Below are 168,452 nucleotides of genomic sequence, written 5' to 3'. Positions count from 1 at the left end.
CCACCCTCTTTCTGTCGGCTGGGGCGCCCCCGCCCCGGTGGGGGGGGGGGGGGGGGGGGGGCGGGCCCCCCCCCCCCCCCCCACCACTGTCGCCTCGGTTTCCCGGCCCGGTCGTAGCGCCGGTGCAGATCGCCCACGTGCACGCCTACGGCCGGCGGGGCCAGGTTCCGCTGGCGCGCGTAGGAGCAGCCACACGTCCACAGCGGGCGCGAAAGCACAGATCGTCGGCACCGGCCACTTCGTCGTTGACGAATTGCCGGCGGCTGTCGTCCAGTAGCGGCGGCATTCCTGGCTGATCTGCGAGAACGGGATCCCGCGCCCGCGCGGCTCCCGTTCGGCGACGGTCGGATTGAGCAATGCAGAAGAAGATGAGGGTACCGGCCCGTACTATCTTTCCCCGGTGAGCATTGATCGGCTTGAAACGACGCCTTGTCGCGGGCCGCGTTCCGTGGTGAGCCCGAGGGGTCGGCGTACCGGGCCAGAAGGGCGAGCCTGAACGCCCTCGGCCCGTCGCTGGTGATCGTGCCTGCGTCGTACCGGATCGCGCTCCCGGCCGTGGTGTCCAGGTGCACGACGACGCCGATGGCCCAGGAGCGACTCGACGCGCCGAGCGGCGACGCGATCCGGGCACCGAGCCCGTTCGGCAGGGTCGCCGACCCTGCATGGGAGGAGAAGACCGGATGAGTGGTCCGCAGATCGTGTCCCGCGAGGACTGGCTGCGCGCGCGAATGGAGTTGCTCGCCAAGGAGAAGGCGCTCACCGACGCACGGGACGAAGTCTCGGCAGCTCGGCGGGCCCTGCCGATGACACCCGTCGAGAAGGACTACCGGTTTCGGTCCGCGTCGGGCGAGAAGAGCCTGCTCGACCTGTTCGAGGGGCGCCGGCAGCTCATCACGTACCACTTCATGTTCGATCCGAGCTGGGACGAGGGCTGCGTGAGCTGTTCGTTCCTCGTCGACAACGTGGCGCACCTCGGGCATCTGAATTCCCGCGACACGTCGTTCGCGGCCGTTTCCCGGGCGCCGGCGGAGAAGATCGAGAAGTTCAAGGCGCGAATGGGTTGGACGATCCCGTGGGTGTCCTCCTTCGGAACCGACTTCAACTACGACTTCAAGGTCACCGTGGACGAGTCCGTCGCCCCGGTCGAGTACAACTACAAAGACAAGGCGACGCTGGAGCGCGAGGGCCTGACCCACCACATGAGCGGTGAGCAGCACGGGCTGAGCGTCTTCTTCCGGGACGGCTCGAACGTCTTCCACACCTATTCCACGTACGGGCGAGGGCCGGACATCGTGCTCGGCACCTACAACTACCTCGACTTCACGCCGCTGGGCCGGCAGGAGGTCGGAACCGGAATCATGCTGTTCAAGCACCATGACAAGTACGAGTCGGCGGCGGACGGGCCCAGCTGCCACTGACCGGGTCGCTTCCGAACGGTTCGGGCTGGCTGATCCCGCCCGAACCTTCGACAGTGTCGGCCGCCTCCCGAGGAGAGTGTGTTCCGTGCAGGCATGCACGAACGTCGATGCATGCTGACGTTGCGGCTTCTCGGTCCGATGCAGGTGCGCAGCGACCTCAGCAGCTGTCCCGCCGCACTGACCCATCGATCGGGTGGTTACGTACTGGAGATGGACCCGGACGCTGTCGACGCGCACCGCTTCCAATCCCTGCTCGACCGTGCCCTGTCCGACCGCGATCCGGTGCGGGAGCGTGCGGAGCTGCTGAGGGCCGCACTCGACCTGTGGCGTGATCGTCCGTTGGCCGACCTCTCCGGCGAGTGGGTCGAGCAGGTGCGGGAGCAATGGCAGCAGAAGCGCATCATCGCGCTCACCTCCTGGGCGGCCGCGGCGGTGGAACTCAACACCCCGGAACTGGTGCTTCCCGAACTCCTCCAGGCCAGTGCCGAACATCCGCTGGTGGAGACCCTGGTGGCGGCGTTGATGCGGGCGTACGCCGCAGCCGGCCGGGGCGCGGAGGGCACTGTGCCACTACGCGGCGACCCGTCAATTGCTGGCGGAGCAACTGGGCACCGAGCCGGGACGGGAGCTTCAGACCCTGCACGGGAAGCTGCTGCGGGGCGACCTCGTGCCGGTGTCGTCCGGGTCGGCGCTGAGCCGCCCGCGGCAAGCCGAGCCGGAGGGGCTCGGCGGCGGTGCGGCCGACCAGGCTTTCGACGGACTCACCCGGCCGGCGCAGTTGCCGCGCGCTGGCGGCCCGGAACCGCAGCCTGCTCGTCACCCGGCGCATGGTGATCGTGTTGGACAACGCCCGTACCGCCGACCAGGTCCGCCCCCTGCTGCCCGCCGCCTCCCGGAGCGTGGTGCTGGTGACGAGCCGCGACTGTCGCACCGGCCTGGTGGCGGCCGCGGCTGCTCAGCCGCTCGCTCTCGGCCCGCTTCCGCCGCCGGCCGCGCGCGCTCTGCTGCGCTCGCGGCTCGGGAGCGGTCGCGGCACGACGACGGATGCGCTCGGTGACATCGTCGCCGCATGCGGCGGCCTTCCGCTCGCTCTGACGATCGCGGGCGCGCGCCTGGCAGGAGATCACGGTGCCGGCCGCCGCCAGCGTCGCCGGGATGTCCCCGGCGCAGGCGGAGCGGCGCTGACCACACTCGCCCGCCTGCACCTGATCGACGAGTCCGCGCCTGGACGTTTCCGGCAGCACGACGTTCTCCACCGGTACGCCACCGAACTGCTGCACGCGAGCGAGACCGCCGCCGAGCGGAGCGCCGCGCGTGACCGGCTGCTGGCGACGACCGGAGTCAACCGATTCCCTCAGAGCGCTCAAATGCCCGGTTCACCGGCTCTCGCGGCTGTCCCGAGCCACCTCCGCGCCGGGTGGGCCGGCAAGCGTTCGACATTCGTCTGATCCGTCCGTCCTCGCTCCATCTGACGGTGACCGGTCCCGCCGGACGTATCAAACGCGCCGCCAGGCGCTCCTGAACAACGTCACCGCGTCGGCCGGGTAGGCGACAACGCCGGGTCGGCGGTCCCTCGACGATGGGAGAGGCCTGTCATGGGCAACGTAGGAAGACGTGTCCGCCGCTCGGCGCTGGCCGTGCTCACCGGCACCGCGCTGGCCGCCCTGCTGGCGGTCACCATGGCCGCCGCCGCGCCGGGCGAGGCGCGGCAGGACAAGGCGGCAGCGGCCCGCACCGACGTCTACATCCGGGACGTCGCCGCTGACGTCGGCGTCCAGCCCCACTCGTACAACCCGCTGTGGGCCAGCCCCGACATCAAGGTCTGCCCGACCGCCGTCGAGTGCGCCGTCAGCCAGAACCCGATCGTCGGCGTCACCAACTACATCTTCATCAAGCTGCGTAACCCCGGCCCGTACGGCACCGGCACCAGCAGCGGCGTGCTGCGGGTCTACCGGACGACGCCGGGTGGTGGTGCCGTCTGGCCGACGCACTGGACCCAGATCGGCGCGATGAGCGTGACCGCCTTCGCCGGCACCACGACCGTGACGATCCCGTGGACCGGAGTGCCCGGGCCGGGCCACTTCTGCCTGCTGGCCAGGTGGGTGTCCGCCACCGATCCGATGACCTTCGAGGGGCCGGACATCAGCACCAACACCCGGAACAACAACAACATCGCCTGGCGCAACGTCGACTCGGTGCGGCTCGTCGCGGGCGGGACGCCGGTCGTGCGGCCGTTCGCCATCGGCAACTCGCTCCGGGTGGCGACCAAGAACGACCTGGTCTTCACGCAGCCGGGGGAGCCGATCCAGAACGTGGGCGGCCGGGTCGTCGTCGACCTCGGGCCGACTCTGTTCGAGCGGTGGCAGGCCGGCGGCAAGGTCGGCACCGGCGTACGCGAGGTCGGCAGGAACCAACTGGAGGTCGTCGAACCGGCGAAGGCCAGCCTCGGCAACCTGCTGCTGGAACCGGGTGAGCGGGTCGAGTTCTCCCTCACCTTCGCGGCCGCGGTCGCCTCGGACAAGGAGTTCGCGCTCGACGTGACCCAGTTCGGCCCGGACACGAGCGGGGCGGAACGGACCGACCTCGGTGGGGTGGAGTACCTGATCGGCGTCGGGCGGCAGTAGCCCGGCCACCAGCGGGGGTCGTGGGCCTGGGCAGCCCGCGGCCCCCGCGCGCTCGCCGGGACGGTCCGGGCGTCCCGGCGAGCGCCGCCGCCCCCGGGGGGACGGGGCCGGTCGCGGAGCCGTCGCGGGTGTTGGCGGCGGTGTTGGCGGCGGGTCAGCGCAGCGAGACCCAGGTGGTGGCCACCACGTAGCCGTCGGTGTGGGCGCGCAGCCGGACCGGGCCGGGCGGGGGAGCGCCCAGCGAGAAGAAGCCGACCGCATCGACCGGCGCCTCGGCGTACGTGCCCGAGGCGGTCTGCGCGGACACCCGCCCACCCCGGGGCGGGGAGAGTTGACCGACGATGCCGGCGTCGGACACCTCGATCTCCAGCGCCACCACGGCACTGCGGAACGACAGCGTGCGCGTCGACCCGGCCGACCGGGTCAGCGCCGGGGTCGTGTCGCACGCCGAGTCGAACATCAGCTCGGCGAGCGCCATCTCCTGGTCGACGTTTCGCCAGGCGAACGCCGCCCGCGCGGCGGTCAGGAACTCCTCCGGGACCGACCCGGTCTCCCGCAGCGCCGCACCCAGCTCGGCGGTCAGGGCCGCGTCATCGGCCGGCGGCAACGGCTCCATCGCGTTCACCTCCGTTCGTCCGGGTCGCGGTCGTGCCGAGGAACGGGGCGAGCGCCGGGCAGTCCCGTAGCCGCCGCAGGCATCGGGCCTGGGTCGGCCCGATGCTGCCGACCGGCACGCTCAGCCGTTCGGAGACCTCCCGGTAGCTGGCCGGCGGGTCGGCGGTCAACAGGGCCAGCAGTTGCTGGCAGCGCGGCGGCAGCTGCGCGAAGCCCTCCCGCAGTGCCTGCCGCCGCTCCGCGCGGAGCAGCTCCTCGTCCGGGGCCGCCACGTCCGTCGTGCGGGAGAAGCCATGGTACGCGTCCAGCGCTTCGTCGTAGGGGTCGAAGAGCTGGGTGCGGCGGCCGAGGCGGGACAGCCGGTAGCACTCGCGCCGGGCCGTGGTCGCCAACCAGGAGGCGAGGGCCTGCGGATCGCGTACCCGGCTCAGCTGCTCGACGAGACGCAGCCAGACGGTCTGGTTGACGTCGGCGGCGTCGGCGCGGCTCAGGTCGTACGACCGGATCACCGAGTAGACGAGCGGGGTGTACCGGTGGACCAGCTCCACCCACGCCGACTCGTCGCCGCCCGCCGCGGCGGTCACCAGGCCGGTCGTGCTCGGGTCGGTCACGGCGACGCCGTCCGTCGGCTGGTGCGGCACTGCGCCGCCACTCGCGACCGCTCGTTCCCGCCGCTGCCTCGCTGCGCCCACCGCCGGCCGGGACCACCACCGCACGGTGCTGCTGGTTCGTTCGCGGCCCGCCCGCTCATCCGACGAGCACGCCGTAGTCGGGGTGCCAGCGCGGCGCGGCGAGCAGCGTCAGCCGGGCCGCGTCGGCGCTCAGGCCGCCGGCGGTCATCAGCGCGGCGAGCCGACCGGAGACGTGTGCCGTGGCGAACGAGGTGCCCGCCCAGGCGGCGAAGCCGTGGAACACCCGGGTCGGCCGGCCCGGCAGCGGCAACTGCCCCTCGACGTACGTGCTGTGGCGCTCGCCGACCGCGCAGACGTCGACCCATGGCCCGTACCCGCTGTAGGTGGCCGGCACCACGCCACCGGCGCCCTGGCTGACCGCCGCCACCGCGACGACCCGGCCCAGCGCGGCGGGCCAGGTCGGCCGGCTGGTGCCGGCGTTGCCCGCCGCCGCGACCACGGCGCTCGTCGCGGGTAACGCGGCCACCGCGTTGGCCAGGGGCAGCGACGGTTGGTCGTCCTGGGTGAACCCGCCCAGGGACAGGTTGACCACGGACACCGCCGGCGCGAGTCGGGCCGTCGCGGCCACCACCGACGCCTCGTCGCCGACGCCGGTGGCGCTCAGCGCCTGCTCCGGATCGACCCGGACCCCCGGCGCGGCCTGCCGCACCACCCCGGCGACGAAGGTGCCGTGCCCGCCCTGCGGGGCGAGCACGTCGGTGTGCACGTAGAGCGGGTCCTCGTCGTCGACCTCCGGCAGGTACGCCCCGCCGAGCCACTGCGGGTGGTAGCCGCCGGCCTGCCGCCAGATGCCGGTGTCGCAGATCCCGACGGTCACTCCGGCGCCCTCACCCAGCCGGGCCGGGTCCGGCGGCGACAGCGCGGCGACCGTCGTGGGCGGGCCGCCCGGGTTGCCCATGATGTTGCCGAGGCCCAGCAGCACGTGGTGCGGCTGCACCTTCGGCGCCGGCTGCCCCGGCCACTGCTGGGGGTCGCGCAGTCTGGTCACGAGCGCGGGAACGTCGGTCTCCCGGTCGAAGAGCAGCCGGGTGACCCCGGCGAAGCCGTCGCCCACGACCACCACGTGGCCGAGGGCACGCAGCCGGGCGATGACCCGCTGGGCGTCGGCGTCGGCGGCGAGCAGCTGCCGTGGCCGGTAGAGGAACTCCCGGCCCGACGTGGTGTGCCGGCGGACGTTCTTGTCGGCGGCCAGCGCCTCGTCGAAGGCGCGCTGGTAGGCGGCGTCGTCCGCGCCGTCGGCGTGGGCCGGGGCGGCACGGGACCCGGCGGCGAACGACGCCGCGGCGGCCAGCGCGGACGCGGCCAGTAGCCGCCGTCGGGACAGTTGGCCGGCCGGGCGCGGCGCGGCGGGGTGGTCAGGCGACACGGGTCCTCCATGCGGTCGGCAGAAGCGTCCGCCAATGGCCGGCGTGAGCCACGTTTCCCGGGTGCCGTCGATTCTTCCAAAGCATAGGCGGATGTCAATGACGTTAAGGGCTGGTGCGGATTCCCGACAGGCCCGCGCAGACATTGACGGTCGGGCATCGGTTCGGGGACTCTTTGGGCATGCCCGACAGCACCGGTTCCGGTGCCGGCACGGCCCAGGCGGCGCTCGACGCCGTCCAGCGCTACCCGCGCGAGGCGATCGCGATCGCCCAGCGGGTGCTGGCCGCCGGGCCCGCGGCCGGGGCCGACGAGCGCTCCACCGCCGAGCGGGCCGTCGGTCTGGCCCTGCGGGAGCTCAACGACCTGCCCGGCGCGCTGCGCCACCTGCGCCGCGCGGTCCGGGCCGCCGGCACGCCCCGGACCCGGGCGCTGGCCCGGATGAGCCTGGGTTACGTGTTGGCCAACGCCGGTCACACCGCCGCGGCGCTGCGCGCGGTGACCGCCGCGCTGCCGCAGCTCGTCGGCGCCGACGCCGGACGGGCCCGGATGCAGCGGGGCGTGGTGCTGCACTACCGGGGCCGCTACGACGAGGCGGTACGCGACTACGGCCTGGCCGTCGACATCGCCCTGCGCGAGGGTGACCTGTTGCTGGAGGCGCGGGCGCGCAACAACCGGGGGCTGCTCAACGCCCACCGGGGCGCCGCCGGCGGCATCGACGACGACCTGTCCCGCGCGGCAGCCGCCTTCCAACGGCTGGGCCTGGACCTCGCGGCGGCCGACGCCCGCTGGAACCGCGGCATCGCAGCCGGCCAGCGTGGCGACATCGCCGGCGCGCTGCGCTGCTTCGCCGCCGTCGACGAGGAGTACCGGCGGCTCGCCGTACCCCGGCCGGCGCTGCTGCTGGACCGCGTCGAGCTGCTGCTGTCGGTGCCGCTGGTCGACGAGGCGGTGGTGGTCGCGACAGCGGCCGTCCGGGAACTGGGGCGCCGGGGCATGGCCTCCGACCTGGCCGAGGCGCTGCTGGCCCGGGCCCGCGCGGCGCTGCTCGCCGCGGACCTGGACACCGCGACCGAGGCCGCCGCCGCGGCCCGGGCCCGGTTCCGTCGCCAGGGCCGGCCCACCTGGGCCGCCTTCGCCCGGCACGTCGAGCTGCGCGCCGAGTACCGTCGCGGCACCCGCTCGGCGCGCCTGCTCACCGCCATGGCGCGTACCGCCGACCAGCTCGACGGCACCGGGTGGCCGGGGCCGGCGCTGACCACCCGGATCGAGGCCGGCCTGGTGGCCGCCGCGCTGGGGCGGCCGGGCCGGGCCCGGAACCTGCTGGCGGTGGCCGCCCGGGCCCGCCGTCGCGGCACCGCCGACCGACGGGCACAGGGCTGGTACGCCCTGGCCCTGTCGCGTCGGCTCGGCGGGGACGAGCCCGGGGCCGCCCGGGCGCTGCGCCGCGGGCTGGCCGTGCTCGACCGGCACCGGGTGTCGCTCGGCGCGACGGAGCTGCGTGCCCACAGCGGAGCGTACGGTCAGGAACTGGCGGCCGAGGGCCTCGACATCGCGGTCCGGGCGGGCGCGCCGGCGCGGGTTCTGGCGTGGGCGGAGCGGTGGCGGGCCAATGCGCTGCGGGCCCGGCCGGCCCGGCCCCCGGCCGACCCCGACCTGGTGGCGGCGCTCGCTGAGCTCCGACTGGTCAGCGGCCTGCTCGAAGACGAGGTGCTGGCCGGCCGCCCGGCAACCGCCCTGCGCGGCCGGCAGGCCCGGCTGGAGCAGCGCATCCGGGACCTGGCCCGGCGGGTGCCCGGTGGGGGCGTCGTGCTGGCCCCGCCGAGGGTGGGCGCGCTGGCCGCGCGGCTCGGCTCCCGGGTGCTGGTCGAGCTGGTCGCCCACGGCGACCGGATCCGGGCGGTGCTGGTCCGCGACGGCCGGGCCAGCCTGCACGACCTGGGCCCGCTCGCCGCCGCGGTGGACCTGGCCCGCCGGCACCGGTTCGCCCTGCGCCGGCTGGTCACCACCGGCGACGAGGCCGCCGCGCGGGCGGGGGCCGGCCACGCCGCGACCGCCCTGGACCGGCTGCTGTTCGCCCCGCTGCGGCCGCGGCTGGCCGACCGGGCCCTGGTGATCGTCCCGGTCGGGGCGCTGCACGCGGTGCCCTGGTCGGCGCTGCCCACCTGCGCGGGGCGTCCGGTGACCGTCGCCCCCTCGGCCACCGCCTGGCTCGGCGCGGACCGGCGGGAGCTGCCGATTGGGCCGCCGGTCCTGGCCGCCGGCCCGCGCCTGCCGGCCGGGCACCTCGAGGTGCGCCGGCTCGCCCAGGTCCTGCCCGGGGCGCGGCGGCTCACCGGGTCCGACGCCACCGCCGCGGCGTTGACCGCCGCGCTGGACGGGGCGGGGCTGGTGCACATCGCCGCCCACGGCACGTTCCGCGCGGACAACCCGCAGTTCTCCACCCTGGAACTGGCCGACGGGCCGCTGTTCGCCCACGAGTGGGAGGCGGTCGCCCGGCCGCCCGGCTGCGTGGTGCTCTCCGCCTGCGACTCCGGCCTGACCGGGCTGCGCCCCGGCGACGAGGTCATGGGGTTCACCGCGGTGCTCCTGGCGCTCGGCGCCCGGTGCCTGATCGCGACCGTGCTGCCCGTGCCGGCCGAGCCCACCACGGCACTGATGCTGGACCTGCACGCGCGGATGCGGGCGGGTGCCGGCCCGGCGCGAGCCCTCGCCGACGCGCAGCGGGCCTTCGGTGCGGCCGGCGACGGTCCCGCCCGGGCCACCGCGGCGGCGTTCGTCTGCTTCGGCGCCGGCTGACCGGAGCGGGAACGGTCGCTCGGCGGCGGCGGGAGCGTCGGCGATCCAGCCGAGCTGCTCCAGTCGGTCATGGGACGAGCTGCCGCAGCACGGTGGGGTCGGTGATCGTGTCGTCGGCGGCGAGCATGATCGCCTTCGACAGGATCGTCGAGAGCATCGGGTCGTCCTCGAACGGCAGGTGCAGCCGCCCGGTGCCGCCGCGTGCGGGGACGATGCACAGGTAGGCGTCGTGGGGCTCCATCATGATGTTGCCCGAGCCGAGGTGGATCCGGTAGCCGCGCATTGTCCCGCGTACGTGCAGGTACCGATCCGTGAGGGTGACCCGGTCGGCGATGGCCATGCGGGGGAGCAGCCGGGCCAGGGCGTCGCGGCGTACCTGCGCCGACGGGGCCAGCGGCCCGACGGCGGTGCGGTGCCAGTAGTCCCGGAACCGGTCCTCGCCGCGGTCGGCCCACTGCGGGTCGGTGGCGATCGAGGTGACGCCGACGAACAGGTCCACGTCCCGCATCGCCTCGGTGAACACCAGCGGCGGTACGTCCGCGACCGGTGCGGGTCGCCAGGTCGCGCCGTCGGATCGGGCGAAGCGCACCTGGTCGGTGGCGCAGTGGTGGACGTCGTGGTCGCCCGGGTCGTCGGTGTCGACGAGTTGGTGGTGGAAGGACGCCCGCCAGGCGCCACCGCCGAAGAGCTTCGTGGCTTCGCTGTCGTATCCGCCGTCCCACGTGCCCAGGTAACCGGCCTGCCAGCCGCGGGCGCGCATGAGCGCGTTCGCCTGGCGGTAGCGCAGGATGTGCCCGGCGAACCGGTTGGAGTAGGAGCCGGTCCGCTCCTCGGCCGGCGTGAGCAGGTAGACCTCGCGGAACGCCTGCTTGAACGGTTGCGTCAGGCCGGCGGCGAGCACCCGTTCCCGCCAGGCGAGGGTCTCGTCCACCCGAGCGCGGACGGGATGCCACAACCGGACCCGATCGCCGGGTACCGGTCGCCCGTCGAGACCGACGATCGTCCACCCGTCGCCGTCCCTGCGGGGCAGGCCCGCCGACCAGCGCCGCCCGTCGGTGCTGGTCTCCCAGAGCAGCCGCCGCCCGTACGTTCCGGTGATCGGGTGGTCCGGGAAGCGGGACACCCAGTCCGCATACGTCCAGGTGCGGTCCTCGGACAGCAGCGCCTCCACCCGCTGGCGTTCGGAGGTCAGCGTCGCGTTGACGCTCTTCACCAGGCCACGGAGCTGCCTCAGCTCGTCGGCGTGCGTCTCCTTGACCGCCGCCGGGACACCCTTGAGCGCGGTGCCGCCGCGCGCGAAGGTCAGGCGCGCCTTCTCGCCCTCGACCCGCACCGTCGCCTCGTACGGGCCGACTGGGGTCCGCCGGCATCCGTCGGAGTCGAGCCCGTGGTCGTCGACGGCGAGTTCCATCACCTCGCTGAGCGACCACCCGCGCAGGGTGCCGAGGTGCGCCAACGCGGTCTGCACCCGACTGCGTACCGCCTTGTTCTTTACCGTCACCGCGAGCCGCGCCAGGGTCCGCACCGGCGCCTCACCGGCGCGCTCCGCGAGCAGTCGCACGGCCGCGATCGCGGTGCGCTGGGCGTGCGGGAAACCGGACGCCTGGCGGGGCGCGGCCGAGGCGACGGCGGTGACCCCGGCCAGCAGGTCGGTCGCCGCCTCGTCCGACTCCCGCGACAGCGCCCAGGCCAGGCCACGCAGGAGACGGTCCGTGTCGTCGTGCACGGACCGGTGGTGGGCGACGAACGCCGCCAGGACCGCGTGGACCGCCTTCTTCCCGTCGGCGGCGCTCGCGAGGTGCCCGTCGAGGACGCGCAGCCACCGCGCCGGCGCCGCCGGCTTGTCGAGCGAGGCGCAGTGCGTCAGCAACTCGGCCACACCCGGGGCGGCCAGGACGTCACCCAGGCCGGCGCGGACGAGCGGACCGAACTCGTCCCCGTGGTGCAGCAACCAGGACGGCACGCGGCGACCGGTGGCGCGGTCGAGCGCCTCCCCGATCAGCGTGACGACCCGGCGTCGGGGACCGGCCGACGGGACGTGGCGCGTGGTGAGTTCGGCGAACAGGGCCGACAGCGCCGGCGCCAGATCGGCCAGGTCGGCGGGGGTCAGGTGCCCGGCGATCGTCGCCGGCAACTCCAGATGGGCGGCGTCGTCGTAGCCGTGCCCGCGCCCGGCCACCTCCAGGCACCACAGCAGATCCGCCCGGGTCCACTCGGGCCCACCGTCGGCGAGATTCCGCAGGACGTCGTTCAGTGCGGTCGGACTCGAACTGGTCGCCGCCTCCAGGTGCATGGCCAGTGCGGCGCGGCGACGAAGCTCGGCCGACCACGACTCGGTGACGGTCCACTCCGGCGTGCGGGTCACCGACGCGCCCCAGTAGTAGGTGGTCGTTCTCCCGATCACCGCCCGAATCCGGGCGTCCGCGTCGACCAGACCGGTCTCGACCCTCCGGCGGTCCGCCGCGCCCAGCGCGGGAAGCAGCCGCGCCCAGCCCCGCACGTCAGCCACCCACCAGGGGAACGAGCCGCACGAAGGCCACCTCGGGATCCGCGAGCAGGTCGATCTCCTCGTCGAGATCCTCGACCTGGTGGTCGCCCACCAGCAACACGAAGCCGTTGCGGGCGAAGGCGGCACACGCCGCGTCCGCCTGACGCTCCCAGTCCAGCCGCCGGCCCCGGCCGACCCGGTAGCCGTTCAACGTCGTCTCCGCGTCGGTCGGCCGCACCAGGCCCCGGAAGAGGTCCGCCTGGTCGGCGTTGAACCGCGCCACCTCCTCGCGTACCCGCAACCGGACCAGCTCCCGTGCGCGGATGCGCTCGGGCAAGCCGGTCAACGGCCACTGATCGATCGCCCTGCCCGTCGCTGTCTCGTCCCGAACCGTCACCGTGGCCATCGCGTCGTGCTCCTTGCCTTGAGGTGAGCGGGATCATGGCACGACGGTCCGACGGAACGACTCGTTCAGTCGCCCGGACACCAGGACCAGGAATCCCACGATCGGGCCACCCCACCGACCCGTGCTGACCGCCTCAGACGTCATGCAGCCCATGGACGGCTCAACCCGACCAAGCTCGATCAGCTATGTTGCCGGCGTGGAGATCCAGGTGTTGGAGGGTGCGCTGGTTGAGGCGCCCACGGCCGATGTCAGTGGCATGGACCGGCGTGCGTTCGGCGAGTTCGTGGGGCCGCATGGCGAGTTGGCCTCGTACGCGTTCGGTTGGACCACCGGCTCAGACCCGCATATCGCCCGCCTGTCCATCGGGATTGGCGCCGGCAATCCTGGCGGTGGCACGTTCCACGCCGTCATTTTCGCGCACGACGACGGTCACGCGTTCTCGCTCGTCGATGAGCCGTTCGAGCAGGTCCCGCAGGGCGGCCCGCACCTGAGCGCGGATCAGTCGCGCGCCCACGAGGACCTGCCGTTCGTCTGGTGGGTCGCCGACCACGTCATGCGGCATGATCGGCGAGCCGGTTGGATGCGGCACTGGTTGCTCGGCACCACCTGTATCCAGACCCCTGAAGTCTTCGAACGCCACGAGCCGGTCCTGTTCGTCAGTCACGACGCGGACGACGGCGTCTGGCAGTTGATCGGAGCCTCTGACGCGAGCGGCGGCACCGGCAAGATCGGACACCTGCACCATGCCGTCGACGAGGACCCCACCCTGATCGACGTTCTTGACCTACCGCCCGGGAGCACCGCGGTACGCGCGGGCGTCGGAGAACCCTGGACCCCTGACGCCTGACCGCAATCGAGGCGTCTCCCGCGATGCTCCACGGCGTTCCTCCCGAACAAGCAAGGATCTTGCCGCTCTGTAGCATGCCGCGCATGTATGCGCTCTACGCCTGGGGAAACTTCATCAGCGAGGTCGGACTCGACCGGCGGCCGGCCTGGCTCGACCCGGCGGTACTCCGCGGTGAACAACAGGTCATCGACGAAAGCCTGATGATCGGCGACACGGATACGCTGCTGGTCGACGGTCCCGGCACTCTCTTCGAGATCGATGGCGACGACGAGAATCTCGTGCCCGGGAGTGAGCTCATCGGCCGCGACCTCAGCGGCGTCGAGTGGCGGGTCTCCCGCATCCGGGCAGCCACCGACGGCACCCGCGAGGACGCCCTGCGCATCGTCGCGGTGATCGAGGAGGATGGCGACTACTACGAGGAAGATGAGCGGCACGAGTACAACTCGGTCCCGGTCGGCGAGGTCGTCACCCTCTGGGAAGACGCTCACGGCCAGTGGACGCTGGCCCTGGTCGAGCTCTGAAACTGGAAGATCCTCGCCGAGCTGCGCTGCTGCCCCCGCCGCGCCACCGCGATCGGGCAAGCCATCCTCGTTCTTCAAGCCGCCGAGGACGCCCGCTACCCACGATGAAAATGGCTCATTGTCGACAACCGACCGTTCTTCTGGTTTGCATGGCGCAGACCATCCGAATCCGGTAGTGGAATGCCGATCCCGAGCCCACCGGGCCAGCGGATTTTGGGCCGGCAGTCGGTAACCGGACTGTGCCGGCCGCCGGCCGGGGCGCATCGTGGGAGTGGGACACCCCTGCTGGTGTTGGTCGGAGAGGGAGGCCGTCATGGAGCTGAACCGGCGGTTGGCGCAGGACCCACCGGACCGCAGCGCGAGCGAGGTGATCGGCCCCCGTCTGCTGGGCAGGGTGTACCGGCCGGACCCGCGGGACTGGTCGCTGCCGCGGCTCATGGAGATCGCCGAGCCGCCGGAGGAGATCCGGCAGCGGACCATCGAGCAGGTGCTGAGCGAGACCACCTACTTCACCGACTGGCGGGCGTACCTGGTCTTCTGGCGCTGGCTCAAGAAGCAGGCCGGCGGGACCCCACCCGCGCCGGGCCCGACGCCGGCCGGTGACGGGGCCCCGGCCTGGCAGTTGCCGATCCAGCTCGACCAGGGCGACACCGGGCACTGCGTGGGCTTCGGCTGGACGGGCTGGGTGGACGCGACGCCGGTGCCGGGGGAGTTCCAGAACGCCGACGCGCACGCGCTGTACTACGAGTGCAAGGTGATCGACGGCGAGCCGCGGGCGGAGAACGGCTCGACCGTCCGGTCCGGGGCGCTGGCGCTGCGCGACCGGGGCCGGCTCGCGGCGTTCGCGTTCGCCGGCTCGCTGGCCGAGATCGACCAGTGGATCGACACCCAGGGCTCGGTGGTGGTCGGCACCAACTGGACGGACGACATGTTCCACCCGGACGCCGACGGCTACGTGAAGCCGACCGGCAGGGTGGCCGGCGGGCACTGCTACGTGATGCTGGACCGGCTGGACTCCGAGCAGGCGTACCTGTTCCAGAACTCGTGGGGGAGCGGCTGGGGCCAGCGCGGCCGCTTCAAGATCAAGTGTGCGGACTTCGCGGGCCTGCTCGCTGCCGACGGTGAGGCGTGCTGCGCCGCCGAGCTGCCGCACTGACCACGACGTCCGTCACGGACCGGGCTCCTTCCCCTCGACCAAGGTCATGCCTGCGGCGGGCGCACCTCGACGATCATCTCCGTCTCGCAGCAGATGTCCAGCGTCAGCGCGGCGACGGTGACCGCCGACCGGGCGTGCCGTCCGCGCTCGCCGTACAGGTCCATGAGCAGGTCCGAGCAGCCCTCGGCGACCACCGACGGTTTGTTGAAGCCGGGTTCGCCGTAGACGTACGCGTTGATCTTGACGATCCGGACCACGTCGTCCAGGTCACCGATCTCCCGGCGCAGCGAGGAGAGCAGCGCGAGCGCGTTGTAGCGGGTCGCCGCCCGCGCCTCGGCGACGCCGATGGCCACGCCGACCGGGCCTTTGAAGGGGTAGCCCCCCTCGTGGAACGGACCGTGGCCGGCGAGGTACACGAGGTTGCCGGTGCGGACCGCGCGGACCCGGCGGGTGCCCGGCTTCTCCGGCAGCACCGGCAGCTCCAGGCCCAGTTCCGCGATCTTCTTCTCGATCTCCATGTGGCTGCTCCTCAGTTCCCGTCCCAGAAGACGATGCGTTTGCGGGCCAGCTCGATCAGCTTCGTCATGCCGATGCCCATCAGCCCGAGCAGGATGAGGATCGCGAAGACGGTGGCGATGTCGAGCCGGAAGTTGGCCTGGAGGATCAGCACGCCCAGCCCCATCTGGCCGCTGACGAACTCGCTGACGATCGCGGCGATGACCGCGTAGACCGCGGCGATCTCCAGGCCGGCGAAGATGAACGGCAGGGCGCTGGGCACGATCACCAGGCGGATGGTGAGCGCCCGGCCCGCGCGGAGCGAGCGCATGAGTTCGAGCCGCTCGGCCGGCACCGAACGCATCCCCGACACGGTGTTCACGAAGATCGGAAAGAACGTGACGAGGACCGCCAGCGCGACCTTCGACTCGATGCCGAAGCCCAGCCAGACCACCATCAGCGGGGCGATCGCGATCTTCGGTACCGCCTCGATCATGACGATGTACGGGCGGATGATCGCCTGCGCGGTGGGGGAGATGGCGACCAGGCCGCCCAGCAGGAGGCCGATGACCACGCCGCCGCCGAACCCGAGCAGCACCTCCTGGAGCGTGCGCCAGAAGTGCGGGTAGAAACTGGCCGGGCCGGTCTGCGCGAGCCCGCGCCAGAGCGACTGCACGACGCTGACCGGGGTGGGGACGAGCACCGAGTTGACCTGGGTGACCCGGACCGCGACCTCCCAGCCGACGATGATCAGCACCAGGGAGACCGGAAACCAGAGTCGCGCGGTGAGGCGTCGCTCGGCCGGCTCCGCGCCGCCGGGGAGTTTGCGGGCGGACAGGACATTCTCCGACACTGCCATGCGTCACTCCGGTCGGTCGAGAAGCTGACGGATCTGGTTGGTGTACGCGCCGAAGTCCGCCGAGCCGGTGACCTCGAGTTCGCGCGGCCGGGGCAGGGTGACGTCGACGATCTCGCGGATCGTGCCGGGGCGTCCGGTCATCACGATGATCCGGTCGGAGAGGAACACCGCCTCGGCGATGCTGTGCGTGACCAGCAGGATGGTCTTGCCGGTCTGCTGCCGGACGCGCTCCACCTCGAGGTTCATCTGGTCCCGGGTCATCGCGTCCAGTGCCCCGAACGGCTCGTCGAGCAGCAGCAGCCGGGGATCCTGCAACAGCGAGCGGGCCAGCGCGGCACGTTGCTGCATGCCGCCGGAGAGTTCGCCGGGGTACTTCTCGGCGAACCCGTCCAGCCCGACCATCTCGATCAGGGCCCGGGCCCGGGGGCGTACGTCCCGGAACCGGCGGCCGGCCACGATCCCGGGCAGGGCGACGTTCTGCTCGACGGTCCGCCACGGCAGCAGCACCGCCTGCTGGAACATCAGGCCCACGTCGGTTCCCGGTCCGGCTCCGGCGGCGTTGATGTCCACCGTGCCCCCGGTCTCGCCGGTCAGGCCGGCGACGATGCGCAGCAGGGTCGACTTGCCGCACCCGGACGGGCCGAGGATGGAGACGAACTCCCCCTCGGCCACGTCGAACGACACGTCCTGGAGGGCGACGACCGGGGTGCCGGTCCGGGTGCCGTACACCTTGGACAGGCCCCGGGCCGACACCACCGGCGCCCGGGTCACGAGGTCGGCCACGAGGTCGCCTTCGCCCGGACCGCCGCCGCGTCGATCGCGCCGATCTTGGCGGCCACGTCGTTGGTGTAGAACGCCGAGACGTCCTTGACCTTGTCCTGGACGCCGAGGAACTGGACGTACGCCTGCCACGACTCCGCGGTGAACTGGCCGTACGGCTTCTCCGCCGAACCGTCGTCCTCGATCACGTCGATCCGGCGTTTGAGCACCGGCAGCGCGGCCTGCATGGCCTTGGCCCGGTCGCCGGTGGGGGCGAACTGCGGGTACTGCTCCCAGTGGATGCGGATGGCCGCCTCCGGGTTCGCCTTGGCGAACAGCACGGATTTGGTGTATGCGCGGGCGTATCCCGCCGCCGCCTCGGGGTTCTCGGTCAGCCAGGCGTTGCGGGCCAGCAGCCCGGCGCCGAAGAGGTCCGCGGTCACGCCGGGCTTGTCGAGGTAGCGGAACTGGTATCCGGCGGCCTCCAACGCGGCGTACCGGACGTCGTTGATGACCAGCGCGTCGATGTCGCCCTTCTTGAGCGACTCGGCCGCCGCCGCCTCGGTGCCGACGGCGACGAAGTCGACCGAGGCCGGGTCGACGCCGGCGGCGCGCAGGCCGGCCTTGGCGAAGAGTTCGAAACTGCCGCCCAGGGAGGCCAGGCCGATGGTGGCGTCCTTGAGGTCGGCGAAGGACCGGACCGGGCTGTCCGGCAGGACCGTCGCGTCGAAGAGGAACGTCGGCGCGACCTCGTAGAAGTACCGCAGGTCCAGGTTGCGTCCGTCCGCGGCGGCCTGCACCAGCACGTCCGGGCTGGGCGCGGAGATGTCGGCCTGACCGGCGGCGAGCAGTTGCAGGCAGGCGCCGGTGCCGCCGGCGACGGGCAGCATCTCGAGGGAGATCTTCTCCTCGGCGAAGTAGCCGAGCTTCTCGCCGATCCAGAACGGCGCGCCGCTGGCGGCGAGCGTCTCGGCGCAGTAGACGTAGCGGACCTTGCTGACTCCGTTCGCGTCGGTGCCGCCGCCCGCGCCGTCGTCGCCGCACCCGGTGGCGGAGAGCGCCACGGCGAGCACTCCGGCGAGGAACAACCGCTTTCTGATCATCCGACTACCTCCACGACCGCTCCGGATGGGCCCCCGACTGTCATGTTCCGTTTGGCGGAACATTGTTTCTATGGACGATGAAGCTAGGAGTGGTCGGGATCGCTGTCAAGACATCGCCCGGACGGCGGCGGCAAAGTCGGCCATCTGTGCCAGCGCGTCGTCGCCGCTGATCCGACCGGCGAACTTGACCACCAGATCGGTCACCCCGACCTCGGTCTCCAGTCGTCGCACCCAGTCGACGCAGGTGTCGAGGTCACCGACCACGTACCGGTCGGCCAGCCGGCTCGCGAAGTCCCCGACGCTGGCCCGGGTCACCATGGGATTGCCGCGCAGCAGGTGCAGTTCGTGCGAGACGCGCAGGTACTCCTCGGCGTCCCGCCGGGCCCGCGCGTCCGTCTCGCCCAGCACCACGTGTCGGACCAGGGGCCGGAACGCGGCCGGTGGCCGACCCGAGGCGGCCCGGTGCTGGTCCACGGTCGCGAAGCCGTGGACGACCTCGTCCACGGTGAGCGCCGCGTCCGGGAACCACGCCTCGCCGTGGCGGGCCGCCCGGCGCATCGCCGCGACCGACCGGCCGCCGACCCAGACCGGGACCGGCCAGGCGGGACGGGGGGAGAGCGTGAAGTCGGCCAGGGTGCGGTCGTCGTCCCGGTAGGAGACCGACTCCTGGTGCCAGAGGCGGTCCATCAGGGCCAGGTGACGGTCGGTGACGGCGCCCCGCCGGCGGGCGTTGGCGCCCAACGCGGCGAACTCCGGCTCGTCCCAGCCGATCCCCGCGCCGAGCACCGCCCGGCCCTCGCTGAGGTTGCTCAGCAACGCGAACTCCCCGGCCAGCCGGACCGGGTCGGCCAGCGGCAGGATCAGGATGTTCGTGCCCAGCCGGACCCGGTCGGTCCGGGCCGTGACCGCTGCCAGCACCAGTTGCGGCGAGGGCCAGTAGGTGGGGTAGCCGTGGTGCTCGCCGAGCCAGACCGAGTCGTACCCCATCGCCTCGGCGGCGACCGCCTGGGCGACGGTACGGCGCACGTCCGACCCGCCCTCGGGCAGCCGGACACCCAGCCGGAGCCTAGCCACGGTCCACCGCCGGGTAGCTGGCCTGGTCGAACACCCGCATGTCGTGGCCGGGGAGCACCACGTCGGCGTGTTCGGCCAACCGGTCGAAGGACCGGTAGTAGTCCGCCAGGTTCACGTGGGTCCGGGACGGGACCACCCGGTAGGGCCCGGCGCCCCGCCAGTTCTCGAACTGGGCGCAGTGGTCCCCGGCGAGGGCGTACCGGCCGGCGGCGGTGTCTACCACCAGGGCGGTCATGCCGGGGGTGTGCCCCGGGATGTGCAGCAACCGCAGACCGGGACGGAGCGTGACGTCGCCCTCGATCAGCCGCGTCCGGTCCATGGTGGCCAGCCAGCGGGGGGTGAAGCCGAGCGCCGGCGCCTCGTAGGCGGCCTGGTGCACCGGGTAGGGCGCGATGGCGTACGCGACCTCGCTGCGCTGCACCACGAACTCCGCGTTCGGGAACAGGTGGTTGTTGCCGCAGTGGTCGTAGTGCAGGTGGCTGAGCACGACCGTCCGGACCGCGGCCGGGTCCACGCCGGCGGCGGCGAGCGCCACGGCCGGTTCCTCCTCGGCGGTGCGCTCGAACGGCCGGTGGTGCCGGGTCACCCACTCCGCGTCCGGCGAGCCGGTGTCCAGGACCGTCACGTCGCCCCGGTCGTCCCGGACCACCCAGATGATGTGCGGGCTCTCCACCGTCTCCCCGGGGTGCTGCCCCCACAGCAGGTCGGCCCGCCGGATGCCGGGGGCGCGGCCCACCCGTACCGGCACGATCTGCGATGTCATCGTCCTCCCGCCCCGACGGACCACCCGTCGATTGCTCAACGTCGGACCGGTTGGTGGAACACCATTCCGGAGAGCGGTACCGTAACAGCGCGTGAGAGCGAAGCCCAGGGCTGGCGGATCGCCGTTTCCTCTCCTTGACCAGCGGGTCCGGCACTCGGTACGGTTTGAGGAACGACGTTCCCGCTAACGGAACGACCGAACGACGGGAGTGGGCCGGGTGGGTGGTCAGGAGTCGCGGAGCCGGCGGGCGCTGGACGGTGTCCGGGTGCTCGACGTGTCGACGATCCTGGCGGGTCCGTTGACCTGTCAGATCCTCGGCGACTTCGGCGCCGACGTGATCAAGATCGAACACCCGCGGCACGGGGACGGCATGCGGGGCCACGGCCTCAGCAAGGACGGCGTCGGCCTCTGGTGGAAGATGATCGGCCGCAACAAGCGGACCGTCGGGCTCTACCTGGGCGACCCGGAGGGGCAGGAGATCTTCCGGGAGCTGGTCCGCACCGCCGACGTGGTGGTCGAGAACTTCCGCCCCGGCACGCTGGAACGCTGGGGCCTGGGCTGGGCGGACCTGCGGGCGCTCAACCCCGCGCTGGTGCTGCTGCGGGTCACCGGCTTCGGGCAGACCGGCCCGTACGCCGCCCGCCCCGGCTTCGGCACCCTCGCCGAGTCGATGAGCGGCTTCGCCCACCTGACCGGGTCGCCGGACGGACCGCCGATGCTGCCGGCCTTCGGGCTGGCCGACTCCATCGCCGGGATCACCGGCGCGGCGGCGGTGCTGACCGCGCTCTACGCGCGGGCCACCGGCGACGGCACCGGCCAGGAGATCGACCTCGACATCCTGGAACCGATCATGACGGCGGTCGGCCCGAGCGTCATCTACGTCGACCAGCTCGGCGTGGTCCAGCAACGGACCGGCAACCGGTCGCTGAACAACGCCCCGCGCAACACGTACCGGACCGCCGACGGGCACTGGGTGGCCATCTCCACCTCGGCGAACTCCATCGCCGAGCGGGTGCTGACCCTGGTCGGGCACGCCGAGGTGATCAGCGAGGAGTGGTTCGCCACCGGCGCCGGCCGGGCGCGGCACGCCGACCTGCTCGACGGGTACGTGGCCGACTGGATCGGCGCGCGGACCCGCGCCGAGGTGATCGAGTCGTTCACCGCCGCCGGGGCCGCCGTCGCGCCGGTGTACGCGCCTGACGAACTCCTGGCCGACCCGCAGGTCAAAGCGTTGGACATGATCACCCAGGTGCCCGATCCGGACCTGGGTCAGATCCGGATGCAGAACGTGCTGTTCCGGATGAGCGCCACCCCCGGTGAGATCCGCTTCACCGGGCGGGGCGTGGGGGCCGACACCGACGAGGTGCTCGGCGACGAACTGGGCATCGGCGCGGAACGACTCGCCGAGCTGCGAGACCGGGGAGTGCTGCGATGACCGTGGAGACCATCCCGAGCGAGCGGCGCGGCGACGTCCTGCTCGCCGCCGTCGAGGCGGGCGTCCGGGTCTTCGACCTGGGCCGGCCGTTGCGCATCGGCATGCCCCAGTCGCCGAACCACCCGCCGTTCTGGCACACCCTGCCCCGCCGGCACGGCGACAGCTACCGGGCCGACGGGATGTCCGCCGCCAACGACCTGATCTCGCTGGGCACCCACGTCGGCACGCACATCGACGCCCTCGCGCACGTCTCCGTCGACGGCCGGCTGCACGACGGCGCCGACGCGATGCGGGCGCAGACCGGCGGCGGCTTCACCACCGGGGCGATCGACGAACTGCCCCCGCTGGTGGGCCGCGGGGTGCTGCTCGACGTGCCGGCCGCGCTCGGGGTCCCCGCCCTCGACCCGGCGTACGAGATCACGCCCGCCGACCTGGACGCCACCGTCGCCCGGCAGGGCACCCCGGTCGGACCGGGCGACGTGGTCCTGGTGCGCAGCGGCTGGGGCCGCCGCTACGACGACCGGGAGGCATACATCGGACACGCGACCGGAGTGCCCGGCGTCGGCGAGGCCGGGGCCCGGTGGATCGCCGCCCGCGACGTGCGGCTGGCCGGCGCGGACACCATCGCCTTCGAACGCCTCGCCGCTGGGTCCGGCCACGCCCTGCTGCCCGCGCACCGGGTGCTGCTCGCCGAACACGGCATCAACCTCATCGAGGCGATGGCCCTGGAGGAACTGGCCGAGTCCGGGGTGCGGGAGTTCACAGTCGTGCTGGCGCACCTGAACATCGTCGGCGCGACCGGCAGCCCGGTCCGCCCGCTCGCGCTGGTCGTGTCCGGATGACCGCCACGTCGCCGGCGACCACCCTGGGCGGGCAGCTCGCCGCGTTCGCCGCGGCCCACGGCCCGGCCGGCGTTCCCCTGCCCGCGCCGGTGGTGCGCAGCGTCGCCCAACGGGTGCTGGACGTGCTGGGCATCGCGGTCGCCGCCACCACGCTGCCCACCAGCGTGGCCGTGCTCGACCTGGTCGCCGAGCGGGGCGGCCGGCCGGACGCCCGGGTGGTCGGGCTGCGCCAGCGGGTGCCGGCCAGCGAGGCGGCGTTCGCCCACGGTGTGCTCGCCCACTCGCTCGACTACGACGACACCCACCTGCCGTCGGTGCTGCACCCCAGCGCCAGCGTGGTCCCGGCGGCGCTGGCCGTCGCCGAGCCGACCCGGGCCACCGGCGCGGAGGTGGTCGCCGCCATCGCGGTCGGCCTGGAGATCTGCGTACGGGTGGGGATGGCCGGTTACGACGCGGCCACCGGGGCGAACCGGTACTTCGACCGGGGACAGCACGCCACCTCGATGTGCGGGGCGGTCGGCTCGGCCGCCGCCGCCGCGAAACTGCTCGGTCTCTCCGCCGACGGCGTGCTGCACGCCATGGGCATCGCGGCCAGCATGGCGTCCGGGATCATCGAGAGCAACCGCACCGGCGGCACCGTCAAGCGGATGCACTGCGGCTGGGCCGCGCACGCCGGGGTGTACGCCGCGCAGCTCGCCCAACGCGGGATCACCGGCCCGGCGACCCTGCTGGAGGGGCGCTTCGGCTTCTTCCAGGCGTTCCTCGGCGGCGAGTTCGACGCCGGGGCGGTCATCGACGGGCTCGGCCAGCGCTGGGAGGTGCCGGGGATCTTCTTCAAGCCGTACCCGGCGAACCACTTCACGCACGCCGGCATCGACGCCGCGCTGGCGCTGCGGGACGCCGGCCTGCGCCCGGCCGACGTGGCCAGCGTCGAGCTGGCCGTGCCGACCGCCACCGTCCGCACCATCGGCGAGCCCCTCGACGTCAAGCAGGCCCCGGAGACCGGTTACCAGGCGCAGTTCTCCGGCCCGTACACCGTCGCGGCCGCGCTGCTCGGCGGCGGTGGCGGTCTGGGCCTGGGGCTTGACGACTTCACCGACGACCTGGCCCGTGACCCGGTCCGGCGGCGGCTGATGAGCCGGGTCACCGTGGTCGCCGACCCGCGCTGCGACGAGATCTTCCCGCACCAGTTCCCGGCGGTGCTGCGGGTGCGCACCACCGACGGCCGGCTCCTTGAGGAGGCCGTGCTCGCCAACCGGGGCGGCTCGCACCGCCCGCTCACCGACGAGGAGGTCGCCGGCAAGTTCCGCGACAACGCCGGTCGGGTGTTGCCGCCGGAGCGGGTGACCGCGATCGCCCGGGCCGCCCGGGCGCTGCCCGACGCGGCCTCGGTGGATGACCTGCTCAGCCCGCTGATGTTCGAGAACGGTATTCCGCTGTGAGGAACTACGTCGCCCCCGGCGTACAATCTCGTTCGCCGCGTCACGGACCGAAGTGGTCCGACGCCGCAGCGGAAGGACTCTCAGTGACCGAGACCAGCAAGACGATTCTCACCGTGGGCCGTGCGATGGAGGTGCTCACCCTCTTCACCGAACGGAGGGAGTCCACCCTCGGGGTCACCGAGATCTCCAAGGCGCTCGGGCTGTCGAAGGCCGTCGTGCACCGGATCCTGTCGACCCTGCTGGAGAAGGACTACATCCAGATCGAGCCGCAGACCCGCCGGTACGCGCTCGGCCACGCGGCCCTCAAGCTCGGCCTGACCTACTTCGAAGGCATCGACGTGCGTCGAATGGCGCAGCCGATCCTGCACGAGCTGGTCACGGCCACTCAGGAGACCTCCACGCTCTCCATCCGCAGCGGCTGGACCCGGATCTACATCGACCAGGAGACCCCGCCCACCGACATCCGCATGTCGGTGCGGCTCGGCCATCCGTACCCGCTGCACGCCGGTTCGTCGTCGAAGGCGCTGCTGGCCTTCCTCGACCCCGAGGAGCAGGACGCCTACCTCGCCACCGGCCCGTTCGAGCGGCTGACCGACACCACCATCACCACGCCCGAGCAGCTCCGCGCCGACCTGGACCGCATCCGCAAGCGCGGGTACGCCCGGTCGCTGGGGGAGCGTCAGGCCGACGCCGCCTCGGTGGCCGCCCCGGTCTTCGACCACCGGGGCAAGCCGACCGCGGCGATCAGCGTGTGCGGCCCACTGCGCCGCTTCGAACCGAAGATCGACGAGGCGGCCGACGCGCTGCTGGACGCCGTACGGCGACTCTCGGCCCTGATGGGCCACCGGGAGTCGGAGATCATCGGGCAACGCTCCACGGAGTGATGCCCGCCAGCGGTGGGGCCGGACCGCCCCGCGGGAGGGAACAGCGGTGTCGGTGCCATCCGCGCTCGACCCATCGGGCGACTCGGTGCTCTACGCGGACCCCGGCGAGGTGGAGCGGCTACGCGACCCGCTGATCGCGGCGCAGGTCCAGCTGCTGGCCCGGCACCACCCCCACTACCGGCGACTCTTCGCGCGCACCGGCGTCGACCCGGACCGGGTACGCGGGGTCGCGGACCTGGCCCGGCTTCCGGTCACCGGCAAGCAGGACTTCCTCGGTGACCCCGAGTCCTTCCGGTTGACCGCCCCGGCCGACCTGCCGGTCGCCGAACGCACCCTCGCGTACGTCATCTACACCACCGGCACCACCAGCGGCGCGCCCGCCCCGCTCTACGTCACCACCAGCGACGACTGGGCCTACCTGCTGCACGCCCGGCGCTGCGCCCGGCTGCTCGGTCTCGGCGCCGACGAGGTGATCGCGAACCTCTTCCCGCTCACCCCGTTCCCGATGGGCGCCCGGATCCGCGCCGACCGGACGGCGGCGGCGATCGGGGCGACCATCTTCCAGGGGCACACCGGCCGCCCCTCGCCGGACTGGCCGGTGCACCGCCGGCTCGACGAGGCGATCGACCTGGTGGCGGCACACGGCGCGACCGTGCTGTGGGGGGTCGCCGGGTTCGTCCGCCGGGTGCTGATCCGGGCCGCCGAACGCGGGCTGCGGCTGCCCACGGTCCGCTGGTGCTTCGTCACCGGCGAGGCGACGAGCGCCGCCGGCGTCGAGGATCTGCGCGCCCGGCTGCGCGCGGTGGGCGCGGAGACGGCCCGGGTCGCCAACCGCTACGGCTCGACCGAGGGCTGGTCGATGATCGAGTGCGCGGAGGGGGCGGGTTGGCACAATCCCACCCCGGGCCTGATCCACCTGGAGACCGTCGACGCGGCCAGCGGCGAGCCGGTGCCCGACGGGGAACCCGGCCTGCTGCTCATCACCCACCTGCGGGCCCGGGGCACCGCCTTCCTCCGGTACGCCGTCGGCGACATCGTCCGGCTGACCCGGGAACGGTGTGCCTGCGGGCGGACCGCCGAGCGGATCGTCTCCCAGCCGGTCCGCACCAAGGACCTGGTCAAGGTCAACGGCACGCTTGTCAACCTGACCGTGCTCGGCGACGCCCTGGTCGACCTGGCCGGCGTCGCCGAGTACCGGGTGGTCCTCGACCACCTGCGCCCCGGCGACGCGCTCTCCGGCGACGGCGTGGTGGTCGAGGTCGCCCCGGTCGCCGGCCGCGACGCCGACGCGCTGGTCTCGGCCGTACGGTCGCGGATCCGCGACCTGACCCACCTCACGCCCGAGGTGCGGGTGGTCGGCGTGGACGACATCTACGACCCGCTGGCCGACGCCAAACCCCGTCGTCTCGTCGACCGCCGCCACGTCGGCTGACGTCGTCGACACGTAGCTCTCAGAAAGGTCGTGACTGACCGTGTACACCGGTGCCATCGACGTGGTCGTCAATCCGTACACACCCGAGATCGTGGCCGCGCGACCGGCCTGGTCGAAGGACTTCCTCGGCCGCAAGATCGGCGCCGGGGACCGGCTGCCCGGGACGACGATCGAGGAGTATCTGGCCAAGATGGACCGGGCCGGGATCGCCCGGTCCTTCCTGATCGCCGCGAAGCTCGGCCCGGCCGGCGACGTCAACAGTTTCGCGCTCCAGGTCGAGACCGTCGCCGAGCTGGTCGCCGCGCACCCGGACCGGTTCAGCGGCCTGGTCGGGTTGGACCCGACCGCCGGCATGGCCGAGCTGCGGCACCTGGAACGGGCGGTCACCGAGTACGGCTTCGTCGGCGCGCACTCGTACCCGCACTGGTTCGGGCTGCCCCCGGACCACCGGCGCTACTACCCGATCTACGCCAAGTGCGCCGAGCTGGACGTGCCGATCCAGCTCCAGGTGGGCCACTGCCTGCGCTACGACGACGCCCGGCCGCTGCGCAGCGTCGGCCGGCCGATCACCCTCGACACGGTCGCCTGCGAGTTCCCCGAGCTGAAGCTGGTCGGCATCCACACCGGGTGGCCGTGGACCGAGGAGATGATCGCGGTCGCGTACAAGCACCCCAACGTGTACATCGGGGTGGACGCGTACGCCCCGAAGCACTGGCCGGCCGCGTTGGTGCACTACATGAACACGTTCGGCCGGGAGAAGGTGCTCTTCGGCACCGACTACCCGGTGATCGACCCGGAGCGCGCCATGACGGAGTTCGCCGAGCTGGGCCTGCGGCCGGAGTCGGCCACGGCGGTGCTGCGCGACAACGCCCTGCGCCTCTACGGTCTCACCGACTGATCCGCCCCGCTGTCGGGGCGTGCGTCACCGACGCCGGCCGGCCGCGGTGAGCGCGACGAGCGCGACCGCGGCGGCGGCGCCACCGACGGAGAACGCGGCCATCGGGCCGACCACGCCGACCAGCAGCGCGCCCAGGGCCGGGCCGGTGGACTGGCCGAGCCGCGACGACGCCGACCACGCGCCGATGAGCATGCCCCGGCCGTCGACCGGCTGCCGGGAGACGGCGTGCACGGAGGCGTTGTACGCGCAGCCCACCCCGACGCCGAGGAGCACCACGGCGACCGCCACCACCCACACCGCCGGGGCGGCGGCGGTGAGCAGCAGGGAGACCGCGCACAACCCGAGCCCGATCCGGGCGACCTGCCGGTCGGCGGTCCGCCCGGCGAGCAGGGCCAGGGCCGCCGAGGCGGCGAGACTGCCCACGTTGCCGAGCCCGACGAGCAGACCCCGGGCCGCCAGGGGCACCTCGAAGACCCGGTCCAGGGCCAGCGGCAGCATCGCCGCGGTGGCCGCGGTCATCAGGCCGATGACGACGGTGGTCAGGGTCAGCGCGCCGACCACGGTACGCAGCTCGCCGACGCGCCGCAGGTCGGCCAGGAGCCGGGCGGAGCGGTGGTCCCGGGTCGGCCGCCGGCCGGGGCCGAGCCCGAGCACCCGGACGGTCCCGGGTACCAGCAGCGCGCCCAGCGCGTAGAGCCAGAACGCGGCGCGTGGGTCGCCGAGGCTCGCCACCGCGCCGCCGGCCATCGGTCCGAGGGTGGAGGCGGTGGTCAGCACGAAGGTGTTGACCGCCAGGCCGCGCTGCCGGGCCGCGCCGGTCAGCGTCTCGCCGATCACGGTCGGGGGGATGGTGAGCAGGCCGGCGAAGCCGATCCCCTGGACCGCCCGGAGCGCGACGGCCGTGCCGAACGAGTCGACAAGCGCGCAGGCGGTGCCGGCGACGGAGAACAACAGCAGGCAGCCGAGCGCCACCCGGCCGCGGCCGAGCCGGTCGGAGAGGCCGCCCAGCGCCACGGTCAGCACGATGCCGGGCACCGCGATCACGCCCTGGAGGAGCCCGACGGCGGCCTCCGAGACCTGGTACGCGGTGGCGAGTTCGGCCATCGCCGGGGCGAGCGTTCCGTAGCCGGTGGCGCCGACCGCGGACAGCGCGGTGACGGTCAGGATCCCGCCGGTACCGAGCGGTAGGGAAGGCGCCACAAGCGGTCCATTCAGCGGAACGATGTTTCGCTGAACGTACCGTAAACCTGAGCACGGGTCCATAACGGCACGTCAGGCCGTTGACACTGCGGAGAAGCCGGACCTAGTGTGTAGAAACACTGTTCCGCTAAGCGGATCGAATGTGCGAATCGCATGGGAGAGGGGTGCCGGGATGAGTCCGAAGACGGGAGTTCTCGGCCGGTTCAGAGCCCTGAAGGTTTCTGCTCTGGTCGGGGTGGTGGCCCTCCTGGCCACAGCCTGTAGTTCGTCCAACGGGGACAGCGCGGCGGAGGCGGACTCCTCCCCGGGAGCAGCCGGGGCGGACATCGTGGTCGGGGTCGGGGTGATCAACCCCGACCTGGACGCATTCTCCGCCACGTCCCCGCCGCGTTCCTTCTACGCCTACCCGGTCTGGTCCCTGCTGACCAGGGTCGACACCCTCGGCGAGGGCGCCAAGGTGGTCCCCGGCGTCGCCGAGTCGTGGACCCGCGTCAACGACCTGACCTGGCAGTTCGTCCTCCGTAAGGACCTGAAGTTCGCCAACGGCGAGCCGGTCGACGCCGACGCCGTCGTCTACTCCACCAAGTTCATGCTCGACCCGAAGAACGAGGCGAGCATCCGCGGCAAGCTCGGCATCATCAAGCAGGTCGAAGCGGTCGACGCCACCACCATCCGGTTCACCATGAGCGCGCCGGAGGCGATCCTGCCCCGGCTGCTCGGCGCGATGCCGATCGTCCCGCCCAAGGAGCACGCGCGGGTGGGCGCGAAGGCGTTCAACGCCAAGCCCATCGGCACCGGCGCGTTCATGGTCGAGAAGTTCGTCCCCGGCAAGGAACTCGTGCTGGTGCCGAACCCCAACTCCGGGCAGGGCAAGGCGCTGCCGGCCTCGATCACCTTCAAGGCGATCCCGGAGGACGCGGCCCGGGTGGCCGCCCTGCGCGCCGGTGACGTCGACATCATCACCAAGGTCCCGATCGACGGGATCAAGTCGCTGGAGTCCGGCGCCTTCACGGTCTACGACGCGGTCGAGCCCCGCACGTACGTGGTGGACCTGTTCACCGACTCCGGGCCGCTGACCGACGTGCGGGTCCGGCGGGCCATCGCCCAGTCCCTCGACCTGGACGCGCTGGTCCAAGGCGTGATGGGCGGCAAGGGACAGGTCGGCCAGGGCCAGTTGGCGCCGAGCTTCATGTCCGGCTACTGCAAGGACGTCACCCGGTACCCGTACGACCTGGCCGCGGCCAACAAGCTGATGGCCGAGGCCGGCGTCTCCGGGCTCAAGCTGAAGTTCCAGACCTCGCAGGGGTTCATCCTCAACGACACGCTGCTCGCCCAGGCGATCGGCGAGATGGTCAACAAGCTGGACGCGGTCGAGTCGGTGGAGATCGCCCCGATGGAGTTCTCCAACTACCTCGACGTGTACTACAACCGCACCGAGCGGGCCGACTTCTTCGCCTGGGGCATGAGCAGCTCACCGTTCGTGGACGCCTCCGTGCAGCTCGAGCGCCTGGTCACCGGCTACCCCCAGCACAACATCGGCTACTCCAACCCGAAGTACGACGAGTGGTTCGGCAAGCTGCGCTCGGCCGAGGAGGGCACCCCGGAGCGGCAGCAGGCGTTCTGCGAGTTGTCGAAGATCTACAAGGAGGACGTCCCGTCCGTGGCGGTGATGACCATGCCGGACGTCTGGGCCAGCTCCGACAAGATCCGGGGCTTCAAGGTGGACCAGGCGGGCAACCCGGCCTGGGAGCTGATCACCAAGGTGACGGGCTAGACGGGGTCCGACCGTGGCGAAGCTTCTGCGACAGCGGCTCCTGCAGCTGGTCCTGGTCATCCTCGGACTGTCCAGCCTGGTGTTCTTCCTGGTCCGGATCTCCGGCGACCCGGCCTCGGCCATCGCCGGTGCGGACGCGGACCCGGAGACCCTGGCGGCCATCCGCAGCAATCTCGGGCTGAACGAACCGGTGCTCGTCCAGTACGTGAGGTTCCTCGGTGACCTGCTGGTGCTCGACTTCGGCGACTCGTACCAGTACCGCAGCGACGCGATGGCGTTGGTGCTGGACCGGTTTCCGGCGTCGGCGCTGCTGACCCTCCTCGCGATGCTCATCGCGGTCGGACTCGGCGTACCGGCCGGGGTGCTCGGTGCCGTGCACCGGGACGGGCTCCTCGGCCGGGCCGTCAACGGCCTCGCCATCCTCGGGCAGAGCGTGCCGAACTTCGTGCTCGGTCTGGTGCTCATCATGATCTTCGCGGTCAGCCTGGGCTGGCTGCCCAGCTTCGGCGGGGAGGGGGTGATGAGCCTGATCCTGCCGGCCGTCACCCTCGCCGCCTTCATCTGCGCCCGGCAGATGCGGCTGGTGCAGGCGTACACCCTGGAGGAACTCAGCAAGGGGTACGTGCGGACCGCGAACTCGCTCGGCTACAGCACCCGGCGGATCCGCTACCGGCACATCCTGCGCAACGTCAGCGTGCCCATGCTCTCGCTCGTCGGGCTGGAACTCGGCCAGTTCATCGCCGGTTCGGTGGTGGTCGAGTCGGTGTTCTCCTGGCCCGGCCTGGGCCGGTTGATGGTCGAGTCGGTCACCGCCCGCGACTACCCGGTGCTCCAGGCGGGCGTGTTCGTCATCGGCGTGCTCGTCGTGCTGATCAACTTCATCGTCGACCTGCTCTACCAGGTGGTCGACCCCCGACTCAAGGCGCAGTTGGTGACCCGATGAGCACAGTGCTGACCGTTCCCGAGCCGGGCGGGGCCGAACCCGTGGCCGAGGTCGTCCCCGCGCCGCGCCGGCCCCGCCGACGCCTCCTGCCGAGACACTTCGGCGCCCGGATCGCGCTCGGCTTCCTGATCGTCGGCGTCCTGGCCGCGATCTTCGCCCCGGCCGTCTCGCCGTACGACCCCAACGAGCAGTCCCTGCTCAACCGGCTCGCCGCGCCGTCGCTGTTCGGCGGCGAGGGCGCGCACCTGCTCGGCACCGACGAACTCGGCCGGGACCTGCTCAGCCGCGCCATCTACGGCGGCCGGGTCAGCTTCACCGTCGGGTTCGTCGCGGCCACCTTCGCCGGCCTGCTCGGCACCGTCCTCGGCGTCGTCGCCGGGTACTACCGGGGCATCGTGGAGTCGGTGATCATGCGGACGGTCGACATCCTCACCGCGTTCCCGTTCCTCATCGTCGCCCTCGCCGTGGTCGCCGTCTTCGGCGCCAAACTGTCGGTGCTGATCATCGTGCTGGTGCTCTGGGAATGGGTGCCGTTCACCCGGCTCGCCCACGCCAAGACGCTGAACGTGGTCTCCACCGACTACTTCCGGGCCGCCGTCGCCATCGGCCGTCGGGGTGCCGGCATCCTCGCCCGGCACGTGCTGCCCAACATCGCCGGTCCGCTCATCGTCGTCTGGACGTTCGTGGTGGCCCGGTCCATCGTCATCGAGAGTTCGCTCAGCTTCCTCGGGCTCGGCGTGCCGCCGCCCACCGCCACCTGGGGCGGGATGCTGAGCGCCAGCCGGGGCTACCTCGACACCGCGTGGTGGATCCCGCTGGTCCCCGGCGTGGCCATCACCCTGGTCGTGTTGAGCGTCAACGTCGTCGGTGACTGGCTGAGTGAGAGGTGGGATCCGCATGGCCGGCGCTGACGCCGTACCGCTGCTCGAGGTCGACGGGCTGGACGTCACCTTCGACACCCTCCGGGGGCCGGTGCACGCCGTCCGGGGCGCCACCTGGTCGGTGCGCCAGGGCGAGACCCTGGTGGTGCTCGGCGAGTCCGGCTCCGGCAAGAGCGTCTCGTTGCACGCCGTCGCCGGGCTGCTGCCGGCCAACGGCCACACCGCCGGCCGGGTCCGCTTCCAGGGCCGGGACGTGCTCGGGCTGCGCGGCGCGAAGCTGCGCCGGTTCTGCGCCGAGAACTACGGCATGGTGTTCCAGGACCCGATGAGTTCGCTGGACCCCAGCTTCACCGTCGGCGACCAGATCGCCGAGATCCTGCGGGTGCACCGGGGGGCGTCGGCGAAGGACGCCTGGGAGCGGGCGGTCGAGCTGCTGGGCGTGGTCCGGATCGACGACCCGGGCCGGCGGGCGAAGCAGTACCCGCACGAACTCTCCGGCGGCATGCGCCAGCGCGTCATGATCGCCATGGCGATCGCCCTGGACCCGCCGCTCTTCCTCGCCGACGAGCCGACCACCGCGCTGGACACCAGCGTCCGGGGCGCGGTGCTGGAGACCATGATCGAGTTGCGGGACCGCCTGTCGATGGGGGTCGTCCTGATCACCCACGACATCGGCGTGGCGGCGGCCGTCGCCGACCGGGTCGCCGTCATGTACGCCGGCCGGGTCGTCGAGTACGGCACCGCGGAGCAGGTGCTGCACGAACCCGGCCACCCGTACACCGCCGCGCTGCTCGGGTCGCTGCCCCGGTTGCGGCGGCTGCGGTCCACGCTGACCGCCATTCCCGGCGCGCCACCGAACGCGGCCCGGCTGCCGGCCGGCTGCTCCTTCCACCCCCGGTGCCGGTTCGCCACCGACCGCTGCGCCGAGGAACTGCCGGTCCTGCAACCGAGTGGCGGCGGCCAGGTCGCGGCCTGCCACTGGACCGGCCGGCTGACCGCCGACGGCGACCTCGGCTACTGGCGCGAGGGCGGCGAACCACTCGTCGACGCCCGGCCCGGCGACGCGGAACAACCGTTCGTGGTGGTCGAGAACCTGGTCAAGGAGTATCCACTCGGCTCCGGCCGGAAGGCCCGGGTGCTGCGGGCGGTGGACGACGTCTCCTTCACCATCCCGAAGGGCACCACGCTCGGCCTGGTGGGGGAGTCCGGGTCCGGCAAGTCCACCACCGCGATGATCATGTCCGGGCTGCTCGCCCCCACCTCCGGACGGGTGGTCATCGGCGGCGTCGACATCGCCCGGCTCTCCGGCAGGGCCATGCGGGACGTCCGCCGTGACCTCCAGGTGGTCTTCCAGGACCCGTACTCCTCGATGGACCCCCGGATGACCATCGGGCAGATCGTCGACGAGCCGCTGCTGGTGCACAAACGCGGGTCGAAGGCCCAGCGGCGGGACCGGGTCACCGAACTGCTCGACCTGGTCGGGCTGGACGGCGACTACGCCGCCCGCTTCCCGCACCAGCTCTCCGGCGGGCAGGCCCAGCGGGTCGCCATCGCCCGCGCGCTCGCGCTGGAACCCGCGCTGATGGTGCTGGACGAGCCGGTCGCCGCGCTGGACCTCTCCATCCAGGCGCAGATCCTCAACCTGCTGCGTGACCTCCAGGCCCGGCTCGGCCTGACGTACCTGTTCATCGGGCACGACCTGGCGGCGGTGGCCTACATCTCCGACCGGGTGGCGGTCATGTCCACCGGGAAGATCGTCGAACTGGACCGGGTCGACGCGATCTACCAGCGGCCGGCGGCGGCGTACACCCGGCAACTCCTCGACGCGGTGCTCGACCCCGAGACCGACCTCGGCCGGTACCGGGACCGTCCGACGACCCGGAGGGAGGAGCCGTGCGTCCCCTCGGCCCCGGCGACGCCCTGATCGTCATCGACGTCCAACGCAAGTACGTCACCGGGCCGCTGGCCGTCCCGGACGCCGCCGGGCTGGTGGACCGGATCGCCCGGTTCGCCGACGCGGCCCGCGCCCGGGACGTGCCGCTGGTCTGGGTGACCCGCGAGCTGCGCCCCGGCGTGTCGATGGGCGTCGCCACCACCGCCGGGTACGGCGCGGCGGTCGACGAGCTGTTCCGGAGCCCGGCCGCCGACCTGCATCCCGGCCTGGGCGCCCGCGACGACGAGATCCGGGTGGTCAAGCCCCGCCAGTCGGCGTTCTACGGCACCGACCTGGCGGTGGTGCTGCGCACGCTGGGCGCGGACCGGGTGGTGCTCACCGGCGTCACCACCAACATCTGCGTCCAGGCCACGGCCCAGGACGCCCGCGCCCGCGACCTCGACGTGCTGGTGGTCGCCGACCTGACCGCCGCGCTGCCGGTCACCGCCGCCGGCTTCGACCTGCCGGCGGAGCAGGTGCAGCGGGCCACGCTGGCCACCCTCGCGCACGCCGTCGGCACCGTCCGCCCCGCCGCCGCCGTGCTGTCCGCCTGAACCCGCCCGGGCGGCACGCCGTACCGGCCCCGGACCGCCCGCGCGACCCCTCGCGCGGGCGGTCCCGGGATCTCAGTAGCCCCGGCTGCGGTCGAACTCGCCGAGCAGGGGTTCGCCGGCGTGCCAGCGACGCAGGTTCGCGCAGAACTGCTCGACCACCCGTTCGGCCCGGCGCGGCGACCCGCCGGCGATGTGCGGGGTGACCACCACGTTGGGCAGTCGCCACAGCGGGTCGTCGGCGGCGAGCGGCTCCCGGGCCACCACGTCCAGCCCGGCCCCGCCGAGCCGTCCGCCGGTGAGCGCGGCGCGCAGCGCCGACTCGTCGACCAGGTCGCCCCGGCTGACGTTGACCACTATCGCGCCGGGTTTCATCGCGGCGATCCGGGTGGCGTCCAGCAGGTGGCGGGTGGCCGGGGTGAGCGGCACGGTGAGCACCACCACGTCGGCGGCGGGCAGCACCTCGTCCAGCCGGTCCGGGGTGACCAGCAGGTCAACGTCGGGGCCGGCCTCGACGGATTCCGGCTCCACCGCGACGATCCGCGCGAACTCGAAGCCCCGGGCCCGCCGGGCCACCGCCCGGCCGGCCCCGCCGAGGCCGACCACCAGCATGGTCCGGTCGGTGAACTCCCACTGGGTGGCCCGCACCGCGATCCGGTACGCGTCGGTCCAGTCGGGCGCGCGCAGCACCGTCGCCACGCCCCGGGTGAGCGCGAGCAGCAGCGCGAACGCGTGCTCGGCCAGGTGCGCGCCGACGATCCCGCCCTTGGCCGAGACCAGACGGACGTCGCGGCCGGCGAGGTGGGCGGCGATCCGGTCCACGCCGGCGCCGACCGACTGCACCCAGCGCAGGTTCGGCGCGGCGTCGAGGGCCGCCGGCTGGATGTCACCGAAGAGGACGGCCGCGCCGGGGGCGTGCCGCAGCACGGTGGCGGGGTCCCGGGCGACCACCACCGGGTCGGGTGCGGCGGCGGCGCGGATCGCGTCGACCTGTGCCTCGGTCAGCGGGGCGATCAGCGCGTGCGCGGCGGCCAGGACGGTACGGCCGGTGTCGTCCGGCCCGGTCATGTGTCGCCCCGCCCGGCGTCGGCGCTGCCCGGCCGGGGCGGGACACCACCGGCGCCCAGGTAGCGGTCGCGGAGTCGGGTGACCTCGTCGTAGCCGATGAGCCGGGTGAACTCGCGCAGCGGTACGCCCCGGGCGGCGACCACGCCGGGCTCCGGGCCGAGCAGGTCGGTGTACGCCGCGGTGAGCGCGCGGGCGGTGGCGAGCAGGCCCTGGAGACCGTAGATGACCACGGCGATGCCGAGTTCCCGGGCGATGGCGGGGGTGAGCTCGCGTTCCAGCCAACTGCCGGGGGCGACCGCGGCGGCCAGTGGCCGGCCGCAGGCGTCCCGGGTGGCCTGCCACGCCTCGAACGGGAACGTCTCGTCGTGGCGCATCGGGAAGACCACGTCCGCGCCGGCCGCCGCGTACGCCTCGGCCCGCCGCAGCACCTCGTCGACGGTGTCGGCGTTGGTCCGGGCGACCACGGCGGCCCGGTCCCGGGCGTCGACGCAGGCGCGGACCTTCGCCGCCGCCTCGGCCCGGGGCACCAGACTCACCCCGGCCTGCTCGCTCAGCGGCCCCGGCTTGGGGGAGATCTGGTCCTCCAGCATCAGCGCCGCCGCGCCGGCCCGCTCGAAGTCCCGGGCGGCGTGGTACGCGTTGACGGCGTTGCCCCAGCCGGTGTCCAGGTCGGCGATGACCGGCAGGCCGCCGGCCCGGGCGGCGACGCCGACCGCGCGGGTCATGTCGGCGCGGGTGTAGAGGTCGGCGTCGGGCAGGCCGAGCGAGGCGGCCACGGCGAAACCGGAGACGAAGAGGCAGCGGAAACCGGCCGCGGCGGCCAGCGTGGCGCTGAGCCCGTCCCAGACGCCGGCGGCGTACACGGGTGGTTCGGCGGCGAGGACGTCGGCGAAGCCGACCGGGGCGTGCACCGGCATCGGATCACACCTCCGGCAGGTCGACGACGACGTCGACCAGGACGGGACGACCCTCGCGGACGCCCTTGACCGCCTCGGTGAGGGTGGACGCCAGGGCGTCGCGGTCGGTCACGGTGAACGCCTCGACGCCCTGGGCGCGGGCCATCCCGGCGTGGTCGACGTCCGGCCCGGTCAGGTCCATGCCGTGCCGGGCCCGGTCCAGGTCGCCGCCGCGCGTCTGCACCACCCGACGTTGGTGCAGCCAGTCCGCGCCGTAGCTGCGGTTGTTGACCACCACGGCCAGCAGCGGGAGCCGGTGGTGGGCGGCGGTCCAGAGCGCCTGCGGGGTGTAGAGCAGGTCGCCGTCGGGTTGCAGGTCGACCACCACGGTGTCGTCGTCGCGGTGGTGCAGCGCCGCGCCGATCGAACCGCCGATGCCGAAGCCGAGGCCGCCGGCGCCGGAGCCGCCCAGGTGGCAGTTGTAGTCGACCAGGTCCCAGGTGCGCCGGGGCCAGCCCCGGAACATGGTGAAGCCGATCTGCCAGGGGCCGTCGCGTACCGCGTCGTAGGTGGCGGCGGCGAGGACGCCCTCGGTGATCCCGCCGTGCGGCGACTCGGGCGGTGGCCCTTCGGCGGCGCGCAGCGCGGCGGTGTGACCGGTCAGCCACTCGCGTCGGGCGGCGACGGCGTCGGCGCGGCGGGCGACCCGCTCGGCGACCAGGTCGGCGAGGACGGGCAGGGCGACGGCGGTGTCGGCGACCAGGTACTCGTCGGCCCGGATCGGCGGTTCCAGGTCGAGGAAGCCGTTGTGTTTCAGGTCGTTGAGGGTGATCACGGCGAGTTTCGTGCCGGGCCGGGTGAGCATCCGGTAGCCGCGCCGGTCGTTGTCCACCTGGGACGTCGCCCAGCGGACGTCCCGGCAGTCCAGCGCCAGGACGAGGTCGGCGTCGGCGAGCCGGCCGGCCCGGTCGGCGGTGCAGTCGGCCCAGTGCCCGGTGGGGAAGTTGTGCCGGCTGCCGAGGTCCACCACGGGTACGGCGAGGGTCTCGGCGAGCCGGCGCAGCGCGTCGAAGCCGGCCCGGCTGCGGCCGACGAAGTCGGCGAGGACGACCGGGGACTCGGCGGCGACGAGCAGGTCGGCGACGGCTTCGAGGCGGTCCAGCGGGGCGGTCGGCGGGGCGAGCGGGGCCGGCCCCCAGTCGCCGAGGTCGACCGCGGGCGCGGGGGACTCCTGCATCAGCGCGTCGAGGGCCACGTAGGTGGGGCCGGGCGGCTGGGCCACGGCGAGCTGGTGGGCGCGGAGCATCAGGTCGGGCAGGGCGGCGACGGACGTGGGTTCGCTGTCCCACTTGACCACGTCCCGGACGGCCTGGCCCTGCTGGTTCGCGGTGTGCACCCAGTCGATCCACGGGCGGCGGCGGGCCTGGTCGGCCGGTCCGGAGCCGCCGAGCAGGAGCACCGGCGCGTGGTCGGCGTACGCGTTGAAGGTCGCCATCACGGCCTGCTGGAGGCCGACCAGGTTGTGCACGGCGGCGGCCATTACCTCGCCGGACGCCTTGGCGTAGCCGTGGGCGACGGCCACGGCGACGCCCTCGTGCAGCGCCGAGATCACCTCGGGGCTGCCGCTTGTGGTGAGGGAGTCGTGCAGTCCCCGGAACGAGGCGCCGGGGTTGGCTGCCACGTACCGGATGCCGAGGCGCTGGAGCAGCGCCACCATCACGTCGCTTCCGTATGTCAGATCCATGTGTCACGTCCTGAGTCGGTCGGCCTGTCCCGCCCCCGTCGGCTGCGCTACTTTATGAAACACCGTTTCATCAACCGGAACAAGAGGGGTGCCCATCATGCATCGACCTGGTCAGGCCGTGGATCTGCACAGTCACTGGTGGCCCCGTGAGTTCGCGTCGGCCGTCCGGGCCGGCCGGCGCTGGCACGCCTGGGACGCCGACCTCACCGCCGCCACCCCCCGGATCGTGGCCGGCGACCGGGACGCCCCCGCCCCGGTCGACCTCTACTCCACCGACCTGACCGCCCGCCGGGAACGCCGGGCCGCCGAGGGCATCGTCCGCGAGGCGGCGATGGTCCCGGTCTTCCTCTGGGGGTACGAACTCCCGGCCGCCGAGGCCGAGGCGTACTGCCGGGACGTCAACGCGGACCTGGCCGACGCGCAGGCCGCCTCCGACGGCACCTTCACCGGTCTCGGACTGCTGCCGCTCCAGGACCACGACGCGTCCCTGCGGGTGCTCGACCACGCCGTCAAGGACCTCGGCCTGTACGCGTTCAGCATCGGCACCAACGTCGAGGACGCCAACCTGGACGACCCGAAGGTGGTCGCCATCCTCGACCAGGTGCTGGCCGCCGGGGCGGCGATCGTCATCCACGCCAACTGGTACACCCGGGCCGGGCGCGAGCGCACCTGCCGGCACATGTTCGACAACTCGGTGGGCGTGCCCCTCGAATCCGGGCTGGCGTTGGCCTCGCTGATCTACTCGGGCCTGCTGGACCGGCACCCGGGCGCCCGGATCTGCTGCTCGCACGGGGGCGGCTGGCTGCCGTACGGCATCGGCCGGCTCAACCTGCGCTACCTCCAGGGGCGGGACAGCGGCCTGCTGGCCGAGGCGCCGGACCGGTACCTGCGCCGGTTCCACTACGACTGCCTGGTGCACGACGAGCGGGCCCTGCAACTGCTTGTCGAGCGGGTCGGCCCGGACCGGGTGGTGATCGGCACCGACCACCCGTACGGCGGGGACATCCCCGAGGTCGGCGCGGTGCGCTGGATCGCCGACCAGCCGTTCCTGACCAGCCGGGAGAAGGACATGGTGGTCCGGGAGAACGCGACCCTCTTCCTCGACGGCGCGCGGCGGGCGACTGGCGGCGCCGGCTGACATCCCGTCGCGCCGGACGGCGGATTCGCTGGTCACGGCGTCCGTCCGGCCCTTGACACGGTTCGACGGACCCCCCTACGTTTTGTGGAACGCCGTTTCGCTGAGTGGAAGGAATCTGATGGCCACGCTCCGAGGGTTCGGCAATCCCCTGTCCCCGTCCGGCCGGGCCGCGCTCGTCGACGACCCCCCGCACCACATCAGCGCCGACGCCATCCAGGTGATCTACCGGGTCGACCCGGACAAGGCCCGCGCCTACCTGCCCGACGGCCTCGACCTGCACCCGGAGGCCCTGGCCTACGCCTACGTCGCCGACATGGTCAAGGTCAGCGACAGTCACCCCGACCAGGCCTGGACCGAACCGCAGTGGTCGCAGTACCAGGAGGGCATCCTCGGCCTCTACTGCACCTACCAGGGCCAGCCCGGCCGGTTCAGCGCCTACATCTACGTCAGCGAGGACTGGTCGGTGGTGTTCGGCCACTTCATGGGCTTCGCCAAGAAGCAGGGCGTCATCCACAAGACCAAGATCCAGCCGGCCAACCCGGCGTTCGGGCCGATCGGCCCCGGCAGCCGGATGCGGGGGACCGTGGACCGGTTCGGCCGGCGGATCTTCAACGTGGACATCCAGCTCACCGAGAAGATCGACGACGACGCGGTGCCCTCGCACGGGCACCGCGTCTACACCTACCGGCACATCCCCTCGCCCAGCCCGCAGGTGCCCGACCAGCGGCAGCTCTTCGCGCTCGACCTGGACCGGGCCACCACCATCGACGCCTGGAAGGGCACCGGCGGCGTGGAGATCTTCACCGACGTGATCAACGAGGACCTCGACGGCTTCCAGCCCCTGGAGATCGTCGAGGCGTACAGCTTCCAGCGCGGCTGGACCACCAAGGCCGGCGCCACCCTGCTGCGAGAGGACCACTGATGACCGACTGGGCCGCGATCCAGGTCGCCAAGGCCGCCGACAACATCGTGAACACCTCCCTGGCCGTCCGGCCCGGGGAACTGGTCGCCGTCGCCGCCGACCACAACTCCGACCACGCGGTCGTCGACGCGCTCCTCGCGGCGGTCGCCGCCGCCGGCGCCGAGGGCACCCTGCTGGTCCAGCCCGCCCGCGCCCGGGCCGGCGAACCGGCGAACCGGATCGTCGCCGCCGCACTGGCCGGCGCGGACGTGATCATCTCGCCGACCTCGACCGCGCTGAGCTTCACCCCCGAACTCAAGCAGGCGCTCAACCGGGGCGCCCGGGCGATCGTGATGACCGGGGTGACCCGGGCCGAGCTGACCGGCGGCGCGGGCATCGCCGACTACGAGGAGGTCCACCGGATCACCAAACCGCTGGCCGACGCCATCACCGCCGGCTCCCGGATCCGGGTCACCTCGCAGCAGGGCTCCGACCTCACCGCCAGCCTGGAGGGGGTCACCTGCGGAGTGGGCGCGTCCTTCGCCCGCGAGCCCGGCCAGATCTCCAGCTATCCCAGCGGCGAGGCGTGGAGCGCCCCGGCCACCGGCACCGGGCAGGGGGTCCTGGTCGCCGACGGTTCCGCGCACCAGCTCGGCAAGCTGCGCGAACCGATCCGGGTCCACTTCGACCAGGGGCGCGCGGTCCGGATCGAGGGCGGTGACCAGGCCGGCGAGCTGCGCCGCATGATCGACGGGGTGGAGAACGGCGACAACCTCGGCGAGATCTCCATCGGCACCAACCCGGCGGCCCGCTTCCTCGGCAACATCACCGAGGACAAGAAGCAGGTCGGCACCGTCCACTTCGCCCTCGGCAACAGCGTGGTCGGCGGGACGGTCAAGGCCCCGATCCACGTCGACCTGCTGCTGCTCACCCCCACCGTGGAGGTGGACGGGGAGATCCTGGTCCAGGACGGGAAGATCGTGAAGGTGGCATGACCGCCGCATCCGCTCCGGCCCCCGGAGACGCCGTCTCCGGGGTGCCGGCCATCGACACGCACACCCACTTCTGGCCCCGGGGACTGCTCGCCGCCGGGCGGGAAGGACGGGACTGGTACGGCTGGCGGCCGGTCACCGAGGCCGACGGCCGGCGGGCGTTCGCGCTGGGGCGTACCGTGCTGGCCTTCGCCCCGCCCGAGGTGGACCTGGCCGACCCGACGGCCCGGCTCGCCGCCCGCGCCGCGCAGCAGGGGATCGGCTTCGAGGCCGTCCAGGTGGCCGGGTTCCTGTTCAACTACCACCTGGACGCGGCCCGGGGCGCGGCCTTCTGCCGGGAACTCAACACCGAGCTGGCCGAACTGGAGGCCGCCGCCCCGGGCACCTACCGGGGGCTGGCGCAACTGCCGCTCCAGGACCGGGACGCGGCGCTGGCCGTGCTCGACCACGCCGTGACGGAACTGGGGCTGCGGCACTTCGTGCTCACCCCGGCGGTCAACGGGCGCAACCTCGACGACCCGCAGATCCTGCCGGTGCTGGAGGCGATGGCCGAGGCCGGGGTGACCGCCAACGTGCACCCGGCGTTCTTCGACAAGCTCGGCGCCGGCGACCGGCTCGGCCGGTACTACTTCGAGAGCTCGTTCGCCGCGCCGGTCGAGGCGAGCATCGGGCTGATGACGGTGATCCACTCCGGGCTGCTGGACCGGCACCCCGACTTCCGGATGTGCTTCACCCACGGCGGCGGCATCGCGATCCACTCGCTGGGCCGGTTCGACCACCGCTGGCACATGATCTCCCCGGCGCAGCGCACCATGGCCCGCCCGCCCAGCGAGTACCTCGCCGCCGGCAACCTCTTCTACGACGTGCTGGTGCACGACGAGCGCGCGCTGGAACTGGTGATCGAGCGCGTCGGGGTGGACCAGCTCACCATCGGCACCGACCACCCGTTCGCCTGGGACCACCCCGGCGGCGCCGCGAACTGGATCCGTACCGCAGGTTTTCTGGACACCGCGGCCCGGGAGAAGATCCTCTGGCGCAACGCGGCCCGCTTCTACGGCCTGGACCCCGACAACCCGCCCGGGACGGCCGGCTCATGACCGACTGCGACGCCCTGGTCGCCGGCGCCGGCGCGGCCGGCCTGGCCGCCGCGCTGGCCGCCGCCCGGCCCGGCCGTACCGTCGTCCTCGCCGAGGCGCGGGAGACGTTCCGGCAGGGCAGCAACACCGCGATGAGCACCTCGATGATCCCGGCCGCCGGCAGCCGTTGGCAGCGGGCGGCCGGCGTCGAGGACTCACCGGGTCGGTTCCTCGCCGACATCCGGGCCAAGACCCACGACCGGGCCGACCCGGTGGTGGCCGCCGCGCTCACCGCGGTCGCCCCCGAGCTGGTCGATTGGCTGGCCGACGACTGCGGGGTGCCGCTCGAACTGGTCATCGACTTCCGCTACCCGGGCCACTCGGCGCTGCGCTGCCACAGCGTGCCGGACCGCTCCGGCGCGGCCCTGCACCGCGCCCTGCTCGACGCCGCCGCGGACCGGGACGACCTGCACCTGGTCGTGCCGGCCCGGCTGGTCGATGTGCGCACCGACGACACCGGCGCGGTCCGGGGCGCGGTGCTGGCCCGTCCCGACGGCACCCGGGAGGAGTTGAGCTGCCCGGTGGTGGTGCTCGCCACCAACGGGTTCGCCGCCGACCCCGAGCTGGTCCGGCGCCACCTGCCCGAGATCGCCCACGGCGTCTACCACGGCGGCGAGGCGTCCCGGGGGGACGCGTTGCGGCTGGCCGAACGGCTCGACCTGGACACCGGCCACCTCGACGCCTACCAGGGGCACGGCTCGCTGGCCGTCCCGGACGCCATCCTGCTCACCTGGGCGACGGTCATGCACGGCGGCTTCCTCGTGGACGCCACCGGGCGACGCTTCGGCGACGAGACGGTCGGCTACTCCGAGTACGCCGTACCGGTGCTGTCCCGTCCGGGTGGCCGGGCCTGGGTGGTCTACGACGAACGCGTCCACGACGCCTGTCTGGCGTTCAAGGACTACCGGGACGTGGTGGCCGCCGGGGCGGTCCGCTGGGCCGACGACGTCGACGCGCTCGCCTCCGTGGTGGGCGCCCCGGTCGACGCGCTGGCGGCCACCCTGGCCGACGCCGACGCGGCGGCCACCGGGACCGCGTCCGACGCGTTCGGCCGGCGCGCCTGGGGCGCGCCGCTGCGTGCGCCGTACGCGGCCGTCCGGGTCACCGGGGCGCTCTTCCACACCCAGGGCGGCCTGCGGGTGGACCGGCACGCCCGGGCGTTGCGCGCCGGCCAGCCGGTGCCGGGCCTGTACGCGGCCGGCGGCGCGGCGGTCGGCATCTCCGGCCACGGGGCGGACGGGTACCTGGCCGGAAACGGCCTGCTCGCCGCCCTCGGCCTCGGCTACCTCGCCGGCCGGCACGCCACCGCCTGAGCCGGTACCGGTCCGACTCGCCACCGCGCCCCTCACCCACCGGGTGAGGGGCGCGGTGGCGGGCGCGGCCTAGCGGCTGACCGGGCGGCGCAGGTACTCGCCGCGCGGGGTGCCGACCACCGCGCCGTCGCGGAGGATGCGGTGCCCGCGCAGCCACACGTCGTCGACCCGGGCGGTCAGCTCGAACCCCTCGAACGGGGTGTACTCCTGGGTGGACTCGCTCGCCTCGGCGGTCACCGTCCAGGTGCGGTCCGGGTCGACCAGGACGATGTCCGCGTCGAAGCCCACCGCCAGGTCCCCCTTGCGCGGCCACAGCCCGTAGCGCTTCGCCGGATTGGCGCAGACCAGCTCGGCGACCCGGCCCAACGGCAGCCCCTGCCGCCGGCCCTCGGTGATCAGGGCCGGGAGCAGGTACTCGGCCCCGCCGAACCCGGACTTCGCCACGAAGACGTCGTCCCGGTCGGTGCCGAACTTCGTCTCGTCCCGGCAGCAGGCGTGGTCGGAGACCACCCAGTCGACCTGCCCGGCGAGCACCGCCCGCCAGAGCGCCTGCCGGTCGGCCTCGGCACGCAGCGGAGGGTTCACCTTGCCGCCGAGGCCGGCGGCGGTGTCGTAGGTGGCGATCAGGTGCCCGATGGTGACCTCGCGGCGGAAGTCCACGTGCGGGAAGGCGGCGGCCATCCGCAGCGCGGACTCCATCGCCTTCGCACCGGACAGGTGCAGCAGGTTGATCGCCGGCAGGCCGGTCTCGTGGGCCAGGTAGGAGGCGATGGTGATCGCGAGCCCCTCCGAGTGCGCCGGCCGGGACGCGCTGTAGGCGGCCAGCCCCTTCAGCTCCCCGGCCTCCTCCACCAGCTTCGAGTAGGCCGCCATGATCTCGGCGGTCTCGCAGTGCAGCGACAGGCTGATGCCGTCGGCCAGTTCGGGCCGCTCCTCCCGGATCCGCTGCACGCCGCGCATGACGAACTCGAAGTGCGCCAGGTCGTACCGCTCACCGGGCGGGGTCATCAGGAACGACGACTGGTCGGTGGAGCGACCGTGCAGGCCGTGCGAACCGTAGAACATGAAGATCTTGAACGAGCTGACCCCGAACTCGTCGACCAGCGTGCCGAGTTCGTCGATGTGGCCGGCCTGCATGGGGGCGAGGTGGAAGGCGTAGTCGACGAAGGCCCGGCCCTCGGCCAGGCGCAGCACCTCGGGGAAGAACTCGGCGTAGCTGCCGCCCCGGTTCAGGTAGTACTGCCCGGTCCGCATGTAGGTCAGCCCGGTGGTGACGCCGCCCTGCGCCGACGCCCGCGACTCGCTGGCGGTGTCGACGTCGAGCGGGTTGTAGATGCCCCAGTGCTGGTGTCCGTCGACCGCGCCGGGGAAGGCCAGTCGGCCGCCGGCGTCGACCACCTCGTGCGCGTCGGCGGGGGAGAGGTCCGGCCCGATGGCCGCGATCTGGCCCGACCGGACCGCGATGGATGCTGGTACGGGCTCGTCCTCGCCCGGGCGTACCGCCCGCGCGTTGACGATGAGCAGGTCATAAGCCATGGGGCTACCTCCTTGCCGGTGGCCACAGGCTAAGCCCGGCGGACCGCTGAGCGCAACAGCGATCCGTCCAGCGGAACGAAATGATGGTTACTGTCGGCGCGCGCGGACCAGCACCGCCCGGGCCGAACGGGCGACCGCCTCGTCCACCATCGTTCCGGTGCCGTCCACCGCCGCCGCCCCACCGCCCCCCTCGGCGTACGCGGCGATGACCCGCTCGGCCTCGGCCACCTCCTCGGCGGTCGGCGTGAAGACCTCGTTGATCACCGGCACCTGGTGGGGATGGATCGCCGTCCGCCCGGAGAAGCCGAGCCGGCGCAGGGCCTCGGTGCCGGCTCGCAGCTTCTCGGTGTCCCGGTAGTTCACGGTGGCCGGGCCGACCGGTGCGGCCAGCCCGGCGGCGGCCGAGGCGACGACCGCCTCGAACCGGGCCGGGAGCAGTTCCCACCCGTCCGGGCCGGGACGCAGGCCCAGGTCGGCGCTGAGATCCGCCTCGCCGAGACCGAGCAGCAACACCCGGGGCGCGGCGGCGACGGCGTCGATCTGTCGGAGCCCGCGCGCGGACTCCAGCCGGGGTGAGACGGCGATCCGTCCGGCCGGCAGACCGCGCTCGCTCTCCAGCACGCTGAGCAGGGCGTCGAGGCGGGTCAACAGGGACGGCCCGTCCACCTTCGCCACCACCACGCCGGTGAGGCCGGGGCGGACCGCCGCCCGCAGATCCTCCTCGAGGGCGTCCGGCGAGACCCGTACCCAGGCGTCGGCGGCGCCGGCGGCGCCGGAGTCGAGCCAGTCGGCGACCACCGAACGGGCGGTCGGCCGCTGCGCCGCCGGCACCGCGTCCTCCAGGTCCGCGATGATCGCGTCGGCCCCGACGCCGGCGGCCTTGTCGAGCATTCGGCGGGAGTGGCCGGGGACGTAGAGCCAGGACCGGGACACCATGATGCCTCCTCGATTGGAACGGTGTTCCAATCTATCCCGGTCGGGCCGCGGCACAGCGCGCGGCCTGCTCGTTGCTGGCCAACCGGTGTCGGGCCGGGTGTGGGCGCGGCCGTCGTCGCCGCGCCCACACCCGGCGGCAGATCAGCCGACCGTGCAGCCGACCACCGGCGCCGGATTGTCACCGGTCGAGGACGCCAGGAAGCCGAAGCTGGTCGAGCCACCCGGTGCCAGGCCGCCGTTCCAGCCCAGATTCCGCGCGGTGGCGGTCGCGCCCGACTGCGTGACCGTGGCGTTCCAGGACTGCGTGACCTGCCGGCCGCTGCCGAGGCTCACCGTCGCGGTCCACGCCGTGGTGGCCGCCGCCGTGTCGTTGCGGACGCTCACCTCGCCCTGGAAGCCGCCGGCCCACTGGGAGACCGTCCGGTACATCGCCGTGCACCGCCCGATGCCGGGCGGCGGGGTCGACGGTGACGGTGCCGGGGTGACCGAGAGGGTCGGGCCCGGCGTCGGGGTGGGCGGGACGGTGCCGCCGAGCACCCGCGCGAGCGCGGGTTGGAAGCGGTCGGCCATCTTCCGGAAGCCCGAGTCGTTCGGGTGTACCCCGTCGCCGGTGTCGGTGGCCGCGTCGAAGCCGGTCCACTGGTCCACCACGACGATGGGTGACTGGGCGGTGGTGAGACCGGCGGCCCAGCCGGGGATCCGGTTGTTGAGCGTGACGGTGTCGGCGGGGCAGGTGTCGCAGCCGTGGTGCGGGATGATCTGCGACACGACGATCCTCATGCTCGGGTTGTTCGCCCGCATCTGGCCGACCAGCTTGGTGAACGCGGCGAGGATCGTGTCCATCGACTGCCAGCCGCCCCAGAGGTCGTTCGTGCCGAGGTGCATCACGACGACGTCCGGCCGGGCCGCGTTCAGCCAGGGCGGGAGCTGGTTGTTGTCGGCGATGCCGACCGCGGAGAAACCGCCGTGACCCTCGTGGTCGGCGTCGTAGGAGAAGCCGTAGTTGCAGCTTCCGCCGTCGGAGGTGCTGCCGACGAAATCGATGTTGGAGTAGCCGGCGGTCCGCAACTGGTTCCAGAGCAGGGCGCGCCAGCAGCCGGGGCCGGCGGTGATCGAGTCACCGAGCGGCATGATCCTGATCGGCGCCGCCGCCGACGACCGGTGCGGTGCGGACCGTACCGGGGAGCCGGGGAACGCCACCGTGAACGCCAGGACCGTGGTGATCGCGGCGAGCACGGCGTACCGAAGGGATTGTCGCGACATCGGGGTTCCCTACGGCGTCACGGTGAGCAGGTGGGCGCGGTAGCCCTCGCCGTAGCTGCGGGTCGGCGTGCCGTTGTAGTCCTCGATGAGCACGTTTCCGCCGCTGCATCCCCACGGGTTCCAGGTCCATGCGGTGTAGCCCAGCCGGTTGCGGTCCAGCCAGGTCATCAGCCGGTCGATGTAGTCGTGGGCGCAGGTGTCCTGACCGATCTCGCCGGCGTGCACCGGCACCTGCGCGGCCACCGGGGCGATCTGGGTGTCCCAGCAGGTCTCGGTGACACAGGCGTTGAAATTGTACGAGTGCCACGAGGCGACGATGTTGCCACGCGGGTCCGTCGGCTTGTGGGTCAGCCACTGGGTCAGGTCGTTGGTCCAGGTCAGGCCCGGCACCAGCAATACGTTGGTGGCGCCGGTGGCGCGTACCGCGTCGACCAGGTCCTGCATGCCGGCCACCGGGTAGTCGATGCCGGTGCAGGCGCCGCCGTCGCGCAGGCACCGCCACGCGGCCGCCATGTCCGACCAGTTGTTGGCGGCGTCCGGGTAGGGCTCGTTGAACAGGTCGAACAGCACCGCGTCGTTGCCCTTGAACGCGTTGGCCACCCCGGTCCAGAACTGCGGCGTGTACTGCCGGCTGGGCATGGGCTTCTGACAGGTGGCGTTCACGTCGGCGCAGGCCGAGATGTTGCCGGTGTACTGCCCGTGGGTCCAGTGCAGGTCGAGGATCGGGTTGATCCCGTTGGCGACCAGCAGGTTCGCGTAGTCCTTGACGGCCTGCTGGTAGGCGGGTCCGCTGGGTGAGCCGGAGAGGCCCAGCCAGCAGTCCTCGTTGAGCGGGATCCGGACCGCCCGGATGTGCCAGGCCTTCATCGCGTCGACCGAGGCCTGGTCGACCGGACCGCTGTCCCACATGCCCTTGCCCTGCACGCAGGCGAACTCCCCGCTGGCCCGGTTGACGCCGAGCAGGCGGTAGGTGGCGCCGCCCGCCGTCACCAGTTTGTTGCCGGAGACCCGGAGGCTGGGCGCGGCGCCGCCCGGCGGCGGCGTGGTCGGCGGCGGCGTGGTCGGCGGTGGCGTGGTGGTCGGCGGCGTGCTGGTCGGTGGGCCGGTGGGCGTCGTCGGGGACGGCGTCGTGACCGCGCCGGTGCAGGTCGTGCCGTTGAGCGCGAACGAGGTGGGTACGGGGTTCGCGTCGCTCCACGACCCGTTGAAGCCGATCGTGGTCGACCCGCCGGTGCCCAGCGAGCCGTTCCAGCTCAGACTGGCCGCCGACACCCGCGCGCCGGACTGCGACCAGGTGGCGCTCCAGCCCTGGGTGACCCGCTGGTTGGCGTTGGGGAAGTCGAACGTCAGATTCCAGCTCGTGAGCGCGGAACCGAGATTGGTGATGGCGACGTTGCCGCTGAACCCGCCGGTCCACTGGCTCTGCACGGTGTAGGTGACCGCGCAGCCGGTGGTCGCGGCCGAGGCGGGCAGCGTGACCGCCAGCAGGCTGGTGGCCACCAGGGTGCCGGCTGCCGCCGACGCCAGCAGGGCATGAGGACGTGTCATGGATGCTCTCCTAGGCAATAGAGGGGAGCGTCGATGGGAGCGCGTCTCGGAGCTTTGTTTATTCGCCTCACTAAGTCAAGCTGATCGATGCAATCCACTCGGCGCGGCCGTCGTCTCCCGGGCGACCACGGTCTCGGTCGCGCACCACCGTTCCGGCACCGGCTCGCCGTTGACCAGCCGCAGCACGGACTCGCCGACCAGTTCGCCGAACGTGTGCACATCGAGGCTCATCGTGGTAAGTGCGGGGGAGGCCAGACGGCAGAGGCTGGAGTCGTCCCAGGCGATCAGGCTGACGTCGCCGGGAACCCGGCGGCCCGACTCTTTGATCGCGAGCAGGCCGGCGACCGCCATCAGGTCGTTGTCGTAGATGATCGCGGTGGGCGGCTCGACCCCGGCCAGCAGTTCGGCGGTGAGCTTGGCCCCGGCCTCCTCCGAGTAGTCGCCCTCCACGACGACGGCCTCGACGGCGGCGTCGGCCGCGGCCGCCAGCATGGCGGCCGTGCGGGCCCGGGTGTGCAGGAGCGTACCCGGTCCGCTGATCCGGGCGATCCGGCGATGCCCGAGATCGACCAGGTGCGCCAATGCCGCCCGCATCGATCCGACGTCGTCCCGGCGCACCGCCAGGGCCCCCCGGGTCGGCTCGCCAGTCACCACGACGGGCAGGCGAAGCTCCCGCAGCACCGCTGGCCGGCCGTCGTCGACCGACGGGTTCACCAGCACGACCGCGTCGACCAGCCGCTGCCGCGCCCACCGACGGTACGCGGCGATCTCGGCCGCCTGGTCGGCGACGACGTGCAGCAGCACCGACCGGCCGTGTGCGGCGAGCCGCTCCTCGATGCCCGCGATGAACTCCATGAAGAACGGCTCGGTGCCGAGCAGGCGGGGCGGCCGGGCGAGCACCAGGCCCACCGCGCTCGTCCCCCACGCATCGTCCATTTCGCACGCCCCCGGTTTCGTCAACTGGCCGATTCGGTGAGCCGTGCCCGCTCGTCGGCCACCTGCTCGAGTGGGCGTGGACCGTGACTCAACGGAACCAACTCGGATTCGAGGACCAGTGCGGCGGCTCCGACGGCCGATGCCGTGGCGGCGGACCGGGAGAGCCGTACGTCGACGGTGTGCGTGCCACGGGAGAAGGACGCGCGCAGTTCGTGCCGGACGATCGGGAGGTAGACCGAGCCGGCGGCGGCCAGACTCGGCCCGGTGAGCACGAGCACCTCGAGGTCCATGAGGTTCGCCAGCGTCCGGGCGGCCACGCCCACCTGCCGGGCCGAACGCTCCAGCAACACCAGTGCGTGCGGTTCGCCCCGGCGGGCGGCGCGGCTGATCGCGGCGAAGTCGGCGATCACCGACGGTCGTCCGGCGCTCGCGGTGAGACCCACCGCCCGGGCCGCGGCCGGGTCCGATCGGGCGGCGGCGACCACCGCGGCCGGCCCGGCCAGCGCCTCCACGCACCCGCGGGCGCCGCACCAGCAACGGGGACCGTCGGCGGACACGCACACGTGTCCGAGCTCGCCGACGTTGCCGCTCGGACCCCGGTAGGTGACGCCGCCGATGACCAGGCCGGCGCCGATGCCGGTGCCCATGTAGAGCGCGGCGGCCGACGTCGCGGCGCCGAATCCGCCCGTCCAGTGCTCACCGAGGGCCGCCGCTGTCGAATCGTTGTCCAGCACCACCGGCAGCGCCGTGACCCGCTCCAGCGCGGCGCCCAGCGGGAAGCCGGTCCACTGCCGCATCACGGGGGCGAGCCCCGCGTCCGGTGGACCACCGATGCCCCGGGCCGGGCCGACCGGGCCGGGGAAGACCAGACCGACGCCGAGGACCCGGGCCCGCTCCACCCCGACGCCGTCGATCAGCGCGGCTATCGCGGTGGCGATCCGCGCCACGACGGCCGCCGGCTCGTCCGCGCCGGCGCCCGGCCGGGAGATCCGGGCTACCACCGTTCCGCCGAGGTTGGTCAGGGCGTACGTGATGACGCCGTGGTCCAGGTGCACGCCGACGGCGTACCGGGACGTGTGGTCGAGCTGGAGCAGCACCCGCCGCTTGCCCCCGGTCGACTTGGCGTGCCCGGTCTCGACCACCAGGCCTTCGTTGATGAGCTTGCGGACGAGGGTGGAGATCGTCGGCGCGGTGAAACCGGTGGCCTTGATCAGGCCGACCCGACTGATCGTCCCGGCCGCCCGGATCGCGTCGAGAACGACTGACTTGCTGCTCGTATGCGGCTTGCTCGTTGCTGGTTCGCTCACTGCTTCACTGCCACGGCTGGTCGGTCGGTCGGCCGAGCGAATCATACAGCGATCCCGATGCCCGGGGCGGTGCCCGAGGTCGTCAAGGTATTGACACCCGCCTAAATAGGCGTCGAGAATTCTCCCCGAAAAGGTTTTCGGGGAGCGTTCCGGTCCCGGACGCCGGCTCCTTCAGACAACGGAGGCCGACATGACAACCACACCGGGTCTGCGCCGCCGACGGATGCTGGCCGCGGTCATGTCGGCGGTGCTGGTGCTCGGCGCGGTGGCGTGCGGTGACGACGGCGGCGACGACCAAGGGCTGGCCCAGGCCGGCGCGAACGGGATCGACGACGGCAGCAAGCTGACCCTGTGGACCCGGGCACCGCTGGAGAAACAGGCGAAACTCCTGGTCGAGGCGTACAACGCCGGTCACCGGAACAAGGTCGAGCTGACCGTCGTCCCCAACGACGACTATGTCGCCAAGGTGGGCGCGGCGGCCGGCTCCGACAACCTCCCGGACCTGTTCGCCGCGGACATCGTGTACGTGCCGAACTGGGTGAGTCAGGGCCTGTTCCGGGATCTGACCACCAACATCGACGGCCTCGGTTTCAAGGACGCCGTCAACAAGGGCCACCTCGCCGCCGGTACCCGGGACGGCAGGGAGCACGTGCTGCCGTTCGTGCTCGACCTGTCGATGCTGTTCTGGAACAAGAAGCTGTTCACCGAGGCCGGCCTCGATCCGGAGAAGGCACCGGCCAGCCTTACCGAGTACGCCACGGCCGCCAGGGCCGTCCAGGCGATCGGGAAGGACGGCGTCTACGGCACCGCCACCGGCCTCAACTGCGGCGGCTGCCTGGCATTCACCTGGTTCCCGTCGATCTGGGCGGCCGGTGGCGAGGTGCTCGGCACCGGCGGGGCCACGTCCGAACTCGCCGGTGACACCGCGCGGCAGGTGTTCCGCACCTGGGCGGAGCTGTGGCGCTCCGGGGCGGTCCTGCCGTCCTCGGCGGGTGAGACCGGCCCGACCTGGACCGCCGCCTTCACCGAGGGCAAGGTCGGCCTGATGTTCTACCCCGCGACGCTGCTCTCCTCGACACCGTTCGACGTGGGGGTGGCCGGCATTCCCGGCCCGGACGGCGGGACGTCGACGTTCGTCGGCGGCGACGGCATCGGCGTGTCGAAGGACTCCAGGAAGTCGGCCCAGGCCTGGAACTTCCTGAACTGGATGATGTCGGAGCAGGCCCAGGTCGAGGTGCTGGCGAAGAACAAGGACGTGGTGTCCCGCGCCGACCTGGCGAACAACAGGTATGCCGCGCAGGATCCTCGCCTGGTCACCATCAACCAGGTGGCCGGCCGGGGAGACACCCCGGTCGCGTTGAACTTCCAACAGGCCTTCAACGCCCCGGGCAGTCCGTGGCTGGCTCTGGTCCGTAGCCAGGTCCTTCAGGGTGGCGGCGACATCCGGAAGCAGAACGACCAGATCACCGCCGTGCTGAAGCAGTAGAACATGCAGACCAACGCGCCGGGACGCCGCCGATCCCGCCTGCTCGGCTGGCTGTACGCCGCGCCCACCACGGTGTTCGTCGTGGCGCTGTTCGTCCTGCCGCTGCTGCTGGTGTTCAGGATGGCGGCGTCGCGGTGGCCGCTGCTGGCCGGGAACCAGGGGCTGAACGCGCCGGACAACCTCACCCGGGCGGTGAGCCACCGCTTCTTCGACGACTCGGTCATCTTCACCGTCAAGTACACGCTGCTCGCCACCGTGCTGCTGATCGCGCTCGGGTTGGGGATGGCGCTGCTCGTGCAGGAGTCCAGCCGCTGGAACAACCTGCTGCGCGCGTCCTTCCTCATTCCCAGCGCGCTCGGGCTGGCTTCGGCGTCCCTGCTGTTCTACGTGCTCTACTCGCCGTACGCCAGCCCGTTCGCGCCCCTGATGCGCCGGCTGGACCTGACGTTCCTCGGCTCGCCGAACGCGGCGCTGCTCTCGACGGTGTTCCTGGTCGTCTGGCGCTACGCCGGCTTCTACATGGTGCTCATGCTGGTCGGCCTGCAGAGCATCCCGGCGGACGTGTTCGAGGCGGCGCGTTCGGACGGCGCCGGGCGCTGGCAGATCTTCCGACGGGTGACCCTGCCGCTGCTGCGCCCGACGCTCGCGCTGACGACAGTGCTCTGCGTGACCGGTTCCCTGCTCGCCTTCGAACAGTTCTACCTCCTCACCAAGGGCGGCCCGGACAACAGCACCGTCACCGTGGTCCAACTGATCTACCTGATCGCGTTCCAGGGCCAGAACGACCTCGGGGTCGCCGCCGCGCTGTCGGTCCTGGTGCTGCTCGCCCTGGTGCTGCTCAACGCGCTGCAACTGCGCGCCTTCCGGCCCGAGGAGCACTGATCATGGCCGTCGACTCCCGGTCCGCCCGGGCCACCCCGGGCGGACCGCCCCGGCATCCCGGCCGGGCGCCGGCCGGACCGCGCCGCCCGGCCGGTCTCACCGTCGCCGGGGTGGCGCTGCGCACCCCGTACTGGGTGTTCACCGGCGCGTTGGCGCTGATCTTCATCTTTCCGCTGGTCTGGACGGCGGTGGCGTCGGTCTCCCCGCACCCGGGCACGAACCAGACGCACGGCTGGGGGTTCGGCAACTACGAGACCCTCGGTGGCTACCAGGCCGGCGTCTGGCGCTACCTCGCCAACTCCACGCTGGTGACGCTCCTGACGGTCGCGCTCACCCTGACGGTCTCCCTGCTGGGCGGCTACGCGTTCGCGCGGTTCCGCTTCCCCGGCCGCAACGCGCTCTTCCTGCTGACCCTCGCCATCCTGATGGTGCCGTACGCGACCCTGCTCATCCCGCTCTACGTGCTGCTGAACCGGGTCGGGTTGCAGAACTCGCTGGTCGGCGTCGCGCTCGTGCTCACCATGTTCCAACTGCCGTTCGCCACGTTCCTGATGCGGATCTCCTTCGAGGCGGTGCCGCGCGAACTCGACGAGGCGGCGATGGTCGACGGGTGCTCGTCGTTCGGCGCGTTGCGCCGGGTGCTCCTCCCGGCGGTGAGACCCGGGCTGATCACGGTGGGACTGTTCGCGTTCCTCGCCTCGTGGAACGACTTCATGGCGCCGCTGATCCTCATCAACGACTCCGACCGGATGACCCTGCCGCTCGCCGTGGCCAACCTCCGGGGCCAGGTTCAGGGCGTCGTCGACTACGGCGCGACCGAAGCGGGCGTCGTCGTGCTCGCCCTGCCGTGTGTCCTGCTGTTCCTGCTGCTCCAACGACACTACGTGCGCGGCTTCATGTCCGGCGCGCTGAAGGGATGAGCATGGTGGTCGGCGTGCCCACGGCGTCACCCGTCCGACCGACCCGCGGGCGGTGGCGGCCACTCGGCATCGGTGAGGTGCGGATCACCGGAGGTTTCTGGGCCCGGCGCCAGTCGGTCAACGCGGACGCCAGCCTGCCGCACATCGGGCACTGGCTGGAGCGGGAGGGCTGGCTCGGCAACTTCGACCTGATCGCCGCCGGCGACCCGGTCGACGCGCGCCGCGGACGCGAGTTCTCCGACTCGGAGGTCTACAAGTACCTCGAAGCGATGGCGTGGGAGATCGGGCGCGGCGGCGACCCGAGCCTGGAGCGGACCTTCCGCCGCGTCGTCGGCCGGATCGCGCGGGCCCAGGACGCCGACGGCTACCTCAACACGGCATTCGGCCACCGCGGCCAACCACCCCGCTGGTCCGACCTTCAACAGGGCCATGAGCTGTACTGCGCCGGCCACCTGCTTCAGGCGGCCGTCGCCCGCGCCCGGACCCGCCCGGACGCCGACGACGGGCTGGTGGGGCTCGCCCGGCGGGTCGCCGCGAACATCTGCGACACGTTCGGGCCGGGCGGGCTCGACGGGGTGTGCGGGCACCCGGAGATCGAGACCGCCCTGGTCGAGTTCGCCCGGACCACCGGCGACGACCGCTACCTGGCCCAGGCGGCGATCTTCCTCGACCGGCGGGGTCACGGCCGGCTGGGAGATGTGGAGTGGGGGCGGGAATACTTCCAGGACGACACGCCGGTCCGCGAGGCGACCGTGCTGCGGGGGCACGCGGTGCGCGCCAACTACCTGGCCTGCGGGGCGGCGGACGTGGCCGTCGAGCGCGACGACCCGGGGCTGCTGAAGGCGGTGCGGCACCAGTGGCGCGCCGCGGTGGCGCGGCGGACCCACCTCACCGGCGGGCAGGGCTCCCGGCACCAGGACGAGGCGTTCGGCGCCGACTGGGCGCTGCCGCCCGATCGCGCGTACGCCGAGACGTGCGCGGCCGTGGGCTCGGTGATGCTGGCCTGGCGGCTGCTGCTCGCCTCCGGAGACCCCGGCTGCGCCGACCTCATCGAGCGCACACTCTTCAACGTGGTCGCGGCCTCGCCGGCGGCCGACGGCAGATCGTTCTTCTACACCAACCCGCTGCACCGCCGCGAGCCCGGCGCCGCGCCCGACACCGACCGGCCGAGCATCCGCGCCGAGGCGGCCCAACGGGCGCCCTGGTTCGAGGTGTCGTGCTGCCCGACGAACGTGGCGCGCATCCTGGCCAGCCTCGCGTCGTACGTGGCCACCACCGACGACGAGGGCCTCCAGATCCACCAGTACGCCCCGGCGACGGTCGTCCATCGCCCGCCGGACTCCGGTGAGCGGCGGGTGACCGTCACCACCGACTACCCGGACGACGGCCGGATCCGGGTGCGGATCGACAGCGACGACGAGCGTCCCTGGACCCTGTCGTTGCGGGTGCCGGACTGGGCGGGACGAGGCGCGACGCTGACCGTCCACGGGCGGACCCGCCCGGTGGATCCGGGCTACGTCATCGAGCGGCGGAGATGGCGCGGCGGCGACGAGATCGTCCTGAGCCTGCCGGTGGAGCCCCGGTTCACCTATCCGGACCCCCGCATCGACGCGGTCCGCGGATGCGTGGCGGTGGAGCGCGGCCCGCTGGTGTGCGCGGTCGAGTCGGTGGATCTGCCCGCCGGCACGAATGTCGAGGATCTGCACGTCGATCCGACCCGGCCGCCTCGGCACGCCGCCGGCCGGGTGCTGGTGTGCTGCCGGCAGCTCGACCGGGTCGAGCACGACTGGCCCTACGGTGGCCCGCCCGGCCGGCCCGTCGAGGCGGGCCCGGCGCCGGTCGAGGTTCCGCTGGTCGCGTACCACACCTGGGCGAGTCGGGGGCCGTCCACGATGCGGGTGTGGCTGCCGGTGGCCTGACTCAGCTCGACGGCGGGGACGCCGCCGAGCTGGCCCGGACGACGAGTCGGGGGATCAGGAGGACGCGCTCGGGCGTCGGCCGGTGGCCCGTGGCGTCGAGCTGGGCCAGCAACAGGTCGACGCTGCGCCGGCCGAGTTCGGCGAAGTCCTGCCGTACGGTGGTCAGCGGCGGCAGGAAGTATTCCGCGTCGGGCGTGTCGTCGAAGCCCACCACGCTGACCTCGTCCGGCACCCGCCGCCCCGCCTCGTGCAGCGCGCGCAGCACCCCCAGGGCGATCTGGTCGCTGGCGCAGAAGATCGCCGTCACGGACCGGTCGAGGGCCAACCGCCGGCCCTGCGTGTAGCCCGCCTGAGCGGTCCACGCCCCCGGCGCCGCGTACGGCGACGGGCGACCGTCGGCGTGCAGGGCGGCCCGCCACCCGTCGGCCCGCTCGGTAGCCTCCGGCCAGTCGGCCGGGCCGGCCACGTGGTGCACCGTGGTGTGCCCCAGGCGGAGCAGGTGCTGGGTGGCCAGCCGGGCGCCGGCATCGTTGTCGATCTGGACGCTCGGGACCGCCTCGTCCTGCCCGCCGCCCACCCCGACGACCGCCAGGCCGTCGGACACCTGCGCGAGCGCGCCGGCCACGACCGGCTTCGGGGCGATCGCGATGATCCCCTCGACCGACTGCTGGCGCAGCCGGTCGACGGCGTCGAGCACCGAGCGGCGGTCGAGGTTCCGCAGACCGGCGACGCTGACGAAGTAGCCGGCGGAGCGGGCCGCGCCCTCGATCGCGTACAGCATGGAGGTCGGCCCGTACAGCGCGCTCTCGTACGCGATGATCCCCAGCGTCCCGGAGCGGCGGGTGACAAGCGTGCGGGCCGCCTGGTTCCGGCGGTAGTCCAGCGCCTGGACCGCCGCCAGCACCCGGCGGCGGGTGTCGTCCCGGACGTGCGGGTGCGCGTTCAGCACCCGGGAGACCGTCTGGTTCGACACCCCCGCCAGTCGCGCGACGTCGCGCATGATCGAGTGCCCCATGGGACCGGGTCAGCCGGTCGGCTCGCCGGACGGGGCCGGCAGCCGGACCCCGGCGGCGACCGGGCTGCCGAAATGGGGTGTGCCGTCGGCGTTCCAGGTGAACTTCTGCGCACGGGTACTGCGGTTCATGTCGCAGCCCCCGGAGGCCGAGCTGTTCGCGTGGTAGACGATCCAGTCCTCGGTGCCGTCCGGGGACGTGAAGAACCCGTTGTGGCCGGGCCCGTACACGCGGTTGGCGTCGCTGCGCTGGAAGACCGGCTGCGGCGACTTGACCCACGACGAGGAGTTGAGCGGGTCACCGCCGTTCCAGGTCAACATGCCCAGCTTGTAGTCCGGCGTGCTGCAGTGGCTGGCGGAGAAGATGATGAACGTCTTTCCGTTGTGTTGCAGTACCTCGGCGCCCTCGTTGACCGAGCCGCCGACGGTCTCCCAGCTGTAGGTGGCGGTGGAGAGCAGGTGCCGGGTGCCGGCGGCGGTCCACGGGTTGCTCAGCTCGCGGATGAAGTTGGGCTGTGCGCCGTTGTAGTAGGTGCCCAGCAGGTAGAGCTTGCCGTTGAGCCGCATGACGCTGGGATCGAGCTCCCAGGTGTTGTCGGCCGTCGGGTCCAGCAGGTCGGCCTTGAAGGTGTACGGCCCCATCGGGTCGGTGCCGGCGCTCTCCAGCACGTGGATGCGTTGGGTGCCCAGGTCGTACGGCTGGCGTCCGGCGACGTAGTAGAGGTACCAGCGCTTGCCGTTCGGGCCGTCGAGCAGGTGGAACTCGGGCGCCCACATGGTGCCGGCGCCGTTGGGTCGGGTGAGCGTGAACAGCACGGTGTCGGCCGCTGCGGCGAGTCCGTCAAGCGTCCGGGACCGCCGCATCGTGACGGTGTTGTTCCAGGTCGTGGTGGCCAGATAGTAGTAGCCCTCGTGGTGGGTCAGCCACGGGTCGGGCCCGTTCGCCTTGATCGGGTTGGCGTAGGTGTTGGGGCTGGGGTCCGGTCCGCCACCCGGATAGCCGGTGAGTCGCCAGGTCCGGCTGGCGGCGGTGGTGCAGGGCAGTTGGACGAGCGCGGTGTCGGCCGCGCCACCGTCGTTGGCCGGAGCGACGCACTTGCCGCTGGCGACGGAGACCAGGTTCACCATGCCGGCGGCGCCGTTGGCCGCGAGCCGGAACTGCTGGTTGGCGCCGCCGTGGCAGGTGTACTGGATGACCGCGGCGTGGTCGGCGGTGGAGGCGCCGGAGATGTCGACGCAGCTACCGGCGGTGAGGGTGGTGATGGTGTACCGGTCGGTCGTGCCGGCCACCGGCGTGACGGTGAAGGTCTGCCGGGCGCCGGCCCCGCAGCCGGCCTGTACGAGTTGCCGCCCGTTGGTGGCGGCGCCGCCGGGCACCTCGACGCAGTTTCCGTTGGCCTGGTTGACGATGGTGGTGCCGAAGGCGTTGACGGCCTGGGCGGGAGCGGCGGACAGCAGGGGCAGGAGCGCGGCGACCAGCAGCACCGCGGCGGCGGCCCCACCGGTGCGCCGGCGGGGGTGCCGGGACGGGTCCATGCGGGATTCCTCTCGGTGTGGGGGTACGGGACGTGCAATTCAGCTGATCTGGATCCGGTCGAGGTCCGGCGCCCAGCCGGCGGTGTTGCCGACGATGAGGGTGTTCGCTCCGGCGGTCAGGTTCACGGTCACCGCAACCGTGGCGATGGTGTCCCAGCCGCCGCTGCTCGGGGCGTTCACGGTGACCGCGGTGCCGCCGTTGACGCTGATCTGCATCGACCTCGCCTCACCCGAGGCGTAGGAGACGACGACCGTGCGGGGGCCGGCCGTGTCCGCGGTGATGTTGTTGAACCGCACCGTGTTGGCGGTGCCGTTGCCGACGTAGCCGACCAGGGCGCCGCCGGAGGCGCCGGCCGACGATCGCGTCGCGGCCTGCCCGGACAGCGTGTTGCCGGTCGCCTCGGCCTCGTAGGAGGCGCCGGTCGGTGGGGGTGGCGTGGTGCCGCCCCGGCGGTATGCCTGCACCTCGGTCAGGCCGGACCGGGCACCGGCCGCATGGGTCAGCAACACCCGGATCCGTTGCGCGGTCACGGCGGTGAACCGGACGTCGTTGTCGTTGCCCTGCGGCGTGGCCGGCGTGCCGACCTGCGCGGTGACGTTCACCCAGCCGCTGCCGTCGTGGTACTGGACCTGGTACGACGCCGGCGGTCGGTAGGTGGTGCTCGCCGGCCGGCTGTCCTTGACGTACAGCCGGAGTTCGTCCACCGTCTTCGCCGAACCGAGGTCGAGTTCGTACCAGTCCTGGGCGTTGGACCCGCCCGCGCCCCAGAACGGCTCGTTGGTCGGGTAGCCGTCGACCGCCGCGGTGGGGCTGGTGCCACTCGCGGTGCTCGATGTCGTCACGGTGGCGCCGGCGGCCAGGTTGGGCAGGGTGGCGGTCAGGTCCACTCCGGCCTTGGCGAGCAGGTCCACGGTGCTGGCGTCGCTGAGCACCACCTGGTTGGGGGCCCGCATGCCGGGCACCGGGGTGCTGAAGGTGACAGCGGCGGTGGCGCCGGGGAAGCTGACCGTGCCTCCGGCCGGGTCGAAGACGAACGGGACCAGCTTGTCGACGGTGACGGCCCGGCTGCCGTTGAGGTAGATCGAGTAGCCCTGGGGGACGCCGGGGTACTTCACCACGCCGTCGGTCGGGTCGTCCCAGACGATGGTCAGGTCGCTGTTGCGGTAGCGGACGTTGTTGACCGTGAAGTTGGGCCAGCCGATGGCGATGGGTGACAGCTCGACCTTGTTGTCGTTGCGGGGGCGCAGGCCGGCCACGTCCTCGATCACGGTCCAGTTGCTGCTGCCCAGGATGTTGTGGTGGATCCAGGAGCGGTAGTCGATGCGCCGGCTGCCCGGGTTCCAGTCGGCCCAGAACTCGTTGGCGTCGGGCCAGCGGGTGTCGCCGTCGACGTACTGCGCCCAGACGTTCCAGTAGAGCAGCTTCTTGTAGTCCTCGGCGTTCATCCACTGGTTGGGGTACCTGCGCAGCACCGAGGAGAAGAGCCGGAACTGCACGGTCGAGTTGATGGTGGAGAAGTTGTTGCTGCCCGGGTTGCCGGCGGCCGCGGCGGCGGCCTTGTCCCGCTGGTTGGCGGTGTAGAACGGGAAGATCGGGTACTCCGCCGGGTCGGCGAACAGCCGCAGCGCCTGCTTGTACTGGTCCGTCGTCGGCATCAGGCCGACCGCGTACGGGTAGTAGTTGTTGATCTCTTTCCACGGGACGTGCGTGTTGGTGGCCACGTGCCGGTGCTCCAGCAGGTTGTCCGCCGGGTTCCAGAGCACGCTGACGATCGCGTTCTGGATCCGGGTGGCCAGGGCGCGCATCTCGGCTGCCTTGGTGGAGTTCCCGATCGCGTCGTACGCCTGGGCGGCGGCCAGCGCGCCGCTGTACTGGTACGCGCCCTCGGCCCGGTCCAGGTTGCCGGATCGCCAGTGGAACGAGACCGCATCGGCGTCGTTGCCGGTCAGCGCGCCCCAGTCGTACTCGATGACGCCGTTGCCGTCGCGGTCGTAGTAGCCGAGCTGTCCCTTGACGTCGCCCTCGGCGTAGTGGGCCAGGGTTGCGGCGATGGCGGGCTGGCCACCGTGGAGCTGGTAGCTGCGCCAGGCCGCCTCGGCGATGTACTGGGTGTAGCTGTTGGACCAGTTCTCCGGGTCACCGGGGTTGTCCACGAAGCGGCCGCCCCGGGAGACCTGGCCGACCGACAGCCAGTCGCCGTAGGCGTACTTCGGGTCGCGGAGGTACTTCAGGTCGTCGATGTGCATCGGCTGGGTCAGCGCGATCGCGTTGTTGTATCCCAGCGCGCCCTCCACCGACGTCGGGAACTGGAACGTCTGCCCCGGGATGTTGGCGTCGAGATGGTTGAAGCGCATCAGCCACCAGCGGTAGTAGATGTTCTTCTTGATCGCCGGTTCCGGCACGTCGAGGTAGGGGACGTTGTCGGCCCACCACTTGTGGTACGCGCGGACGTGCGTGGTGAAGGCCGCGTCGGGGGTGGCGTCGCGGTAGGCGACGTAGTCGGTGGCCGACTGCGGGATCTCCCGCGCGGTGAACCCCATGACCACCTTCGTCTGCACGGTGGCGCCGGCGGCGATCGTGATCGAGCGGGTCAGCGCGCCGCCGGCGGCGGCGAAGCCGTCACCGGCGAGTCGGGTGGTGAGCGTGGTGAGGCCGTTCTTCACCCCGGTCGACCCGGTCAGCTCGGTGCCGCTGCCGGACGACGCGTACGGCGAGGTGGCCCGCAGGGTGAGCGTGGTCGACGCCGCGCCGGTGTTCCGGATGGACAGGTTGGTCACGGCGACGTTGTTGTCGGTGATGAACTTCGTGACGGTGGCCTGCACCGCGCCGCTGGTGTACACGCTGCGCCAGTGGCTGGGCGCCTGCCACCGCTGGCTGCTCTGCTCGGTGAACGTCCCCGGGCTCAGCGCGATCGAGTAGGCGGCGGCGTCGCTGATGCTCTCCCAGTACGCCACCCGGCCGCCGAAGCCGATCACCGCCGGGTTGTGCTGCTTCATGAACAGCGCCCGGCCGCGCGTCATCAGGATCCCGCCGTCGGCGTCGGACGGGTCGCCACCGCCGGAGCGGGACAGGAGCCGGTCGATCCAGAAGTCGGTGCCCGACTTCTCCGCGTCGTAGATCGACTGCATCATGTTGCCGGTGGTGTAACCGACCGGCGGCTGCGGAACCGCCGGGCCGCCGAAGGTGGGATAGCCGATGGGCTGCGCGGCCTGCGCCGGGCTCGCGGTCACCGGGGTGAGCGCGGCCACGACCACCAGGGCGAGCGTCGCGCCGACGAGCCGCCGGGCCCGGGCGGGGGACGGATTTCCGGGAGAAGCCCACGTGTCCATGGGTGCTCACCGAGACCTTTCGTTGTCGGGGGACGGGAACAGCGCCGGTGGTCGCCGCCCGGCCGTCGGACCACCGTTCGCCCGGCCGGCCGGCTGCCCCGCCGGCTTGACCGAAAACCTTTTCAGCAACATATCACCAGATCGGGCCATGTCAATGTATTGGATCGTCGCGACGCCGGTCCGGCCGGTGTCTGCGGCCTGCATCCGACTGGCCGAGGGCCGAAAAGTTTTCGGTACCCGGCCCGGCGGGTCCGCCCGGGGCGGGCCGCTGGCGGGCGATGCGAACCGATTCTCGAAATCCTTTTCAAAATCCGGCCGTCCGGTATAGTCGGTACGCCTCGATGGCCCAGCCCCGGTCCGGCCCCGAAGGGATTCCGGTGGGTAGACGACGTTCGCAGTCGGTGACTCTGATGGATGTGGCGAAGCTGGCCGGCGTGTCGGTCGCCACCGCCTCGAAGGCGCTCAACGCCCGGGAGCAGGTCGCCCCGGCCACCCGCCGCCGGGTGCAGCAGGCCGCCGAGCAGCTCTCGTTCCAGCCCAACGGGCTGGCTCGCGGGCTGATCTCCGGACGCTCCCACACCGTCGGACTGCTCACCGAGACGCTCGGCGAACGCTTCGCCTTCCCGGTCCTCAGTGGAGTCGAGAACGCGTTGGGCAACGAGCGGATGTGCGTGCTGCTGTGCGACGCCCGTGGCGACGTCATCCGCCGCCAGCACCACATCCGCACGCTGCTCTCCCGGCAGGTCGACGGGTTCGTGATCCTGGGCGACTCCAACGACATCCGGCCGTCGCTCCGCCGCGACCTGCCGGTGCCCGCGGTCTACGTCTACGGCGAGTCGGACGACCCGGAGGATCTCTCCCTCCTGGCCGACGACGAGGGCGGTGGGCGGCTCGCCGCCGAGCACCTGGTCTCGCTGGGCCGCCGCCGCATCGCGCACATCACCGGTCCGCAGACCTACCGGGCCGCTCGGGACCGGGTGGTCGGCCTGGAAGCGGTGCTGCGCGAGGCGGGCCTGCCGCTGGTCGGCGGCGGGCCCCGCTACGGCGACTGGTCGCAGCGTTGGGGGCGGCAGGCGGCGGCCATGGTCATCAACACCTCGCCGGACACCGACGCCATCTTCTGCGGCAACGACCAGATCGCGACCGGCGCGATCGAGGCCCTGCGCGACCTCGGCCGGCGCACGCCCCAGGACGTGGCCATCGTCGGGTACGACAACTGGGAGGTCTTCGCCACCGACTGCCGGCCGCCGCTGACCACCGTGGACCTCAACCTCGAACAGCTCGGCGCCGCGGCGGTCAGGTACCTCTTCGCCGCCCTGGACGGCAATCCCGCACGAGGCGTCGTCCGGCACCCCGGACGCCTGGTCGTGCGCGACTCCACCGGCCCGGCCGGCGACCTCGGTGCGGTCGTCGCCCCCACCGGGCCGGGCCGGCTGCCGGTCGCGCCCCTCGGGTGACGGGCGGTCCGACCTCGGCCGGCCCGACCCGTCCGGGGTCGGGCCGGCCGGCGGGCGTCAGGACAGGAAGGCGCCGTACGGGCCGGCGAGGATCTGGTCCTTCTGGGCCTGACTGAAGTGCGTGTTGGGGTAGTTGTAGAACGAGGCCGACATCGGGGTCCCGTCGGTCGAGGTGGAGTCCGGCAGGCCGAGCGCGTGGCCGAGTTCGTGCACCATGCCGCCGTACCAGCGGTTCATCGGGCCGTTCACGCCGGCCGCGCCGTCGGCGTCGTGCTGGCACAGGATCACCCAGCCACCGCCGCCGCCACCCCCGGCGCCCGGACCCTCGGCGCTGATCTCACCCACGTTGAGCCAGCGGTTGTCCGGGGAGCGCAGGCTCAGCTTGCGCATGAGCTCCTGCTGCATGTTGAACACCGACCACCAGTACCGCTCGGAGCCGTTGGGGGTGTTCTCGTACCAGGACTTGACGTGGTCGCCGTCGACCACCTCCACCACCGGGCTGTTCAGGGTGAACGTCCTGCCCAGTTCCTGCCGGTAGTAGCGCTGGGCCTCGCGCATCACGGCGGCGATGCCGTCCGGCCACCGCTGGTCGTACCCGACGTCGGAGGGCTTGAGCCAGTAGACGCGCACGGTCCGCACCGGCGGCGTGCCGCCGGGTGGGGGAGCGGTCACGGTCGGCGTGGGTGTCGGGTTGGCGGTCGGGGTCGGTGGCGCCGGGGTCGGCGACGTGCCGCCGGTGCAGGTGACCCCGTTGAGCGTGAACGTGCCCGGGACCGGGTTGGCGGCGTTGTTCCACGCTCCGTTGAAGCCGAACGACGCGGACGCGCCGGTGCCCAGATCACCGTTGTAGGAGACGTTGGTCGCGGTGACCGTGGCGCCGCTCTGTGACACGGTGGCGTTCCACGCCTGGGTGACGGTCTGCCCGGCGGTGAACGACCAGCGCAGCGTCCAGCCGCTGATCGGGTCGCCCAGGTTGGTGACCGTCACGTTCGCGCCGAACCCGCCCGACCACTGGGAGCTGACCGCGTAGGCGACCCGGCACCCGGCGGCGGCCGCGTGGCCGGTGCCGCCGGTCGCCACGCCGGCGCCGGCCAGGACCACGGCGAGCGCCGTCGCCGCGAGACGGAAGGAATTCCTTCGGGTACGCATCGGCTGACCTCCTCCGTCAGTAGCCGTATCGGCTCTTGAGGTGCCGCCACCAGTCGCGCAGCATCCAGGTGTCGAACTCGGTGATCGTCGTGGCGCTGCCGGCCTTCATGATGAAGCCCTGGCCGGGCAGCGGATCCCAGTCGTAGAAGTCGTCGAGGCCGTAGGTGTGGCCGATCTCGTGCAGCAGGATGTGGATGTTGTCGCTGCCGAGGTTGCCCATGAAGTACTCGCGACCGACCCGTTGCCCCCAGTCGCCGCCGGCGCCGCCGCCGAAGCCGTCGGTCAGCCAGAGCGAGTGGTCGTAGTGGTGGGTGGCGCCACCCGGGCAGTTCGGGTACTGGCCGTTCTGGTTGAAGTACCGGCCGCACGGCTCGCTGCACTGCGGCGCGTTCTCCCGGATGTTGTTGACGTAGATGTCGACCGAGGTGTCCGACCACTGCAACTGGTTGCGGTCCCGCACCGCCCAGCCGACCACCTTCACCGGCACGTCGCGGTAGGGGAAGCCGTTGTGGCCGGCCATCACGTTCATCCACTTCTGGTACTGGCGGGCCAGGGCGGCCTGGACCTGGTCGCGTTGGGCGGCCGTCACGGTGGCCGACGAGTCCCACCGGACGCAGTAGTTGATCGCGCCCCGGTTCGCGAAGAGCTGGTCCCACCCGTAGTTGCGGAAGCCGAGCGGGTTGCCGTTGTTGTAGGTCTGCTCCACGTGCTGCCACACCTGGTTGAGCGGGCCGACCAGGTTCGCCGGCGGGTTCCAGCCGGAGGCCGGGGGTGGCGTGGTGGGGCCGGCGGTGGGGGTGGGGGCCGGCGTGGTCGGTGCGGGCGTGGTCGGTGTCGGGGTGCCCGGCGCGCCGGTGCACGTCGTGCCGTTCAGGGTGAACGAGGTGGGCGCCGGGTTGGACCCGGTGAAGGCCCCGTTGAAGCCGAACGACGCCGCGGCGCCGGTGCCCAGGGACCCGTTGTAGGCGGCGTTCGTCGCGGTCACCCGGCTGCCACTCTGGCTGACGCTCGCGTTCCACGCCTGCGAGACCGTCTGCCCGGCCGCGTAGGACCAGGCAAGCGTCCAGCCGTTGACCGGGTCGCCGAGGTTGGTGACCGTCACGTCGGCACCGAAACCGCCGGACCACTGGCTGGTCACCCGGTAGTCGACGCGGCAACCGGACGCGGCGGCCTGCGCCCCGGTGACCACGAGAGCCGCGCCGGCGGTGGCGGCCAGCGTGGCGGTCAGGGAGACCGCCAGCCGTACGCCGCTTCTCGATGAAGCCATGGTTCTCCTCTCGGCCGGCGTGGCGGCTCCGGCCGACCGCCACCCCGGGATGCTCGAAACGGGTTCGTAACCCGACAATGCATCGACAACCATCGCTGCCGAAAAGGTTTTCGTCAAGGCGTACGCGATGTCGTGGGGGACTGCGCAGATTTCGTGGAGTTCGCTCAGCAACCGGCCGAGCAGGCCAAGGCCGACGGAGTCCCTGGCCGGGCCGCGGGGCAGCGTCAGAAGCTGCTGACCAGCTTCACGAACGCGTCGTCGATCGTCGCCGGATCGGTGGCGTCGAAGGCCTTGCCGGACGACGCCTTGGCGATCCGGTCCAGGGTGGTGAAGTCCGACTCCCGGTCGAAGGCGATGCAGAACACCTTGACCGGACGCTGCGGGTCCAGGGCGACCTCGGCGAGCAGGCGGGCCAGGTCGTTGTCCGGGCCGTACTCGTTCTTGCCGTCGGTCAGCACGACGATCGCGTTGATCCGCTGCGGGTCGTACCGGTCGAGCAGGTCCCGGTGTGCGGCCCGGACCGTCGCGTAGAGCGCGGTGCCGCCCTCGACGTGCAGGCCGGCGATCTTGCTGTTGATCCGCTTCTGGTCGAACCCGCCGAGCGGGACCTCCGTCCGGTACGGGCTCTTCGGCCGCTGCTTGGTCTCCGAGGAGAACGACCAGAGCCCCACCCGGTCCTCGGAGTTGAGCAGCGCGAGGCCCTTGCCCGCTGCCGCCGAGGCGACCTGGAACCGGGTACGGGTGCCGACCTTCGCCTGCATCGACCCGGACGTGTCCAGCGCGATCAGGATGTTGGCCTTCTTGCGGAGCGTGCGCCAGCCGTCCAGCATCGCGCCGACCACCTGCGGGTCCGGGGGCTCGAAGTAGGTCAGTCCGCCGGTGGGCTCGGCGCCGACACTGGCGAGCAGCTCCGCCGACGCCCGGCGCTCGTGGTCCCGGAAGCCGAGGCGGGCGAAGCTCTTCTGCTGCGCGTCCTCGGTCAGGAACGCCTGGAAGTCGGCCGCCGCCGCGCGCTGCCGCTCGTCGGCGGAGGGCAGCACCACGAACGGGTGGTCCAGGTTGAACGTGCCCTCCTTGGGATGGATGGCGACCAGCGGGACGTTCGGCCGGCGGCCCCGCTCCTGCCCGTCCTGCCGAGGGCTCAGCGCCCCCGTGTTGTAGAGGTCGACCAGCTCCTCCTGCAGGACGATGGCGCTCATGTCGTCGGTGCTGCCCGCGCCGCCGGCCAGGTCCGCCTCGGCGAGGTTGCGCAGCAGGTCCACCGAGTCGTCGCTGTAGTGCGACACGTTGGCCTCGATCCGGCGGACGAACTGGGTGACCGCGGGGTCGGCCAGGTCGGCGCGGGTCAGGTCGCTGGACCGTCGCACCGCCGCGTAGTAGGTGGCGATGGTCGCGGCCAGCCCGGAGGTGGACAGGTTGGGGTTGTCCTTGCCGAAGGTGAAGCGGCCCCACTCCGGCTTGCCGAAGCCGGCCCACCCGTCCCGCCCGGACAGGCCCAGGATCTCGCCCCAGCCCAGCGGCCCGCGCCGGCGTACCAGCTCGGCCTTGGGCTGCGGCATCGCGATCACCAGCGGGCTGTTGGCGATCGACGGGTAGCGGTCCGGGGTCTGCGGCGCCCGCCCGGCGGCCTGGTCGAGCAGCCGGAGCTGGCCGGTCCACAGGCTCGACGTCGGCAGCCAGACCTGCGGTTGCGGCAGGCCGGTGCGGGCCCAGTCGGTGGCCAGCGCCTCGGTGGCCTTGCCCGAGTTCAACGCGCTGACGTGCACCTGGGCGCACCCGCCACCCTCGACCGACCGGTTGCTGCGGTTGTAGCGCTCGGCCAGCTCGACCAGCAGGTCCGCCTTCTCCGTCGAGGAGTTGACCTGGAGGGTGGTGGCGCAGTCGGTGCGCGCCCCGGTGCTGCCCGCGTCGCGCTGCCGGACGAACACGAACGCCCCGGCGATGACCACCAGCCCGGCGGTGACGGCGGCGGTGTAGGGCAACCACTGCCGCGTACGCGTAGCGGATGGGGTCATCGGGGCGTCCTCCTCGGCGGGCGGCTGGTGGCAGCCAACCTATCGATGCGGCGCCAGCCCGCGCCCCGGGGCCCCACCGCACCGGGTCACCCGTGGTCGGATCGTCCCCCGAGCGCGGTCGCGATCAGTAGCCGGACCAGGTAGACCACGACGAAGGCGCCGGCCCCGACCGCGGCGGCCGGGCCGATCGCGCTCGACGCGACGTAGCCGGCGGCGGCGCCGGCCGAACCGAGGAAGAGCGCGGTGGAGATGCCCCAGGCGTCGAGGGCCTCACGACGCAGCCGCCGCAACGCGCCGTCCGCGCCCGCGCCGACGCCGGGCTCCCTCGCCGGGTGCGCCGGCTGCGTCGCCCTCGCCGGGTGCGCCGGCTGGGTCGCCATCGGCGGGTATGTCGGCTGGGTCGCCGTCGGCGGGTGTGCTGGTCGGGTCGCCATCGGCAGGTGTGTCGGCTGGGTCGCCACCGGCGGGTGAGCCGGCTGCGTCGGTCCGGCCCGGAACGGCGTCGTCGGCGGTGTCGGAGTCATCGGCGGTGCCGTAGTCGGGCGCGGCTGCGGCGCCGTCGGCGGGACCGGGGGAAGCGGGTGGTTCGGCGTCGGCGCGCCCGCGGTCTCGTTGCCGGCCTCGAGCAGGCTCTCCCGGCGCAGCGGCGCGGTGACCGTGGCGTCCTGCCGGAGCAGCCGCACCAGCACGCGCTCGGCGTCCGGCCGATCCGCCGGATCCTTGGCCAGGCACTCCCGGATCAGCTCGTCCAGCACGGGCGGCAACGGCGGCAGCTCGGGTGGATCGTGCAGCACCCGGTGCATCACGGCGAAGAGCGAGTCGTTGCCGAACGGCGGCCGACCGCCGGCGGCGAAGGCGATCGTGGCCGCCCAGGCGAAGACGTCGCAGGGCGGACCGACCGCGTCGTTGCGGAACCGCTCGGGCGCCATGTACGCGGTGGTCCCCATGACCCGGCTGGACGCCGTCTCGGTGACACCCAACGCGCGGGCGATGCCGAAGTCGATCACCCGAGGACCGTCCCTGCCCAGCACCACATTGTCCGGCTTCAGGTCGCAGTGCACCACGCCGGCGCTGTGGATCGCGGCGAGCGCGGTGACCGTGCCGACCGCGAGCCGGTGCAGGGCGTTGCCGGCCAGAGGACCGTTCTCGCGTACGTGCCGGTGGAGGGTCGGGCCCTCGATGAACTCACTGACCACGTAGGGCTGCTCGCCGTCCACCTCGGCGAAGAGCACCTGCGCGGTGCAGAACGGAGCGACCCGGCGCGCGGCGGCGATCTCCTTCACGAACTGCGACCGCGCCCGGGGATCACTCAGATCGACGTTGACCATCTTGACCGCGACCCGGTCGCCGGCGTCGTCCTCGCCGAGGTAGACGACCCCCTGTCCACCCGCGCCCAGCCGGCCGACCAGCCGGTAGCGCCCGGCGGTGACCGGGTCGTGCGTCCACAGTCTGGCCAATCCTGGCACCGGCGGGCCGGCCGGTTCTGACATCCCGACTCCATCAGTGTCGTGCCCGGCCACCGGCGGCGCAGGACACGGTCATCGTGCCATGTCGCCGCCGGTGAGCGGAGAGGTCCGACCCCGGGTGGAGATCAGCGCTGGCGGCGGGGCTGCGTAACGGCACGACCCGGCGTGCGCCATGCGGCCGGGACCGTTCGTTTCGTCCGGCCCCGACACGCCGGGCCGCGTCCGCCGGTGTGCTTCCTGGTCGCGGGGCGGATCCGCTGGGAGCGATACCAACGGGGCGACGATCCACATCGTCCGGTCGCTACACTCCCCGACAGAGTCCGGAACCGCACCCGACACGCGGTGCGCCGACCAGGATCGGATGGAGACGCCAGTGACCCGCGACAAGGCCGCCCCCCGCGGAATCGACCGCACCGTTCCCAGCGTGGCCCGGGTCTACGACTACTTCCTGGGCGGTAAGGACAACTTCGAGGTCGACCGGAAGGTCGCCGAGCACGCCCTGCGGATCACCCCGGACGGGCCGGCCGCCGGCCAGGCGAACCGGGCCTTCCTGCGCCGGGTGATCCGGTTCCTGGTCACCGAGGCCGGCATCGACCAGTTCCTCGACCTCGGGTCGGGGCTCCCCACCCAGGGCAACGTGCACGAGGTCGCCACCGAGCACAACCCGAACGCCCGGGTGGTGTACGTGGACAACGACCCGATCGTCCTGACGCACGGGCGGGCCCTGCTCGCCGCGGAGGGCACCGCGACGGTGATCCAGGCCGACATCCGGCGACCGCAGGAGATCCTCGACGATCCGGACGTCCGCCGGTTCCTCGACTTCGACCGGCCGGTCGGGTTGTTGCTCTTCGCGATCCTGCACCACCTCGGCGACGACGAGGAGCCGCGCGCGGTGTCGGCGGAGCTGATCGACGCGCTGCCCTCGGGCAGTTACGTGGCGATCTCGCACTTCCGTGACCCGGGCGAGCGGGACCCGGAGGGTTCCCGGAAGGCCCGCGAGGTCGAGCGGGTCTTCAACGAGTCGCTGGGCACCGGCCGTTGGCGTACCGACGAGGAGATCCTCTCCTTCGCCGACGGGCTGACGGTGCTGGAGCCGGGGCTGGTGCCGCTGGCCGAGTGGCGTCCGGATCCGGGCACGCCCGCGCCGAAGCAGACCGACACCTACCACACCTTCGTCGGTCTGCTCGCCCGCAAGCCCTAGGCCGTCGGGGCGTCACCCGTCGAGGTGGCCGGTGGTGGCCAGGTGGCGGTACCAGTGGGCGCTGTCCTTCCAGGTGCGCTGCTGGGTGTCGTAGTCGACGCGGATGATGCCGAAGCGGCGGTCGTAGCCGTAACCCCACTCGAAGTTGTCCAGCAGCGACCAGACGAAGTAGCCCCGGACGTCCGCGCCCCGCGCGCGGGCGTCGGCCATCGCGCCGATGTGCCGGCGCAGGTAGTCGATCCGCCGGTCGTCGTGGACCCGTCCGTCGGCCGAGACCACGTCGTCGAACGCCGCGCCGTTCTCGGTGATCATCAACGGCTGGCCCGGGTACTCGTCCCGGAGCCGCAGCAGCAGCTCGGTCAGGGCCGGCGGGTCGATGTTCCACCCCATCGCCGTGTGCGGGCCGGGCTGCGGCAGGAAGTCGACGTCGTCGGCGCCCACCCACGGGGTGTGGGCCGAGGCGCCGTGGCCGTCGGCGTCGGAGCGGGGCGTGTGTCCGTCCCAGGCCCGGACCAGCGTGCTGGCGTAGTAGTTGACACCGAGCACGTCCAGCGGCACCGCGATCAGCTTCTCGTCACCCGGGCGCACGAACGACCAGTCGGTGTCGGCGGCGGTGTCGGCCAGCAGGTCGGCCGGGTACGCCCCGTCCAGCATCGGGCCGAGGAACGCCCGGTTCGCGAGGGCGTCGATCCGCCGGACCGCGTCGGAGTCGGCGGCCGAGCCGGACGCGCCGCGCACGACGTGCAGGTTCAGCGTCACCGACAGCTCGGCGCTCGGCGCCAGCTCCCGGACCACCCGTCCGGCCAGGCCGTGCGCCAGGTTCAGGTGGTGCACCGCCGCCAGCGCGGCCGCCGGTTCGGTGCGGCCGGGCGCGTGCACGCCGGAGGCGTAACCCAGGTACGCCGAGCACCAGGGCTCGTTGAGCGTGGTCCAGGTGTGCACCCGGTCGCCGAGCGCCGAGACGATCCCCGACGCGTACTCCTGGAAGCGCAGCGCGGTCTCCCGCGCCGGCCACCCGCCGGCGTCCTCCAGCTCCTGGGGCAGGTCCCAGTGGTACATGGTCGCGACCGGTCGGACGCCGCGCTCCAGCAGGCCGTCGACCAGCCGGGCGTAGAAGTCCAGGCCGGCGGCGTTGAACCGGCCGGCACCGCCGGGCTGCACCCGGGGCCAGGAGATCGAGAAACGGTACGCGCCGAGCCCTAGCCCGGCGATGTGGTCGAGGTCCTGCGGCCACCGGTGGTAGTGGTCGGCGGCCACGTCCCCGGTGTCGCCGCCCAGCGTACGCCCGGGGGTGTGGCTGTAGGTGTCCCAGATGGACGGGCCGCGGCCGTCCTCGGTGGCCGCGCCCTCGACCTGGTACGCCGCGGTGGCCGAACCCCAGACGAAGCTCTCCGGGAAGTCTCGTGCCGTCATCGTCCCGTCCTCTCCGTGCCGGCCACCACGCAGTGGTACGCCGACGACTCGCCCGCCACCAGCTCGGCGGTCGCCACGCCGTCGCGGAAGCCCACCTCGAACTCCGTGCCCGGCCCCGCGCCGGGCGACGGGATGCGTACCCGCTGCCGTTGCCCCTCCGCCGGGGCGTAGAGCCGCAGCTCCACCCCGTCGGCCCAGTCGTAGTCGGGCCGGTCGGAGCGCGCCCCGAACCCGATGACCGCGCCGGGCCGGACCAGCACCGGCAGGCTGTCGTACTCGTGTTTCTCGGTCACCCAGGCCGGCCCGGTGAGCTGCGCGCCGCTGACCAGGTGGGTCCAGGTGCCGGCGGGCACGTAGAAGGTGACCTGCCCGTCGGCGCTGAGCACCGGCGCGACCAGGATGTCGGAGCCGAGCATGTACTGCCGGTCGAGGTGCGCCACGGCCGGATCGTCCGGGAACTCCACGACCATCGGGCGCATCATCGGAATGCCGTCGCGGTGCGCCTCCTCGGCGGTCGCCGCCAGGTACGGCATCAGCCGGAGCTTGAGCCGGGTGAAGTGCCGCAGCACGTCCACGGCCTCCTCGTCGTACGCCCACGGCACCCGGTACGAGCCGGAGCCGTGCAGCCGCGAGTGCGAGGAGAGCAGGCCGAACGCGATCCAACGCTTGAACACCGCCGGGTCGGGGGTGCCCTCGAAGCCGCCGATGTCGTGGCTCCAGTAGCCGAAGCCGGACGACGCCAGGGACAGCCCGCCGCGCAGCGACTCGGCCATCGCGACGAACGTCGACTCGCAGTCGCCGCCCCAGTGCACCGGGAACTGCTGGCCGCCGGCGGTGGCCGAGCGGGCGAACAGCACCGCCTCGCCCTCGCCCCGCTCGGCCTCCAGCAGCTCGAAGACCGCCTTGTTGTAGAGGTACGAGTAGTAGTTGTGCATGCGTTGCGGGTCCGACCCGTCGTGCCACACCACGTCGGTCGGGATGCGCTCACCGAAGTCGGTCTTGAAGCAGTCGACGCCCATGTCCAGCAGCGCCTTGAGCTTGCCGGTGAACCAGGCCACCGCGTCCGGGTCGGTGAAGTCGACGAGCGCCATGCCGGCCTGCCACTTGTCCCACTGCCACACCGAGCCGTCCGGGTTGCGCACCAGGTAGCCGGCCCGGCGGCCCTCCTCGAACAGGTACGAGCGCTGCGCGATGTACGGGTTGATCCACACGCACACCTTCAGCCCGCGCTCGTGCAGCCGGCGCAGCATGCCCTCGGGGTCGGGGAAGGTCGCCGGGTCCCAGACGAAGTCGACCCAGTGGAACTGGCGCATCCAGAAGCAGTCGAAGTGGAACACCGACAGCGGCAGGTTCCGCTCGGCCATCCCGTCGACGAACTCGGTCACCGTCTTCTCGTCGTACGACGTGGTGAACGACGTGGACAGCCACAGCCCGTACGACCAGGCGGGCACCCGGGCCGGTCGGCCGGTCAGCGCCGTGTAGCGGCGCAGCACGTCCTTCGGGGTGGGCCCGTCGACGACGTGGTAGGTCAGCGACTGGCCCTCGACGCTGAACTGGGTCTGCGCGACGACCTCGGAGCCGACCTCGAACGACACGTGCTCCGGGTGGTCCACGAACACCCCGTAGCCGGCGCTGCTGAGGTAGAACGGCACGTTCTTGTACGCCTGCTCGCTGGCGGTGCCGCCGTCGGCGTTCCACACGTCGACCGTCTGGCCGTTCTTCACGAACGGGCCGAACCGCTCGCCCAGCCCGTACACCGTCTCGCCGACGCCGAGCGCGAGCCGCTCGTGCACGTACCGGCGGCCCTCGCCGTCGGTGACGATCCCGACGCTGCGCCCGGTGGACGCCGTGACCAGCCGGTCGCCGTGCCGGAACTCGACCCGCCACCCGTCGACGAGCGCGACCCGGACGGTCAGCTCGCCGGTGGTCAGCGACGCGCTGATCCCGGTGATGTCGACGGTGACCGGGTGGGTGTCGTCGGTGCGCAGCCCGAAGTGGGGTTCGCGGGGCAGCCCGCCGCTGTGGTGGCCGATGGTCACCCCGACCACGCCGGGCGCGGGGGAGAAGAAGCGGACGGTGACGACCGGCCGGTTGAGCGTGTCGCCACGGCCGTTGATCTGACCGGCCGGCGCGAAGACGGTGAAGCCGCGCTCGTCCATCTCGACCGATTCCACCGTGCCGGGGCGCAGCACGCTGACTCCCGGGCGCAGTTGCCAGTACCCGTCGGTGAACTTCACTTCTCGGCTCCTGCCGTGATGCCGCGCGCCAGAGTGCGCTGGAAGATGAGGAAGAAGAGGATGGCCGGCACCAGGCTGAGCAACGCGCCGGCGTTCGTCGTCGGGGCGTCCATCAGGCGGTCGCCCTGCAACGACGCGAGCGCGACCGGGATGGTCTGCGTCTGGTTGTCGATCAGCATGACCAGCGGGATGAGGAACTCGTTCCAGGTCCAGATGAAGAAGAAGATGAGCAGGACGGCGAGGGTCGGCCGCAGGTTGGGGAAGACCACCCGCCACAGCACCGTCCACTTGCCGGCGCCGTCCAGCGCCGCGGCCTCCAGCAGGGAGCGCGGGAACGTACCCAGCACCGAGGCGAGCAGGTAGGTGCCGAACGCGCTCTGGATGACGGTGAAGATGATGATCACCGACAGTCGGGTGTTGTAGAGGCCGATCTCCTTGGCCACGTAGTACAGCGGGTAGATCAGCGCCTCCTGCGGCAGCATGTTGGCCAGCAGGAACACCCCGACGATCCAGAGCCGGCCGCGGACCCGGCCGATGCCCAGGGCGTACGCGTTGAGCAGCGACACGACCACGCCGAGCACCGCCACGGACCCGGCGATCAGCGCCGAGTTCCACAGCTTGAGCGGGAAGTTCACAGCGGACCAGTACGTCCGCAGACCCCTGGTGTAGAACTCGGTCGGCCAGCTCAGCGGGCCGCCCGACGAGTAGTCACCGGGCGACTTGAACGCGTTGAGCAGCATGAACGCGAACGGCACCAGCATGATGAGCGCGCCGATGGTGACGCCGGCGAGCACCACCCACCGGCTGACGCCCCGGTGGTGCCGGTCGCGCACCGGCCGGCGCGGCGGGGCACCGGTGATCGTGATGGCCATGTCAGATCCCCCGGTCCCGGCGCTCGCTGCGGGCCTGCACCCCGATGAAGACCACGGCCACCACGACGATGATCACGGTGAGCACGGTGGAGATCGCGGAGCCGTACCCGACCTGGAGCTTCTTGAAGAACGTGTAGTACGCGAAGTACGACGGCACGTTTGTGGCGTTCTCCGGGCCGCCCCGGGTCAGCGCGAAGATCGGCCCGAACACCTTCAACGCGGCGATGGTGCAGGTCAGCGCCACCACGAACGTCTCCGGCCGGATCTGCGGCAGCGTGATCGCCCGGAACCGGCGCAGCCAGTTCGCCCCGTCGACCTCGGCCGCCTCGTACAGCTCCGGGTCGACCCGCTGCAACGCCGCCATGAACACGACCACCGGGTAGCCGATCTGCACCCAGATCATCACCGCCATCACCACCGGCAGCGCGGTGTCCGGGTCGCCCAGCCAGTCGTGGCGCAGCGCCCCGAGCCCGACCGCGTCGAGCAGGCTGTTGAACGCGCCGTCGGGGCGCAGGATCCAGCCCCAGACGATGCCGGCGACCACCACGGGCAGCACCTGCGGCAGGTAGAACGCGGCCCGCAACGCCGCCGCCGTACGCGGCTTGAACCGACGCCCGATGACGTCGAAGAGCACCGAGGCGAGCAGCAGCCCGAGCACTGTCGGCACCACCACCATCGCGACGATCATCGCCACGGTGTTGCGGAACGACGCCCAGAACACCTCGTCGTCCAGCAACCGCCGGTAGTTGTCCAACCCGACGAACGTAGGGTCACCGATGCCCGACCACCGGGTCAGCGACAGGTAGCCGGTGCCGACCAGCGGCGCGCCGATGACCAGGACGAACAGCGCCGCCCCGGGGAGCAGGTAGAGCCAGTACGCCGCGTCGCGGCCCCGCTGTCGGCGGCGGGACGGGGGAGCGGGGGCGGGGGTCGCCGCGGACGGCGCGGCGGCGGTGTCGGTGTCGGTGTCGGTGTCGGTGTCGGTGTCGGTGTCGGTGTCGGTGTCGGAGACTGCCATGGCGGATCCTTCCCGGCGGGGCGGCCGGGCGCACCGGTCGTGCCGGTCGCGCCCGCCGCTCGCCGTGTCACTTGCCGGTGATCTCCTTGACGCCGTCGGCGTACGGCTTGGCGATCGTGTCGAGCACCTGGTCGGGGGACTTGGACCCGTTGATCAGTCCCTGGAACCCGCCGACCAGCACGTCGTAGTAGCCGGGCACCGGCCAGTCCGGGTAGAAGGCCAGACCGTCCTGCTTGCTGACCGTGTTGAAGTCCTCGATCAGCTTGCGGTCCTTCGGGTCGGTGATCCTGGCGGGGTCACCGGCCACCGGGACACCACCGTGGTTGCCGATCAGGTCCTGGATCTCCGGACGCAGGGTGATGTCGATGAAGTCGTACGCCAGGCTCTTGGCCTTGCTGTTCGTCGGGACGACCCAGAGATTGCCGGACGAGCCGGCGTTCAGCCTGTTGCCCGGGAACAGGAAGGTGTCCCAGTTGGCCTTCATCTCGGCCTTGAAGCGGCCGTACCACCAGCTCCCCGAGACGATCATCGGCGTCTTGCCGGCGATGAACGCGGTGCCCATGTCCTCGGCCTTGAGGCTCGCCGAGTTCTTGGCCACGTAGCCCTTCCGCACCCAGTCGGCGAAGGTGTCCGCGCCGTACTTCAGCGGGTCGGCCTTGAAGTCGACGGGGTTCTTGTAGAGCTGGTAGTCGTCGACGAACGCCCGGTCGGCCTTCGACAGCGCGAGCTGGTAGAAGAGCTGCCCGGCCGGGTACTCGGCGCCGGCCATGCCCAGCGGGGTGATCTTCTTGCTGACGAAGGTGTCCATCGCGGACGTCATCTCGGCCATGGTGGTGGGCACCCGGACGCCGTTGCGGTCGAACAGGTCCTTGTTGTAATAGACCGTGACGTACTCGCCGTAGTTCGGCACGCCGAACCAGTTGCCCGACCCCATCACACCCTTGTCGGTGTAGCGGGCGGTGGTCTGGAGGCTGGGGCTGAGCTTGCCGGCCCAGCCGCGCTTCTCCGCCTCGTCGCTGAGGTCGGTGAGCAGGCCCTGGGAGGACAGCAGCCCGGCCGTCGCGTTGCCCTTGTTGTACTCCATGATGTCCGGGCCTTCGGACGAGTTGATGATCATGCCGGCGTTCTGCTGGATCTGCTCGAACGCCTTGCGCTCGAAGCGCACCTCCACGCCCGGGTGCTCGGTCTTGAAGATCTCGATGGCCCGGTCCCAGCCGACCCCCATCGCGCTGTTCTCGCCCTCGTAGTGCCAGAGCTTGAGGGTCTTGGCCCCGCTGTCGTCACCGCTGTCGTCGCCCCCGCACGCGGCCACGGTGGTCGTCGCGGTCGCCGCCAGGGCGAGCGCCGCGACGATCCGGCGGAATCGCTGCATTGCTATCCTCCTCGTTGAGTATCGAGCCGGTACTTCACTGGGTCCGTCGTCGCGTTGCCGCGCGGCGACGGGCCGTTTCTACTGGTCAGCCCCCATGAGTTGGCGGCTTCGTGGGGCTGCGGTCGAGCCCCGGATCTCCAGCGCGCACGGCAGCAGTTGCTGGTGGCGCTCGTCGCCGCCCCCGTCCAGGTGACGCACCAGCGCCTCGATCGCGATCCGGCCCATCGCCGATCCGGGCGACGTCATCGCGGTCAGCGCCGGGGTGGCCAGCTCGGCTACCTGTGGCGAGGTGACCATCGAGACGACCGAGACGTCGTCGGGCACGGACAGCCCCCGCGCGGTCAGCTCGCCGAGGATGCCGAAGATCGCCGTCTCGTTCATGGCCAGCACGGCCGTCAGGCCCGGCGCCCGCGCCAGGGCGGCGGACAGCGCCGCCCGGCCGCCGGCGGCGCTGTCCTCGGCCGGGATCATGACCGGTTCCAGGCCGTGGCCGGTCATGGCCGTGACAAAGGCGTCCCGGGTACGCAGCGCCGGGCCGTAACCGCGGGTCAGGGTCTGCGCCGAGTGGTTGACGTAGACGATCTGCCGGTGCCCCAGCCCGACCAGGTGCGCCACCGCCTCCCGCACGGTCTGCCCGAAGTCGATGTCGACGTAGGAGAGGCCGTCGGTGTCCCCGGTGCGCCCGATGAGCACCAGCGGCACACCGGCCTCCTGGAGCGCGGCGACCCGCTCGTCGGCGAGCTTCACCTCCATCAGCACGACGCCGTCGAACATCCGCTGGCTGGCCAGCCGGCGCAGGTCGTCGAGGTCGCCGTCACCCCCGACGGGCGACAGGACCAGGTGGTAGCCGACGGCGCTGGCCGCCGCGGCCGCCCCGGTGACGAACGCCGTCTCGGTCGCGCCGAGGCCGCGCTCGTCCATCGGCAGCAGCAGGCCCAGGATCCGACTACGTCGGCTGGCCAGGCCGCGGGCCATGGCGTTGGGCTGGTAGTCCAGCTCGGTCATGGCGGCGCGCACCTTGGCCCGGGTGGCCGGGGAGATCGGCCGGGTGCCGGTGAGCACGTAGGACACGGTGCTGACCGAGACCTGGGCCAGGCGGGCGACGTCGTGCATGGTGGCCATCGCGCACCTCCTCCGGCCGGGCGTGGCACCGCCGTTCGAATGATCGTCGAAGCGCTTCGACGAAGCGGTTCGACAGACGCTAGGCCGCTGTTACGGCGACGTCAATAGCCGATGTCGAAAGACGTCACGCCGCCGGTCCGCGAGGGTGGCCGGCCGGCTGGCGGTCGAACGGCCGGCGGTAGCGGCCCGGGCCGGTCACCCCGTCGTCACCCGCGCGAGCGACTCGGCCACGTACCGGTGTCCGGCGGTCGCGGTGAACCGGATCTCCGACCCGTCCCGGGTGACGTCGACCGGGCGGCGGGTGGCGCGGTCGGTGACCTGGAACCGGCCGTCGAACAAGGTGCTGCGGACCCGCAGCGGTCCGCCGCTGCCGGCGGTCAGGGTGATGCGGGTCGCGGTGCGCCCGCGCCACTCGGCGTCGACCGTGACGTCGCCGCGGGCGCGCAGGCCGCGGACCGAGCCGTCGGCCCAGTCGTCGGGGAGCGCGGGCAGCACGTCGACGACGCCGCGGTGGCTCTGCAGCAGCATCTCCGCCACCCCCGCGGTGGCGCCGAAGTTGCCGTCGATCTGGAACGGCGGGTGGTTGTCCCACAGGTTGTCGAGCGTGCTCGACCTGAGCAGCTCGGAGAGTATCCGGTGGGAGTGGTTGCCGTGCCGCAGCCGGGCCCAGAAGTTGATCTTCCAGGCCTTGCTCCAGCCGGTGCCGCCGGCACCCCGCGCGGTCAGCGAGACGTCCGCCGCCCTGGCGTACCCGGGCGTGGTCAGCGGGCAGATCTGCCGGCCGGGAAAGAGGCCGAACAGGTGCGACACGTGCCGGTGCGTGTCGCCCTCGTCGTCCCAGTCGTCCTTCCATTCCCGCAACTGCCCCCACGAGCCGACCCGGAGGCCCGGGTCGAGCCTGGCCAGCGTCTCGGCGATCCGGTCGCGGAACGCGGCGTCCGGCTCGCCCACCGTCGCGGCGGCCTCTGACACGTTGGTCAGCAGGTCCCACACGATCTGCTGGGACATCGACGCGCCGGCCGAGAAGTCGCCGTGCTCCGGGGAGAAGCTGGGGCTCACCACCAGCCTGCCGTCGCGCGGGTCGACGACCAGCTCGTCGAGCCAGAACCGGGCCAGCTCCTTCATCAGCGGGTACGCCCGCTCGCGCAGGAACGTCTCGTCCCGGGTGAAGCGGTAGTGCTCGTGGTAGTGCTGCGCCAGCCACGCCCCGGCCTCCGGCATCCAGAACGAGGTGGGGTGGTCGTGCACGCCGGTGAAGCCGAACGGGTTCGTCTCGTTGTGCACCACCCAGCCGCGGTTGTCGTAGATCTTCCTGGCGCTGATCCGGCCGGGCGCGACCATGGCGTCGACGTGGTCGAAGAACGGCAGGGTCGTCTCGGCGAGGTTCGTCGTCTCGGCGGGCCAGTAGTTCATCTGGAAGTTGATGTTGGTGTGGTAGTCCGCCGACCAGGGCGGGCTGGTCGAGTCGTTCCAGACGCCCTGCAGGTTCGCCGGCAGCGAGCCGGCCCGGGAGGACGCGATGAGCAGGTAGCGACCGTACTGGAAGAAGAGCACCTCCAGGGCCGTGCGGGCGGCCCGGTCCGCCCGCCCCCGCCGGTAGCTGAGCAGGAGCTGATCGGTGGGGACGGCCGGCATCCGCTGGCCGATGTCGAGCGTGAGCCGCCGGAACAGCTTCCGGTGGTCGCGGACGTGGGCGGCCCGCAACGCCGGGTACGGCGTGGCCGCCGCCGCGTCGACCCGCGCGGTCACCGCCGCGTGCGGGTCGTCTCCCCGGTACGTCGGATGGTCGTCGGCGTAGTCGGTGCCGGCGGCCAGGATCAGCGTGACGGCGTCCGCGCCCTCGACGGTGACCGTGCCGTCGTCGTTGTCGACCCGGGTGCCGCCGGTGTGGACCACCTGCACCTGCGCCTCGAAGCGCAGCCCGTTGTCGTCGAGGCGTCCGCGGAACGTGATCCGCCCGTACGCGGCGGAGAGGCGCCGTGACCGGTTGGACGCGGTGGTGACGGACACGGTGCACCCGATGCCGCCCGGCCGGTCGGCGGTGAGCCGGGCGACCAGCACGTTGTCGGGGGCGGAGGCGAAGTACTCGCGGGTGTGGCGGACCCCGGCGGCGGTGTACGCGACGCCGGCCGTGGCGTCGGAGATGTCGAGCTGCCGGCGGTAGTCGGTGTGGTCGGCCGGCGCGTCCGGGAAGGACAGCCGCACGTCGCCGAAGGGCTGATAGCAGCCGAACCCGCTCCTCGGCTGTCCCAGCCTGCCGGCCACCCAGGACGGGTCGACCCGCGTGTCGGCGTCGATCCGCTGCCGGACCTCGTCGATCGCGCCGGGGCGCGGCGTGGTCCAGTCACCGAAGTCGTAGCCGGGGGAGCCGGGGCCGCCGGTCCACAGCGACTTCTCGTTGAACTGGAGCCGTTCGGCCCGGACCCCGCCGAAGACCGAGGCGCCGAGGGCGCCGTTGCCGATGGGCAGTGACTGCGACTCCCAGTCGGTGGCGGGCTTGTCGTACCAGAGGGTCATGCCGCTCGGCGGCGGTCCGGCGAGCGGGCCGGGCGGGTCGGGAGCCGTGCCGGCGGTCAACGCGGCGCCGCGGCGACGGGGGTGTCGGGGCGGGTCCGCGCTTTCGTGGTCAGGAACGGCATGGCAACCCCTCGGTCGTTCACACATCGGATGTGTTGCGGGGACGCTACCGGCGGCGCTGTCCGTGAGCAAGGCGTCACCGGCGGGCCAGTCGCCAGCCGACGTAGGCGAGCGTGAGAACGACCACGCCGGCGATCAGGTACCACCCGAACCGGTGCAGGTCCACGAGCACGGCCCGCATGTGGTCGCCGGTCAGGTAGCCGGCCGTGGTCCACAGTCCCACCCAGGCGGCGGCGCCGAGCGCGTTGTAGGCCACGAAGCGCCGCCACGGCATGCCGGTGGTGCCGGCGACGACCCCGTTGAACTGCCGCAGACCGTCGACGAAGCGGGCGGCGGCGACGAGCTTCGGGCCGTGGCGGCTCATCACGGCCTCCAGGCGGGCGAACCGGTCCGGGTCCAGACGCAGGCGGCGGCCGTGGCGCAGGACGAGCCGGCGGCCGCCGTAACGGCCGATCAGGTAGCCGATGCTGTCCCCGGCCACCGCCGCCAGGAACGCGGTGGCCGCCACGGCGACGACGCTCAGCCGGCCGTGGGACGCGTACCCGGCGGCGAGGACGATCGCGGCCTGGCCCGGCGCCGGGACGCCGAAGCCCTCGACACCGACGAGCAGGGCGAGCCCCGGGTAGCCGTAGTGGCTCACCAGGTCGGTGAGCAGCCGGAACGGGCTCACCGGCCGGTCCCGGGAAGGCGGCCCACCACGTCGACGAGCCTAGCCGGCGCGAGCGTCGGCCGGTGGCCACGGCTGCCGGCTCACCCCGTCGGGGACGCGGGCCTGTCGCGTATCGAATTGATTCGATATAGCATCGCGGCAGGGCAGCGTCACTCCGACCGGGCGCACGACGCGGAGTGTTCGCCATCCACCGGCGGACCGGGTAGCCGGCCGGTGGTCACCGATTCGGACGCGGCCGGGTGGACGCCACGACGGCGTCACCTGCCGCGTGCTGGTCCCACCGCGAGCGCGGTACGCCGACCGTCGACCGGCCGGATCCCGTGCCGTGCGCGGCAACGGACCAGACCGCACACCGAGGAGTAGGCACAGATGAACGACGTACCCGATCGACCGCGCCGCCGGAGCAGGAGCGCCGTCCGGCTGCTCCTGGGCGGCGCCTGCGCCCTGGCGGTCACGGTGTCCTCGATGGCCGTGGCCACCTTCGCCCGCGCCGATCTCAGCGGCCCGCCCGGAACCACCCTGAAGGCCGCGGCCGAGCGCAGCGGACGGTACTTCGGCGCCGCGATGGGCGGTGACCGGCTCACCGACCAGGGCTTCCTGACCATCGCGAACCGCGAGTTCGACATGATGACGGCCGTCAACGAGATGAAGCCCGACGCGACCGAGCCCAACCCGGGCCAGTTCGACTTCCGGGCCGGTGACGCGATCTACAACTGGGCCACCCAGCACGGCATGCGGGTCCGGGGTCACACGCTGGCCTGGCACGCCCAGCAGCCGAGGTTCTGGGGAAGTCTCAGCGGCAGCGCCCTGCGGCAGGCGATGATCGACCACATCAACGGCGTGATGGCCCACTACCGGGGCAAACTGGCCTACTGGGACGTGGTGAACGAGGCGTTCGCCGAGAACGGCAGCCGGCGGTCGTCGAACCTGCAGTCCACCGGCAACGACTGGATCGAGGTGGCGTTCCGGACCGCGCGCGCCGCCGACCCGTCGGTCAAGCTCTGCTACAACGACTACAACATCGAGAACTGGACGTACGCCAAGACGCAGGGCGTCTACAACATGATCAAGGACTTCAAGGCCCGGGGCGTCCCGGTCGACTGCGTCGGTCTGCAGACCCACTTCACCGGTGGCAGTTCGCTGCCGTCCACCTTCCAGACCACGCTGTCCAGCTTCGCCGGCCTCGGCGTCGACGTGGCGCTGACCGAGGCCGACGTCACCAACGCCTCGACCAGCCAGTACCAGGGTCTCACCCAGGCCTGCATGAACGTGCCCCGCTGCGTCGGCATCACGACGTGGGGCATCCGGGACAGCGACTCCTGGCGTGGCAACGAGAACCCGCTGCTGTTCGACCGCAACAGCAACCCCAAGGCGGCGTACGGCGCCGTGCGCGACGCTCTCAACGCCGCCTCCACCACGGTGCCGGGCACGACCGCGCCGCCGACCACCGCGCCGCCGACCACGACCCCGCCGACCACCGTGCCGCCGACCACCACCCCGCCGACCACGCCGCCCGCCACCGGGCAGCCCGGGGCGTGCACCGCGACGTACCGCATGGTCAACAGCTGGAGCGGTGGCTTCCAGGGCGAGGTCACCGTGACCAACAACGGCTCCACCACGCTCACCGGCTGGACCGTGCGGCTGACGCTGGCCGGCGGGCAGACCATCGCCAACGTCTGGAACGGCGTCAACACCGGCACCAGCGGCACGGTCGGCGTCCGCAACGCCGACTACAACGGTTCCCTCGGCGCGAACGCCTCGACCACCTTCGGATTCCTGGTCAACGGCAGCAGCAACGCCGCCCCCGGTGGCCTCTCCTGCACCAGCCCCTGACCGACGACACGTGGAGGATGATCATGCGTAGGTTCCTCGCGGTGTTCGCCGCCGCCCTGACGCTCGGCACCGTCGCCGGCAGCGGGCCCGCCGGCGCGTCGACCGCCACCCCGCATTCGTGCCCCCGCGGCCTGTTCTTCTGCGAGGACTTCGAGCGCCTGCCCCCGGGCGGGCCCCGTACGCTGAAGTGGGGCGTCGACACCCGCCACGGCACGCTCACCGTCGAGCGGTCCCGTCGGGGCAACCAGGTGCTGCACGTCCACACGGTCGACAACGGGCGTGCCTTCCTGCGCGTCGACGACATCGCCGCGCCGGATAACCGCCTCTACGGCCGGATGCGGCTGCGCGTCGACGCGTTCCCCACCGCCCCGGACTGGGCGCACTTCACGCTGGTGGAGGCGACCGGCGCCGGCAGCGCGGAGGTCGTCCGCCCGGTCGGCGGCCAGTACGCGCCCACGGTCCCCGGCACCTTCTGGGGGATCGGCGCGGACGGCGGCCCGACCGGCGACTGGACCAACTGGCGGGAGTCCGCCCCGGTCACCGAGGACACCTGGCAGTGCGTCGAGTGGCGGCTGGACGCGACGGACAACCGGGTCGCGGTGTGGATCGACGGCGTGGCGAACCCGGAGCTGACCGCGTCCACGACCGAACACGGCGGCAACGACGTGCCCTTCGTCCTGCCGACGGTCGACACCGTCAAGATCGGCTGGCAGCTCTACCAGGGCGGCACCACGCCGGGCGAGTTCGACCTCTGGATCGACGACGTCGCGCTGTCCAGCAAGCGGCTCGGCTGCTGACCGGAAACCCCGTTGGCGGAACGCCCGGCCGGTGCTCACCGGCCGGGCGTTCCGCCCACAGCGGTCGGGGACGCGGCCGGACGCCGCTCCGGCGCAGCCGCGGTAGCGCAACGCGGCGTCCGCCAGCCGCGGAGCCGTCCGGGGGACCGCGGATCAGTCGTGGCGGTGCCGCACGATGTGGTCGAGGTGGCGAATCGTGTCCTCGCGGTCGGCCGGGCTTGTCGAGTCCCACAGGTCGGCCAGCCAGTAGAGCGAGCCGGACAGCATCCAGGCCCACCCGCGAACCCAGGTCGCCTCGTCGAAGCCGAGCGCCTCCCGGTAGGCGGCCCGCGCGCGGGCGTCGAACAGGCTCCAGCCCGGCCGGACCTCGACCGCCGGATCGCCGAGGCCGAGACCACCGAAGTCGATCACCCCGGTGAGCCTGCCCCGGTTGACCAGCAGGTTGCCCGCCAGGAGGTCACCGTGCAGCCACACCGGCGGACCGGGCCACTCGTCGACCGCCATCGCCTCGTCCCAGGCCGCGGTCACCGCGCGCCCGTCGATCCGATCACCCAGCTCCGCGATCGATCGACGGGTGAGTTCGTTCCGTTGCGCCAACGGCACACCGCGTTGGATCCCCTCCTTGACCGGCCCGCCCATCGGGTCGATCGCGATCATCGCGCGGACGAAGCCGGCGAGGTCGACGGCGAGGTCCACGAGGTCCTGCCCGTTCTCCGGGTTGTGCCCGTCCAGCCACGGGACGACCGTCCACGGCCACGGGTAGTCCCCGGCGGGCCGGCCGACCGCGACCGGGACGGGCACCGGCACCGGCAGGTGCGGCGCCAGCTTCGGCAACCAGGTCGTGTCGGTCGTCACCTGGTCGACCGCCCACGGTGCCCGGGGCAGCCGTGCGGTCAGGGAATCGCCGAGCCGAAACAACGCGTTGTCGGTGCCGGTCAGCGGCTGCGCGTCGATCGGCAGGCGCGACCATCCGGGGAACTGCTCGTCGACCAGAGCGCGAACCTGCTCGACAGTTACGACGATCTCTCCGGGGCGCATCGGAGCGACCGTAGGACCAACTCGGTGGGCCCGTCAATCCAATCCGGTCGGGCTCGGCGCGGAACTGGCCGGCTTCGCCTCCGAGGTGGTGGACCTCGTCGCGGCCGCCGGGACGGCACCGGAGGACCCGGCGGCACACCCCGACGAGGAGTTGTCGGTGCGCTGGGCCGCCCCTGAACGCCGCCACCGGCAGCGCTGCCCGGATGCGGTCCGGCTGGGCCGGGTGATCGGCGGTGCGGGCGGCCTGGACGCTGCCGGGGTGTCCGCCGTCGGCATCAGCAGGCTCGAAGACCGGTGCGACTCGTGGCTGGCCAGGTTCGAGCTGATGACGCCGCCACGATGACCAGCGTCGCCGACGTCGCCCTGTCCAGCAGGCGGTTCGGCTGCTGACCGGCCGCCGCTCAGGCGCAGCCGCGGTACTGCAACGCGCCATCCTTCATGTACGCCCACAGCGCCAGGCCGTTCCAGTAGTCGTAGGTGAGCGTCCAGCCGTTGGCGGTGTTGCCGGTAGGGCCGGTGACGACCTGGCCGTAGCGGCGGGTGCCGTACAACGTGGACTCGTTGGGCTCGGTGTACATGCCCGCGTAGTCCCAGACGACGGTGAAGCTGCTCGTCGTGCACGCCGCCTGCGCCGTCCCGGCCGGCGCCAGGGCCGTCAGCGTCGTCGCCGCGAGGCAGGCCGCCATCGTGCGCGACAGCAGTCGTCGAACGGTCATCAGTTCCTCCACTCGATCGTGGTGCACGGATGTGCCCCCCGGGGCACCCACCCGCCGGATTCTATTGGTCGGCGCCGATCCCCGCGATCGCCGTGCTGTCGACCACGTCGATCTCGTGGGGCCGCGGGGGTTCGTGCTTCGGCCTGGTCGGTCCGAACGGCGCCGGTAAGACGACATCGTCGACAACCGGGCCGGCCGGGCCGGCGGTCCTTCGCCGGCCGGTGATCGGGAGCTGGAATCGGCCTGACGGCGAATTCGGTTGTGGCGGTCGCCTCGGGCGTGCGAGCCTGCCGACGGCTCCCTCCCCGCCGCACCCGGCGGGCACCGGCCACCACGACGACGAGGAGTGACGATGCGAGCAGATTCCACGCTCCGGACCCTGGACCGTCCTACCGTGGAGTTCTGCCTTGGCCTTGTTGAACCTCGGAATCGTCGCCCATGTTGACGCCGGAAAGACCAGCCTGACCGAACGCCTGCTCTACGAGGCCGGCGCGGTCTCCCGCCCGGGCAGTGTCGACGCCGGCACGACACGGACCGACTCGATGGAGTTGGAGCGCCGACGCGGCATCACCATCCGGGCGGCGGTCACGTCGATCGCGATCGGTGACCTGAGCGTCAACCTGGTGGACACCCCCGGTCACCCGGACTTCATCGCGGAGGTCGAGCGTTCGCTCGCCGTCCTGGACGCCGCCGTGCTCGTGGTGTCGAGCGTGGAGGGGGTCCAGCCGCAGACCGTCGCCATCTGGCGGGCGCTGCGGCGCATCGGCGTGCCGACGGTGTTCTTCCTCAACAAGGTGGACCGTCGCGGCGCCGACGTCGACCGGGTGACGGCCCAGGTGCGCCAGCGGCTCGGCGCGTGCCCGGTCGCGCTCACCACGGTCGCCGGCCAGGGCACGCGCGACGCCCGGGTGCGGGCCGTGGGCCTCGACGCCGAACCGGTGGTGGCGGCCGTGGCGGAGGTCGACGACGCGGTGGCGGCCCGCTGGCTGACGGACGAGCCGGTACGCGTCCGCGACGTCCGGCGCGCGATCCGGAACGCGGTGCGCCGCGGCGGGCTCAGCCCGTTGGCGTGCGGCTCGGCGATCACCGGAGCCGGGGTACGGCAGTTGTGCCGCCTCGTGGCCGACCTGCTGCCGCGCGACGAGCAGCGGGACGGCCCGCCGGCGGGCACGGTCTTCGCCGTCGACCGGGACGGCCAGGGCCGGCGGACGTGGCTGCGGTTGTGGTCCGGGCAGCTCCGGGTCCGGGACCGGGTACGGCTCGCCGGGGCGCCACCCCAGACGGTCACCCAGATCGCCGTCACCGAGCCCGACGGCGTCCTGGTGCGCCCCTCGGTGTCCGCCGGGCAGATCGCCGCGGTGCGCGGCCTGTCGGCCCGGATCGGCCAGCACATCGGGGACCCGCCGCGGCGGCACGCCTACCGGTTCCCGCCACCGACCCGGCAGGCGGTCGTCGAGCCCGTCGACCCGGACCAGCGCCTGGCGATGTTCGCCGGCCTGGCCGAGCTGGCCGACGAGGACCCGCTGGTGGACCTGCGGCTCGACGAGCAGCAGGCGGAGGCGGTGATCCGCCTGCACGGCGAGGTCCAGAAGGAGGTGCTGGCCGCGCTCATGGCGGACCGGTACGGCGTCCGGGTGCGGTTCTCCGGCACGCTCACCGCCTGCATCGAACGGGTCGTCGGCACCGGCGCCGCCGAGGAGCGGGTGCAGGAGCGGGGCAACCCGTACCTGGCCGGCCTGGGGTTGCGCATCGACGCCGCGCCGGTGGGGCACGGCGTCGGGTTCCGCCCGGGGGTCGAGCCCGGCCGGCTCCCGCCGGCGTTCGTCGCCGCCACGGAGGAGGGCGTGCGGGCCGGGCTGCGGCAGGGCCGGCACGGCTGGCCGGTCACCGACTGCACGGTCACCATGACGGCGTCCCGGTACTGGCCGCGGCAGAGCCGGCCGCACCAGAAGTTCGACAAGTCCATCTCGACGGTGGCGGCGGACTTCCGCAACCTCGCCCCGGTGGTGGTCGCCGCGGCGCTGCGCCGGGCCGGCACCCGGGTGTGCCAGCCGATCGAGCGCTTCGACGTCGACCTTCCGCAGCAGGCGGTGGAGACGGTGCTGGCGCTGCTCGGTCGGCTCGGCGCGATCGTCCACGACACCGCCGTCGCCGGCGGGTACCTCGAGGTGAGCGGCACCCTGCCGACGGCGCGGGTGCCGCAGGTCGTGGCGGCCCTTCCCGACCTCACCGGTGGCGAGGCGGTCCTGACCACCGCCTTCGACCACTACGCGCCGGTCACCGGTGCGGAGCCGCCGACGTTGCCCCGGCGTGGACCCGACCCGGCCGTCCGGGACGAGTGGTTCCGGGCCGTGCCCCGGTAGCTCCCGACCCGGCGACGTGACGCGTTCCCCTCGGGTCCGACGCGCTCGGGTCGAGTCCTGAATGGTGATTCGAGCGGTTGCGTGCTGTGCGAATAATATTTATCTCGATATATTGTCCGTGGTTGCCGGAGGGGCGTCGTGGAAAGGTCGAGAGCGGTTTTCTGATCGCTCTGCCGTCGCATCGGCAATGGCCCTCACCAGCGCCGATGTGACGACGGGAGGAGCGTGAGCCGCATGGGACCATGAATCGTCGACTGGGTGGACGACCCGCCCGGCCCCCGCCTGACGGAGGCGAGGAAATCTCCTTTCCGGCGCTCTGTCGCGCCGCCTCCGGCGTATTCATCATCGGCGCAATGTTATTCCTCCGGGGGCGGTCGAATGGCGGTCCGTGTCCGCCGGTAACGCCGTTTCCGCCGCCCTGCCTCCCGGGGACCACCAGTTGCCCGTCCACTCTCTCCGGATGTGAACGATGTCGTCTCCGACCCTGTCCTGGCGCACCATGGGCGCCGACCTGTCCGCCTCCGTCGTCGTCTTCCTCGTCGCGCTCCCGCTCTGCGTCGGCATCGCTGTCGCCTCCGGCGTACCTGCCGAACTGGGCCTGGTCACCGGCATCGTCGGCGGTCTCGTCGTCGGCTGCCTGCCCGGCAGCAGCATGCAGGTCAGCGGCCCCGCCGCCGGCCTGACCGTGCTGGTGGCCGACGCGGTGAGCCGGCACGGCCTCGGCGGCCTCGGCACGGTCGTCCTGGTCGCCGGCCTCATCCAGGTGATCCTGGGGTTCCTCCGACTCGGCCGCTGGTTCCGGGCCATCTCCGTGGCCGTGGTGCAGGGCATGCTCGCCGGCATCGGCCTGCTGCTCGTCGTCGGCCAGCTCTACGTGCTGTCCGGGCGGGAGGCGCCGCGGTCCGGGGTCGGGAAGTTCACCGGCCTGCCCGCGCTCTGGAGCGACATCCTCGGCTCCACCACGGTGCGGACGTCACTGGCCGTCGGCGTGGTCACCCTCCTGGTCATGCTCTCGTGGGACCGGCTGCCGGACCGACTGCGGAGGGTACCCGGGGCGCTGGTCGCGGTCATGGTCGCCGCCGCGACGGCCGGCGTCCTGCGGCTGCCGGTGGCGACGATCACGGTGGAGGGGTTGCTCCCGGCCGTGCAGCCGTCGCTCGGACACTGGACCATGCTGACCGAGCTGAGCGTGCTGGCCAGCGTCGCCACGTTCACCCTGATCGCGTCGGCGGAGAGCCTGTTCAGCGCCGCGGCGGTGGACCGGCTCCACCACGGACCGCGTACCGACTTCGACAAGGAACTGGTGGCGCAGGGCGCCGGCAACGCGGTCTGCGGAATGCTCGGCGCGCTGCCGATGACCGCGGTCATCGTGCGCAGCTCCGCCAACGTGCGGGCCGGCGCGCGAACCAAGGCCTCCCGCGTCCTGCACGGGGTGTGGCTGCTGCTGTTCGCCGCCGCCGCACCCGGCCTGATCGAGCTGATCCCGTTGCCCGCGCTGGCCGCCGTGCTCATCCACGCCGGGACGAAGCTGCTGCCGTTGCGGTCGATGCCGGAGCTGTGGCGGGGGCACCGGGGGGAGGCCCTGGTGCTGCTCGCGACCGCGCTCGTGATCCTCCTGACCGACCTGTTCGTCGGGGTGCTCGTCGGCCTCGGCCTGGCCATCGTCAAGACCGCCTGGGAGACCTCCCACGTACGGGTGGCGGTGGCCGACGGGGGGACCGGCCCGATCGACGTCACGCTCACCGGCAACGCCACCTTCCTGCGACTGCCCACGATCCTCACCGCGCTCAACGCCCTGCCGACCAGCCGGCCCGTACACCTGGACCTGGGCGGTCTGCGGCACGTCGACCTCGCCTGCCGGGCGGCGCTGACCACCTGGATCGAGACGCACAACCGCAGCGCGGGCGTCCTGGTGCGGGTCGCCGCCGCGGACGGGACCCCGGACGGCCCGCCCGACGACCGGAACTGACCGGCACCGGCGTCGTCGAAGCGCTGGTCAGGGCGCGCGGAGCGAAAACCCGGCCGTGACATGATGACGCCCATGGGCGAGCAGCGGGACGTAGGCGGACACCACGACATGAGCGATGCGACCGGGGCGGGTGTCGATGCGCGGCTCGCCCTCGCGCAGGACCCCGCCACCTCCCAGATGACCCTCATCGACCTGGCGTCCGACCCGTCGGCCGCGGTCCGCAAGGCGGTCGCGACCCGTACCGACGCGCCGGCACAGGCCCTGCGACCGCTGGCCCGCGACCACGACCGGCACGTCCGGGAGGCGGTGGCGCGGAACCCCTCGACCTCGGTGGGCAACCTCCTGCGACTCGTGAAGGACGCCGACCGCTGGGTCCGCTGGGCGGTCGCCGGCAACCCGGGCTGCGACGAGTCGGTCCGCCGGGCGATGGCGGACGCCCCCGACAAGGAACTGCGCGGTCTCCTCGCGGAGCGCCGCGAGCTGGAGCCCGAGCTGGCCGCGCGGCTGGTCGACGACGTCTCACCCGAGGTACGGGAACGACTCGCCACGCACACCCACGACCCCGACACGATCACGGCCCTGATGGCCGACCGCACCGCACGCGTGCGCAAGGGGATCGCCCGTAACCCGCGGACCACCGCGAACCAGCGCCGCGCGCTCGCGCAGGACCCGGTGGCGGACGTCCGGGCCGCGCTGGTGCTCGCCGTCGAGCTGGACGAGGCGGACCTGCGACTCCTGCTCGACGATCGCGCGGTGCAGGTGCGGATGGCGATGGCGAGGTCGGAGCTGATCCCGGCGGACATCCGTCGGGCGCTCGGTCGCGATCCCGACGAGATGGTGGCCGGCGTCGCGCGGGACTTCCGCCCCGGGGCGGGCGCGGCCCCGGTGGTGCGCGCCGCGCGCGGCGGTCGCCAGTCCTCCGGGGCCGGCCGGGGCCGACCGGGTGGCGCCCGGCGCTGAGGCCGGCGACCGGGACGGCCGGCCCGGGGCCGGCTCGGTCACTCCTCGGCCGCGCCCGCCCCGGCGACGTCGACGATCGTGACGGGCGTGCCGAGCTGGACGGTGCGGGACACGGTGCAGAGCCGGTCGTGCGACTGACGCAGTGACCGGGGCAGCGCCTCGCGCGCCCGGTCGCCGTCCGGTCCCTCCGGGAAGGTCACGGTGAACTCCACCCGGAGGTCGCGCATCCGGTTGCCGCCGGCCTCGTCGCGGATCTTCTCGCCGGTGACCTCGACGGTGAATCGGTCCGGCTCGGCGCGGCGGCTGGTGATGTGGTCGACGTCGACGGCGGTGCACCCGCCGATGGCGGCCAGCAGCAGTTCCACCGGCGTGAACGTGTCGTTCTGGCCGGAGCCGATGGAGATCGACCCACCACGGGGATTCCGCACGGTGTAGGTGCCCAGGCCGGTGCGCTCGATCTCCACCGAGCGGAAGGTGTCGTCACTCATGCCCGCGAACCTACCCGGGAACTCCACCTCGGACGCGTCGCCTGTGTGATCGATGGTCACCACCACGTACCCGCGACTGGCCAGGTCCTGCACCAGCGTGGTTCCCCAGGTCCGCGGATCGCCCGCGCCCGGCGAGTAGAGGATCACCGGGAACGGCCGCCGGTGCCGCGCCGCCGGCGCGGCCCGGTGACCGCTGGTCCGGGTGGCGGCGAAGTCCACCGACCCCGGCGGAATGCCGTACAGGCCGGGACCGGCGCCGTCGGCGCTGCCGAAGTGCGCCGCCGCGCCGGGCGACATGTGCGGCGTACGCGGGAAGCGGTCCGCGTCCCGGGCGGGGTACCAGAGGCTGACCATCAGCTCGCGATCGACCGGGGTGGCCGTCCACGGATCGGCGCGGGACCGGTCGACCAGATGCAGCTCGACGGTGCCCACCGGGTACGGGCCGGTCGGCGCCGGCAGGGTCAGCCGGGCCGGCCCCGCACCCGCTCCCGAGGCGGACGACGGCGTCGCGGAGCTGACCGTGAGGCAGCAGGCGACCAGCGAGGCGAACAGCGCGGTACGGACTCCACGGATCATGGACGACTCCTCGGGAACCAGGGCCGCCCGGACGGCTGCCCCTCACCGGCTTCACGCCAAGAGCGGCACGGCGTCCCGATAAGGAGGTTGGCCCCCGTCGTCGTACCGGGGGCTGGCCCCCACCCCCGGCGCGACACGGCGGTGGTGGTCGATGTCTACCCTGGCCGGGTGACCTTCCTGACGGTCGTCGTCGCGATCCTGGGATTCGTCGGATACGCCATGGTGGTGCTGGCGCCGGTGCTGCTGGCCCTGGCCGTGTCGGAGGGCCGCCAGCACCGGTGGGTCCGCCGGCACCCGGTCTCCCCGTGTGCCGCCCTGCGCCCGGACGCCCGACTGCCCCGACGGTTCGCCGTGTACGGCGAGACCGCGCCGGGGCCCGCCGGGCTGGTGGTCGCCCCGCTGTCCGGCGTCGAGGCGGTGTGGTTCCGCACCACCGTGTACACGGTCGACAGCGCCGGCGACCCGCCGCTCACCAGCACGAATGTGCTGTGGGAGCAGTCCGCGGGGGACCTGTTCGGGGTGGCCGACAGCACCGGCACCGCCGTGGTGTCGGCGCGGCTCCTCCAGGCGGCCATCGACGATCCGCGGCTGTCCGTGTGGGCGCAGACGCGGCTGCCGGTGGCGCACGCCGGTCCCACGCCGGTACGGACGTCGTCGGCGAGGAGACCACCAGTCCTCGCCGCCACGGCCGGTGGCTCCAGGACCCCATCGACCGCGGGCTGGTCCCGGCGGACGCGGCGCGGCGCGTGGAGCGCGTGTGGGTGGTCGAGCAGGTCGTGCCCCCGGGCCTTCCGCTGCACGTCATCGGCAGGCCGGCGATCCTCGACGGCGGCGTCGCCGTGCTCACGCTGCCGAGAACCGGTCGCTACCTCGCCGTGAGCCGGGAGCCCACGGAGACCGAACGGAAACTCGTCGGCGACCGCGCGTACGGGATGGGGTGTGCGCTGTGGGCCGCGGTGGTCGGGGCGGCCTCCCTCGCCGTCGTCTGGGCCGTCAGCCACGCGATGAGTCGGTAGGCGGCGCGGGCGCGTCAGGTGGTGGCGGCGTCGTGGACGGCCATGGTCTCCTGCCGGTCGGGTTCCTCGCGCAGGACGGCGCAGTGCAGCCAGGCGTCCGGGATGGCGAAGCCGTCCACGAGCGTCCGCATGTGCGGGCGCAGCTCCTTCAGCAGACCGTTCACCACCGCGGTGATCGCCTTGGCGCGGGCCGGCGTGAGCCGACCGTGTTCCAGCAGCCAGCCCTTGTCGGCCTCGACGACGCTGAGCGCGTAGAGGTCGCAGACCCGGGAGAGCAGCGCCCGCACGGCCGGGTCCGTGGCGGCGTCGATGCCGGCGACGAACGCCTCGAGCGTCACCCGGTCGATGTGGGCGGCGGCCACGGCGAGGAGGTGGTCCTGCACGTCGTTGAAGATGTCGAAGGGGCGGTCCTTCTTCGTGGCGGTGCCGTTGCGCAGCCGGCGGACCGCGCCGTCGAGGCGGTGCCGCTCGCGGTCCTCGAAGACCGTGAGCTGCCAGCCGCGGTCGGTGACGGCGACCTCGTCGTCGCGGCCGGGCACGGCGCTGGTCAGCCGCTCGATGAGCGCCCGCGCGGCGGTGCGTTCGAGCACCATGTCGCGGATCTGGTCGGCGACGAAGGAGGCGCGTCCCCAGCCGTCCAACGAGCCGAACTCGTCGCGGTGGCCGGTGAGCAGTCCCTTGGCCACCAACTGCAGCAGCACCGTGTTGTCGCCCTCGAACGTGGTGAAGACGTCGGTGTCGGCCTTGAGGCCGGGCAGCCGGTTCTCGGCCAGGTAGCCGGCGCCGCCGCACGCCTCCCGGCACATCTGGATGGTGCGGGTCGCGTGCCAGGTCTGCGCGGCCTTGAGACCGGCGGCCCGGGACTCCAGCTCCCGTTGCCGGTGCTCGTCGACCGGTCCGTCGCCGCCCTGCACCTCGCTGAGCGCGGTCACCAGCTCGGTCTGGGCGAAGGTCAGCGCATACGTGGTGGCCAGCGCGGGCAGCAGCTTGCGCTGGTGGGCCAGGTAGTCGTTGAGCAGCACCTCCCGGTCGGCGTCGGGGGTGCCGAACTGGCGGCGGATGTCGCCGTAGCGCACCGCGATGGTCAGCGCCGCCTTGGTGGCCGCCGAGGCGGCGCCGCCGACGCTCACCCGGCCGCGGACCAGGGTGCCGAGCATGGTGAAGAAGCGCCGGGAGTCGTTCTCGATCGGGCTGGAGTAGGTGCCGTCCGCAGCGACCTGGGCGTAGCGGTCCAGCAGCATGTCGCGCGGCACGCTCACGTGGTCGAAGCTGAGGCGTCCGTTGTCCACGCCGAGCAGGCCGGCCTTCGGCCCGGCGTCGCCGATGGTCACCCCGGGCAGCGGGTTGCCGTGCGCGTCGCGGATCGGGACCAGCCAGGCGTGCACGCCGTGCCGCCGCCCCTCGATGATCAGCTGGGCGAAGACCACCGCCATCCGGCCGTCGCGGGCCGCGTTGCCGATGTAGTCCTTGCGCGCCGCCTCGTGCGGGGTGTGCAGGTCGAACGTCTGCGTCCGCGGTTCGTACACGCAGGTGGTGCGCAGTTGCTGGACGTCCGAGCCGTGGCCGGTCTCCGTCATCGCGAAACAGCCGAAGACCTCGCCGGCGATGATGTCGCGCAGGTAGGCGTCGTGGTGGCGTCGGGTGCCGAGGGCCGCGACCGCGCCGCCGAACAGGCCCCACTGCACGCCCGCCTTCACCATCAGCGACAGGTCGACCTGGGCCAGCATCTCGATGGCGACGATCGAGGCGCCGACGTCGGAGTCGCCGCCGTACTCGGTGGGGAAGCCCCCGCCGATCCCCAGCTCGACCGGGAGTTCGCGGAGCAGCCGGCTGATCCGCTCGCGCGCCTGGTCGCCGGTCTCGCCGTACACCGGTAGGAAACGCCCGTCGAGGTGCTCGCGGTGCGCGTCGCGGACCCGGGCCCACGGGCCGTCGAGCACGGCCCGCAGGCGGGCCGGGTCGACCGGGCCGGTCTCGTTGCTCATGGCTACCTCGGATGCCGACGTCATACCCACCACTCCTACCCGGTGAACGCCGCTGACCAGCCGCGGTGACGTGGTGAGAGCCGTCACGGCGACCGGGTCGACGGGCATATCGAAAAAGGCATACGGCCGCGCAACAGCGCTCCCCCTTGAGTGGAGGCACGGCACCACACCTCAGGACGAAGGGAACGGAGTGTGATCATGGAATCGGATCCCGTACGCGGTGCCGACCGGAGGCGGCTGCTCGGGTGGGGCGGGCTGGCCGCGGTCGGCGTGGCGGCCGGCGCCCCGCTGCTGGGCGCCGACCCCGCACACGCCGCGCCGACCGTTCCCGCCTCCGGCACGCGTGGCGCCACGTCGTCCGGGCCCGGACGGATCCCGCCGGCCACCCGACCCGGCGGCGCGTACGACCGGTTCGTGGCGGCGGTCACCGGCGAGCACGTCGAGTCGCCCGAGGGCGGCTGACGCGCGGACCGCGCGCCGTCCCCGGTGCAGCCCGCCGCGCAGCGGGCGCCGGGGGCGGGCACCGTCACGTCGACACCGTCCCGCGGCGGGTCAGCGGTTGAGGTAGGCGGCCAGGCCGCCGAGTTCCTCACTGGCGATGAAGACCGAGCGCACGTTCAGGATGGCCTCCTCCACGTGGATGGGGCAGCCCCACGCGGAGTCGCCCCACGAATCGGCGATCTTGATCTCGGCCGCCGCCGGGCACCCGCCGGTGCCGCCGAGCTGACACTGCTCGGGGTGCGGCGTGGCGGCCAGCGTGGCGGCCGCGGCACGCACCCGGGCGGTGAGTTCCGCGGCGGCGGCGGCGCGCTGCTCGGCCTCGGCGCGCAGCTCCCGCTCCGCGCGTACCACCCGGGCCAGCTCGTCGTGGGCGGCTCTGGCGCGTGCGTCGGCGGCCGCCTCGGCCTGCTCGATGTGGTGTCGTTCGATGGCCAGCGCCGCGGTGCCGGTGAAGACCCGGGCGAGCGCGAGGTCGGCGTCCTGGGGGACGCGCGGGGTGCGGTGGTACACGGCGAACGTGCCCAGCAGGCTGCCGTCGCGCCCGAGGATCGGCGTCGACCAGCAGGCGCCCAGCCCGGCCCGCTCCGCGAGGGGGCGGAAGTCGGTCCAGAACGGGTCGGTGGCGATGTCGGTGACCACGACCGGCTCCCGCCGGTGCGCGGCGGTGCCGCAGGAGCCGACGCCCTCGCCGGTGGCGATGCCGTCGATGGCCTGGTTGTAGAAGTCGGGCAGGCTCGGTGCCGCGCCGTGGCGCAGGTGCCGGCCGTCGGGATCGGCGAGCAGGACGGAGACCAGCAGTTCCTCCGGCGCGAGCTGCTCGATGCAGCGGGCCATCCCGTCGAGCACCTCGGCCAGCGGCGCCTGGCGCGCGATCTGCTCGACCAGCGCCCGGTGCTCGGCCATCAGTCGTTGGGCGTGCTTCACCTGGGTGGTCTCCAGGCCGATCACCCGGATGCCGACGACCGCGCCGGACGCGTCCCGCCGCGGCTCGTAGGTGAAGTCGAAGAACGCCTCCCGCGCGTGCGCGCCGGTGCCCAGCACCACCCGGACGTCGCGCCCGGTGTAGGGCTCGCCGGTGCGGTACACCTGGTCCAGCAGGGTGATGAAGCCCTGCCCGGCCAGCTCGGGCATCAGCTCCGCGAGCGGCATGCCGGTGCCCGCCCGGTGCTCGCCGAGGGCGGCGAGGAACGCCTCGTTCGCGCTCTGCACCACGTGGGTCGGCCCGGCGAGCGACGCGAAGACCGCGGTGGACTGCCCGAACAGCGAGCGTACGTCCTCCTCCGCGCCCGGCCTCACCACCGCGGCGTCCGCAGCACCCGGCTGTTGACCCTCCACCGCCGTCATGGTGCGGTCTGCCTCTCTGCCGAGTCGTGGTCACCGGTCCGGAAATCCGGAGTTCCGTCTCGTGGTCCGCGCCGATGTCGCGATGCCCGTTCAGCCGGGCGGTGGCGAGCGGACCGGCCGAGACGCCGATCGTGCCGCCGAGCGTAACGGATCACCGTGAACCGTCCGGACCGCCGGCACGGCGTCTCCTCGTCGTCCGGGTCGGCGTCGGCACGCCCGCCGCGCCGCGCATCCAGGCCGGCGAGCCTGTCCGGTACGGCGGGGAGGGTGACCTGGTCCGGTACCCGGCGGGCCCGGTGCCGACGCGTCCCGGCGGGGGTGACGCTGTCAACGTGGTCGATCGCGGCGCGCCCGGTTAGGGTTGACTAACCGGGTGTCGATCTTGAGGGGGCTGTGTGCTGGTTCTGGTGGCGGTCCATGCGCTCGCAGCCGTGACCGCCCCGGCGCTGGTACGCATCTGGGGCCGTCGGGCGCTCTACCTGCTGGCCGCCGTCCCGGCCGCGGCGCTGATCTGGGCCCTGACCCGCACCGACCCGGTCCGCTCGGGCACGCCCGAGGTCGAGACGGTCACCTGGGTGCCGCAACTCGGCCTGGACCTCGCCCTGCGGATGGGCACGCTGTCCTGGCTGATGGTGCTGCTGGTCGGCGGCGTCGGCGCGCTCGTGCTCGCGTACAGCGCCCGCTACTTCCGCTCCGACGATCCCGGCCTCGGCCGCTTCGCCGCGGTGTTCGTCGCGTTCGCCGGCGCGATGCTGGGCCTGGTGGTCTCCGACGACCTGCTGCTGCTCTACGTGTTCTGGGAACTCACCACCGTCTTCTCGTACCTGTTGATCGGCAGCGACCCGACCCGACGGGCCAGCCGGCAGGCCGCCATGCAGGCGCTGCTGGTGACCACGCTCGGTGGCCTGGCGATGCTCGCCGGCTTCGTGATGCTCGGCGAGCACGCCGGCTCGTACCGGTGGTCGGAGATCTCGCAGGACCTGCCGGACGGCGGCTACCTCACCGTCGCGCTGGTGCTCGTCCTGCTCGGGGTGGCCAGCAAGTCGGCGATCTTCCCGTTCAGCTTCTGGCTGCCGCGGGCGATGGCCGCGCCGACCCCGGTCAGCGCCTACCTGCACGCGGCCGCCATGGTGAAGGCCGGGGTGTTCCTGGTCGCGCTGATGGGCCCGGCGGTGGGCCAGGCCACCGCGTGGCGCGGCGTCCTGCTGGCCGGCGGCCTGGTCACCATGTTCCTCGGCGGCTGGACGGCGCTGCGGCAGGTCGACCTGAAGCTGCTGCTGGCGTACGGCACGGTCAGCCAGCTCGGCCTGCTGATGGTGATCCTCGGCGCCGGCACCCGGGACACCGCGCTGGCCGGCGCCGCGATGGTGCTGGCCCACGCGCTGTTCAAAGCCACCCTGTTCCTGGTCGTCGGCGTCGTCGACCACGTCGCCGGCACCCGGGACCTGCGTGAGCTCAGCGGCCTGGGCCGGCGGGCGCCGGCGCTGGCGGTGGTGGCCGGGCTCGCGGCGGCCTCGATGGCCGGCCTGCCGCCGCTGGCCGGGTTCGTCGCCAAGGAGGCCGCGCTGGAGGCGTTCCTGCACGGCGGCGCCGTCGAGCTGGTGGTGCTCGCCGGGCTGGTGACCGGTTCGGCGCTGACCGTCGCCTACACGGCGCGCTTCCTCTGGGGCGCGTTCGCCGCCAAACCCGACGTGCCGGCCACCCGGCCCGAGCCGGTCGACCGGGCGTTCCTGGCGCCCGCGGTGGTGCTGGCCGTCGCCGGTCTCGCGGTCGGCGTCCTCGCCCCGGCCGTGGACCGGGTGCTCGCCCCGTACGCGGACCAGTATCCCGACGCCGAAGCGGGCTACCACCTCGCGCTCTGGCACGGGCCGACCCCGGCGCTCGGCCTGTCGGCGCTGGCCGTCGCCGCCGGCGTCGCGTTGTTCCTGCTGCTGCACCGACGTCGGCCGCGCCTGCCGCGGCTGCCCTTCGACGGCGCCACCGGCTACGACCGGCTGGCCGGTGCCGTGGACCGCGCGGCGGTGGAGCTCACCGGCGCCACCCAGCGCGGATCGCTGCCGTTCTACCTCGGCGTCATCCTGCTGGTGCTGGTCGTGCTGCCCGGCGGCGCGTTGCTGGTCGGCGTGCCGTGGCCGGAGCGCTACCAGCTCTGGGACACCCCGTTGCAGGCCGCCGCCGGCGCTGCCGTGGTGGTCGCGGCCGTGGCCGCCGCGCGCGCCCGACGCCGGTTGACCGCGATGATCCTCGTCGGGGTGACCGGCTACGGCACGGCGCTGCTGTTCATCCTGCACGGCGCGCCCGACCTGGCGCTGACCCAGTTCCTGGTGGAGACCGTCACGATCGTGATGTTCGTGCTCGTGCTGCGCCGGCTGCCGACGAAGTTCTCCGCCCGCCCGATCCGGTCCAGCCGGCGGGTGCGCGTCGCGCTCGGTGTGGCCGTGGGCGTGGTCACCGCCGGCATGGCGTACGTCGCGGCCGGGGCGCGGGTGGCGACGCCGATCTCGGTCGGGTTCCCCGAGGAGGCGGTCTCCTACGGCGGCGGCAAGAACGTGGTCAACGTGACGCTCGTCGACATCCGGGCCTGGGACACCATGGGCGAGATCGCCGTGCTGGTGGTGGCCGCCACCGGCGTGGCCAGCCTGATCTTCCGCCGGTCCCGCGCCCTGGACCTGCGCAGCGGCATTCCCGGCGCCGGCCGGCAGAGCTCGGCGCGCCCGCGCTGGCTGACCGGCGGCGCCACCACCCGCGCGCAGTCGGTGATCCTCCAGGTCGTCACCCGGGTGCTGTTCCACGCCATCCTGCTCTTCTCGATCTACCTGCTCTTCTCCGGCCACAACCAGCCCGGTGGCGGGTTCGCCGCCGGCCTGGTCGCCGGGCTCGGCCTGGCCGTGCGCTACCTGGCGGGCGGGCGTACCGAACTCAACGGCGCGGCGCCGGTGGACGCCGGCCGGGTGCTCGGCGCGGGCCTGTTCGTCGCCGTCGCCACCGGGCTGGCCGCGATGCCGCTGGGCGGCGACTTCCTGCAGAGCGCGGCGCTCGACCTCCACCTTCCGGTGCTGGGTCACGTCCACTTCGTCACGTCGGTCTTCTTCGACGTCGGCGTCTACCTCATCGTGGTCGGCCTGGTGCTGGACATCCTGCGCAGCCTGGGCGCGGAGATGGACCGCCAGGAGGAGGCCGACCAGGGCCAGACCGACCAGGGGGAGACCGCCCCGACCGAGGCACGGGAAGAGGAGTTGGTGTGAGCCCCAACCTGGTCTACGTCGTGGTGGTCGGCGTCCTGTTCGCCACCGGCGTCACGCTGCTGCTGGAACGCAGCCTCACCCGGGTGCTGATGGGGGTCATCCTGCTCGGCAACGGCGCGAACCTGCTGCTGCTCACCGGTGGCCGGGCCGGCGGCCCGCCGATCGTCGGCACCACCGCCGAGGAGGAGATGTCCGATCCGCTCCCGCAGGCGATGGTGCTGACCGCCATCGTCATCACGCTGGGCATGACCGCGTTCCTGCTCGCCCTGGCGTACCGCAGTTGGCACCTCAACGGGCACGACGAGGTGCAGGACGACGTCGAGGACCAGCGCATCATGGAGCTGGCGGAGCGGGACGAGGGGCCGGGCACCGCCGACCCGGAGACCACCGACCGGGTCCCGGCCGTCGGGTCGGACGACGACCGGCGGGTGGCCGCCGGTGAGCCGGGGCGGGCCCGATGAGCTGGCTCGTGCCGTTGCCGGTGGTGATGCCGCTGTTCGGCGCCGCCCTGACGCTGCTGCTCGTCGGCCGGGCCCGCGCCCAGCGGTGGGTCAGCATCACCGTCCTCGCCGCCACCGTGGCGGTCGCGGCGCTGCTGCTGGTCCGCGCCACAGTCGACGGTCCGCTGGTGGTCGAGGTGGGCGGCTGGGTCGCGCCGCTGGGCATCGTGCTGGTCGCCGACCAGCTCGCCGCGCTGATGCTTGTGGTCTCCGCCGCGGTCACGTTGTGCGTGCTCGTCTACTCCATCGGGCAGGGCCTGGCCGACGGCAACGAGGAGACGCCGCTGTCGGTCTACCACCCGACCTACCTGGTGCTGACCGCCGGCGTGTGCAACGCGTTCCTCTCCGGTGACCTGTTCAACCTCTACGTCGGTTTCGAGATCCTGCTGGTGGCCAGCTACGTGCTGCTGACGCTCGGCAGCACGGAGAACCGGATCCGCGCCGGCACCACGTACGTCGTGGTCAGCCTGCTGTCGTCGCTCATCTTCCTGGTCGCGATCGGTCTGATCTACGCCGCCACCGGCACGCTCAACCTGGCCCAGCTCGTCGACCGGCTGGACGCGCTGCCGGACGACCTGCGGCTGGTCCTCCAGGGCATGCTGCTGCTGGCGTTCGGCATCAAGGCCGCCGTGTTCCCACTCTCGGCCTGGCTGCCGGACAGCTATCCCACCGCGCCGGCGCCGGTCACCGCGGTCTTCGCCGGCCTGCTCACCAAGGTCGGCGTGTACGCGATCATCCGGACCGAGACGCTGCTGTTCCCCGGTGGTCGCACCGCCGACCTGCTGCTGGTGATCGCGGCGCTGACCATGGTGGTCGGCATCCTCGGCGCGGTGGCGCAGTCGGACATCAAACGGCTGCTGTCGTTCACGCTGGTCAGCCACATCGGCTACATGCTGTTCGGGGTCGGCCTGACCACCGCGCTCGGGCTGTCCGCCGCGATCTTCTACGTGGTGCACCACATCACCATCCAGACCACCCTGTTCCTCGCCGCCGGTCTGGTCGAACGACGCGGCGGCAGCACCGCGCTGGACCGGCTCGGCGGGCTGGCCCGGTTGTCGCCGTTGCTGGCGGTGCTCTTCTTCGTGCCCGCGCTCAACCTGGCCGGCATACCGCCGTTCTCCGGGTTCCTCGGCAAGGTCGGGCTGGTGCAGGCCGGCGTGTCCGACGGCGGCGTGCTGGCCTGGGCGCTGGTCGCCGGCGGGCTGCTCACCAGCCTGCTCACGCTCTACGCGATCGCCCGGGTGTGGAACCTCGCGTTCTGGCGGGACCCGCACCCGGACATGCCGGGCCCCGACGACACCGCCCGGGCGACCCGCACGGACGGCGCCGAGCAGCCGCACGACGACCCGTCGCCGGCCGGCGCCGTGCTGCCCCGGCTGATGACCGCGTCCACCGCCGCGCTGGTGGTGCTCGGTCTCGGGCTGACGGTGGTGGCCGGGCCGCTCTTCGACATCAGCACCGACGCCGCCGACGACCTGCTGCGCCGCGCCCCCTACGTCGAGGCCGTCTTCCCGGACGGTGCGCCGTGACCACTCATCCGCGTGCGCCGCTGACCCGCCGCGTGCGGTGGCGCAACCGGGCCGTCGCGATGACCGGCCTGGTCACCGTCTGGGTGCTGCTGTGGGGCACGTTCACCTGGGCGAACGTGATCAGCGGCCTGGCGGTCGCGGCCGTGCTGCTGGTGGTCTTCCCGCTGCCGCCGGTGACGTTCGCCGGGCGGATCCGGCCGGTGCCGCTGGCCCGCTTCCTGGCCCGTTTCCTGTGGGACCTGGTGGTCGCGTCCGCGCAGGTGGCCTGGCTCGCGGTCCGGTTCGGGCACACCCCGCGCGGGGCGATCATCGCGGTGCGGCTGCGGGTGAACACCGACCTCAACCTGACGCTCACCGCCGAGGCGCTGTCCCTGGTGCCCGGCAGCCTCATCCTGGAGGCCGACCGGGGGACCGGCACGCTCTACGTGCACGTCATCGGCGTCCGGACGCTGGACGAGGTGGAACGGTTCCGGCGCGGTGTGCGGGAGCTGGAGGAACGCATCGTCGCCGCCGTCGGCTCGGCCGAGGAACTGCGCCGGCTCCGCGATCCCGATCCCACCGGCCCGCCCGAGCCGGTCGACCTGGAAGGGGCACCGACGTGACAGTCGTGGCCGTGATCGTCACCGTGCTGCTCACCGTGGCCGGTGGACTGACCCTGCTCCGCATCATCCGTGGACCGTCGATCCTGGACCGGGCCGTCGCCACCGACGTGCTGCTCGCCGTCGCGGTCGCCGCCATCGCCACCGAGGCCGCCTACAGCCGGGACGCCACCGCGCTGCCGGTGCTGGTGGTCCTCGCCGTCGTCGGGTTCGTCGGCTCGGTCAGCGTCGCGCGGTTCGCGGCCCGGAAAGATCCCAAGTGACCGTCGACGCCGTCCTCGACACCGCCGCCGGCGTCTGCCTGATCGCGGGCGCCCTGCTCAGCCTCGCCGCCGGCATCGCCCTGGTCCGTTTCCCGGACGTGCTGTCCCGGATGCACGCCGCCGCCAAGCCGCAGGTGCTGGGGCTGCTGCTGGTGCTGCTCGGGTGCGCGTTGCGGCTGCGTACCGGCGTGGACATCACCACGCTGGTGCTGGTGGGCATGTTCCAGCTCGCCACCGCCCCGGTCGCGGCGCACATGGTCGGGCGGGCCGCCTACCCGCACGACGACATCCGGCGGGACCTGCTGCTCACCGACGAGTTGGCCGGCCGGCTGGACCGGGTCCGCGCGAACCGGACCGGGGCGGCGGAGACCCCGTCGTCGGTCGGCGCTCCCGGGCGCGACGCGTAGCCGCCAGCCTGATCGTTTTTCCGCTATCCTGACCCCCGGTCATTGGTTGAGGTGGTGGGGTTGGTGGGCATGGAAAAGGGCACTATCGTCCGGTTCGACGACGTCCGGGGTTACGGGTTCATCGCGCCGGTGCGCGGCGGTGACGACGTCTTCGTGCACGCGAACGACTTCGGCGACCAGCGGCATTCCGTGGCGGTCGGCATGAAGGTGAGCTACGAGGTCGTGCAGTCCGAGCGGGGTCTGAAGGTCGCGCGGGTGACACTGGACCAGCCGCCGGTGTCGCTGCACGGCGCGGCGTCCGCCGTGCCGGCCGGCGCCGGGTCGGCGCCGATGGAGGACGACGAGTTCGACGTCCTGACGGTCGGCCAGTTCGAGGCGTCGGTCACCGAGCTGCTGCTGGCGAACGCGCCCACCATGACCGGCGGGCAGATCGTCCAGGCCCGGCGCGCGCTGATCGCGCTGGGGCGTCAGCACGGCTGGGTGGAGGACTGACCGTCCCGGTGCCCGCCGGTCAGCGGTTGCGCTCCACGACGTAGGCGGTCAGGTCGAGCAGGAAACGACCGTCCTCGGTGTCGGCCGCGGCGCCGAGGGCCCGTTCTCCCTCGCGTCGGGCCGCCGCGGCCAGTTCCCGGGCGCTGCGCCGGGCCGTCTCCACGCAGTCGTACGCGAGCAGCCGCCCGTGCAGCCAGCGCACCTCCGACGCGGTGCGCGCCGCCCGGGTCCGGCCCAGGAAGCGCAGCGCCCGCTCGCGTTCGTCGGGCGTGCACCGCCGCAGGAAGTCGATGAGGATGAGCGTCCGCTTGCCCTCCCACAGGTCGCCGGCGATCTCCTTGCCGTACCGGGCGTAGTCGCCGGTGAGGTTGAGCGCGTCGTCCTGGATCTGGAACGCGGCGCCCAGGTACCAGCCGTACCGGTCCAGGACGTCGACCGCGTTCTCCCGCCCGGTGGCGACCAGGACGCCGGCACGGCACGGATAGATGCAGGTGTACCAGGACGTCTTCTTCAGACACATCCGGTAGTAGTCGTCGGCGTCCAGGTCGCACACGTTGTCGCGGATCCAGCCGACCTCGATGGCCTGCCCCTCCAGCGAGTGGCGCAGCATCAGCTCGGTCTCGGTGAACAGCCGCCACGCGATCCCCGAGCCGAGCGCCGCCCGGTTCGCGGCGAGCCGCCGCAACGCCAGCAGGTTCGTCATGTTGCCGACGTTGAGCGCCACGCCGACCCCGTACTCGGCGTGCAGGGTCGGCCCGCCGCGTCGCTGCTCGCTGGCGTCCTGGATGTCGTCGTGGATCAGGAACGCGTTGTGGAACAGCTCGACGGTCACCGCGGCGTTGAGCCCCACCGGCTCGGCGCCGCCGAACGCCCGGCAGGTCGCGAGGCACAGCGCGGCGCGCAGTCCCTTGCCCCAGCGCCGGGGATACTCCGCGACCAGGTCGTAGAGGTACCGCGGCCCGCCGTCGGGCAGGTCGTCGAGCAGCGCGTCGAGGGCGAGCCCGCGGTAGCGCGCCAGCATGCGGTCCACGTGCCCGCCGGCCACCCCGGTGGTCGGCCCCACCGCGCCGCTACCGGTCCGTCCGGGTCGGGCCGGCCGGACCCGGCGACGACAGCCGGTCCGCGAGCCCGTTGGCCACGTCGGGCGCCAGCCGCGCGAGATTGAGTACGGTGTCGAGCGCGTCGTGCGCGTCCGAGGTGTAGCGGCGGATCACCTCGCCGCGTTGGTCGTCGGCCATCTTCAGTTGCCCGACCACGGTGTCGATCAGCGCGTGCCCGTCGGTCCGGACCCGCGCGACGAGTTCGTCGAACGCCTCCGGGTCGACCCGGCGGCTCTCGGTCAGCTTCTCCTCGAGCCGCCGGGCGCCGGCCAGCCCCGCCGCGAGTTCCTCCTCCAGCACCGTGGCCGCGTGGGTCACGGTCTCCGAGGTCTCCTCGGCCACCTTCTCGAAGCGCTCGTCCGCGCGCTCACGCTCGCTGTGCGTCATGGCCGAAGTGTCACCGGACCGCTGGTGGCACGCCAGGGGACTGTCGCCATGGTGACTCAGCGTGGCCGGTAGCGAGGCCCGTTGCCGCCGTGAGCCGGGTCAGCGGGGCCGCTGGCACGGTACGCAGAAGCGGGCCGCGGGGCGGATCTCCAGGCGGGCCGTCGGGATGTCCTGACCGCAGCGCTCACAGACGCCGTACCTGCCCTCGGCCATCCGCGTCAGCGCCCGGGCGGTGTCCGCGGCGCCCTGCTCGGCGGCCTCGATCAGTCGGCGCAGGGTGTCCGGGTCGTGGCCGCCGTGCTCGGGCTGGCGGTGCTGCCCGGTCAGCTCCCCGAGCTGGGCGGTGTACTCCGCGGCCTGCCGCTCCAGCAGTTCGCGCAGCGTTCGGGTGCGGTCGTCGAGGGTGTGCGTCATGGCCGGATGGGTCCTTTCGGGAATGATGACGGCCCGGCCGCCCGGGCATCGGGGCGGGTGCGGCGGGGCCAGGGTCGGGGGGCGCGCGCGACGACGTCGCGTCGGCGTCGCCTCAGCGGTGGCGGGGCCCGTCCGGGACGGGCCGGACGCGACCGTCGCCGGCCGGACCGGTGCGTACCGCCGGCTCGGGCCGGCGCGGCAGCGCGACACCGGCGAGCACGGGCGGCGGAGCCGTCGACGTGCCGCTCATGATCACCGCCTCCTCGCTGCTCGGCCACCGGGTCGGATCTCCATCGTCGTCGGCGTGGCGGGGACCGGCACTGCCAGCGGCCGGCCAACAAGTGGCTGCCTGGTTGCCGGTGGCCGGAGAGGTGCGGGCGTCCGGGCCGCCGCGTCCGGTGCCGATCGCGCTGCTCCACAACGCTTTCGCCGGCTCCGGGCGGCGATCGGGGCGACACCGGGGCCGGCGACCGACGGACGCTACGGTTGGCGCATGGGCATCGACCAGCGCCACCACGGCAATTGCGTGCCCGCCCGGTCGGCCGACCGGGCGCCGCCCACCAGCACGGTCCACGCCCGCCCGTCCACCGCGTCGCCGTAGCGTCCGCCCGCTCCCGGGCGGCCCGGCCGCCGTCCCTGGGGAGTTCTCGTGATCATCGAACGCACCGTCCTGCCCGGCATCGGGGTCCGACACACCATCACCACCGAACAGGGTCGTCGGATCGGCGTCGTCGTCCATCGGCTCGGTGGTCGGCGGGACGTCGTGCACGACGACCCGACCGACCCCGACGGCACGGTCAACCTGGCCCTCACCCGCGACGAGGCGACGGCCCTGGCGAACCTGCTCGGGTTCCCGGAGCTGGCGCTCGTGCCGGCCTGACGCCTACGCGGGCAGCGGCTGGCGGGGCCAGTCCAGCGCCCGCGCCCCGAGCACGGCGGCGTGCAGGGTGAACCGGTCCCGGGGGTCGGCGGGGTCGTAGCCGCTCAACGCGCGTACCCGACTGAGCCGGTAGGTGACGGTGCGTACGGACACGTGCAGGCGGCCGGCCGCCTCGGTGGCGACCTCACCGCAGGCGAAGTATTCGGTCAACGTGTCCAGCAGCGGACCGGCGCCGCCCCGGGCCTGGCCGAGCGGGGTGAGCACGGCCCGGACGAGGTCCACCATCGCCGGCTGGTCCCGCAGCAGGACGCGGTAGATGAGCAGGTCGTGGGCGTCGATCACCGGTGTCTCGGCGCGTAGCCGCCGGGCCGTCGTCAACGCCTCCCGGGCTTCCTCGTAGGAGCGGGCGATGCCGTAGAGACCCGGATGCGGCCGGCCCACGGCCACCTGCCACGGGCGGCCCCGCACCAGCCGGTCCAGTTCGCCGTGCATCAGCCGGCCCAGCTCCCCGGGCGGCTCACCGCCGGCGGGCCCGCGCCCGGGCGACACCGCGTCGGCCGGCGCGATCACGACCAGCAGCCCTTCCTTCGTGGCCACCAGCACGTCCCGGTCGCCCAGCCGGTCGAAAATGACCCGTTCGAGCGTGCTGATCGCCGCCCCGGTGTCCGGTAGCCGCCGGCCCGGTGCGGCGAGCGCGACCTGGTGCACCCGGGCGAGGTCCAGCCCGAACGGCTCGGCCCGCTCCACCAGGCCGCCGAGGTCGGAGTCACCCCGCAGCAGGTCGTCGACGAGTTCCCGACGCAGCGACTCCTCCCGGCGGACCAGGTCCCGGCGGGCCGCCGCGTAGCCCTCGGCCAGGGTGGCGACGGCGGCGTCCACCACGTGCAGGACCGCCTCCGCGGTGGCGCGTACCGTCTCGCTGTCGGTGGACCGGTCCAGGTGCGGAAGCTGCTGCCAGAGCCGGCGCGCCGCGGACAGGTAGAGCTGCACCACCCGGCCGGCCGACACGCCCTGCTCGGCGGCGCGCCGACCGAGGGCGCCCACCGCGTCGAGTTCGCCCCGGCGCGGCCGGCGGCCGGTGACCGCCGCGTCCCGCAGGAGCGGCAGATAGTCGCCGAGCAACTCCACCGGTACGCCGGCGGCGTCGGCGCTCGCCTCGCGGGCCACGCTCGTCAGCCACCCGTCGTCGCCGGTCCCGGCCGGTCCCGGCCGGCGGCCACCCTCGGTCATCATGATCTCCCCGTGCGGGCCGGCTGTCGGCCCGGTTCCCCCAAGGTTAGGCCCGGACCTGCCCCGTGCCGGCCCAGGTCCGGCCGGCCCGGCTCGACGGTGTGGCGGGCTGACTCCGGCGGACGCAATCCGGACGAGATACGACTCTCCACCGGCGACGCCGCGCAGCAGGGAAGTGCTCGTCGCGTCCGTCTGCCAAACCGGTGGTCGGATCACGCCGGGTCGGCGACCATGGTCGGCATGGTGGGGGATCGGGCATGAGGCTGCCGCTCCAGGGCGGACTGCCGCCGGTGGCGGCACCGTCCGGCGCGGTCGTGGAGATCGCCTGCGACGAGTCGGGGTTCTCCGGCACCAACCTGCTCGATCCCGCCACGCCGGTGATCGCGCACGCGAGCGTCGACGTCACCGTGGCGGAGGCGGCCGAGCTGCTCGCGACACTGCGCTCCGGCTTCCGGTTCGCACCGCACGAGTTCAAGTCCCGGCAGTTCCTGCGCCGACCCGAGGCGGCCGAGGCGTTGGCGTGGTTCCTGGCAGCACTGCGCGGGCGGGCGCGCGTCCACCTGGTCGACAAGCAATTCTTCCTGGTCACCCGCATCGTCGACCTGCTGCTGGGCCAGCCGTCCTATCTGGCCGGCACCCGCCTGGCCGGGCAGCGCCGGACCGACGCCCACGTGCTGCACCGGGCCGTACGGACCACCGGCCCCGACGGGGACGCCTTCCTGGCGGCGTTCGTCGACATGTTGCGGACCAAGCGGCGGGACCGGGCGGGCGACGGCAGCGTGGACCGCTTCTTCGTGGCCCGGGACGCGCTGCTGCGACACGCGCCGGGCGACGCCGTGCTCACCGCGCTCGACCGGGTCCGGGTGGCCGCCGTCCAGGCCCGCCTCTACGCCGAGGACCGGTCGATCCCGCCGCCGTTGGAGCCGCTGCTGCCGGCGTTGGCCGAGACCGTGCTGTGCTGGAGCGCGGGGCAGCGGCGGGTGCTGGTGACCCACGACGAGCAGAGCGCGCTCACCGCGGACCGGCTGCGTCGCCTCCAGCGGGCGCTGGCCGAGCGCGCCGGGCTGCCGGCGGGGGAGTCGCCGCTGGCCGGCCTGGTGATGACCGACTCCCGGGACGATCCGCGCGTGCAGGTCGCGGACCTGCTCGCCGGTGTGGCGCGGCGGATGCCACGCGCGGTCGACGACGGCGCACTGCTGACTCCGTAGTGCCGCTGGGTACGCGTACTCAGCACAACTCCCGTCCGGTGGCTCAGGTGTCGGCGCGTCGGCGTCGGCAGGATCCTTGTCATGGCCGAGACACTGCACCGACCCGCCGCCCTGCGTACCGTCGACATGCCGTTGCCCGGCGAGGTCGCGCTGTCGGCCACCGGCCGCGCGGTGGCCACGCTGGTCCGGCTGGTCGGCCGGCACCCGGCCGGGTGGCGGTGGCTGGCCCGGCGGCACCACCCGGCGCTCGACCGGCTGGCCGAGGCGAACGCCCGCGCCGCGTGCGTGCGGGCGGCCCGGCGGGTGCCGGCCTACCGCGAGTTCCTGCGGGCCCGTCCGGCGGGCGTCCGCCGTCGGCTGCGGGACTTCCCGGAGACCGACAAGCTCGGGTACGTGGTGGGCCACGACGCCGCCGCCCGGTGCCGGCGGGGGCGGCTGCCGGAGCGGGGCGTGGTGGTCGACGAGTCGGCCGGGTCGTCGGGGCGGCCGTTCAACTGGCCGCGCGGCGAGCGGGAGCTGCGGGCGGTGCACCGGGACATCGCCGGCTACACCGGGCTGGTGTTCCCGATGCGCCGGCCGTTCGTGATCAACGCGTACTCGATGGGCGCCTGGGCGACCGGCACCACGACCGGCGCGGCGATGGCCCGGATCGCGGTGGTGAAGAACACCGGACCGGACCTCGGCAAGATCATCGACACGTTGCGTGAGTTCGGTCCGGGGCACGACTACCTGGTCACCGCGTACCCGCCGTTCCTCAAGCACCTGCGCGACCGGCTGGACGCCGAGGACTTCCCGTGGTCGCGGTACCGGATCTTCGGTAGCTGCGGCGGGGAGGGGATGACCGAGGCGCTGCGGGACTACCTGGAGCAGCGGTTCGTGCGGGTGCGTTCGGCGTACGGGGCGTCGGACCTGACCATCGGCATCGGCGCGGAGACCCGGTTCACGGTGTGGCTGCGGCGCCGGCTGCGGACCGACCCGGGGCTGCGCGCGGACCTGCTCGGCGACGGCGAGCAGCGGCTGCCGATGGTGTTCCAGTACAACCCGTTCGCGACCTACCTGGAGACCAACGAGCGGCGGGAGCTGGTCTGCACGGTGGCCGGCCCGGACGTGCTCCAGCCCCGGCTGCGCTACAACGTCGGCGACGAGGCGCTGCTGGTGCCGTACCGGCGGATCGCCGAACTGGCCGCGGCCGACCCGGTGCGCGCGGCCGAGTTCCGCGCCGCGACGGCCGACGAACGGATGACGCTGCCGTTGCTGCTGCTGTTCGGTCGGCGCGACTCCACGATCTCCTACCTGGGCGCGAACCTCTACCCGCAGGACGTCGAGTACGGCCTCTACACCGGCAACCCGCACGCCGCCGCGATCAGCCGGTTCTGCCTGGCGCTGGTCGAGGACGCGACGCTGGAGACCCGGCCGGTGATCCACGTCGAGCTGCGCGGCCCGCTGGCCGCCGCCGACCGCGCGGCGCTCGCCACCGCCTGCCGCGACGGGGTACGCCGGCACCTCACCTCGGTGTCGCGCGACTTCGCCCAGTCCCTGCTGGAGGACCCGTCCGCCGGTGACCTGCGAATCGAGCTGCACGAACCGGGAACCGGCCCGTTCGCCGGCCCGCAGAAGATCAAGAACGCCTACCTGGTGGTGAGGTGACCATGCGTACCCGAGACTTCTCCCGCGCCCCGGCGCAGGCCCGCGCCGGCGCGATGTTCATCGGCGGCACCCGCTACGCGAGCCCGCTGGTGCTGCTGCGGCTGGCCCCCGACTGGTTCCGGATGGTGCGCGACATGCGCCGGATGTCCGGCTACTGCTGGCACACCGTCTACTGGCAGTTCCCGCTCACGTTGGGCACGATCGCGTTCTTCACCGACCGGGACGCGATGCTGCGCTTCGCGCGGACCCGGCACCACCGCAAACTGATGGCCTGGCTGACCGACGGCGGGCGCAACGCGACCGCCGGGTTCATCCGGCTCTACACGGCCTCGCCGGACGGCTATTCCAACGGCGCGTGGCGGGCCGAGGACGGCGCGATGGGCCACATCGACACGTTCACCCCGCTGGGCGCGGAGACCACCGGACCGGCGGTACGCCGGTGAGCGGCCACCGGTTCGAGCGGGTCACCGGCCGGCGCGGCCTGGCCGAGTTCCTCGCGCTCACCGACCGGCTGTACGCGGACGAGCCGCGGTACGTGCCGACGCCCCGGCAGCAGATCCGCCGCTGGTGGGCCGACGGCGTGCCGCTGTACGTGTTGCGCGACGCGGACGGGGCGGTGGTCGGGCGGACCACGCTGCACACCGACGCGGACCTGGACGCGAAGCTGGGCCGCCGGTGCCAGTTGTTCGGGCTCACCGAGTTCACCGCGCCGGCCGCCGGGCCGCTGTTCGACGCGATCACCGCGCACGCCGGCGCCGACCGGGACCTGCTGTTCGGCCCGGTGGCGCTGCTGCCCAACCAGGCCGGCGGCGTGATCACGTCCGGCTTCGGCGACCGGGGCTTCGTGGACAGCGCCTGGAACCCGCCGCGCTACCCGGCCGCCTACGAGGCGTACGGCTTCGCCCGCCGGTTCGTCTCCGACACCTGGATCTGCCCGGTGCCGGCCCCGGTCGAGCCGCCGCCGGCGTTGGGCGGGCAGCCGGACGGCGCGCGGCTGGAGCTGCACCGGGGCGACGCGCGGCGCCTCGACGAGCAGCTCGACCTGCTGCGCGGCATGCTGAACGACTCGTTCGCCCAGCTCGGCTACTACACCCCGATCTCCGCCGCGCAGTTGCGCCGGCAGACCGACGGGCTGGCGTACCTGCTGGACTCCGCGCTGCTGCTGTACCTGACCCGGGACGGGCAGCCGGTGGCGTTCGTGCTCTGCGTACCGGACATCAGCGCGTTCCTGGTCGCGGCGCGCGGCGACCTGGGCCCGGTCAACCAGCTCCGCCTGCTGGCCACCCGCCGCCGGTACCGCCGCGAGGCGGTGCTGATCGTCAAGGGCGTGCTGCCGGAGTTCCAGGGGCGCGGCTACCAGCGGCTGCTCTCCGCGCACCTGCACCACAACCTGCACGCCGGCGGCTACACCACGCTGCGCAGCACCTACGTCGGGCGGGACAACCCGGCCTCGGCGGCGCAGTACCGCCGCCTCGGCGGCCGCCCGCTGCACGGTTACACGTTCTACGCGAAGGAGCGATGACATGGACCTCGCCGCGTTCCGCGCGTTGGAGCCGCTGTGCTGGCGCGCGCCGAGCGCGCACAACACCCAGCCGTGGCGGCTGCGCTACGAGCGCTGGGCGATCACCGTCGGCTGGGACCCGGCCGACACGCTGCCGGCCGGCGACCCGAGCGGGCGGGACCTGCGGCTGTCGCTCGGCGCGTTCGTGGAGACCTGCCTGATCGTCGCCGCCGACGCGGGGCTGCGACTGGACTGGGTCGCCGACCACGACGAGCACGACCGCCGGGTGGGTCGGCTGCGTCCGGCGCGGCAGCCGTACCGCACGCCGTTCCGCACCTCGGACGTCTGGGACCGGCGTACCGACCGGGGCCGGTTCACCGGCGGTCCGGACGCCGACGTGCTCGCCGCCGTCGACGCCGTGGCCCGGCGGGGCGGCGGCGGGGTCCGCCTCGTGCCCGGGGCCGGGCGGCTCGGCGCGTTGCTGCGCGCCGCCGACCGGCAGGTCTACGCGGACCCGGCGGTGGTGGCCGAGCTGCGTCGGTGGCTGCGGCTGGACCCGGCGCGGCCGGACTACCGGGCCGACGGGCTGAGCGATCGTTGCCTCGGGTTGTCCCGGCCGGCCGCCACCGGGCTGCGGGCGGCGCTGGCCGCGTATCCGGTGCTGCGCCCGCTGGGGTTGGCCCGGCTGCTCGCCGCCGGCGACGATCCGCTCGCGCGCGGCGGCGCGGTGCTGGCGTTGGTGGCCCCGCCCGACCTGGACGCCCCCGGCCAGGTCGAGTTCGGCCGGGTGCTGATGCGGGTGTGGCTGACGCTGCACGCCGCCGGCCTGGCGGCGCACCCGTTGAGCCAGCTCGTCGACGTCGCCGCCACCCGCGACACGCTCGGCGCGCTGCTGGACGTGGCGCCGCGGCGGGTCGTGCACGTGACCCGGGTGGGGCGGCCGGTCGCTGCGGCGCCCCGCTCGGCCCGCCGGACCCGAGATGGCAACGTTCGCAAAACCTGCTCGTCACTTCTTGACGACCGGCGTCTCATCCATGAAAGTCCATATGGGCTGATGTAGTGCGCGGTAAGGGAGCTCCGGCGTGCGCATCGTGGCAGTGGGCATCGTTGGGCGCGGCGCGTAGATGTTAGCGCTAACAGTTGCTCGTCATCGTTGATTGTGTGACCGGGAGAGACCATGTCCGAAGTTTCCCGAAGAAACGTCCTCAAGGCTTCGGCGGCCGGCGCTGGCGCGGCGCTGGCGCCGGCAGCCTGGACCGCCGCCGCCCGCGCCGGCTCGGCGGCGCCGCCCGAGGTGCTGGCCGCGAACGATCTGGCACTGTGGTACGACGAGGAGGCCGGCACCGACTGGCTGCGAGCCCTGCCCATCGGCAACGGGCGGCTCGGCGCGATGGTGTTCGGCAACGTCGACACCGAACGGCTCCAGCTCAACGAGGACACGGTCTGGGCCGGCGGCCCGTACGACTCCGCCAACACCCGGGGCGCGGCCAACCTGGCCGAGATCCGGCGGCGCGTCTTCGCCGACCAGTGGACCTCGGCGCAGGACCTCATCAACCAGACCATGATGGGGACCCCCGGCGGGCAGCTCGCCTACCAGATCGTGGGCAACCTCCGGCTCGCCTTCGGCTCGTCCGGCGGGGCGACGCAGTACCGCCGGACGCTCGACCTCACCACCGCCACGGTCACCACGAGCTACGTGCTGGGCGGCGTACGCCATCAGCGGGAGGTGTTCGCGAGCGCGCCCGACCAGGTGGTCGTGGTCCGGCTGACCGCCGACCGGGCGAACTCGATCAGCTTCTCCGCCACCTTCGACAGCCCGCAACGCAGCAGCGTGTCGAGCCCGGACGCCGCCACCATCGGGCTCGACGGCGTCTCCGGCAGCATGGAGGGCGTCACCGGCTCGGTGCGGTTCCTCGCCCTGGCCAACGCCGCCGTGACCGGTGGCACGGTCAGCAGTTCCGGCGGGACGCTGCGGGTCTCCGGCGCGACGAGCGTGACGCTGCTGATCTCGATCGGCTCCAGTTACGTCAACTACCGCACCGTCAACGGCGACTACCAGGGCATCGCGCGGACCCGGCTCAACGCCGCCCGGAGCGTGGCGGTCGACCAGTTGCGCAGCCGCCACCTCGCCGACTACCAGGCGCTGTTCAACCGGGTCACGATCGACCTGGGCCGGACGGCCGCGGCCGACCAGCCGACCGACGTGCGGATCGCGCAACACGCGAGCACCAACGATCCGCAGTTCGCCGCGCTGCTGTTCCAGTTCGGGCGGTACCTGCTGATCTCCTCCTCGCGTCCGGGCACCCAACCGGCGAACCTCCAGGGCATCTGGAACGACTCGCTCGCCCCGTCCTGGGACTCGAAGTACACGATCAACGCCAACCTGCCGATGAACTACTGGCCGGCCGACACCACGAACCTGTCCGAGTGCTTCCTGCCGGTCTTCGACATGATCAAGGACCTGACCGTGACCGGCGCGCGGGTCGCGCAGGCGCAGTACGGCGCCGGCGGCTGGGTCACCCACCACAACACGGACGCGTGGCGGGGCGCGTCGGTCGTCGACGGGGCGCTGTGGGGCATGTGGCAGACCGGTGGCGCGTGGCTGAGCACGCTCATCTGGGACCACTACCTGTTCACCGGCGACCTCGGGTTCCTCCAGGCCAACTATCCGGCGTTGAAGGGCGCCGCCCAGTTCTTCCTGGACACCCTGGTCGCCCACCCGACGCTCGGCTACCTGGTGACGAACCCGTCGAACTCGCCGGAGCTGCCGCACCACGCGAACGCGAGCGTCTGCGCCGGCCCCACCATGGACAACCAGATCCTGCGCGACCTGTTCGACGCCGCGGCCCGGGCCAGCGAGGTCCTCGGCGTCGACACCACGTTCCGGTCCCAGGTGCGCACCGCGAAAGACCGGCTGCCCCCGAGCCGCGTCGGCTTCCGCGGCAACGTCCAGGAGTGGCTCGCCGACTGGATCGAGCCGGAGCGGACCCACCGGCACGTCTCCCACCTGTACGGGCTGCATCCCAGCAACCAGATCACCAAGCGGGGCACGCCGGCGCTCTACGAGGCCGCCCGCCGGACGCTGGAGCTGCGGGGCGACGACGGGACCGGCTGGTCGCTCGCCTGGAAGATCAATTTCTGGGCCCGGCTGGAGGACGGCGCCCGCGCCCACAAGCTCCTGCGTGACCTGGTGCGTACCGACCGGCTCGCGCCGAACATGTTCGACCTGCACCCGCCGTTCCAGATCGACGGCAACTTCGGCGCCACCTCCGGCATCGCCGAGATGCTGCTGCACAGTCACACCGGCGAGCTGAACCTGTTGCCGGCGCTGCCCACCGCCTGGCCCGCCGGGCAGGTCGCGGGCCTACGCGGTCGGGGCGGGTACACGGTCGCGCTGGCCTGGTCGAACGGCCAGCCCGACGAGATCGTCGTCCGTGCCGACCGCGACGGCACGCTGCGGCTGCGGTCCCGGCTGTTCACCGGCGGCTTCACCCTCGCCGACGCCGGTGACGGCAGCACGCCGGCCACCACCCGACCGGAGACGGACGTCGTCCAGTTCGCCGTCCGGGCCGGTCGCACCTACCGGGCGGCGCGGCCGGGCGTGACGCCGGCACCGACGCCGACCCTCACGCCCACCCCCTCGCCCACGCCGAGTCCGACACCGACGCCGACCACCAGCTCACCCGCGCCGTCCGGCGCGCGGGCGACGTACGCGGTGACGGGCTCCTGGTCGGGCGGCTTCCAGGCCGAGGTCACGGTGACCGCCGGCGCGACCGCGATCCGTGGCTGGACGGTGGCCTGGACGTTCCCCGACGGGCAGGTCATCAACCAGATCTGGGGCGGCTCCCACACCCAGAGCGGCGCGAACGTGTCGGTGCGCAACGTCGACTACAACGGCGCGCTGGCGGCCGGGGCGTCCACCACGTTCGGCTTCATCGGCACGGTCACCGGCGCCAACAACCCGCCGACGAACCTGACCTGCACGACCACCTGACCGAGCGGGAACACCCCGGGGTGGGCGGCGTCAGGCCAGCAGCGTCTCGCGCAGCCGCGCCCCGGGGTTGATCCGACCCACCACCCGGGGGGCGGCCGGGTCGTACACGTCGATGCTGTGGTTGCGGCGCATCATCTCGCGGACCGGCGGCGGCAGCCGGGGCGGATCGTCCATGGTGGCGAGCACCTGCGCGGCGGTGCCGGTGAGCCGCTCGACAAGCGTGGCGCTGTCGGTGTCCACCCGCACCCGGCCGAACTCCCAGCCGGCGGTGGTGAGATCGAGCACCTCGAACAGGCGGGTCACGAACGGCTGCGGGTCGGTCACCCGGTCGAGGCGCTTCGCCCGGCCGCCGACCACCGTGACGGCGGCGGCCACCTGCGCGTACGGGTGCAGCCCGCTGGGCAGCGCGGCGAGCGGCCAGCGCAGCCACTGCCCGGCCTCCTTCCACAGGGGCCGGTAGTTGCGGCGGTGCACCAGCAGCCGCCGGCCGGTGCGCCGGTACACCTCCTGGGCCTGGAACTGGAGGTCGGCGTGGGCCTCCTCGGCGGCCTCGCAGACGATCCCGGCGGCCACCACCAGACCGTCGTCGTCGGCGAGCAGCCGACCGATCGCGTCGACCTGCTCGGGGAACCGGATCGGGGCGTGCGCGCCGTAGGAGTGCCGGACGTCCCGCAGCAGTGTCTGCTGGCGTTCGGGGTCCAGTTCGACCCCACCGCCGCCACCCAGCAACCGCCGGAGCCAACCCATCGTGCCTCGCTTCCGTCGCCGTCTGCGGACCGGGCAATGCTAGTGCGTCGGTGGATGCTCGTATGGTGACGGGGTGGCTGAGCGATCCCTGACCCTGATGGCGGTGCACGCGCACCCCGACGACGAAGCGACGAGCACCGGCGGCGTCCTCGCCCGCTATGCGGCCGAAGGCGTCACGACAGTGCTCGTGACCTGCACGGACGGCCGGTGCGGCGACGGCCCCGACGGCGTCAAGCCGGGCGAGGCCGGGCATGACCCGCAGGCCGTGGTGGCGATGCGCCGGGCGGAGCTGGCGGCCAGTTGCGAGGCGCTGAAGGTCACCCACCTGGAGACGCTCGACTACGCCGACTCCGGGATGATGGGCTGGGCCACCAACGACGCGCCCGGCGCGTTCTGGAACACGCCGGTCACCGAGGCGGCCGACCGGCTGGCCGAGCTGATCCGGCGTTACCGCCCCGACGTGGTGGTCACCTACGACGAGAACGGCTTCTACGGCCACCCCGACCACATCCAGGCGCACCGCATCACGATGGCCGCGGTGGAGCGCACCGGCATCCCGGCGAAGGTCTACTGGACCACGGTGCCGCGCAGCGCGTTCCGGGAGTTCGGCAAGGTCATGCAGGAGATCGGGGTGGAGTTCCCGGATCCGGAGGCGACCGACTCGACGCCGCCGCTGGGCCTGCCCGACGAGGAGATCACCACCTGGGTGGACACCCGTGCCCACGGTGAGCGGAAGTTCGCCTCGCTGGCCGCGCACGCCAGCCAGGCGGAGAACATCTTCTTCCTGCGCCTCGGGCAGGAGCGGTTCGTCGAGCTGATGGGGACGGAGACGTTCGTCCGGGTCCGCGACACCACCGGCGCGCCGACGCCGGAGGACGACCTGTTCGCCGGTCTGCGCTGACGGCACGGCCGGCACCGGTCAGGCCGCGGTGGTCTGCGCGGCCAGATGCTCCAGCACGGCGCGGACGTCGCCGCCGGTGTCGGCCATGATCCGCCGTTGCCGGGTGGCGCCGGTGCCGTCCCGCCGTAGCCGCTCCGCCTCCCGCATGATCAGCTCCCGGTCCCCGTGCCGGGCCAGCGCGGGCGCGACCGTGGCGAGCAGCTCGTCGACCAGGTCCCAGGCCGGCCGGGGCCGGCCGGTGCGCAGGTCCACCAGCTCACCGTCGAGACCGTCGTGGGCGGCCCGCCAGTGCGCGGCGGCGACCAGGCAGTCGCGGATCCGCGGCGCGGGAACGCCCGCGCGGATCTCGTCGATCATGGTGGCGACCAGCGCCCGGACCAGCCCGGCGACGAGCACGGTGTCGTCGACGGTGGGGCAGACGTCGCCGACCCGGATCTCCACGGTCGGGTAGGACGCGGACGGCCGGGCGTACCAGTAGACCATCGCGGCGTCGAGCATGATCCCGGCGGTGATCAGCTCCTGCACTGTGGCGTCGTAGTCGGCGGCGGAGTCGAAGTGCGGCGTGGGCCCGATGCTCGGCCAGCGTTCCAGCTGCATCGAGCGCCAGCTCGCGTGTCCGGTGTCCCGCCCGTCGTGCAGCGGCGAGTTCACGGTGAGCGCCTGCACCACCGGCAGCCACGGGCGCAGGTGGTTGCAGACCCGGACGGCGAGTTCCCGGTCGGGCACCCCGACGTGGACGTGGCAGCCGCACACCGCCGGATCGTGGGCGACCGGCCCGAACCGGCGGGACATGTCGTGGTAGCGCGGCTCGTCGGGCACCGTGCGGTGGGCCTCGCAGACCGGGGTCGCCCCGACCGCCACCAGTCGCGCCCCGACCGCGTCGGCGGCCCGGGCGGCGGCCCGACGCAGCGCGACGAGGTGCTCCCGCAGCGACGCCAGGTCGAGGCTGACCGGGGTCACCATCTCCACCATGCTGTGCCGGAACTCCTGCCGGCTCTGCGCACGAGCGACCCCGGAGAGCGCGTCGCGGACCCGGTCGGCGACCGGCATGCTCTCCCCGGTCACCGGGTCCAGCAGCAGGAACTCCTCCTCCACCCCGAGCGTGAGCGGGTCGGCGGTCGCCGGGGCGTCGGTAGGTCGCGGCCGCACCGCCGTTCCGGGCCGGTCGTCGCGGGGCTGCGCCATGTCTCGACGGTACGAGGCCGGTGGCCTCCCGGATGCCGTTTCCACCGACCCCGCGGGCTCCGCACGCGGGGCCGGTGACGAACGGGTACGGCCTCAGCAGTCGAAGTACATCGCGAACTCGTGCGGGGTGGGCCGCAGGCGCACCGGGTCGACCTCGTTGGCGTTCTTCCAGTCGATCCAGGTGGAGATCAGGTCGTCGGTGAAGACGCCGCCGTCGAGCAGGTAGTCGTGGTCGGCCGCCAGCGCCTCCAGCGCGTGCGACAGCGAGGCGGGGACCTGCTTGACGTCGCCCCACTCCTCCGGGGGGAGGTCGTAGAGGTCCTTGTCGATGGGGGCCGGGGGTTCGATCTTGCTCTTGATGCCGTCGAGGCCGGCCATCATCATCGCGGAGAAGGCGAGGTAGACGTTGGCCGAGGGGTCGGGGACGCGGAACTCGACGCGCTTGGCCTTGGGGTTGCTGCCGGTGACCGGGATGCGGGTGCAGGCGGAGCGGTTGCGCTGGGAGTAGACCAGGTTGACCGGTGCCTCGAAGCCGGGCACGAGGCGTCGGTAGGAGTTGACGGTCGGGTTGGTGAAGGCCAGCAGCGAGGGGGCGTGGTGCAGCAGGCCGCCGATGTACCAGCGGGCGGTGTCGGACAGGCCGGCGTAGCCGGTCTCGTCGTAGAACAGCGGCTCGCCGTTGAGCCAGAGGCTCTGGTGGGTGTGCATGCCGGAGCCGTTGTCACCGAACAGCGGCTTGGGCATGAACGTGGCGGTCTTCCCGTGCGCCCAGGCCTCGTTCTTGATCAGATACTTGAAGAGCTGCAGTTCGTCGGCGGCGCGCAGCAGCGTCGAGAACTTGTAGTTGATCTCCGACTGTCCGCCGGTGCCGACCTCGTGGTGCGAGCGCTCGACCGTGAAGCCCGCGTCGACCATGCGGCGGACCATGCTGTCGCGCAGGTCGGCGTAGTGGTCGACCGGGGGGACGGGGAAGTAGCCGCCCTTGTAGGCGGTCTTGTAGCCGCGGTTGCCGCCTTCTTCGATCCGGCCGGTGTTCCAGGCGCCCTCGATCGAGTCGATGTAGTAGAACGACTGGTGGGCGGAGGTTTCGTGGCGGATGGAGTCGAAGATGTAGAACTCGGCTTCGGCGCCGAAGTAGGCGGTGTCGGCGATGCCGCTGGCGGCGAGGTATGCCTCGGCCTTCTTGGCGACGTTGCGGGGGTCGCGGGAGTAGGCCTCGCGGGTGAAGGGGTCGTGGACGAAGAAGTTGAGCGCGAGGGTCTTCTGGGCGCGGAACGGGTCGATGAACGCGGTGGCGACGTCGGGGAGCAGGAGCATGTCCGACTCGTGGATCGACTGGAAGCCGCGGATCGACGAGCCGTCGAACGCGAGGCCGTCGGTGAAGACGCTGTCGTCGAAGGACTCGACCGGCAGGTTGAAGTGCTGCATCACGCCGGGCAGGTCACAGAAACGTACGTCGACGAACTTCACGTCCTCGTTGCTGAGGTATCGCAGGAGTTCCTCGGAATTGGCGAACACACGTCCTCCTGGCAGCGTTGTTGATCATGGCCACGTCCCGTGGCCGGACCGCCCGGGGACATGGCCCGTACCGTCACCGTACGACGGCTCGTCGTCCCCGGCTCGCCAACCGCCCATCCCGGGTTTCCTTGGTCACACGCCGGGTAGTCGCCGACATGTGCGGGATCAGCGGTGAGGCCCGGTTCGACGGGGCCACCCCCGACGCGGGCGCGGTCACCCGGATGACCGAGGCCATGCGCTCGCGCGGCCCCGACGGCCAGGGGCGGTGGAACGACGGCTGGGTGACCCTGGGGCACCGCCGGTTGACCGTGATCGACCTGACCGAGACCGGCGACCAGCCGATGGTCCGGGACGACCTCGGGCTCGCCCTGGTCTTCAACGGTTGCGTCTACAACTATCCCGAGCTGCGCGACGAGCTGCGGGCGGCCGGGCACACCTTCGGCTCGACGAGCGACACCGAGGTGATCCTGGTCGCGTACGCCCAGTGGGGTGAACGGTTCGTCGACCACCTGGTCGGCATGTTCGCCGTCGCGCTGGTGGACCGGCGGCGCCGCCGCCTCGTGCTGGCCCGGGACCGGCTGGGCATCAAGCCGCTCTACCTCGCCGAATCACCCGGCCGGCTGCGGTTCGCCTCCACCCTGCCGGCCCTGCTGGCCGCCGGCGACGTGGACACCGGCATCGACCCGGTCGCGCTGCACCACTACCTGTCCTGGCACTCGATCGTGCCGGCGCCGCGCACCATCCTGCGCGGCGTGCGGAAGCTCCCGCCGGCCACCGTCCGGGTGGTGGAGGCCGACGGGAGCACCCGCGAGCACGTCTACTGGCGGCCCGAGTACCGGCGCGACCCGGCCCACGAGGGGATGGACGCCGGCGACTGGCGGGCCGCGATCGGGGACGCGCTGCGCACCGCGGTACGCCGTCGGCTGGTCGCCGACGTGCCGGTCGGGGTGCTGCTCTCCGGCGGCCTCGACTCCAGCATGATCGTGGCGCTGCTCGACGGAGCCGGGCAGCACCACCTCCAGACGTTCAGCATCGGCTTCGACAGCCGGGGCGACGAGTCCGGCGACGAGTTCCACTACTCCGACCTGGTCGCCCGCACCTTCGACACCGACCACCACCGCATCCGCCTCGCCGACGGCGACCTCGGCCCGGCCGTCCGCGCCACCGTGGCGGCCATGACCGAACCGATGGGCAGCCACGACGTGGTGGCCTTCCACCTGCTCTCCGAGCAGGTCGCCCGACACGTGAAGGTGGCGCAGTCCGGGCAGGGCGCCGACGAGGTGTTCGCCGGCTACGGCTACCACCACCGGCTCGCGCGGACGGCCCGCGCCGACGCCGCGGCCGAGTTCACCACCGCGTTCTTCGACCGCGACCACGCCGAGCTGAACCGGGTGGTCGACCCGGCGTACGCCTGCGACGCCGACGTGAGCGGCGAGCTGGTCGCCGCGGAACTGGCCGCGCCGGGCGCGCGGACCGCGGTGGACGCGGTGCTGCGCCTGGACACCCACCTGATGCTCCCCGACGACCCGGTCAAACGGGTCGACAGCATGAGCATGGCCTGGGGGCTGGAGGTGCGCACGCCCTTCCTCGACCAGGACCTGGTGACGCTCGCCGCCGCCTGCCCGCCCGAGCACAAACTGGCCCGGGGCGGCAAGGGCGTGCTCAAGGACGTGGCCCGGGAGGTGCTGCCGGCCGAGGTCATCGACCGGCCCAAGGGCTACTTCCCGGTGCCGGCGCTGCGCAACGTCGACGGCCCGGTGCGGGAGTTGGTGATCGAGGCGCTCGACGCGCCCGAGGCCCGCCGGCGCGGCCTGTTCCGCCGGGCCTACGTCGACGAGCTGCTCGCCGAGCCGGACCGGGCGCAGGCCGCCGCCGGCAGCAACAAGCTGTGGCAACTGGGCCTGCTGGAGCTGTGGTTGCAGTCCCACGGGGTCTGAGCGGCGGGAGGAACGCGGTGAAGTTCGTCATCGAGAGCGAGACCGACGGCCGGGTGGGGTTCACGGTGCTGGGCGGCGACGGGCAGGTGCTCGCGACCGGCCGGCCCTGCCCGGACAAGGGCTCGGCGCTGGCCGCCATCGGGGAGCTGATGCACGGGCTCGGCGACGCCTGCATCGAGGACCGGACCGAGGCCACCGCCCCGCCCCCACCCACCGCCACCAGCGAGATCGGCGGCGGCGACATGTCGGCCATCGGCCGCTCCGGCATCCCCCCGGTCTGACCGCCGGCCGCGCCCCCAAGCGCCACGCCGCCCACCCGCCGGGTGCCACGCGCTCGGCGCGCAGGCGCTTCCGCCGGGTTCACCGGGCGGGGCAGCCTCGTGTGCCGAAGCGTTCCGGGCATCACCGCCCGCCCGGAATGGTGATCCGGTCGCCGTCGCTCCCCGCGCCGGTTCCACCCGGAGGCGGGCCCGGCGCCGGCGGCCGTGCCGTGCGGGCCCCGGCGAGCAGTTCGCCGAGGACGGCTCGGGCGGCCTTGTCATCGAGCCGTGGCAGGACGGCGTCGGCGCCGGCTGCCGTGAGTTCGGCGGCGGACGTGCCGCCGGTGGACACGGCGAGACAACGCAGGCCGGCGGCGTGCGCGGCGGAGACGTCGGAGACGGTGTCACCCACGACAACTCCCCGGTAGGGTCGCCCGTCGGCGAGTGCCGCGACGGCGGCCACCACCACCTCGGCGCGGCGCCGGGCGCCGTCGCCGAAGCCCCCGTCCCGCAGCGCGTCGGCCAGCCCGGTGCACCGCATCTTCCAGTTCGCCACCGCCCGGGCGTTGCCGGTGCTCAGGCCGATCCTCGTCGATCCCTCCACCGTGCCGCGCACCAGTTCCACGGTGCCGGGCAGCAGGTCCTCGTCGGCGGGAACGGTCCCCCCGGCATCCAGTTCCTTCGCCATGAGCGCGACCACCTGTGGCAGGGCGGCGTTGATGTCGGTGTCGGGCCATCCCTGCAACCGCAGTGCCACCGCTATCGTCCCGGCGTCGGTGAAGCCGGAAAGATCGACGCCGCCGTAGCTGAGACCGTTGTCCCGGTAGACGAACTCCTCGGCGCTGCCGGTCACCTCGGCAACCGCCGCCGCCATGGCGCCCATGTGCCGTCGTTGGATCTCGCTGCCCGGCCGGACGAGAGTCCCGTCGATGTCGAAGAGCACGACCTCCGCCGGCCGCCGGCCGTGGTCAGCCGGGACATGTCCCGGAACCCACGGCCTGCGGCCGGCCGGCCTGGTGATACGGCTGATCACGACGGTCCCGGTCAGGCGCCGATACGACGGCCGTCGGGACGCCACGTCACCACGATGCCCGGCTTGCCGAAGTCACCGTCCGGCCACCGCGAACCCGGGTTCTCCACGGTCGAGTTGGTGATCTCACCCGGGTGCTGCACCGCGACGAAGCAGCTTCGACCGTCCGACGAGATGACCGGGCCACAGCACTCGGCGCCGACCGGCACCGACAGGAACTGCTTGACATGGCCGGTTTCCGGTCCCGCCAGCGGCATCGCGAACAGCCCGTCGTTGCCGCCGAGGGCGTAGGCGCTGTCGGTCGCGATCCAGAGGTTTCCGGTGGAGTCGAAGGTGAGGTTGTCCGGGCAGGAGATCGGCGACACCGCACTCTTGTCGTAGCCGCTGAAGTAGGTGCTCGGGTCCTGCGGATCGCCGCAGACGACCGGCACGCTCCAGACGAAGGTCGTGGCGGTGTGGTCCCCACGGTCCTCCGCGATCTCCACGATGTGGCCGTGCCGGTTGGCGTTGCGCGGGTTCACCTCGTCGGCCGGCGGGTTCGCGTCCGCGCCCCGACGGGAGTTGTTGGTGAGGGCGCAGTACACCTTGCCCGTGACCGGGCTCGGCTCGATGTCCTCCGGCCGGTCCATCTTCGTGGCGCCGACGGCGTCGGCGGCGAGCCGGGTGTTCACCAGCACCTCGGCGACGGTCATGCCGGGCACGAACGACGTGGTGTCGCTGGCCAGCGGGATCCACCGGCCACGCCCGTTGAACGCCCCGTCGGCGGGCAACGTCCCCGAACCGTCGATCTCCGCCGCCGATGTGGCGTCGAACGCCGCGACGTAGAGGGTCCCCGACGCCAGCAGGGTCATGTTGCGCTGGCGCGCGGCCCGGCTCTTCGCCCGGTCCATCCGACCTTGCGAGACGAACTTGTAGATGTACTCGAACCGCTCGTCGTCCCCGCTGTAGACGACGGCGTGTCCACCCCGACTGATCACTGTCGCCGCGCCCTCGTGCTTGAAGCGGCCGAGGGCGGTGTGCTTCCGAGGCACGGACGCGCGGTCGAACGGGTCGACCTCCACGATCCACCCGAACCGGTTGGCCTCGTGGGGGTGCCGGGCCAGGTCGAACCGTTCGTCGATCAGCTCAGCGCTCGGGCCGCCCCGGTTGGCGGTGTCGAAACCGTACCGGCGCAGGGCCGGCTTCATCGACTCCGGCGCCTCGTCGGCGCCGACGAACGCGAAGTGGAAGTTCTCCTCGCCGGACAGGACGGTGCCCCAGGGGGTGACACCCCCGGAACAGTTCGCCTGCGTGCCGCGTACCCACCGCCCCGCCGGGTCGGCCGCCGTCCGGAGCAGTGCCGAGCCGGCGGCGGGGCCGGTCAGCTCGAATACGGTGTTCGTCGTCGTTATCCGGCGGTTGTACGGTCGCTGTCCCGATCGTACGAGCCGCCACTGGCCGGTCCTTTCCACCTGCTCGATCTCGACCACGAACATGCCGGCGGACGCGAACATCACGGCGGTTTGGGCCGCGTCCGGAATGCCGGTGTAGCCGGGGAACATGAGTTCCGGGTTGGCGTACTCGTGGTTGCCCACCAGCAGGGCCCGACGCCCGCCGGTGCCGAGGGGAAGCATGGCGAGATAATCGTTGTTGTAGCCGAATTGTTGTTCCTGGGCTTCGGCGGTCTGCCGGTGCAGGTCCCATTCGGGAGCGCCGGGCAGGATCGGATCACCCCATTTGACGACGACGGCGTGCTGGTAGCCGGGCGGCGTCACCACGGCGTCGATCGTGTTGGGGGGGACGGCCTCGAACGGTAGCGGACGACCTGGTCTTCCGCCGCTGGTGGACGTGGTTCCCGACGGGGGCGCGGCGGGTGCGGCAGCGGCCGGTCCGGCCGTGGAGGCGGCCGTCCCGACGACCAGAAGCCCCAGCGCGCCCGCCCGGGCCACGCCGCGCCGGGAGAGCGACCGCTCCAGAATCTCTCCGAAATAGGGCGTCGAGGACGCGTTCGGCTCCGGGTGCGCGCAGGAATTCGCGCACCGGTAGCGGCAGGTCATCGGGTCCCGGCCGGCCCGCCGGAAAGGAAGGCTGACGATGGGAAGGAGGGGGTGTTCCCTGGGCATTCTAATTCCTTTCGGTGTGTGTTCGAGAAGTGCTGATCGGGGTGGGTCGAGGGCTGCCCGCACTTCCCATCCCCCTTTTTGGTGCGCTGAGTGCTAGCATTAGCCGATCGATTTTGGTCGACCAGATCGTTGGCTCGGTGAAACCGCATACCGGAACAGGAAATCCATGACGCAGCGACCGCCGGACACCTCGGAACTTCTTCCCTCCGCCCATGACGTCGGGCCGTTCCGGAGCGCCGGTGGCCCGGCCGGCAGCGCCGCGACGACAGCCGCGTTGGCGGCGCTGTTGACATGTGCCACCGAGGCGCTGCGTCGCCCGGTCACCACCGAGGACCACTTTCTCGACCTGGGTGGCGACTCGCTCGTCGCGCTGCGGCTCGTCGCGCGGCTACGGGAGCACGGCTTCGAGCTGGACGTGGAGGATCTCTACGAGCAGCCGGACATGGTGTCGCTCGCCCGCTACCTGACCGGGGATGACGCACGTGACTGAGCACGCGAGATCGGGCCCTTACCTCGACCTGCTGGCCCGGGCCGAGGCCAGCGCTGACGTGATCGGGCTGGTCCTCACCGGCTCGCACGCCCGCGGGCTGGCCGGGCCCGACTCCGACTACGACGTCCTCGTCGTGGTGCCCGACGAGCGGCTCTGGAAGCCCACCAGTCGGTCGGCCGAGCTGGACGAGATCGTCTGCACCACGGACCAACTCGCGGACACCTCCGACGAGTGGCAGCGGTATGCCTTCCGAGGGGCGGAGATCCTGCTCGACCGGACCGACGGTGAACTCGCCGCGTTGGTGTCCGCGCAGGCCACCCTCACCGAGACCGAGGCCGCCACCTGGGCCCGCGAGGGCCTCGACGGCTACGTCAACCTGATCTACCGGGCGGCGAAGAACCGGCGTGCCGCGGAGCCGGTGCTGGCACGGCTGGAGGAGATGGAGAGCGTCTCCTGGCTCCTGACCGCGCTCTTCGCCCTGCACGGCCGGGTCCGGCCGTACAACAAGTATCTCCGCTGGGAACTGCGGACCTTTCCGCTGGGCGAGCCGTGGAACGCCGACACCTTCCCGGAGCGTCTGGCCGACGATCCGGCAGGTCTCTTCCCCGAGCTGGAACGGTTGGCGCGGAAGGCCGGTCACGGTGACGTGCTGGACGCGTGGGGCACGGAGCTGGAGTTGTTGCGTCGGCCATGAGGTGCGGGCCGGACGTGGTCGGGCGTCGACGGCGCTCACAGCGGCACCACGCTCGCGCCGCGCGTCCTGCCGTGCAGGTCGATGAAGAGCCGCGCTCGGCCGGCGAGGTCGTCCAGGTCGTACGTCCGGTGCGCCTGCAACAGGAGTACGGCGTCCGCGGTCGTCACGTCCCGGTCGAGATCCGCGACCTCCACCGTGGTGCCGACGCTCCAACTGTCGACGTACGGATCGTGGTAGCGCACCGAGCCACCCCGCTCGCGCAGCGTCCGGACGACGGCCGTGGCGGGCGAATCCCGCACGTCGGACACGTCCGGCTTGTAGGTGACGCCGAGGACCACGATGGACGCTCCGGCAATCGCCCGTCCGGCCTGCCGGAGCGCCTCCTCCACCCGGTCGGCCACGAACCCGGGCATCCGGTCGTTCACCGCCTGGGCCTGCTCGACGATGCTGAGCCGGCCGCCGGCGCCGCGTACGGCGTGCAGCAGGTAGTGCGGGTCGATGGGGATGCAGTGACCCCCGACGCCCGCCCCGGGCCGGAAGCTCTCGAAGCCGAAGGGCTTGGTCGCCGCCGCGGCTACCACGTCCCACACGTCGACGCGCATGTCGCGGCAGTACGTCGCGATCTCGTTGATCAGGGCGATGTTCACGTGCCGGTACGTGTTCTCCAGCAGCTTGGCCATCTCCGCTTCCCGCGGACTGCGGGTGTGCACGACCTGGTCGACCACCTTGCCGTACATCGCGGCGGCGTGCTCCGCGCACTTCCAGGTCATCCCGCCGACGACCTTCGGGGTGTTCCGCAGGCCGTACCGTCCGTTGCCGGGGTCGATCCGCTCCGGTGAGTACGCCAGCGAGAAGTCGCGCCCCGCCACCAGGCCGGAGACCTCCAGCCGGGGCGCGAAGACCTCCTCCGTCGTGCCCGGGTATGTGGTGGACTCCAGCACCACCAACATGCCGGGCCGGAGTCGGGGCGCGATCGCGTCAGCGGCGGCCAGCACCGCGGAGAGATCCGGGGAGCGGTCCGGCAGCAGCGGTGTGGGGACGCAGACCACGACGGCGTCGGCGTCGGCGAGGATCTCCGGTGAGGTGTCGACCCGGAATCCGGCGGTCAGCATGGCGGAGATGTCGTCGTCGGTGATGTCGTCGACGTACGACCGGCCGTCGCGCAGCGCGTCCACCCGTCGCTGGTCCACGTCGAACCCGAGCACCGACATCCCGGACAGCGCCGCCTCACGGGCCAACGGCAGGCCGACGTAGCCCAGACCGATCACGGCGAGCCGCTCGCAGGTCCTCATGTGCAGTACGTCCTTCGTCGTTGGGCTCATAGCAGGATGCGGTGCACTTCGAACGCCTCGGCGTACCCGACGCCGACCTCGGCGCCGCGGATGCACGCCAGCGCGGACACCGACTGCTCGCTCCGGATGTGCGGCACCCCACGGTGCTGGGTGGCGTAGGCCCGCAGGGCTGCCAGCTTCCGGTCCAGGTGGTCGGTGACATCGACGTACGAGCAGCAGCGTGCCAACGGGTCCGTCGCCCACTGCAGCTTCGACATCTCGTAACTGAGCACGGTGGGCACCAGCCACTTGCCGAACGCCGGACCGATCGGCCGTGCTGCGGCGAACCCGGCCGCGAACGCGGCCACGTGGTCCTGGTCGTAGTCGTCGCCACTGGGCAGGAGCAGCAGGTCCGGCCGGAGCCGGTCCATCCGCTCCTGGCACAGGTCGACCAACTCGCGCCGGGGCAGGGTGTCCAGGCGTTCGGTGAGCTGCTGGTCCCCGTACACGATCTCGTAACGGAAGCCCAGCAGGCCGCTCACCGTCTCGATCTCGTCGATTCGCCGGCGATACGTGGTCGGCTCGGTCAGACCGTAGTGCGCCATGCCGTCGACAGCCAGGTAGAGCACGTGCACCTCGGCTCCGGCGTCGGCGAGCCGGGCGAGGAGGCCGCCGCAGCCGAGCACCTCGTCGTCGGCGTGCGGCGACACGACGAGGACCCGCTCATAGCGGCGCATGACGACCTCGCACGTCCTCGCGCTGCCGGTAGTAGTCAGCGGTGAGCAGGATCAGGTCGTCGAGGCCGACCCGCGGTCGCCACCCCAGTGCGGTGGCGGCGCGGAGCACCGGCACCTTCTGGATCGACTCAGCCTCCGCGTAGTGCTCCCCGTGCACCGCGCGCCCGTCGGTCAGGACGATCGGTGAATCGCTGCCGAGCAGCTCCCTGACCCGCTCGGCGAGTGCCAGGATCCCGATGGCGTTGTCCGGGTTGCCGATGTTGAAGACATGGTCCGCCGAGGCCAGGGCGTCGTCCAGGTGGTGCACGAGGAAGCGGGTCAGGTCGTCGGCCGCGGTGAACGCGCGCACCTGGGTGCCCAGCGCGAACACCGTCAACGGCCGGCCCGCCAGCGCCTGCTGGACGAACGTCGGCATCACGAACCCACCGGCCCGCGACTGCCGTGATCCCGCCACGTTGAACGGCCGAATGACGATCGCGCGTAGTCCGCGCTGGAGACTGTTGACCGTCATCGCCTCGGTGAGCGTCTTCCCGACGGCGTACTCGATGCGCGGGTTGTACTGGGCCGGCACGCGGATGTCGTCCTTCTCGTCCAGGTCGCCGCTGCGGCCGTAGACCTCCGCCGAGCTGAACACGCAGAGTGGGACGTCCGCCGCCAGCGCCGCCTCGATGACCGTGCTCGTACTCGCCACGATGTCCCGACCGAGCGTTCCCGCGTGGGCGAGGATGCCCGCCGGTCCGACGTGGGCGGCGGCGTGCACGACCCGGTCGACCCCCGCGAAGCTGCCGCCGTTGCTCAGGTACCGCTCGACCGGCTCGGACACGACCTCGCAGCGCGGGTCGCTGGTGTAGTCGGCGCCATCGGTCACCGCGCTCACCCCGGAGTCGATGATCCTCACCCGGTGGCCCGCGGCCAGGTAGGCGTCCACCGCGTGCGACCCGATGAATCCGAGTCCACCGGTCACCACGACTGTTCTCATGCTCGGTGCCCCTTTCGGCGCTTGATGCCCGTCCGATCGTGGAGATCAGACGGAACTCACTTCGAAGATCGCGGCCTCGTGCCCCACGTCGCGCAGGTGCGTCACGCGCAGACCCGGGTGCTCGGCCAGGTACTCGCGTAGCGCGCGTCGCTCGCCGTGCTCGTCGCTGGCACCCATGTCGTTGTAGTCGTCGAACACGACGATCGACCCGGGTCGCCACCGCGGGTGCATGAACCTCAGCACCTCCAGGCAGGACTCGTACGTGTCGACGTCGATGACACACACGGCGGCGGGCGGGAACTCGAACTCCGCGGCGAAGCGGGCGAACAGTTGCCGGCTGTAGAAGCCGGGAAAGAGCCGCAGCCGGTCGAAGTCGGCCCCGTGCGCGCGCAGGTTGCCGACGACCTCGTCGAGCCCGGCCGCGAAGTCGCCGCGCCGGTAGTGCGCCCCGTCGCTCTCCGACGAGGGCAGCCCGGCGAACGAGTCGAAGCCGAGACACCGGAAGTTGTCGGGTGCGTAGGTCCGGCTGATCTGCTCGGCGTACCAGAGGCTGTACCCCCGGTAGACGCCGAACTCGTAGTAGGCGGCCCCGGCGAAGAGGTCCGGACCTCCGCCGCCGGCCCGTTCGGCCAGCCGCCGGAACGCCCAGTGCACGGCGATGGTGAGGTGCGGCGAGAGCGTGACGAACGGACGTCCCGTGGTCACCTCGCGGAGGAAGTGGCGTGCGGAGCGCGGCAGGGCGCGGTACGCCCGGGTACACAGGCGCAGCGCCGGTCCGGCCGTCACGGCGTCCTCCCCGGCCGCCGCCGGTCGACTGCCCGGCTATCCACGGCTACGCAGCGCATGGGCGATCCTCTCGGTGAAGACGGCGTGGAGCCGCGCGTCGGCGAAGATGGCGGATTCGTAGTGCTCCGCGTCGAGCACGTGGGTGCGCAGTTCGGCGACGTGCGGGCGCCACCGGTCGACCGCCTCCGGCGCGGTCTCGGCCGCGAAATGGTCGGCCGCGCCGGAGTAGTACGGCGCCCGGTACACCGCCCCCGCCCGGATCGACCGCGCGTACACCAGCAGTTGCCGGCGCAGGACGCTCGGGCCCATGTCGTCGGCGAGGGCGTGGCCGCGCCGAAGCGTGTCGACCACCTCCGGATCGTCCGGGCTCGCCCCGTCCCGAACCCTGAGTTCGACCCGGCGGAGAAGCTCCCGCAACCGGTCCTCCATGAGCCACTCCTCGTCGGGCAGGTCCTCCGGGAAGTGGGCAGCGGGCGGGTCGGTGTCGAGCATGGCGAGCATGGCGATGTCCGCACCGTCCGCGCGCAGCCTGGTCGCCAACTCGAAGGCGACCAGGCCTCCACTGGAGAATCCGCAGAGCAGGTACGGCCCGTGCGGCTGCGCCCGCCGGATCTCGGGCAGGTAGGCCTCGGCGAACTCCTCGATCGTCCGCGGCACGTCGCGCTCGCCGTGCAGGCCGGCCGCCCGGACCCCGGCCAGGGGCACCGGGAGCACCCGGCGCAGGGCGCGGATGGCGAAGGCGTTGCCGGAGGCCGAGTGGAGGTAGAAGAGCACCGGACCGCCGGGCGCGACCTCCGGCGGCAGTTGCAGGCAGTGGTCGCGACGGGCGACGGTCCGGACGTACGAGGCGAGTCGACCGACGGTGTCGTGGGCCCGTACGTCGGCGGCCGTCACCGGCACCCGGGTGACGTCGGCGACGCGGGTCGCGATCCGGCCGGTGGTCACCGGATCGGGAACGCTTCCGCAGAGGCTGGTCCGCGGCGTGATGGCCGCCAGCGTCAACTCGTCGGCGCACACCTCGGCGATGGCGGCTTCCCACTGGTCGCGGAACCGGTTGGCGTAGTAGCTCATCCGGCCGCTCCGGCCCGGCCGTGGCCGCCCACCGCCCGAAGCCGGTGGTAGTCGTCCGGGCCGGGCAGGCCGGCAAGGGTGCTCCCCAGGTGGATCGCGGCGTCCCCGCGCCGGTCGGGGTCGGCCGTCGCGTCCAGCGCCAGCCGGGCCATGGCCAGGATGAAGTTGGCCGTCGTGGCGGCGTGCATGGCGAGCACGTCGGGGGCGGCCAGGTCGGCCGGGCCGCCCGTGTTCCGGTAGCACCGGAGGGCTCTCGCGCTCGCCGCCAGGTCGAGCGGCTGCCCGTGACCGAACCAGCGAAGCAGGGTGGCGGCAAGCTCGCGATCCGCCCGGCCCGGTCCGGTGTTGTCCCAGTCCAGCAGAACCCATCCGGCGTCGTCCTGGAGCAGGTTGCCCGGTTGCAGGTCGAGATGACACACGATCCGCTCGCCCGGAGCGGTGGTGCCGGTCATCGCCGCCAGCGAGCGGAGCGCGGGCAGCGCCCCGCGAAGCTGCGCCGACCACGGCGCGCGGGCCGTCTCGGCCGCCGCGCACAGCTCGTCCCACCCCTGCTGGTCGCTGACGACCTCGTACCAGGGGTCCGGCTCCTCAGGTGCGGGAGGAGCGGTGTCGTGCAGGTGGGCGAGCAGCTCACCCAACCGCTCCGGCGCGTCGGGCGCGGTGATGTCCACCGGGGAGCCGGAGACCCAGGTGAAGGCACGCAGTTGGGCGCCGCCGACGTGCTCGGGCAGCGCGCCGACGAGGTGCCCGTCCCGGGTGGGGTGGGCCGTGGGGAAGCGCACCCCGACGACGGCGGACGCGGCTTGCAGGGCCGTCTCCCGCCTGAGGTTGGTCTGGTCGACGCCCCAGAAGTACTCCTTGACGGCGTACCGGGCGTCTCCGGTGTCCACGTGCCAGATCCGGCCCATGGCGCCGCTGTTCGCCAGGCGGATGGCAGCGCGGTCCAGCGGGCCGAGATCGAACACGGCGTCGATCGCGGCGCGGAGTTCGCCGATCGGAAGTTCACCCATGCTGCGGCTCCAGGACGGCGGCGGTCAGTGACTTCTCCACGCGCTGGCAGACGTCCTCGGCCGCGACCGCGTCACGCCAGTCGGGCAGCGTGTCCGCCCCGCCCCGGACGAGCCGCAGGAAACTCGCCGCCTCACGCTCGTACGCCTCGGCGAACCGGGAGCGGAAGTCGATGTGTGTCCGCGGTTCGTGGAGCTGCCGCGTGTCGATGCTCGAAACGTCGCCGACCAGATGTGCCCACACCTCGCAGCCGGCGCCGCTGATCCGTTTGCCGACCAGGGAACAGACCGTCCCGGAGGCGAGTCGCAGGGTGGTCACGAGCAGGTCGACCGCGCCGCGGCGGTCGGCCTGGACGGCTGACACCTCCACCACGGGCGAGTCGAAGAGCCACCGCACCAGGTCGATGTCATGGATCTGCAGGTCGTACGCCAGGCTGCCGCCCGCGACCTGGTAGCCGGCCGGCGGAGGTGTGCCGTCGAGGCTGGTGAAGGCCGCGAAGCCGACGGTGCCGCAACGGTCCGTCATGGCGCGTCGCAGGGCGACGAACTCGGGTGCCTGGCGGCGCTGGAACCCGATCCGCAACGGCACGCCCACCCGGTCCGCCGCGGTCCCCAGCTCGGCGCTGAGCACCGGGTCGGCGGCACACGGTTTCTCCAGCAGGATCGGCACGCGTCTCGTGAGTGTCGCGCGGACCACGTCGACGTGCGTGCGGGTCGGGGTGGCCACCACCACGCCCGCGACGTCGGGCAGGTCCGCCGGGTCCGACACGGTCGGGCACCCGAACTCGCGCTCGACCACGGCGCGGCGGCGCGGATCGGGTTCGGCGACGCACACCCGGGCGCCGAGCCGGATCAGGTTGCCGACGTGCACCGCGCCGATCCGACCGGCTCCCACGACGCCGACGACCGGGGGCGCCTCCCGCCGGACGGTCATCGGCTCCGCCTGGCCCGGGCCACCACCATGACGTGGTCGAGGCCGGGCGGGAAGGCGGACTCGTGCACGTCGGTGACCTCGAATCCGGCCAGTTCGAGCGCGCGGGTGACCTCTCGTGGCCGGCGCGGGTACTGGCGCAGCGTTCGGTAGCGGGTCTGCTCGACGACCGCTTCGGAGTTGAGGATCTGGTAGCGGAACGTGCTGTTCATGAGTCCGCTGACCGGGTCGTAACGGGACTGCTCGTCGACCCGCAGCAGGCGGTCGTCCGGGTAGTCGAAGAAGCCGTGGGTGCGGGTCAGGCCTCCGTCGGGACCGGTCACCGAGGCGAGGAAGGTGACGTCGAAGCGCTCCATGTCGAGGATCAGCACCCCGTCGGGGCGCAGCGCCCGGTGGGCGTTGCGGAACATGGTGTCGACGTCGTCGTCGCCCAGTACGTGCGCCACCAGGTCGTTGGGCAGGAGGACCGCGTCCACAGCCTCGCGGGCCGGGAGCGCCGGCAGGGTCTCATCGACGAGTTCGACGCGTCGGGCTGTCTCGGCCGGCAGGCGCTCCAGGCGGCCCGCGAAGTGCCGCAGCATCTCCGGGGAGTTGTCGACACCGATCCCGTACGCCCCGGCGGACACCAGGGGCAGCAGGACGTCACCGATGCCGCAGCCGAGCTCCATGATCCGGATTCCGGCACCCAGCGGGGCGAGCTGCTCGCGGTACGCGTCGCCGACGCGGGGCGCGTGGCCGACGTTCAGTTCGTACAGGCCCGGATCGTAGAAGTCCATCAGCTTGTTCATCTGCTGCTCCGAGGTTCGAGGCGGTCGGGGAACAGGTCGGCCATGGCGACCCCGAAGCCGCTCCGCGGCAGGCGGCTCCAGTCGGGGTCGAAGTACGGGTACGCGTCGCTGTCGAACGGGTGGCCCACGGAGAGGAACGAGGCGACGTAGTGGCGCAGCGAGTCCCGTGTCGCGGCACTGGTCGGCGTCGCGGCGTAGGACACGCTCCACTGCAGGCGGTCGCGCCCGCCGAGGCTGGCGTGCCACAGATGCACGTCGAAGCCGATGACGTCGCCCGGCTGTGTCTCCAGGGTCAGCCCTGGCCACCGGGCCGCCTCCACGGCTTCGTCCAGGTCGGCGTCGGCGACCGGCCAGCGTCGCCGGTAGTCGGCGAGGATCCGGGCGTACTCGCCGCGATGGGTCCCGGGCAGGATCTGCAACGCACCGGTCTCGCCGGTCAGCGGTTCGAGGTACGCCACGAGCTTGATCGCGGTCAGGTGCGGATCCACCGAGTCCTGGTGCCAGGGTGAGGCGTCGCGGTAGAGGATGCCTTTGGCGGGCTTCGGCACCACCTCGCATCCGTACAGTCGCTCGGCGATCCCGACGAGCCGCCGATCTGCCAGGAGGGCCCGGCTCAGCGGCGTTCGCCGTCCCATCATCGGCAGGTAGTAGCCGGCGGTTCCGGTCACCCGGTCCGACTTCGTGGTGCGGATGTCGTAGTTGTCCTGCAGCGCCGTGCGCACCTCGTCGCGCAGCGCGGCGACCTCCGCGGGATCGAGCAGGCCCCGCCAGACGTGGAAGCCGTGGGTCCGGAGGAAGTCGATATCGGGCCCGTCCCGATCCGCCCCGGTCAGGTCGTCGCTCATCGTGGCAGCTCCGGGTTGGACATGCCGCCGAGCCGGTAGCGCAGGGTCGGTCGGCCGGTGCACGCGGTCGGGATGGCGAGCCGAACGATCTGCCGGAGGATCATGTCGTCCTCGCCCGTCCGTCCGGCCAACTCCGCGGAGGTGCGGGGCATGTCCATGCGCAACACGGGCAGCACGGTGGCGTCGAACAGCCATTCGCCCATGTCGACCATGCCGGTGCGGCCGTCGGGGAGACGGACGGTGTCGCGGACCACGCTGTCCCCGGCGGACATGACGCGGGCCACCGTCAGCTCGTCGAGTCGCCGTGCCGCCGCTGCTCCCGGCGGGAGCCACGGAAACCGGTCGACAGTGGTCTCCCGGTCATCCGGGTCGATCAGTCGTCGCCAGGAGTGCACCGCGGGCCAGCCACGGCGGGTGAGATCGAGCAGGGTCGACAGGTGATCCGGTTCCCAGACGTTGTCGTCGTCGAGGAACGTGAGAAAGTCCCCGGTGGTTCGCCCGATGGCGAGTTGCCGCAGAGCCGCGATGCGGGCCCACGGCTCGGCGGGAACAGCCGCCTGGCCGGTTACCACCGTGACGGGCAGGCCGTCGAACTCCGGCTTCGGGCTCCACCCGGTGGCGGTCGCGTCCGGGTCCAGCCACACGGTCACCGAGACGTCCGCGGTGACGCGCTGGGCGGCGACGCTGGCCAGCGCCGTCCGCAGGTGTCCGGGCCGCTCGCCGCGGGTCACCACGACCACCTCGATCGCCGGGCGGCGGGCCGGTCGTGCGCGGGCCGGGGCGGGCCGGCGCCCGGTGATGGCGTCGACCAGTTCGTCCAGTCGGTCTCGGTCGGCCATCAGCAGGTGGTGTGGCACCACGACGTGGCGGGCATGCCAGAAGCGGGCCTGGGTCAGTTCCGGCGACCGGTCACCGGCGGCGGCGTACAACGGCACGGTGTGCGGCCGGTACAACGGTCCCTCGGGCAGTGGCGGGTAGACCCGGTCGAGCACCGCCCCGCACCGCTCGCGCACCGCCGAGACGACGTGCGCCACGTCGTCCACCGAGTCGGCCAGACGCACCGCGAGCCCGTACACGTTGCCGGTTCGTAGCGCGCCCTGGTCGGCGAAGGTCGGCCACCCGGCGGCCGGCAACCGGTCCACCAGGTGGGCCAGGCCGTCGGCGCGGCGCGCGGCCTGGGTCGGGAACCGGTCCACCTGGTCGAGGAGCATGGCGGCGGCCAGTTCGGAGAGAGCGTGGTTGGCCCCGTGGTGCTTTCCGGCCGGCTCCAGCTCGGTGGTCGCGTCCGGTGCGGACACCGCCGCCCGCCGGCGCGAGTCCATGACCAGCGACTCGACCCGCGCGGCCAGTTCGTCGTCGTCGGTGAGGACCACGCCGCCCTCGCCCGCGGTCAGGATCTTCGTGGCCTGCAGGCTCATGATGCTGATCTCGCCCAGCGTGCCGACCGTCCGGCCGCCCCCGGTCTCGGCGAGTTGGGCGTGCGATGCGTCCTCGACGATCACCGCGTCGGGGAACCGGCGGCGCAGGCCGGCGAGATCGAACTGCTGGGCGTAGAGGTGGATCGCCAGGATGGCCTTGGGCCGGTCGACGGGGCTGGTGCCGACGAGGCACGGGGAATCCGGACGCCCGTCGAAGAACGCCGGGGTGGCGCCGACGCGCAGGACAGCGGTCGCGCAGCTCACCCAGGTCGTCGCGGGCAGGAGCACCACGTCTCCCGGGCCCACCCCCACCGCCTGGAGCGCCACCACGATGGCGCTCGAACCGCTGGAGGTGAGGGTGACGTGACGACGGCCGACTGCCGTCGCGAGGGCGCGGGCGGCGAGCACGTTGCGCGGTGTCCACCGGCTGGCCGCCCCGCTGGCCGCCAGCCGGCCGCTCAGGAGGGCGGCCTGGACCGCGCGGCCGGTGTCCCCGTCGACCTCGGGCCAGGCCGGCCAGCGCCGGCCGGGCGGGAGGATGGGTGTCAGCTCGTTTCTCACCGGGTGATCACCGGAAGCAGACGGTGGCGGGGCGACGCCGGGCCGGGCAGGTGACCGGGCACGAACCCCGCGCAGTGCGCGGGGGTCAGCATCACCTGGTGGTCCGCGTACGGGGGGTAGGCGTCCTCGTCGAAGTCGACGTAGCGGTTGCGGTAGCACCACCGGCATTCCTCGAACTGCTCGGAGATGGCGCCGGCTCCCGCCGCGTGCTCGGCACGCAACCGCTGGTACCTCTCCCCGTTCCAGATTTCCTCGAAGCTGGTCCGTCGCAGGTCGCCGATGAGGTAGCGGTCGCCGGGGATGCCGATCAGGTGGTCGCAGAATCCCGCCTGGCCACGGTAGTTGACGTAGAAGTACATCCAGGGGTGGGTGCAGGTCTTGTCGGTGTGCGACAGATCGGCCCACTCCGGGTCGAGAGCCGTGTTCAGCTGGACCCGTACGTCTCCCGCGGCGGCCTCGTCGGCGGCCTCGTGCAGTGCCCTGGCCAGTTCCTCCCGGTGCCCGGCCAGGTTGTCGGGGTCGTCCTCGTCCAGCGTGACGACGTTGAGCTTGACCTTGACGCCGAGCTGGCCACCGAGCTTGACGATGTCGCGGAGCTCGGGCAGGGCGGCGCTCTGGACCACCACGTTCAGCACGACGGTGTCGTGCGTGAGCCCGCAGTTGGCCGCCTCATCCATGATCGCTTCGAGGTTGCGCAGGACCGCGTCCAGCCGCGCACCGCCGCGCAGGTCGGCGAAGGTCTCCGGGCTCGCGGCGTCGAACGACACGTTGATCCGGGCGCCCTGGCGGACCAGCCGGCGCCACATCTGCTCGTTGGTGACGGTCAGGTTGGTGACGAGCTGGATGCGGCATCCGTGGTCGGCGGCCTTGTCGACGAAATCAGGGAAGCGTTTGAGGATCGTGCTCTCACCCCATCCGCGCAGGTCCACGATCTCCGCGGTCGGGAAGAGTTCGTCCGCCAGGCGGTCGAACAGGTCGGGGGCCATGTTGCGGCTGCGGTCGAACGGGCCGGCGGATCGACACATCGGGCAGGACAGGTTGCAGTTCTCGGTCAGCTCGACGAACAACACCCGGGGACGGCTCCGCAGGGTGGTGGCCCGCTGCTCGAACTCCTGGATGTTGAGTGCCCGGTTGGCCTCCTTGGTCGCGTGGAGGGCGGCGAGGTGAGGTGCCGTGGGGGACATGGAACGCTCCTTCCTAGTCTCGACCGATCGGGGTGTCGACGGCCGTCGAGGCGAGTTCGGTCACCGGCCAGGCGGTCTCGGTCAGGCTGAACACGGCGGCGCCGCATCGGGCGGTCTCCTGCTCGACCAGGCGGAACTCGTGAAGTTCACGCCGCAGCCGGACGGTGAACTCCCAGAACGGGTGGTCGTAGCGGGACAGGGCCTCCGCCAGCCGGGGGTCGGGGGCGGCGACCGGGGCGCTGCTCACGCCGGACAGCACGAGCACGTCGCGGCACACCCGCTGTAGTTCCGACAGGACGCGGCTGGCGGTCCGTTCCGGGAAGTGCCGCCAGTAGTCGGTGACCAGCCCCAGTTCGAACTGTCCGGTGAGGTATGGCAGGCGGGTGCCGATCAGGCGCGTGGCGCTCTCGTCCGCAGTGCCCGGGAAGCACACCTCGGTGGGTCGGCGTAGGTGTACCGGCCAACCGGCCGGCGAGCCCAGCAACAGCACGCTCTCGGCCGCGCCGAGCCTCCGCGCCAGTTCGGGAAGCGCGTCGAGCCGGGCCGCGTCGGCGGACTCCACCGGGACGCGCCGCGCGAAGTCCTCCAGCACGGGCACGAGGTGCCGCGAGTTGACGATGTCGTAGCTGCACACCGCCTCGACCTCGACCGTCGGATACCGGCGCACGAGGATGTGCTCGTTGTGGCGGTCGAACGTTATGTCGTGCCCTCGCCGGCGCTCGTGCGGTTGGTGTATCGCCCTCGCCCCGGGCGCGAAGATGGTGGGTAGACCTGCGCGGGCGAGCCGGTAGCCGTACTCGATGTCCTCGACGCCCTTGTAGGGGAAGGTCTGACTGAAGCCGCCGACGTGGGTGAACGCCCAGCGGGGCAGGCTCACGTTGTGCGTCCAGAAGAAAGCCCAGTCCGACGGGCTGGGCTCGGCCAGCAACTCGGTGAGCGTGTCGTGCAGGTAGGGCGAGCGGTCGGCTCGGGCGAACGTCGCGAGGCTGTCCCCGAAGTCCCAGTTCGGTCCGAGCAGCAGCCGCCAGGTGTCGGGGGTGAGTTCCCGTGCGCTGGTGTATCCGCATACCGCGACCGGGCGACCCGCCTGCGCGTCGATGTGTCCCCGCAGGAGGTCGGGATGGGCGATGCAGTCGACGTCCAGGAAGACCAGAACGTCGCCGGTGGCGAGTTCGGCGCCGGCGTTCCGGGCGGCCTGCACGCCTCGTGGCGTGTCGTGTCGCACGATCCGCAGGTCGAGCGCGGTCCGTAACGCGGGAAGCGCCGCGCCGAGTGATTCGACCAGGGGGATGCTCGACCCGTCGTCCACCATGATCACTTCGAATGAGGCAGCCGCCACGGACTGATGCCGGAGGCTGTGCAGAACGTTCAGCGCGGCGGTGGCGCGGTTGTGCACCGGCACCACGACAGAGGCATCCAACAAGAACCACCATTCCACCGAGCCCGAAAGGGGCGTGCGAACCTCGCCGAATGTGCTGGGAGTCATCGGCGAAAGGCGTCTGAACCGATGGGTGCGACTGGCTGTCCAATTCCTCTCGGTCGATTCAGTCCCAACCGTTGTTAGCCTGTTGCGGGCGGCTGGTCAACCCCTATTGTTTGGCGACCTTGGCTGGTTGAAGCCCGGTCCTGCCGGGGCGGTTAACCCCTCGGGTAACCCGAATCATGCCTGCTCAACCCCCTGCTAAGCGTGCTGGAATTCGTCGTATGGTTCCACCATCCTCGATGTGGTCGCCAGTGGAAAATCCGGAGTTGCGTAAACTGGCAATCGTCTTGACGGCCGCTCGGCCGCGATGCGACGCTCTGCTGTCAATCCGCGCCTCAGTTGGTTGTTCCGTTTCTGGATGCGTGTATGCAATGGCTCGCCAGGTGTGGAACGATGTGCGGAGGTCGCCTCGAAAACTGACCACATCTCGGTATCGGAGCGGGGTGCATCTGCGGCGGGAATGAATTGCCTCCCGCGCGGGCGTCTCCGTGCCTCTCATCGAATTGGGGACATACCTGATGGACATCGCTCTCGCGTTCGACGAGGACTACGTTGACCACGCGCGGGTGGCCGTGGAGACCGTCCTCGAAGCCCATGCGGGGCTCTGCCCGGTGACGGTGTGGCTGCTCACGCCGGTCGGCGTGAGCCGCGAGCGAGGCGACGAACTCCGGGCGCAGGCGGCCGGCCGTGGGCGGATCCACGTGCTCGAGACCGATGACGCCTTCCGCGGGCTGCCCCGTGCCGACGAGGAACTGGTGTCGTACATCAGCGCCGGCATGTATCTGCGGCTACTGCTCCCCTCGCTGCTGCCCAGGTCGGTGAGTCGCTACCTCTACCTCGACGCGGACACCCTGTGCCTCGGCGACCTGCGGCCACTCTGGCGCCTCGATCTCGCCGGAGCTCCGCTGGCAGCCGTCGGTGACGCCTTCACGCTCACCTGCGACGGTATTCCGGGCGCCGACCACCGGATCGACCCGCGAGCGCGCTACTTCAACTCCGGTGTGCTGCTCGTCGACCCCGTGCGCTGGCGGAGGCTCCAGATCTCCGAGCAGTGCTTCCGTTACATCGACGACAACAAGGGTCAGCTCCGCTTCCCCGACCAGGACGCCCTCAACATCGCCGCCCACGGCAACTGGTTGCGGCTGGGCCGGGAGTGGAACCACATGCGTGGCTGGCGGCTGGAACCGGGCCACAGCAAGTACGTGCCCGGCGAGCGGTGGCCCCGTGTCATGCACTTCGCCGGCCCGTGGAAGCCGTGGTACCGAGACTTCCGGCCGGGTCTGCGCCGGGACCGCTACACCGCTGTCGTTCAGCGGCTGGGGTTGCCGGTCCCGGCGTACGACGACATGGCGTAGGCGGTCGCGACGCCATGGTCATCGCATCGCTGCGCCGCCAACAGCGCCTCCTGCTGCTGAGTGAGGCGGCCACCGCCTTCGGTCGGAACGTCTCCCAACTGGCCATCCCGCTGATCGCGGTCCTGACCCTGCACGCGTCGGCATTGCAGGTCGGCCTGATCACCGTCGCCCAGACGCTTCCGGCACTGTGCTTCGGTCCGGCAGCGGGGGCCCTGGTCGACCGGTGGAACTGCAAGCGGGTGATGGTGGCCTGCAACGTGGTGCGGGTGATGGGGCTCTGCTCCATTCCGGCCCTGTACGGTCAGGGGAAGCTCACCATCGGGACGCTCCTCGCGGTGGCCACGTTCCTCGGGACCGCCTCCATCTTCTTCAATCCGGCATACCGGGCCTACCTCGTGCGGGTCGTTCCTCGCCCCCACCTGATGGGAGCCAACTTCCTGGTCGCTCGGGGCGCCGGTCTGGCCGAGGCGTTGGGCGTCGCCGTGGGCGGATCGATCGTGCAGCTCGTCGGCGCCCCGTTCGCCACTCTGGCGACGGCCGGGACCTATGTCTTCGGCGCCGTCGCGGTGCTGCTGCTGCCGACCGACACCCGGCCCGGGGAAGCGACCGCCGGTGCGCCGGCACCCGCCGCTTCGATGCTGCGCGAGCTGCGGGAAGGCTGGCAGCACGTCAGGTCGCTGCCGGCCGTCCGGACCATGTACCTGGTCGAGGCCCTCGGAGCGGTGGGCTTCGGCATGAGTGGCGCGGTCTGGGCGATCCACGTCACCGTGACGCTGTCGGTTCCCCCGGCGGTCCAGGGCGTCGTCTACGGCGTCGGTGGAGTGATGACGATCCTGGCGACGATGGTCGCGAGCCGGGTGATGAGCCGGATCCGCCTGGGTCACCTGATCTGGCTGGACCACGGGCTGGGAGCGCTCAATCTGGCGACCATCGCGCTGGTGCCCGCGGTGCGTCCGTGGCCGGTCGTCGCGCTCAGCTGGCAGCGACTCAGCACCAGTCCGCTCTCCGTCCTGCGTCATGTGGGGGAGCTGACCTACCGGCAGCTCACGGTCTCATCCGGATTCGTCGCCCGGACCGAGTCCATCGGCATCACCGTCATCGTCGCCGCCGGCAGCGTCGGCCAACTGCTCGGAGGTCTCGTCGCGGGGGTCAGCGACACCCGCACCACGATGCTCGTGGCGGCGGCGGTCGGGATGGCCACCGCGGTGCTGAGCGTCGCCTCCACTCCGGTACGCGTCGCCGCGCTGCCCGCCCGGTCGCCGACCGGTGGGCGGAGCGACCACGAGAAGGACGGCGAGCGCATGTCGGTGTGAGCGGCGCAACGCCCCGTCGACCCGAACCCGTACCGCACACTCAGGAGACCAGATGCCCATCGACCACTGCACGCCTACCGAGGCGGCCGTGTTGCGACTCTGGACCGACCTTCTTCCCCCGTCTGCCGGGGCCCCGCCGATCCGGAGCCTGGACGACGACTTCTTCGATCTCGGGGGCAACTCCCTCGGCATGATCCGCTTCCTGTTCGAGGTGCAGGAGCGCTACCAGGTCGAGCTGCCGGTGGCCGACCTGTACAGCGACGCCTCCACCATCACCGTCGCCGCGGCCGCCCGGGCGATCGACGACGCGCTGGCGACGGCCGCCGGGCGTGCCGGGACGCCGGAGGTGACCGAGTGAAGATCCTGCTCGTCCAGAACATGCTGCACGTGCCGTCGCATGGCGGGGCGAACAAGTCCACCCGGCTGCTGATGGAGGCGTTGGCCGCGCGGGGCCATGACTGCCGGGTGGTCGCACCGCTGAGCGGCGCGCTGCGCGCGAACGCCGCTCCGGACACCGCCGGCTACCTTCGGGCCCGCCGGGTACGCGTCGATCAGCACCAGTCCTCGCTGCGGTACGAGTTGCGCGGGGTCCGGGTCGACGCCGTCACGCCGTCCCATCTCGTCCGCGGGATTCGAGCGGTGGCCGACGAGTTCGATCCCGACCGGATCCTGGTGCCGTCCGATGATCCTCTCCAGTTGACGCTGGCCGCGGCCCTACGAGCGGCACCGGAGCGGGTGGTCTACCTCGCCTACACGTTGCAGCAACTGCCGTTCGGCCCACGGGCGTTCTACCCGAGCGAGTCAGGGGCCCGGATGGTGCGCCGGGCCCGGGGCGTGCTCGCGATCAGTCGGGTGACCCAGGACTATCTGCGCCAGTTCGGCGGCGTCCCGTCGCATCTGTGGTACCCGCACGTCTACACCCCACCGACGCGGGCGACCCCGGCGCCTGACGGTGCGGTCACGATGGTGAACCCGTGCGGTTACAAAGGCATCAGCGTCTTCCTCGCACTTGCCGACGCACTGCCCCGGCAACGGTTCATGGCCGTCCCGACCTGGGGTACCACCCCGTCCGACCTGGCCGAGCTGGACCTCCGGCCGAACATCGAGATCGTCGAGGCCGCCGACGACATCGACGCCGTCCTGACGCGTACCAGGGTGCTGCTCATGCCGTCGCTCTGGGACGAGACCTTCGGCTTCACCGCCGTCGACGCCATGCTCCGAGGCATACCGGTCCTGGCCAGCGACGTCGGCGGGCTCTCCGAGGCCAAACTGGGGGTGCCGCACCTCCTGCCGGTGCGTCCCATCGAGCGGTACGACGCCCGCGCCGACCCGGCCCGGCCGGTGCCGGAGGTGCCGCCGCAGAACATCGGCCCCTGGGAGGCGGCGCTGCGGCGAGTGCTGCATGACCCGGCCCACTTCGCTGACCTCTCGACCGCGTCCGCCGCCGCCGCGTCGACATTCGTGCGCGGTCTGGACGACGGCGTCGTCGAGCGCTACCTGACTGCGGCGCGACGGGACGAGGCACTCCGATGAGCGGCCGTCCGACGTCGGTCGCGTCGCGCACTCCGGCCGGGGACACCACGCTCAGCAGGCTGCCGGACGAGGACCTCCGCAGGATGCTGTTCATCCGGCACTTCGAGCAGCGGCTGCTCGACCTGTTCGCCGAGGGAGTGTTGAGCGGCACCACGCACACCTGTCTCGGGCAGGAGTACGTACCGGTGGCGCTGCGTCCGCTCCTGGCCGCCGACGACTTCGTCTTCAGCAACCACCGTGGACACGGTCATTACCTCGCCCGCTTCGACGATCCCGTCGGACTGCTGGCCGAGGTCATGGGCCGGCGCGGGGCCATCTGCTCCGGCGTCGGGGGCAGCCAGCACATCCTGCGTGAACGCTATCTGTCGACCGGTGTCCAGGGTCAGTCCGTGCCGGTCGCGGTGGGTGCCGCACTGCACCTGCGCAGGACCGGAGCGTCCGCGCTGGCGTGCGTCTACGTCGGCGACGGCACCTGGGGCGAGGGCGCGGTGTACGAGGCGTTGAACCTCGCCCAACTGTGGCGGGTACCGCTGCTCGTCGTGGTGGAGCACAACGGTGTCGCCCAGTCGACGCCGACCGAGTTGCAGATGGCTGGCACGATCGCCGATCGCGCGGCGGCCTTCGGGTTGCGACACACGGGGGTGACCTCCCTGGACGTCACCACCATCCGGAGGCAGCTCGCACCGGTCGTCGCTGCCGTTCGACGGGAGAACCGGCCGACGGTGGTGGAGTTCCGCACGTATCGCCTGGGGCCGCACAGCAAAGGTGACGACACCCGGGATCCGGCGGACCGCGCCCGGGTGGCGGAGCACGACTGGTATCGCCTCTACGAGCGGCAGCATCCCGAGCATTTCCGGCGCTTCGACCAGCCTCAGCGGACGGCGGTCGACGAGGTCGTCGACGAGGTGCGTCGCCGGCCGCCGGCGACGTGGGAGGCGTGATGCCGCGGCCCACACGCGTCGTGGACGGCCTGAACGCCGCGCTGGAGGCCGTGCTCGCCCGCCATCCCGAGGCGTATCTGCTCGGTGAGGACATCGCGGACCCGTACGGAGGGGCGTTCGGCGTCACGCGTGGCCTTTCCAGCCGCTACCCCGACCGGGTGCTGACCACCCCGATCAGCGAGGGAGCGATCGTCGGCGCCGCGGCCGGGCTCGCGCTCGCCGGTGACATCGCCATCGTCGAGATCATGTTCGGCGACTTCGCGGCGCTCGCCTTCGACAACCTGGTCAACTTCGCCAGCAAGTCCGTCAGCATGTACGGGCGTCGGGTGCCGATCCGGCTGGTGGTGCGCTGCCCGACGGGCGGGAACCGGGGCTACGGTCCGACCCACAGCCAGAGCCTGCAGAAACACTTCCTCGGCGTACCCGAGCTGTCCGTCCTTGAGGCGTCACCCTTCCACGACGCCACCGCCGTGTTCGAGGCCATGCTGGCCCGGGGTGGGCCCTGTGTCTTCTTCGAGGACAAGAGCCTCTACGCCGGGCCCGTGCACCACGAGGGCCGGGTCGACGATCTGTTCCGGTACGAGATGGCCGGCTCCGCGCCGGGAACCGCGCTGGTCGCCGTCGACGGGCTCACGGATCCCGACTGCCTGATCATCGCGCCGGGCGGGATGAGCGCCCGGGCGTTGGCAGCGGCCCGGTCGTTGCTCATGGAGGAGGACATCGTCTGCCAGCTCGCGGTCCCCGCCCAGCTGTACCCCTTCGACGTCGGGCCGGTCCTGCCCGCTGTCCGAGCGGCCGACCTCGTCTGCGTCGTGGAGGAGAGCACCGCCGGCGGCACCTGGGGAGCCGAGGTGGCCCACCAGGTGTACTCCCGCGAGTGGGCGACGCTGCGCCGCCCGGTCCGACTGGTCCATTCCCTGGACAGCGTCATCCCGAGTGCGTCTCATCTGGAGGCGGCGGTGCTCGTCCAGGCTGCGGATATCCACCGAGTGATCGCGCAGGAGCTGAGTTGAACCCCATCCGTGTGCCCAAGTTGAACAACAACGATGTGCGCTACGTGCTCGTCGAATGGCTGGCGGCGGAGGGCGGCCACGTCCGGCCGGGCGATCCGGTGGCGGTGCTGGAGACCTCGAAGGCCACCGAGGAGATCAGCGCCGACGGGGACGGCATCCTGCACCGGATCCGCGCCGCCGGGGACGAGTGCGAGGTCGGTGAGGTCATCGGCCGGCTGTTCGCCTCGGACGGGGAGCACCACCGGCACGTCGCGGTCGGGCTCGCCGGCCCCTCCGAGCAGTCGGACCCGGCCGCGAGCGGCCCTGGGGAGGTGGTGGTGACCGAGCGAGCCCGGGCACTCGCGCGGGAACGAGGCATCTCGTGGGAACGGCTCGCAGGTCTGGGCAAACGCGTGGTACGGGCTGTGGACGTCGCGCGGCTGTCCGCCGACAGCGCGGTGGGCCCCCGCGCCCCGTCGACGCCGGTGGCCGGTCCGGACCACGCCGGCGACCCACGTACGCCGGTCGGTCCCTCGCCGCAGGAGGCGGTGGCGCGCGTGGTCGCCGAGTCCCACCGGACCATCCCCACCGCGTTCACGGTCATGCGGATGTCCGTCGGCAGATCGGTCGTCCATGCGCGGACCGCCTCCCGCTCCGCCCGCGCGCTGATCGGCCTTCCCGACCTCTTCATCCAAGCGATCGCCCGGCTACGCACCGAGTTTCCCGCCTTCTACACGGCGCCGGACGGTGTTGCCGACCAGCGAGCCGACGCGGTGCACGTCGGCGTCACCGTCGATGTCGGAACCGGTCTGTTCGTGCCCGTCGTCCGGGATGCCGATCGGCTGGATCTCGGTGAGATCGCCACCGTGCTGACCGACCACCGGCTCACCGCGATGAGACGGGGATTCCGGGCCAGCCAGCTCACCGGGTCGAGCATCACCCTCACCCTGCACAACGAGCCCAACGTCGTCCTCGCCCAACCGATCGTGCTGCCCGGCACCGCGTGCGCACTGTCCCTGCCGGCGGTTCGACGCGAATGTGCCCTGACCGCCGCCGGCGGCGTCCAGGAGGTCGAGGTCGTCGACGTGGGCATCGCGTACGACCATCGGGTGATCAACGGCCGGGACGCCATCCTCTTCCTCGACGCACTGCGGCGCGCGATCGAAAGCCCCGCCTGACGCGCCACCCGACCGGTTTCCCGCACCTCGAAAGGGAGAGGCCAGTGCCGTTCTCCGACTGGCAGACGATCCGCAAGGGTCAGCACGACCAGGCCACCGTCGCCGTGGACTTCGGGCCCGCCCGCTTCCGTCGATTGTTCGCCCGGCTCGACACCGGCGGCGCCGTGGTCGGACCCACCTTCGCCGCGCCCGGCGACGACGCGATGCGGGCCACGGACCCGGCTCGGCTGGTGCGCGACTGGCTGGACGACCTCGCCGAGGGCTCGTTGCGGACGAGGGTCGTGGTCGGCTACTGCGCCGGCGCCGCGATGACGCTGGCGCTGGCCGACGCTCTCACCCGCGCAGGAGGGACCGCTCCGGCGGTCGTCCTCCTCGACCCCGTCGTGTCCGGACTGGACGTGTTGCTGAGCTACTACTCGTCCTCCGTGCACACTTTCGCGGAGATCCTGCCGGGGGATGAGCGGGCGGCCTGGATCAGCACCGCTCAGCAGGCCCTCCCGTCTGTGTCACCGAGCCGGTCCGGACCCGACGCGGCCGATCTCGTCCGGGCCATGGCGGTGTTGTGCGACGCCTATTCGGGCATGGTGTCGTCGGTGGTCGACCGGATGGGGATCGGGGCGCCCCAGGCGACGTACTTCACGAACCGGTTCGGCGGGCTGATGTCGTACCTGGTGGTCAACGCGCGCGCCGGACTGGATCCGCTGCCGTCCGGCCGTCCGCCGGTCGTCGTCGTGTCCCGCGAGCACGAACCGCCGCCCATGCTCTCGGCGGACCTCGAACGGTTGAGCGTCGACCAGGCCGGGCTGCTCGCCGACCCGGGAGTGGCCGATGCCCTGGCCCGGGTCAGCCCGGACCGGTGGCCTGGCGTGCCGAGCTGAGCGTGCGGTACGTGAGGGAGATGGTCGGCGAAACTCTGTCGCCGCGTCCATGGAACTTGCGTGTTTCGGCAATCTCATTGACAAGAGGCACTGTGAGAGCCGTTTCTTGATCGGGTGGAGACGTTGCCGATGAGCGGAAGACGAGGCGGTTGTGACTGACAGGCAGGCGACACTCGCGGCGCGTGCGGGCGCTCTGCGCATGACGGTGCAGGAACGCATCCTCACCACGAGTATCGCCGGCGGCGAGGACAGCGGGCTGAAGCTGTTCGCGGCCGGGATCTCGGCGATCAACTCGCGTCTGGGCGAGTTGGAGCGGGCGACCCGCTCGGTGGTGTACAACCTCCAGGCACGGTTGCTGTTCGACCCGCTGCGCCGGGAGCGTGAACTCGACCAGCGCATGGCCGCGCGGGGGATCCAGGGGCACCTGCTGGTCTCGGACCGCTACAACGCACGGAGCATGTCGCTGATCGCCGCCTGTCACCCCGACGCCCGAATCGGTCCGGTCGAGGTGTCCGGCCTGGTGGTCGACGAGCGGTTGGCGTTGTTTCCGGGCCCGCTGAGCCCGCAGGGATTGCCGACGGCATGGCTGTGCCACCATCCGGACCTGGTGACGGAGCTCTGCGACCTGTGGGCCGAGATGAATCGTGACGCGACGCCCATCCTCGACACGCCGGGCCTGGTTCGGCTCAACGAACGGCAGTTGACCATCGTCAACCTCCTCTCGCAGGGCTACAAGGACGCCGCGATCGCGCGACTGCTGGGCGTGTCCGCGCGCACCGTCACCGGCGACATCAGCCGGATCCTGGACGCACTCGCTGTCGGCACGCGCTGGGAGGCCGGTCTGCTCATCGGGCAGGTGTCGATGCCCTGCTGATCCCGGGCAGGTACGGCCGGCGGCGCAGCGTCGCGTACGCCATCGTGGTGAGCGTGACGATGTCGAACACCGGCACGCCGAGCCGCGCCTGGATCCGGTGGGCGAACGGCACCAGGTCGGTGCACTCGATCACCAGCGCGCCCAGGTCGGGGTGGGCGCGGGCCAGCGCGTCGACCCGGGCGTCCACCTCGGCGGCCAGCCGGTCCACGTCGAGCGCGTCCCGCCGCCCCTGGAGCATCACCTCGCGGAACTCCGGCTGCCCGGCCATGCCGGTGACCGCGACTGGCACGTCCGCCGCGCCGACCGCCGCCAGGTGCCGCGGCGTCAGCGCCGCCTCGTCGGCGACCAGCAGCCCGACGGTACGCCCGACCATCCGGTGCACCATCGGCAACTGCACCAGGCTCGACGACCACAGCGGCACGTCCACCGCGGCGGCCAGCTCGGCCTGGAACAGCACCAGGAACCCGCACGCCCCGGTGATGCCGGCCACGCCGGCGGCCTGGAGGTCCCGGGCCGCGTCGACGAACGGCGTCAGCAGCGTCGGGTCGGCGTCGTGGACCAGCCGCTGCGGCGTGGCGCCCTCCACCACCCGGTAGCGCACCGGGAAGTCGAACGTGGCCGGGTTGCGGATGTGCCCGGGGATCTTGTCGAAGCTGGTGTCGAGGCAGAGCACGCCGATCTCCGGCCGGTCGCCCATCAGATCCCCCTCCGGAAGCGGTCCAGCGCGAACGTCCGCGCCGGCAGGGTCGGCTCGGCGCCGGTGACGAGCTGGGCGAGCAGCTCACCACCGGCCGGGGCCAGCCCCATCCCGATGTGCCCGTGGCCGGTGGCCACGCTGACGTTGTCGTAGTCGCCGGCGCGGCCGATCAGCGGGAGGCTGTCCGGGGTGCACGGGCGCAGCCCGCTCCACACGTCCAGCCGCCGGCCGGTGTCCAGCGCCGGCAGGTAACGCCGGGCGGTACGCAGGATGCCGTCCACCCGGCGCGGCGAGATCGAGGCGTCCAGCCCGGACAGCTCCAGCGTGCCGCCGACGCGTACCCGGTCACCCAGCGGCATCACCGCGACCTTGCCCTCGCTGAGCAGCACCGGCCGGGTGGGCGTGCCCGGCCCGGCCGGGAGCGTGACGGTGTAGCCCTTGGCCGGTTGCAGCGTCAGCCCGACGCCGAGCATCCGGGCGCACGCCGTCGACCACACCCCGGCGGCCACCACCACCTCGCTCGGGCGCAGGTCGCCCCGGGCGGTCCGCACCGTCCGCACCCGACGGCCGGTCGTCTCGAAGCCGCGTACCTCGGCGCGGGTGACGATCTCCACGCCGCGTGCCCGCAGCGCCTCGGCGAGACCGACCAGGAACGCCGGGATGCGCAGCGCCGCGCCCTCCTCGTTGAGCAGCGCGCCGGCCACCGCGAAGTCGACGCCCGGCTCCAGCCGGGCCAGCTCCGCCCGGCCCAGGTCGCGCAGCGGCACCCCGCGGGCGGTCGCCGCGCGGATCGTGCGGCGCGCCTGCGCGTACCCCTGCTCGGTGTGGCAGGCCAGGATCATGCCGCGTTCGGTGAGCGTGCCGGCCAGCTCGTCCTCGGCGCACATTCCGCGCAGCAGCGCCAGGCTGCGTTGCTTGAGCGCGAGCAGCGTCTCGAAGCCGGCGCGGGCGTGCCGCTCGGTGCAGTGCCGGCGGAACTGCCACAGCCAGGCCAGCAGCGCGCCGTCCAGCCGGGGTCGGACCGAGAACGGGCTCTCCGGGCTGAACAGCCAGCGGATGCCCTTGGCCGGTACCCCCGGCTCGGCCAGCGGCGCCGAGCCCTGGGTGCCGACGAAGCCGGTGTTCCCCGCCGAGCAGGCCGCCGCGTCCCCGATCTCGCCCCGGTCGACAACGGTCACGGTGTGGCCGGCGCGGCGCAGGAACCAGGCGCAGCACAGGCCGACCATGCCCGCGCCGATGACCAGGACGTCGGGGTCGGCGCGGGCGGGCGTCGTCATCGTCGCCGCCGGTCAGATCGTCACGACGAAGAAGCAGGTGGGCAGGTTGACCACGACCCGTTCCCAGATCTCGGCGCGCAACGCCACCCCCGGCTCGGCGAACGTGCCCGGCGGCGGCTCGGCGAACCCGATCGTGGACCGGCCGGCGTCGAACAGCAACGCGCCGTGGCCGAAGTCGCCGACGATCGCGGTGCCCGGGTCGACCAGTCGGGTACGCACGATGAAGACGCCGTTCTCCTCCACGTCCCGCATCAGCGTGCCGCTGCCGAGCAGCCGGTAGTAGTCGGCCGGGTTGATGATCAGCCCGTCGGCGGTGCTGCCCATCTGCTCGACCTCGTTGCACGCGGACAGGATGGTCGAGGCGAACGGCGCCGGGTCGGTGAGCCGGCCCAGGTCCGGCATGGCCAGCAGCCCGCCCTCGCCGCGCAGGATGGTGTGGTTCTCGGCGGTGGCCAGCCGCACCACCAGCCGGTAGTCGATGAACTGGGCGAAACTGGCCGGGTCCTCCCACAGCGTGTCCGGCACCTGCACCCACGCGGTGGTGGTGAGCAGCGGCGGAATGGGGGAGCGGTGGAAGTGGTTGGCCGCCTCCCGGCGCAGGTCCGCGCCGTCGACCGCCGGGTCGTCCGGTCGGGGTGGGCTCTCGTGCCAGTAGAAGTCCTGCGGGTCCCGGGACAGGTCCACCACCTTCAGCATGTTCCGGGACGGGTAGCGGGGCTTGCGCCGGGAACTGGTCAGCGAGTCGGTGATCGTCACGTCGTAGTCGACGCTGGTGTCGAAGCCGTCCTTGGCGAACGCCTCGACGAACATCGCGCCGGGCGACATCTGGGTCTTCCGCTCGGCGACCACCTCGGCGATCGTCCGCTTCACGGTTTCGGTCCGCTGCTGCATGTGTCGCCCCTTCCTCAGGCCGGCCTGCGGGCGACGAACATGCCCCAGCCGAACTCGCCCCGGTCGATCGCCGCCTGGATCTCGTCGCACGACTCGGCGAAGCCGAGGATCCAGGTCCGCGCCGCCTCGTCCGCCGTGCCGTCCGCCCGCTCCCGGGCGGTGCGGCCCAGCACCTGGTACGTCTGCCGGATGTGCCCGTCCAGGCTGCGGGCCACCACGTCCACGAACCCGGCCTCGGCCAGCGCCTCGCGGTAGCCGTCCAGCGAGTACCCGCCGTTCCAGCGCACCCGGTCGTAGACGTGCCGGCGGGCCGCCTCGCCGATCCGCTCGGTCGGCTGGAGGAAGTCGGAGACCGCCAGCACCCCGCCCGGCGCGAGCACCCGGAACATCTCGGCGTGGCTGCGCGGCTTCTCCGGCACCAGGAACAGCGCGTCCTGGCTGACCACGTGCGTGAACGTGCCGTCGGCGTACGGCATGGCGGTGGCCGAGCCGTGCCGGAACCGGACGTCCAGCCCGGCGCCCCGCTCGGCGCGCCGCTGCTCGGCGAAGCGCACCCGCTCGACGCTCAGGTCCAGCCCCTCGCCCCGGCAGCCGGTGCGCCCGGCCAGCCGCAGCAGGAAGTTGCCGCAGCCGCACCCGACGTCGAGCACGTTCGAGGACGCGTCGATGCCGGCGTCGTCGGCGAGGATGTCCGAGGTCCGGTCCGCCGCCGCGTGGTAGTCGGTGTCGTCGTCGCCGGCGAAGTAGCCGGTGTGCAGCACGCCCTCGCTGTCCCAGAAACTGAGGTACGTCTGCGTGGTCTGGTCGAAGAACTCGGAGACGTCCCGCTCGGTGAACTGGCTGGTCGTCGACATGGGCACTCCCTCGTGCGGCGGTCGGGTGGATCAGGCGTAGGTGTCCTTGCGGACGCCGGTCAGGTGGGGCAGGTCGGGGCCGGTGGCGGCGGCGCCGCCGTCGATCAGGTGCACGCCGGCGGTCACGTACGACGCCCGCTCGCTGGCCAGGAACGCGGCCATCGCGGCCACCTCCTCGGGGTGGGCCAGCCGGCCGAGCGCGCTGTGGTGACCCATCGCGGCCAGCCGTGCCTCCACGTCCCCGTCCGCGCCGGCCAGCCGCGCCGCCGCGCGTTCCATCGGCGGGGTACGCACACTGCCGGGCGCGAGCACGTTCACGGTGATGCCGTCGCGCCCCACGTCGACGGCGAGCCCCTGCGCGAAGCGGACCAGCGCCGCCCGGGTCACCCCGGACAGCACCAGCGGGCCGATCGGCACGCAGGCGGTCTCGGAGGCGACCAGCAGCAGCCGGCCCCAGCCGGCGGCGCGCATGTGCGGCAGCGCGGCCGTCGACACCGCGACCGCGGGCAGCAGCACCCGCTCGACGGCGGCCCGGTAGTCCTCGACGCCGAACCCGGCGGCGGTGCCGACCGGCGGGCTGCCGCCGCTGACCAGCAGCACGTGCGTCCCGCCCAGGTCGGCGGCGACGTCGTCGACCCAGCGGGCGGCGGCGGCCGTGTCGGTGAGGTCCACGGCGGTCGCGCTGACCCGTCCGGTGGCCACCGACGCCAGTTCCCGTTCGGCCGCCGCCAGGCGTGCCGGGTCCCGACCGCAGACCGCCACGTGCGCGCCCTCGGCGGCGAACTCCTTCGCGCAGGCCAACCCGATGCCGCTGGTGCCGCCGGCGACCAGCGCCACCCGACCCTTGAGCCCCAGATCCACGTCCGTCACCTCTCCGTCTCGCCGACGCGGGCCGCCGCGCCGGGATGCGTCCGGGCCGTCCCGCCGGGCCGGTAGCCGTAGCGGGTGGACAGCGGCCAGGCCAGCGCCGCCACGGCCAGCCGTTGCCGGCCGGTCAGCGTCCGCCGCCACCCGTCGTCGGTGTCCCGGATGACCGTCGGGCCGGTCCGGAACCGGTCCGGGTTGCCGGTGACGGTGTGGTTGCCGCGCAGCTCCACGGTCCGGTCGTGGACCGGGTTGCCGGCCGGGTCGGCGCCGACCAGCCGCAGCAGCGCGTCGACCGTGCCCGCCGGGTCGGCGGCGAAGTCCTCGTACCGCAGCAGCATCGACCGGCCGGGGTACCGGCGGTTGATCGCCGCCGAGGCCAGGTTGAACCCGTGCCAGTACGCGGTGCTGCGCGCCGCCGACATGGCGTAGACGTACTCCTTCGGCTCCCGCCACGAGTGCGCCACCGCGCGCGGGTCGCGGACCAGGTGCAGCCAGTACGGTTCGACGCCGGGCACGTGCGGCAGCAGGGCCGACTCGCCCGGGATCTTGGTGCTGTCCACGATCACGCGGGCCCCGGTCCGCGCGGCCACCTCCCGGTAGACCGCGCCGAGCAGGTCGGCGTGCGCGCGGGTGTCCGCGTCGGACGCGCCCCGGCGCAGCACCCGCCAGGTGTGCCGGGTCCGCAGCCGGGCGCGTTGCCGCCGGATCACCTCGGCGGCGTGCGCGTCGGCCGACACGCCGGCCGGGCGGCCGACCGGCAGCACCGCCGACCACAGCGGGCAGGCGGTCAGCGCCTCGCCGCAGCCGCAGCGGTCGTTGACGCCGCGCCCGGTCGAGTTCTTCCACAGGAAGTGCAGTTCGCCGACGTGCGCCACGCCGGGCACCTCGCCGAGGACGTTGCCGATGATGGTGCTGCCGTTGCGGCACCAGCCGGTGACGCTGAGCACGGTCACGGGAGCGCTCACGTGCGTACCTCCATCGGGGTTTCCGTGACCGCGGGCCGGCCGATGCGCAGGGCCATCGCGGCGGCCACCGCCGCGCCGGCCGCGCCGGCGACGAACACCGCCGGGTAGCCGAACCCGGCGGCGACCAGCCCGGTCGCCGGCCCCCACACCGCCAGACCGAGGTCCCAGAACGACGTGTACGCGCCGATTGCCGCGCCCTGCCGCGCCGGATCGGTGCGGTTCATCACCATCAGGGCCAGCGACGGGTGCAGCAGCGAGAACCCGACGCCCATCACCACGCTGCCGACCACCGCCACCGCAAGGTTCGGGGCGACCGCGATGACCAGCAGGCCGACCGCCTCGCCCACCCCGCACCAGGTGGCCACCCGTCGGGGGCCGAGCCGGTCGGGCAGGTGCCCGATGACCAGGCGGGTGCCGGCGTAGACGGCGCTGAAGCAGCTCAGCACCACCACGCCGTGTCCGATGCCGCGGGCGTCCAGGTGCAGCACCACGAACGCGGCCAGGCCGGCGTACCCGGCGGCGCCGAACGTCAGCGCCACGCCGGGCAGCAACGCGGGACGCAGCAGCAGGCCCCCGCCCTTGGCCGCCGGCACGGTACGCGGCGGCGCCGGCACCAGTGCGACGAGCACGGCGCCGGCCGCCGGCGCGGCGGCACTGAGCACCCACACCGCCGAATAGCCGGCCTGCTGCACGGTCGCGCCGAGGAACGTGCCGGCGGAGATGCCGCCCCACATGCTCACCCCGTACAGGCCGATGAGCTGGCCGCGCCGGTGGTGCGGGGCGAGCTGGACGATCCACACCGCCCCGGCGGTGAACAGCGCCGCCTCGCCGGCGCCGAGCAGCAGCCGGACCGCCACCAACGCCGGCACGCCCAGCGGCGCCAGGTAGAGCAGCCCGCCGGCGGCCACCACGAGCGCGCCGGTCAGCATCACCGTGCGGTGGCCGTACCGGTCGGCGAGCGCACCGGCGACCGGACGGACCAGCAGCGCGGTCACCGCGGTCACCGTGACCACCACGCCGACGGTGAGGTCGCCGGCGCCGTGCCGCTCGCGCAGGAAGCCGGGCAGCACCGGGATGACCGCGGTCAACCCCAGGTAGCCGGCGAAGAGCCCGCCGAGCAGCCCGACCAGCGCCCGCCGGGGCAGCGGCTTCTCCTCGATGCCGGCGTCGGTCAGCGGCGCGCCGGTCACGGCCGGGCCAGCACGGTCTCGCGGGCGGCGGCCACCTTGCGGACCGCGCGGATCAGGTCGTCGCAGTCGTCCGGGGTGAGGTTCGACGACAGCGGCACGTCGACGGTCTCGGTGAGCAGTCGCGCGGTGCGCGGCAGCGTCGCCCGGATCTGTCCCGGGTCCGCGGTGTCGTAGAGGAAGCGCCAGTTCCAGAACGCGCGGACGTTCAGGTCGTCGTCCGCGCCGATGTTGCGCGCGTCGATCCCCTCGGCCCGCAGCGCCCGGGCGAACCAGCCGGCGTCGCCGCCGGGCACGCGGAACACGAACGCCTCCCCGAGGTACGCCCCGGGCGCGACCGGCCGCCGCGCCGCGATGCCGGGCAGGTCGGCCAGGGCCTGCGAGACGTGCGCGTAGTTGCGGTGGAACAGGGTCAGTCGCTGCGGCAGCCGGGTCAGCTCGGCGCGCAGCAGGGCCGCCCGGATCTCGTCCATCCGGAGGCTGAGCAGCGGCAGGTCCAGGCCGGTGAGCGGCGGTTCACCGTCCGGGAAGTGCCGGCGCAGCCGCCCCTCGTACGCCCCGGACAGCGCGACCGCCCGGGCGAACAGCGCGCTGTCGTCGGTGATCAGGAAGCCGCCCTCGCCGCAGTTGAGCGCCTTGTCGGACTGGGTGCTGAACGCGCCGGCGGCGCCGAACGTGCCGAGCTTGCGGCCGTTGAGCTCGGCGCCGAGCGCCGGCACGGCGTCCTCGATGAGCGGCACGCCCATCTCGGCGGCGAAGGCAGCCAGGGCCTCGACGTCGGCGGCGAAGCCACGCATGTGGACGACCATGATGGCCCGGATGTCCGGTCGCCAGCGGCGGCGCAGGTCGTCGAGGTCCATCCGCAGGTCGTCGTCGACCTCCACCAGGAATGGCCGGCACCCGGCCAGCACAATGGCGCTCGGAGTGGCGACGAAAGTGAATCCGGGACAGGCGACCAATGACCCGGCCGGCACCCCGGCGCCCATCAGGGCGAGGGCAAGTGCGGCAGTGCCGCTGGAAACGGCGAGGGCGTGCCGGGTGCCGAAATAACGGCACAGTTCGTCCTCGAACCGCCCGCATTCGGTTTCTTTCTGCGCGCGATGGTCGTATCGGAAGTAGAGATGGCTGCGAATGGCCCGAATTGCGGCGTCCTCGTCGTCGGGGTGCACGAATACCGCGCCCTTGTCGTAGGTGGGCCACGGCGTGTCCCGCACCGGCCGACCGCCGTGCAGTGCGAGCGGTTCTTCCAGCTCAGCGCTGTGCGAGGCCGGCCTGGGCCGGCTCGCCGCGGGAGCGTCGTTGTTCCCGTTCACCGGCGGACTCCTCGAGGCGAGCGGTGGATTTCCTATTCCCTCGATAGGATTTACCGAGCGCGCGCCGGGCAGGGTCGCCCGGCGGAATCTCGCGTCCGGCGCGATCCCGTCGAGGGGTGGGAAAAGCCACCAGATCCGACATTGGCGTTAGGTGGATCCAGTGACCATCATGATTGCCCCCGGACTGGCAGCCGTCAACATGCGATTGGGAATGTGCACAAGAGTTGCTGACAGTGACAGTGGACAATAAGGAATAGTTCCTGGTGGGCGCTCGCCGGCACCGCCTGTACCGCCTGTACCGCCCGCCCCGGAGGCGATCGTGTCCGGCGTGGACCAGCAGGGTGCCCGCCGGTCGCTGCTCTCGTGTCACCCAGGGTGAGGGCGGCGGTGGGGGTGGTGTTCCGCCGCGGCGCCCCTTTGCTCTGCACCCACGGACGCATCGGTGACCGAACGCTACCGCTGCGCCCGTGGCTGCAGAGCAAAGGGGCGAGGGGTGGATCCCGACCACCGAGTGCGCCGGAGGATGTCCCCTGGTCAGCGCGATGCGTCGCGAGACGACACACGGTGCGCGTTCAGTCCCTGATCACGTTGAGTAATTTTGCGGGCAGGCACAGAATCTCACTGAATGTAATCGCCTGAGGGTCGCGGTTTCTCGGCACCGGCTCCCGGCTCCCGGCGCCACGGCGCCACGGCACCGCGGCGTCCCTGGGCGTGGCCCTGCCCCGGTTCGCCCGGGACGGCCGGCCGGTCGCGTTCCTCGTCCCGTGGGCGGTAGCCGTCGTCGCGATCTCCGGCTCCAACCTCTGGACGGCGTTCCGTGATCCGGGACGCGGAGCGCGCCGGGCAGGTCACTCCGCCGGCGCTACCACCTCGATGACGTCGGCCGGCGCGCGGCGCGGGGCCGGCGGCAGGTCGGCGTCCGGTCCCCAGCCGACGCGCACCACCAGGTAGGGCTCGCCGATGCCGGCGAGCAGGTCACGCGTCATCCGGCGCGGCCAGGCCAGCTCGATCGCGTCGCTGAGCGGCGCGCTGGCCAGGCCCTCGGCGGTGGCGGTGAGCAGCAGCGCCGACAGCGCCTCGCCGCCGCGCAGCCAGGCCGCCGGGTCGTCGCGCTCACCGAACAGGATCAGGTACGCCGCGCCCCGGTCGAAGTCCGCGCCGGCGGTCAGCCCGGCCGCCCCACCGGGAGCGTGGTCACGCAGCGGCACCCGCCGTGGTGCGGGCCGGACCGCGGTGGCGGTGGGCACGCCGTCGCCGCTGCCCGCCGGGCGGTTGGTCCAGCGGCGCAACTCCTCCCGGTACGCCGGGTCGGCCAGCTCGGCGTCGGCGGCGCGGCCGGTGGAGACCGCCAGCATCGGCATCTGGTCCGGGCGGACCACGTGCAGGTGCGCACCCTCGGCCTCGACCGCGTCCCCGAGCCGGGCCAACACCGGTTCGGGGACCGGGCGGTCGCCGTAGGCGCGTCGGTCGGTGCGGCGGCGCGGGATCGCGTCGACCAGCCGGCCGGCCGGCACGTCCAGGGCGGTCGGGCCGGTGGTGCGCAGCCGGGCGAGCAGCGTCGGGTCGGCCCGGTCCGGCAGCCGCTCGACGTCGACCGTCCAGCCGGCGGCGGTGAGCGAGACGCGGGCGTGGTGCAGCGCCGCGCCGCAGCTCAGGACCAGCAGTCGACCGTCCGGGTCGGTGTGCGTGAGCTGCCGGTCCGGGTCCGTGCGCAGCTCCAGCGCGTCCGCGGTGACCCGCCAGCGCCAGGGCTGGGTGTTGAACACCGAGGGAGCGTGCAGGGACTGCCGGGCCGCCGCCTCCAGCACCCGTACCGTCGGGTTCTGTTCGGTACGCGTCGATGACCGGTCCATGGCGGCGCCTCCTCGTTGCTCGTCCCCTTCCGAGGTTGCCGGCCGCCGTACCCCCGGGACAGGGCCGGAGGGCCCGACCGGCCGGGACCGTGCGTCCCGAGTGTTGACAGGGGGCCCCTGCTCTGCCGGAGGCGTTAGGCGGGGGCCCCTCCTTGCGCGGGTGGGACAGCGAGGGCGATGGTCAGGTCGAGGATGGTGGCGGGGTCGTGCAGGCGGTCGCCGAACAGGTCGCGGAGCTTGCCCATCCGGTAGCGGACGGTCTGCGGGTGCACGAACAGGTCCGCCGCCACGTCGTCGCGCCGCCCCTGGTGCAGCAGCCAGGACCGCAGCGTCTCGGCGAGCCGGTGCGCGGTGGCCGGGGGAAGCGCGGCGAGCGGCGCGAGGGCCTGGGTGCGCAGGTCGGCAAGCGCTTCCGGGTCCATGCTGAGCAGCAACGCGGAAAGGTGACACTCGGTGTCGACCGGCCCGGCGTCCGGCTCGCCGAGGCCGAGCGTGAGCGCCCGGGTGGCCCGCTGGTAGGACGCGGCGACCCGGTGCCAGGGGCGGGCCGGGCCGAGCACCGCCCGGTGCCCGTGCAGCAGCCGGACGAGTTGCCGGCGTCGTCCGCCGTGCGCGTCCGGCACCAGCAGCACCGCCATTTCCTCGGCCGGGTTCATGCCGGGCAGGTCCTCGCCGCTCTCCAACGTCTGCGGGCCGAGCAGGGCGAGCACCGCGCGCAGGTGCCGGCGGGGCAGCAGCACCACGGTCAGCGTCTGGGGCGGCGGCCAGTCGGCCCGTTCCGCGCTGCGCCGCAGCGACTCCTCCGGCTCCCCGGCGAGCAACTGCTGGGTGAGCCGTTCCAGGTCGCGGCGGCGGACCCGGCCGGCGCTGGCCAGCTCGTCGGCGTGCCCGGCCACGCTGGCCGCGGACAGCTCGTCGATGTACGCGAACATCAACTCGGCGAACTCGGCCACCGTCTCGGCGGCCAGCCCGCTGCGGACCGTGGTGGTGGAGACCTCCCGCCAGGCCACCCGGGCACCCACCCGGTACGCGGCCAGCAGCGCGTCCATGCTCCGCCCGGCGCGCGCCTCGCCACTGCCCAGCGCGTACGCTGCCTCCAGCGCGGGGGCCAGGGGAGTGCTCGGGTCGAACGCCTGGGTACCCTCGATGAGCTGGAGGAACGTGTCGAGCGCGATGCGTACCGCGTTCTCGATCTTCTCGCGCATGGTGCCGGTGAGCGCGCCGGAGTAGTCCGTCACCTCGGCGGTGATCGCGGTGACGGTGCGCGCGGCGACCATGGGCAGTTGGTCACGCAACATCGTCGCCATCCCGGCGTCGAGATCGAGATGGGCGGCCCGCGTCCCGGTCCCGGTCTCCTGCGTCATGTTGTTCCCTTCGAACAAAAACCTGTGACCTTTTCACCTTTGCCGGTCAAGATGTTATGCGATTCCGCGGCCACGCTGGTCATATGACCACAACTGCGCCCCGCCGCTCCCAGAAGGCATCCTTCCGGGACAGGCTGCTGCGGCTGGCCGGCACGGTCACCACCCCGCTGCTGCCGGGCGACTACCTCGACATGATCGCGCCGCTGCGCGCGGGCGCCCCGCTGCGCGGCCGGATCGTCGCGGTCCGCCCGGAGACCCGCGACGCGGCGACGCTGGTGATCCAGCCGGGTCGCGGCTGGCACGGCCACCTGCCGGGGCAGTACGTGCGCCTCGGCGTGGACGTCGACGGCGTACGCCAGTGGCGCGCGTACTCGGTCACCTCGGTGCCGGGCGCGGCGGACGGCCGGATCAGCGTGACGGTCAAGGCGATCCCGGACGGCAAGGTCAGCAACCACCTGGTCCGCCGGATCCGGCCCGGCACGATCGTCCAGCTCGACCAGGCGCAGGGCGACTTCACGCTGCCCACCGCGACGCCCGAGCGGGTGCTGTTCCTCACCGCCGGCAGCGGCATCACCCCGGTCATGGGGATGCTGCGGGCCGGGCTCACCGAACGGGCCGACGTGGTGCTGGTGCACTCGGCGCCCACCCGCAACGACGTCATCTTCGGCGCGGAGCTGCGGGCGCTGGCCGACCGGGGCGCGGTGCGGCTGGTCGAGCGACACACCGCCACCTCCGGCCTGCTCGACGTGGCCGAGCTGGACCACCTCGTACCCGACCACGCCCAGCGGCACACCTGGGCGTGCGGCCCGATCGGCATGCTCGACGCCGTCGAGGGGTACTGGATGTCGAACGGCGTCATCGAACGTCTGCACACCGAGCGGTTCCGTCCTACGGTGATTACGCCGGGCGACGGCGGCACGGTGACCTTCACCGGGGCGGGGGTGACCGTCGAGGCCGACGGCGCCACCACCCTGCTCGACGCGGGGGAGAACGCGGGGGTGCTCATGCCCTCGGGCTGCCGGATGGGGATCTGCTACGGCTGTGTCGTGCCGCTGCGGCAGGGCGCGGTACGCGACCTGCGCAACGGCGACGTCACCACGGCCGTGCCGGGAGACGGCGTGCGGATCCAGACCTGCGTGTCGGCGGCAGCCGGTACCTGCGACATCGAACTCTGACAGGGAGCCACCGACGTGACCGTGATCCAGAAGAAGGCCGACAACCCGATCGCCCACCTGAGCGCCGAGGACATCGAGATCATCGGCAAGGAACTGGACGCGATCCGGGACCGGGTCATCGCCGACCGGGGGGAGCGGGACGCCCGCTACATCCGCAAGGTGATCAAGACCCAGCGGACGCTGGAGATCAGTAGTCGCGCGGTGCTGCTGTTCTCGCTGTTCCCGCCGGCCTGGATCGTCGGCACGGCCGGCCTCACCGTCGCCAAGATCCTCGACAACATGGAGATCGGGCACAACGTCCTGCACGGCCAGTGGGACTGGATGCGCGACCCGAAGATCCACTCGACCACCTGGGACTGGGACCACGTCTCCCCCGCCGACCAGTGGAAGCAGTCGCACAACGAACTGCACCACCGCTACACCAACGTCGTCGGCAAGGACAACGACCTCGGGTACGGCATCATGCGCGTGGACGAGGACCAGCCGTGGCACCCGATGCACCTGGGCCAGCCGGTGTGGAACCTGCTCAACGCCGCCTTCTTCGAGTACGGCATCGCCGCGTACGACATGGAGCTGGGCGACCACCTCAAGCAGAAGCGGCTCAAGGAGCCGGCGTTCCGGGCCAAGGCGAAGGCGGTCGGCCGCAAGATCCGCAAGCAGGTGCTCAAGGACTACGTGGTGCACCCGCTGCTCTCCGGCCCGTCGTTCCTGTCCACGCTCGCCGCCACGTTCACCGCGAACCTGATCCGCAACGTGTGGAGCCACTCGGTGATCATGTGCGGGCACTTCCCGAACGGCGTGGAGACGTTCGAGAAGACCTCCATCGAGGGCGAGACGCGGGGCGAGTGGTACCTGCGGCAGATGCTCGGCTCGGCCAACATCAGCGGTCCCCGCCTGCTGCACATCATGACCGGGAACCTGTCGTTCCAGATCGAACACCACCTCTTCCCGGACCTGCCGAGCAACCGCTACCAGGAGATCGCCCCGCAGGTGCGGGCGCTGTTCGACAGGTACGGCCTGCGGTACACCACCGGCCCGCTGCCCAAGCAGGTCGCCTCCGCCTGGTGGAAGGTGATCCGCCTGTCGCTGCCCAACCGGCGCGACCGCCGGCAGCCGGTCGCCCCGGGCCCGCTGGTCCCCTCCGGCGCGGCCTGACCGACCGGTGCACGGCGGGTGAATTCCTGCCCGCCGGCACCTGCACAACCGGTGTCCGCCCAGCTCAGCGCGTTTTCCTTGGGCGTCGGGACGATCGCCGGCCCCCGTACACTCGCGCCGTCGAGCTGAGGGGGTGTGGTCGTTGATGCCGTACGACGCCGCGACGCCGCCGGCCGCCGGCCGGCGGGTGGTGATGCTTGTCGACAACGCGGTCGAGGGCGACTCGCGGGTGCAGAAGGCCGCCCGGTCCGCCGCCGACGCCGGCTGGGACGTCACGCTGCTCGGCTGCGCCCGGGTCGACGCCGAGCGTCGCTGGCGACTCGGCGCCGCCGAGGTACGCGTGCTGCCGCTCGACGCCCCCCGCGACAGCCGACCGGCCGTCGGTGACCCGGGCGACGGCGTACCCGGTCCGCGCGACGACCGGCCTCGGCCGGTGGGCGGGATGTCCGGTCTGCGGCGACGGCTGGTGGCCCGGGGCGGTCTGCCGCTGCGCGCCGCCCGGCTGGCCCGCCGGCCGGTGGAGCACGCCCAGGTCCGCTACTGGCAGGCCCGGCTCGGCGACCGGGCCTGGCGTCGGCTGGAGCCGGGCCTGTGGGACTACGAGCGGGTCGCCGGCCCGGTCGTCGACGCGCTGCGCCCGGACCTGATCCACGCGCACGACTTCCGGATGCTCGGCGTGGCCGCCCGCGCGGTCGACCGGGCCCGGGACCGGGGCCGCGCGGTGAAGCTGGTCTGGGACGCCCACGAGTGGCTGCCCGGCGCCCGGCCCCGCCGCGACAACGCCCGCTGGCTGCCCGCCCACCTCGGCTACGTCCGCGAGTACGTCGGCCACGCCGACGCGGTCGTCACCGTCTCCGACACGCTCGCCGACCTGCTGGTCCGCGACCACGCCCTGCCCGAACGCCCCACCGTCGTGCTCAACGCGCCGGTCACCGACGCCGAACCGGTCTCCGCCGCCGAACCGGTCGTGGCCGCCGAACCGGTCACCGGGGCCGGGTCCGTCCCGGTCGACGCGGGCGAGGCGGACGACCGGGACGCACCCGACCTCCGGGCCCGCTGCGGGCTGACCGCCGGCACCCCGCTGCTGGTCTACAGCGGGGCGATGGCCGTCCAGCGCGGCGTGGACACCGTGGTCGAGGCGCTGCCCCGGCTGCCCGGCGTACACCTGGCCCTGGTCGTCGCCGACCCGGCCGCCGGCTACGTCCGGCAGGCCGTGGCGGGTGCCGCCCGGCGCGGCGTGGCCGACCGGGTGCACGTGCTGCCGTACGTGCCGCACCGGCAGCTCGTCGCGTTCCTCGCCGCCGCCGACGTCGGGCTCATCCCGCTGCACCACTGGCCCAACCACGAGATCGCGCTGATCACCAAGTTCTTCGAGTACGCGCACGCGCGGCTGCCGATCGTGGTGAGCGACGTCCGCACCATGGCCGACACGGTCCGGGCCACCGGCCAGGGTGAGGTGTTCCGTGCCCGCGACGCCGCCGACCTGGCCCGTGCCGTAAGGACGGTGCTCGCCGACCCGCCCCGCTACCGCGCCGCCTACGACGGCCCGGACTCGCCGCTGTCCACCTGGACCTGGGAGGCCCAGGCCGACCGCCTCACCACCCTCTACCACCACCTACTAACCCCCACCCCCACCCCCACCCCCACCCCGCTGCCCTGAGCGCGCTGATTCACGGAAAGCGTGGCCATCCGGCCGCTGACAGCCACGCTTTCCGTGAATCAGCGCGAGGCGAGGGGTGGGTGTGGGGTAGCGTGGACGGCATGCAGGGTTGGCGATCTCTCACCGCCGCGGCCGCGCGAGCTTCCCGCTCGCCGGTTGCCGCCGCCTGACCTGCCCCACCCCACGCCGGCGACCGGAGACGGTCCGCCGGCGTCGTCGTGTGTCACGGCCACCGTCGGGTGGGCCGTCCGGTCGCCCGTACCCGGAAGGCACCCGCCATGACACCCGACGAGATCATCCGTACCTTCGTCGAGCACTACCATCGCCTCGACCACTCCGACGCGCCGGAGAGTTCCCTGGTGCCGCCGCCCGGCGACCCGGTGCTGTTCACCACCTCCGGCATGCACCCGCTCACGCCGTACCTGCTGGGGCGCCCGCACCCCGGCGGACGCCGCCTGGTCAACGTGCAGCGGTGCCTGCGCACCACCGACCTGGACGAGGTGGGCGACCGGACCCACCTGACCGTGTTCCAGATGCTCGGCTCCTGGTCGCTCGGCGACTACGACATCGCGACCAGCCTGCGCTGGGGCTTCGACCTGCTCACCGACGGCTACGGCATCGCGCCGGGAAAGCTGCACGCGACGGTCTTCGGCGGCGACGAGCACGGGCTCGGGCCGGACGAGACGGCGCGGGACACCTGGACCGCGCTCGGTGTGCCGGTGGAGGCGCTCGGCGCGGACAACTGGTGGTCCAACGGCCCGACCGGCCCGTGCGGCCCGGACTCGGAGATCTTCGTGTGGACCGGTGACGGCCCGCCCACCGGCACCCCGAGCGGCGACGACCGCTGGGTGGAGGTGTGGAACCACGTGCAGATGCGACACCACCGGCACCCCGACGGCCGGCTCACGCCGCTGCCGGTGTCCAGCATCGACACCGGCATGGGCCTGGAACGGCTGGAGATGGTGCTGCGCGGCGACCGGTCCGTGTTCACCGGCGACGGGCTGCGCCCGTGGGTGGGCGCGGTCCGCGACCGGTGGGGCCTGCGCGGCGCGGACCTGCGCGTGGTCGCCGACCACCTGCGGTCCGCGGTGGTCGTGCTGGGCGACGGGGTACGCCCGGGCAACACCGGCCGCGGGTACGTGCTGCGGCGGCTGCTGCGCCGCGCGTTGACCGTGCTGTGGCGCGACGACCCGACGCGGAGCCTGGACGAGCTGCCGCTGACCGGATACGACGACACGCTGCGTCGGTTCCGCCAGCCGGTCCAGCCCGGCCCGCTGCGGGCGGTGCTGCGCGACGAGGAGCGCCGGTTCCGGGGGCTGCTGCGGCGCGGCCGGCCGCTGGTGGCGCGGGTCCGGGCGCGCGGCCCGTTGACCGAACCCGACTACCACTGGCTGCACGACACCCACGGGCTGCCCCGCGACCTGGTCGACGCGCTGCTCGCCGACGCCGGCTGAGCGGTTGGCCGCCCGGCCCGACCGGTGCCAGACTCGGTGCAGACATCGCCGCGAGGGAAGAGGCCCCATGACCGGGTACGACGTGCGGCCGGACGAGGAGTCGGTGCCGCTGCTCGGCGCCGAGGTGCGCATCGCCGACCCGGCCGGGCTGCTGGCCGCCGCCCAGAACGGGCCGGTGGAACTGCTGGCCGGGACCGACTTCCCCGCCCCGGTGCGGGAGGTCCGCTGCACCGTGCGCGCCGACCCCGTCGACGGGCGGCCGGTGCACCGCTTCGAGGCGTACCTGCGGGTGGAGGCCGCCCCGGCCGGCCTGCTCGCCCTCGGCCTGGCCGGCCCGGTCGGCCTGCTGCTCGCCGAGCGGCTCGCCGCCCGCGCCGTCGACGGCCCGGCCGCCGCGGTGGGCCGGGCCGCCGCGGAGGCGACCCGCCGCCTGGGGCTGCGACCGGCCGGCACCGCGCTGGCCACGCCGCCGCGCGACCCGGCCGGCCGGGCCGTGCTGCGCGCCGCCGAGGAAGCCGGCGTGCGTCCCCGCGTCGAGCAGGACAACGGCACGGTACGCATCCGCGTCGACGTGCCCAGCGCCGAGGTGGGACCGGAACACCTGCGCGTGGTGCTCGGCGTGCTGCTCCAGGCCGTCCGTGAACTGACCGGGGACACCCTGGAGCCGACGGTGCTGCGCGGGCGGACGTACCGGGTGGGGCGGCGACCGGTGGCCGCGCCGCGCGGCGCGACGGTGGCCGCGCCGCGCAGCGAGACGGTGACGCTCGACCAGGTCGGCGGCCTGGCCGAGGTGGTCGCCCGGTTCCGCGAGGTGGCGGTGTCGTTCCGGCACCCGGCGGCGATGGCCCGCTGGGGCGCGCGCCGGCCGCAGGGCATCCTGATGTACGGCCCGCCGGGCACCGGCAAGACCATGCTGGCCCGGGCGCTCGCCAACGAGGTCGGCGCGGACTTCGTGGAGATCCGCACGCCGGAGATCCTGGACAAGTACCTCGGCGGCTCCGAGCGCAACATCAAGCGCATCTTCCGCGACGCCCGCCGCTACCGCCGGCCCACCGTGATGCTCTTCGACGAGTTCGACTCGATCATCAGCTACGCGGGCGCCGGCGGCGACGCGGCCAGCCAGGCGGTCAACGCCGTCGCCGGCATCTTCAAGCAGGAGATGAACACGCTGTTCGAGGAGAACCCGGACGTCATCGTGGTGGCCACCACCAACTTCCCGCAGCGCGTCGACGCCTCGTTGATCCGCTCCGGCCGCTTCGACCTGAAGATCGCCATTCCGGCGCCGGACGACACCGGCCGCGCGGAGATCCTCACCAAGATGATCCGCGAGTTGATCGACCGGCACGAGCGGCCCGGCTTCCGGATGTTCGCCGACGACCTCGACCCGGCCGCGCTGGCCGCCGACACGGCCGGGCTCACCGGCGCGGACCTGCGCGAGGTGCTGCGTCGGGTGCAACTCGCCAAGGCGCTGCGGGAGGCCGCGGAGGGTGCGCCGCCGGCCCCGATCGGCCAGGACGACCTGCGGGAGGCCGTCGCCGGGCTGCGCCGCGGCTGACCGTGGCCCCGCTTCCGACCGGCCGTCGCGGGACCAGGACCGGGCGCGCCGCCACGGCGGGATCCGGTGGTGTCCGGGTCCCGCCGTGGTGGGTGTGGTGGTCAGATGCCGTAGATGAATTGGGTGTCGACGGGGCCGCCGCTGTTGGTGTTGCGGAGGTAGACGGTGTTGTTGGTGGGGCGGCGGACGCCGGGGGTGGTGTTGGTGTTGGTGTTCCATTGGCCGGGTACGGCGATGTCGCCGGAGGGGCCGTGTCCGAAGATGAATTCGTGGTCGGTGGTGTTGGTGGCGGTGGTGGTGCCGTTGGTGAGGTACCAGGTGGA

General features: G+C 72.6%; 144 protein-coding genes and 2 pseudogenes. 72 read left to right on the top strand and 74 right to left on the bottom strand.

Features of this window, described 5'->3' with window-relative positions; genetic code table 11:
• Positions 1–680: 680 nt before the first annotated feature.
• From ACLQ2W_RS31125 to ACLQ2W_RS31110, 4 genes and pseudogenes are all read left to right on the top strand, one after another.
• Entirely contained in the window at positions 681–1,418 is a 738-nt protein-coding gene (locus ACLQ2W_RS31125) for a DUF899 domain-containing protein (protein WP_425791107.1), read from the top strand.
• A 93-nt stretch (positions 1,419–1,511) separates the two neighbouring features.
• Positions 1,512–1,964: pseudogene (locus ACLQ2W_RS31120) on the top strand (AfsR/SARP family transcriptional regulator); the annotation flags it as partial.
• Positions 1,965–2,245: 281 nt separating this feature from the next.
• Positions 2,246–2,866, top strand: a complete 621-nt coding sequence (locus ACLQ2W_RS31115; protein ID WP_425791105.1) for a hypothetical protein — start codon at positions 2,246–2,248, stop codon at positions 2,864–2,866.
• Between the two features lie 147 nt (positions 2,867–3,013).
• A complete protein-coding gene (locus ACLQ2W_RS31110) occupies positions 3,014–4,042 on the top strand; it encodes a hypothetical protein (RefSeq protein WP_425791103.1) in 1,029 nt (342 codons plus the stop codon).
• A 154-nt stretch (positions 4,043–4,196) separates the two neighbouring features.
• On the opposite strand, the gene ACLQ2W_RS31105 is transcribed toward ACLQ2W_RS31110, so the two are convergent.
• From ACLQ2W_RS31105 to ACLQ2W_RS31095, 3 genes are all read right to left on the bottom strand, one after another.
• Complete coding sequence (locus ACLQ2W_RS31105) at positions 4,197–4,658, bottom strand: hypothetical protein (protein ID WP_425791101.1); 462 nt, start codon at positions 4,656–4,658, stop codon at positions 4,197–4,199.
• Positions 4,633–5,268, bottom strand: coding sequence for an RNA polymerase sigma factor (locus tag ACLQ2W_RS31100; protein WP_425791099.1), 636 nt, complete (start codon positions 5,266–5,268; stop codon positions 4,633–4,635). Before ACLQ2W_RS31100 ends, ACLQ2W_RS31105 begins: the two co-directional genes overlap by 26 nt.
• Before the next feature lie 136 nt (positions 5,269–5,404).
• Complete coding sequence (locus tag ACLQ2W_RS31095) at positions 5,405–6,715, bottom strand: S8 family peptidase (RefSeq protein WP_425791097.1); 1,311 nt, start codon at positions 6,713–6,715, stop codon at positions 5,405–5,407.
• Positions 6,716–6,894: 179 nt separating this feature from the next.
• Between ACLQ2W_RS31095 and ACLQ2W_RS31090 the strand changes: the two genes are divergently transcribed.
• A complete protein-coding gene (locus ACLQ2W_RS31090) occupies positions 6,895–9,510 on the top strand; it encodes a CHAT domain-containing protein (protein WP_425791095.1) in 2,616 nt (871 codons plus the stop codon).
• Between the two features lie 67 nt (positions 9,511–9,577).
• Here the strand turns inward: ACLQ2W_RS31090 and ACLQ2W_RS31085 are convergent, their stop codons facing one another.
• Entirely contained in the window at positions 9,578–12,019 is a 2,442-nt protein-coding gene (locus ACLQ2W_RS31085) for a DUF4132 domain-containing protein (protein ID WP_425791093.1), read from the bottom strand.
• Entirely contained in the window at positions 12,012–12,344 is a 333-nt protein-coding gene (locus tag ACLQ2W_RS31080; protein WP_425791091.1) for a hypothetical protein, read from the bottom strand. Before ACLQ2W_RS31080 ends, ACLQ2W_RS31085 begins: the two co-directional genes overlap by 8 nt.
• Before the next feature lie 256 nt (positions 12,345–12,600).
• Here ACLQ2W_RS31080 and ACLQ2W_RS31075 point away from each other — a divergent pair, with 256 nt between their 5' ends.
• The 4 genes and pseudogenes from ACLQ2W_RS31075 (at position 12,601) to ACLQ2W_RS31060 (ending at position 14,928) form a co-directional block, all read left to right on the top strand.
• Positions 12,601–13,251 (top strand): hypothetical protein, encoded by a 651-nt coding sequence (locus ACLQ2W_RS31075; RefSeq protein WP_425791089.1) that lies wholly within the window; start codon positions 12,601–12,603, stop codon positions 13,249–13,251.
• Between the two features lie 83 nt (positions 13,252–13,334).
• Positions 13,335–13,772, top strand: a complete 438-nt coding sequence (locus ACLQ2W_RS31070; protein ID WP_405093753.1) for a hypothetical protein — start codon at positions 13,335–13,337, stop codon at positions 13,770–13,772.
• Between the two features lie 3 nt (positions 13,773–13,775).
• Positions 13,776–13,880: pseudogene (locus tag ACLQ2W_RS31065) on the top strand (IS5/IS1182 family transposase); the annotation flags it as partial.
• Between the two features lie 205 nt (positions 13,881–14,085).
• A complete protein-coding gene (locus ACLQ2W_RS31060) occupies positions 14,086–14,928 on the top strand; it encodes a hypothetical protein (protein ID WP_425791087.1) in 843 nt (280 codons plus the stop codon).
• Positions 14,929–14,972: 44 nt separating this feature from the next.
• On the opposite strand, the gene ACLQ2W_RS31055 is transcribed toward ACLQ2W_RS31060, so the two are convergent.
• From ACLQ2W_RS31055 to ACLQ2W_RS31030, 6 genes are all read right to left on the bottom strand, one after another.
• Positions 14,973–15,446 (bottom strand): RidA family protein, encoded by a 474-nt coding sequence (locus tag ACLQ2W_RS31055; protein WP_425791085.1) that lies wholly within the window; start codon positions 15,444–15,446, stop codon positions 14,973–14,975.
• Positions 15,447–15,457: 11 nt separating this feature from the next.
• Positions 15,458–16,282, bottom strand: coding sequence for an ABC transporter permease (locus tag ACLQ2W_RS31050; protein ID WP_425791083.1), 825 nt, complete (start codon positions 16,280–16,282; stop codon positions 15,458–15,460).
• A 3-nt stretch (positions 16,283–16,285) separates the two neighbouring features.
• Positions 16,286–17,065: an ABC transporter ATP-binding protein gene (locus ACLQ2W_RS31045; RefSeq protein ID WP_425791081.1), complete on the bottom strand. Its 780-nt coding sequence runs from the start codon at positions 17,063–17,065 to the stop codon at positions 16,286–16,288.
• Positions 17,050–18,144 carry an ABC transporter substrate-binding protein gene (locus ACLQ2W_RS31040; protein ID WP_425791079.1) on the bottom strand — a complete coding sequence of 365 codons (1,095 nt, stop codon included), beginning with the start codon at positions 18,142–18,144 and terminating at the stop codon, positions 17,050–17,052. The genes ACLQ2W_RS31045 and ACLQ2W_RS31040 overlap by 16 nt, the downstream gene beginning before the upstream one ends.
• 105 nt (positions 18,145–18,249) lie before the next feature.
• Positions 18,250–19,218: an LLM class flavin-dependent oxidoreductase gene (locus tag ACLQ2W_RS31035; RefSeq protein WP_425791077.1), complete on the bottom strand. Its 969-nt coding sequence runs from the start codon at positions 19,216–19,218 to the stop codon at positions 18,250–18,252.
• Positions 19,211–19,981 (bottom strand): N-acyl homoserine lactonase family protein, encoded by a 771-nt coding sequence (locus ACLQ2W_RS31030; RefSeq protein WP_425791075.1) that lies wholly within the window; start codon positions 19,979–19,981, stop codon positions 19,211–19,213. The genes ACLQ2W_RS31035 and ACLQ2W_RS31030 overlap by 8 nt, the downstream gene beginning before the upstream one ends.
• 217 nt (positions 19,982–20,198) lie before the next feature.
• Between ACLQ2W_RS31030 and ACLQ2W_RS31025 the strand changes: the two genes are divergently transcribed.
• The 6 genes from ACLQ2W_RS31025 to ACLQ2W_RS31000 all read left to right on the top strand — a co-directional run bounded on the left by ACLQ2W_RS31025 (position 20,199) and on the right by ACLQ2W_RS31000 (position 26,914).
• Positions 20,199–21,416 (top strand): CaiB/BaiF CoA transferase family protein, encoded by a 1,218-nt coding sequence (locus tag ACLQ2W_RS31025; RefSeq protein ID WP_425791073.1) that lies wholly within the window; start codon positions 20,199–20,201, stop codon positions 21,414–21,416.
• Positions 21,413–22,258, top strand: a complete 846-nt coding sequence (locus ACLQ2W_RS31020) for a cyclase family protein (RefSeq protein ID WP_405093761.1) — start codon at positions 21,413–21,415, stop codon at positions 22,256–22,258. Before ACLQ2W_RS31025 ends, ACLQ2W_RS31020 begins: the two co-directional genes overlap by 4 nt.
• Complete coding sequence (locus ACLQ2W_RS31015; RefSeq protein ID WP_425791071.1) at positions 22,255–23,700, top strand: MmgE/PrpD family protein; 1,446 nt, start codon at positions 22,255–22,257, stop codon at positions 23,698–23,700. The genes ACLQ2W_RS31020 and ACLQ2W_RS31015 overlap by 4 nt, the downstream gene beginning before the upstream one ends.
• Positions 23,701–23,783: 83 nt before the next feature.
• Positions 23,784–24,584, top strand: coding sequence for an IclR family transcriptional regulator (locus ACLQ2W_RS31010; protein ID WP_396860733.1), 801 nt, complete (start codon positions 23,784–23,786; stop codon positions 24,582–24,584).
• 46 nt (positions 24,585–24,630) lie between these two features.
• Positions 24,631–26,016: a phenylacetate--CoA ligase family protein gene (locus ACLQ2W_RS31005; protein WP_425791069.1), complete on the top strand. Its 1,386-nt coding sequence runs from the start codon at positions 24,631–24,633 to the stop codon at positions 26,014–26,016.
• A 40-nt stretch (positions 26,017–26,056) separates the two neighbouring features.
• Positions 26,057–26,914: an amidohydrolase family protein gene (locus tag ACLQ2W_RS31000; protein ID WP_405093765.1), complete on the top strand. Its 858-nt coding sequence runs from the start codon at positions 26,057–26,059 to the stop codon at positions 26,912–26,914.
• A 24-nt stretch (positions 26,915–26,938) separates the two neighbouring features.
• Here the strand turns inward: ACLQ2W_RS31000 and ACLQ2W_RS30995 are convergent, their stop codons facing one another.
• Positions 26,939–28,114: an MFS transporter gene (locus ACLQ2W_RS30995; RefSeq protein ID WP_425791066.1), complete on the bottom strand. Its 1,176-nt coding sequence runs from the start codon at positions 28,112–28,114 to the stop codon at positions 26,939–26,941.
• 172 nt (positions 28,115–28,286) lie between these two features.
• Between ACLQ2W_RS30995 and ACLQ2W_RS30990 the strand changes: the two genes are divergently transcribed.
• The 5 genes from ACLQ2W_RS30990 to ACLQ2W_RS30970 are packed head-to-tail and all read left to right on the top strand — an operon-like array spanning position 28,287 to position 34,199.
• Positions 28,287–29,888, top strand: a complete 1,602-nt coding sequence (locus ACLQ2W_RS30990) for an ABC transporter substrate-binding protein (protein ID WP_281940242.1) — start codon at positions 28,287–28,289, stop codon at positions 29,886–29,888.
• Positions 29,889–29,901: 13 nt separating this feature from the next.
• Entirely contained in the window at positions 29,902–30,831 is a 930-nt protein-coding gene (locus tag ACLQ2W_RS30985; RefSeq protein ID WP_107155344.1) for an ABC transporter permease, read from the top strand.
• Positions 30,828–31,742 (top strand): ABC transporter permease, encoded by a 915-nt coding sequence (locus ACLQ2W_RS30980; protein WP_425791064.1) that lies wholly within the window; start codon positions 30,828–30,830, stop codon positions 31,740–31,742. The genes ACLQ2W_RS30985 and ACLQ2W_RS30980 overlap by 4 nt, the downstream gene beginning before the upstream one ends.
• Positions 31,729–33,636, top strand: a complete 1,908-nt coding sequence (locus tag ACLQ2W_RS30975) for a dipeptide ABC transporter ATP-binding protein (RefSeq protein WP_425791062.1) — start codon at positions 31,729–31,731, stop codon at positions 33,634–33,636. The genes ACLQ2W_RS30980 and ACLQ2W_RS30975 overlap by 14 nt, the downstream gene beginning before the upstream one ends.
• Entirely contained in the window at positions 33,606–34,199 is a 594-nt protein-coding gene (locus ACLQ2W_RS30970) for a cysteine hydrolase family protein (protein WP_425791060.1), read from the top strand. The genes ACLQ2W_RS30975 and ACLQ2W_RS30970 overlap by 31 nt, the downstream gene beginning before the upstream one ends.
• A gap of 72 nt (positions 34,200–34,271) precedes the next feature.
• On the opposite strand, the gene ACLQ2W_RS30965 is transcribed toward ACLQ2W_RS30970, so the two are convergent.
• The 3 genes from ACLQ2W_RS30965 to ACLQ2W_RS30955 are packed head-to-tail and all read right to left on the bottom strand — an operon-like array spanning position 34,272 to position 37,904.
• Positions 34,272–35,264, bottom strand: coding sequence for a D-2-hydroxyacid dehydrogenase (locus ACLQ2W_RS30965; RefSeq protein WP_425791059.1), 993 nt, complete (start codon positions 35,262–35,264; stop codon positions 34,272–34,274).
• Positions 35,261–36,181, bottom strand: coding sequence for an isocitrate lyase/PEP mutase family protein (locus tag ACLQ2W_RS30960; protein ID WP_425791057.1), 921 nt, complete (start codon positions 36,179–36,181; stop codon positions 35,261–35,263). The genes ACLQ2W_RS30965 and ACLQ2W_RS30960 overlap by 4 nt, the downstream gene beginning before the upstream one ends.
• Before the next feature lie 4 nt (positions 36,182–36,185).
• Entirely contained in the window at positions 36,186–37,904 is a 1,719-nt protein-coding gene (locus ACLQ2W_RS30955; protein WP_425791055.1) for a thiamine pyrophosphate-binding protein, read from the bottom strand.
• Between the two features lie 97 nt (positions 37,905–38,001).
• Between ACLQ2W_RS30955 and ACLQ2W_RS30950 the strand changes: the two genes are divergently transcribed.
• The 5 genes from ACLQ2W_RS30950 to ACLQ2W_RS30930 all read left to right on the top strand — a co-directional run bounded on the left by ACLQ2W_RS30950 (position 38,002) and on the right by ACLQ2W_RS30930 (position 43,384).
• Entirely contained in the window at positions 38,002–39,042 is a 1,041-nt protein-coding gene (locus tag ACLQ2W_RS30950) for an amidohydrolase family protein (protein ID WP_425791053.1), read from the top strand.
• 118 nt (positions 39,043–39,160) lie between these two features.
• Complete coding sequence (locus tag ACLQ2W_RS30945; RefSeq protein WP_088643359.1) at positions 39,161–39,964, top strand: acetoacetate decarboxylase family protein; 804 nt, start codon at positions 39,161–39,163, stop codon at positions 39,962–39,964.
• A complete protein-coding gene (locus tag ACLQ2W_RS30940; protein ID WP_088643360.1) occupies positions 39,964–40,938 on the top strand; it encodes an aminopeptidase in 975 nt (324 codons plus the stop codon). The genes ACLQ2W_RS30945 and ACLQ2W_RS30940 overlap by 1 nt, the downstream gene beginning before the upstream one ends.
• Positions 40,935–42,032 carry an amidohydrolase family protein gene (locus ACLQ2W_RS30935; RefSeq protein ID WP_425791050.1) on the top strand — a complete coding sequence of 366 codons (1,098 nt, stop codon included), beginning with the start codon at positions 40,935–40,937 and terminating at the stop codon, positions 42,030–42,032. The genes ACLQ2W_RS30940 and ACLQ2W_RS30935 overlap by 4 nt, the downstream gene beginning before the upstream one ends.
• Positions 42,029–43,384, top strand: a complete 1,356-nt coding sequence (locus ACLQ2W_RS30930) for an FAD-dependent oxidoreductase (protein WP_425791048.1) — start codon at positions 42,029–42,031, stop codon at positions 43,382–43,384. Before ACLQ2W_RS30935 ends, ACLQ2W_RS30930 begins: the two co-directional genes overlap by 4 nt.
• Positions 43,385–43,453: 69 nt before the next feature.
• Here ACLQ2W_RS30930 and ACLQ2W_RS30925 read toward each other — a convergent pair whose 3' ends face one another.
• The 6 genes from ACLQ2W_RS30925 to ACLQ2W_RS30900 all read right to left on the bottom strand — a co-directional run bounded on the left by ACLQ2W_RS30925 (position 43,454) and on the right by ACLQ2W_RS30900 (position 50,910).
• On the bottom strand, positions 43,454–44,920 hold the full coding sequence (locus tag ACLQ2W_RS30925; protein ID WP_425791047.1) for a dihydroorotase: 1,467 nt from the start codon (positions 44,918–44,920) through the stop codon (positions 43,454–43,456).
• A gap of 87 nt (positions 44,921–45,007) precedes the next feature.
• The gene (locus ACLQ2W_RS30920) at positions 45,008–45,856 is read right to left on the bottom strand and encodes an HpcH/HpaI aldolase/citrate lyase family protein (protein WP_425791045.1); all 849 of its coding nucleotides are present in this window, start codon (positions 45,854–45,856) and stop codon (positions 45,008–45,010) included.
• Positions 45,857–45,997: 141 nt separating this feature from the next.
• On the bottom strand, positions 45,998–47,119 hold the full coding sequence (locus ACLQ2W_RS30915) for a cellulose binding domain-containing protein (RefSeq protein ID WP_425791043.1): 1,122 nt from the start codon (positions 47,117–47,119) through the stop codon (positions 45,998–46,000).
• 9 nt (positions 47,120–47,128) lie between these two features.
• The gene (locus ACLQ2W_RS30910) at positions 47,129–48,667 is read right to left on the bottom strand and encodes a cellulase family glycosylhydrolase (RefSeq protein ID WP_425791041.1); all 1,539 of its coding nucleotides are present in this window, start codon (positions 48,665–48,667) and stop codon (positions 47,129–47,131) included.
• A gap of 75 nt (positions 48,668–48,742) precedes the next feature.
• On the bottom strand, positions 48,743–49,603 hold the full coding sequence (locus ACLQ2W_RS30905; RefSeq protein WP_425791039.1) for a LacI family DNA-binding transcriptional regulator: 861 nt from the start codon (positions 49,601–49,603) through the stop codon (positions 48,743–48,745).
• Between the two features lie 20 nt (positions 49,604–49,623).
• Positions 49,624–50,910, bottom strand: a complete 1,287-nt coding sequence (locus tag ACLQ2W_RS30900) for an ROK family transcriptional regulator (RefSeq protein WP_425791037.1) — start codon at positions 50,908–50,910, stop codon at positions 49,624–49,626.
• Between the two features lie 190 nt (positions 50,911–51,100).
• Here ACLQ2W_RS30900 and ACLQ2W_RS30895 point away from each other — a divergent pair, with 190 nt between their 5' ends.
• From ACLQ2W_RS30895 to ACLQ2W_RS30880, 4 genes are read left to right on the top strand one after another with little or no spacing between them, the layout of a single operon-like run.
• A complete protein-coding gene (locus tag ACLQ2W_RS30895) occupies positions 51,101–52,396 on the top strand; it encodes an ABC transporter substrate-binding protein (protein ID WP_425791035.1) in 1,296 nt (431 codons plus the stop codon).
• Between the two features lie 3 nt (positions 52,397–52,399).
• Positions 52,400–53,278, top strand: a complete 879-nt coding sequence (locus ACLQ2W_RS30890) for a carbohydrate ABC transporter permease (RefSeq protein WP_425791033.1) — start codon at positions 52,400–52,402, stop codon at positions 53,276–53,278.
• A gap of 2 nt (positions 53,279–53,280) precedes the next feature.
• The gene (locus ACLQ2W_RS30885) at positions 53,281–54,198 is read left to right on the top strand and encodes a carbohydrate ABC transporter permease (protein ID WP_425791031.1); all 918 of its coding nucleotides are present in this window, start codon (positions 53,281–53,283) and stop codon (positions 54,196–54,198) included.
• Entirely contained in the window at positions 54,195–56,117 is a 1,923-nt protein-coding gene (locus ACLQ2W_RS30880; protein ID WP_425791029.1) for a glycoside hydrolase family 127 protein, read from the top strand. The genes ACLQ2W_RS30885 and ACLQ2W_RS30880 overlap by 4 nt, the downstream gene beginning before the upstream one ends.
• 1 nt (position 56,118) lies before the next feature.
• Here ACLQ2W_RS30880 and ACLQ2W_RS30875 read toward each other — a convergent pair whose 3' ends face one another.
• From ACLQ2W_RS30875 to ACLQ2W_RS30865, 3 genes are read right to left on the bottom strand one after another with little or no spacing between them, the layout of a single operon-like run.
• On the bottom strand, positions 56,119–57,117 hold the full coding sequence (locus ACLQ2W_RS30875; protein ID WP_425791027.1) for a LacI family DNA-binding transcriptional regulator: 999 nt from the start codon (positions 57,115–57,117) through the stop codon (positions 56,119–56,121).
• Between the two features lie 24 nt (positions 57,118–57,141).
• On the bottom strand, positions 57,142–58,665 hold the full coding sequence (locus ACLQ2W_RS30870) for a family 43 glycosylhydrolase (protein ID WP_425791025.1): 1,524 nt from the start codon (positions 58,663–58,665) through the stop codon (positions 57,142–57,144).
• A gap of 39 nt (positions 58,666–58,704) precedes the next feature.
• Complete coding sequence (locus ACLQ2W_RS30865) at positions 58,705–61,995, bottom strand: MGH1-like glycoside hydrolase domain-containing protein (protein WP_425791023.1); 3,291 nt, start codon at positions 61,993–61,995, stop codon at positions 58,705–58,707.
• Between the two features lie 410 nt (positions 61,996–62,405).
• On the opposite strand from ACLQ2W_RS30865, the gene ACLQ2W_RS30860 reads away from it, so the two are divergent.
• The gene (locus ACLQ2W_RS30860; protein WP_405094218.1) at positions 62,406–63,452 is read left to right on the top strand and encodes a LacI family DNA-binding transcriptional regulator; all 1,047 of its coding nucleotides are present in this window, start codon (positions 62,406–62,408) and stop codon (positions 63,450–63,452) included.
• Positions 63,453–63,509: 57 nt separating this feature from the next.
• Here the strand turns inward: ACLQ2W_RS30860 and ACLQ2W_RS30855 are convergent, their stop codons facing one another.
• From ACLQ2W_RS30855 to ACLQ2W_RS30840, 4 genes are all read right to left on the bottom strand, one after another.
• The gene (locus ACLQ2W_RS30855) at positions 63,510–64,601 is read right to left on the bottom strand and encodes a cellulose-binding domain-containing protein (RefSeq protein WP_425791021.1); all 1,092 of its coding nucleotides are present in this window, start codon (positions 64,599–64,601) and stop codon (positions 63,510–63,512) included.
• Between the two features lie 16 nt (positions 64,602–64,617).
• Entirely contained in the window at positions 64,618–65,868 is a 1,251-nt protein-coding gene (locus ACLQ2W_RS30850) for a cellulose-binding domain-containing protein (protein ID WP_425791019.1), read from the bottom strand.
• Between the two features lie 224 nt (positions 65,869–66,092).
• A complete protein-coding gene (locus tag ACLQ2W_RS30845) occupies positions 66,093–67,883 on the bottom strand; it encodes an extracellular solute-binding protein (RefSeq protein WP_425791017.1) in 1,791 nt (596 codons plus the stop codon).
• 86 nt (positions 67,884–67,969) lie between these two features.
• Positions 67,970–69,373 carry a protein kinase domain-containing protein gene (locus ACLQ2W_RS30840; RefSeq protein ID WP_425791015.1) on the bottom strand — a complete coding sequence of 468 codons (1,404 nt, stop codon included), beginning with the start codon at positions 69,371–69,373 and terminating at the stop codon, positions 67,970–67,972.
• A gap of 349 nt (positions 69,374–69,722) precedes the next feature.
• On the opposite strand from ACLQ2W_RS30840, the gene ACLQ2W_RS30835 reads away from it, so the two are divergent.
• Complete coding sequence (locus tag ACLQ2W_RS30835; RefSeq protein WP_107155368.1) at positions 69,723–70,550, top strand: SAM-dependent methyltransferase; 828 nt, start codon at positions 69,723–69,725, stop codon at positions 70,548–70,550.
• 12 nt (positions 70,551–70,562) lie between these two features.
• On the opposite strand, the gene ACLQ2W_RS30830 is transcribed toward ACLQ2W_RS30835, so the two are convergent.
• The 8 genes from ACLQ2W_RS30830 to ACLQ2W_RS30795 all read right to left on the bottom strand — a co-directional run bounded on the left by ACLQ2W_RS30830 (position 70,563) and on the right by ACLQ2W_RS30795 (position 81,891).
• The gene (locus tag ACLQ2W_RS30830) at positions 70,563–71,963 is read right to left on the bottom strand and encodes a GH1 family beta-glucosidase (RefSeq protein WP_425791012.1); all 1,401 of its coding nucleotides are present in this window, start codon (positions 71,961–71,963) and stop codon (positions 70,563–70,565) included.
• Positions 71,960–74,200, bottom strand: a complete 2,241-nt coding sequence (gene yicI / locus ACLQ2W_RS30825; protein WP_425791010.1) for an alpha-xylosidase — start codon at positions 74,198–74,200, stop codon at positions 71,960–71,962. Before yicI ends, ACLQ2W_RS30830 begins: the two co-directional genes overlap by 4 nt.
• Positions 74,197–75,072, bottom strand: a complete 876-nt coding sequence (locus ACLQ2W_RS30820; RefSeq protein ID WP_425791008.1) for a carbohydrate ABC transporter permease — start codon at positions 75,070–75,072, stop codon at positions 74,197–74,199. Before ACLQ2W_RS30820 ends, yicI begins: the two co-directional genes overlap by 4 nt.
• Before the next feature lies 1 nt (position 75,073).
• A complete protein-coding gene (locus ACLQ2W_RS30815) occupies positions 75,074–76,090 on the bottom strand; it encodes a carbohydrate ABC transporter permease (protein ID WP_425791006.1) in 1,017 nt (338 codons plus the stop codon).
• 67 nt (positions 76,091–76,157) lie between these two features.
• Positions 76,158–77,462: an ABC transporter substrate-binding protein gene (locus ACLQ2W_RS30810; RefSeq protein WP_425791004.1), complete on the bottom strand. Its 1,305-nt coding sequence runs from the start codon at positions 77,460–77,462 to the stop codon at positions 76,158–76,160.
• Between the two features lie 78 nt (positions 77,463–77,540).
• The gene (locus ACLQ2W_RS30805) at positions 77,541–78,584 is read right to left on the bottom strand and encodes a LacI family DNA-binding transcriptional regulator (RefSeq protein ID WP_405093821.1); all 1,044 of its coding nucleotides are present in this window, start codon (positions 78,582–78,584) and stop codon (positions 77,541–77,543) included.
• Positions 78,585–78,779: 195 nt separating this feature from the next.
• Positions 78,780–81,161, bottom strand: a complete 2,382-nt coding sequence (locus ACLQ2W_RS30800) for a glycoside hydrolase family 95 protein (RefSeq protein ID WP_425791002.1) — start codon at positions 81,159–81,161, stop codon at positions 78,780–78,782.
• Between the two features lie 136 nt (positions 81,162–81,297).
• A complete protein-coding gene (locus ACLQ2W_RS30795) occupies positions 81,298–81,891 on the bottom strand; it encodes a DedA family protein (protein WP_425791000.1) in 594 nt (197 codons plus the stop codon).
• 369 nt (positions 81,892–82,260) lie between these two features.
• Between ACLQ2W_RS30795 and ACLQ2W_RS30790 the strand changes: the two genes are divergently transcribed.
• Complete coding sequence (locus ACLQ2W_RS30790; RefSeq protein ID WP_425790998.1) at positions 82,261–83,724, top strand: endo-1,4-beta-xylanase; 1,464 nt, start codon at positions 82,261–82,263, stop codon at positions 83,722–83,724.
• A 23-nt stretch (positions 83,725–83,747) separates the two neighbouring features.
• Positions 83,748–84,521 carry a hypothetical protein gene (locus tag ACLQ2W_RS30785; protein ID WP_425790996.1) on the top strand — a complete coding sequence of 258 codons (774 nt, stop codon included), beginning with the start codon at positions 83,748–83,750 and terminating at the stop codon, positions 84,519–84,521.
• A gap of 153 nt (positions 84,522–84,674) precedes the next feature.
• Here the strand turns inward: ACLQ2W_RS30785 and ACLQ2W_RS30780 are convergent, their stop codons facing one another.
• Positions 84,675–85,559 (bottom strand): aminoglycoside phosphotransferase family protein, encoded by an 885-nt coding sequence (locus tag ACLQ2W_RS30780; protein WP_425790994.1) that lies wholly within the window; start codon positions 85,557–85,559, stop codon positions 84,675–84,677.
• Positions 85,560–85,647: 88 nt separating this feature from the next.
• Between ACLQ2W_RS30780 and ACLQ2W_RS30775 the strand changes: the two genes are divergently transcribed.
• Positions 85,648–85,902 carry a hypothetical protein gene (locus ACLQ2W_RS30775; protein WP_425790992.1) on the top strand — a complete coding sequence of 85 codons (255 nt, stop codon included), beginning with the start codon at positions 85,648–85,650 and terminating at the stop codon, positions 85,900–85,902.
• 58 nt (positions 85,903–85,960) lie between these two features.
• Here the strand turns inward: ACLQ2W_RS30775 and ACLQ2W_RS30770 are convergent, their stop codons facing one another.
• Positions 85,961–86,275 carry a hypothetical protein gene (locus tag ACLQ2W_RS30770; protein ID WP_357305905.1) on the bottom strand — a complete coding sequence of 105 codons (315 nt, stop codon included), beginning with the start codon at positions 86,273–86,275 and terminating at the stop codon, positions 85,961–85,963.
• Positions 86,276–86,691: 416 nt separating this feature from the next.
• Between ACLQ2W_RS30770 and ACLQ2W_RS30765 the strand changes: the two genes are divergently transcribed.
• The 3 genes from ACLQ2W_RS30765 (at position 86,692) to ACLQ2W_RS30755 (ending at position 91,567) form a co-directional block, all read left to right on the top strand.
• Positions 86,692–88,638 carry a GTP-binding protein gene (locus ACLQ2W_RS30765; protein WP_425790990.1) on the top strand — a complete coding sequence of 649 codons (1,947 nt, stop codon included), beginning with the start codon at positions 86,692–86,694 and terminating at the stop codon, positions 88,636–88,638.
• Positions 88,639–89,107: 469 nt separating this feature from the next.
• Positions 89,108–90,607: a SulP family inorganic anion transporter gene (locus tag ACLQ2W_RS30760; RefSeq protein WP_425790988.1), complete on the top strand. Its 1,500-nt coding sequence runs from the start codon at positions 89,108–89,110 to the stop codon at positions 90,605–90,607.
• 108 nt (positions 90,608–90,715) lie between these two features.
• Positions 90,716–91,567 (top strand): hypothetical protein, encoded by an 852-nt coding sequence (locus ACLQ2W_RS30755; RefSeq protein ID WP_425790986.1) that lies wholly within the window; start codon positions 90,716–90,718, stop codon positions 91,565–91,567.
• A 38-nt stretch (positions 91,568–91,605) separates the two neighbouring features.
• Here ACLQ2W_RS30755 and ACLQ2W_RS30750 read toward each other — a convergent pair whose 3' ends face one another.
• A complete protein-coding gene (locus ACLQ2W_RS30750; protein ID WP_425790984.1) occupies positions 91,606–92,631 on the bottom strand; it encodes an OsmC family protein in 1,026 nt (341 codons plus the stop codon).
• Positions 92,632–92,799: 168 nt separating this feature from the next.
• Between ACLQ2W_RS30750 and ACLQ2W_RS30745 the strand changes: the two genes are divergently transcribed.
• The gene (locus tag ACLQ2W_RS30745) at positions 92,800–93,510 is read left to right on the top strand and encodes a hypothetical protein (protein ID WP_425790982.1); all 711 of its coding nucleotides are present in this window, start codon (positions 92,800–92,802) and stop codon (positions 93,508–93,510) included.
• A gap of 151 nt (positions 93,511–93,661) precedes the next feature.
• Here ACLQ2W_RS30745 and ACLQ2W_RS30740 read toward each other — a convergent pair whose 3' ends face one another.
• Entirely contained in the window at positions 93,662–95,632 is a 1,971-nt protein-coding gene (locus tag ACLQ2W_RS30740; RefSeq protein WP_425790980.1) for an acyl-CoA dehydrogenase, read from the bottom strand.
• A 198-nt stretch (positions 95,633–95,830) separates the two neighbouring features.
• On the opposite strand from ACLQ2W_RS30740, the gene ACLQ2W_RS30735 reads away from it, so the two are divergent.
• Positions 95,831–96,094 (top strand): hypothetical protein, encoded by a 264-nt coding sequence (locus ACLQ2W_RS30735; RefSeq protein ID WP_425790978.1) that lies wholly within the window; start codon positions 95,831–95,833, stop codon positions 96,092–96,094.
• 90 nt (positions 96,095–96,184) lie between these two features.
• On the opposite strand, the gene ACLQ2W_RS30730 is transcribed toward ACLQ2W_RS30735, so the two are convergent.
• A complete protein-coding gene (locus ACLQ2W_RS30730; protein ID WP_425790976.1) occupies positions 96,185–97,477 on the bottom strand; it encodes a GAF domain-containing protein in 1,293 nt (430 codons plus the stop codon).
• A gap of 395 nt (positions 97,478–97,872) precedes the next feature.
• On the opposite strand from ACLQ2W_RS30730, the gene ACLQ2W_RS30725 reads away from it, so the two are divergent.
• The 7 genes from ACLQ2W_RS30725 (at position 97,873) to ACLQ2W_RS30695 (ending at position 104,512) form a co-directional block, all read left to right on the top strand.
• Entirely contained in the window at positions 97,873–100,722 is a 2,850-nt protein-coding gene (locus ACLQ2W_RS30725; protein WP_425790974.1) for a Na+/H+ antiporter subunit A, read from the top strand.
• On the top strand, positions 100,719–101,183 hold the full coding sequence (locus ACLQ2W_RS30720) for a Na(+)/H(+) antiporter subunit C (protein ID WP_425790972.1): 465 nt from the start codon (positions 100,719–100,721) through the stop codon (positions 101,181–101,183). The genes ACLQ2W_RS30725 and ACLQ2W_RS30720 overlap by 4 nt, the downstream gene beginning before the upstream one ends.
• Positions 101,180–102,751 (top strand): Na+/H+ antiporter subunit D, encoded by a 1,572-nt coding sequence (locus ACLQ2W_RS30715; RefSeq protein WP_425790970.1) that lies wholly within the window; start codon positions 101,180–101,182, stop codon positions 102,749–102,751. The genes ACLQ2W_RS30720 and ACLQ2W_RS30715 overlap by 4 nt, the downstream gene beginning before the upstream one ends.
• Positions 102,748–103,353: a Na+/H+ antiporter subunit E gene (locus ACLQ2W_RS30710; protein WP_425790968.1), complete on the top strand. Its 606-nt coding sequence runs from the start codon at positions 102,748–102,750 to the stop codon at positions 103,351–103,353. Before ACLQ2W_RS30715 ends, ACLQ2W_RS30710 begins: the two co-directional genes overlap by 4 nt.
• Entirely contained in the window at positions 103,350–103,613 is a 264-nt protein-coding gene (locus ACLQ2W_RS30705; protein WP_107155397.1) for a monovalent cation/H+ antiporter complex subunit F, read from the top strand. Before ACLQ2W_RS30710 ends, ACLQ2W_RS30705 begins: the two co-directional genes overlap by 4 nt.
• Positions 103,610–104,020 carry a monovalent cation/H(+) antiporter subunit G gene (gene mnhG / locus ACLQ2W_RS30700; protein WP_425790966.1) on the top strand — a complete coding sequence of 137 codons (411 nt, stop codon included), beginning with the start codon at positions 103,610–103,612 and terminating at the stop codon, positions 104,018–104,020. Before ACLQ2W_RS30705 ends, mnhG begins: the two co-directional genes overlap by 4 nt.
• A 69-nt stretch (positions 104,021–104,089) precedes the next feature.
• Positions 104,090–104,512 (top strand): cold-shock protein, encoded by a 423-nt coding sequence (locus ACLQ2W_RS30695; RefSeq protein WP_425790964.1) that lies wholly within the window; start codon positions 104,090–104,092, stop codon positions 104,510–104,512.
• A 19-nt stretch (positions 104,513–104,531) separates the two neighbouring features.
• Here the strand turns inward: ACLQ2W_RS30695 and ACLQ2W_RS30690 are convergent, their stop codons facing one another.
• The 4 genes from ACLQ2W_RS30690 to ACLQ2W_RS30675 all read right to left on the bottom strand — a co-directional run bounded on the left by ACLQ2W_RS30690 (position 104,532) and on the right by ACLQ2W_RS30675 (position 106,663).
• Positions 104,532–105,575: a polyprenyl synthetase family protein gene (locus ACLQ2W_RS30690; RefSeq protein ID WP_425790962.1), complete on the bottom strand. Its 1,044-nt coding sequence runs from the start codon at positions 105,573–105,575 to the stop codon at positions 104,532–104,534.
• Positions 105,576–105,582: 7 nt separating this feature from the next.
• Complete coding sequence (locus tag ACLQ2W_RS30685) at positions 105,583–105,999, bottom strand: hypothetical protein (RefSeq protein WP_425790960.1); 417 nt, start codon at positions 105,997–105,999, stop codon at positions 105,583–105,585.
• 99 nt (positions 106,000–106,098) lie between these two features.
• Positions 106,099–106,413, bottom strand: coding sequence for a TraR/DksA family transcriptional regulator (locus ACLQ2W_RS30680; RefSeq protein ID WP_425790958.1), 315 nt, complete (start codon positions 106,411–106,413; stop codon positions 106,099–106,101).
• A 112-nt stretch (positions 106,414–106,525) separates the two neighbouring features.
• On the bottom strand, positions 106,526–106,663 hold the full coding sequence (locus tag ACLQ2W_RS30675; protein ID WP_425790956.1) for a hypothetical protein: 138 nt from the start codon (positions 106,661–106,663) through the stop codon (positions 106,526–106,528).
• A gap of 399 nt (positions 106,664–107,062) precedes the next feature.
• Between ACLQ2W_RS30675 and ACLQ2W_RS30670 the strand changes: the two genes are divergently transcribed.
• Positions 107,063–107,293, top strand: coding sequence for a potassium transporter TrkA (locus ACLQ2W_RS30670; protein WP_281940366.1), 231 nt, complete (start codon positions 107,063–107,065; stop codon positions 107,291–107,293).
• Between the two features lie 3 nt (positions 107,294–107,296).
• Here the strand turns inward: ACLQ2W_RS30670 and ACLQ2W_RS30665 are convergent, their stop codons facing one another.
• Positions 107,297–108,523: a PucR family transcriptional regulator gene (locus tag ACLQ2W_RS30665; protein ID WP_425790954.1), complete on the bottom strand. Its 1,227-nt coding sequence runs from the start codon at positions 108,521–108,523 to the stop codon at positions 107,297–107,299.
• A 257-nt stretch (positions 108,524–108,780) separates the two neighbouring features.
• Between ACLQ2W_RS30665 and ACLQ2W_RS30660 the strand changes: the two genes are divergently transcribed.
• The 6 genes from ACLQ2W_RS30660 to ACLQ2W_RS30635 all read left to right on the top strand — a co-directional run bounded on the left by ACLQ2W_RS30660 (position 108,781) and on the right by ACLQ2W_RS30635 (position 116,873).
• Positions 108,781–109,731 (top strand): DUF3800 domain-containing protein, encoded by a 951-nt coding sequence (locus tag ACLQ2W_RS30660; RefSeq protein WP_425790952.1) that lies wholly within the window; start codon positions 108,781–108,783, stop codon positions 109,729–109,731.
• Positions 109,732–109,812: 81 nt separating this feature from the next.
• Entirely contained in the window at positions 109,813–111,378 is a 1,566-nt protein-coding gene (locus tag ACLQ2W_RS30655) for a phenylacetate--CoA ligase family protein (RefSeq protein WP_425790950.1), read from the top strand.
• Positions 111,379–111,380: 2 nt separating this feature from the next.
• Positions 111,381–111,821 (top strand): DUF4188 domain-containing protein, encoded by a 441-nt coding sequence (locus ACLQ2W_RS30650; RefSeq protein ID WP_107155405.1) that lies wholly within the window; start codon positions 111,381–111,383, stop codon positions 111,819–111,821.
• Positions 111,818–112,900 (top strand): GNAT family N-acetyltransferase, encoded by a 1,083-nt coding sequence (locus ACLQ2W_RS30645; RefSeq protein ID WP_425790948.1) that lies wholly within the window; start codon positions 111,818–111,820, stop codon positions 112,898–112,900. The genes ACLQ2W_RS30650 and ACLQ2W_RS30645 overlap by 4 nt, the downstream gene beginning before the upstream one ends.
• 1 nt (position 112,901) lies before the next feature.
• Positions 112,902–113,939, top strand: a complete 1,038-nt coding sequence (locus ACLQ2W_RS30640) for a nitroreductase (RefSeq protein ID WP_425790946.1) — start codon at positions 112,902–112,904, stop codon at positions 113,937–113,939.
• A 117-nt stretch (positions 113,940–114,056) separates the two neighbouring features.
• Positions 114,057–116,873: a glycosyl hydrolase family 95 catalytic domain-containing protein gene (locus tag ACLQ2W_RS30635; protein ID WP_425790944.1), complete on the top strand. Its 2,817-nt coding sequence runs from the start codon at positions 114,057–114,059 to the stop codon at positions 116,871–116,873.
• Between the two features lie 30 nt (positions 116,874–116,903).
• Here ACLQ2W_RS30635 and ACLQ2W_RS30630 read toward each other — a convergent pair whose 3' ends face one another.
• On the bottom strand, positions 116,904–117,620 hold the full coding sequence (locus ACLQ2W_RS30630) for a hypothetical protein (protein ID WP_425790942.1): 717 nt from the start codon (positions 117,618–117,620) through the stop codon (positions 116,904–116,906).
• Positions 117,621–117,693: 73 nt separating this feature from the next.
• Here ACLQ2W_RS30630 and ACLQ2W_RS30625 point away from each other — a divergent pair, with 73 nt between their 5' ends.
• The gene (locus ACLQ2W_RS30625; RefSeq protein WP_425790940.1) at positions 117,694–118,521 is read left to right on the top strand and encodes a PIG-L family deacetylase; all 828 of its coding nucleotides are present in this window, start codon (positions 117,694–117,696) and stop codon (positions 118,519–118,521) included.
• 18 nt (positions 118,522–118,539) lie between these two features.
• Here the strand turns inward: ACLQ2W_RS30625 and ACLQ2W_RS30620 are convergent, their stop codons facing one another.
• Positions 118,540–119,706 (bottom strand): carboxylate-amine ligase, encoded by a 1,167-nt coding sequence (locus ACLQ2W_RS30620; protein ID WP_425790938.1) that lies wholly within the window; start codon positions 119,704–119,706, stop codon positions 118,540–118,542.
• A gap of 93 nt (positions 119,707–119,799) precedes the next feature.
• Entirely contained in the window at positions 119,800–121,224 is a 1,425-nt protein-coding gene (glnA, locus tag ACLQ2W_RS30615; protein ID WP_425790936.1) for a type I glutamate--ammonia ligase, read from the bottom strand.
• Between the two features lie 155 nt (positions 121,225–121,379).
• Here glnA and ACLQ2W_RS30610 point away from each other — a divergent pair, with 155 nt between their 5' ends.
• Both ACLQ2W_RS30610 and ACLQ2W_RS30605 read left to right on the top strand, forming a co-directional pair.
• Entirely contained in the window at positions 121,380–123,161 is a 1,782-nt protein-coding gene (locus tag ACLQ2W_RS30610) for an N-acetylglutaminylglutamine amidotransferase (RefSeq protein WP_425790934.1), read from the top strand.
• A 17-nt stretch (positions 123,162–123,178) separates the two neighbouring features.
• Complete coding sequence (locus tag ACLQ2W_RS30605) at positions 123,179–123,442, top strand: hypothetical protein (protein WP_425790932.1); 264 nt, start codon at positions 123,179–123,181, stop codon at positions 123,440–123,442.
• 121 nt (positions 123,443–123,563) lie between these two features.
• On the opposite strand, the gene ACLQ2W_RS30600 is transcribed toward ACLQ2W_RS30605, so the two are convergent.
• Positions 123,564–124,364 carry an HAD family hydrolase gene (locus ACLQ2W_RS30600; RefSeq protein ID WP_425790930.1) on the bottom strand — a complete coding sequence of 267 codons (801 nt, stop codon included), beginning with the start codon at positions 124,362–124,364 and terminating at the stop codon, positions 123,564–123,566.
• Positions 124,365–124,465: 101 nt separating this feature from the next.
• Positions 124,466–126,553, bottom strand: coding sequence for a PhoX family protein (locus ACLQ2W_RS30595; RefSeq protein WP_425791113.1), 2,088 nt, complete (start codon positions 126,551–126,553; stop codon positions 124,466–124,468).
• 166 nt (positions 126,554–126,719) lie between these two features.
• Here ACLQ2W_RS30595 and ACLQ2W_RS30590 point away from each other — a divergent pair, with 166 nt between their 5' ends.
• Complete coding sequence (locus tag ACLQ2W_RS30590; RefSeq protein ID WP_425790928.1) at positions 126,720–127,043, top strand: acyl carrier protein; 324 nt, start codon at positions 126,720–126,722, stop codon at positions 127,041–127,043.
• A complete protein-coding gene (locus ACLQ2W_RS30585) occupies positions 127,036–127,737 on the top strand; it encodes a nucleotidyltransferase domain-containing protein (RefSeq protein ID WP_425790926.1) in 702 nt (233 codons plus the stop codon). Before ACLQ2W_RS30590 ends, ACLQ2W_RS30585 begins: the two co-directional genes overlap by 8 nt.
• Before the next feature lie 35 nt (positions 127,738–127,772).
• Here ACLQ2W_RS30585 and ACLQ2W_RS30580 read toward each other — a convergent pair whose 3' ends face one another.
• The 12 genes from ACLQ2W_RS30580 to ACLQ2W_RS30525 are packed head-to-tail and all read right to left on the bottom strand — an operon-like array spanning position 127,773 to position 140,735.
• Positions 127,773–129,029 carry a nucleotide sugar dehydrogenase gene (locus tag ACLQ2W_RS30580; RefSeq protein WP_425790924.1) on the bottom strand — a complete coding sequence of 419 codons (1,257 nt, stop codon included), beginning with the start codon at positions 129,027–129,029 and terminating at the stop codon, positions 127,773–127,775.
• A 26-nt stretch (positions 129,030–129,055) separates the two neighbouring features.
• Positions 129,056–129,745, bottom strand: coding sequence for a PIG-L deacetylase family protein (locus ACLQ2W_RS30575; RefSeq protein ID WP_425790922.1), 690 nt, complete (start codon positions 129,743–129,745; stop codon positions 129,056–129,058).
• Positions 129,732–130,724, bottom strand: a complete 993-nt coding sequence (locus ACLQ2W_RS30570) for an NAD-dependent epimerase/dehydratase family protein (protein WP_425790920.1) — start codon at positions 130,722–130,724, stop codon at positions 129,732–129,734. The genes ACLQ2W_RS30575 and ACLQ2W_RS30570 overlap by 14 nt, the downstream gene beginning before the upstream one ends.
• A gap of 45 nt (positions 130,725–130,769) precedes the next feature.
• Positions 130,770–131,510, bottom strand: a complete 741-nt coding sequence (locus ACLQ2W_RS30565) for a TylF/MycF/NovP-related O-methyltransferase (RefSeq protein WP_425790918.1) — start codon at positions 131,508–131,510, stop codon at positions 130,770–130,772.
• A 36-nt stretch (positions 131,511–131,546) separates the two neighbouring features.
• Entirely contained in the window at positions 131,547–132,581 is a 1,035-nt protein-coding gene (locus ACLQ2W_RS30560) for a thioesterase domain-containing protein (protein WP_425790916.1), read from the bottom strand.
• The gene (locus ACLQ2W_RS30555; protein WP_425790914.1) at positions 132,578–133,591 is read right to left on the bottom strand and encodes a phosphotransferase enzyme family protein; all 1,014 of its coding nucleotides are present in this window, start codon (positions 133,589–133,591) and stop codon (positions 132,578–132,580) included. Before ACLQ2W_RS30555 ends, ACLQ2W_RS30560 begins: the two co-directional genes overlap by 4 nt.
• Complete coding sequence (locus ACLQ2W_RS30550; protein WP_425790912.1) at positions 133,584–134,522, bottom strand: Gfo/Idh/MocA family oxidoreductase; 939 nt, start codon at positions 134,520–134,522, stop codon at positions 133,584–133,586. The genes ACLQ2W_RS30555 and ACLQ2W_RS30550 overlap by 8 nt, the downstream gene beginning before the upstream one ends.
• Complete coding sequence (locus ACLQ2W_RS30545) at positions 134,519–135,307, bottom strand: class I SAM-dependent methyltransferase (RefSeq protein ID WP_425790910.1); 789 nt, start codon at positions 135,305–135,307, stop codon at positions 134,519–134,521. Before ACLQ2W_RS30545 ends, ACLQ2W_RS30550 begins: the two co-directional genes overlap by 4 nt.
• Positions 135,304–136,152 carry a phytanoyl-CoA dioxygenase family protein gene (locus ACLQ2W_RS30540; protein ID WP_425790908.1) on the bottom strand — a complete coding sequence of 283 codons (849 nt, stop codon included), beginning with the start codon at positions 136,150–136,152 and terminating at the stop codon, positions 135,304–135,306. The genes ACLQ2W_RS30545 and ACLQ2W_RS30540 overlap by 4 nt, the downstream gene beginning before the upstream one ends.
• Entirely contained in the window at positions 136,149–138,131 is a 1,983-nt protein-coding gene (locus ACLQ2W_RS30535; protein WP_425790906.1) for a DegT/DnrJ/EryC1/StrS family aminotransferase, read from the bottom strand. Before ACLQ2W_RS30535 ends, ACLQ2W_RS30540 begins: the two co-directional genes overlap by 4 nt.
• The gene (locus ACLQ2W_RS30530) at positions 138,128–139,315 is read right to left on the bottom strand and encodes a radical SAM/SPASM domain-containing protein (RefSeq protein WP_425790904.1); all 1,188 of its coding nucleotides are present in this window, start codon (positions 139,313–139,315) and stop codon (positions 138,128–138,130) included. Before ACLQ2W_RS30530 ends, ACLQ2W_RS30535 begins: the two co-directional genes overlap by 4 nt.
• A 13-nt stretch (positions 139,316–139,328) precedes the next feature.
• Entirely contained in the window at positions 139,329–140,735 is a 1,407-nt protein-coding gene (locus ACLQ2W_RS30525) for a glycosyltransferase family 2 protein (protein WP_425790902.1), read from the bottom strand.
• A 581-nt stretch (positions 140,736–141,316) separates the two neighbouring features.
• Here ACLQ2W_RS30525 and ACLQ2W_RS30520 point away from each other — a divergent pair.
• From ACLQ2W_RS30520 to ACLQ2W_RS30480, 9 genes are all read left to right on the top strand, one after another.
• Entirely contained in the window at positions 141,317–142,153 is an 837-nt protein-coding gene (locus ACLQ2W_RS30520) for a glycosyltransferase family 8 protein (RefSeq protein WP_425790900.1), read from the top strand.
• A 14-nt stretch (positions 142,154–142,167) separates the two neighbouring features.
• Positions 142,168–143,466, top strand: a complete 1,299-nt coding sequence (locus ACLQ2W_RS30515) for an MFS transporter (protein ID WP_425790898.1) — start codon at positions 142,168–142,170, stop codon at positions 143,464–143,466.
• 52 nt (positions 143,467–143,518) lie between these two features.
• Positions 143,519–143,824, top strand: coding sequence for a phosphopantetheine-binding protein (locus ACLQ2W_RS30510; RefSeq protein WP_425790896.1), 306 nt, complete (start codon positions 143,519–143,521; stop codon positions 143,822–143,824).
• Positions 143,821–144,999 (top strand): glycosyltransferase, encoded by a 1,179-nt coding sequence (locus tag ACLQ2W_RS30505; protein ID WP_425790894.1) that lies wholly within the window; start codon positions 143,821–143,823, stop codon positions 144,997–144,999. The genes ACLQ2W_RS30510 and ACLQ2W_RS30505 overlap by 4 nt, the downstream gene beginning before the upstream one ends.
• Positions 144,996–145,940, top strand: a complete 945-nt coding sequence (locus ACLQ2W_RS30500; protein ID WP_425790892.1) for a thiamine pyrophosphate-dependent dehydrogenase E1 component subunit alpha — start codon at positions 144,996–144,998, stop codon at positions 145,938–145,940. Before ACLQ2W_RS30505 ends, ACLQ2W_RS30500 begins: the two co-directional genes overlap by 4 nt.
• Positions 145,940–146,953 carry a transketolase C-terminal domain-containing protein gene (locus ACLQ2W_RS30495; RefSeq protein WP_425790890.1) on the top strand — a complete coding sequence of 338 codons (1,014 nt, stop codon included), beginning with the start codon at positions 145,940–145,942 and terminating at the stop codon, positions 146,951–146,953. Before ACLQ2W_RS30500 ends, ACLQ2W_RS30495 begins: the two co-directional genes overlap by 1 nt.
• A complete protein-coding gene (locus ACLQ2W_RS30490) occupies positions 146,950–148,110 on the top strand; it encodes a 2-oxo acid dehydrogenase subunit E2 (protein WP_425790888.1) in 1,161 nt (386 codons plus the stop codon). The genes ACLQ2W_RS30495 and ACLQ2W_RS30490 overlap by 4 nt, the downstream gene beginning before the upstream one ends.
• A 44-nt stretch (positions 148,111–148,154) precedes the next feature.
• Complete coding sequence (locus ACLQ2W_RS30485) at positions 148,155–148,988, top strand: hypothetical protein (RefSeq protein WP_425790886.1); 834 nt, start codon at positions 148,155–148,157, stop codon at positions 148,986–148,988.
• 151 nt (positions 148,989–149,139) lie between these two features.
• The gene (locus tag ACLQ2W_RS30480; RefSeq protein WP_425790884.1) at positions 149,140–149,862 is read left to right on the top strand and encodes a LuxR C-terminal-related transcriptional regulator; all 723 of its coding nucleotides are present in this window, start codon (positions 149,140–149,142) and stop codon (positions 149,860–149,862) included.
• Here the strand turns inward: ACLQ2W_RS30480 and ACLQ2W_RS30475 are convergent.
• The 10 genes from ACLQ2W_RS30475 to ACLQ2W_RS30430 form a co-directional block, all read right to left on the bottom strand.
• On the bottom strand, positions 149,834–150,559 hold the full coding sequence (locus tag ACLQ2W_RS30475; RefSeq protein WP_425790882.1) for an aspartate/glutamate racemase family protein: 726 nt from the start codon (positions 150,557–150,559) through the stop codon (positions 149,834–149,836). The genes ACLQ2W_RS30480 and ACLQ2W_RS30475 overlap by 29 nt on opposite strands.
• On the bottom strand, positions 150,559–151,836 hold the full coding sequence (locus ACLQ2W_RS30470) for an NAD(P)/FAD-dependent oxidoreductase (RefSeq protein WP_425790880.1): 1,278 nt from the start codon (positions 151,834–151,836) through the stop codon (positions 150,559–150,561). Before ACLQ2W_RS30470 ends, ACLQ2W_RS30475 begins: the two co-directional genes overlap by 1 nt.
• Before the next feature lie 12 nt (positions 151,837–151,848).
• Positions 151,849–152,727: a family 3 encapsulin nanocompartment shell protein gene (locus tag ACLQ2W_RS30465; RefSeq protein ID WP_425790878.1), complete on the bottom strand. Its 879-nt coding sequence runs from the start codon at positions 152,725–152,727 to the stop codon at positions 151,849–151,851.
• A 14-nt stretch (positions 152,728–152,741) separates the two neighbouring features.
• Entirely contained in the window at positions 152,742–153,581 is an 840-nt protein-coding gene (locus ACLQ2W_RS30460; RefSeq protein WP_425790877.1) for an SAM-dependent methyltransferase, read from the bottom strand.
• A gap of 30 nt (positions 153,582–153,611) precedes the next feature.
• On the bottom strand, positions 153,612–154,442 hold the full coding sequence (locus tag ACLQ2W_RS30455) for an SDR family oxidoreductase (protein WP_405093864.1): 831 nt from the start codon (positions 154,440–154,442) through the stop codon (positions 153,612–153,614).
• A 5-nt stretch (positions 154,443–154,447) separates the two neighbouring features.
• Positions 154,448–155,413, bottom strand: a complete 966-nt coding sequence (locus ACLQ2W_RS30450) for a sulfotransferase (protein ID WP_425790875.1) — start codon at positions 155,411–155,413, stop codon at positions 154,448–154,450.
• Positions 155,410–156,603: an MFS transporter gene (locus ACLQ2W_RS30445; protein WP_425790873.1), complete on the bottom strand. Its 1,194-nt coding sequence runs from the start codon at positions 156,601–156,603 to the stop codon at positions 155,410–155,412. The genes ACLQ2W_RS30450 and ACLQ2W_RS30445 overlap by 4 nt, the downstream gene beginning before the upstream one ends.
• A complete protein-coding gene (locus ACLQ2W_RS30440) occupies positions 156,600–157,913 on the bottom strand; it encodes a DegT/DnrJ/EryC1/StrS family aminotransferase (protein ID WP_425790871.1) in 1,314 nt (437 codons plus the stop codon). Before ACLQ2W_RS30440 ends, ACLQ2W_RS30445 begins: the two co-directional genes overlap by 4 nt.
• 848 nt (positions 157,914–158,761) lie before the next feature.
• On the bottom strand, positions 158,762–159,766 hold the full coding sequence (locus ACLQ2W_RS30435; protein ID WP_425790869.1) for an Acg family FMN-binding oxidoreductase: 1,005 nt from the start codon (positions 159,764–159,766) through the stop codon (positions 158,762–158,764).
• Between the two features lie 134 nt (positions 159,767–159,900).
• Positions 159,901–161,130, bottom strand: coding sequence for a PucR family transcriptional regulator (locus ACLQ2W_RS30430; RefSeq protein ID WP_425790867.1), 1,230 nt, complete (start codon positions 161,128–161,130; stop codon positions 159,901–159,903).
• 83 nt (positions 161,131–161,213) lie between these two features.
• On the opposite strand from ACLQ2W_RS30430, the gene ACLQ2W_RS30425 reads away from it, so the two are divergent.
• From ACLQ2W_RS30425 to ACLQ2W_RS30405, 5 genes are all read left to right on the top strand, one after another.
• On the top strand, positions 161,214–162,305 hold the full coding sequence (locus ACLQ2W_RS30425; RefSeq protein WP_425790865.1) for a ferredoxin reductase: 1,092 nt from the start codon (positions 161,214–161,216) through the stop codon (positions 162,303–162,305).
• A gap of 15 nt (positions 162,306–162,320) precedes the next feature.
• Positions 162,321–163,460 carry a fatty acid desaturase family protein gene (locus tag ACLQ2W_RS30420; protein ID WP_425790863.1) on the top strand — a complete coding sequence of 380 codons (1,140 nt, stop codon included), beginning with the start codon at positions 162,321–162,323 and terminating at the stop codon, positions 163,458–163,460.
• Positions 163,461–163,605: 145 nt separating this feature from the next.
• Positions 163,606–165,120 carry a glycosyltransferase gene (locus ACLQ2W_RS30415; protein ID WP_425790861.1) on the top strand — a complete coding sequence of 505 codons (1,515 nt, stop codon included), beginning with the start codon at positions 163,606–163,608 and terminating at the stop codon, positions 165,118–165,120.
• Between the two features lie 278 nt (positions 165,121–165,398).
• On the top strand, positions 165,399–166,574 hold the full coding sequence (locus ACLQ2W_RS30410; RefSeq protein WP_425790859.1) for an alanine--tRNA ligase-related protein: 1,176 nt from the start codon (positions 165,399–165,401) through the stop codon (positions 166,572–166,574).
• Between the two features lie 67 nt (positions 166,575–166,641).
• Complete coding sequence (locus ACLQ2W_RS30405; RefSeq protein WP_425790858.1) at positions 166,642–168,129, top strand: ATP-binding protein; 1,488 nt, start codon at positions 166,642–166,644, stop codon at positions 168,127–168,129.
• Positions 168,130–168,230: 101 nt separating this feature from the next.
• Here ACLQ2W_RS30405 and ACLQ2W_RS30400 read toward each other — a convergent pair.
• On the bottom strand, positions 168,231–168,452 hold a 222-nt coding region (locus ACLQ2W_RS30400; RefSeq protein WP_425790856.1), incomplete at its 5' end, for a hypothetical protein.

The sequence above is a fragment of the Micromonospora sp. DT227 genome, from assembly GCF_049841835.1.
Classification (GTDB): Bacteria; Actinomycetota; Actinomycetes; order Mycobacteriales; family Micromonosporaceae; genus Micromonospora.
The sequence above is the reverse complement of the archived record's forward strand: the minus strand, read 5'-3'. Positions and strand labels throughout refer to the sequence as shown.

Bases quoted from the DNA above. Each gene is read 5' to 3' on its own strand.
- ACLQ2W_RS31125 (WP_425791107.1), top strand. From the start codon at position 681: ATGAGTGGTCCGCAGATCGTGTCCCGCGAGGACTGGCTGCGCGCGCGA.
- ACLQ2W_RS31115 (WP_425791105.1), top strand. From the start codon at position 2,246: ATGGTGATCGTGTTGGACAACGCCCGTACCGCCGACCAGGTCCGCCCC.
- ACLQ2W_RS31110 (WP_425791103.1), top strand. From the start codon at position 3,014: ATGGGCAACGTAGGAAGACGTGTCCGCCGCTCGGCGCTGGCCGTGCTC.
- ACLQ2W_RS31105 (WP_425791101.1), bottom strand. From the start codon at position 4,658: ATGGAGCCGTTGCCGCCGGCCGATGACGCGGCCCTGACCGCCGAGCTG.
- ACLQ2W_RS31090 (WP_425791095.1), top strand. From the start codon at position 6,895: ATGCCCGACAGCACCGGTTCCGGTGCCGGCACGGCCCAGGCGGCGCTC.
- ACLQ2W_RS31070 (WP_405093753.1), top strand. From the start codon at position 13,335: ATGTATGCGCTCTACGCCTGGGGAAACTTCATCAGCGAGGTCGGACTC.
- ACLQ2W_RS31060 (WP_425791087.1), top strand. From the start codon at position 14,086: ATGGAGCTGAACCGGCGGTTGGCGCAGGACCCACCGGACCGCAGCGCG.
- ACLQ2W_RS31055 (WP_425791085.1), bottom strand. From the start codon at position 15,446: ATGGAGATCGAGAAGAAGATCGCGGAACTGGGCCTGGAGCTGCCGGTG.
- ACLQ2W_RS31050 (WP_425791083.1), bottom strand. From the start codon at position 16,282: ATGGCAGTGTCGGAGAATGTCCTGTCCGCCCGCAAACTCCCCGGCGGC.
- ACLQ2W_RS31040 (WP_425791079.1), bottom strand. From the start codon at position 18,144: ATGATCAGAAAGCGGTTGTTCCTCGCCGGAGTGCTCGCCGTGGCGCTC.
- ACLQ2W_RS31030 (WP_425791075.1), bottom strand. From the start codon at position 19,981: ATGACATCGCAGATCGTGCCGGTACGGGTGGGCCGCGCCCCCGGCATC.
- ACLQ2W_RS31020 (WP_405093761.1), top strand. From the start codon at position 21,413: ATGACCGTGGAGACCATCCCGAGCGAGCGGCGCGGCGACGTCCTGCTC.
- ACLQ2W_RS31015 (WP_425791071.1), top strand. From the start codon at position 22,255: ATGACCGCCACGTCGCCGGCGACCACCCTGGGCGGGCAGCTCGCCGCG.
- ACLQ2W_RS30990 (WP_281940242.1), top strand. From the start codon at position 28,287: ATGAGTCCGAAGACGGGAGTTCTCGGCCGGTTCAGAGCCCTGAAGGTT.
- ACLQ2W_RS30980 (WP_425791064.1), top strand. From the start codon at position 30,828: ATGAGCACAGTGCTGACCGTTCCCGAGCCGGGCGGGGCCGAACCCGTG.
- ACLQ2W_RS30975 (WP_425791062.1), top strand. From the start codon at position 31,729: ATGGCCGGCGCTGACGCCGTACCGCTGCTCGAGGTCGACGGGCTGGAC.
- ACLQ2W_RS30965 (WP_425791059.1), bottom strand. From the start codon at position 35,264: ATGACCGGGCCGGACGACACCGGCCGTACCGTCCTGGCCGCCGCGCAC.
- ACLQ2W_RS30960 (WP_425791057.1), bottom strand. From the start codon at position 36,181: ATGCCGGTGCACGCCCCGGTCGGCTTCGCCGACGTCCTCGCCGCCGAA.
- ACLQ2W_RS30955 (WP_425791055.1), bottom strand. From the start codon at position 37,904: ATGGATCTGACATACGGAAGCGACGTGATGGTGGCGCTGCTCCAGCGC.
- ACLQ2W_RS30950 (WP_425791053.1), top strand. From the start codon at position 38,002: ATGCATCGACCTGGTCAGGCCGTGGATCTGCACAGTCACTGGTGGCCC.
- ACLQ2W_RS30945 (WP_088643359.1), top strand. From the start codon at position 39,161: ATGGCCACGCTCCGAGGGTTCGGCAATCCCCTGTCCCCGTCCGGCCGG.
- ACLQ2W_RS30940 (WP_088643360.1), top strand. From the start codon at position 39,964: ATGACCGACTGGGCCGCGATCCAGGTCGCCAAGGCCGCCGACAACATC.
- ACLQ2W_RS30935 (WP_425791050.1), top strand. From the start codon at position 40,935: ATGACCGCCGCATCCGCTCCGGCCCCCGGAGACGCCGTCTCCGGGGTG.
- ACLQ2W_RS30930 (WP_425791048.1), top strand. From the start codon at position 42,029: ATGACCGACTGCGACGCCCTGGTCGCCGGCGCCGGCGCGGCCGGCCTG.
- ACLQ2W_RS30925 (WP_425791047.1), bottom strand. From the start codon at position 44,920: ATGGCTTATGACCTGCTCATCGTCAACGCGCGGGCGGTACGCCCGGGC.
- ACLQ2W_RS30920 (WP_425791045.1), bottom strand. From the start codon at position 45,856: ATGGTGTCCCGGTCCTGGCTCTACGTCCCCGGCCACTCCCGCCGAATG.
- ACLQ2W_RS30915 (WP_425791043.1), bottom strand. From the start codon at position 47,119: ATGTCGCGACAATCCCTTCGGTACGCCGTGCTCGCCGCGATCACCACG.
- ACLQ2W_RS30910 (WP_425791041.1), bottom strand. From the start codon at position 48,667: ATGACACGTCCTCATGCCCTGCTGGCGTCGGCGGCAGCCGGCACCCTG.
- ACLQ2W_RS30905 (WP_425791039.1), bottom strand. From the start codon at position 49,603: ATGGACGATGCGTGGGGGACGAGCGCGGTGGGCCTGGTGCTCGCCCGG.
- ACLQ2W_RS30895 (WP_425791035.1), top strand. From the start codon at position 51,101: ATGACAACCACACCGGGTCTGCGCCGCCGACGGATGCTGGCCGCGGTC.
- ACLQ2W_RS30890 (WP_425791033.1), top strand. From the start codon at position 52,400: ATGCAGACCAACGCGCCGGGACGCCGCCGATCCCGCCTGCTCGGCTGG.
- ACLQ2W_RS30885 (WP_425791031.1), top strand. From the start codon at position 53,281: ATGGCCGTCGACTCCCGGTCCGCCCGGGCCACCCCGGGCGGACCGCCC.
- ACLQ2W_RS30880 (WP_425791029.1), top strand. From the start codon at position 54,195: ATGAGCATGGTGGTCGGCGTGCCCACGGCGTCACCCGTCCGACCGACC.
- ACLQ2W_RS30875 (WP_425791027.1), bottom strand. From the start codon at position 57,117: ATGCGCGACGTCGCGCGACTGGCGGGGGTGTCGAACCAGACGGTCTCC.
- ACLQ2W_RS30870 (WP_425791025.1), bottom strand. From the start codon at position 58,665: ATGGACCCGTCCCGGCACCCCCGCCGGCGCACCGGTGGGGCCGCCGCC.
- ACLQ2W_RS30865 (WP_425791023.1), bottom strand. From the start codon at position 61,995: ATGGACACGTGGGCTTCTCCCGGAAATCCGTCCCCCGCCCGGGCCCGG.
- ACLQ2W_RS30860 (WP_405094218.1), top strand. From the start codon at position 62,406: ATGGATGTGGCGAAGCTGGCCGGCGTGTCGGTCGCCACCGCCTCGAAG.
- ACLQ2W_RS30855 (WP_425791021.1), bottom strand. From the start codon at position 64,601: ATGCGTACCCGAAGGAATTCCTTCCGTCTCGCGGCGACGGCGCTCGCC.
- ACLQ2W_RS30850 (WP_425791019.1), bottom strand. From the start codon at position 65,868: ATGGCTTCATCGAGAAGCGGCGTACGGCTGGCGGTCTCCCTGACCGCC.
- ACLQ2W_RS30845 (WP_425791017.1), bottom strand. From the start codon at position 67,883: ATGACCCCATCCGCTACGCGTACGCGGCAGTGGTTGCCCTACACCGCC.
- ACLQ2W_RS30840 (WP_425791015.1), bottom strand. From the start codon at position 69,373: ATGTCAGAACCGGCCGGCCCGCCGGTGCCAGGATTGGCCAGACTGTGG.
- ACLQ2W_RS30830 (WP_425791012.1), bottom strand. From the start codon at position 71,963: ATGACGGCACGAGACTTCCCGGAGAGCTTCGTCTGGGGTTCGGCCACC.
- ACLQ2W_RS30820 (WP_425791008.1), bottom strand. From the start codon at position 75,072: ATGGCCATCACGATCACCGGTGCCCCGCCGCGCCGGCCGGTGCGCGAC.
- ACLQ2W_RS30815 (WP_425791006.1), bottom strand. From the start codon at position 76,090: ATGGCAGTCTCCGACACCGACACCGACACCGACACCGACACCGACACC.
- ACLQ2W_RS30810 (WP_425791004.1), bottom strand. From the start codon at position 77,462: ATGCAGCGATTCCGCCGGATCGTCGCGGCGCTCGCCCTGGCGGCGACC.
- ACLQ2W_RS30805 (WP_405093821.1), bottom strand. From the start codon at position 78,584: ATGGCCACCATGCACGACGTCGCCCGCCTGGCCCAGGTCTCGGTCAGC.
- ACLQ2W_RS30790 (WP_425790998.1), top strand. From the start codon at position 82,261: ATGAACGACGTACCCGATCGACCGCGCCGCCGGAGCAGGAGCGCCGTC.
- ACLQ2W_RS30785 (WP_425790996.1), top strand. From the start codon at position 83,748: ATGCGTAGGTTCCTCGCGGTGTTCGCCGCCGCCCTGACGCTCGGCACC.
- ACLQ2W_RS30780 (WP_425790994.1), bottom strand. From the start codon at position 85,559: ATGCGCCCCGGAGAGATCGTCGTAACTGTCGAGCAGGTTCGCGCTCTG.
- ACLQ2W_RS30770 (WP_357305905.1), bottom strand. From the start codon at position 86,275: ATGACCGTTCGACGACTGCTGTCGCGCACGATGGCGGCCTGCCTCGCG.
- ACLQ2W_RS30760 (WP_425790988.1), top strand. From the start codon at position 89,108: ATGTCGTCTCCGACCCTGTCCTGGCGCACCATGGGCGCCGACCTGTCC.
- ACLQ2W_RS30755 (WP_425790986.1), top strand. From the start codon at position 90,716: ATGAGCGATGCGACCGGGGCGGGTGTCGATGCGCGGCTCGCCCTCGCG.
- ACLQ2W_RS30750 (WP_425790984.1), bottom strand. From the start codon at position 92,631: ATGATCCGTGGAGTCCGTACCGCGCTGTTCGCCTCGCTGGTCGCCTGC.
- ACLQ2W_RS30740 (WP_425790980.1), bottom strand. From the start codon at position 95,632: ATGAGCAACGAGACCGGCCCGGTCGACCCGGCCCGCCTGCGGGCCGTG.
- ACLQ2W_RS30735 (WP_425790978.1), top strand. From the start codon at position 95,831: ATGGAATCGGATCCCGTACGCGGTGCCGACCGGAGGCGGCTGCTCGGG.
- ACLQ2W_RS30730 (WP_425790976.1), bottom strand. From the start codon at position 97,477: ATGACGGCGGTGGAGGGTCAACAGCCGGGTGCTGCGGACGCCGCGGTG.
- ACLQ2W_RS30715 (WP_425790970.1), top strand. From the start codon at position 101,180: ATGAGCTGGCTCGTGCCGTTGCCGGTGGTGATGCCGCTGTTCGGCGCC.
- ACLQ2W_RS30695 (WP_425790964.1), top strand. From the start codon at position 104,090: ATGGAAAAGGGCACTATCGTCCGGTTCGACGACGTCCGGGGTTACGGG.
- ACLQ2W_RS30685 (WP_425790960.1), bottom strand. From the start codon at position 105,999: ATGACGCACAGCGAGCGTGAGCGCGCGGACGAGCGCTTCGAGAAGGTG.
- ACLQ2W_RS30680 (WP_425790958.1), bottom strand. From the start codon at position 106,413: ATGACGCACACCCTCGACGACCGCACCCGAACGCTGCGCGAACTGCTG.
- ACLQ2W_RS30675 (WP_425790956.1), bottom strand. From the start codon at position 106,663: ATGAGCGGCACGTCGACGGCTCCGCCGCCCGTGCTCGCCGGTGTCGCG.
- ACLQ2W_RS30665 (WP_425790954.1), bottom strand. From the start codon at position 108,523: ATGACCGAGGGTGGCCGCCGGCCGGGACCGGCCGGGACCGGCGACGAC.
- ACLQ2W_RS30660 (WP_425790952.1), top strand. From the start codon at position 108,781: ATGAGGCTGCCGCTCCAGGGCGGACTGCCGCCGGTGGCGGCACCGTCC.
- ACLQ2W_RS30655 (WP_425790950.1), top strand. From the start codon at position 109,813: ATGGCCGAGACACTGCACCGACCCGCCGCCCTGCGTACCGTCGACATG.
- ACLQ2W_RS30650 (WP_107155405.1), top strand. From the start codon at position 111,381: ATGCGTACCCGAGACTTCTCCCGCGCCCCGGCGCAGGCCCGCGCCGGC.
- ACLQ2W_RS30640 (WP_425790946.1), top strand. From the start codon at position 112,902: ATGGACCTCGCCGCGTTCCGCGCGTTGGAGCCGCTGTGCTGGCGCGCG.
- ACLQ2W_RS30635 (WP_425790944.1), top strand. From the start codon at position 114,057: ATGTCCGAAGTTTCCCGAAGAAACGTCCTCAAGGCTTCGGCGGCCGGC.
- ACLQ2W_RS30630 (WP_425790942.1), bottom strand. From the start codon at position 117,620: ATGGGTTGGCTCCGGCGGTTGCTGGGTGGCGGCGGTGGGGTCGAACTG.
- ACLQ2W_RS30620 (WP_425790938.1), bottom strand. From the start codon at position 119,706: ATGGCGCAGCCCCGCGACGACCGGCCCGGAACGGCGGTGCGGCCGCGA.
- ACLQ2W_RS30610 (WP_425790934.1), top strand. From the start codon at position 121,380: ATGTGCGGGATCAGCGGTGAGGCCCGGTTCGACGGGGCCACCCCCGAC.
- ACLQ2W_RS30595 (WP_425791113.1), bottom strand. From the start codon at position 126,553: ATGCCCAGGGAACACCCCCTCCTTCCCATCGTCAGCCTTCCTTTCCGG.
- ACLQ2W_RS30590 (WP_425790928.1), top strand. From the start codon at position 126,720: ATGACGCAGCGACCGCCGGACACCTCGGAACTTCTTCCCTCCGCCCAT.
- ACLQ2W_RS30580 (WP_425790924.1), bottom strand. From the start codon at position 129,029: ATGAGGACCTGCGAGCGGCTCGCCGTGATCGGTCTGGGCTACGTCGGC.
- ACLQ2W_RS30575 (WP_425790922.1), bottom strand. From the start codon at position 129,745: ATGCGCCGCTATGAGCGGGTCCTCGTCGTGTCGCCGCACGCCGACGAC.
- ACLQ2W_RS30570 (WP_425790920.1), bottom strand. From the start codon at position 130,724: ATGAGAACAGTCGTGGTGACCGGTGGACTCGGATTCATCGGGTCGCAC.
- ACLQ2W_RS30560 (WP_425790916.1), bottom strand. From the start codon at position 132,581: ATGAGCTACTACGCCAACCGGTTCCGCGACCAGTGGGAAGCCGCCATC.
- ACLQ2W_RS30555 (WP_425790914.1), bottom strand. From the start codon at position 133,591: ATGGGTGAACTTCCGATCGGCGAACTCCGCGCCGCGATCGACGCCGTG.
- ACLQ2W_RS30550 (WP_425790912.1), bottom strand. From the start codon at position 134,522: ATGACCGTCCGGCGGGAGGCGCCCCCGGTCGTCGGCGTCGTGGGAGCC.
- ACLQ2W_RS30545 (WP_425790910.1), bottom strand. From the start codon at position 135,307: ATGAACAAGCTGATGGACTTCTACGATCCGGGCCTGTACGAACTGAAC.
- ACLQ2W_RS30540 (WP_425790908.1), bottom strand. From the start codon at position 136,152: ATGAGCGACGACCTGACCGGGGCGGATCGGGACGGGCCCGATATCGAC.
- ACLQ2W_RS30530 (WP_425790904.1), bottom strand. From the start codon at position 139,315: ATGTCCCCCACGGCACCTCACCTCGCCGCCCTCCACGCGACCAAGGAG.
- ACLQ2W_RS30520 (WP_425790900.1), top strand. From the start codon at position 141,317: ATGGACATCGCTCTCGCGTTCGACGAGGACTACGTTGACCACGCGCGG.
- ACLQ2W_RS30515 (WP_425790898.1), top strand. From the start codon at position 142,168: ATGGTCATCGCATCGCTGCGCCGCCAACAGCGCCTCCTGCTGCTGAGT.
- ACLQ2W_RS30510 (WP_425790896.1), top strand. From the start codon at position 143,519: ATGCCCATCGACCACTGCACGCCTACCGAGGCGGCCGTGTTGCGACTC.
- ACLQ2W_RS30500 (WP_425790892.1), top strand. From the start codon at position 144,996: ATGAGCGGCCGTCCGACGTCGGTCGCGTCGCGCACTCCGGCCGGGGAC.
- ACLQ2W_RS30495 (WP_425790890.1), top strand. From the start codon at position 145,940: ATGCCGCGGCCCACACGCGTCGTGGACGGCCTGAACGCCGCGCTGGAG.
- ACLQ2W_RS30475 (WP_425790882.1), bottom strand. From the start codon at position 150,559: ATGGGCGACCGGCCGGAGATCGGCGTGCTCTGCCTCGACACCAGCTTC.
- ACLQ2W_RS30470 (WP_425790880.1), bottom strand. From the start codon at position 151,836: ATGACGACGCCCGCCCGCGCCGACCCCGACGTCCTGGTCATCGGCGCG.
- ACLQ2W_RS30465 (WP_425790878.1), bottom strand. From the start codon at position 152,727: ATGCAGCAGCGGACCGAAACCGTGAAGCGGACGATCGCCGAGGTGGTC.
- ACLQ2W_RS30460 (WP_425790877.1), bottom strand. From the start codon at position 153,581: ATGTCGACGACCAGCCAGTTCACCGAGCGGGACGTCTCCGAGTTCTTC.
- ACLQ2W_RS30435 (WP_425790869.1), bottom strand. From the start codon at position 159,766: ATGGACCGGTCATCGACGCGTACCGAACAGAACCCGACGGTACGGGTG.
- ACLQ2W_RS30430 (WP_425790867.1), bottom strand. From the start codon at position 161,130: ATGACGCAGGAGACCGGGACCGGGACGCGGGCCGCCCATCTCGATCTC.
- ACLQ2W_RS30425 (WP_425790865.1), top strand. From the start codon at position 161,214: ATGACCACAACTGCGCCCCGCCGCTCCCAGAAGGCATCCTTCCGGGAC.
- ACLQ2W_RS30415 (WP_425790861.1), top strand. From the start codon at position 163,606: ATGCCGTACGACGCCGCGACGCCGCCGGCCGCCGGCCGGCGGGTGGTG.
- ACLQ2W_RS30410 (WP_425790859.1), top strand. From the start codon at position 165,399: ATGACACCCGACGAGATCATCCGTACCTTCGTCGAGCACTACCATCGC.
- ACLQ2W_RS30405 (WP_425790858.1), top strand. From the start codon at position 166,642: ATGACCGGGTACGACGTGCGGCCGGACGAGGAGTCGGTGCCGCTGCTC.